This is a genomic window from Mesobacillus subterraneus (assembly GCF_020524355.2).
Taxonomy (GTDB): Bacteria; Bacillota; Bacilli; order Bacillales; family Cytobacillaceae; genus Mesobacillus; species Mesobacillus subterraneus_C.
In genome coordinates this window covers 2,595,221-2,825,906 of record NZ_CP129019.1, presented here as the reverse complement: position 1 = coordinate 2,825,906, position 230,686 = coordinate 2,595,221, and the positions used below count along the sequence as shown (strand labels likewise).

Below are 230,686 nucleotides of genomic sequence, written 5' to 3'. Positions count from 1 at the left end.
AAATAAAGGAGGATATAAAATGAATTTGACTATTAATCAATTAAAAAAGAAATCCCTGGAAGCATTGAAAGGGAAGTGGGGCTTAGGAGTGCTCCTAACGTTCTTGGTATTCTTTATCACGACCTTCGTGCCAATGACTTTCGAGGTATTTGTTAGCGGAGGGTTTTCGGAGTGGGCGAACCAAACAGAAACACCACTAATCGCAAGCTTAACAAATATTTTCTTTTCGTTTTTATTTATTCCGCTAACGGCTGCAAGCTATTGGTTTTATTTAACGATTGCCAGGTGGAATGACCCAAAAATCTCACAGGTATTCGCTGTTTATAAAAACTGGGAATTGTCCCTGAAAGTTATTGGTACAGCTATTTTGATAGGGATATTTACAATGCTATGGACATTATTATTAATTATTCCTGGGTTCATAAAAGGGATTTCCTATTCACAATCCTTCTTCCTATTGCGAGACAATCCAGAATTTTCAGCGCTTGAAGCAATCACGGAGAGTAAAAAGAGGATGAAAGGTTACAAATGGAAGTTCTTTCTGATGAACTTAAGTTTCATAGGCTGGGTGTTTATCGCGATCTTCACGCTTGGAGTTGGTTTTCTATGGTTATCACCGTACATTGTAACAACTAATGCGAATTTCTATAATGAATTTATTTTTCCCCAAGGAAATGAAGATAGGGAATCTGGAGATTTAGCTATTTAATCGGCTTTTATTTATTGAAATAAAGGATAATTTTGTAAAATGTCGAAATTAAAGTAATTCTAGTCTCTTAGAGAAATGAGGTTGAATGAAGAGCTTTAACATGTCAACACTATTTTTAATTGATAAGAAAGATGGATTCACTCCGACATTTAGCCAGCTTGTTTCAATGATGGATTACACGCGGAATACTACATTAAAGGTAGTAGAAGGACTTACGGTAGAGGAACTTGATTTTCTTATTCATGATGAGGCGAATTCTATCGGTATGCTGCTTGGACATATGGCTGCAGTAGAACGGATCTATCAAATTATTACCTTTGAAAAGCGTGACCCAACAGAGGAAGAAGAAGAAGAGTTACGTGCGGGAATTGCGCTTGGTGAGCAGGGGAGAACAGCTTTTAAAGGATTTCCACTTGAATATTACCTGGAAGATCTCGCTGCAACACGAAATGATACTTATAAGAAGTTTCAGACGCTGACAGATGACTGGCTGTTCGAACAAACAAATTGGTGGTGGAACCAGCCTGGTAACAATTATTTCAAATGGTTCCATGTGTTTGAGGATGAGCTCAATCACCGCGGGCAGATCAGAATGATTAAAAAGATTTATAGCAAAGATAAAGAACGTCAAGTGAAATAAACTGCAAAGAAAAGGTGACTCAATTCACGAATAGTTTTATTTAGCTATTTTTCAACAAAATTTTAAAAAATTGAAACCAAATATCATGACAATCGTATTACATATCAAGAAATAAATGGAATAAGGAGGGCGCTTGTTTCGATTTTAGCAAGGGGTGACGAAAATGGAGCTGTTTGGCATACCATTAGAAGCGATTTATTTTTACGGTTTGGTGATTTCGGGTGGCGTCACTATTCTTTATTTATTTTTCGGGGACGCCCTTGAGGGACTGACAGAAGCTATTCCTTTCTTGAATCCAACATTAGTTTTTTCCTTTGTTGCGATTTTTTCTTCAGGCGGGTATTTAGGTGAAGTTTTCACAAAGCTGCACAGTGTTTTGATTGCTGCTGCTTCTGCAATTATTGCTCTTATTCTTGTAACTTTGCTGAATGTATTTGTGCTGATTCCACTATCCAATGCCGAGGAATCACTTGTGTATAAAGAGAGTGACTTAAGGGGGGAGGATCGGGACCGTCATTACTGGGATCCCTGTCGACGGTTATGGTGAGGTCATCATAGAGAATATCAGCGGCCGCATCTCTAAGCCGGCAGTCAGCTTTACAAAAACAGAAATTCCTTATGGAAAAAAAGTACTGATAATCGATATTGAAAATGGAGTCCTGCAAGTTAAGTTATATGAAGAGTTAGAGACTTATATTTAGGGGGAAAAGGTATGGATCTAATGTTTATCGTTATTGGTTTTGTAGTCTTTCTTGTCATAGCAATGATAGCTGTTTTCATTACCAAGTATAAAACGGCTGGACCTGACGAAGCCCTGATTGTAACGGGCAGTTTTTTGGGAAACCGCAATGTGCACACAGATGAATCAAGCAACAAAATAAAAATCATCCGTGGCGGCGGTACGTTTATCTTCCCCGTATTCCAGCAATCCCGCCCGTTAAGCCTGCTTTCAAGCAAGCTTGAGGTAACCACTCCTGAAGTATACACTGAACAGGGTGTTCCAGTCATGGCAGATGGAACGGCGATTATTAAAATCGGCGGCTCCATCAGTGAAATCGCCACTGCTGCTGAGCAATTCCTTGGGAAATCAAAAGAAGACCGCGAGAATGAGGCGAAGGAAGTATTAGAAGGGCACCTTCGTTCGATTTTAGGATCGATGACTGTAGAAGAAATCTATAAGAATCGTGATAAGTTCTCGCAGGAAGTTCAGCGTGTTGCTTCACAGGATCTTGCAAAAATGGGACTTGTTATAGTGTCATTCACGATCAAGGATGTACGTGATAAAAATGGGTACCTTGATTCCCTTGGTAAACCTCGTATTGCACAGGTAAAACGAGATGCTGATATCGCAACTGCTGACGCGGAAAAAGAAACTCGTATCAAGAAAGCAGAAGCAGATAAAGAAGCGAAGAAGGCTGAATTTGAACGCGCGACTGAAATCGCCGAAGCCGAAAAGATCAATGGGTTGAAGGTTGCTGAGTACCGCCGCGAGCAGGATAGTGCCAAGGCGAGAGCTGACCAGGCTTATGATTTGGAAATGGCTCGTACACAGCAAGAGGTTACCGAACAGGAAATGCAGGTCAAAATCATCGAGCGCCAAAAGCAAATTGAACTTGAAGAGAAAGAAATACTGCGTCGCGAACGCCAATACGATTCTGAAGTCAAGAAAAAGTCCGACGCTGACCGCTATGCAGTCGAGCAGTCCGCTGCGGCAGATAAGGCCAAGCAAATGGCTGAAGCAGACGCAAATAAGTATCGTATTGAAGCAATGGCTAAAGCGGAAGCAGAAAAAGTTCGTATGGACGGTCTTGCGAAAGCGGAGGCAGAAAAGGCAAAAGGTGAAACCGAAGCCGAAATTATCCGCCTGAAAGGTGTTGCCGAAGCAGAAGCAAAGGAAAAGATCGCAGAAGCATTCGAACAATTCGGCCAGGCCGCAATCCTCGATATGATTTTGAAAATGCTTCCTGAATACGCGAAGCAAGTTGCAGCGCCACTTGGAAACATCGATAAGATTACCGTTGTCGACACTGGCGGCAGCGACGCCAATGGTGGAGCAAACAAGGTAACGGGCTATGCGACTAACCTAATGTCCACGCTCCAGGAATCACTAAAAGCATCATCCGGTATTGATGTAAAAGAGTTGATTGAGAATTTCTCAGGAAAGGCTAATGTAAGAAACAGTATTGATGCCTTGACAGACGAAATACGCGACAACAAGACTGAAAACAGAGTTGAAAGTACTCCGAAGCAGGGAGAATAGAAGGATAAGCCGTCTGGGGCTTTGGCTCCAGGCGGTTTTTTGCATTTACAGTCAAAAGTGCAACATTATTTCATGGATTTACGATTGAGACTGTGTCTAATTTAGGAGTTAAACGATTGAGACTGCGTCTAATTTAGGAGTTAAACGATTAATAATGCCTATTACAAAAAATTTAACGGTTGATATGGCATGATCCATAGGTCCTAGAATCGAACCAAGATAGGAAAAAGAAAAATGTTAACAAAACATTCACAAAAATAGAATGCTTTTTGAATTAGAATAAGCTTAAAGAAAGGAAGTGGACTATGTTACTAAAAAAAAGAACTGAATCAGAGGAATTAGTAGGACTTCGCTACCTGAACACACGAATGGAGTTGGCGGCAAAGGATAAATTTCATCTTTCGAATTTGGAAAAGGGCTATAGAGGGGAAACTGAATTTGACCTGTTGACTGAAAACCTCTCTGAGGAAAGGTATATAATAGATGACCTGCTGCTCCAAGTGAATAATTCATATTTCCAAATTGATAAGGTCATAATATCTGTGGGATTGATACATCTATTGGATGTGAAATATCACGAAGGTGATTATTACCTGGAATCAGAAAAATTGTACCACATGAAGAGCAACCGAGAGTTCAAAAATCCAGTCATACAATTAAAGAGAAGCGAGACGCTCTTTCGCCAACTGCTTCAAAACCTCAAATTAAATTACCTCGTTCAGGCTGCAGTTGTTTTTAACAACCCAGAATTTACCCTTTACCAAGCTCCGAAGGATCTGCCAATTATTTTACCAACCCAAATCAATCGCTTCTTAAAAGAACTTAACGAAACACCTTCGAAGTTGGACGAGAATCATAAAATACTTGCCCATAAACTGCTTTCCTTGCACCACGTAAAAAATCCATTTACCACTCTGCCTCCATATGATTATGACCAATTGGAAAAAGGTATGTACTGCAGGGCTTGTGGTTCATTTAATACTTCTATAAAAATACGCCATCTAATCTGCGGTAAATGCGGAAATTCTGCATCTGCAGAACAATCAATCGTTAAGCAAATAGAAGAATTCAAGGTATTGTTTCCAGATAGAAAGATAACGACACAAAGCATCTATGAATGGTGCAACATAGAAATAAATAAAAGGCGCATAACCAGAGTATTAAAGAAGTTTTACACTCCAAAAGGAACCACATCGGATACTTATTACGAATGAAATATGGTCTGAAGTGGGTGCAGGTTCGGACAAAAGAGAAGAGTCGGCCCAGTGATTTGTCTGAAGAGAGTGCAGGTTCGGACAAAAGAGAAGAGTCGGCCCGGTGATTTGTCTGAAGAGAGTGCAGGTTCGGACAAAGTAGGAGCATCTCGGCGGTGAATTGTCTGAAGAGGGTATAGGTTCGGACAAAAGTAGGAGCATCTCGGTGGTGAATTGTCTGAAGAGGGTATAGGTTCAGACAAAGTAAGAACATCTGGGCGGTGAATTGTCTGAAGTGGGTGAAGGTTCAGACAAAGTAAGAACATCTGGGCGGTGATTTGTCTGAAGTGGGTGAAGGTTCGGACAAAGTAGGAGCATCTCGGCGGTGATTTGTCTGAAGTGGGTGAAGGTTCGGACAAAGTAGGAGCATCTCGGCGGTAATTTGTCTGAAGTGGGTGCAGGTTCGGACAAAAGAGAAGAGTCAGCCCGGTGATTTTTCTGAAGAGAGTGCAGGTTCGGACAAAGTAGGAGCATCTCGGCGGTAATTTGTCTGAAGTGGGTGCAGGTTCAGACAAAGTAGGAGTATCTCGGTGGTGAATTGTCTGAAGTGGGTGCAGGTTCGGACAAAGTAGGAGCATCTCGGTGGTGATTTGTCTGAAGTGGGTGCAGGTTTAGACAAAGTAGGAATATCTCGGTGGTGAATTGTCTGAAGTGGGTGCAGGTTCAGACAAAGTAGGAGTATCTCGGTGGTGAATTGTCTGAAGTGGGTGCAGGTTCGGACAAAAGAGAAGTGTCGGCCCGGTGATTTGTCTGAAGTGGGTGCAGGTTCAGACAAAGTAGGAGTATCTCGGTGGTGAATTGTCAGAAGTGGGTGCAGGTTCGGACAAAAGAGAAGAGTCGGCCCGGTGATTTGTCTGAAGAGAGTGCAGGTTCGGACAAAGTAGGAGCATCTCGGTGGTGATTTGTCTGAAGTGGGTGAAGGTTCGGACAAAGTAGGAGCATCTCGGTGGTGAATTGTCTGAAGAGGGTATAGGTTCAGACAAAGTAAGAACATCTGGGCGGTGATTTGTCTGAAGTGGGTATAGGGTCGGACAAAGTAGAAGCCTCTCGGTGGTTATTTGACTGAAGTAGGTGCAGGTTCGGTCAAAAGAGAAGAGTCGGCCGAGTGATTTGTCTGAAGTGAACCTGCGCGTATTACCCCTTCGTCATATTCAATTAATACAAAAGAAATAAAAAACGCCTGAGCTCGTTACTAAAGCTCAGGCGAAAACTCAACTATTCTTTTACCTCAGGTTTCAGCCATCCCCCGAAATATCCTTTTGCCTGAGGATGACCTGTTTTTTCAAAAAGTTCAATTACATCATGTCCAGAGGCGTTTTTATTTGTATACTCGTTGACATATGTCTTCAGAGCTTTATTCACTTTCCCATCTTTGACTAAATAGTCCAGCTCAGCGTACATATTGTACCCATGTAAATTCATCATCACGATATAGTCATTGATATTTTTAAAATCGCTTAATGGGCTGCTTAAATATTGGCCTTCTTTTTGTATTCTGGCGATTTCTTCTTGTTGTTTTAGTTGATCTTCAGCGGAGCTTTTAGCCGTGTAGCCTTTTTCTCCCATATAAGTTTTCAATGAATAGCTTACAAGACTTTCATTTACCCATGGTTCTTTATATCCTTGGCTTCCGACCAATCCAGACAGCCATTGACGGATCACACCGTCGGTCATGCTGAGAGAAGTATAGCTGTTATCTGAAAAATTATATCCAGCTGAGAAGATCATTCCCTGGTAAGCCATTTGGGGATTGCCTTCTCCGGTTCGGATAATATCAAGTTCCTTATAAGGTAATGTTGAGTCGAAAAACTCCTCGAAATAATCAATCGATTGGTCAGCGCCCATTGCGTTTTTATTTGCGGTCTGCTGCTTATCAATGGAAGGGCGGTACCATACATTCACAAGCGTTTGATTCTGGGTCATGAATCTTTCAGCTTGATAATATTGCTTATCCAAAAGAACGACGGAGAAATCACGGACATTATTTATGGAGACGTGATATTTTTGTTTTTCATCCGTTTTCTCGATCCTTGCATTAACTTCTTCTGCATTCGAAAGAATCTCGTACTTTGCAGAGGTGTTAATAGTTACATCATAGTCAGCTGTTTCGCTGTAAAATGGATTTCCGATAGGTGAATAAGGATCCAGGTTCCAGCCATTTTTATCATGCACAGCCTGTTTGGGCAGGAAATTTCCGAGCCAGACTGCAGCATAATCATAGCTTGAATTGCTATAATTCGAAGGCAGCTGGAATTTGAATTGAATGTCAATTTTTGAATATGTCTTGTCTTTCCACTGAGCCATTTGAATTTCTAAAATAGTTCCTTCAACTTTAAAATCAGCTTTCTGGTCATTCACTTTGATATCTTGTATATCAATCGAGCCTGTTGTCGGTGAAGGGCCTCTTACGAATTCCCAATCAGGTCCATTAATCGGTTCCTTGAACTGGTTAGGGTACAGGTGAAAATATATTTTATCCTGATCGGCACCGGTAGTATTGGTTGTTTCGACTGTGAGTGTTCCTTGCAGTGTGGCTTCGGCACCCTGATAACTCAGGTCAGCCTTATATTTGACCGGCAGATGCTCTTTGTTGGTGAAGCTGTAACTAAATAAGTCTTTCGCTTCTTTTGATTCATTGGATGCACCAACACTATTTTTCTTTGGTTTTTCATCCGCGAAAAATTCCGCATACGAAAATACACCCGCCCATAGCACGAAAGATACCGTCAGTAATGAAGTAAATGCAGGCTTAGGGTATTCCGAAATAAATTGAGAAGCTTTGATGGCAGTATTATCAACAGCCAGGTAAACCTTATAGCGGAGCATAAACCTACGGGTCTGCCTGAGTTTTTCACGGATTACGTCACTAAAATATTTCTTCTCTTCATAATCCACTTCAGGCTGTTCTTGCAAGCCAACTATTACAAAATTTTTTGCGGTGCTGGTATTTTTTTTTAGCGACAGAAGTTCTGGTCATTTGTTTAACCGGCACCACTCCCGCAATATGATCCTCGACTCCTTTTTTCATCCAATTCACGATGATCGCAATAAAAGCAATGATCAGCATCGGGCTGTAAGCCATCCAAGGGGCTCTTCTGATCAGCCAGTAGTTTTGGCCGGCCATTCCTGCTAGTTCATTAGTGATTGTTCTGTATATCAGTCGAGGTGAATCAGTTAGCGCGGTTGGATGAGGACCGCCTAAATACAATGAAAAAATCCCAAGGAAGGTCAACAGCTGTAAGATTGATAAGATTTGCTGTGTAGTCAATAACAGCAAATGAGATTTGATATTGGGCCATACATGCTTTTTTAAGATGTGTAACTTGCTGGCACCCATCAGCGTTGAACTTAGGACATAGGGTTGTGTTTCTATTTCTTCCATCATATCAAGGATGTAATGATATACGCCGGGAAGACCAACCAGCAGCATGATAATCAATTGATATTCCAGTATGACTATTGCTGAAATTCCTGTAGGTGATGATGCCACAGGAATCATTAAAATAATCGCGACAAGCAATTGAGGAATATACCTGAATGGCCAAAAGAAAGCACTGAAGTATCGTTTAAAGCTCGGATACAATAATTTCGTTATAAGCGCCAGTAGTGTACCAAGCAAAAGTCGGGCAAATGTGATTCCCAATATAGCTCCAAGAGTATACTTAACTCCAACGAGCACAAGATTAACCATGCTTCTTGCTCCCAAATCTGTCCCGAGCGGAAAGACTAGCGAAGGAGGAGCAGGCGGAGCAGCCACAAAGTTTCCTTCTTCATCGAAAATCAGTGGCTCATTGCTTTCAGGCATAAGCTCTGTGTTCCAGCTGATTAGGAACAACGCAATAAGTATCGTCGAACCAATCAGGATATTCCGATGCTTAAGATTATTAATGTAAGAAATCGATTCCACAAACTTCCCAAAGGCAGCTTTCAAAAAAGCAAGCAACCTTCTGTTTCCTTTTTTTTGTCCTTTATTGAAAAAAGACGCAATCAAAGCGATTGCCGATAAGAAAATCCCCTTGATACTTCTCATATATCCATCCCCCGGAGGCTTCCGAACTTTTTACCGATTAACGAAACGAATCTTTCCACAAGAATGACAGGAAGCATAAGAACACCAACGTAAAATAAAATACTCACGGGAGAGGTGCTTTTCATCTGAAGAAGTTTATTTAGCTCCTGAATGTACCCGTCAAGGACAAACATATGTTCAACGAGCACGAGGTTTGTCAAAATCATAAAGATAATAGTTTTAAAATGAATCGTGACAACCGGCACGATATTGCGGGTTAAATGGGAGAAAAGGAGCTGCACCTTCGATAACCCTTTTGCCTGGCCTAAGAGAATGTAATGTTTTTCAAATTCCTCCTCCATTACTTTTATTAGGTATTGAGCAAAAAACAGTGATGGCAGCAGAGAATTGATAATCATTGGAAAAATCAGTGGTTCCTTCCCGGCTAAACCATACATCGTAACCAAGCGAATTTGGAATTCCCTATAAAGAGTAAACAAAAACATCTGTATCATGAAAATAACAAGCAGATCAGGTATTCCCTCAAAGAAGTTAAGGATATTTTTAACTCTTGACCGTTGTTTATAGGGAAAATTCATAAATAAATAAGCGATTAAACTTCCGATTACAATTGAAAATATCAGGCTTACAAAAATTACTTCTAGTGAGTATGTATAGCGGTCAATAACTGTTTCCGTGTTCCATCTTTCAAAGAATTGCCAGCTGGCAGGCTTGAAAAATTGCATGACCGTATCTCCGAGCAATTTAAAAAAAGAGAAAAGATTAATGCCAATGTGGTCACTATCAGGATCCCGGAAGACGAAAAGCCTGGGAAACACCATAAAAAATAGAAGACCGGTGATGAAGGTCAAAAATAAAAACAAGTAATGGATAATTTTTTTCATAAGCTCTCCTCTGGGAAAATTTTCTTTAAGTTTTGACGTAAGTAAGTTTGGAAAGTTACAAGATTTCAGAAAAATTTCTTAATAATTTTGTGATTATTGAAAAAACAATGTAATATGAATTATAATAAACCGACTGACTAGTTTATTTTGACTCTTTCACAAAAACGTAATCCTTTTAAGTGAAATCGCGACTGCTAAGCTTTTTTATTGTATTTAGCCAAAGAATTAAAGGAAAAGGGGTATGTGACATGGAACAAAAGGTAATGAACCAATCAATCATGTCTGCGCTTGGAAAGTTCAATGAATTAGATGAAAAGATTTCGCATTTTAATAGTATTTTAGGTTTGTTGAGCTGGGACCAAAAAGTTATGTCACCGAAAAAAGGACGTTCTACTTTCGCAAATGCAAATGGAACGCTTAGAACAGAAGCTTTCAAGTTAACTGTCTCTGAGGAAATGGGGGAAGTGCTCAGCATGCTCTCCGCACCAGAAGCAGAGGAGTACCTTGATGAGGCGTTACAGGCTAAGGTCCGTGAACGACTTAAATTTTATAACCGTTCAAAGAGTATTCCAGCTACCATGATTAAGGATTTCTCTGTACTTACATCAAGAGCTAATGATGCTTGGGAAGAGGCAAGAGAGAATAATGATTTTGAAAAGTACCTTCCGTATCTTGAGAAGATCGTAGAATTCAAACGAAAAGCTGTTGAAATATATGGTTATGAAAATCATCCATATGATGCGCTTCTTGAAGAATTTGAGCCTGGCCTGACTGTGGAAAAGCTTGATCCTTTGTTTGTTAAATTAAGAGAATCAAGCACGGATTTACTTAGAAGAATTCAAGGGTCTTCTTACAAGCCATCAGTCGAGATATTTGAACAGCCTTATTCAGTAGAGAAGCAAAAAGAGTTCAATCGTTATATCTTGCCGCTGATAGGCTTCGATATGGAAGCAGGCAGGCTGGATGAAACCGTCCATCCATTTGCACAACCTGTCAATACACGTGATGTGAGGATTACGACTAGATATGTTGAAAATAATGTCCGCTCTGCTATTTTCGGAACAATTCATGAAGCCGGGCATGGTATTTATGAACAAAATATCAATCCGGAATTCCAGGATACAGTTCTTCAGGAAGGTGCTTCATTTGGAATCCATGAATCTCAGTCGCGTTTCCTTGAAAACATGGTAGGACGCAGCGAGGAATTCTGGAAGTACTTCTATCCGAAACTTCAGGAACATTTCCCTGAACAGCTTGGTAATGTGGAATTGGATGATTTTTATAGAGCCACGAATTCTGTCCAGCCATCTTTCATCCGAGTTGAGGCTGATGAGCTAACGTATAATCTTCATATCATGGTTCGCTATGAAATTGAGAAGGCTTTGATTGCCGGGGAAATAGAGGCAAAGGAATTGCCAGAAATATGGAACGCGAAAATGAATGACTATCTTGGCATTACACCATCCACTGACAGTGAAGGGGTGCTTCAGGATATTCACTGGTCATTCGGAGGTCTTGGCTACTTCCCGTCATATTCTCTTGGCAATCTTTATGCAGCCCAAATCCTGAACAAGATTAAGAAAGATTTGCCGGATTTCTATGAGAAGATTGAGCAGGGTGAGTTTTCAGTGATTCAAGACTGGCTAAAGGAAAACATCCATCAGTATGGCATGCTTTATACACCTAATGAACTGATTGTAAAAGCCACCGGTGAAGAACTGAATGCTGAATATCTGGTTCAGTATCTGGAAGAAAAGTATAGCAAAGTGTACAAATTATAATTCAACGAAGAAGAATGAGGTAATGTATATGACGCCAATAGTTTCAGAGGAATATAAGGAAAAAAAGCGTCAGGAAATACTGCAGAGCGCTCATGGTTGTTTTGCTGAGAAGGGTTTTGAATCATGTACTGTTGATGATATTGTCGCTCGTTCTGGCCTGAGCAAAGGGGCAATCTATAATTACTTCAAAAGTAAGGATGATATCTATCTTGCTTTGATGGAAGGACAGACGAATGACTCGGGACATACATTTGCAAAAGCGATAGCTGAGCGAAAGACAGCAATGGAAAAGCTCAACTACTTGTTTGAAGCCTATCTGAATAACGATCCGAATGAGGAAGAGAACAAGGGTGATGCAATTGTCCATTATGAGTTCAGATTGTACTCGACACGGAATCCAAAGTTGAAGGAAATGTTGACTGAAAGATATAAAGATTTCTTTGTTTCATTACTGATAGAAATCATTAAAGAAGGGCAAACATCAGGTGAATTCAACAAAGAACTAGATCCCTTGAAATTTGCGGATATCTTCTGGGCAATGGTCAATGGAGCTACATTGCAGGCAACGATCCTTGAAAATTATCAATATAAACTTATATTAAAAGAAATGCAGGATATGTTCTTGGAAAAATTAAAACGATAAATGATTAAAACCAGTGAGGTTGCTCACTGGTTTTAATTTGTTTTCGGCAGGTCCAGGCTCTGAAAGCATTGAAATTGACGAAAACAGCTATTTACTTCAGATCGAGTGCATTTTGTGAATATAGAGCTTTTTCCTTTAGCAGTTTCTTCAGTTTCGGCTTATTTTTTCGCCCGGACAGAATGTAAAGGAAGTCTCCAGCCATGATGACCGTATTACCAGTAGGTGCAATCAGTTTGCCGTGGCGGATGATCGCATTCACCAGTGTCCCTTCTGGAAAGGGGATGTCCATCAAGGTTTTACCGACAATTGCACTTTCGCTCTCCATTTCATATTCAATCATCTCTGCATCAGCTTTTCCTAATGAAATCAACTCAAGTGACTGCATCGGAATCGTTTTTTTAGGTCCATTCAATCCCAGCTTATTGGCTAGCATTGGTATGGTAGCTCCCTGAATCAGTGCGCTTGTGAGTACGACGAAGAAGACAACATTGAAGATCTGATGGCTGTCCTCGATACCTGCCAGCAATGGGAAGGTGGCAAGGATTATAGGGACAGCGCCTTTCAATCCTGCCCATGAAAGGAAAATCCGCTCTTTTTGGGTGTACTTCATTTTAATCGTTGAGATGAACACAGCAACTGGTCTTGCTATAAATATAAGAATCAATGAGATAAGAATTCCTTGAATTAAAATAGCAGGAGTAAAAAGTTCTGATGGAAATACAAGAAGTCCGAGGATGACAAACATCAAAATTTGCATCATCCAGGCAAAACCTTCTGAAAAACGGAATATAGAATGGCGGTAGGCAATTTCCGCATTACCGATCAGAATAGCTGCAATATATACAGCCAAAAGCCCGCTGCCGTTTAGGAAAGCTGTAATGCCATAAGTCAGCAATGCAAAAGCGGTTGCAAATACAGGATATAGTCCACTGGAATCCAGATTGATGGAATTCAAAGCTTTTACAGCTATCTTTCCAAATATGATCCCCAGTATCAAACCAAGCCCCATTTGCAAAAAGAAATCACCAATCAATGTCAAGATACTTGTATCCGGCATGGTAATCAGTTCAATCATTGCGACTGTTAAAAATACTGCCATCGGATCATTCGATCCCGATTCGGCTTCAAGGGTGGATCCGAGTTTTGGAGAGATATTATGGTCTTTCAGGACTGCGAACACAGCCGCCGCGTCAGTTGAACCAACTATCGCACCGAATAAAATGGATTCAAGCCAGTCGAGGCCCAGGATCATCTTAGCAGCCGCCGCGATAATACCCGAGGTAATTAAAACTCCAATAGTCGCCAATGATAAAGAAGGCACAATCACCGGCCTGACATCCTTCCAATTTGTCTGCAGGCCGCCTTCAAACAAAATGATGATCAGTGCAATTACACCGATTTTCTGTGTCAATGATGCATTGTCAAAATAGATGATACCCAGGACATCACTGCCCATGACCATTCCAACCAAGATAAAAAGGATGAGGGAGGGAACGCCTAATCTTGTTGAAAATCTCGTAGTCAACACCCCGACAATGAATAAAAAAGCTAAAAGCAGGATGAATGAGTCCGTACTAATAATGTGTTCAGGCAATAAAAACTCCTCCTTATAGATTGATATTTATTTTAACCGGGACTGTTTCCTGGTCTACTCCAATAAAATGCTTTGTTTCTGACGGCGAGGAATGCTGCAGTCTTTTTTGGATGAGTGAAATTGCTACACCCTGAGAGTAAGCATGATAGCCAAATGTTTTCCTGAGAGTGGTCATTCCTACCGGTTCATCAATTCCGGCATTTTTTGCTGCTGCATTGATAATCCTGTAGGCTTGTTGTCTTGTGATTGGGTTAGAAGTTTTTCTCGACTTAAAAAGATAGTCTGTATCGATTAAAGAATTTTCATTTATATATTTTTTTAGGGACCGCTTTATAGAGGAATTTAAGTAAACTGGAGGATTGAAATAGAGCGGAAAGGAAAGAAAGTCTGCAATTTCTCCATGCTTATCGCATACATCGTGGACTCTTAGACTAAGTAATTCCTGAAGTTTGATTCCGGTATTGATTCCGAGCAAAAACAAACAATAATCCCTGGTCGAGTGAGTTTGGAGGAATCTCTTCATAGTGATAATTTTGCTTTTAGATTTAATTGCACTAACCATTTTCATAAAATCACTCCTTCCTTACGTAACTTAATTATATCTTAAATCAATTTTTGTAACATACGTTTTGCTTGATCAAGATTTATTTGTTACTCGACTGTCAAATGTTATAATGAACAGAATCTAAAAATTTGTTATTAATATGGAGGCAATTATGCTGACTTTTGAACAAAAACTTGCAATTATTGAATCATTTCCTCAACTTGAACGAAAAGATGTCTCTTTAGACCGTGTAAACTTTCATTATTCTGAGAGCGTATACGACAAGAAAAACGTTGTCTATCACCTTCACCCAAATGGAAATGGGTTTGTCTATGGTGAATTTTTAGAAGGCTATGACATGGATCCTAAGGGAATGGTAAATATCCGTGATTTTACTTCGAATGAGCTAAAATCAATCATTGAACAGTCAATTGAGTCCTTATCCCCCAACAGCACCATCGAATCAGCCATCATTGAGAACAATGAAGAAGAACGCTGGATTAATTCAGAAAACCACACATTGATTCTTGTTCATGAAGATGAAATGTGGAATGTATATGCTGGACTTAATCTGGATGGTACATTCCTTTCATACAATGAAGCCAAACAATATTTAGAAGAAGAAGGATTCAGGAAAAGATAAAAAAGGATGCCGCGGTGGCATCCTTTTTTCTAATAGTCTGTTTTCGTAAAGATTGTTGTTAAAATCCTAAAGCCGGTTTTAACGTAATAAATAGCCAGTTTGAAGTTCAAGATTAATTTTGCTGGCTCTTTTCTCTTTTTTGAAGAAAAATAGGTCATTCCATTCTATGTTGATGTCAATAGCAACAAAGTTTGAGAAAAGAGCTTGCCATTAAAACCAAACGTTACGTACTTAACAAAACTATAATTTAAAATTCCCGGTCAATTTTTCCAACTCAAGTGCTGTCCGCTGGAGGATTTTTGTCGTCTCGTTTACATTCTCTGCGATTCTTAGCTGCTCTTGTGTGGACTGGTCCGTCTGTCCAGTGCCTGCGGCAATCTGCTGGGAAGCTTGAGAGACTGTATCAAGAGAATTAGTTATTTGTTCAAATGCGCTGACCTGCTGTTCAATGGCAGTTGCAATATTATTGGAGTTGTCTTCAATCTCCAATGTCGTTTCATAGATTTCATTAAGTGTATTTTTTGCCTTAGCAGAAAGGTCTTTATTGTATTGTACAGCTTCTCTTGTTTTTGTGATGTAGTCAACGGCAGTACGAGTGTTCTGGATATTTTCGTTAACGATGGAAATGATAATGGAGGCTGATTTTGCGCTTTCCTCAGCAAGCTTCCGAACTTCGTTTGCGACAACCGCAAAACCTTTCCCATGCTCACCAGCCCTTGCAGCTTCAATGGCCGCGTTCAATGCCAACAGGTTTGTCTGATCAGAGATTGTATTGATGATTTTGACGAATTGTGTAATTTTGTCTGATTGTTTTTCAAGCACAGTAATAATATCAGCCAGCTGGTTTGTATTTTCATCTACAGCTTCAAGTCCTTCAAGCATCTCGTCGATTCTTACGGTTCCTTCTTTGGAAGTTACCGTTGAATTTTTAGCAATGAAGCTTGCCTGCTGAGCAGATGCGTTTATCTCTTCGATACCGGCATTGATTTCTTCCAATGTTGCTTGCATTTCTTCGATGTTGGCATTCTGTTCTTGTGTGCTTGCGGCAGCTTGCTGGTTAGCTGATGTCAGTTCCCTGATAGCTTCAACCGAACTTGAGGCTATATTGGATAACCCAACTGTTTCACTTGAAACTTCCCTTGAACTTGTTTGTACCTGAGAAACGAGTGTTCTAAGGGAGGCAGCCATTGTATTAATACTTATAGCTAGTGATCCGATTTCATCTTTTGACGTAACGATGATCTCATCTTGTGACAAGTCACCTTTTGCGATGTTTGCTGTTAAAACCTTGATGTTGTTCAGCGGTTTAATGAGTCTTGACACCAGGAAATACATAGCTGCACTTGAAAGGGCAAGAATAATAAGAGATAGAATCCATATGCCCGCGACCTCAGCATTAATCTTTTTATTTACCTGGGAAACGTCAAATTCAACTCCATAGAGGGCAATAGTTGTTCCTGTCATATCGGAGATTGGCGCAAAACCGGTCATTTTTTCACCGTTTTGCGATTTGTAAATGTCAGTTGTTGTCCGTTTGTTTTCCTCAAAAGCTTCTAGAGCTGCTTTTTCAAAATCCTTGCCGCCAGAATAATTCGAACCATATGTAATATCCTTGGACATCATTGCTGAGCTCATTGTTGGGATTACAAACTTTTCCCCGTTCTTCGTAATTAAATAAAGATTATGTATTAAGGGGTTTTCTTTTAGAATTTGGTCCATTTGTTTCTGCATTGAGGTAACACCTGGATTGTTTTTTGAAGGATTGGCAATAATTGTTTTTGCTTTCCCTGCAGAAACCTGGTCCGATAACAAGCTTGAAATTGTATTAAGTTCTGCTTCCATCGAGTCCATGTTGCTCGTCCTGATGGTGTACTGAGCATAAGATGTAGTAGCCAAAGCAAGAAGCAGCATTGAGATTATGCTTAAAGATACAATCTTTAGTTTAAGACTCATATTTTTGTTGGATTTTTTTTTGCTTGATTTCTTTGAAGTCACTGCTTTCATTGCCATGTTCTTCTTCTTTTTCTTGAAAAGCAATTTGTCCACTCCCTCTGATCTTCGTAAGCGATAAATTCATTTGAGAACAACTACCAATAATTAAACTGCAGGAGTCGGGTTAAGTCCTGAAAGGTTCTCATATTATTGTTATTTTCGGCATTTTTCAAAATTAGTTAAGGGAAATGGGTTAATTAGTCGTATATTTTTGTTTGAAAGAAACTAGTGCTTTTACCTTTTGGCGGATAACCATAAAAGCCTATTTTTTGATATATTTTTGACCTGCGACCCATAATAAGGGTGGAATGATTCACGTTTTTCCTCTAATATGCGTTAGCTGTTTACTATAAGGGTATAATTTAAAAAATGAACAAAACATCGTGGTGCTAAAGAAATATTCCTTTGACCATCATTTTGTTTTGAATGAAGTACTGTCTTCTAGGAGGTGACTGCCTTACGATTGTAGGGCTTGCCCATTGATTATTACTAATTTGTTTTTAGTTGTTTTATTAATTGCCTTAACTGGGTTTTTTGTAGCGACAGAGTTTGCCATCGTAAAAGTGAGGAGTTCAAGAATTGACCAGCTGATTGCAGAAGGGAGGAATGGAGCACAATCGGCAAAGCACGTGATCACACATCTCGATGAATATCTATCGGCCTGTCAGCTGGGTATTACGATTACAGCTCTTGGCCTGGGGTGGCTAGGAGAACCCACAGTTGAAGAAATGCTCCATCCTGTATTCGAAAACTTTCATCTAAATTCGTCCTTATCCAGTATTTTATCGTTTGGAATTGCCTTTGCTTCGATCACCTTTTTGCATGTGGTCGTTGGGGAGCTAGCTCCAAAAACGGTAGCAATCCAAAAAGCAGAAGCAGTCACCCTTGCTTTTTCCAAGCCAATAATCTGGTTTTATAAGATTATGTACCCTTTCATATGGGTGTTGAATGGTTCAGCCAGGCTTCTGGTCAGCCTGTTCGGTTTGAAGTCCGCATCTGAGCATGAAATTGCCCATTCTGAAGAGGAACTCCGCATTCTTTTATCAGAGAGTTATGAAAGCGGTGAGATTAATCAAAACGAACTAAACTATGTAAATAATATTTTCGAGTTTGATGAGCGGATTGCTAAAGAAATAATGGTACCACGTACTGAAATTGTCACGTTTGATATAACAGATGATATCGATACCATTATAGATGTGATTCAAAAAGAGAAATACACACGCTATCCAGTTATAGATGGCGAGAAGGATAATATCGTAGGGATGATCAATATCAAGGAGATACTCACTGCTAAATTGACACGTAAGGATCTTCAAAAAGAATCGATCCTGTCGTCATTTATCAAGCCTGTCATTAGAGTAATTGAAACAATCCCTATCCATGATTTACTCGTCAAAATGCAGAAAGAGCGCATCCATATAGCCATCTTGATTGATGAATATGGCGGAACATCCGGACTGGTGACTGTAGAGGACATTCTTGAGGAAATTGTCGGAGACATCCGAGATGAGTTTGATGTTGACGAAATTGCAGAAATAAGAAAGGTAAATGAAAATCACTATCTGTTCAGCTCAAGAGTATTGATCGATGAAGTGAATGACCTGTTAGGCATCCATATATCAGAAGATGAAGTAGATACAATCGGCGGATGGTTCATGACTAAAAATATCGATGCCGAAATTGGTGACGAAATAGAAGAACAAGATTATCTTTTCAAGATTATCGAGATCGACGAGTATCATATTGCCTATTTAGAGGTTCTAAAGAAGGACGAAGATGAAAAGCCGGACTAATTCTGGCTTTTTTCTTGTTTAAGGAATTTATAAAAAATTATTGATTGTGAATAACTCAGTGAAGTTTTCTTAATCCAGCTCCAGCGCCTAGCCCCTCGAGTCGCTTCGGTCCTTCCGATGAAGTCAAAGAACGACTTCACGGTCAGGCCCTCCAGCGCTTGTAGGGGCTGAACAAGGCGCTTGCGCTTTTTGTTCTTTGCACATTACGGTTGTGGCTAATTTTGGCAAGTACTAAATAGTTTGAGTTCCTGTCCTCGCCGGGTAAGAATACACTACCGGGGCAACCGGATGAATCATACATTGAAATGGAGGAATGTAAAATGGCTAAAAAAGTAGTTGGAGTATATGATAATCAAACAGAATTGATTGATGCAATTGAAGAATATAAAAACACCGGCTATGCCGTTCAGGATTTCTCAATCATTGGTGATACAAAGGATGTTACCACTGCGCTTGAAAGCAGAACAGGTATAACAACTGAAAATATCGGGAATGAAACTGATGACCATAGGGAAGGCGGTTTCTGGCAAAGCCTGATGACAGCATTTGATGCAGACAGAAATCTTGGTGGCAATGAGCCTTCTATTTCTGACCGTCTGGTTAGTGTAGGCTTAACAGATGACGCAGCAAGTGAATACGAAGAAGATGTTCTAAATGGACGCATCATCCTATTGGCAGAAACAGCTGCATCCGGAATTGATGTTGAAGAAACAGGATATGTTACAGATACATCAGTAACCGGAGCATATGACAGAAACGATACATCAGTAACAGGAGATTTTGATAATACTGATGAGCAGACTTTGAGGTTAAGAGAAGAGCAGCTTGATGTTTCTAAGGAAAGGGTACAGGCAGGCGAAGTGGAGGTTCACAAGGAAGTGGTCGAAGAACAGCAGAAGGTCAACATTCCAGTCACACGAGAGGAAGTTTACGTGGAAAGACGTGACGTGAACGAAACTTCTTCTGGCATGGATGCTTCTATTGATGACGATGAAACGATCCGTGTACCAATCATGGAAGAAAAGATAGAGGTTACTAAGAAGCCGGTTGTTTCGGAAGAGCTTGTCATTGGCAAGCGAGAAGTGACTGCTCCTGAACAAGTCGTCGAAAGTGTAAAGCATGAAGAAGCACATCTGGAAGCAGACGACGATTCTGTAGTCAATGAATCAGATCTTGACCGCCAGCGTGACTCACTAAATAATTCCGCTGACCTGGACCGTGATGGTTTAAATAATCCTTCAGGAATGTACCGTGACGGTTATGAAAATAAATAGAAATATCCTGTAAAATAAGAAAAGACGCCCATAGGGCGTCTTTTCTGCGTATTGAGGCGACTGACTGCACGCCACATCGTGCATTTCCATGAAGGAGTGTCTGTCGGCTTACACAATTCAGCTCATCGCTTGATAAATATAACACGTCGAACCAGCATTAGCAATAGGGAATTTTAAGAAGAATTCTTCATGTTTCATATTCCAGGTATAAAGGGTAAAAAATCAAAAAGAAGTAGAGAAGGGGCACAACATGAAGAAAAAAACAATCTTGATTTCATCTCTAATATTAATTATTGTTGTCTCTATGGCTGCATTCAGTGTGGTCAACACTCAAAAAGAGGAAGGTGACAGGCTGGTGATAGCATTCGGAGACTCTCTTACCTATGGTTACGGTGATAAGAAGGGCTCGGGTTATATTGATACACTGCAATCCATGTTGAACAAGGGTAACAAAAAGGATTTCAACTTTGATAATGAAGCTATTTATGGTCTTGAATCTTCTGGTATCCTTACTCAGCTGTCTGATGTCACTATTAGAGGGAAGCTTGATGAAGCAGATTATTTTATTCTTTATATCGGTACTAATGATTTAATCAATAGCAATGGCGAGAATTTAAAGAATCTGAAGCATGGGCAAATCGAGAAAGGGCAGGCAGAGTATTTGAAGAATTTGAAGGCGATCCTCAATATTTTGACTGATAAGAACGAAAAAGCGCCTATCCTTCTGCTGGGACTATATAATCCCTACCCTGACAGCGCAGCAATCGAAGCGATAATTAATGATTGGAATAAAGAAATAATAAAAGCTGCGAAAAAAGAAAAACTGGTAAGTTACATTCCAACCAATGATTTGTTTAAAGGTAAAGATAAACAAAAGTATTTCAGTGATTCGCTCCATTTGAATGATAAAGGATACCAACTGATCGCTGATCGCATTTTAGAGAAATACAAGTTTGAATAGGATTTTCGGAAATATTAAATTTGACTTTAGGGTGGCTGCCTGGCAAAAACTACTGCCAGGTTTTTTATTTCGAAAAAATCCCCATGAAACCAAGGATGGAGGAAATTCGTTATATAATAGATAATAAAGAATAGCTGAAAGGACTTTTACCGTGAAAAATAAATTTTTCGGGAACGCATCCATCACTTTTTTGCTGATTTTGGTTGCGCTCCTTTTATATTATCAATTCCTCAGCCAGCCTAAAATTAATGAAGATGTTCCTTTGCCACAGCAACTGCATCCAGTTGTCCAGGAGAATAAGGATATGCTGGTCCAGAAGGCAGCTGAAAGAGGAATAAGGGTCTTGGTAACGGATGGTTTTAGGAGTTTTGATGAGCAGAATCAGTTATATGAAAAGGGAAGATCTAAAGAAGGCCAAATAGTCACACATGCTAAAGCCGGGGAATCTTACCATAATTTTGGTCTGGCAATCGACTTCGCGTTATTGAATAAACAAGGAAAAGCCCTATGGGACACTTCTTATGATGGAAATGGCAATGGGAAATCAGATTGGATGGAAGTAGTAGGCATTGCCAAGGAGCTAGGATTTACGTGGGGAGGAGACTGGAATCACTTTAAGGATTATCCGCACTTGGAAATGAGGTTTGGCCTGACAATAAATGATTTGAAACGGGGGAAGCGTCCTCCGGGAGATGGGTTGACTGCTTCACAAAAACAAGCATCGGAGCCATGAGGCTCCGATGCTTGTTAAGTTTAGTTACCTTCATGTTGAAGACATCGCTGAATGATTATTTGGGTTTGGAAATAGCCAGCTCTGAATGTGGTTTACCTACTTTAAAGAGTTGCTTGATGACCAGACCTGGTCCACCGAGTACAAAGAGGTAGCGAGCTTCGATTACTTGCTTCATTAAAGCTGCGAAAAAACCACTGATCTTCAAACCGAAGATTTTTCCGACAGCTGCTTTATTACCGATGGAAGCGACTGTACCTTTGTGGTGGTATTCGAATGCTTTGAGTTGTTCACCTCTCAAGCTGGCAATTAAGTTTGGTCCGCAAACCTCTGCCTGTTGAATGGTCACCTGGGCAGTAGGAGGGAGTGGGGTTCCATCCTCTTTCAAGAATAATGCTGCGTCCCCGATACAAAAGACATTTTCCATTCCTTGTACACGCAAAAATTCATCAACAATGATGCGGCCCTTCGAAATAGGTAAATCCAGTTTTTCGAGGAGGGTGTTACCCCGCACACCTCCCGACCAAATCAAGGTCCTTGAAGGAAGTTCTTCGCCATTGTCCAATGTTATGGAAGTTGGAGAACATTCAAGTATCTTTGTAGAGTCCATCAGCTCTACACCATTCTTTTTAATATAGCTTTCTGTAAAGTCAATAGCTTCTTTATCAAATCCTGGCAGAACAGATGCAGACGCTTCAATATTGATAATTCTTGTCACCGACAAAGGTATATCATATGTGAGACATAACTTTGGCATCGCTTCTATTAGCTCACCAATCATTTCTATACCGGTAAAGCCCGCACCGGCAACAGCAAAAGTCAGTCTTGAAGGATCATGGTCCTCTTTATAGGCTGCGAACTGTTTGAGAATATGGTTGTACATGGACTTAGTACTTCTGAAACTTTTGATTTTAAAAGCATTTTCTTCAACTCCAGGAATACCGAATGTACTCACATCAAATCCGAGGCCAATCATCAGGTAATCATATTCGATAAATTCACCAGACTCGAGTTGGACTTTCTTTGAAGTAGGGTCTACGGCTTGTACCGTTCCTTTTTTGAATTTGATTTTATCTGTCTTAAAAAGGTCAGGGATATGTAAAGTGATTTTTTCGTCCGAGGCAGTGCCCGCACCTGTCTTATGAAGTTGAGTAGATATATAATGGTAATCATGTTTATTGATTAATGTGACTTGGGCCTCGCCGTTCAGTAAAGTTTTTTCAAGCTGGCGGCTAGTTATGAGACCCCCATATCCTGCACCTAAAATGACAACTTTTGGAGTTTGCATCGATAATCCCTCTTTCTGGTTGTTTATTGTGAAATAATTCACATGTATTGGTAAAAAAATAAATGATTCCCTGATAACATAGACAAAAAAATGTGAAATGATTCACAAGCAGCATCCATCAATAGATTACGATATTAATAAATTTTATTCAATATGTATTTGTCATATAAATCCAACAAAAGTTTGACGAAAAATACAAAAAAGAAGGAGATGGATTGGTTCCATCTCCTGAGGTTTATTATAAATTTAAGGTTTCTGGTTCTCCATTATCGTTCATTAATCGAATGGTTTCTGGTTTTATTTCAAGAATAATGTAGTTAGGGTCATGAGCACTTTCGATCCATTTTTCCATCTTTTCATTCCAGAATTTTTCCTTGAGTGATTCATCTTCACGGATTGATGCTTTTCCCTGTAATTCGATATAAGCATCACCCATTCCTTCACCTTCATATCCGAGCAGGATATGAACATATGGGTTCTTTTCAATCTCTTCCGCTTTGTAGGTTTCTTTACTTGTCGCAGTGTATAACGTCAAGTCCTCGTGGAAAAAGGTCATGTATCGAGAGTGAGGTTTATTTCCGACTACGGTTGCCAGAGTGCCAACCTTTGATTCACCAAGGACCTGGGTGATTTTTTCTTTTAAATTTTGATTATCCACATGAATTCCTCCTTTTTTTTGTGTCTGTTATTAATATTCTCTTTCTTAAGCTTCATAAACCTAAAAAACCCTGGAAGTACCAAGGCGATTTTTATAATTCGTTGTCGATATCTACATTGTATTTCTTTTCACTCGAGGATGAATCCTTTGAATGATAGCCATCCTTCTCCTCCTGTTTTTCCTGGTTAAGGTCTTCCATAGGAATCGGATCCACGGTCAATTCACTTTTGAATTTGTCATGAAGACTTTTCGTCCGGGTTTCATATTGCTCCGGGTTGTCCATGTTTTGAGTATTATCGATAGGAATGTTTTTCTTATTTTTTTGTGTCATGATAAAAGCCTCCTTCTCGCATTGATTTCAATAAAAATACCCTTTTTTAGGTAATTGAAACAAACTCAGTACCGAGATTAACTTAAAGCACAAGGATGGGGAATTTTACAAGCAAGAATTCTTTCAGGCAAGCATATAAGTGTGAGAACTGTATTTTTTTAAAAGACCTGTTCAATGTCTTTTAAGCGATTCATCTTCATATAGTTAGAATGTATGTTTAACTAGCGGAATATGGAGGAGGAGTGTGATGATAATCATCCGGTTTCCAGATTCGGCAAGCGGCCAGATGCTTGAGAATCTGTCAGGGAAACAGAGAGAAATATACAATGAATTAGATAATAGCCTGACGATGTTTGAATATGACACAACCTTTCAGCTTATTTTCGACATATATCTTAGGGAGAAAATCATTGAAGCGGCATTGAAGCTTAAGGAGGCTTCAGTAGCTTTTACCTCATTCAAATATTCAAGGTTCAATCCAGTTTATTGGACAAAGGGGCCGATGGGTTACTTGTTAAATCCGAATGTCCTGCCTTCTGACGCGATTCAAGATATTTATGAAAATGGTCAGCAATATGCATTCGAGTGCTCCACAGCAATGGTGATCATTTTTTACAAAGCTGTTCTGGATTCGATCAGACTGTCGGATTTCAACTATTTATTCAGAGGGTTGCTCGTTTGGAATTGGAATTATGACCCTGATTTGGCTATCATCACGTTAGAAGGGAATGAGTTTATACCTGGCGATGTGGTCTATTTCATGAATCCGGATTTTGAAAAACCAATTTGGCGAGGAGAAAATGCTGTAGTCCTTGGAAATGGATTATATTATGGTCATGGCATCGGAATTGGTACGGCTGAGGAAATGATCAATGCTCTGAATACACTTAGAAAAAGAGGCTCCACAGTCTCCGCCTTTATGCTCAAACAGCATAGCAGACTGAATTTTAAATACTTATCCCAGTTTTCAAAGTGAAACAGGAAAGAATAGTAAAAGACTGGCTAAATTGCCGGTCTTTTTTTCTATTTCCTATTACTCATTTTTTTAAAAATAAAATCTTGTATCATTTACGGAGCATAGTTTAAACATTTGGGGGAATATAAAAATAGACATATTATATACATTAATAATTTCGACTGTGGAGTTTATAGGCTTGTTAAAAGGGAGTTTTGGAAATGAGATTAACCAAGGTACTTGAAGGACTGGACAGCAGTTTGAAAAAATACAGGAATGATGCAGATCCTGATTTGTCTGGAATCCAGATGGATTCACGGAAAGTAAAACCAGGAGATCTGTTTGTTGCGATAACAGGCTTTCAGATCGATAGCCACAAGTTTATTGATGAAGCCATAGACAATGGTGCTGCAGCTGTCATCGGTGAAAATGAGCTTGATTTTTCGGTCCCTTATATACAGGTATTCGACAGCAGGCTAGCATTGGGAAGGGCAGCTAGCGCATTTTATCAATACCCGTCGAGGAAGCATAAGGTGATTGGCATTACAGGTACAAATGGCAAAACGACCGTTTCTTACATTTTAAAACACATCCTTGAGCATGCGGGTAAAAGCTGCTCTCTCCTTGGGACTGTGTCTTATATTATAAATAATGAAGTGTACAAGCCTTCCAACACCACTCCAGATGCGTTACAAATTCAGGAATTGATTTCGAAAAGCGATGATGAGTTTGTTGTTTTGGAGGTGTCATCACATGCCCTGAAGCAATACAGGATTGAAGGGCTTGAGTTGGATTATGGGTTGTTCACGAATTTATCCCATGACCACCTCGATTACCATCCGACAATTGAAGATTACTTTGAGGCAAAAACAATGATGTACAATTATATGAAAAAAGAAGGTTCTGCTGTTGTCAGCAGGTTGGGGAAGTGGGGTGACAGGCTGGCACGTATTTTAAAAGCTAAAAAGATCCCAGTATATTCAATTGGGTATGATGAGATCCATGATTTGAAAATAGACGACATTAGAATGAATGAAGCTGGCAGATTTGACGTTCAAATGGGAGGAATCACATACCCCTTGACCTTCCCATCACCAGGGCTCCACAATGTCTATAATGCTGCAATGGCCTTCTTGACAGCGGTGGAAATCGGGATCGCTCCAGACGTGATTACTGAAGCCTTAAAATCTTTCCCAGGCGTGCCTGGAAGGTTTGAAATGATCTCCCATCCTGAAGGTGCTACTTTCATTGTTGATTATGCGCATACAAAGGATGCGATTGAATACTGCCTTCAAGCTGCACAAGAGCATGAGGCAGTTAGAGTAAAGCATATCTTCGGATTCCGTGGAGAGCGGGACAAGACAAAAAGAGAGCATATGGTTAAAACATCGGCTGCAATGAGTGATGAGTTCACCTTGACCTTCGATGACCTGAACGGAATATCCGAAGAAGAAATGACCAATGAATTAAAAGAATTGAACGATGTATTTGGCATGAACAAAGGAAGTGTCATTACAGACAGGACCTTGGCAATAAAAGAGGCATGGGATAACGCCAAGAGTGGCGAGTGGATCCTCATCACAGGTAAAGGGCCTGAGGAGTACCAGTCAATGTACCAACTTCCTGCATCGTCGGATAAAGAAACACTTTTATATTTAAAAAAATTGAACAAACAGGAAAGGGTAATAGGTTGATGTAAAGCAGGCTGAATAACAAGCAGCCTGCTTTTTTAATGAAATTAAACTCGCTTGGTAAAACTGACACAAATTATCCTTGTAATAATGACAATAATATGAAATGTGAAGAGCGTCACTCCACTATTTTTCCTGTAACTCTTATGATATAAGTAAGCAAGATAATTGACCTGACGATTGCGGGAGGAGGTACTCAATATGGATAAAAAAGAAATTTATAAAATGCTTGAAGAAATAGAGGAACCAATGCTTGGAGTCGATATTGTGAACCTTAGCCTTGTCTATGAAGTCTGTGTCAAGAATGAGAAAGATGTCGAAATTGTTATGACTACAAGGAATGAAGATTGCATGCTTGCTGATTATATTGCCTTATCCGCCCGTGAACATCTGGCTGGGCAGATGGGTAACCTAGAGCATATCGATATCAAAATGGTCTCAGCGCCAAAATGGACACAAGACAGGATGTCCAAGTACGCGAAATATTTACTGGACTTATAAATACCAATTAATATAACCTAAAAAGGTTGCGGCTTCGCAATCTTTTTTTATTAGAAATTTTTCCATACCCTAATATAATGTTATGTTTATTCGAATTGTCTTTTAGAATAAGAGTTGGGGGAAAACTGGAGGCAATAAAAGATGATCTATAAAAAAATAGCTGGGATCAGCATGTGGCAGCTGAACAGAACTCTGAAAAAATTGGCTTTTGCAAGGATGGAGCTTGAAAAACAGATGCGGAAGGAATTGATTGTGGTCCTTCTAGAGCCTAAAAAAGCTAAAGTTCTAGCGACTGCGGAAGAAAAGAAAGAAATCGAGCAAGCTGTTTGGGAATTAAGTGGATTCGAGACGTTAAGGTTGTGTCTGCTGGAAGATTGCAAACCAGTGTACATGGAGAAAGTGAACAATAATGGAGTTTCAAGATGGCTGGAAATCCCGGTCAATCCGTTGATTACATATGAATTTCTAAGTGAAACACAGGAAAGTCAGGTAAAAATAGGATAGGCATAATCTGTGAAGAAGAGGACCACTTGAGGTTCTCTTTTTTTGTCCATGTTATTCAGCACGTCCTTTTTTACTCTTACGCTTATATTAATTGGGCTAGTACTTTTTTCGGTGTTTTATTGCACAATTGTTCCGGCCTGAATAGGATATAGGGACACAAAAAAAGGAGGTTGTTACGATGTCTGAAGGATGCGGCTATGGTGGCGGTTTCGCCCTGCTTGTAGTATTGTTCATTCTTTTAATCATAATCGGAGCGTCTTGGGGTTTCGGTTACTAAATTTTGATTAAGTAAACTTCATTAGGAGGTTATATTATGTACGGATACAGCGGAGGCTGTGGATATGGCGGTCCCGGCGTAGGAGGAGCTGGATACGGCAACGGTTTTGTATTGATCGTTGTGCTGTTCATCCTTTTAATCATTGTCGGCTGCGCATGCTATCGCTAATAAAAACATGGAAAGAGGCTGTCCAATGGTCATGATGACTGTTGACAGTCTCTTTTCTTTTGAACTAGGGCAAATTTTATTAAAGCTTATCCATTATTAATGATCATTTTACAACAGGCTAGTCAAATAGAACGATGAAAAAAATGTGAATTCTTGTTATTTTAAAATAAATTAAAAATATTCCGAAAAAAGCGATTCTTTTTTCGTGCATGTTCGTCTAACTGTCTGTAAAAAGGGGGGGAGAATTTTGAGCGATCACTACAGCATTCGTTTTCAGGAAGTATACGAGGAATATAGTGACAAGGTTTACGGCTATCTCCTGTTATTGACCGGGAAGAAGGAAGTCGCAGAGGATTTGACCCAGGAAACTTTTTTAAGGGTGTACAAGCATATTCATCAATTCAACGGTGATTCACAAATTTTCACATGGATCGTAAAAATCGCACGGAATGTTGCAATTGACCACTTAAGAAGAAGAAGGCGGCTGCGATTTTTTTCATTGGACAAGTATGTCATTGAATCCTGTCAGCCATCTCCCGTTGAAATTATCGTAAAGGGAGAGAAGACATCACTCCTTTACAAAGGGATAAAAGCACTTAAGCTCAACTACCAGGAGGTATTGATCTTAAGAAAAATCAAAGAATTTTCAATTAAGGAAACCGCGGTGATTCTTGGTTGGAGCGAAAGTAAAGTGAAAATCACTACTTCGCGGGCTATGGCTGCCTTAAAAAAAGAGTTAAAGAGAAGAGGGGATATCATTGAAGAAATCATTTGAAATTAAAGACAGCTTCAGAAGCCTTAGCCAAATCCCAAGATCGGAAATCCAAAAAAGAAAAACATATAATTCAATACTACAGACCGGAAGACCGAATCAGTCAATTAGCTATATAGCAAGGAATTGGTCAGGCAGACTCCTGACATTGGTGATGATACTGGTTTGCTCAGCCTACCTTCTAACAGAAATCAAAAGTCAATCCCCGGAAGGGCTAGCTGCTATTAATCCTGCAGAGTTATTGGCACCAAGCGAAATTGTCATTACGTACCTCACTAAATCTATCCCTTCAGAACCATTTAACCTCCACTCGAACCTGACAAGAAAAGGAGTTTCCATCATTGATGACCAAGGGTGGCTGGAGATAATGAACAGGACTGTAAATGGGCGAAACCCGGTGAAGAATGCAGGGGAGATGGAAAACACCTTTGATCTATTACTAATCTATGAGGGCAGGAAACCAGACAAATGTAAATTATGGGTTAATGATGGAAATGTATATATCAAAAGAGTGAAAGAGCAACGCATATATAAAGTTGAAGCAAGTAACACAGCCAAAGTGATTGCCATGATTGAAGATATGGAAAAGCAGGTTCAATTTTGAACCTGCTTTTTGATTTACTACGATGACACTATAAAATAATTTAATGTGGATGACTGCTTGTGTATGATGGGAAGTCTTACGCTGCTCCTGTCAATACGGACAAACGTATTCTTTTTTATATTGCCGTTCTGTTGAAAGGTCAAAGGTATGAAGTTATTCCGGACAATCCATTATTTTCATGCTGTTTATCCGGTGAAAGAAAAAGGATGCTGACAGGAAGCATCCTTTTTCTGGTTTTACTAATTCATGACTGGACAGGTTGTGAGCCATACGCCCGATACACACGTCCTGTAGCCATTGTGGTAGGCATATTTTGTGCATTGCCAGCATAGATACGCTTCAGTATTTACTGCGGATTTACTTTGATAATCCTGGACAGGACTGGCATTTCTATTTTGATTTTGTGAAGAAGAGGCAATGACAGAACCAGAGAAAACGAGCAATAATACAAAAGTCAACATGAACAGTTTTTGCATGATTCATCCCCCTTTTTTTAAAGAACTTTAATAATAGTAAACCTTGTAAAAAATTTACTATTAATAATAAAGTACGGAAAGGGAGTGTGAATTAGAATAGGACAAAGTATTTATTCCATAAAAGCCCACTTTTGAACTATAGGAAGAACGATATTTTCCCCGAAAAAAAAGCCCTTAAGATAGGGCTAATTCAGGCTCTGTGTATTTTCTTCGAATGAGGTTTCTTCAATAATGGCAACGCCCGCTATGTGGCTTTCCCTCCAAATGCGGAATTCTTCCAGATCAGATGCAATCTGTTTTAAGGTAAAACCGATTACTGCTGCGTCATCGAAAATTCCGAGCCCGAAGAGAAAGTCCGGAATTAAATCAATCGGGGATACGAAGTAAATAATCGTAGCTATGATGGTCACGATTGATTTGGTCGGGATTTTTCGGTATTCTCCCCGGCGCCAGGCCCCGACTAAATCAAACAGCAGCTGCAGGTTGTCCCAAATTTCAGCAAGAGAGCCTTTATGATCTTCAGCCTTTTTGCCTGCATCCTTCAATAAAACATCCGTTTTCTCAGGTTTTTTTATATACTCTTTCGCCTTGGATTCGAACTTTTTATACCCTTGTTCGAGTTTTTTTGTATCTAACATTTCAAACACCCTTCCTGCTAGAATTCCTTATCTCTTATTTTTACCCTATCAATGCTTTTAACAAAACATCTCTAGCAGCTAATAAATTTTTGCACTGAAAAAAACGCAAATAAATCTTTGTTTGAAATCAATTGTTTTGGGAATTTTAAATGATGATTAAAAATTGTTGACTATTGATGTATATACAAGTAAAATGAAAACGTAAACAACATGTATATACAAGCTTTCGGAAATTGGATGCAATCTTTTTTTATATTTCATGAAAACGGTAACAGGAGGAGAGGAATTATGAATAGACAAGCAGTTGAACAAATTGTTGAAGCTGTAGGAGGCAAAGATAACATTGCCGCTGCCACCCATTGTGTTACAAGGCTGCGCTTTGCCTTGAAGGATGAAGGAAAAGTGGATAAGGAAAAGCTGGAAAATATAGATCTTGTAAAAGGATCTTTCTCCGCAAACGGGCAATATCAGGTCGTGATCGGACAGGGGCTTGTGGACAAGGTTTACGCAGAGATGGTAGCGATTACCGGAATTGGAGAAGCTTCAAAAGAAGAAATAAAAGATGCAGCAGCTCAAAACTTGAATCCTCTTCAAAGGGCAATCAAGACGCTGGCAGATATCTTCATTCCGATTCTTCCAGCAATTGTTACTGCAGGTTTATTAATGGGGATCAATAATATCCTGACTGGAAAGGACATCTTCTTTGAAGGACAGGCATTTATTGACGTTTATACCGGCTGGGCCGATTTTGCCAGCATCATTAATTTAATTGCAAATACAGCATTCGTATTCTTGCCAGGTTTGATTGGATGGAGTGCGGTTAATAAATTTGGTGGAAGCCCGCTTCTAGGTATTGTTCTGGGACTTATGCTAGTGCACCCGGATTTGTTGAATGCTTGGGGTTACGGGGCAGCAAAAGAAATTCCTACATGGAATTTGTTTGGACTGACTGTTGAGAAAGTAGGCTATCAAGGTCAGGTATTGCCAGTGTTGTTAGCTTCGTATGTTCTTGCGAAAATGGAAATTTTCTTACGAAAGCGGATTCCTGATGCGTTCCAGTTATTGACGGTAGCTCCAATAGCTTTATTGTTAACAGGTTTCCTGTCTTTCATCGTGATCGGACCGATTACTTTTACAATTGGGAACTTAATTACTGACGGTGTTGTCGGAATTTTTGATGCAGTGCCTGCAATTGGCGGATTGATTTATGGCGGCCTTTATGCACCGCTTGTTATCACAGGTATGCACCATACATTCTTAGCGGTGGATCTGCAATTGATCGGTACAATCGGCGGTACATTCTTATAGCCGATGGTCGCTTTATCCAATATCGCACAAGGTTCAGCAGCATTCGCAATGATGTTTGTAGAGAAGGACAATGAAAAACTGAAAGGCTTATCACTGACATCAGCCATTTCTGCTTGGCTTGGAATTACTGAACCAGCTATGTTCGGAGTAAACCTGAGATACAAATATCCATTTATCGCTGCAATTATTGGTTCTGCAATTGCGGGTATTGTCATCACCCTTCGTGGAGTAATGGCGCCTTCAATTGGTGTCGGCGGATTGCCTGCATTCCTGTCAATCTTTACTGAGTTCTGGGGAGTCTTCTTCATCGGGATGGGAATCGCGATTGTCGTACCATTCGTACTGACATTCATTTTGGCAAAAACAAGAAAGAATAAAGAAGCGTAAAAGCACCTAGAGAGTGAATCCTGATGGAGGTGGATGTTTTATTATGACTGAACCATGGTGGAAAAAGTCCGTTGTCTATCAAATCTATCCAAAGAGTTTTAATGATACAACTGGCAATGGAACAGGCGACCTGCAGGGGATTATCGCCAAGCTTGATTATTTGAAAGAACTGGGAGTGGATATAATTTGGCTGACGCCGGTCTATGATTCACCTCAGCGGGATAATGGCTACGATATCAGTGATTATTATCAAATATATAAAGAATACGGAACGATGGAAGACTTCGACCGTCTGCTTGAGGAAGCACATTCGCGCGGAATCAAAATTATCATGGATTTGGTCGTGAACCACTCATCAACTGAGCATGAGTGGTTCCAGGATGCCCTGAAATCAAAGGATAGCATTTACCGAAATTATTATATTTGGAAAGACCCGAAGGAAGATGGCAGTGCACCTACCAATTGGGAATCAAAATTCGGCGGAAATGCGTGGGAGTATGAGGAGGCTACAGGCCAATATTACCTTCATTTGTTCGATGTCACACAAGCTGATCTGAATTGGGAAAATGAACAGCTCAGGAATGATGTATACGAGATGATGCATTATTGGTTCAAGAAAGGTATCGATGGCTTCAGGCTTGATGTAATCAACCTGATTTCAAAGGATCAGGATTTTCCAGATGATGATGGTTCTGTACCACCGGGCGATGGGCGGAAATTCTACACCGATGGACCAAAAGTACACGAGTATTTGCAGGAAATGAATTCCGAGGTACTTTCCAAATATGAGAGCATGACGGTCGGCGAGATGTCTTCTACGACGATTGAAAACTGCGTCAAATACTCAAATCCGGATCGGAACGAACTGAGCATGACATTTAACTTTCATCATTTAAAGGTTGACTATGAAAATGGTGACAAATGGTCACTTGTGGATTTTGATTTTCTTGCCCTGAAACGGATTTTATCTTTGTGGCAAGTTGAAATGCATGAAGGCGGCGGTTGGAACGCATTATTCTGGTGTAACCATGACCAGCCGAGAGTGGTCTCGCGATATGGGAATGATGGTGAATACCACCTGGAATCAGCGAAGATGCTGGGTACAGCAGTCCATATGATGCAGGGGACGCCATATATCTACCAAGGCGAAGAAATAGGCATGACCAATCCTTATTTTGATAGAATTGACGATTATCGAGATGTTGAATCATTAAATATCTATAAAATCAAAATGGAAGAGGGCATGGCCGAGGAGGAAATCCTGAAGATTCTGCAGAGCAAATCACGTGATAATTCCAGAACGCCTGTCCAGTGGAATGCAGAAAAGCATGCAGGTTTTACAGACGGTACTCCCTGGATTGATGTTGCCAAGAATTATCAGACTGTAAATGTTGATAACGCACTCGCTGATAAAAATTCAGTGTTCTATCATTATAAAAAGCTGATCCAGTTGAGGAAACAATATGATATTATCACCTTTGGCGATTATCAGCTTATCCATGAAGAGCATCCGGACATATTTGCATATGTTAGGAACGGGCAGAATGAAAAACTGCTAGTCGTGAATAATTTTTATGGAAAAGACACTGTATTTGAGTTGCCTGATTCGGTAGATGCTAAGGGGTATGAGGTTGGGATTTTACTTTCCAACTATGGGGATTCAAGCGAGAATATTTCAAGGCTTACCCTGCGTCCGTATGAATCAATTGTATATTATCTAACTAAATAATTGTTGGTGGAGGCCTATCGGGGTCTCCACTTTTTTTGAAGGCTTTGAAATTGTAGAGATCAACCGTGGTATCGTAAAGATTATTGCCGAATTTATAGAGATTAGGGAGTGACTGTAATATGTAGATTCTTCGGATTAGTAGTGATTACTTTAGGCAACAGACAGATTCATACACAAAATGTGCCGATTCATTGAGATAAATCATACTCACTTTTTGCCAGTGTGCTAAAGAAGGTTTGATATTCTGTTCCAAGTGGAAAAAGTAAGTTATGAGACTAATCCAAATGAAAAGAGGTATGAACTATGATTCCAATTCAATCTAATATAGACGGAAAAGAACTCACTGTCGGTGAATTGAAGCAAAAGCTCAGCCCGCTTGGTTTCAATGTCAATGGTCAGTGGGAATATGATCATGCATATATCGATTACAAGATGAACGACGACCATGGTGACAGGCAGTACGTACGTATTCCCTTCAAGTCGACTGGTGGTCCGTTGGATAATGATGGCACTTTTGTCCAGATTGGAACGCCATTCCTTCTTGACCATCAATTCAAGACCGAGGTGGATCAGGAAGGGAATATCGGGGCATTTACAGGGTCTTTTGACCAATTTAAATCTCCTGAAGACAAGGACGCTCCATTTCCTAAGGGATTGATAGAACAAGGAAAGACGCTAATCAACAAGGCAGAGCAGGCTCTAGAAACTGTATAGTAAAACACCAACAGCTTCCCGGTAAACAGGAAGCTGTTTTTTATGTAGATTCTGCCCTATTTTCCGATATAATGATCCGTCTACTTACAATGGGAAAAATGCTATACTGGTTAGCATAAGTTTTATTTCGGAGTGTGAACAATGACATGGAAAGCAAATTATATTATCAAGATGCATACATAAAAAAATTTGCAGCAGAGCTGATTACCCAAAAAGAAGACGAATCGGGTAGGTTATATGCAATCCTTTCGCAGACAGCCTTTTATCCGACAGGCGGTGGTCAGCGATTTGATACCGGATTCTTAAATGGCGTTGAAGTAGTGGATGTTGATGAAGTTGAAGGGGAAATTCGTCATTACCTAAAGGAAGGATTAATGGAAGCAATCCATGTTGAAGGGGAAATTGACTGGGAACGGCGATTTGACCATATGCAGCAACATGCTGGGCAGCATATTCTTTCAGCTTCGTTTGAGGATTTGTTTGGATATAAAACGGTCAGTTTCCATCTTGGTCAAGAAACTCTGACCATAGACTTGGAAACAGAAAATCTATCAGCAGACGAAGTCGCAAAGGCAGAAGAGCTAGCTAATCAGGTGATTATTGAAAACCGCCCAATCGTCACTAAATGGGTCGATGAAGAGGAACTGAAGCAATACAGACTAAGGAAAGAATTAGCTGTCTCTAATAACATCAGACTCGTTATAATTCCAGACTTTGACTACAATGGCTGCGGCGGCACACATCCAAACAGCACCGCAGAGGTCGGGGCATTGAAAATCCTTGGTTGGGAACGGCAGAAGAAAATGGTGCGTGTTGAGTTTGTTTGTGGCAAAAGGGTGCTGAACAAGCTAGGGCAAAAGCATGAAGTCATTGAGGAGCTCACAGCTTTGCTCAATTCACCAGAACAGCATATGAGGTCATCAGTAACTAGACTTCTTTCCCAAAAGAAAGAACTTGAAAAAACAGTTGAGGTGATGAAGGAGCAGTTATTAAGATTTGAAGTAAACGACATCATTGGATCAGGTAAAAATAATATCGTCAGCTCTGTATTCAAGAACAGGAGTATACAGGAACTTCAAAAGCTGGCCAGGCTGCTTGTTTCAGCTGCTGAAGATAAGATTTACTTGCTTGCGTCTGAAAATGAGGAAAAGCTGCAATTCGTTTTTGCAAAAGGCAAGAATACAGAAGTCGACTTGAAGGGATTCTTACAAAGGGCCATTTCAATAATTGATGGCAAGGGTGGAGGCACAGAATTTCTTGTACAAGGTGGTGGGAAATGGATCTCAGGCGAGGAATTCATCCATAAGGTTTCGAAAATTATTCAATAAGTCGAATGGATTTATAAGAAATATAACTCTAACAAGGTAAAAAGTTCTAGTTCTTTAGTGGTGATTTTATAAGTATAACGACTAATTTTATGATTTTTACAGTGGAAACTACAAAAATAACGACTTTCAACCTATTTTTTACAGATTGATTGGCTATTAATGAAAGTTTTACCATTTAAAAATAGGTTTAACTCCCTCATAATGGAATTCAACCAGAGAAATAGGGGGAATCAGAATGTTTGAAATTGAAAGAGGATCTGTAGAAGAGGCAATCATGATTCTGCAAAATCTCGGTCTTAAAGTAAATGAATACGAGAAAACGAATTCAACTATTCCAGTAGAAAAGTATAAAGAGTTATTAGAATTCACGATTGCAGTAGCAAGGAAAACAAATGAGATAACTGTTACAATAGATGAAATGATGGATGATATAGCAGAAAAAATGTAAATGGATATAGAGTGAGCAGCCGGATAATCTTTTGGCTGCTCTTTTTGCTTGTTGAATAAGAAAGTATTAATTTTTCACACTTAGATTAGTGTCCAGCTCCAGCGCCTAGCCCCTCGAGTCGCTTATCTGGCTGCGGCTTCTAACTCCTTGAGACGCTAGTCCAGCTGCGGCTCCCTAACTCCTCGAGACGTTTCGGTCCTGCCAATGAAGTCAAAGAGCGACTTCACTGTCAGGCCCTCCAACGCTTGTCGGAGTTGGGCAGTCGCCTCCGCTGTTCGAATTGTCTAGTGTCGCCTCCTAGAAACTCCGAAACTTCAACTCCGCCGGCAGAAGCAAAAAGCGCTTCTTTGTCGGAGTCTCCAGTTTCTCCGTTTCTGGGCAGTCGGCTATACATTTCGGTTTCGGTCCTGCCAATGAAGTCGAAGAACGACTTCGCTGTCAGTCCCTCCAGCGCTTGTCGGGGCTGCCCAAGGCGCTTGCGCTTTTCTTATTTGGCAAGTCCTTTACTGAGTTTTATCAATGTATTCAAATAGAAAGGATTGTCCGTTTCGGTAAAAACGTGGATCGTAAACTCCCAATCTATCTCCGTCGTCGACAATCACGACAAAAGGCGACCATTCAGTAAGCGTCTTAGCTTCAGGCTTTTCAGTGAATAAATCATTGAGATTGGCATCTTCAGCGGAAGTAAGCTCGTATTGAAGTTTTCTGTCTGTGAAAAGATTATCCTGATAAATGTTAACTTCCCCATCATTTTTGGCGATAACAGTATATGTCCATGGAATGAAACCGGCAGAAAGTGCAATCTGTTCATAATCGTCCTCATATTGATTATAAAGCATCCATCCCTGAACACTTTGGATAACGACATGCAGTGCGATGAAAATCCATGCGACTTTGAAATAAGTTGGGCTTTTCAATTTGTTAAATTTGGAAGCAACGAATGCAGTTCCTAGAATCACCCAGAAAACGAAATCAATGATGGGGATTGTCCCAAATGTGATTCTTAAATTGGAAAATGGTTCGAGATAGCCAGTTCCCCAGGCGTTGAATAAATCACTTGTATTATGGATGATGACTGCCACCCATCCAAGGAAAAAAAGTTTTACATCTTTTACTTTAAATAGAAGAGAAGATAGTAGAATAAATAAAGCAGCCCACAATGGTGTCAGGAATATCGAGTGGGTAATGCCTCGATGCCACATCTGGTAAAGACCCTCATTATCCCAGAGTTGAGAAACAACATCGATGTCTGGAATTTGGCTTGCACCGATTGCTGTGAGTAAATAAGCACGCTTTTGCGGTTTTTCCATATCTTTTTTATCAACGGCACCATACAAGGCTAAACCGAAAAGTGTATGTGTAACTGAATCCATGCTGCACCTCCTCAGGTTATTATATACGCTTAAGTAAAATATTTAAAAGTTCTGATATGCATTTGCAGGATTGCAAACTTATCGCCAGAAAGATAAGATTAAAATCATGGTAAAGAAAATATATATTTCACTTCGAGAATTGTCCAGCTCCAGCGTCTAGCCCCTCGAGACGTTTCGGTCTGCCCATTGAAGTCAAAGAGCGACTTCAATGGTACTGCCGGCCCTCCGTGGCACACGACGTGCTAGACCCGCCAGCCACAGGACGTGGCGTTTTTAGGCGGGCAACGCTTGTCGGGGCTGACCAAGACGCTTGCGCTTTTCTATGAGGAATTTTGCCTTTAAACAGAAAGGAAACATTTAATCATGAAAAAATTAAAAGATGAAGTACAATCGCGAAGAACATTTGCGATTATTTCTCACCCGGATGCCGGGAAAACGACACTTACGGAGAAGCTTTTGCTGTTCGGCGGAGCAATCCGTGATGCTGGTACGGTAAAAGCCAAGAAGACTGGAAAGTTTGCTACAAGTGACTGGATGGAAATCGAGAAGCAGCGTGGAATTTCCGTAACCTCCAGTGTCATGCAATTTGATTATGATGGCTTCAAGGTTAACATCCTTGACACACCAGGCCACCAGGATTTCTCAGAGGATACCTATAGAACATTAACTGCGGTCGACAGTGCCGTGATGATTATAGACTCTGCAAAAGGTATCGAAGATCAGACTCTCAAACTTTTCAAGGTTTGCCGCATGAGAGGAATTCCGATCTTTACCTTTATTAACAAGCTTGATCGCCAGGGTAAAGCTCCACTTGAGCTGCTTGCTGAACTGGAAGAAGTGCTTGGAATTGAATCGTATCCAATGAACTGGCCGATAGGCATGGGCAAGGAGTTCCTTGGGATTTATGACCGATTCAACAATCGGATTGAACAGTTCCGTGTAGATGAGGATAAACGCTTTGTTCATTTGAACGAAGAAGGAGAAATCGAGGGGGAGCATTCTCTGAAAGAATCCTCATTATACGATCAAACTTTAGAAGAAATCATGCTGTTAGATGAAGCGGGAAATGAATTTTCAAAAGAACGTATTGCTGATGGAACATTGATTCCTGTATTTTTCGGAAGTGCTTTAACTACTTTCGGTGTCCAGACTTTCCTTGATTCCTATTTGCAGTTTGCGCCGCAGCCGCAGCCAAGGAACTCAACTGCAGGAGAGATTGATCCGCAATCAGAGGAGTTTTCAGGCTTTATCTTTAAAATCCAGGCAAACATGAACCCGGCACATCGCGACAGAATTGCCTTCCTGCGCATTTGCTCAGGCAAGTTTGAGCGTGGAATGACTGTCCAGCTTAGCCGTACAGGAAAATCAATGAAGCTTGCACAGTCAACACAGTTCATGGCTGATGACCGCAGTACAGTTGAAGAAGCTGTAGCAGGTGACATCATCGGGCTTTACGACCCGGGCACATACCAGATTGGCGATACGATTGTTTCTGGCAAGGAAGGATTTCAGTATGAAAAGCTTCCACAGTTCACACCAGAACTTTTCGTAAGAGTTTCAGCAAAGAATGTCATGAAGCAAAAACATTTTCATAAAGGAATCCAGCAGCTTGTCCAAGAGGGAGCCATCCAGCTATTCAAGACATTGAAGACCGAAGAGTATCTTCTTGGTGCTGTTGGTCAGCTCCAATTCGAAGTATTCGAGGCAAGGATGCGCAACGAATATAATGTAGAGGTTCTGATGGAAAGACAGGGATCTAAGATTGCCCGCTGGATTGAAGGCGACGATGTAAACGAAAACCTGTCCAGTTCGAGGAGCTTGCTTGTCAATGACCGTTACGATAAAAAAGTATTCTTATTCGAAAATGAATTTGCCTTAAGATGGTTCCAGGACAAGAATCCTGATGTAAAACTTTATAATCCTATGGATGCTTCATAAAAGCTTGAGCCGGCATTGTAGAATGCCGGCTCTTTTTCATATTTATATTTATCATGTACAGGGACTGATTCTACTTTTTTAGTCCAATCTATTGACATTTTTCCAATCTGATACTATATTAATATTATTCTATAACGCTTTTATGCATAAAAGCGTTTAAGTATAAAAGTTATAAACTAAGTGCCGGCAGACATTAGTAGAATCCCCATGAGCAGCACAAAGAAACTGGATGGTTGATGAAAATCCAGGCAATGGCTGATTTGAATTACACCTGTCACTGGAAGGCACTGTTAATGAAGCGGGCAGATATAATGTTTGCCAATTAGGGTGGTACCGCGGAGCTCCTTCGTCCCTAGACTTAGAGGAGTTTTTGCATTTTACTACTAATTGGGGGAATCATCATGTTAAACCAAAGCCAATCAATATCATTGAAAACTTCTGAGGCAGCTGCTGTTATATTATTGCTTCTGGCGGGGATCGGTTATGGCATGATAAAACTTGAACTAATGCCACACATTCCGGTCTTGATGGGGATCGGATCATTAATCATTTATGGGTTGTTGAAAAAAATCAAGATGGCTGAGCTAGAACAGAGTATGACTGATGGTGCCAAGGCAGGTCTGGGAGCTGTGCTGATTTTTTTCTTTATTGGCATGCTGGTCAGCAGCTGGATTGCTGCCGGGACCATACCTACCCTGATCTTTTTAGCATTTGAATTAGTGACTGGAAAGTGGTTTTATGCGATTGTCTTTATTGTCACATCTATTGTTGGGATAAGCATTGGCAGTTCACTGACTACTTCTGCTGTGATCGGTGTCGCGTTCATCGCAGTTAGTGAAACACTTGGCTTCTCATTGGCAATCACCGCCGGTGCGGTTGTTTCAGGCGCTTTCCTAGGTGATAAAATGTCACCGCTCTCGGACACAACGATTCTGGCGTCTTCTACTGTGAAAGTAGATCTATTTGAGCATATTAAAAATATGTCCTGGACGACGGTACCTGCATTCTTCATTTCACTATTCTTATTTGCCGCTTTGTCGCCAGAACTGAGTTTAGCTGACTTCACAAAACTTGGAAGCTTGCAAAGTACTCTTGAGGTGATGAATCTAGTACATTGGTACTCGCTGATTCCTCTGGCTATCATTGCGATACTTGCAGTGAAAAAAGTATCTTCTATTTTGACATTAGGAGCAGGAACCCTTTCAGCGATGATCATTAGCATGATGGTTATCCCACAAGAGGACTGGGGGACGCTTCCTGGAATTTTATATACCGGATACGTTTCTGAAAGCGGCAACGAACAGCTGGATTCGCTGTTGAGCCGCGGGGGGCTTGAGAGTATGTTTTTTTCAGTATCACTTGTACTCCTTGCTTTAAGCATGGGCGGATTGCTATTCAAGCTTGGTGTTCTTCCTGCACTTTTGCGAGGGCTTGCCAGCAGCATGGAAAAGGTGCCTGTCCTTATTGGATCTACAGCTTTATCTGCCATTGGAATCAACTTTTTGATCGGAGAGCAATATCTTTCGATCCTTATAACAGGCAATACATTTGCAGGACATTTCGAAAAAGCGGGCTTGCATCCCAAAAACCTCTCGCGCGTCCTTGAGGATGCCGGTACAGTACTCAATCCACTTGTTCCCTGGAGTGTGTGCGGCGTGTTCCTTAGCAGCGTCCTTGAAGTCAGCACGATAGAATACGTACCCTTTGCATTCTTTTGTTTGCTGTCACCGGTATTGACACTGGCAGCAGGATTTACCGGAATAACATTATCGAAAACAGGGGAAAATGCGGTGGCATAAGCTGCCGCTTTTTTTGTTTTTTTTTAATGGTAATTATGTGCCCCAACTCAGTGTCGTACCAGGAAACCGGTCACATAAGCAGGATTAATGTGCCCCAACTCGGCGGTGAAGCAGGAAACCGGTCACATAAGCAGGATTAATGTGCCCCAACTCGGCGGTGAAGCAGGAAGCCGGTCACAAAAGCGGGATTTATGTGCCCCAACTCGGCAGTGAAGCAGAAAACCGGTCACAAAAACAGGACTTATGTGCCCCAACTCGGCGGTGAAGCAGGAAACCGGTCACAAAAACAGGATTAATGTGCCCCAACTCGGCGTTGAAGCAGGAAACCGGTCACAAAAGCGGGATTTATGTGCCCCAACCCGGCGTTGAAGCAGGAAACCGGTCACAAAAGCGGGATTTATGTGCCCCAACTCGGCGGTGAAACAGGAAACCGGTCACATAAACCAGGATTTATGTGACCCCCATTGTTGGGTCACAACAACTCTGACTCTGCGCCCGCAAAACAGACAAACAGCTGAGTTGCTGAACAGGATTCTTTGGTTAAAATAGGTGGTGCCTAAAAGTTTCATTAATCCTTTGATTACTTTAAAATGGAAGGTATGCTTATTTGTTATAAAAATTGTTCTTTTAAATTGCACATTGGATAGTTGAATTATCCATGGAGCTTCACTATATTTAGGGTGGGACAGACATAACCGTCCGGTCAGTCAGTGTGTTTTACCGCCGAAAGGAGTTAGCTTATGAAAATCAGTAATTTTTCGATTAGAAGGCCTGTTTTTACATTAGTGACCATGTTCCTGGTCCTGATTCTTGGGGTTGTTTCATTGATGAGGATTCCTTTGAAACTAATTCCGGATATAAACCCGCCTGTTGGGGTAGTTGTGACCAATTATCAGGGAGCCAGTCCTGAAGAAGTTCTGGAAAAGGTGACGAAGCCACTTGAGGCTAATTTGGCTACGCTGCCGGGAATCAAGACGATGACTTCTACTTCCCAGGAAGGTGCCAACCTAATCCTGATGCAATTTTCCTGGACAACCAGTATTGATGATATCCAGGATGATGTAATCCAGAGGCTGGATATGACGCCGATTCCAGACGACGCGAATAAGCCGAGATTCATGAAGTTCGATCCGTCTCAATTTCCAGTCATCCAGCTATCATTAAGCTCTGGCCAGGATGAAACTGCGCTAAGGGAGCTGGCGGAAGAGCTAGAACTAGAGCTTACCAAGGTTGATGGGGTCGCAAGTGTCAATTTATCGGGTACCTCCGTACAGGAAGTAAGGGTGGAACTCGACCAGGAAAAGTTAAAGGATTACAAGCTTAGCCAGTCCGATATTGTCGATTTGATAAGGGCTAATGATGTATCGATGCCTGGCGATACGATTTTGACAGATGGCAAAGAACTGACAACAAGGATCATCAGTTCTTTGGATTCATTAGATACATTAAAGAACCTGACAGTATTCAACAATCCGGTAACAAATCAGAAAATCAAACTAGAGGACGTCGGAACCGTTGAGCTGAAAAAACAGGATGACAATACGATTACAAGGACGAATCAAACTCCTTCAGTGCTGTTGAGTGTCCTGCAGCAATCGGATGCCAACACGGCAGAGGTTTCTGAAGCGTTTCTCGAAGAGTTGGAGACTTTGCTTGAAAGAGATAAATACGCTGGGATAGAGTCAGAGGTACTCTTTGACCAGGGAGATTATATCAAAATGGCAATCGGAAATATTTCAAACTCCCTGATTGTCGGGGGATTGCTTGCGATGGCGGTTCTGTTCTTCTTCCTTAGAAATGTAAAGAGTCCGCTTATCATCGGGATTGCCATTCCATATTCCGTCATCTTCACCTTCGTATTGATGTTCTTTGCTGATTTCACATTGAATATCATGACCCTTGGGGGACTGGCACTCGGAATCGGAATGCTGGTGGATAATGCTATTGTTGTTATCGAGAATATATATCGCCATCTTTCAATGGGCAAGGATCCGAAAATAGCGGCAAGGGATGGAGCTAAGGAAGTAGGAGCTGCCATTACTGCGTCAACTTTGACCACTGTAGCAGTGTTTTTGCCAGTTGTCTTCATCTCTGGGATCATCGGCGAGCTGTTTACAGAGTTCGCTTTGACGATTTCATTCAGTTTATTTGCTTCCTTGGTGGTTGCATTGACCGTTGTCCCAATGTTAGCGAGCAGGCTGTTGAAGGCACCAAAGAAAAATATCGAAGCAAGAAGGCAGCGTTCAGGCTCATTGAGGGGATTGGAAAAATCGGTTAGATGGGCGCTGCGCCATCGATTCATCGTCATTCTAATCACTTTGCTGATGCTGGTCGGAGGCGGATATGGAGTGACTACAGTTGGCACTCAGTTCATCCCTCCTACGGATGAAGGATTCTTCAGCATCAGGGTGAATCTCGAAAACGGGGCTGCTCTTTCTGAAACACAAAAGGTCATGGCTGCTCTCGAAGATAAATTGAAAGATGAAGAAGAGGTCGATGTTTATGTAAGCCTGGTTGGTACTACACAAGAGGCTTCATTCAGAGGCACGACAAATGCCAATGTTGGTGAATTGTATGTAAAAATGGATGAGCTTGAAGAACGGGAAATCAGTACTTTCCAGTTTGTCGATGATGTAAAAAAAAGAGCTGGAACAAGCAGCGGCAAATGCAAACAGCAGTGCTGAACTAGGTTTTAATATGCAGTCTACATCCGGGTCTGCTCCGAACACCCTGACTTTCAATGTTAGAGATTCCAGTGAAATGCGGCTGAATGAGTCGGTTGATAGAATATATGAATCACTGACGGAGCTCGAAGATGTCAATGAACTGAGTACAAGCCTGAATGATACTGTTGAGGAAATCCAGATTACGGTTGACAGGGAAAAAGCACTGGCGCAGGGACTGGCACCAGCACAAATTGCCATGATTGTTAACAATGTCACTCGAGGGGATATGGCAACGCAAATGCCAGGCGAAGATGGAGAAATTCTTGGTGTTTATGTCGAGTATGATCGTGAAGTAACAAAGAATATCGATGAGCTGAAAAAGCTTTTGATCAAGAAGCCTGACGGTAATTATGTTACTCTTGGCCAGGTTGCCAATATTGAGACCGGGAGTGGTCCTGTCCGAATCCAACGGATCAATCAGCAAGGTGCAGTGGAATTCACAATGAAATATAAATCATCAACGAACCTTGGTGATATTTCCAAAAAGGTGGATGAGAGGATAGCTGAGCTTGATTTGCCAGAAGAAACTGAAGTTGTCTTCAGTGGAGACAGAGAGCTTCTAGAATCATCAATTGATGATCTTGTACTGGCTTTCGTTCTGGCTATCATCTTGATCTATCTCGTCATGGCGGCCCAATTTGAGTCACTGAAGTATCCATTTGTCATCATGTTCACGGTTCCGCTGATGGTAATAGGTGTCGCTCTGGCGCTGACGGCAACGGGAACACCAGTAAGCTTGACAGTGGTCATCGGTATCATTGTACTTGCAGGTATCGTTGTAAACAATGCGATTGTAATCGTTGACTATATCAACCAGAAGAAAGAACGTGGTTTGATACCGCACGAAGCTATTGTCCTATCGGTAAAAGACAGGGCACGGCCTATCCTGATGACAGCTTTGACGACTATCCTTGGACTTCTCCCGCTTGCCCTTGGCATCGGGGAAGGAACTGAAATCAACCAGCCGATGGGAATTACAGTGATTGGCGGACTGATCAGCAGTACATTCCTGACCCTGTTTGTCATTCCGGTGGTCTATAGCTTCTTTGACAAAGATTATAGAAGAAGAAATAAAATGTATGCGACACCAGATGGGCATCTTGTACCAGCCTATCTGCTAAAAGACCATACAGAAACAGATTATGAAACGGGAACAGAAGAGGGCCACACATATTTCCAAAAGGGAAAATACACGAAAGAAGAAATGGCCGGTATGTTAGAAGAGCTCCTTCAACGCGTAAAAGAAGAAGAAGATACAAATCAGGATTTTAGAAGAAGAAGATAATGCGAGAGGCCTGGCTGAGATGAGCCAGGTCTCTTTTTGCGAAGACATTGGCCTCCAATATAAACGGGGAGTTTCACTGAAGTATATTGCAGCCTTCGACATTTATCGTATTTTTCAGAATAGTCAGCAAAGTAATTGCGATTGTATACGCTTACCGTTAAAATATAGCTAATTAACGGTGAGGAGGACATTCATGGAGTACGGGTACTTTTTTACAGGATTTCCGGGATTCATCAGCAATCAATTGATTAGGGAAGTTTTACGGAAAAATGATGGTAAAGGAAAGATTCATGTTTTGGTGTTGCCTAATATGGTTGATAAGGCAGAGACTGAGAGAGCAAAAATCGTTGAGGATTTTAACCTGTCTGAAAGCCAGTTTGAGATTATCAAAGGCGATATTACAATATCAGCCCTGGCGATTGACCAGGAAAAGCAAGCACAGCTTGAGTCAACTGTAACGCATGTCTTCCATCTTGCAGCTGTATATGACCTTGCGGTTCCAAAGGAAATTGCTTATCGTGTGAATGTAGATGGAACAAGGTTCGTGAATGAATGGGCGAAAACCTTAAGAAATCTTAAGCGCTATACGTATTTCAGCACTGGATACGTTGCAGGCAAGCGGGAAGGTATATTGTATGAGGATGAATTGATCGAGCCTCCAGGTTTCAAAAACTTCTATGAAGAGACCAAGTATGAAGCTGAAGTCCTCGTAGAGTCATTGAAGTCAGAGATTCCTGTCACCATCATCAGGCCAGGAATTGTAAAAGGTCATTCCGGAACAGGAGAAACCATTAAGTTCGATAGCCCGTATTTCATCATGAATTTCATCGACCGCCTCAGCTTCATGCCATTCTTGCCAAAGCTTGGAAAAGGGGATACTGTTGTCAATCTGGTTCCAGTGGATTATATTATTGAGGCGACAACCTATTTAACCTTTGCTGATAAGGGAACAGGGAAAACCTATCATCTTACGGATCCTAAACCATACAAAGTGTCTGAGCTATATGAAATGATGATGTACGAATTGCTGAAGAGACAGCCTAAAGGTTCTGTACCACTGTCACTGGCAAAAGGAGGACTCAATTTCAGAATGCTCAGGAGGTATCTTGGAGTTGAAAAGGAAGCACTTGACTATTTTATATGGAGAGGCCATTTTGATTCTTCCCAGGCACAGGATGACTTAAAGGATTCAGGAATCACATGCCCGGATTTCAAAGAAGGGATTGCTTCTATGGCGGCTTTCTATCTAGAAAATAAAAATAATCCTCAATACCAAATAAACATTATATAAAACTTTAATTATTGGCAGGTGAATGAATGTGCATTCAGTTGAAGAAGTGCAAAAGATGTCGGTTATGGCACCAGCAACAGGGGAGATTATTGCCGAAATCGAGGAGACGCCTGTCCATGAAGTTCCATTCTTCTATCAGGAGGCGAGGAAGGCTTTTGGGGCTTGGAGCAGTCTTGCCATTTCTGAGCGTACCGGATATTTAAGAAAGCTGAAGCAGCTGATGGTCGATGAAATGGATGAAATTGCAAAAATCATCTCAGCTGATACTGGTAAGGTATTGACAGAGTCAATTGTAGCAGATATCATGCCTACACTTGATGCGATCGACCATATAATTAAACATGCTGAAAAGGCACTTAGCAGGCAAAAGGTGAAAACACCATTATTGTTAATCGGTAAAAAATCCTTTATTGAATATATGCCACGTGGTGTCGTACTTGTCATTTCTCCCTGGAATTATCCGCTGCAGCTGGCGATGGTACCGATGATCAGCGCTCTGGCTGGAGGCAATTCTGTCATCCTGAAGCCATCAGAGGTAACTCCGCTTGTTGGTAAATGCATCGAAGACTTGTTCCGACGCTCAGGGTTCCCTGAAGGAACAGTACAGGTAGCGCATGGCGGCAAGGAAGTTGGCGCTGCTTTTACTTCGGGTAAGCCAGATTACATCTTCTTTACAGGCTCTGTCCGTACAGGGAAAATCATCCAGCAGCAGGCTGCGAAGGATTTGATTCCAACAACTCTGGAGCTCGGCGGCAAGGATCCGATGATTGTTTTTGAAGATGCCAATCTCGACAGGGCAGTTAAGGCAGCGGCATGGGGTGCCTTTACAAACAGCGGTCAGGTTTGTATGAGTGCTGAGCGGTTATATGTTGAAAGGTCAATATATGGGAAGTTCCTTGAAAAATTGAAAAAAGAAGTCAATTCCCTTCATCAAGGGAACGATATAAATTCTGATGTCGGTTCAATGACTTTTCCTGCCCAGAAAGACGTGGTGAGAGAACAGCTGAATGAAGCACTTGAACGGGGAGCGAAGTTGGAAACTGGATTGAAACCTTCTGATTGGAAGGGAGACATGTTCCTGCCGCTTACCATTATCACAGAAGTCGAGCAAGACATGAAAATCATCCAGGAAGAATCTTTCGGCCCATTGCTTCCTGTTGTTCCATTCGATACAGAAGAAGAAGCGATAGCATTTGCTAATGGAACCGTGTATGGCCTGAATGCAAGTGTCTGGACCCAGGATAAAGTGAAGGCACGTCGTGTCTCTTCCAGGCTTGTGTCTGGAGCTGTCGTTATTAATGATGTCCTCATTACCGTAGCCAACCATGGTCTTCCTTTTGGGGGAACCAAGGAAAGCGGCATTGGCCGTTATCATTCTGAGGCCGGCTTGAGAATCTTTTGTCATGAAAAAGCAATCATGGAAGACATGGGTTTCATGAAATCTGAAATTCAATGGTATCCGTATAAAGGGAAATATCCATTGTTCCTGAATTTATTTAAAAGCTATTTTGCCGAGAAAAAAAGATTGGCTCACTTTTGCTAAAAACTATATCGCCCTCTTGAAAAGCAACAAATAATTTTCGACCGTCCCAGTACTAGGGGCGGTTTAATTAATTTTGACATTTTTTTCTATTTACCTTCTTAGTATTCCATTGTTGAGAAATCTGGATTAAGTCATTCATATGAAATATATTTAACAATTAACTGGAAAAATGATAATTCGAAGCACAATTTGGACAATCTAAAACAAGTAGTGAAATACGAAGGATCAGAAAGAATAGATTCCGGTGATCTTTTGACACTGTGAAGAATTCAGCACTCATAAAGGTACCAATAATATGACTAAAGGATGAAACGTGACGTGGCGATTAAAAAGAACTTAACCAAACTAGAAGCGGTAATGTGGAGCATCGCACTGCCAGGTTTTCCCCAGCTACTGACGGGAAACCTTGTAAAGGGCATTTTATTTGTCCTCCTTGAGTTCCTTGTTAACGTTAATAGTAATTTTAATAAAGGAATAATGTATAGCTTCCTCGGGGAGACAGAAAAGGCTATGCATGTAATGGACTACCAGTGGCTGATGTTTTACCCATGTTTATACATGTTCGCCATGTGGGATGCGTATAGAAGCGTAATGCCGGAGGAAGAGAAGATCACCTTTTTGCCTTTTGCGTTTTCTGCCTATTTCGTAACAGTTGGGCTGATGATATCACCGAAGGTAAAAATCTTTGGCGTATTTCCAGGGCCAGTTTTCCTTCCAATGCTCTTTGTCATTCCTGGAGTGCTTACTGGATTCTTGATAAGGAAGCTATTGCTTAAGTTTTATTACAACTAGAATGGCCAGATCTTATTGCATATTTTAACAATGCCTATCTTGCTGGGAGAATTCTTAAATGTAATTTCATCCAGCTGGGTTGGTCATTCATACTAACTACTTTCAATAAGTCAGTACATGATGGGAAGATTCCAGACTTCAGTAGAAACTGTCTTGCTCAAATTTTTCAAAAACTAAGAATCCATTTAAAACCTTACATATCAACAATATTTGTAGTGCTTCGGTCATATTTTGACTGAAGTGTTTATTTTTTTTTTTTAAAACCCCCATAACATTGTAAGCGCAAACGTAACCTTGTAGTGATTAAAGCGGCCGCTCCAAAAACATACGAGGTGAACTGAGGATGAAGAAACTTTCTAACCAAGAGATGAAAAAAATCGCCAAAAGTACATTGGCATTAGTGCTTGCTGGAACATTTGCCTTTTCGCCAGTTGCAATGGCAGAAGATAATAATTCTGAGCTTGAAACGGTAGAATTGCAAAATGTCAGCCCCGAAGAGCTTGAAGAAGCAAAAACACAGGTCGATGAACTCGAAGAAACGAACCCATCTTTGATTCCTGGTGACTTCTTCTACTTTGCTAAAATCGCACTTGAGAAAATAAGGCTTGCTTTTACATTTGATAATTCTAAAGAAGCAGAATTGCTTGCTACATATGCAGCAGAACGCCTCCAAGAGGCAGGTGCTTTGTTCGCTGAGGGAAAAGAAGACGAAGCCCTTGAGGTAATCGAAGCTGCTTTGCAATACATGGAATCTTCACAGGAAATTGTGGATGAAGAAGGTTCAGAAGATGAGGCTGCTGATACAGAAGAAGCTGGTTCAGCATCTGATGAAGACACAGAGGAAGCAGATTCTGAAGAATCGACTGAAGATGGAGAAGAGTCTGCTGACGATGCTCTAGCTGAAGAGCCAGGTGATGAAGACGCAGAAGAAGGGTCTGAGGAAGAAGAAGTTGTAAGTGAAGATCCTTTCGAACAGATTGAAGGAATGCTCAGACAGAATATCATTGCATTAAAAGCTGCCATGGAACACGTCGGCAATGAAAATGCAAGAGCAAAACTTCAAAAGAACATTGACAAAACATACGCTAAGATGGCAAAGAAATTGGCTAAATTAGAAGAAAAATATGCTGAGCATCCTGTTGAGGACGAAGATACACAAACAACTGAGCCAGTAGAACTAGAACCAATCGTTGAGTCAGATCTGCTGCCTGCTGATGAAACACCAGTTGTTGAAGAGTCTGCTGACGAAACAATGCCTGTAAATGATGACACAGCAGTAGTACCAGTAGTGGCACCAAAAGCAGAAAAAGAAAAAGCTAAACAAGAGCGTAAAGTACAAAAGGCTGTTGAAAAACAGGACCGCAAGGAAGCTAAACAGCAAAAGAAAGAAGAAAAGCATCAGGCTAAGCAAGATAAGAAACAAGATAAGAATTCAAAGAAACACGAAAATAAAGGCAATGAAAATGGCAAAGGAAACGGTAACAGCAAAGGCAATGATAAAAACTAATTCATAATGAACAATAGACTAAGAAAAGGTAGCCTTAAGTGGCTATCTTTTCACTGCCTACCCACAAAAAGATAAATTGACAGTCATGATATAATGTGGGGAGAAAAGAGGTGAGGCTATTGCTAAGTTTATTGTTCATGGCAAAGAAAAAGCGCAGGCCACTGGAAGAAACTGTAGAGAAAATTCACCAGGGGGATGCAGCTTTAAGAGAAGAATTAATAGATTCTTATAAGCCATTTATAGCGAAAACTGTTTCGTCTGTCTGTAAGAGATACATACATGAATCGGACGATGAATTTAGCATTAGCCTTATTGCTTTTAATGAGGCTATCGATAAATATTCATCTGAAAAAGGGAATTCATTATTAAGTTTTGCAGAAGTAATGATTAAGCGGAGGGTAATTGATTATATCCGTCAGCAGAGCCGGAATCAAAACCTGAGCTTCCATATATCGAATGATCCGAGTGAGGAAGAACAACAGAGGTCGACTATTGAGGATGAACTTTCTCTTGATGACTTCCGAAGAAAGACCGAGCAGGAACTAAGAAGAGAAGAAATTATTCAATTTCAGGCAGTATTAAAAGATTTTGATCTATCTTTCCAGGATCTGCTCGAGCAGTCACCCAAGCATGCAGATGCCCGCAAAAATGCGATGCTTGTTGCAAAGGCAATGGTTGATAACGAGGAATTAAAAAATTTGCTTCTCGATAAAAAGCGCTTGCCAATCAAGCAATTGGAAGACATGGTCAAAGTCAGCAGAAAAACCATAGAGAGAAACAGAAAATATATTATTGCAATTGCACTTATTTTAATTGGGGATTATGTATATTTAAAGGATTATATTAAAGGGGTGTTAGAGACATGAGAAAAGGGGTAATCCTTGAAATCAATGATTTTTACCTAACATTGTTGACCCCCGAAGGCGAGTTTTTACGTGCCCGAAAGCTTCAACAAGATTATCAGGTAGGAGAAGAAATTCATTTTTTTCCAGAAACGCTAACTGTTAAAAAGAAAAGATTCAATCTTTCTTTACTAAATAGCTTTAAAGCACGGAGTATTGCGCTGGCAGCAATTTTTATGCTTGCCATGACCGCGTTAGTTCCTGCGTATCAAAACGGACAGGTATACGCATATATGTCCATTGATGTGAATCCAAGCATTGAACTGGCAGTCAATGATGATTTAAAGGTCCTCCGTATGAAAGGATACAATCCTGAAGGGGAAGAAATCATTGCGGAATTAAAAGACTGGAAAAAGAAAGATGCAGCTTTGGTTGCAGAGATGATCATTGAGGAAATAAAAGATGAAGGTTTCTTCAAACAAAAAAATGACGTTGTCATCTCGACAGTTCATAATAAGAAATCAAAAGAATCTGTTGACCAAAAACTAGAAAAGAAGATTTCTGAAATAAAAAAATCAACTCAAATTGAAAAATTGAATATTAAGGTTATGGAAGCAACAGTTGAAGACAGAGAGAAGGCACAAAAGCAGGGTGTTACTACTGGTGTCTACAAAGAAAAGCAAAAGGATACTGCTAAGCCTGCTGAAAAGGAACAGGCCAAACCAGAGCCAGCAAAGAAAGATCCTGCTCCTGCTGTTGTCCCACAGCCTGAAAAGAAGCAACCGCCAGGTCAGGTTAAGAAAATAGATCCTAAGGTTCCAAAAGTACAACCGAACAAGCCGGAACACCCTGCAAAAGATAAGGCTAAGGTAAATAACAATTCCGGAAAGAACGGTAATGGCAAGGCGAACCACAAGAATGGGCAGGGAAACAACAACCGTACTGATAAAGGCAATAGCAATAAAAATGGGCAGATCAACAAACAAACTAAAGATGAAAAAAAGTCTAACAACCAACAAGCCCCTAGAAATGACAACAGGGGGCAATCTGGGAAAAATAAAGACAATCCTACTAAGAAATAATGAATTGTAAAAAGTCCGGAATGCATTCCGGACTTTTTTCCATGTCCATATTCAATTGTTTATCGAGATTTGGATAGGCTAAATATCAAAGCTGCTCTATCAATTTATTGCTTGTTTTGACCAGAGAGCTGTGCTTGTGCTTGCTGAACAAGGCGTTTAGTGATTTCTCCTCCGACTGAGCCATTTGCTCTTGAAACTGTATCGGATCCAAGATTCACTCCAAATTCCTGAGCGATCTCATATTTAACCTGGTCCATGAACTGTTCCACACCAGGAACCAGCAATTTATTAGAATTACGAGCCATCAATATCAACTCCTCTGTTAGTATACAGAGAAAAATTTCTCTGTACAGATAGTTTGAACATTGCAGGTGAATTCATAAGTGGTAATGTTTTATACTTTTGGATAATGTTTACCGGATTTTTGCTCTGTAAGTTCCAGCGGTCATGTGAAAAAACTGTAGATTCTTGCTAAAGTGGCAAACTACTGGAAAACTGCAAGAAAGTACTTTATTAATGTGATGATATTCTTTATCATAGGTATGTAAATGAATCGGGGCTGAAAGGAAGCAATTATGTGGATTAATATTAGAAGAAGATTGAACAAATTATCTCCTGCACAAATTATCGTAGCTTATTATTTGATTGCGGTAATTGTCTCGATGAGCTTATTAAGTTTGCCTATTGCCATACAGCCCGGGGCAAAATGGTCTTTCATGGATGCGTTATTCACTGCCGCAAGTGCTGTCAGTGTTACGGGACTTTCAGTAATAACGGTACGCGATACTTTTACTGTACCGGGAATCTTTATCCTCATGTTCGTCCTTCAATTCGGCGGGATTGGAGTCATGGCGCTTGGCACGTTCTTCTGGTTAATTATTAGGAAGAAAATTGGGCTGAAGGAACGAAGGTTAATCATGATGGACCAGAACCAGACTTCTATGTCAGGGCTGGTGAAGATGCTGAAGGAAATCCTGGTCATTATTGTTATCATTGAATTAATTGGTGCACTGCTATTAGGATTATATTTCTTAAAATACTTTCCGACATGGCAAGAAGCTTTTCTTCATGGTTTGTTTGCATCTATCAGTGCTACTACCAATGGAGGCTTTGATATTACTGGTGCCTCGCTAATCCCTTATGCACAGGATTATTTTGTAGTTACGATTAATATGCTCTTGATTACGCTTGGTGCAATTGGTTTCCCAGTGTTGGTTGAATTGAAGAGCTTCCTCTTCAGAAACAAAAAAAGTGGTCCTTTCCGTTTTTCACTATTTCTTAAGATTACGACTCTTACGTTCCTTGGCCTCCTTATCTTTGGAACGGTTGCAATATGGGCACTGGAATATAATCATTTCTTATCCGATAAATCGCTGTTGGATTCATTCTTCTATGCTTTTTTCCAGTCCACGACAACCAGAAGCGGCGGATTGGCGACAATGGATGTGAATGATTTTACTGACCCTACCTTATTCCTGATGGCAGCTTTGATGTTTATCGGGGCATCACCAAGTTCGGTCGGGGGGAGGGATTCGAACAACAACTTTTGCGATTAATCTCTTGTTCCTTTACCACTTTGCAAGAGGAAGACGAGCTATCAGGATTTTTAACAGAGAACTGCACCAGGAAGATATCATCAAGTCTTTGGTTGTTACCATCATGGCTGTACTCATATGTTTCTTTGCAGTCCTTATTCTCATGGTTACGGAGAATCAGTCGCTATTGCCTATCATCTTTGAAGTTGCATCTGCTTTCGGAACAACAGGCTTATCCATGGGCATCACACCAGAGCTCTCAACAATCGGAAAAATGGTCCTAATCATTTTGATGTTCATCGGAAGAGTAGGAGTCATATCCTTTCTGTTGATCATTGGCGGCAAAACAGAAAAAGAAAGCATCCATTATCCAAAGGAACGCGTGATTATTGGTTAATGTCAAAAAAAATCCGGGAGTACATCCCGGATTTTTTGCATTTTATTTATAAAAATATTGTTTCGGTTATCTTAATCCTGGTCTTTGCTGACATCTTTAGTAGGGTGCATGAAAGGATAGGACTGCGGTTTTCGCTTTTCCTCAAGAAGATCCCTGTTTTCCGATGTGTTCCATCCTATATCATTCGTAGGGTGCACCCATTCATCGCCAGCCATGATTGCTGGGTCCGTCTCATCAGTCCAGTTTTCAAGCGGTGAGTTTTCAGATGCGTAAAGACTGTCTCCAATGATGACTCCATGCTCATTCTTGAATGGAGCTTCCATTTCGATTCCTGTATCTTTAAAGCTTGGAGCATTGATTTGATGAGGCAAAGTTTCCTCTATATCCAATGCTTTTAGCTCCCGGTCTTTTTTTACCATTTCAGCTCCTCCTTTTTGAGCTTATTTTTTGTCTTATGCCGTATTTTATTAGGTAGTTCCTTTTGTAAAATTAGGTAATCAAATCAGTACATAGCAAATCCGTGATTGAAAAAAATAGTAGTATGGAGGTGGTTAGAATGGCTAAACGGAAGGCAGAAAGAAATGCTGTGGCTAAATATACAAATACACCTAAGAAGAATCTTCAGGAAAGCGAATTTTCTGCGGAGTTTGCTCATGGGGAAGACCCAGGCAAATTTGCAAACAGAAATTCAAAGCAGGGCAGGAAAGGAAGAGCATGATGAAAAAACATGAAGGTCGGCATCAGAAGCCAATGAACGTTGAGTTCGGCATGGAGTTTGGAGACATTAATGCAGGGAAGTTATATGATATACCTTTTGCTGGAAAAAAGGCGAAACGCAAAGCAAATAAAGACTGTAAATAATAAGGGTTTGAGTCAAAATGAAAAGCCGGCTGTATTAAGCCGGCTTTCCATCTTGCCCTTTAAAAGTGAAAAATTGTGGATGATCCAATTTTGAATCAAAATAAACAAGCATGTATGAAGGGGAGTACTCAATTTCTCCATTTTCAATAAACTTTTCGAGGTCAATCGAGATATCCTCAAGCAGAGTATGCTTATATAAATCTTTTTCACTGATATTTAATTCGAGGAACTTATCGCCAAGGACATCTGGGTTCTGAATGATACCACGGTACAACTCAGATCGCTCCTGCTTGTCCAGGCGCAGTTCCCACCAAGGCTTGCGTGGCTTATGTTTCATGCTTGCAAGGTAATCATACTTCATCAAGCTCTCAATCGCTGCTAAGTTGTCCACGCCTTTTTCCTGAAGAAAATGGAACAGTCTTTTGAACAGGTCTTCGAGCTGATGGCCAATCCGTGACCATCCTCTTGTCTCCCAATAAGAGCCGAAATCCTGGAAGAAATCAAATGGTGAAGGGAAAACTTTGGTAACAAGATATTCAACGGTAAGATCCATCCGGTGGTCATTCCAATATTTTTCAAGTACATCTTCCACCTGCTTGATTTTGATGATGTCATTGAAATCAAGGACATTATTCCCGAGGATTTCATATGGTGAATGATCCATATAAACATAATTATGCTGCTCAGCCCGCAGCCTCAAACCCGTCCCTCTCAGCATCTTCAGGAAGCCAAGCTGCAATTCTTCGGGCCGCATTGCAAACACATCATTAAATGTTTTTTTGAACGAGTGGTAATCTTCTTCGGGTAAACCAGCAATTAAGTCAAGGTGCTGGTCAATCTTGGAGCCTTCCTTGACCATCGTCACAGTGCGCTTTAACTTTTCGAAATTCTGTTTTCTCATCACCAATTCATTTGTATAATCATTAGTCGACTGAACGCCAATTTCAAAACGGAATAATCCTGCAGGGGCTTCCTGGTTCAAGAATTCGATGACCTCAGGACGCATAATATCAGCCGTGATTTCGAATTGGAACACAGTCCCAGGAAGATGCTCATCAATTAGGAACCGGAACATTTCCATAGCATAGCTTCGACTAATATTGAATGTCCTGTCGACGAATTTAATTGTCTTCGCACCATTTGCCATTAAATAACGGATATCATCCTTGATTTTTTCCCTGTCGAAGTAGCGGACTCCGACTTCAATGGAGGAAAGACAAAACTGGCAGCTGAAAGGACAGCCGCGGCTTGTTTCGAGATAAGTTACCCTTTTTGCAAGATGCGGGAGATCTTCTTCAAAACGATAAGGAGAGGGAAGTTCTTTTAAATCCAGTTTATTTTGTTGAGCATTCATTAAGATGTTCTCGTCTTTTCGATAAGCAATTCCAGGAACCTCTGTAAAACCGTCTCCGGAAGCCAGTGCTGAAAGAAGCTGCTTGAATGTCTGTTCACCCTCACCGATGACGATGAAGTCAAACTCTGCAACTTCTTTCATCCAATCCTGAACGTCATACGTAACCTCTGGCCCCCCTGCAATAATTTGAATCGCAGGGTTGATTTTTTTGATCATCTTAATGACTTTGATAGTTTCTTCAATGTTCCAAATATAGCAGCTGAATCCAATGACATCAGGCTGCTTTTGAATTAAATCTGAGACAATGTTGATAACAGGGTCTTTGATTGTGTACTCGACCAGATTTACATCATACTCAGGCTGGGCATATGCCTTAAGGTACCTGATCGCAAGGTTTGTGTGTATATATTTCGCGTTAAGCGTTGTTAAAACAATATTCATTAAAAAATCTCCTTTATAAAAATCCAGCAGCAAATCAACTTATAATTATATCTCAGTTTGGTCAAAAAAGACAGGTTGAATGCATTTGAAGGTGATGAAAAGGGTTCAGCATTTCCGGAGGAGTCTTCGGGACTTCAGCTCCAATCAGCATGGAGAGAGCGATTTAATAGAAGGCATAGAAAAAAGAGACTGTGGTAATCTTGTATACCTGTAAACAGTCTCTTTTTTCTCTACAATTTTATTTTTCTAATTACTCAATAGCTTCCTTCTATAAAATCTCAGGATCGCCGCAAACCGGGTTTTAAGGCGGTTGATTCTTGAAGTTTTAAACTCGATCAGTGGTTGTGCTAATGCTGCTGCATACTTGCTGGACAACAGGAAAGTCAAGAGCAGTGCGATGACTGCCAGCAAAAGGATGCGTTCAGGACTATGGAAGAAGTGCTGAACTTCGCTTTCGCGGAAGGTTCGTACAAAAAAACCGTGAAGCAGATATACGTACAATGTATTTTTTCCGAGGTCTGTAAAGAAATATTGCTTCTTCGGCACGATTGTCAAGAAGCTGAACACCATCAGCAAGCTTAATAAGTAAAAGCCTAGTCGTGTGAACATGCTTGATAACGAAGCTGCTTCCATCAATGAGTAAGGTTTGGAACCAAGAAGCCATTTATAGTCGATATCTGGATTGAAATAAAATCCTAAAAATACGATGGCGAAAGCTACAAGTGCTCCAACTTTGAAAGCTGGCCTTGTCAGTGTTTTAATATGTTCCTTTGTCAAATGGTACCCAAACAGGAACAATGGAAAGAAGACAAAGGTCCTTGAAAGACTCAAGTAGTTGGAGATCCAATCAATATATCCGACACCTAAACCTAATCCAAAAGCAATCAGCAGTCCAATGGGTGCATTAATTTTTGAGAAACCGATCAGCATGATGTTCCAGCAGAATAAACTGATTAAAAACCATAAAGACCAATGCGGGTTAAGCGGATCCATCGTAAAAGTCGATTTGCTGTAAAGGAAATAATAGAAAATAGAATAGATCAGCTGAAAAATAAAATATGGCAGTATTAACTTCTTGGCAATTTTCATTACATAGCCTTTTTGATTGAAGCCTCTAGCAAAAAATCCAGAAACTAGGATAAAGGCCGGCATATGGAATGTATAAATGACTTTATAAACATTATAAATCGTTTCATTGTCTTCAATGAACGAGCGCAAAAGATGGCCAAATACGACGAAAAAAATCAAGATGAACTTAGCATTGTCAAAGTAGTAATCTCGTTGTTTCATAGTTCCTCCCTTAATTAGAGACCCCCCAAAATACTAACCCTCTTTTACCCCGGCTAGGATAATTACAAACTAGGTTAATTGCTCAAAATTAAGGAATATAATCCTAAATCAGGAATAATCATTTCTGTACTATTACAATTTTATCTCTGTTATATAAAAGTTTTTCATTATAACATACGGCTTCAGCTCTATATTTTTGGGTGTGTTTCAATAAATAAGTCCAAATGTTTGATATATGTCACAGCTTAATAATTGTAAATTCTATAAAATTGTTAGTGGGGAATGTTTTAAAGTCAGTTACCTTTACAACCAAATTGGGGAGGGAGATTATGTCTATCTTACCGAAAAAGAATGAATTAGGGTTTTATGAGATAAGGCTTGAATCAATTGGAGGGCTTGGTGCAAACCTTGCAGGAAAGATGCTTGCGGAAGCAGGTGTCCTCGGTCTTGGTTTGAACGGTTCCAACTTTTCTTCTTATGGATCGGAGAAAAAAGGATCACCGGTGAAAAGTTTTGTCCGTTTCTGTGAACCTGAAACTGAGATCAGGGTCCACAGTCCGATAGAAGAGCCGCATGTGGTCGGTGTATTCCATGAGGCACTTTATAAAATGGTCGATGTAGTCAGCGGGTTGCGCCCAGACGGAATCCTTCTGGTGAATTCGACTAGAGATTTTGACGACATAAAAAACGATCTTCATTTAGAGCATGGAACACTGGCAATAGTTGACGCGCTATCGATCGCCGTCGAGGAGAAAACAAAAGTAAATACAGCGATGCTTGGAGCATTATACCGCATCATAGATTTCCTTGACCCAGAAGCGATGAAAAATGTTATTCGCAAGACTTTCGAAAAGAAATATCCTCATTTAGTTGAGCCGAACATCAGAACGTTCGAGAGAGGCTACAATGATGTTCAGTTCAAAACGTACGCTCCAGAAGAAGGAGCAATGGGCAAAGAATTCCAGCGTCCAATGCCGCTTCTTGGCTATGAAACGCAGGAGATTGGCGGAGTGATTACAGCTCAGGCAAATAGTATTCTCAAAGACTTGAGTGGTTCCAGACAGGGATTCCTCCCGCAATTCAATCAGCAGGAATGCATCAACTGCGCTGCTTGTGATACTGCATGCCCCGATTACTGTTTTGTATGGGAAGAAGGAGAGGACAAACGCGGCAGAAAACAAATGTTCCTTAAGGGCATTGATTATCAATATTGCAAAGGCTGCCTGAAGTGTGTTGAAGCATGTCCAACTAATGCCTTGAGCGAGCTGAGAGAAATGATCGGCTATGCTGAGGAGAACCAAGTAAAACATAACTATCCTTATGTGACTGGAGGGGTTTCTTAATGTCCGTTCTTGAAGAAAATGTAAAGGCAATGAGTACAGCAGAACAGGTGACAACCTTTGAATCGGGAAATGAAATGGCGGCAATGGCTGCAGCTCAGATTAACTATCATATCATGGGCTATTTTCCGATTACCCCTTCAACAGAAGTTGCTCAATACCTGGATATGATGAAATCCAGAGGGGAGCATGATATTAAATTGATTCCTGCTGATGGTGAACATGGTTCCGCGGGAATCTGTTATGGTGCTGCAGCAACGGGAGCCCGCGTGTTCAACGCAACAAGCGCAAACGGGTTAATGTATATGCTTGAGCAGCTTCCGGTTCAATCTGGTACACGTTATCCAATGGTCTTGAACCTGGTAACTCGTTCCATCAGTGGTCCGTTGGATATCCGCGGAGACCATTCAGATTTGTATTTTGCGCTTAATACGGGTTGGGTAATCCTAACTGCCAGGACACCACAGGCTGTTTACGATATGAATATTATGGCGCTGAAAATTGCCGAGCACTCAGAAGTACGCCTTCCGGTCATGGTCGCTTATGATGGTTTCTTTACATCCCACCAAAAGCGCAAAGTGAACTTTTTCAAGGATCGGGCTGTAGTCCAGAGATTTGTTGGCGAGGCGCCGACAGAGTACAATTTCGCCAGAGATCCAAAGAAACCGTTGACAATCGGAGCGCATATGAATGGCGACGACTTGATGAACAACCACTTCCAGCAATCAGAAGCGATGTACAAAGCGAAAGATGTTTATAAAGAAGTGGCTGCAGAATACGCGAAACTATCAGGACGGAACTATGAAATTCTTGATCTTTATCAAATGGAAGATGCTGACGTAGCTTTGTTCCTTTTGAACTCTGCGGCAGAGTCTGCCAAGGATGTTGTAGACAGGCTTCGTGAGAAAGGAATCAAGGCTGGTGTCATCAGCCCTAATATCATCAGACCATTCCCTGCACAGGAAATCAGGGAAGCACTGAAGAATGTCAAATCACTTCTCGTCGGTGAGCGTGCTGATTCCTACGGCGGACATGGGCCTAACCTGACACATGAAATTAAGTCCGCGCTGCAGGAAGACAGAAACAATGTAACTATCGTCCAAAGCAGGGTGTTTGGACTTGGCGGCAAAGATTTCTATGCAGATGATGCCGAAGCGTTTTTCAGCATGGCGATTGACGCTATGGAAAAAGGATACGCAGAAAAGCCATTCGACTACTATGGACATGTTGCCGGTGATCCAGGAAAAGCATTGAAGCAGGTCATTGAACCACAGCATGGGAATGTCTATAATTCAGGACTTATCCAGGTAACAAGAGATGAAGAAAAGAATAAACTGAATGTCAAAATCCCTCCACTAAGAGCTTTGACGTCCAAGCCGAAACGGATTGCATCAGTCCATGGAGCATGTCCAGGCTGCGGAATCTTCGGCGGTCTGGAACTATTCTTTAAAGGGATTGAAGGAGATCTCGTCATTCTTTTCCAAACGGGCTGTGCTTACGTCGTGACAACAGCGTATCCGCATACATCCCATAAGCAGACGACGATCCATAACCTGTTCCAGAACGGTGCGGCAACACTATCCGGAACACTTGAGGCATTCCTTGAACTAAAGCGCCGCGGTGAAATCGAAGTGTCAGCAGATGCTACCTTCGTAATGGTGACCGGTGATGGAGGTATGGACATCGGCATGGGATCGGCAATCGGCACTGCACTTCGCGGACACAAGCTAATTATGCTTGAGTACGATAACGAGGGGTATATGAATACAGGTTCCCAACTTTCATACTCCACTCCTTTTAGCCACATGACTAGTACATCAAACGTCGGCAAGGCACAAAAGGGTAAAGCGTTCCACCATAAGGATACAGCCCAAATCATGGCTTCAACCAATATTCCTTATGTATTCACAGGAACAGAAGCATTCCCGCAGGACCTTGTTAAAAAGGCGGCGAAAGCACAGTGGTATGCGCAAAATGTAGGAACTGTATACGGGAAGCTTTTGATAACTTGCCCGCTCAACTGGAAATCGGAAGACCGCTTTGGCCAGACAATTGTCGAGGCCGCTGTGAATTCGAATTTCTTCCCGTTATACGAAGTGGAGCAAGGTGTCACTAATATCACTTACGATCCAGAAGCGAAAAACAAGAAGATTCAATTGGCAGATTGGTTGAAATATATGGGTAAAACCAAGCATCTGTTAACAGAAGAAAATAAAGGTATGCTCGTGGAGTTTGAAGAAGAAGTTGAAAAAAGGTGGCAGCGCCTGAAGGCTAAGCACGAAAACGAATATCTTTAAAACAGAGAAGCCAGGGAAACCTGGCTTCTTTTCATATAAACTTGTAAGAGATAGCTGTATCCACCTTATGAAAGGTACCCTTTTGCAACTGATTGATAGGCTATAATGGTACCATTCGTGAAAAGAGAGACCCTTTTATGCAGCTATTGGGGTCGCCATAAGGGTACCATTCGCCAGGAAGGATCCCGATTGTAGCATAGTAGCTCCACATAAGGTTAATTTCAATTGGAAATTTAGCAGTTCTTCAGGAAAATAATCCCGTTTTTAGAGGGATTCTTACCTATTATGTAGAAATTACTAGAAAAATGGGAATCCGACAAGGAGGCTTTCTGGTGAGTAGTGCTAACATTGCAGATGAGATTAAGGCACTGAAAGAGAAAATAGCCGCTTTAGAACGAGAAAATTCCTCTTTAAAAGAGTGGAAGCATAAGCAGCAGAGGGTAGCCACTGACTGTTTTGTTCAAATGATCCCAGCTGGTCCAGCAGCAAGTTTTGAAGCAAGGTTCATTGAGGACGAAGGCTTGTTAAAAAACTTCTTCCTCGAAACACTGGATGGCATTGTGTTTTGGGGCAAGTGTGGACAAATCATTGCTGTTAACGAAGCAACCTGCAAGATTTTCGGGCTCGCTCAAGAAGAGATGTTAAAGCTTAAAATTTCAGACCTAATATATCAAAATGATGAGAAATATAGTGAGATGAAACAACTGATTAATGAAAAAGGTGCGCTGCGCGATGAAGCGTTCTTTCTGCTGCCAAATGGAGAAACGAAACTTCTGGAATTTACTGTTAAGCTCAATACGGGCGATGGCTATCATATGACTATAGTTCGGGACGCAAGTGAGCGTTACCATATGGAACAAAAGCTTAGGAGAAGCGAGGAGCGATTTAGGAGGATTTTTGAGGGGTCGATTGAGGGAATGATACTTTGGGATAAAAATTGCAAACACTATGAAATTAATCCCTCTGGAATGGCAAAACTAGAATTAACGCCAGAAGACCTGGATAAGAAAAACTTTCGCAAGCTTTTCATAGATCTTGGACTTTCTGAAGAATTTATTGATGCAAAAGTGCAAGCACTTCCTCGCAAAGGAAGACTAGATGGAAGAATTACCATTCCATATGAAGAAGGCAGGAAGAAGCACTTTGAATACTCTGTCAAGCACCAATTGGTCGAAAACTTGAATCTTATTGTTTTCAGGAATATCACTGAAAAAATAGATATGGAAGCTCAGCTGCATAAATCAGATACGCTTAATATGCTGGGTGAGCTGGCAGCGGGTATTGCCCATGAAATCCGCAATCCAATGACTGCGCTAAAAGGGTTCATCCAACTGCTCGAAAATAGTACAGGCGATGCTTATACACTATATTTTCAGGTAATCAAGACTGAACTCCAAAGAATCGATTCGATCATCAACGAGTTTCTCATTTTGGCCAAACCTCAGTCAATAAAATATGAGACTACCGATATTTCAAAAATAATGAATGAAACAGTGGCCCTTCTTACTGCGCAGGCTGTGCTACATGATGTGGAGATTAAAACTTTATATGATGATGATTTGCCCAAACTTCTGTGTGAACCGAATCAATTAAAGAAGGTCTTTATTAATATTATAAAAAACGCGATAGAAGTAATGCCTAAGGGCGGCTTAATCAGTGTGACGGTCAGCCAGGCACCAGGAAACAGGATACATATATGCATCCAGGATGAAGGAGAAGGAATTCCCACTGAAAAGATTAAAAAGCTTGGAGAACCTTTTTACACAACCAAGGAAAGAGGTACAGGCCTCGGCTTGATGGTTAGCTTCAAAATCATTGAAGAACATGGTGGCACAATTGAAATTGAGAGCAAAGTCGGGGACGGCACATTATTCCATATTTATCTGCCATTAACCAGGGAAATGTCTGATTAAATTCAATCAGGCGTTTTTTTTTAGAGCTAAGTATGAAACAGTCATTAAAAACCGTGTAATGTTTTCAAATTTTTACTTATCCTCCTTTTAAAATAGTGAACGATGTATTATATTAGACGTATAGCTAATTAGATATATATCAAATAAGTGTAAATGGAGTGGTTTTATGCAGCTGGATAAAATTGTCGCTTTTCATAAGGCAATGGGGGACCCAACAAGGATAAGGATAGTGGCTTTGCTAGCAAACGGGCCGCGCTTCATGGCCAGGCAATTGCCGGAAAGCTTGGACTTACCCCGCCGACAATCACACATCATATCAAAAAATTAAGGGATATCAATGTGATTTTCGAGCGCAGAGACAAGAACACGATTTATTTTCACTTAAATGAGTCATTAATCAAGGAACAGGCGAAAACGCTTGACAAATTGATCGAGAAAAAGGAAGGGGAAGTAGAAGCAATGATCGAGCAAAATATTGAAAGACAAAAGGTTATTGAGAATTTCTTTACAAAAGACGGAAAATTAAAGAACATTCCAGCGCAACGGAAGAAGAAGCTGATGGTATTTGAATATATGGTCCGTGGGTTGAAAGCCGGAAAGAAATATCCAGAAAAGGAATTGAACGAATATATCATGAAGTTCCATGAGGACTATGCGACAATCAGAAGGGAATTCATCATCAATCATTATATGTATCGTGAAAATGCGATTTATGAATTGAATCCTGAAGAAATGTGGGCAAAACCGGAATGATTTGTATAAAGCCAAAACCGCCTGAGACAATGTCTTAGGCGGTTTTTTTGTTGTTAAGGAAAATATAAAATAATTTAATAACTACATGAAGTTTTCTTAATCCAGCTCAAGCGCCTTGCTCCTCGAGGCGCTTGCGCTTTTTATTCTTGATAGACATCAATACAATTCAGGCCTTCGATCTGTAAAGATAGGAATTTTGCTTCTAGCTTCCTTAACCTCGCCAAGATCGATTTCTGCTATGAGGATTTCTTCTTCTTCCCCACCCTCTGCAATCACGTCCCCCCATGGGCCAATGACCATAGAATGGCCAGCGAATTTATTATTGGGGTCTGAGCCGGTCCGGTTGCAGGCTATCACAAAGCATTGATTCTCAATTGCACGGGCGATGAGCAAAGCTCGCCAGTGTTCTAAGCGCTGGATTGGCCACTCAGCAACTACGAACAACGCTTCGACTCCCTGGAGTGCATGGGCACGGACCCATTCTGGGAACCTGATATCATAGCAAATCAGCCCGGCAAATTTTTGGCCATCTAAAGAAAACAATCCTTTTTCCTTGCCAGCAGCCAGGTATAGATGCTCATCCATGAGCTTGAACAAATGGAGCTTGCTGTACAATCCTGCCTGTTCACCGTTTTTGTCGAATACAAGCAGTGTATTTTCAATGCCTTTTTCGGTTTTATTAGCAACAGAACCGCCAATAAAGTGGGAAGAATATTTCTCAGCTGCATCCTTGAAAAACACTTTAGCTTCTTTTGCTTCTTCTTCTGCAGTGTCTTTTAATTGATCGAGATCATATCCGGTAGTCCATAGCTCCGGAAGGACAATGATATCAGGTTTTTGAGCATTTGCCTTGTCAATCAGTTCGGAGGCTTTTTTATAATTTTGCTCAGGATTCCCAAAGACAATGTCCATTTGCAAGCATGCTATTTTATATTTCATCATTCATCACCGCCATACTTTCTGAAAATTATATCTTTACAAGTTACTATTTACGTTATATCATTTGTGACTAGAATTTCAAATTAAAATTTTTACATACTAATATATTTTCTAAGCAGGTGAGAAAATGGAATTTTCACAATCAAATTTATTGAAAAGCCTGCCCAAGCAGTTTTTTGCTTCACTCGTGCAAAAAGTGGGCATATATACTGAAAAAGGGGCAGACGTTATAAATCTTGGACAGGGAAACCCTGACCAGCCGACACCACAGCACATCGTTGAAAAGTTGAAGCAAGCTGGAGAAAACCCAGCTAATCATAAGTATTCGCCGTTTAGGGGATTGAGCTCATTAAAAGAAGCTGCAGCAGGTTTTTATAAAAGGGAGTATGGAGTCAATCTTGACCCAGAAGAAGAAATTGCCATCCTATTTGGTGGCAAGGCTGGCCTCGTTGAAATTCCTCAATGTTTGTTGAATCCGGGGGACACAATCCTTGTTCCTGACCCCGGCTATCCTGACTACATATCTGGAGTTGAACTTGCAAAGGCAAAGATGGTGACAATGCCATTAAAAGAGGAGAATGAGTTTCTGCCTGATTATGCCTTATTAAGTGCAGACGATTTGGAACAAGCAAAACTGATGTTTCTCAACTACCCAAATAATCCTACTGGCGCAGTGGCGCATCAGGAATTTTTTGATCAGACAATCGAGCTGGCCCGAAAAAATGAAATTTGTGTTGTCCATGATTTCGCGTATGGAGCGATTGGCTTTGAAGGAAAAAGACCACAAAGCTTTTTACAGTCAGAGGGTGCCAGAGAGGTTGGAATTGAAATTTATACGCTTTCAAAAACGTATAATATGGCTGGTTGGCGTGTTGGCTTTGCAGCGGGGAACAAGAGCGTGATTGCTGCAATTAACTTGCTTCAGGACCATATGTATGTCAGCTTGTTTGGTGCTGTTCAGGAAGCTGCAGCAGAAGCATTACTAGGGCCGCAAGAATGTGTGGCTGATTTGAATGATTTATACGAATCAAGAAGAAATGTCCTTATTGACGGATTGAAAAATATTGGCTGGCACGTCACTGCTCCAAAAGGTTCGTTTTTTGCCTGGCTTAAGGTTCCGGAACAATTCACTTCGGTTGAATTTGCAGATTTTTTACTTGAAAAAGCACATATAGCAGTTGCTCCAGGTGTTGGGTTTGGTGAACATGGAGAGGGCTTTGTGAGGGTTGGCTTACTGAGTTCTGAGGCAAGATTGCAAGAAGCTGTCAGCAGAATAGAAAGCTTGGGAATTTTCAAAAAATAGTTGACATTGAATTATTAACCTGACATAATCCTAATTAACAAATTTACTTTAACCAATTAAATAACTTGATTAAATTATTTTCTTATCAAGAGCAGGCGGAGGGACGAGCCCGATGAAGCCCGGCAACCGATCCAGCATTTAGCTGGGCACGGTGCTAATTCTTGCAGCGAAAGCTGAAAGATGAGAAGAGTTTAGTGTATTTTCTAACCTCTTCTTTGTGAAGAGGTTTTTTTATGGTTTTTTTATGGTTTTTTTGCACTTATATTAATGTCTAGCTCCAGCGCCTAGCCCCTCGATCGTTGTCTAGCTGCGGCTCCTAACTCCTCGAGACGTTTCGGTCCTGCCAATGAAGTCAAAGAGCGACTTCACTGTCAGGCCCTCCAACGCTTGTCGGAGTTGGGCAGTCGCCTATACTTTTCGATTTCGGTCCGCTCAATGAAGTCAAAGAACGACTTCACTGGTCAGCCCTCCAACGCTTGTCGGGGCTGGACAAGGCGCTTGCGCTTTTCTAACTGAAAGGATTGATCTACATGAGTGAAATTACAGCGACATACATAGTCCATGATGCAAAACATAACCCGGAGAAAAAAGCAGAGGGGATCGCGCTTGGGCTGACAGTGGGATCTTGGACAGATCTACCTGAACTGGACCAAAAACAATTAAAAAAACATAAGGGAAGAGTTGTTTCTGTAGAAGGTTCTGGCGTGAACACCAATTCAGACACAGTGGCGACAATCAAGATCGCTTATCCTGCCCTTAATTTTTCGCCAGATCTCCCAGCAATCCTCACAACGGTATTTGGAAAACTATCGCTTGATGGCAAGGTAAAGCTGGTAGATCTTGAATTTGGAGAAGAATTAAAGAAAGAATTTCCCGGTCCGCGCTATGGGATTGAAGGAATAAGGGAAAAGATTGGCGTTTATGACAGGCCATTGCTTATGAGCATTTTCAAAGGTGTCATCGGACGTGATATGGAGTTTCTGTTAAAACAGCTAAAAGAACAGAGTCTGGGAGGAGTCGATTTAATTAAGGATGATGAAATTCTTTTTGAGAATGAACTTACTCCTTTTGAAAAGAGGATCACTCTTGGGAAACAGGTTCTCGATGAAGTCTATGAATCTACTGGTCAAAGAACTTTATATGCTGCAAACCTGACAGGAAGGACTGCACAGCTTAGGGATAAAGCGCGAAAAGCGTCTGAGCTGGGAGCCGATGCGCTGTTGTTCAATGTGTTCGCCTACGGTTTAGATGTTTTGCAGGAACTTAGGGAAGATGAAGAAATTGGTATACCAATCATGGCTCACCCGGCAGTCAGCGGTGCGTTGGCATCAGCTGATGAATATGGCTTTTCATATTCTTTGCTTCTGGGGAAATTACTCCGCTATGCAGGAGCAGACTTCTCACTGTTCCCTTCACCTTATGGAAGTGTGGCGCTCGAAAAGCAGCAGGCGATCTCCATTGCTGAAGCACTGACTGCTGAAGATCAATTTAACAGGACTTTCCCGGTTCCATCAGCAGGTATACATCCCGGAATGGTCCCATTGCTTATAAAAGATTTCGGAGTGGATTCAATCATTAATGCCGGCGGAGGCGTACATGGTCATCCTGGTGGAGCACAGGGGGGCGGCAAGGCTTTCAGGCAGGCAATTGAAACCGTATTACAAGGAAAAACGCTTGAAGAGGGCACGCTTGATTTTGAAGAGTTGAAAATTGCTTTAGGCGTTTGGGGTTCAGCCGAGGTAGTGGCGAAATGACCCATCCAGTCATTTTTTGTGACTTCGACGGAACCGTAACCGAAAAGGACAATATCATCGCGATCATGAATCAATTTGGCCCTGAAGGATGGGACGATATAAAAGAATCAGTCCTTGATCGAACGATTTCGATCAGGGAAGGTGTAGGGAAAATGTTTTCCCTCCTTCCGGTCACCTTGCTGGAAGAAATCATCGATTTTGCCGTCAAAAATGCTAGGATTCGCTCCGGTTTTCAGGAATTCCTCGATTATGCCAGCGAAGAAGGAATCCCTGTATATATCGTAAGCGGAGGAATTGATTTTTTCATAGAACCTATCATTCAACAATTTGGCCCAATTGCTGGCATTTACTGTAATGGTTCTGATTTTTCAGGAAAAACAATCAAAATTGAATGGCCGAACAGCTGCGATGAACAATGTTCAAATGATTGCGGATGCTGTAAGCCATCAATTATGAGGAAGCTCGAAAAAAGCGGATCTTATAAAATCGTCATCGGTGATTCGGTGACCGATCTTGAAGCCGCAAAACAGGCAGATTTCGTATTAGCCAGAGATTACTTAAAAGATAAATGTGAAGAATGGGAAGTTGCACATACATCTTTTGAAACGTTTTATGACTGTATTGAAGCTTTAAAAATTAAGACAGGGGTGAAAGGATGAGTTATTTAGAAACCAAATGGGAAGAATTGGGCGACGTGAAGGCTGAACTGGCTGAACGTGATTGGTTTATGGGAACGAGTGGAAACCTTGCGATTAAAGTGAACAGCGACCCAGTGCAATTCCTTGTGACTTCAAGCGGAAAAGATAAGCGGAAACGTACTGATGAAGAATTTTTACTTGTTGACCAATTTGGTCGTCCGGTGGAGGAAACACATTTGAAGCCTTCTGCGGAAACTCTGCTTCATGTTGAGGTATACAATAAGACAAGCGCTGGATGCAGTCTTCATGTCCATACAATTGATAACAATGTCATCTCCGAGGTCTATGGAGACAGGGGCGAGGTGCAATTCCAGGGTCAGGAATTAATTAAAGCTTTCAATATTTGGGAGGAAGATGCTGTCCTCAAAATTCCCATTATTCCGAATTACTCACATATTCCAACCCTTGCTAAAGCATTCACAGAGCATGTAAAAGGAGACACTGGGGCAGTATTGATTCGTAACCATGGCATCACAGTCTGGGGAAGGAACGCCTTTGAAGCTAAAAAAATTCTCGAAGCTACTGAGTTTTTATTCCGTTACCAGTTAAGATTACTCGAGCACAAACCATTCCAATTGTTCAAGGTTGTTTAATCAGGAACTTTAGAGCAATTTCATTAAGTAAAATAAAAGACATGATATAAAGGGAGAGATTCATATGGCATTTATCGTAAAACAAAACACACAGGAAAGAATCGTTGATGAACAGCAGGTAGAGGCATTTCTGAGCGCACAGGAAGTTATCTATGAAAAGTGGCACATCCATAAGCTTCCAGCTCATCTTCAGGGAAAATTCTTGTTATCAGATGAAGATAAGCAGCAAATCCTTGAAGCTTTCAAAGTGGAGATTGAAGATATTTCTGCGCGCAGAGGCTACAAAGCTCAGGACGTCATTTCACTGTCTGACAATACACCGAATCTTGACCAGCTGCTTGCGAATTTCAAGCAGGAACACCACCACACAGATGATGAGGTAAGATTCATCGTCAGCGGCCATGGTGTGTTTGTCATCCAAGGAAAGGACGGAGAATTTTTTGAGGTTTTCCTGAATCCGGGAGACTTAATTTCTGTACCTGAAAATACACGTCATTATTTCACGCTTCAGGAAGATCGCCAGGTAGTTGCGGTAAGGATTTTTGTGACAACTGAAGGCTGGGTTCCAATTTACGGAGAGGAAAAAGTCAGCCAGTAATCATCAGGAATGCAAACATTGTCGAAGAAAAAATTTTTCGCGGTGAATATTGTCTTATTTTGCGAATCTATTTACAATCAAACAAGCATTTGCCATAATTCTTCAAGTAAACTTTTATTTATTTAAGGAATTAAAGTAGTAGAGGAGATATAGAAGTGTATCAATCGAAAAATGCTTTGTTAAAAGAAATTGATCGTGCCAGGGAATTGATGGTGGCTGTTGCAATGGAATCTGGATATACAAGTGAGGAAACAATCTATCGAAGCCAGGAACTAGATCGTTTAATTTATGAATATCAAACTTTATGCAAAGAGACGGAAATACAGCGGCAAAAAGGAAAAGTTTTGTTCAGGCAAATGATTCTGATGACAAAGAAACAATATATTTTAGCTCATGCATAAAAACATTCTACACTATAGTAAAAATTAGCCACTGCCAGGAAATCGGCAGTGGCTGAAATATTTTTATAAGAAAACTTCGATTAAAAACTCTCCCTAGTTCTTTTCAGCTCTCCATCAAAACATTGAAAATTTGCTCAAATTTTCACTTGAATGTTGCTTTGTGTGATATTTATCATATTTTTTAATTTCTATTTTATTTATTTTTAACATAGATAGGCTTTTTATATCATCATGCGACTTACTCCAATTAAGTACAGTTCAACGTACTACCATTTTAGACAATTCTAAGTTCATCAAGATCTAACCTCATTTTTTCACCATTCAAATGTACAATTTTGCTTACCACTTTTTTAATTGTTGGTACTATGCTTGTGATGCGATTCATATATCGTACTACATAGCATTTTATTTTTCATTGCCAAAGTAATCGCTTACAAGTTAATAGTTTTTCATTTTGAGGAGGGGAAAAGAGAGTATGCACATTGTCGTATGTGTCAAGCAAGTGCCCGATACAAAGATCATCAAAATCAATCCTAAAACGAATACTCTGGATAGGCGAAGCGCACCAGCAATTTTGAACCCTTATGATGCCCACGCTGTACAGGAAGCAGTCAAAATCAAGAATAAAACAGGTGGAACGATCTCTGTTTTATCAATGGGACCGCCGCAAGCTGTTGCAGTTATTAAGAAAAGCGTTGAAATAGGCGCTGACCAGGGATTCCTCATCTCAGACAGGGCGTTTGCAGGTGCAGATACCCTGGCAACAAGCTATGCACTCTCCAAAGCGCTTGAAAAAATATCAAAGGATAATCCGATAGACTTAGTCATCTGTGGCAAGCATGCGATTGATGGTGATACAGGACAAGTATGGCCCGGAATTGCACGCCGCCTAGATATACCGCCAATCACGAATGTTATTGAAGTTTCTGAGGTTAATAAGAAAGAGAAATACGTTCATATCAAGCGTAAGCAAATCGATGGCTACGAAGTCTTGCAATCACAGCTGCCATGCCTGCTGACTGTTGAAAAAGAGATTAATGACATAGAATATGCACCGCTTCCAAATATGATCAATGCTGCACGATATGAGCCGGTCATCTGGTCTGTCAATGACCTTGCAGATGTTGACAAGACTCAGCTCGGATTAAAAGGATCCCCTACGATTGTGGGCAAGATGTTCAGTCCTCCAAAACTTGAAGGCGGGAAAAGGATTGAAGGAAACGCTGATTCTCAAGTAGAACAGCTAATGGGAATTTTAATGGAAAGAAAAGATTTATTGAAATTAAAAACAGCCAACTCTTGATGCGATTTAAAAGGGGGAATAGCAGGATGGAAGAAAACCAGGGAGTCTGGGTATTCATTGAAGTAAATGAAGGGAAGATTGAAGGAGTTTCACTGGAATTACTTGGTGCGGGAAGGAAGCTTGCCGACAAGCTGGAAGTGCCGCTTTCCGGGGTTATGCTTGGCGAAGGTGTCATGCCTTTAGCAAATGAAGTAATCTATGCCGGTGCAGACCAAGTATATGTCGTTGACCATCCGGTCCTGAAGGATTATCGGACAGAGTCATTTATGAAGGGTGTCTGTACGCTGGCTGAAAAATATAAGCCGGAAATCTTCCTTTATGGAGCAACACCTAATGGAAAGGACCTGGCAAGTGCTGTTGCAACGGACTTGAGTACAGGTTTAACAGCTGATACGACGATGCTCGATGTAGATGTTGAGAAAAGGCTGCTGGAGGCAAGCCGTCCTGCCTTTGGCGGAAATATAATGGCAACCATTCTGTGTAAAAAACACAGACCACAAATGGCTACAGTACGCCCTAAAGTGATGAAGGCCCTCGAAACAGATGAAGGCAGGAAGGGAGTCATCATAGAAGAAGAGTTAGAACTTCGGGAAGAAGATATGCGCACAAAAGTACTTGAAATTGTGAAGGACGTAACAAAAAAAGCTAGCCTTGCAGAAGCACATGTCATCGTGGCTGGCGGAAAAGGATTAGGTGATATCCAGGGATTCCAGTTGATCCATGAGCTGGCTGAAGTGATTGGTGCAAGCGTCGGCGGTACGAGGGATGTGGTCGAAGCGGGATGGCTCAAGCATGAGCAGCAAATAGGCCAGACAGGCGAGACCGTTACTCCGAAAATCTATTTCGCCATCGGTATTTCAGGGGCAATCCAGCATGTTGAGGGAATGAAAAATTCTGAGCTGATCATTGCCATCAACAAGGATCCGAACGCGCCGATTTTCGATGTAGCTACATATGGCATTGTCGGCGATGCATTGGAAATTGTGCCTAAACTAATCAAACAGTTCAAAGAGCTCAGTAAAGAGAAGGGCGGGGAAATGAGCTATGTCTGAAAAATTTGATGTCATCGTCGTAGGAGCCGGCCCTGCTGGAACTTCATGTGCCTACAACTGTGCAAAAAACGGTCTTAAAGTATTGTTGATCGAGCGCGGTGAATACCCTGGATCAAAGAACGTGATGGGTGGAGTCCTTTACCGTAAACAGATGGAAGACATCATTCCGGAATTTTGGAAGGAAGCTCCTCTTGAAAGGACGGTTGTTGAACAGCGATTCTGGATGATGGATAAAGAATCGGTTGTCCAGTTTGGATATAAAGGTCTCGAATGGGCGGTTGAACCATATAATAACTTTACAGTGCTGCGTGCACAATTTGACCAATGGTTCGCACAGAAAGCTGTCGAGCAAGGTGCATTGTTGATAAACGAAACAGTTGTTACTGAATGTATTGTTGAAAATGGCAAGGTTACAGGCGTCCGTACAGATCGTCCTGATGGAGAAATATTTGCAGACGTTGTCGTACTTGCAGACGGAGTTAACTCCCTGCTTTCGAAGCAGCTTGGCTTCCATAGGGAATTCCGTCCTGATGAAGTTGCCCTTACGGTTATGGAAGTCATCAATCTGCCGAAGGATAAAATAAATGACCGCTTCAATCTTGAAGGAAACCACGGAACGACGATTGAGATTTTTGGTGACTCAACTCAAGGCAATCTTGGCACCGCCTTCCTTTATACAAACAAAGATAGCTTGAACATTGGTGTTGGCACCACACTTTCAAGCATGATCAAAGCGAAATTGAAGCCATATGAGCTGCTCGATTACCTGAAAAAACACCCAATGGTCCGTCCTTATATAGAGGGAGGGGAATCAGCCGAATACCTGGCCCACTTGATTCCTGAAGGAGGATTCAATTCTGTGCCGAGAGTTGCGGGAAATGGTGTGCTTGTAGTAGGAGATGCCGCACAGCTAGTCAATGCGATTCACCGTGAGGGCTCGAACATGGCGATGGCATCGGGACAAATGGCGGCGGAAGCGATCGTCGAGGCAAAGAAAGATGGAGACTTCAGTGAAAACAGCCTGAATCGCTATAAGGAGGCCTTATTCGGAAGCTTTATCATTAAGGACCTTGAAAAATATAAGGATGCAGCACACACCTTTGAGACGTACCCGCAATACTTCAAGGAATACCTGCCAATGATGAACAAAGCGATGAGCAAGTTCTTCACAGTCGATGGCACACCGAAGAAAGAAAAACAAAAAGAAATCATGCGCAGCGTGACAGCTGAAAAGGGAACCTTTAAGGTAATGCAAGACATCTATCGTGCCTGGAAGGCGGTGAAATAATGTCAACGACAAACATCGAGGAAAAACAATTTCTTTTAAGGTTTAAGTGTGACACCAAATCGCATCTGACCGTTTTGGACCATGACGTCTGCATGACTCAGTGCCCTGACAAACTATGTACGGTATTCTGCCCTGCTGAAGTATACAAATGGGAAGGCAAAAGAATGCAGGTAGGTTATGAAGGTTGTCACGAATGCGGCAGCTGCCGCATCGGCTGCCCATATCAGAATATCAAATGGGAATATCCAAAAGGCGGACACGGAATCGTATTCAGGCTTGCTTAATGGAAACAAGAAATCGGCGGACATATTGTTCGTCGGTTTTTTTGTTGCTTTGAATGTCTGGAAAAATGACGGGAAATTGAACCAGGCTTATGGAAAAGTCGTCATATGGCTCGACAAATGAACGGAATTGTTTGAATAGGATGAAGGGAAATACCTTTAAGAAATGGATACTAACAATTATGCTATATTCAACATATGTATGTTAATTCACAAATGGGAACAAAAAAAGGTGGAGCTATCAAGAGAGGGATAAATGAGGGAGTTAACTGATTTTTTCTTGTGGTCGCACTGCGTGAAGCTGGTCACTGAGGATCTCTTTTTCTATATTCCGCGCTGCCTCAACAGCTTCATCAAAACGGTCATACAATGTTGAAGCATATACTGGTTTTCCAGCATCATAGACTCCGGACGAATCTGAAGTATATATTGTAACGTTCCAATGGTAGTATTCCCGGCCATCTTCCTGGTGGTCTTGAAGACCAATCAGTAAATGAGTATGCAGCATGTCAGCCTGGAGATCAAGGAAGACTTTCTTGTCACTGACTCCTGCTGGCATAAGTGATTTTTTATAAAAATCGCGATACAAATTATTTTGCAATGTAAATTCACTCCTTTTACTTTAAGCTATAAATTCATTATATGTAATGATTTATAATATTTGAAGATTAATTGTTAAAATTTTTAGAAAGTTTAACAAAGTGTCAATCTTTCTTCACAATTTCTCAAATGAACAGAAATTGTGATGCCCGTCACAACCCCGGTTGCGATTGCTTCCTATAATTAAATTATCAAAGTAAATAGGAGACCGATCAGGATGACAGGGTGTATGAGTGGGATTAACCAGGATTCAAGTTTTAGATTAAGTGCGGGTCTTCAACAATTAAAAGATGAACATCCACCTCTACTGGAGATGCTTGCGAACCTTTTGGATATTTCAATGAAGATTGAGGTAGGGGAGCAGATGGAGGAGAATTTTTCGAAGCTTAGGGAATTGGTCATCGAGTTCCTTGTTGAGCTTGAACCGCATTCGGAGCGTGAAGAAGGTGTATTGTTTGAGATGATGGCTATTTATATTGGAAGGGAAATGGGACCAATTGCTGTAATGGAATATGAACATGACCAGGCAAAACGCTTCATTGGAACCTTCCTACACAATACGAAGGATCGAACAACAGGCTTTTCAAGAGAGAAAATGATTGAAAATGCACAAATGATAAAAAATGCGAACCACACTTTGGTGAGCCATTTCGCTAAAGAAGAGAGCATCCTTTTCCCAATGGCTGAGAATATGTTCAGCGAGGAAGAAAAGCAGGAGCTGGCAGAGCGTATCAAATTAATTTAATTTAATTGTAACTAAAAAGGGTGAAGCCATCACAGCATCACCCTTTTTGTATATAAATTAAGCTTCAGTAATCGTCACAAGCTTAATGTCTTTCGTATCGAATCTATAAAAAACATGATCCTCACCTGTGAATTCAATCTGGCCTTCTTGATCCTTGGCATCCTGGATGGCTTCTGAAATGTTTTCCACCTCGATTGGTCGTGAAACTTTAAAATCTTTTTCAAAAAAATAGTTAATCTTAAATTTAGACATGTTGATCTCCCCTTCTTTTTATCCTCATTTTCTTTGTTCCTTAACAGGAGCATGCCTAAACATAAATAATGCAAATGGAATAATTTTGTTAGGCTCTTTCTTGAGATTTGTAGCTTATCAACTAATTATTGGAACCTTGTGTAGAAGTGTTCTTGAAAGAGGCTTTTAATCATTATTCCATTCAGCAAGTTGTTCATCTTTTGGAAGGAACAAGGTCAATATTCCGAGCAAGGGAAGGAATCCGACACTGATGATCATCAATGGCATACCGATCAAGTCAGCAAGATACCCGAGTCCCACAGAACCAATGGCGCCCATTCCGAAAGCGAGACCTACCGTCAGCCCTGCCATCGTCCCGATTTTACCGGGAACCAGCTCCTGGGCATATACCACTGTAACAGAAAAGCTCGACATCAGGATGAATCCGCTGATCGTCAGCAAAGCGAATGCGACTGAATATGGCATAAATGGAATGATTGCCGAAAGAGGCGCAGTAGCAATCATCGAAAGAAAGATAATGTTCTTCTTGCCGAAGCGGTCTGCGAGCGGACCTCCGAAAAAAGTCCCGAACGCACCTGCAACAAGGAATGCAAACAGGAAAATCTGCGCCTCTTTAATCGAGAGTCCATATTTGTCAATTGCATAAAATGCATAGAAGTTCGTCATCCCTGAAATATACCAGGACCGCGCAAAAATCAAAAATAAGATCAGGACCAGCGCAATTTTGATATTTTTCGAAATTCCTTTATTCACTTGTTCGCTGGCCTGCTTTGCTTTGGCGGTTATTTTTTCATAATCGAGCTTGCGGCTGTACCAGGCTGCAATATATAAAAGCAGACCAACAGCGATTGCCGCTACAAGCGTAAACCAAACTGCTCCAAATTGACCGAGCGGGACGAGGATGAGCGCTGTAATCAGTGGCGCAAGTGCCTGTCCGGAATTGCCCCCAACCTGATAAATGGATTGAGCTAATCCCCTGCGAGGTCCGGCTGCCATATAGGCAACCCTGGAACCCTCTGGGTGGAATACAGCTGAGCCAAGACCAATGAATAAAACCGAAAGAATAACAAATACAAAGCTCGGAGCGAATGCCAGTCCCAGAACACCGAACATCGTCGAAGTCAACCCAAGCGGAAGGGCATAAGGCATTGGCTTTTTGTCGGTAGCCATCCCAATCAGTGGCTGGAGAATCGAAGAAACGATATTCAAAGAAAAGGCAATCATCCCTAATTGAGTGAATGAAAGGCCCATTGATTTTTCAAGAATGGGGAACATGGCAGGAATGACAGATTGGATGGAATCGTTTAATAAATGTACTAACCCGATAATGAAGAGTATTTTATAAGCAGTATCGTTTTGATTCTGCGGTTTCGTACTGACCGCGGCAGCTAATTGGGTCATGATTGTCTCCTTTTGAAATTATTTCGGTTTCCTAGATATCATTTTACAAAAAAAGTCACGAGATAAAAATAGCTTTTCTATTGAAATTTATGGTCTAATAAAAATTAGAAAATACAGATTATTTAACAAAGGGGACTATTGTATGGAAAAAGCTGTGAGTTCATTGATGAACGAGGAGATTTTAAATCATTTTCTAGAGTGTTTCGGCCTGGATAAAGAAGTGAAAAAGCTTGGTGATTTTGAAAATTATGTTTATGAAACATATAAAAACGGTCATCCCTATATCATGAGACTCACGCATAGCTCCCACAGAGTCCACGATGAGATTCTATCCGAATTGGACTGGATGAGGCATTTGAATAACAGTGGTCTGTCGGTCCCTGAGGTTTTTTCTTCGGTACACGGAAATCTTGCAGAAGAAATTTTGGCAGCAGATAATAGTCAATTCTTTGCTTGTGTGTATGCAAAAGCACCGGGTGCTGCAGTCAGTGTACGCTCAGAACAATTCAATGAAGACCTGTTCAGGATATAGGGTGAAACAACAGGAAGAATGCATCATGCTACAAAATCCTATAAGCCGTCTTCAGGCATTAAAGCACGCAGCAGCTGGGATAAGGACGAGCTTCTATCAGTTGAGAAATACTTCCCTTCTGACGAGCGGGGGTTAGTGGAAAATGCGAAAGAGGTGATTGCTGAGATTTCCGCGCTTCCTAAGACTATCGATAATTACGGCATCATTCATACCGACATTCATTCGGGGAATTTTTTTTATGATGGAAAACAGATTCACGTATTCGATTTTGATGATGCAAGTTACCATTGGTTCACTTCAGATCTCGCAATCCCTTTGTATTATTCAATTATTTATCAAATCCCAGCCAGCGAGGAAGCGGCGCGGAATCGCTTTAGCCAGTTGTTTCTAAAAACTTTTATCGAAGGGTATAGAAAAGCGAACCAGCTGCCAGAAGGCTGGAAGGAGCAGGTCCCTTTGTTCTTGATGCTTCGCGATATTGTCCTGTACGCAGTTTTGCATAAAAAAATCGCCCCAGATGACAGGGACGAAAGATTACAGGCGATGATGGAAGAAATCGCAGATCGAATCAGGAATAAACAGCCGATTATTACAATTAAAATATAAAAGGAAAACACCAGGTTGTTTCTGGTGTTTTAGGATGGAGTTTGGGTGTGTATTTTACCTTGTGAAATGTCCATCTTCAACTCTTGTCGCAGCTGACGAAGTGGCTTGCGCTTTTCTTATCACCATCCACGGCTGGCACCGCCGCCTCCGGAAGATCCGCCACCGCCGCCTCGCGGACCACCACCACCACCGCCGCCTCTTGATATGATTGATAACAAAAGGTAGGTGAGGGTGCCGCCAAAGAACATAAAATCGAGGACTACGACGCCGATTACGATGATGATGAGCAGCCAGGATGGTATGGGCAAGTCCTGCTGCTGGGCATCACGAGGAGCAGTCCCGAATTCATTAGTTCCTGAGACTTCGTTTGCAAGTGCCTGATACGCATTCATGACAGCAAGGCTTGGCTGCCCATTTTGCAGGTGGGGAATCGCAAATTCATCAAGGATTCGCCCAGCCTTGCCGTCAGGGATAATTCCTTCAAGTCCATACCCGACTTCTATCCTGATTTTCTTTTCCTGCATAGCTATTACAAGCAGCACACCATTATCGTTTTCTTGCGTTCCAAGCCCAAATTTTCGGTAAGCTTCAACAGAATATTCTTCGATACTTGACTCTCCGATCGACTCAACCGTAAGGACCGCAATCTGGGAAGTAGTCTGGTCTTCAATCGATCTTCCGATGTTTTTTAATTGTATTTCCTCGTTCTCACTTAAAACATTTGCGAAATCCTGGACATAAATATCACCAACTGGAGCAGGTATCTCATTTGGTGCCGCGATTGCCCCGGCCGGGAGCAGAAATAGCAAGATGCCAAGTATTACTGCAAGGTCAGGGAATCTTTTTTTGTTCATCGTCAGCCTCCAAAATCAACCTCAGGGGCTTCCTGTGCCTGAGGGTCTGCCTTGAAGTATTCCTTCTCATCAAAACCTGTTATGTTTGCAATAATGGCACCTGGAAATTGCTTTACTTTCCTGTTGAATACGGATACCTGGTCATTATAATCCTTCCTGGCCACAGCCAATCTGTTCTCAGTTCCCGCAAGCTCATCCATCAGTTGAGTGAACTGCTTGTCCGCCTTCAGGTTTGGATAGTTCTCAACAACCACAAGCAAGCGGCTTAATGCGCCGGACAACTCGGCATTAGCGGTCGCCTGTTCTTCGGGTGTATTTGCTCCGGCTAACCTTGCGCGTGCATCTGAAATAGATTGTATGACTTCTTTTTCATGAGCTGCATAACCCTTGACTGAGTTGACAAGGTTAGGGATTAGATCGAGCCTTCTCTGAAGCTGGTTCTCTACCTGAGCATACGCATTATTGACATTCTCTTCTTCAGCCACGAAGTTATTGTAACTGCCAACTCCCATCATGATAAAAATTCCTAATAATACGAACAAGCCGATAACAATTCCTAAACCCTTTTTCATTCAAGCCACTCCTAATTCATTGTTGTGTTGATGACCGTATTTTTCCCTCAATTGCGTGAGTTTTAAACTTAGTACTGAGGATATTCTCTTGCGGCAGGACCGGTAATCCCTATTTTTAGAGACATTAATTAGTTTTTCTTATAAAATTAAGGGAAATACTGATAAAAACAACAAATTCAGATATACTCTATTTATGACTTAGTCGTTTAAGGTAAAGGAATGAAATTGAATGAACATTGAAAATGAAAAATCTTTAAAGTTATTTATTGTATTATCGAGAGCATACAGAGCTGTTAATGAAAAGGTGAACAAGGTCATCCAAAAAAATGGTCTCAACCCGACTGAATTTGCTGTTCTTGAACTCCTATATCACAAGGGTGAACAGCCATTGCAGCAAATCGGGGGGAAGATTCTGCTGGCAAGCGGCAGTATTACCTATGTTGTCGATAAACTTGAAGAAAAGGGATACTTAAATAGAGTAGCCTGCCCGAAAGACCGCAGGGTAACATATGCGAAAATTTCTGATGATGGAAGAAAATTGATAGAGGAAATTTTTCCAGAACATAGCGCATTGATCCATGATCTTATGGATAGCCTGAATGATGATGAAAAAGATTCAGCAATTGAATTGTTAAAAAAGCTGGGTCTTTCTGTAAGCAAATATTAAAAACGGCAGAAGCCGTTTTTTTATTGTTTTTTTCTTGTATTTGATGAAAAGAACAAGTAATTAAAAGGAAAACAAGGAATATCCGTAGAATAGGATAGAGATGGGATGAGCATACATCCCTTATAAAGGTAAAGGGGGCAATACCATGAAATTTGAGCAATATACATATACACGTCCGAATTTGGATGAGGTCTCTGCCAAGTTCGATAAACTGCTTGAACAATTCAATAATGCTGGATCTGTTGAGGAACAAAGCATAGCGATGAATGGAATCAACGATTTGCGTAACGATGTTGGAACCATGTTCAATCTTTGCTATATTCGCCATTCAATTGATACCGAGGATGAATTCTATAAGCAGGAGCAGGATTTCCTGGACGAACTCGCTCCACAGGTAGAAGGTTTGGTAACAAAGTATTATGAATCACTTATTTCATCTCGTTACCGTGATGAGCTTGAAGCAAAATGGGGTCGTCAGCTATTCGCTCTGGCTGAAGCTCAATTAAAACAATTCTCACCAGAATTAGTTCCATTGATGCAGAAGGAAAATAAGCTTTCAACTGAGTATACAAAACTAGTGGCATCAGCAAAAATTATGTTTGAAGGCGAAGAGCGTACACTTGCGCAGCTTGATCCTTTTACCGAGTCGAAAGATCGTGAAACGAGAAAGAAAGCAAGTGAAGCGAAATTCGCATTCTTCTCTGAGCACGGAGAAGAATTTGACCGCATTTATGATGAACTTGTAAAAGTCAGGACAGAAATGGCCCACAAACTTGGCTACAGCAACTTTGTAGAGTTGGCATACTACCGAATGTTCCGCACTGATTATGACAGCAGCATGGTAGCAGCCTTCAGAGACCAGGTCCACAAATACATTGTACCGCTTGCAACAAAGCTAAAGGAACGACAGAAGAACCGTATCGGTGCCGAAGAATTAAGATACTATGATGAGCCATTCGGATTCAAAACCGGGAATGCAGCACCAAAGGGAACTCCTGAGTGGATCATTGAAAACGGGCAGAAAATGTATGATGAGCTGTCGCCAGAGACAGGTGGATTTTTCCGTTACATGAATGAAAATAACCTGATGGACCTTGTCGCAAAGAAAGGTAAAGCTGGCGGCGGATATTGCACATACATTGAGAATTATAAGTCACCATACATATTCTCGAATTTTAACGGAACCTCAGGTGATATTGATGTCCTGACACATGAAGCAGTCCACGCCTTCCAGGTATATTCTAGCCGTCATTTTGAAATTCCGGAATATAATTGGCCAACTTATGAAGCTTGCGAAATCCACTCAATGAGCATGGAATTCTTTACTTAGCCATGGATGGACCTATTTTTCAAGGAAGATACCGATAAATATAAATTCTCACACCTAAGCAGTGGTTTATTATTCATGCCATACGGAGTATCTGTTGACGAATTCCAGCATTGGGTGTACGAAAATCCGGAAGCTACACCTGCAGAAAGAAAGCAGCAATGGCGTGAGATCGAGAAGAAGTACCTCCCGCATAAAGATTATGATGGAAATACTTATTTAGAAGAAGGCGGATTCTGGCAACGACAGGGTCATATTTATAATTCACCTTTTTACTATATCGATTACACACTTGCGCAAATTTGTGCATTCCAGTTCTGGAAGCGTTCAAGAGAAAATCAGGAAGAAGCATGGAAGGATTACGCTAACCTGTGCAAGCTGGGAGGAAGCATGGCTTTCACTGACCTTGTCAAGGAAGCAAACCTTATTTCCCCATTTGAAGAAGGCTGTGTTGAATCAGTAATTGGCGAAATTGAAAGTTGGCTTAATTCTGTTGACGACAGTAAGCTATAAATAGGAAAAGCGAAGCTCTTAGCGGCTTCGTTTCAGACTGCAGACAAAAATCAGTTGTCTGCAGTTTTTTTGGTAGTTTTTTTAATTTGCATTGTTGTATTCGTTATCATTACGTTAGTAAAGGTTCCTAATAGAGGTGAAAAAGCTTACATAAGGGTAAGATACAGCAAAAACGATACCCTTATAGAGGTGAAATACCTTGCATAAGGATAAGATACGGCAAGAACGATATCCTTATAGAGATGAAAAAGTTTTCATAAGGGTAAGATACAGCAAGAACGATACCCTTATAGAGGTGAAATACCTTGCATAAGGGTAAGATACAGCAAGAACGATACCCTTATAGAGGTGAAATACCTTGCATAAGGATAAGATACGGCAAGAACGATACCCTTATAGAGGTGAAAAAGCTTACATAAGGGTAAGATACAGCAAGAATGATACCCTTATAGAGGTGAAATACCTTGCATAAGGATAAGATACAGCAAGAATGATACCCTTATAGAGGTGAAAAAGCTTGCATAAGGGTAAGATACGGCAAGAACGATATCCTTATAGAGGTGAAAAAGCTTACATAAGGGTAAGATACGGCAAGAACGATACCCTTATAGAGGTGAAAAAGCTAACATAAGGGTAAGATACGGCAAGAACGATATCCTTATAGAGGTGAAAAAGCTTACATAAGGGTAAGATACTGCAAGAACGATACCCTTATAGAGGTGAAATACCTTGCATAAGGATAAGATACGGCAAGAACGATACCCTTATAGAGGTGAAAAAGCTTACATAAGGGTATGATTCCGCTTTAGAGCTTACAAAAAGCCCGCATGTACATGCGGGCTTTCATTTTACATACTACGTTCTTTTTTCACCTGTCTGAAGAAAAACACTTCATAAATGACTGGAATCAAAATCAATGTCAGCAGGGTAGACGAGGTAAGTCCGCCAATGACGGTTACTGCCAGCCCTTTTGAAATCAATGTACCTGATGAAGTGGTAAGCGCCAATGGGATCAATGCTGCGATTGTCGCAAAGGCTGTCATCAGGATTGGGCGGAGCCTTGTAATACCTGCTTCTACAAGCGCCTCGCGGATAGGCATCCCTTTTTCTGTCCGGTTCTGACCAATTCGGTCTACCATAACTATTGCATTTGTCGTAACGATACCAATCAACATCAGCAGTCCGATCATGACACTTACTGACATTGGCTCATCGGCAATCCAGAGGCCAAGCAGGGAGCCGATTGGCACGAAAATCAAAGAAGAAAGGATAATGAACGGAATCCTTGCCTGACCGAATGTAATCAGCATGGTCAAATACACAAGTCCGATAGCTACGATCATTGCGATACCTAGCTGAGTGAAGGTTTCGATTGTCTCATCACTGCCTCCTCCGCCCTCTAGGGAAACACCATCAGGTAGGTCGATATCGTTTTGGACACCATTTATAACGGTATTCGAAACGGTTCTAATATCATTTGAATCAATTTGTGCAGAAACTCGGGCGAATATCTTGCCATCTAATTTCTGGATTGAAGTGAATGCTTCCGTTTCCGTGATATTGGCGATTTCGGTAATTGGAACCGGTCCTTGTTGGGTAAAGATGACGGTATTTTTAAGATCTTCGATTGTTTCGGACTTTTCATCATAGGTGATGGAAACACGTCGCTCTTCACCGCCAAGTTTCATTAAGCCAGCATCAACGGGCTTTGTTTTATCTGTGATTGTACCAAGGATTTGGAATCCTGAAATCCCTAATTGTGCAGATTTTTCAGGGTCGATGTCGACAATCACTTGTTTTTGCTTCTCGGAAAAATTATTAGAAACATATTTTAAGTCATCCTGCTTCATCATGTAATCTTCCACCCGCGCAGCCGCGTCCTGCAAGGCGGTCAGATCAGTAGAGTACAGGTCAATGTTGACATTACTATTTGATGGAGGTCCGCCTGTAGATTGCTCCTGGATGCCGATTTTAGCATCAGGCTCGATTGATAGAACGATTTCCTCCATTTCTTTTTCCAGCTCAGGTATAAACTCTGAAACACTTACACCGTCTCCAAGACTGATAAAATAGTTTGCCTGGTTCTGGCGTTTAAGACCAGTTTGGAAGTCCCGGCTGCCGATTCCAACGGTAACATCATTAATTTCTTTTTGCTCTGCGAACATGTTCTCGACCTCTACAGAGACTTCATTTGTCTTCTCAAGCGTCGTCGAAGAGGGCAGCTGGAAAGTAGCGACTAATAACTTTTGCTCCTCATTCGGGATGAATGTGAACCCAAGTCCTTTGACAAGGAACCCAGAGCCAGCAAGCAAGGCAATGGACAGGAAAATGACAAGGGCTTTATGGTTCAGCGACCATTTGATTGAAGCTCCATATGCTCTTTGCAGCGCGCCTTCTTTCTCTTCTTTCGGCACCTTCTTGAATGAGAATTTTGCAAGGATAGGGACGATTGTAACGGCTACAATTAATGATGCGAGCAAAGAAAATACAATAGTTAGAGCAAAAGGTAGGAAAAATTCCCCGGTAATTCCTCCCACAAGTCCTAATGGCAAGAATACAACAACTGTGGTTATAGTTGATGATGTGATTGCCTTAAGGATTTCCTTTGTGGAATCCTGGATCAAATCATCGGTCATGGCTTTATTCGTTTTCCGGACTCTGCGGAAAATGTTCTCAATAACAACAATACTATCATCCACTACACGGCCAACGGCTACTGCCATTCCGCCAAGTGTCATGATGTTCAATGAAATGTCCAGCTGATTCAAGAATATGGACGATATCAATAGAGAAAGTGGAATCGATACAATCGCAATAATCGTCGCCCTGAAATTCTTAAGGAAAATAAGTACAGCGATTGAAGCGAACAGGGCTCCGAGCAAGCCTTCTTTAACCAGTGTATTTACCGATTTTTCAATTCCTTCAGCGGAATCGAAACCAATTGCGTATTCGAGACGGTCATCATAGCTGTTAATAACCGCTAAAACCTTCTCTGCAACTTCGACCGTATTTGCATCCTGCTTTTTCGTGATAGCCATAGATAAAGATTCTTTTTCATTGTATCGTGTGATCTCAGGTTTTTCGGTTACTACCTCAATTGACGCAATATCCCCCAGCTTAACTGGTGGTGCATTAGGCACGAATTTTGACTGTATCACCAAGTTTTCGAGTTCATTGATTTCTTCAATTTTCTCCTGGACCCTTACAGGAACCTGGATTTCGTTTTCAGTAAGATTTCCAGCAGGGAAGCTGAATTTCTTAGCATTGATTGTTTCTTTAATTTCATTCAAGTTAAGGCCAAGTTGAGTTGCTTTATCCTGGTCAATGGTAATTTGAAGGATATCTTCTGTCATGCCTCCAACTGAAACACTGTTGATTCCCTGAATTTTATTCAGTTCAGGAATGATTTCTTCATTTACAAGATTTTCGAGATCCTGATTGTCTTTGGCGAACAATGAGATATTGAAAATAGGAAATGTACCAAAAGAAAATCGGTTTACATTTGTCTGTACATTTTCAGGAAGGCCTGCCTCCTTGATGAAGGAATTGACCTGCTGTTCAGCATCATCCAGTTCGGTGTCAAAAGGAAATTCTAGATTGATGATTGAGATGCTTTCAAAAGAAGAACTCTGCAGTTTCTTGAGTCCATCAATTCCCTTGAATTTGGTTTCTAGCTTCTCTGTCACTTGCTCATTTATATCCTGAGGCGATGCCCCTGGATAAATGACTTCAACAGAAAGTTGTGGGAACTCGATATTCGGCAGTAAATCGACCTTCAGGCGAGTGAAGGAATACAATCCGCCGAGTATCAATAAAAAGGAGATGATAAAAACTGCAAAAGCATTTTTAAGACTGAATCTTGTCAAAAAACCCATTTGGTTTACCTCATTTCTTTCATAGTTATTCTCTTATTCTATATGTCTTCTATGTAGATTTCATTTTTTAAGTGTAAAAATTTCAAATAGTTTTTTCGGATTGGTGTTTATCTCGTGTAAAAAGCCTTGTTTGCTATGCCGTCCGTTAAGTAATTCAAAGATGAAAAAAGTAAAAAAAGGTCCGGATTTACTCCGGACCTCCCATGTTATTATTTTCGTTTGATGATAATTTCTTCATTTTCAATTACTGCTTTCAATTCACTTGAACCCGGCTCTTCAAGGATGAAGTCCGCGACGGAATCCTCTAGCTGTTCCTGAATCGAGCGGCGTAAAGGGCGTGCACCAAACGCGGGGTGGTATCCAAGCTCAGCAAGCTTTTTCTTGACTTCAGCTTCCACCTCAAGGCTGATGTTCTGCTCTGAAAGTGTCTCCATCAGTTCAACTAACATCAAGTCGACAATTTGAAGAAGATGCTTGTTTTCAAGTGCCTTAAATTCAATGATGCTGTCGAAGCGATTCAGGAATTCTGGCTTGAAGAAGCCTCCAAGTGATTCAAGGATATTTGATTCTTTGACAGCTGTGTTCTGGTCGAATCCTACCTTGATTGTTCTGAGACCGACTCCAGCATTGCTTGTCATGATGATCACAGTATCTTTGAAGCTTACTGTGCGACCCTGGCTATCAGTCAGGCGGCCATCCTCTAGGATTTGCAGGAACATGTGCTGTACATCAGGATGAGCTTTTTCGATTTCATCCAACAGAATGATGCTGTATGGATTGCGGCGAACCTTTTCGGTCAGCTGCCCTGCTTCATCGTGGCCTACATATCCAGGGGGTGAACCAATCAGTTTGGAAACGCTGTGCTTTTCCATATATTCGCTCATGTCTAGACGAACCATTGCATCTTTAGAGCCAAATAACTCTTCTGCCAATGCTTTGGTCAATTCTGTTTTACCAACGCCTGTTGGCCCCACAAATAGGAACGATCCAATTGGGCGGTTCTTTGATTTCAGGACAGCACGGCTGCGTCGGATTGCTTTAGCTACTTTCTGGACAGCTTCCTCCTGGCCAATCACTTTGCCATTAAGGTTTACAACAAGGTTCTTCATCCTTGCTTGTTCATCTTCCTGAAGTTTACCCACAGGAATTCCAGTCTTCTTCTCGATGATTTCATGGATATGCTGGACTGTTACCACAGGGCGTACTGCATTACCATTGTCACTGATTGCTTTATCCAGCTTTGCTTCTTCATCACGCAGCTTTGCTGCTGTCTCATAGTCTTCCTGCTTCAATGCTTCTTCCTTTTCCATTGCGATTTCAGCAAGGCGGCTTTCGGCATCATTCTGATCTGTGTAGTCAGAAGCAAGATTAAGCTTCGAGCCGGCTTCATCCATTAAATCGATTGCTTTGTCAGGAAGGAATCGATCCTGTATATAACGATGTGAAAGCTGTACACATGCCTTGATTGTTTCTTCGGAAAAATAAACCTGATGGAAATCTTCGTACTTGGACTGTATGCCTTTCAGGATTTCGACAGTTTCATCAGCTGATGGCTCGAGGACATGTACTGGCTGAAAGCGTCTCTCAAGCGCAGCATCCTTTTCAATCTGACGATATTCTTTAAGAGTTGTCGCACCAACTACTTGCAGTTCACCACGGGCAAGAGCAGGCTTCAGGATATTGCCTGCATCCATGGATCCTTCTGCAGACCCTGCACCAACAAGCTGGTGAACTTCATCAATGAACAGAATGATATTTTTACGAGTCTGTAATTCAGAAATAAGCTGTTTCATTCTCTCCTCAAATTGGCCGCGAATTCCTGTATTGGAGACCATAGAGGCAACATCCAAAAGATAAACTTCCTTGTTCTTGAGCTTGTCAGGAACAGCACCTTCAACAATCTTAAGCGCGAGTCCTTCAGCGATGGCTGTTTTACCTACACCAGGTTCACCAATAAGGACAGGGTTATTTTTATTTCTCCTATTTAAAATCTCGATAACTCGTTTAACTTCTTCATCTCGTCCAATTACTGGGTCAATCAAGCCAGTCTTTGCGATTTGGGTCAAATTTCTCCCGTATTGATCGATAAAGCCATTTCCTCCGCCAGCTGGTTTCGTAGCAGCATTTGAAGGGGGATGGTTAGGGTTGTGATTATTACCTGAAAACTGTTTGAACATATCGTTAAAAGGTGAACCTCCAAATCCGGAAAGTCCGGACATCGGATTGCCAAAGGAAGCACCTAATTTCTCTTTTTCTGTTTGATAGCAATCTTCGCAGAGCATTAAATGCTTCTGATTACCGTTTAAATTTAACCTTAACTGAATATTTGCGTGTTTCTCCTGGCAATTTTGACAAAGCATTTAAATTCCTCCCTAAAAAATATTAATTTAGATCAAAGGTTTATTTTGACTTTGACTATCTTTGATCAATTTACTCTTATTATAATTTGACCTTATTTGACTTTCAAGAATTTTGATTGTGGTAATTTTTTGTAAATATTCCGATTGTATCCTCTTTAAAAAAGCTCGTCATGGTTTGTCTATCCTTACATATATTGAGAAGGAGGGAGGGGAACGGTTTGAAGACGAATTGGGGTGCTGCCTTTCAAATCGCTGCTGTTTATGTTGGTACTGTTGTGGGAGCCGGTTTTGCGACGGGAAGGGAAATTGTTGAATTCTTTTCTCGCTTTGGCATAGTTGGATTGGTTGGGGTTTTCATGGCCGGATACATTCTTACATATCTGGGTGCAAAATTAATGCGCATCGCAGCAGCTATCGGGGCCCAATCTTATGAAGAAATGAATGTACATTTATTTGGGGAATTTTTTGGGAGAATCATCAATATAATGATGCTGTTTATGCTGCTTGGAGTTTGTGCTGTTATGCTTTCAGGTGCAGGAGCCGTTTTTGAGGAGCAGCTTGGATTGACTAAATCGCTGGGGATTTTTATCACGATTGCATTATCACTTGCCGTTATGGTCGTCGGATTGAAGGGTGTTTTTGCTGTTAATACCTTTGTTGTTCCGATGATGATCTTATTCAGTCTGATCTTATTGTTTTTGTCAGTCAAGTTGCCAGGCTTCATAGAACAGGTCGTTTTTATTCCATATGCAGAGGATGGCTGGAAGGCCGTGATCGGACCATTTTCTTATACAGCCCTGAACCTGTCGCTTGCCCAGGCGGTGCTGGTTCCTGTTGCAGCAGAGATGAAGGACGATAATACTGTAAAATGGGGAGGGATCCTCGGCGGGATTGCGCTGACTTTAATCCTGCTTTCAAGCCATTTGACCTTAATCATGCTTCCCGGGTTCGAAACATTTGAAATACCGATGGCCGTCGTCATGAAGCAGTTAGCTGCAGGTCTTTACTGGATTTTTGTCCTTATTGTTTATGGAGAAATCTTCACATCTGTCATCGGCAATATATTTGGGCTTGAAAGGCAGATTCAAAAATATATCAAGCTGCCAAGTCTGCTAGTTGTCTCACTGCTCTTTTTAATTTGTTATTTCATCAGCTTGATTGATTATGGAACACTTCTTTCAATCTTGTACCCATTTTTTGGCTATATCAGTTTGATTTTCATTGTGTTGTTGTGGATGAAACCAGTTCATGGGAATAAATAAAAAAGAAGGGGAATAGCCCCTTCTTTATTTATTTATTTATTATTTATTCTCTTTCATGATCGTCTTGGCCATTTCCAGGAATGCGTTGCGGTGGTCAGCATCTTTCTTTTGTGAATATAGTCAGCTTTAAAGGCTGTTCCTCATTTTTTATTAAATAAGTAGTGACGATGTCTGATTCACTTTTCGTTTCCATTGCCCAGGCATTGCTGAAGAATGGGTCCTCTGGTGTTTGTGTTTCTTTTACCTCGGAGCCTACAGCAGCAAGTTGTGCTTTTGAATTCTCTTCAACTAAAGTCCACTCTGAGTCAACTGGAAGCAATTCTATCCTCATGAACACACTATCGTCTTCAGTCCACATCAGTACATCTTTGTTGGGTTCCTCTGCAGTCAGTTCATATTGAGACAAAACATACATGGAGTAGTTTTGATTATCATTGTACTTCAAAAAACCAGTTTCTTCTTTTTGTTCGCCATTTACTGTATAAGCAATGTTTTGCTCCATGATCCGGATTAAGCCCTCTTCTTTATTTTTCAGGTCTGATGTCTTTTGCTCTTCTTCATTTTTTTCTGGCGCAGCAGCTGGCTGGGCTGCAGGTACCTTGTCTGTTGTTGATTCTGAATCTTCCGGAGAGCCACAGCCTGCAATGAATAATGCTGATAATCCAATGATTGTAAATGACTTTGCTAATTTGTTCATGTCTAATTGCCCCCTGTCATTTCGTATGGTGAATTCTACAATTTTAGACGGAATATAATAACGAAAGTTACAAGACTTGTCGCATTTACAAAAATATCATGGGCAAGCCGATTGGGCAATAATAAAAATGACCCATATGCCAATGATTGGCATGGGTCATTTTAGGTTAAAAGTTTAGCTTAGAGGAATGAATACAAACAATAATAAATCAAAGACGATGTGAGAGACAATAACGAGTGGCAAACTCCGCTTCCATGCGTATAAAGTGCTCCACGCTAGTCCAGCAATAATTGCTGCAAGTACGAGAATGAACTCTCCGGAATAAAAATGGACAGAAGCATATAACATCACTGAAAGCCCGATGGACACTTTCATACTAAAGTATTTGCTAAGTCGTTTTTGGATAAACCCCCGCCAAAAGATTTCTTCTCCAGGAGCCAGTATTAAGACCAGTACGAGATAATGCCAGAATAATTCAGGTGAGAACCTACTGTACAGACGTGAGATTTGATTCGCTATAGGTAAATTGAGCATCTCGATCAGAAAGCTGCCGAGCCAAAAGAAGCCGAATAAACCGAGTCCTGAAGCAACTCCAACCGTTAAATAAGTTAGTGTGGATGTATTGTCCTCAATTTCTTCGTGTATGATGGAATAACTGATCAAAACCAGCATCGAAGCTGTGAATATATACCAGAATACGTCTTTATCCTCGAAGGTAAAAAATAGGAGAAGATGAGCGATCAAAATACCAAGAATTAATCTGCGATCCGCCATCCAATTTTTCATTATTCATAAAACCCCTTTCCAGAAACAAAATTTATTGTACCAAAAAATTCGTTAAATTTGTAAGGAAATGATTTCTTCAAGATGGGGCATGGTAATAATGAACGAAAATTTGAATGGAGGGAAGATCATGTCTGAATCAAAGCGCGAGAAGGAGCGGAATTGGACAGTACGAAAGCAGGATCAGCACCCGCATGGCAAGGTAAAATCCTTTAAGGAACTTGCTGGCAAGGATAATAAATAATAAGAAGAAAAAAGCAGCTTAGGCTGCTTTTTTTCTGGAATTACATATATTAATAGGCTGTTTCTTTAACAATTTTATAGTTTTTATGATTGATGACGGTGCGTTGATCGAGCTCTAAGTCCCGGAAATTGTTCATATATGTTAAATCAACAATAACCGAGTTTTCATTGACCTTTTCCACAACACCTTGTAGTCCTTCTTTGAATTCGATTACATTTCCAACATCGGCTTTCTTCAAATAAACTCGCTCCTTCGTTATATTTCGAATTACTAACATTTTGCCTTAATTTTCTCCTAGCGTAAAGGAAAATCGGTGCTAAATTTCAAATGTTCACGAAATTTTCATTTTATAAAAGTTAGAAAATTCAATTTATAAAATCTATTATATAGAATAATCTTATTTCCATCCAGTGGAAATCCGAAATGTACTTTTTTAATGAGTAAGAAAGTATCAAATTTTTGTACTTAGATTAGTGTCCAGCCCAAGCGCCTAGCCCCTCTAGTCACTTCGGTCCGCTCAGGTTAAGTCAAGAACGACTTCACCTGTTAGCTCTCCAGTGCTTGTCGGGGTTGCACAAGGCGCTTGCGCTTTTCTAATTCCCATTTTTTAAATGTAAAAACAATTGGGTTTTGCAATTTGAGCAATAGGAGATAAAATAGTTTTTAACTTAAGAAACTGGGGTGGTTTATTTGGATAAGGAACAGGCTGTCCGAATGCTGGAAAGTTTGAAATATAAAGAAGTAGAAGAAATCTTTGTTTCAAAACAGGATTTTATGATATTTCGTGAATTTCTGGTGACGAGGGATGACTTTAAACATTTTAGGGGAGTCGCTCAAAGAGGTGGAGATGTCATTTTTCGATATGTGGATGAGGCGAGGAGTTAATCAGGGAAAACTGTGGGGCTTATGTAAATTTTACTATCCCTTATAGTGGAATAGTAGTAAAATATTAACACAGACTGATGAGGTGATGGATGATGGGAACTGCGTGTCTTGAAAAGATAATGGAAGAAATCGAACACAAACGTAAAGAGATGATTTCAGCCGCTAAGGAAACAGGGTTTCTAAGCGTTCAGACCATATCAGCAAGCCAGGAACTTGATAAACTTTTAAATATATTTCACGGAGAACTACATATTACTTCAAAAAAATTTTAAGGGAGCACTAAAAAAGTGTTCCTTTTTAATTGGATAAAATTGGTTGAAAATTCACTTTTTTTTGTTATGGTGTTAAACTTTTCTTGAGTGTTTTATAGAAAGAAACCAAATTTCACTCACAATGGGAGGAAAAAGGAATGGAATTGGTAAACAAATTAGAGCGACTTAAAATAGAAATTAGTAAAAATGTAGTCGGACGAGAGCATGAAATAGAGATGATGGTTATCGCGCTATTGAACAATGGCCACATTTTGATGGAGAGTGTGCCAGGAACAGGGAAAACATTGCTTGCTAAAACATTTGCAAGGGGTATAAGCGGCGATTTTTCAAGAATCCAATTTACACCGGATGTTTTGCCAAGTGATATTACAGGAATACAGTTTTTCAATCCAAAGCTTCAGGATTTCGAATTGAAGCCAGGGCCAATTGTCACTAATATTCTTCTTGCAGATGAAATAAACCGTGCAACACCGCGAACACAATCAAGCTTGCTGGAGGCGATGGAGGAAAACCAGGTAACGATTGATGGACACACGATATCCTTGAAATTCCCTTTCCTCGTTATTGCAACTCAGAACCCTGTAGAATCACAGCAGGGAACATTCCAGCTACCGGTTGCTCAGATGGACCGTTTCTTTATTAAGCTGTCTCTTGGGTATCCAGAAGTGGATGAAGAGAAGGAAATGATTAAGAAACATCGATTTGGGACTGCAACGACAGAGGTTAACTCCGTACTTAGTGAGGAGGATATCCATTCTATAAAACAGGAACTCAGGAATGTAAAGTTAAGTGATGTGGTTGAAGAGTATCTATTGCAAATCACCCGCAAAACAAGGAATCATCCTTCTATTGAATTAGGGATCAGTCCTCGGGGAACGCTTGCTTTAGTAAAGGCTGTCCAAGGAAGGGCTCTTATAAAGGGGCGCAGGTATGTAGTTCCAAATGATGTTAAGGAGATGGCACCATTTGTATTAGGTCATAGAATATACCTATCTGCGGATGCTTCGTTGACGATGACATCAGAAAAAGTAGTCGAAGATATGCTGGAATCAATTCCGCTTCCAGTTGAAGTTGAGGCATAAGCCGATGCAATGGAAAAAAATCGTCATTGAGGACCGTTTCCTATCCATATTGGCGTTTCTCGGAATCCTTTTAGTGATTTCAAGCTTCTACATAAATTCCTTGCTGATGTTTGGAGCTGGCCTGCTGATTATTTTTATTGCTGCTGGAAATTCTTATTATCTGAAACATATTGGCGAAGGGTTCATTTTTGATAACAGTAGAAAGCGAAATCGTTTTTTTATCGGAGATAAGGGAGAGTGGAGCCTGGAGTTCATTAATCAGGGTCTGCCGATCATGAAAGGCAATCTCTCCATTTTTTTTGACAGTGCCGTTGTCCCAGTATCGGGTGAGTATCATATCCATTCGTCCAGGGTTGATATAAGCTTGCCATTTTCGATGGGGCAAAGAGAAAAAATAAACATCAAAATTCCTTTTATAGCTGAAAAGCGGGGATTATCTAAAATTAGAAAAATGGAGATTCATATTCCGCATTTCTTTGGGTTCGGCGATACAATTCTCGAGTTCTCTGACGTTATCAATATTGAAGCTCTAGTCTATCCTAAGGCTATTTCAGTGCGTAATATCGAAAAACATAAGTCAGTTAAGCCTGGACACAATCCATCCAATTTCTCACTTTTTGAAGATCATATGGAGCCAATCGGAACAAGAGATTATCTGCCTACAGACAGCTTCAATAGGATTAACTGGAAAGCAAGTGCAAGGAAAATGAGATTACAGACGAAAGAATTTGAACGGATCAATGAGGCAGGTGCGATTCTATTCATCAACGTTAGTGACGGCTATTCAGTGACTAGCGAGCTGGAATTTTTGATGAGCAGCACAGCAGAAATGGCATACTTTTTCCATAAGCAGAATATTCCTTTCTCGCTCTGCATGAATATCAGGTCTGCAGGATTCACACCATTTACTTATCTGCCATTAGGGTCTGGCAAGGATCATCTGCAAAAGTTGCTTGATTTACTGGCAATTGCTGACTTCCATTCGCCAACTATTCCACATCAGCAGATGCTGTTTTTTTATAAAAGGCATTTACCGATTGCACCAACCATGATACATGGAGGGAATCGTTCTATTGAATCAGATGGCTATATCAAGGAATGGTTAAGAGAGGGAGTCCAATTGTCAGAGCTGCAAAAGCATAACGAAAGTGCCTTCCTGGAACCATTTAAAATGAAGTTGAAGGATGTGGCGGGCAAATGACAAGCAGGGTTCTAAATGTCTTTTTTCGCTTTTATATAGAATGGATCTTTGCAAGCCTCATTCTTGTGATCTTTCATTTACTGTCCTCCCAACAAATGCCGTTAGTTTCAACCATGGGAATAGCTGCTGCAGTATCCATCCTTTTTACCATTCTGTTGGAGATGAAGCCGAATCTTGCAAAGCCTTTGTATATTCTGGTCATCACCCCGCTGCTTTTCGTGATAGGTAGCTTAAGTAATCTGGAGAATTTTTACACGGGGATTATGGCAATATTGATTTTTTGGAGGGTACTTAAATTCCATCAGGATTCAACGAGTCATTCAGAAAGTGTATGGCTTGTCATTACCTTTCTGATTGGTGTGTTCGTATCACCGCTTGCTTATTTTTATGGAGGGTCCTATTTAATCCAGGTCGTGTTCCTTTTAATCTTTCAGCTGCTGTTCATATTATCGGGGCAATTTTTGCTGAAGTGGATGGATGTGGAACAGGATTCGAAAAGGAGATTTGCTGTCTTCTACTCAAAGCTGCTGGGTTTTATATTGCTCCTGGTTTCAGTATTAACGTTTGGAAGAGACCTTCTGAAAGAAATCTTCTTTATTGTCCTTCAGGTGATAGGCTGGACACTTTCTCTCCTGCTATATCCTGTATTTTCCTGGATAGCTTCTCCTGCTATGCAAGCCAGGGCCAATAAAGTATTTTCCGGACAATTGCCCAATATTGAAAATGACACACAAATCGAGCAGGCCAATCAGGTTTTTGATACTCATTTTTGGGGTCCTATCCTGTTTGCAGTGATAATTGGAATTGGTTTTTACCTAATCTATAAAAAATCAAATGTATTCAGGAGTCAGCCTGAGGAAGATACGGTACAAGCCGGGACCACTACCACAGCCTATGTTAATGGTCCAGCTGGCAAAGGCCTGCTTTCAAGAAGGCGCTAGCAGTACCTGAAAACCTTATAAGGAAGGAATTATTTGAGCTTGAAAAGTATGCCCATAAAAAGGTGTTGGGAAGGCTTCCACATGAGGACGTCATGGAATGGTTCGACAGAATAGGCATCCATTATGACATAAGGACTATCCAGACATACGAAAGAGTAAGGTATGGAGAGGATTTGGATGAATGTATGGATGGATGGTTTAAGGATGAAATCAAAGCAATAAAAAAACAATTCAACAAACTAGAAAAAATTAGAAATGAAGATAATGTAACAGGGTTAAAAGATAACATAAAGAAAATCTTTCGACGATAATATAACCTTTTGTCACAATTTAGATAAAATGAAAACGTTTTATTGAAAAAAATGCTCTAAACCGTTAAAAATCAAGGTTTTTTCATTGTCTAAGGCTATCCGAAATGCTATTCTTTTGTGTGGGATGCCAATCCGAATTTCTGCGGAAATGATTGGAAACAATATATGGTGTGAAAGAACAATACAAATGGGTAAAATACAAATATCATTTTAGCGGCCTAAAGTTTTGACCTTTCGCTGAATTGAACCATTTAGTTTGGAAGGCATCATGTATGGTCATCTTAATCATCTATTTAAAAGGAGAATGATATAGTATGGTACAAAAACAATTCAAGGTTATCGCTGAAACAGGAATTCACGCACGTCCTGCTACGATGCTTGTACAAGCTGCAAGCAAGTTCGATTCAGAAATCCACTTAGAATATAAAGAAAAAAAGGTTAACCTTAAGTCAATCATGGGTGTAATGTCATTAGGAATCGGTCAGGGAGCAGATATCACAATCTTTGCTGAAGGAAGCGACGAGCAAGAGGCTCTTAATACACTTGAAGAAGTTCTTAAAAAAGAAGGTTTAGCTGAATAATGGGCTTTCTCCAGGGAATTGCCGCTTCAAACGGCATTGCAATCGCGAAAGCCTACAAGCTTGTTGAGCCGGATTTTTCTTTTGAAAAAAGAACAATAGAGGCTCCTGCTGATGAAGTTGCACGTTTCCAGACAGCACTTCAGAAGTCAAAGCTTGAGCTTGAAAAAATCCGCGATCATGCCGGAACCGCTTTAGGTGCTGATAAGGCAGCGATTTTTGATGCGCATCTTCTAGTATTAAGCGATCCAGAATTAATTTCACCCATTGAAGATAAAATCAAAACTGAAAACGTCAATGCAGAGCATGCATTAAAAGAAACGGCTGATATGTTCATCAACATGTTTGAATCCATGGACAATGAATATATGAAAGAACGAGCAGCTGATATCCGCGATGTAACAAAACGCGTATTGGCTCATCTGCTTGGAATCCAAATCCCGAACCCTAGCATGATAGCTGAAGAGGTAGTCATCGTGGCAGAGGATTTGACTCCTTCAGATACGGCTCAATTGAATCGCCAATTTGTAAAAGGCTTCACAACGAATATCGGCGGACGTACTTCCCATTCAGCAATTATGGCTCGTTCGATGGAAATTCCTGCAGTCGTAGGTACGAAGGCAGCTACAGAAGAAATCAATAACGGGGATCTCGTCGTTGTTGACGGATTGAAAGGCGAAGTTCATTTCAATCCAACTCCTGAAGTGCTTGAAGCCTACAAGAAGGTCCAGGAAGATTTCGAAAAGCAAAAAGCTGAATGGGCTAAGCTAGTGAATGAAAAATCAGTAACCGCTGATGGTCATCATGTTGAACTTGCAGCAAATATCGGTACACCTAAGGATTTAAAAGGTGTAGTTGAAAATGGCGGCGAGGGAGTAGGTCTTTACCGTACCGAATTCCTTTACATGGACAGGGACCAGCTTCCCACTGAAGAGGAACAATATACAGCATATAAGGCAGTGCTTGAAGGCATGGAAGGCAAGCCGGTCGTTGTCCGTACTTTGGACATCGGTGGGGACAAAGAACTTCCGTATCTGAACCTTCCAAAAGAAATGAATCCTTTCCTTGGCTTCAGGGCAATCCGTCTTTGCCTTCAGGAAGTGGATATTTTCCGCACACAATTGCGTGCTCTTTTGCGTGCCAGTGTACATGGCAACCTGAAGGTTATGTTCCCGATGATCGCTACTCTTAATGAGTTCAGGGAAGCAAAAGCAATGCTAGAAGAAGAAAAGGCGAAATTAGTTAAGGAAGGCATCGAGGTTGCTGAGCATATTGAGCTTGGCATTATGGTTGAGATTCCTTCTACTGCAGTCCTTGCAGACCAATTTGCTAAGGAAGTCGACTTCTTCAGCATTGGAACAAATGACTTGATTCAATACACAATGGCAGCAGACAGGATGAACCAGCAAGTATCATACCTGTATCAGCCATACAATCCATCAATTCTTCGTCTTGTAAAAATGGTCATTGATGCTGCACATAAAGAAGGCAAGTGGGCAGGTATGTGCGGTGAAATGGCAGGAGATGAAACGGCTATTCCAATCCTGCTTGGTCTTGGACTTGATGAGTTCTCAATGAGTGCTTCTTCCATTTTGAAAGCACGTTCATTGATCAGGAACTTAAATAGAGCGGATATGGAAAAACTGGCTTCAACCGTGCTGAATATGAGCACAACAGAAGAAGTAGTTGAAGCAGTAAACAAGGCAATTTCATTGTAACGAAATTGTAATATAAAAAATGTTTTGCACTATATATGGCGGGTATATATGAGTAAGCACTTTGGTTAGACTGAAAGTAAGCTAATCATTCTCATTTTCCCCCAGATTTGGCCGGCTGTTTATCAGCCGGCATTTTTTATGTTTAGGAAATTATAAAATTTTTTAGTGTTGAAAACTACATGTATTTTTTTAATCCAGCTCCAGCGCCTAGCCCCTCGAGTCGCTTGTCTAGTTTCGCCTCCTAGAGAAACTCCGAAACTTCAACTCCGCCGGCAGAAGCAAAAAGCGCTTCTTTGTCGGAGTCTCCAGTTTCTCCGTTTCTGGACAGTCGGCTATACAATTCGATTTCGGCCCGCTCAGGTGAAGTCAAAGAACGACTTCACCGGTCGGCCCTCCAGCGCTTGTCGGGGCTGAACGTGGCGCTTACGCTTTTTGTTATGCTTCAGAATAAAAAGATCAGGAACGCAAGGTCAAATCGTAAAACGTAAAAAAGTGTGTTCATCAACGAAAATCCCCAGTTGAAACCTATAAATGGTTTAGGTACATGCGAAAAATAGGTTTGGAAATATGGCTTGCGGGGTAAACTATTGTTGCGCATAAAGTGGTAGATCGTTCTGGAGTCCGAGAAGTAAAATTCTCGGCCTTTTCTTCTGGATAATGTTAAAATAAACCTAAAATCGCTATGGGAGAAGGAATACATATGCTTTCTAAAGAAGATACGGTAATTGGCTTTATTGGTACAGGAGTGATGGGAAAAAGCATGGCAGGGCATCTGCTCGATGCGGGTTATCAGCTCACCGTATATACCAGAACAAAGGAAAAGGCTGCTGAGCTGCTTGAAAAAGGAGCGGTATGGTCAGATTCTCCGCGTGATGTAGCACAGAAGGCAGATGTTGTTTTTACGATCGTTGGCTATCCATCAGACGTGAAAGAGGTTTATCTAGGCGAGAACGGTCTCATTACTCATGCCAGGCCGGGCAGTTATTTAATTGATATGACCACCTCGACTCCTTCCCTTGCACAAGAAATATATGAAAAGGCAAAAGAGAAGGGAATTCATGCAATGGATGCGCCAGTTTCCGGCGGGGACATCGGTGCCCGAGAAGCAAGGCTTGCAATCATGGTGGGCAGCAATGATGAGGTTTTTCTTCAAATAGAACCACTACTTAACATCCTTGGAACTAATATTGTTCACCAGGGAGAGGCTGGTGCAGGACAGCACACAAAGATGTGCAACCAAATTGCGATTGCCTCAAATATGATTGGAGTGTGCGAAGCGATCATCTATGCAGAAAAAGCTGGGCTTGATCCTGAAACCGTATTGAAGAGCATATCGACCGGGGCTGCAAGCAGCTGGTCGCTTTCTAATCTTGCACCAAGAATGATTGATGACAATTTTGAACCGGGTTTTTACATCAAGCACTTTATCAAGGACATGAAAATCGCCCTGGATGAAGCTAAGCGTATGGACATGCCGGTGCCAGGACTTTCTCTTGCATTATCGCTTTATGAGCAAATCGCTGAAAACGGCGAAGAAAACAGCGGTACACAGGCATTATTTAAGTACTGGAAACAATCATAATATTTTCTAGTCATAGACCCCTCCCCAGGTAAAGATACTAAAACCTAAAGGAGGGGATTTTTATGGCTAAAAGGACGAAAAAAAACGATCCGCAGCAAAAGAACAAAAAGGGTTTTGATTCTGCTGTAATTGATTCTGAGTTCTCACATGAAATAGGCAGTGCAGCAACCAATAAGATCCATAAGGATAAGGCGAAAAAAGAGAAAGCTTCCAAGAATAACGGGAAATATAAAGGATAATAAAAAGCCGTTCCTGATTTCGAGGAACGGCTTTCCACTTTAATTCCGTAAATAATTTTCCAATCGGTCGAGTCCTTCTTTTAGCGTATCCATTGAGTACGCATAGGAGAGCCGGAAATATCCTTCTCCTAATTCAGAGAAAGCACTCCCCGGGACCACCGCGAGCTTCGCTTCATTGACCAATTTTAAGCAAAAATCAAATGAAGAGATATAAGATCCCGGAATTTTAACAAAGAAGTAAAACGCACCATCAGGCTTTATTACATCAAGTCCCATTGACTGTAGTCTGTTAAATACATAATCCCGCCTTGATGCATACTCTTGCTTCATTGGCAATGCGTCATCAATCCCGGCTGTCAATGCCTCTAAAGCAGCCATTTGTGAAATCGATGTCGCACAGGTCACATTGTATTGATGCACCTTCAGAATATGTTTTACAAGATATTCAGGTGCAAATAGCATTCCTATTCGCCAGCCAGTCATCGAGTGGGATTTGGAAAGACCATTGATAACGATGGTCTTTTCTTTTATGTACTGGCCAATTGAAACATGCTGCTGCTCATAAACAAGCTCACTATAGATTTCATCCGCCAGGACAAAGATCTCTCTGCCATTAAGCAGTTGTGCTATATCTATAAGTTCCTCTTTATCCAAGCTGACCCCAGTAGGGTTCGATGGATATGGGAGGACGATACACCTTGTTTTCTCAGTAATCAGGCTCTCAATCAACTCTGCAGTCATTTTAAATTGTGTATTCCTGATATCTGCATAGACCGGATTAGCACCGCATAGCTTGATAATTGGTTCGTACCCTGGGTAAACAGGCCCAGGGATGATGACCTCACATCCTTCTTCAAGAATGGTCCTGAAAGTTATATCAATAGCCTCGCTTGCTCCTGCAGTAATAATTACTTCGTCTTCTGCTGTATAATCGACATGATATTTTTTTCGATAAAAGTCTGCCGCAGCCTTCCTTAATTGGATTAGCCCTGCATTATGGGTATATGTAGTCATGTTGTCCTCTATTGCTTTCATGCCGGCTTCTTTGACATGTGCTGGTGTCGGAAAGTCCGGCTGGCCTATGGTCAAGGAAACCATATCTTTCACATCTGCAACCATATTAAAGAATTTCCTGATTCCCGAGATTTCTATATTCTTCACCCTGTTGTTAATTAAATGTTCCACATCTTTCATCCCTTCGATTGAATATCACTATTTTACCATGATGAATGGAAAAGATGTAAAATTCGTCCCCCCGGTCAAAAAGGTTATTGTAGGTGAGCAGCGAATATTATTTAAAGTTAAACAAAAAGGAGAGATTCAAATGAATTTGGAAGAGATAAGACAACATTATAAAGATTTTGATGGATGGATCCATTCGCTCATGGCACTGACAGATACTGAATGGCATAAGCCTTTAGGTGACGGGAAGTGGTCGGTTGGCGCGGTAGTGGCGCATTTGCTCTTCTGGGACCAATACTCATTAAAGGAAAGATTCCCTTATTTCAAAGAGGGAGCTGAATTGCCTTCCTACCCTGATTTTCAAAGTGTTAATGAACGAGCACGAGAATACGCAGAAAATAAAGCAACAAAGGAAGAAATTCTCGATGGACTCCTTGCTGTGCGCGCTGAATTCCATAAGATGCTTGAAGAAATGGATAAAGACAAGCTGGCGCTGGCTTTTAAAATCTCCAAACAGCATATGACAGTTGGGGAATATTTAATCGATTTCGTCTATCATGATCTTCATCACCAAAAGCAAGTAGATGCAGCATTAGGAAGGGCATTGGTGAAATAAATCACACGGCAAACCGATCTTTCGGTTTGCTTTTTCATCGTAAAACTTGAATTTATATATTTTTAAATGGATTTCTGCCAGTTTCATGACAATAGGTGATAGTCACTTTCAAGCACGTGAATTCTCAATCCTTTAACTAAACAGTTTAAATAGTTGTGCCGATAAGATGTATATAAAACTAATTTTATATAGAGAAGGAAGAAAATGATGAATGATAACAATATTTTATTAGAATCAGGCACGAATGAACTGGAGATTGTTGAGTTCGGCATTGGTCAGAATAAATTTGCGATAAATGTCATGAAAGTTAAAGAAATTCTCAATCCTGTCCCTGTTGTGGCGATTCCGAACGCTCATCCATTTGTTGAGGGAATCATGGAACTTAGGGGAGAGGTGCTGCCAGTCATCAATGTCGCAGCAGCCCTGGGGCTGAAGGAGTCAACAAATCCACAGCAGGATAAATTGATCGTCGCTGAATTCAATCAGATGAAGACAGTCTTCCATGTCCATACCGTTTCACAAATTCACCGTATCTCATGGGCTCAAATTGAGAAGCCTTCAGACATGTATCAGGGACAAGAGAGCCAAATAATCGGAGTAATCAAGTTAGGCGGAGAAATGGTCCTTTTTCTGGATTTTGAAAGGATCCTTCTTGAAATCAATCCTGATTCTGGAATAAAGGTCAGCGATGTCAAGAAACTTGGTCTGAGGGAGCGATCTTTGAAAAGAATTGTCATTGCTGAAGACTCTGGGATGTTAAGGAAAATGCTTCATGAGACTTTGAGTGAAGCTGGATTTCAGTACCTTGAGTTTTTTGAGAATGGACAGGATGCCATTACCTATCTTGAGCACCTGGCAGAGGATTCTGAGGTTCTTTCGCAGGCAGTGCAACTTGTGATCACTGACATAGAAATGCCCCAGATGGATGGGCATCACTTGACAAAGAGAATAAAAGAACATCCGGTTCTGGGAAAACTTCCAGTTATCATTTTTTCATCGTTAATCACGAATGACTTGCGCCATAAGGGTAGTGTCGTTGGTGCTGATGCTCAGATCAGCAAGCCGGAGATAAGTGAATTGGTCTTGAAAATAGATGAATTGATCTTATAATCAAAAAAAAGAAAGCTGATTTCCAGCTTTCTTATTAAGGGTAGCGTTCTCCTAGCTTCTTAAATACAGGTTTGGCATATCTCCTTGTCTTTCCTGCTACGGCTGTTTCGGTGGAATCTTTCAGTCCAGTGTAGGCTGACAATAGCCTTTTCGCGCTAGTTAAGGAAATGGATGCCCTCGGGTTCCTCACTGACTGATCAAGTTTTCCTAAGTGGGGAAGTTGATCAAAATCCTGTTTTGTCGGCGGGATATGGAATGTGTAGTCCCCGCAAACCACTAGTACGTCTGATTGCTGCTGGCTGTTTCTCGGATTGTTCGAAAAATGTAGTCCTGTTTTTTTAGCTTTGCCTTCCCGCAGCATTTTTTTAATCGCATCCTGTTTTAACTGATATAAAAACTTCGGATTGGGAGCAGTCTTTGCATGACGGTTCACAGTGAAGATTGCTTGTGAGAGGTTCTCGATCGTTGGACGGAGAGAGGGTATCTTGTTCCTTTCATTATTCAATGGGCTAGCTCCTTTCGTTTTTGTTAGAAAACTTTTATAAACTATTTTCATTATACCCTTAATTTGGCTGATTGAGAAATAGAAGCCTTTTTATAGGGAACTATCGGGTGATCCTGACTCTAGTACCATTGGGAACTTGCCTTGCCAGCTCAAGAACCTCTTTGTTATGCATCCGAATGCATCCTTTCGAAACGGCCTTACCGATCGATGCAGGATTGTTTGTTCCGTGAATACCATATCCAAGTTTTGATAACGACAGCCACATGGAACCGTAAGGGCCGCCGGGATTAGGTTCTCGGTTCACAATTACATATTCGCCAACCGGGGTTTGCGTCAGCATTTTACCGATGCCGACGGGATAGGATTTTATCAGTGTGCCTGAACGAAAAAGTGTAAGCCTTCGGTTGGTCAGTGAAACGGAAATTGAATAAGGAATAGAAGCTGGATCTGGAAGTCCCGGAATTATGATTCTCTGGCCAGGATAGATGAGTGCAGGATTCGTGATACCAGGATTGGCAGCAAGGATTTGTTGAAGCGTCCTGCGATAATTAGCGGCAATCTCTGCCAGCGTTTCTCCTCTTTTAACAATATGATTCATGGAATCTCCTCCTCTAATGCAGTCTATGCTCGTCGATAGGAGAGGGCACCGTCGGGTAATGTTTGTCGTTTTTTAGCGTAAGATTGTCAATTTTATAAAAATAGTATCGTTTTTCCTTATTTAAAGAGTAAAATAGGAATATAAAACTAGTTCGCAATCATGAACCAGGTACTATTGTACTTCTGGAATGAGGATGGTTTGATGAATCAGATGAAGCAATCAAGAATAACTAAAAGAAGAGGCGTTTCCGCTTCGACAAAAATAGAACAGATGATTTCAGACATCATCTTTAAACATGTAAAAGATCTTGTATTTATCATGCAGGTTGAACCGGGTTACCGATTCCGTTATCTATTTGCTAATGAAAATGGTCTTCTCCATGCAGGGATGACTGTTAGTGATATCGGCAGGACGATGGATGAGGTTCTACCTCTAAACCTCCTGAATTCATTGGGAAAACATTATAGTAAGGCCGTAAAAGAGGGGGTGGAAGTCGTTTTCCATGATGAAGTACACCTCGACAAAGTCAATAAGATCACTGAAGAGACACTTTTAACTCCGATCAAGGATGAAGACAGTAAAGTGAAATATGTTGTAGCGGTAACCAGGGATATAACAGAGAAGGTTAAAGAGAATAATAGATTGATTGATAGTGAGCAAAGATATCGCTCCCTAATTGACCATAATCTGGATGCTGTTTTTTCAATTGATTTAAAGGGAAAGATCCTTGATGTCAACCCGGCGGCTCAAATATTGACAGGCTATACTGTCAAACAGCTTAAATCGAAGAGAATCACTAGCTTGATATGTGAAAGTGACTTGCCTCCCTTTCAGGAACTCTTATCTGATACAAAAGCGGGTAATGCAAAGGAATCGCTCGATTGTCGGTTCATGCACAGAAAAGGAAAATTCCTGACGGTTCATTTAAAGACAATTCCGGTCGTAATTCATTCTGAAATTAAAGGTATGTATATCATTATCAGAGATCTTTCCGAGCAGGCAAAAAGCACAGAACTAATTAAGTACATGGCATTTCATGACCAGTTGACTGGATTGCGCAACAGGCGTGCGCTACTTGATCAACTTGATAATCTTGTTAAAAATAAAAAGAAACAAAAGACTGAATTTGCCCTTTTATTTCTGGATATAGATCGATTTAAATACTTGAATGATACACTTGGACACCTGGTTGGTGATCAGATTTTGAAGCAAGTAGCACATCGACTGATCGACATACAAAAAGAAAACTGTACTGTTTTCAGACAGGGCGGTGATGAATTTATCATCTTACTGGAAAGAACAGGCAGGAAAGGTGCAGCGGAATTTGCACAAAAAGTATTATTCAGGTTCAATGAATCTTTTTATTTTAATTCCCAGGAGTATTATATTACACCTAGTATTGGTATCAGCCTTTTCCCAAATGACGGGAAGGATGCAGAAACATTGATTAAATATGCGGATGAAGCTTTATATAGCGTAAAAGAAAAAGGGAAGGCCCATTATCAATTTTATCGCTCTGATATGCAGTCTACGGGAGTAAATATCGTTACGCTCGAGGCTCATTTGCGAAAAGCAATTGAACGGGACGAACTAGAACTTTTTTATCAGCCGCAGATCCATCTGCTTACCAATGAAATATCAAGCTTCGAGGCATTGCTCCGCTGGGACAACAGGGAATTCGGTTTTATCTCTCCAGCCGAATTCATCCCTCTTGCAGAGGATACTGGACTGATTATCCCGATTGGCAACTGGGTAATTGAAGGGGCATGCCGGCAAATCAAGAAATGGACAGAGAAGACCGGAAAGCCAATCAGGATCGCTATCAATATATCTCCTAAGCAGTTCATGCAGTTGGATTTAGTTCGGGTGATCAAAAGTTCGATAGAGAAGTACAATATTGAGCCTTCTCTCCTGGAGATTGAAATTACCGAGGGCGCAATGCAGGATACAAAGGAGACGATTCCGATCCTAAAGCGGCTGAAGAACTTAGGAATCAAAATCTCTGTAGATGACTTTGGAACTGGCTATTCTTCGCTTAGTTATTTGAAACAGTTTCCTATCGATGTATTGAAAATTGACCAGAGTTTCATAAGAGATATAAAGTATAACGGCAAGGATGCCGCTATCATAACTACGATCATCCACTTAGGAAACAGCCTAGGAATGGAAGTGATCGCCGAGGGTGTCGAGGAGCAGAGCCAGGTTGATTTCCTGACAAATGCGGATTGTGAAAAAGCACAGGGGTTCTTTTTTTCCAGACCATTAAGAGCCCTGGAAGCAGAGGAAAAGTTCATCCTGAAAGCAAAAACAAGCAGCTGATCAGCTGCTTGTTTTTTCATTTTTTAAGGTAAAAACTGCAAGTTCAGGCTGAGATAAAAACCTGAATGGAAGCCTTGTCGTCCCAAGACCGCGGTTCACATACAGAGTCAGACCCTCGCTCTTGCCAACAGTATAAAAGCCCTCCACATATTTTTCGGCAAAAGGCGGGGTCACCAATGGGTCATAAAAGGGAATCTGAATCTGTCCTCCGTGGCTATGTCCGCTCATCTGCAGTTGAATTGAGAAGTGTGCTGCTTCTTCTGCTTTGTCTGGGGCATGGGATAAAAGGATTGTATATGAGTTAGTTGGTATATTGGCGATGGACGCGTTCAGATCAGGTTTACCAAGCATAGCATCATCGATTCCGGCAATCCATATTGAACTTCCATCAAGAAGCTTGATGTTAACTGCGTTGTTCAGTAATAATGTGAATCCCGATTGCTCCATTATTTGTTTATATAGATCAGAACCGTATCCCCCATGGTCATGGTTGCCATACACGGCAAATTTACCTAGCGGGGCATCGAGTTTGCTCAACATAGAGATCAGTTTGTTTTGTTCGGTGAAGTGTCGGGGGTCGTCAAGTAAATCCCCGGTAAAAACAATCAGGTCAGGCTTTAGTTTATTGATTTTAGAAATCAATTGCCTCAGTTGCTCCATTGTATACTGGAATCCGATATGGGTATCGCTGAATTGAATGATCCTCACTCCATCAAAACCGGAAGGCACCGCGGCATTTTTAATCGTATGACGGGTAATATCAAGCATGCGTGGTTCGACTTCCCGGGCATAAAAATAGCTCCCTGTGCCGAGTCCTCCAGCAGTCAACAAAGTTCCAACTGCCCGTTTAATAAAAGTCCTCCGAGTGATTTGTTCAGACATGAAAAATACCAACCTATTCCCGAATTTTCTCTACTATACTAGCAAACAAAGAACAAAAAGCGCAAGCGCCTCGTTAAGCCCCGACAAGCGCTGGAGGTCCGACCAGTGAAGTCGTTCTTTGACTTCATTGGGCGGACCGAAGCGACTCGAGGGGCTAGGCGCTGAAGCTGGATTAAGACTACTACATGTAGTTATCCACTACTAAATAATTTTATAATTTCCTAAACAAACAAGGAAATTAGAAGTGGCATTTTAGGGAAGGGCACGATTCATGATGTTTTTAATTAATTTTAGAAGGGAAGAGGAAGGAAATATGAAAAGTCATTTATAGGTAAATGAATTTGAGGTGTTGTAGATGGATGATTATGATATTAAGATGGAAATGATATATATCCCCACAAAAAATGGATATATAAAGGTTTTTGTCTATGGATTTAATCGTTTAGGAACATGGGGGGAATGCAGTAGCTATCCATAATGGCGAAAGTGCTCCCTCGAAAGGGTTTAATAAAAAAAGGACGATCGTCCAATCGCTTGTCAAGCTACACAGTGCGCTTGAAAAAAAGAGGAGAGAAAATTAAAATTGCTATCTTCTGCTCGCTTTAATCTCCATTCCTACGGGCACCCATTTGGGAGAGTTTGTGCCCAATCAGTCCAAAAAAAGACAAGGCCGGGTTTACCCAGCCTTATCTATATTTAACGGTAACTGACTGCTCTCGATTGCATCGCTTTCCATGTTTTTATAAAGATAGTTTTGTTTACTGGCACCTGTTTTCGGCCAGACAGAGGATCGTTCAAATAGACCGTTGTTTCATTGAAACCGACCAGGACTACAGCGTGAAGGTCTAGAGGCGTTTTGATGACCTCATTGCCATGCGTCCAGGATTCCCAGCGGTCGGGCAAACGATAATTGCCGGTAGTCCATACAACTGCTGGATAACCTGCAGATACTTGGTCCAGTACTGCGTCAAACTCCTTGCCAGTCAAATTGACTGCCCTTCCTGGTAAATAACGATTGATTAAATCAATTATTGGTTTATCAAAGACTGCATAGCCTGCCTGTTTTCCGGTCATATCTCCAACAAAGCCTACAGCTGGGTTACCCCAGCTCAAGATATCACCATTTGCTGATCTCTTCAAAGCATCGTTTTCTTTCTTTATCTCCTTGAAAAGCTTCATTTTATCTGTATCAGCTCCGGCGTATTTCAGCATCATCGCCAAGCTGGTTACTTCACAACCATATTTTAACTCTGGATTTTGTTTGATCAAGGGTACGTTTAGTAACGCTTTGGTATTTTGTTGTTGCAGTTGTTTTGCCTGTTTTTGAATAGTGTTTGGGACCGCCATTTCCTGAGTTGGCACAGGACTTTCATTCGTAATGATTGGTTTATTCAAGGTTTTCTGCATTTGTGCTTCATTTTCGGCGGGCGAGCCGTGGCTGCATCCAAGCAATGGAAGAAGAATGCCGATGAAATGCCGCGTTTTCATGTCATCATCCTTCCATAAGCCTATATCTATTTTTACTTGAAAAGTCATTTTTATGACATGATGTAATTGGAAACGGTATAACTGAGGGAATACTCATATTATGGTAAAATCATTCATATCACATTAATGAATAGAAAAATGATTGTTGGATTTTCGCATCAGATGTATTTTGAAGGGAGGTTGCAGTTTATATTGGATGCCTTGGATATTTTAACCAACCTAGACCATGTCGTTCCCTTTTTCCAGCCGATTTTTAATGCAGATGAGCATAAAATTATTGGGTATGAAGTTTTGGGCAGGTATATTAACGGAAGTGATGACATAAGTCTCGGAACTTTTTTTCAAGATGATACAATTCCGGAAGAGTACCGGATCGAAGTTGAAAATATCGTTTTTGCCAAAGCGATGGAAGTGGTCTCTCAATCATGGGAACAAGACCTCTTATGGTTTGTGAACAGGGATGCAGGATTATTAATGATGGATGATGGAGAAGGGTTTTTACAATTAATTCATTCATACCAGGAAATGGGTGTCAAACCTGAGCATATTGTTCTTGAAATTTCTGTGTCCAATGAACAAGCACATATAGAGCATCTGATCAACTACTACAAATCCTTTGGGATTAAAATCGCGATGGATAAAGTGGGCAACGAAAGCAGCTATTTTGAGCGCATAGCAGGTATTGAACCTGAAATCTTAAAAATTGATATGTCCACTCTAAGGTCCAATAACTCGGGTCCTGCTTATCTCGATGTCCTTCATTCTTTGTCAATCCTCGCTAGGAAAATCGGTGCAACTCTATTGTTTGAAAACATCGAAACACCTTACCAGCTGCAATTTGCCTGGAAGAATGGAGGCAGGTTTTATCAAGGGTTCTATCTATTCAAACCTCAAAGGGAATTAGTGGTTAAGGATATCCTGAGGGAAAAATTAAAGACAGAAATTCATGGGTTTATTCTATCCGAGAAAAAACGGCTTCAATCATTTTTTGACTTAAGAATCGAGTTACACACAAAGTTTCAGGAACTGATAAACCGCAGTAAAAAAAGCCAAAGTCCAAGCGAGTTCCTCATGGCGCTTGGAGACAGCCTTGATGGAATTGCCTTCAGGATGTATGTCTGTGACGAAGATGGTTTCCAGCTATCGCCAAACCTTTATAAAACAGGAGATCACTGGCTTGTGCAGCCAAAATACGAGGGAAAGAACTGGAGTTGGAGACCTTATTTCCTCGAGAATATCATTAGAATGAGGACAGGGAAAAAAGGGATCCTGTCAGACCGATACAGTGATATAGAAACAGGGGAGGTCATTCGGACGTTTTCACTCCCATTAAGTGGAACAGAATTTTTATTTGTGGATTTAAGCGCCACGTTTCTCAATCAACGTGAAGGGTTATTTTAACAAGCGGAAAAAAGCATAGTAAAGCAGAATCTGCACAATTTATATATACAGCCTTCTATAAGGGGGATTTAACTTGAGCATATATACAACAATGCTTTTACTGGCAGGTGCAGGCGTGCTGGTTGCTGGTCTTTTTTATACCTGGACTTTCGGAAAGGGACAGAAAAAGGCTCAAGGCAATCTGGATTCCCAGATCCCTGGTGCTGTCCAGGAGCACGCTTATATCCGGAACCCGATTTTTTTGACATATATAATCGTTCTCTCCATAGCCCTGTTGTTCATCGTTTATTTTGCTGTGACCACCGGTACAGGATATTAACCTCCAAACGGGGGTTATTTTTTTGGGAAAAAGGAATAGTCATCGTATAAAACTACAATTTTTTTAACTTATGCGTTAGTTCGAGTGAGATGAGGGTAAATTGGAAGTGTGAAACAAGTTTTCTGTCAGATGCTGATGTTATTTTACGAATGAATTTCGTAATCAAATAGGGTAAATGTTGGTAAAATTGATTTACTAGTCACCATAGAGGAGGGGGAGCAATTGGACAAGCAAATAAAGCAATTATTTTTAGTTTTATCGTTATTATTATTTATTGTACCGGCCAATGCATATGCCAATTCAGATTTGGATGGCAGGGAAGACGTTTTCGCATTCCTCAAAAAGGCGTTTGAATCGCAGGTTTCCTTAAGTGAAAAAAGCAGGACAATGAAGGAAATTGAAGGCGTTCTGGATCCTTATTTTACTAAGAGTTACAAATCCCGATTCATTGAAGAGAATGTGGTAGGTCAGGAAAGTGAGTACCAGACATATGGAACGGACTTTGCTCTTTATTTTATTCCGTTTTACGCCTTTTCAGAAAAAACAAAAGTGGTGGAAATGGAAAATGAAATCTTTGTTGTCGAGTTTTTCCCGCGGAATACCGAAGGTCCTGTAGGCTATGAAGATCATTATGAAGGCTTGAAGATTGTTAAAGTGAATGGTGATTGGAAGGTAGCTGATTATCTGTATGATGAGGTTCCGCAAGAAGTAATCAATAAAGCTTATCCTGAAAAAGCGCAGGAGCAGCAACAGGATGCAGATCCTGTTAACGAAGAAAATTCAACGAACGAGACATTTGTATTTGGACCGAATTTTTCAACGCTGAAAACGTTCATGGAGTTAGGTGTAATCTTCAAGAATGAGAGCAGGACATTGTTATTCGGGTTATTATAAAAATGGATAAAAATAGTTAAAGCGTGAAATCTGAATCGAGATTTCACGCTTTTCATTTTTTAACAAGGCTGTTGATTTTTGTTATAGTCGCAACGCTTCCGGGGGAGTAGGCAGTTCCCATAGATACTAGAAGATTCTCCAAACAACCCCCGTTACTTTAATCAATCAGCACTATTCCCTAATCTTCAGAACCTTTTTTAGCTTTTCGAGATCAAACCCAGTGATGATTACTTCACCAATCACAATTGTTGGTGTGGAATAGGAGTTGTATGTTTCGGTAAGTTCTTGTCTGATTTTATCATCTTCATTGATATTTTTTTCTGTATACGAAAACCCGTATTCCGTCAGGAACATTTTAATGATTTGGCAGGGAGGGCAATCGTTCTGTGTGTATACGATGATGTCGTTCATTTTAATGTGTTCCTCCGAGATTATGGTTTAAATAATGAGCCAGCCCCATGGCGCTTACATTTACATCCAGATATAGCAGTTCATATATCGGATGCTGATCTGGCAGTCCCAGCTGGGTCAAGTGAGTTTTAATTTTATCATAAAGTTTCTGTGTGATGTACTCCACTTGCTTACCTGGATGCTTTTCCTCTAAGACTGCCTGCCTTGCTTCTTCAACGAAAACTTCTAGCCAACTCTCCACTTGCCTGAAAGCTTCAGAAGGGTTTTCTGACATACCATAATGTCCAAAATAAATTCGCTCTGTACCAAGTTCCTTAAAACGATTTATGGAATGAAGCATTTTTTCTGGATCAAACTGGTTCGGTGAGGTCGTTGGCAGGTAGAATTCAATGCCTTCACGATCAAGCTGAGGATAATAAATCCCGGCAGTGTCGCCAGAGAAAATCCCCTTTGTTAGCGGGTGATAGATACTGAAGTGGTGATTTGCATGTCCTGGCGTATCTAAAAATTCAAGTGTCAGTGTCTCGCTGATTTTTAGTGTGTCGCCGTCGCCTATTACCATCAGGCGATCTTCCGAGATTTCTACGATTGGATCGAACAGCTGTGAAAACTTTTCGCCATATACTGCCTTTGCTCCCATAATCAATCTTGAAGGATCAGCTAGATGTCTGGCACCCTTTGGGTGTACAATTACTTTAGCATTAGGGCAATGCTGGAGCATTAAACCTGCTCCGCCTGCATGATCGAGGTGTATATGTGTCACAATTATGTATGAGATATCGGATCGAGATATCCCTAGTGTTTGTAAGCCTTCGAGGATATAGGGAATGGACGGGCTGGCGGATGTTTCAATAAGCGTCACCTGTTCTTCTGTTAAAACATATGTACCGGTACGTTCTTCCATACTTAAATCAAAATCATCGATTAGAAAGACATTTTCGGATAGTTGCACTGGTTTTTTCAAAAAATCACTCCTTTTCTTGAAGCTTTTACTTGTACATCGTCTCACATTATTTTATTCTGTTAATATTGACATGTAAAGAATTGTGTATAGAAAATTCTGAAATCATTTTACATGGATATAAATAGGCCAATTGCAAAATCTATTTATAAGTTATTGGTTTTTGTTTTGAAAGGAGAGGAAGCATAATGTCACAGCTTCAGGGAATAATCACTCGTTTAAAGAATTTGCAAGAGCAGTCCAATGGAGGAGAACCTGCTCAACGCTTTTTTGAAGTGAATGGTGAGCGTAAATGCCAGGTTACATATCATCCAAAAACTGAAACATACGAATTGGAAATATACAATGACAAAGAAAAACCTAAGAAATATCAATTCGACAACATTGATATGATTACAATTGAGATCTTTGATCTTATTCAGTAATCTTCAGTAAAAATGGGACCCATCTGTGGTCCTTTTTTATTGAATAAGAAAGAGTAAATTTTCCACTTAAATTAGTGTTCAGCCCCAGCTCCTAGCCCCTCTAGTCGCTAGTTTAGTGTCGGCTCTACTTTTCAATTTCGGTCCTGCCAATGAAGTCAAAGAGCGAATTCATTGGTCGGCCTCCCAGCGCTTGTCGGGGCTGACCAAGGCGCTTGCGCTTTTCTTGTTTTGAATTCTGTATTTAATATCCTCGTTTTATTGAGGTAAACTAAATAAAAGCGTCTTCATTCATTTTGTGATAAAATGTAATGGAAAGAAATTCATTTTAGGGAGTTTTCGCCATGATTAGTCTTTACAGCGGTGAGTTTTTGGAAGTGTCAATAAGAGATGTGATGATACCCTCTGAACGCGTAGCCCATGTCCAAGTTGGCAATAGCCTTGAGCATGCTCTTCTTGTTTTAACAAAGAGCGGGTATACTGCGATTCCTGTCCTTGATCCTCATTATCGTCTAATGGGCTTAATCAGTACGCCTATTATAATGGATTCAATTCTCGGCCTGGAAAGAATCGAGTTCGAGCAGCTTGAACAAAAACGAGTCGAAGAAGCTATGAATTCGAAAGTACCAAGAATAAACATCCACTCAACTCTTCAATCCTCCTTAGACCTTCTTGTAGATCACCCTTTTCTCTGTATAGAAGATGATTCAGGAATTTTTGAAGGTATTCTGACAAGACGGACTGTATTGCTGAAATTGAGCAAGCAAGTTAAAAGGTATAATAAAAATTAGATCATGCAGCTCCCGGGTAAGGGAGCTGAATTTTTTCACGGTATAAGAAAGAATAAATTTTATTACTTTGATTAGTGTCCAGCTCCATCGCCTAGCCCCTCGAGTCGCTTGTCGGGGCTGAGCAAGGCGCTTACGCTTTTCTTCTAGAGGTGTGCAAATGGGACATGCTGATCAACAGATAAACAAAAAAGTAACAAAACGCTCTTTTGTACTCGCGACAGTCATGCTTGCCATGTTTATGGGTGCTGTGGAAGGCACGATAGTTTCTACGGCTATGCCGGCAATCGTTGGTGACCTGGGCGGTTTTGCATTATATAGCTGGGTTTTCTCTGCGTATTTGCTGATGAATGCAGTTACTGTTCTCATCTATGGCAAATTATCCGATTTATTTGGCAGGAAACCAATTTTAACTTTTGGAATTATCATCTTTTTGATTGGTTCGATTTTGTCAGGGACTGCTGAAACGATGGAAATGTTGATTCTATACCGGTTCATACAAGGGTTCGGCGCAGGTGCAGTCATGCCGATTGCCACAACCATTGTTGGGGATATCTATTCCAGGGAAGAACGGGCGAAGATACAGGGGTATCTCTCCAGTGTATGGGGAATTTCAGCTGTTTCGGGACCGGCTCTTGGAGGCTTACTCGTGGAATATGCGAGCTGGAGATTTGTTTTCTGGATCAATGTCCCGCTTGGGATCCTTGCAATTGCAGGCCCTCTGGCTTTATCTCCATGAAGATATTGAGAAAAAGAAGCATAAGATCGATTATCCTGGTGCAGTGCTCCTTACAGCGGCGATAAGTTCCCTGATGATTGTCCTGGTGGAAGCGGGAGCAAATTGGGCCTGGACATCCCCAAAAACGATTGGCCTGATCAGCCTGAGCGCAGTGACCTTGATCCTCTTTATACTTCAAGAGAGAAGGGCAGAAGAGCCGATGATGCCATTTAATATTTGGCGGGAACGATCGATATTCATCGCCAATATGACTTCTTTGACAACCGGTGTCATGCTGATTGGCATTTCAAGCTTTTTGCCTGCATTTGTTCAGGGTGTCATGGAGAGGTCCCCGATTGTAGCTGGTTTCACCTTGACGGCCATGTCGATAGGATGGCCGATTGCTTCGGCTCTCAGCGGCCGTCTGCTGTTGACTATCGGCTATCGCAAGACTTCTTTATTTGGTGGTGCAGCATTGATCCTCGGAAGCATCCTCTTTGTCACTCTGACTCCTGCAGGTGGTCCTTTGTGGGCAGCAACAGGGTCGTTTTTCGTCGGAGTGGGGATGGGTCTAACTAGTACAGCATTCATCGTATCCATCCAAAGTACTGTTGCCTGGCAGCAAAGAGGGATTGCGACAGCAGCCAATATGTTCATGAGAAACCTGGGAAATACAGTGGGAGCTGCCTTGCTGGGGGGAGTCCTAAACAGCAGCATCTTGACCCATATGAAGAACAAGGGAGCAACAGACCAGAATCTCACGATAGATACAGCGAATGTCCTGCTCAATGAATCAGAACGGATGAAGCTTCCTGCAGAATTGAAGACAATCCTGCAGGACGCACTGACAAACGCTCTTCATTCTGTTTACATTGTCGTATTCATTTTTGCGATTATCAGTTTGCTGTTCATCTTATTCCTGCCTAAGAAGGAAAAAACTGCAGAGTGATCTGCAGTTTTTTCTATAATGTAAAAATAGGGGATTTCATTTATAATATAAGAAAATCTTATCAAGAGGTTCAGTTATGTCATCTATATCAGAGTTTCACCTGTTATCTGTGCTTGCACAGGAAATGAATATGAGGAAGGCCGCAGAGAGATTATTCGTATCACAGCCAGCTTTGTCACAGCGACTCCAATCGCTTGAGAAGGATTGGGGTACCAAGCTTTTCCTCAGGTCCCAAAAAGGGCTGACTTTAACTCCTGCAGGTGAGGTTGTAATACAATTTGTCAATGAGACAATTGCCAGAGAAGAAAAAGCCAGGGAATCAATACATGCATTAAATTCTGAGGTGTATGGTACCCTTAAAATAGCTGTAGCTTCGATTGTCGGTCAAAATTGGCTTCCTCAGGTATTGAAGAAATATGTAAACCGTTACCCTCAAGCTAAAATTTCGCTTGTTACTGGATGGAGCAGTGAAATTTCAAAGGCACTTTATGAAGATCAGGTACATATAGGAATTATCAGGGGCACACCAGACTGGAAGGGTGTCAAAATCCACTTATTCAAGGACAGTCTGTATTTAGTGGACACGGAAATTACAAGCCCAGAACAAGTGCTGGAAACAGACCGGCCGTTTATCCAGTTTAAAAGTGATTCCAACTACTACCAGGAAATCCAGGATTGGTGGCTGCGGCAATTCCAGACAGCACCAAAAAGGACCATCATTGTAGACCAGATTGAAACCTGCAAACAAATGACCTTTAACGGTATCGGCTATGCAATCCTTCCGGCAATAACTCTAAATGGGGCAGAAAAGGATATTTTTAAAGTCCCGCTTCAAGACGAAAACAATGAACCCTTGGGAAGGGACACCTGGCTTCTCGGGTATGAATCAGCCTTCCGGTTAAAGCAGGTCCAGGCCTTCATAGACATCGTCAAAGAACATATTGATGAGTCCAAGAAACCAGATAAATAGTTTTTCTTGTTTTAAAAACTTTTGTTTGTTAAAGTAATTTTTAGAAAAGGCTGTTTCTGCGCTGTCGCTTTAGCATATTAACTCTATGTAAGAGCAACTCTTCAGCGGAAAAAGGCGAATACATAATTGGAGGTAAAGTAAATGAAAATGATGGATGCAAACGAAATTATTTCGTTTATTCAAAATAGCAAAAAAGCGACTCCGGTAAAAGTTTATATTAAAGGTGATTTGGAAGGAATCGACTTTGGTGAGAATTCCAAGACTTTCATTACAGGCAACACAGGTGTAATTTTCGGTGAGTGGGCTGAAATCAATCCGGCAATCGAAGCAAATCAGGCTAAAATTGAGGATTATGTCCTTGAGAACGACCGCAGAAATTCGGCTATTCCATTGCTGGATATGAAGAATATCAAGGCTCGTATTGAACCAGGTGCAATTATCAGGGACCAGGTAGAAATCGGTGACAATGCCGTAATTATGATGGGGGCATCCATTAATATCGGTGCTGTTGTTGGTGAGGGTACGATGATCGATATGAACGTTGTCCTTGGCGGTCGTGCAACAGTCGGCAAGAACTGCCACATTGGTGCAGGTTCTGTGCTTGCTGGTGTTATCGAGCCACCTTCAGCGAAGCCAGTCATAGTTGAAGATGATGTAGTAATCGGAGCCAACGCTGTTGTCCTTGAAGGCGTAACAGTAGGCAAAGGTGCAGTTGTCGCTGCAGGCGCGATTGTTATCGACGATGTGCCTCCATATACAGTGGTAGCTGGAACACCAGCTCGCGTCATCAAGGAAATCGACGAAAAAACGAAATCAAAAACTGAAATCAAGCAGGAGCTTCGCCAGCTTTAAAAGCAATGATCAAAAAGCGCAAGCGCCTTGGTCAGCCCCGACAGGCGCTGGAGGGCCGACAGGTGAAGTCGTTCTTTGACTTCACCTGAGCGAACCGAAATCGAAATGTGTAGCCGACTGCCCAGAAACACAGAAACTTGAGACTCCGACAAAGAAGCGCATTTTGCTTCTGCCGGCGGAGTTGAAGTTTCGGAGTTTCTAGGAGGCGACACTAGACAAATCGAAAAGCGGAGGCGACTGCCCAACTCCGACAAGCGCTGGAGGGCCTGACAGTGAAGTCGCTCTTTGACTTCATTGGCAGGACCGAAGCGTCTCGAGGAGTTAGGGAGCTGCAGCTAGACAAGCGACTCGAGGTGCAAGGAGCTGGATTAAGAAAACTATCTGTATTTATCCACAACTAAATCATTTTAGTATTCCTAAACAGCAAGAAAGCGTGGATATTGGGTCCGCGCTTTCTTTTATAAGGAGAGAACTGTATGGATTTTACTAATTTCATTAAAATCAGAAGAGATTTACACTTGATTCCTGAGCTGGGTTTCAAGGAGTTCAAAACTCAGTCTTTTCTTCTAGATTATTTAGGCAGCCTTCCCCAGGAACGCCTTGAAATAAAGACTTGGAAGACCGGGGTTTTTGTCAGGATCAAAGGAAGTAACCCTAAGAAGACGATCGGCTATAGAGCAGATATTGACGGCCTTCCAATCACAGAAGCAACCGGATTGGAATTCAAATCACTGCACGAAGGGCAAATGCATGCATGTGGACATGACTTTCATATGACAATAGCTCTAGGATTGGTTTCTTATTTCGTTGCTCATCCGATTGATGACAATTTGCTGTTCATTTTCCAGCCTGCAGAGGAAGGACCTGGTGGTGCTGAACCTATGCTTAAGACTGATATCATGCAGGAATGGAAGCCTGATATGATTATAGCCTTGCATATTGCACCCGAATATCCAGTTGGCACGGTTGCAACCAAAGAAGGTCTTCTTTTTGCCAATACTTCCGAACTGTTCATTGATCTAGCTGGGAAGGGAGGACATGCTGCTTATCCGCACCAGACTAATGATATGGTCGTTGCAGCATGTGCTCTTGTGAACCAGCTACAGTCTATTGTTTCGAGGAATGTTGATCCCCTTGATAGTGCTGTTGTTACAATCGGCAAAATCACAGGAGGCACGGTACAAAATATCATCGCTGAAACAGCGAGGCTAGAAGGTACAATTCGCACACTGTCTGTTGATTCTATGGCTAGAGTCAAGGAGAGGATTGAAGCAGTCGTAAAAGGAATCGAAGTAGGTTATCAATGCAAGACCTCTATTGACTATGGAGCCATGTATCATCAAGTTTATAATAATGAAGAATTGGCACGTGATTTTATTGCCTTTGCTGAGAAAAAGGAAAATATCAACGTGATTGTTTGCAAAGAAGCAATGACTGGCGAAGACTTTGGTTATATGCTCAAGGAGATTCCTGGCTTCATGTTCTGGCTAGGTGTTAATTCAGAGCATGGACTTCATCATGCCAGACTGGATCCAGATGAGGACGCCATCGAGACAGCCATTAACTTGCTGACCAAGTATATTGAGTACAAAAGCAATTAAGCCCATTATAATGTCAATTAGGCTTTAAATTGTCAGTGAAATAGATATACCTAAAAAAGAGGTGTTCGATATGAGATTACGTCAACCTATGCCTGAAATATCAGGAGCCACAGAATGGTTAAATGGAGAGTTTACCAGGAATCAGCTGGTGGGTGAAAAGCCGACATTGATCCACTTTTGGTCAATCAGCTGCCATCTTTGCAAGGTCGCGATGCCATCGGTGAATGAACTTCGTGATAATTATAAAGAGGAATTGAATGTGATGGCTGTCCATATGCCCAGATCCGATAAAGACATGAATTTGGAAGAAATCAAGCAAGTGGCAGCAGAACATCAGATTTCACAGCCCATCTTCATTGATGATGAGCATAAACTGACAGCTGCCTTTGAAAACCAGTACGTCCCTGCTTACTATCTTTTTGACAAGAACGGTCTGTTAAGGCATTTCCAGGCTGGAGGCAGCGGACTGAAAATGCTTGAAAAGCGTGTGATCAGGGTCCTCGAAGAAATGGAAAAGGAAGAATAAAGGAGTGCGCCATATTCTAACGGACACTTTTCTTCAGTAAGCCTCCGAGTATGTCCGATAGAGACCTTCTAACGGACACTTTTCTTAAAAAAGAACTCAAATTTGTCCGTTAGAATATACCTAACGGGCATTTTTTTTTTTACCTATTTATTTTTACAGCTAAAACCATCCATCTATCCTTCATTCGCTAATATCAGATAATTCCCATATACAAAAAAATAAAAAAATTCAAACAAAGTACTGGAAAAATATTTCGAAACTCGATATATTAATGTATACGTGCATTTTCTTTTTACTAACCTTTTCCAAAATTTTTGAGAAAAGTGAAACAAAACATTCTTGCCTAAAGAATCTCTAATTTTCCAAAGGGGGGAAATGAATGGAGACATTCAAAAAGTTAAAGGAATATTATTGGCCCTTTAAAAATTATTTTATATGGTCAATATTATTTATGTTGGTTGTAACGGCTATTACGGTCGTTTATCCTATGATTCTGCAGCTAACCATTGATGAAGCCGTCATTGGAGGTCGCTATGAGCTGATTCCGATTCTTGCAGCCGGATTTGTGGGATCAATGATCGTGAAAGGAATTTGTACTTATATTTATCAATATACAGGGGACCTGTTCGGGATTCACTCTGTCTATAAGCTGAGAAACTCTCTATATGAAAAGCTTCAGTTTCTTTCCTTTCGATATTATGATAATGCGAAGACAGGAGATCTAATGTCAAGGCTTACTGCCGATGTGGAAGGCTTTCGCTTTTTCCTCAGCTTTGGATTTTCTGAGCTGATTCGTTTCGTTCTCCTAATCGGCATAAGTTTTTCTGTCATGTTCTATTATTCTATTTCATTGACTTTTGTGACACTCGCGACACTGCCTTTCCTTGCGGTAGTTGTATATAAATTTGACAGAGCAGTCCACCCGGCGTTCAGGGGCATTAGAAAATCTTTCGGGAAACTGAATACAAAAGTCCAGGAGAATATAAGCGGAATCAACACGGTAAAATCTCTCTCTCGAGAAGATTATGAGATTGGCAGATTTAATGATTCGAATGGAAATTATAAAGATCAATACTTATTCACTTCTGAAATTTGGGCGAAGTATTTCCCATTCATGGAGTTCTTGGGTAATTTGAGCGTTGTTCTGCTATTAGGTTATGGCGGTTTCCTTGTTATGAATGATTCCCTGCTGCCGGGGGGAGTTGGTGGCTTTTTACAGCCTTGTTTGGTACATCATGTGGCCAATCATGAACCTTGGATTCGTTGTGAACCTATTTTCCCAATCAAAAGCATCAGGAGAAAGATTATTGGAGATTCTTGAGGCTGAAGAGGAGATTGAAGAGAAGCGAGGGGCGCTGAAAGTTGAAAAACTTTCTGGTGAAGTAGAATTCAATGATGTAACACTCCGATATGGAGACGACGAAAACGAAGCTTTATATAATATTTCGTTTAAAGCACGTCCAGGACAGACAATTGGGCTGATTGGATCGACAGGCTCAGGAAAGACAAGTATTACCCAGCTGATGACAAGGTTTTACGAGCCAGTCGCCGGCCAGGTGCTGGTCGATGGTCTGAATGTAAAAGACTATTCTATTCAATCACTTCGCAGCAATATAGGGATTGTACTACAGGAATCTTTCCTATTTTCTTCCTCAATCAAAGCCAATATTTCTTATGGCAACCCTGAAGCTACAATGGAGGAAATCATTGCTGCAGCAAAACGCGCTCAGGCCCATAGTTTTATTATGGAGCTCCCGGATGGGTACGATACGATTTTGGGAGAAAGAGGCATGGGGCTATCGGGTGGACAAAAGCAAAGAATTGCTATTGCCAGGGCAATCTGTGTCAATCCAAGTATTTTAATTCTTGATGATGCCACAAGTGCAGTAGATATGGAAACTGAATTCAAGATCCAACAAGCATTACTAGAAGTCATGAAGGGGCGTACGACCTTCATCATCGCACACCGTATTTCTTCCCTGAAGCATGCGGATGAAATTCTCGTGCTTGAAAATGGGTCAATTGCTGAGCGAGGAACCCATGAACACTTGATCAAGAATGGCGGCACATATCAAAAAATCTATGATATTCAATTCAAAGACCGTGAAAAGGTATCGCAAACTGGTTGATATTAGATACCTATTAAGCGATATCTGTTATTCAATTTGGTCATTGCACCAGTTTTCTTAAATGTACAGGGGGGATGGTTTTGAGCAAGACACGAAACTCTCAAGTTTTGAAAAGGTTCCATTATTCTGCTGACCAGGTTATTGATAAGCCCTTTAACTGGAAGCAGATGTCAAGGCTTTTCGGTTATATGCTGCCATATAAGAAGAATCTTGTTCCGCTTTCGATTGCTATGGTATTAATCACGACTGCGGTGAGGCTGGTCATTCCAATTTTGATCGGTATATATACTTTAGATAGAGCAGTAAAAAACAAAGATGCCACCATGCTTTTCTGGCTCGTCGCACTAATAGGAGGTCTGTATACGGCTTCCTATATCGCAAACATATTCAGGATCCGCTGGATGAATCAGTTGGGACAAAATGTGATATATGATTTGCGCAAACACTTATTCACCCATGTGCAAAATCTCTCCCATCGCTTTTTTGACCAGCGTTCAGCAGGATCCATACTCGTGAGGATCATGAATGATATCAATTCCCTCCAGGAATTGTTCACCAACGGTGTCATCAACCTATTGATGGACATCGTCCTGTTGATTGGTATCTTCTTTATCCTGTTCTCGTTAAGTCCACAGCTTACACTGGCAATCATGATTATTTTGCCAATCATGTTCTTAATCTCGACAAAGCTGAGGAAAAACATCAGGCGCTCCTGGCAGGATGTGCGTATGAAACAATCGAAGTTAAATTCTCACCTGAATGAAAGTATCCAGGGAATCAGGGTTACACAATCTTTTACTCAGGAAAAGGAAAACATGGCGTTTTTTGACGGAGTCAACGATGAGACCTTCCAGAGCTGGAAGTCAGCTTCACAGAAAAATGCTATGTTCCGTCCAATGGTTGAACTGACCAACGCGCTTGGAACTGCTGTCTTGATTTGGTATGGAGCGAGTTTAATCCAAAATGGAACCATCTCTATTGGTGTATTCGTCTCATTTGCCTTTTATCTCGGTATGTTTTGGGAACCAATCTCAAGACTTAGCCAGGTATATAACCAGCTATTGATGGGAATGGCTTCATCCGAACGTATCTTTGAATTTCTAGATGAGAAGCCAATCGTTTCTGAGGCAGATCAGCCGGTTGAACTTGAAGATATGCGCGGTGAAATTAAATTTGAGAAAGTGGTTTTTTCATACGATGAAAAGCGAACAGCGCTTAAGGGGATCAGCCTGGAAATGAAGGCTGGCCAGACGGTTGCCCTCGTTGGTCATACAGGATCTGGGAAGACAACGATTGCCAATTTAATCAGCCGGTTCTATGATCCTACATCGGGCAGGGTGTTGGTTGACGGCCATGACCTTAAAGAAGTTTCTATAGGAAGTCTTAGGAAGCATATTAGTATCGTCTTGCAGGACACCTTTATTTTTTCCGGAACGATCTACGATAATATTCTATTCGGCAGGCCGGATGCATCAGAAGAAGAAGTAAGGGCTGCGGCTGAAGCGGTAGGGGCGTCCGAGTTCATCAAGAAGTTGCCAAATGGATATAAAACAGAAGTAGAAGAGAGAGGAAATATCCTTTCAGTAGGTGAAAGACAGCTACTTTCCTTTGCAAGGGCATTGCTAGCCAATCCGAGGATTCTAATCATGGATGAAGCGACGGCAAGCATCGACACAGAAACTGAAGTGAAAATCCAAAAGGCATTGAAAACCCTGTTGAAAGGCAGAACGGCAATTATAATTGCTCACAGACTGTCGACAATCAGGGAAGCAGATAATATCTTCGTACTAGAGAATGGTATGATCATCGAGCGAGGCAATCATGCTCAACTTATGGACCTCGAGGGAGAATATCATGATCTTGTCAAAGCACAATTCAATATGCTAGATGCCGTCTAAATGTAGAAAGCCTTCTTAACTGAAGGCTTTTTTTGTGATTAAAATAGGAGCAATTTTGAGCCGGATTAATTGAGAGGAGAACCGCCTTTATATTTCGGTCACAAGTAGAGCGAACATGTGCCCGAGATGTAAGTGTCTTCGGCATTACGGTCACAAGTAGAGCGAACATGTGCCCGAGATGTAAGTGTCTTCGGCATTTCAGTCACAAGTAGAGCGAACATGTGCCCGAGATGTAAGCGTCTTCGGCATTTCGGTCACAAGTAGAGCGAACATGTGCCCGAGATGTAAGTGTCTTCGGCATTACGGTCACAAGTAGAGCGAACATGTGCCCGAGATGTAAGCGTCTTCGGCATTTCGGTCACAAGTAGAGGGAACATGTGCCCGAGATGTAAGCGTCTTCGGCATTTCGGTCACAAGTAGAGGGAACATGTGCCCGAGATGTAAGTGTCTTCGGCATTTCAGTCACAAGTAGAGCGAACATGTGCCCGAGATGTAAGTGTCTTCGGCATTTCGGTCACAAGTAGAGGGAACATGTGCCCGAGATGTAAGTGTCTCCGGCATTACGGTCACAAGTAGAGCGAACATGTGCCCGAGATGTAAGCGTCTTCGGCATTTCAGTCACAAGTAGAGCGAACATGTTCCCGAGATGTAAGTGTCTTCGGCATTTCGGTCACAAGTAGAGGGAACATGTGCCCGAGATGTAAGTGTCTCCGGCATTACGGTCACAAGTAGAGCGAACATGTGCCCGAGATGTAAGCGTCTTCGGCATTTCAGTCACAAGTAGAGCGAACATGTGCCCGAGATGTAAGCGTCTCCGGCATTACGGTCACAAGTAGAGCGAACATGTGCCCGAGATGTAAGCGTCTTCGGCATTTCAGTCACAAGTAGAGCGAACATGTGCCCGAGATGTAAGCGTCTTAGGCATTTCGGTCACAAGTAGAGGGAACATGTGCCCGAGATGTAAGCGTCTTCGGCATTTCGGTCACAAGTTTAGCGACTTGTGCTGGAAATAGGAAAGGACTACTAATCTTCTCGCTATCTGTAACTTTTTTACAGAGTTACCGTCATATTCATAAATAGAGTTGCTTCAGGGGGGCTATTAATTGTTAAAGAAGATATTATATATGGGTATTTTGGGTGTTTTCCTAATAGCTGGCTGCAGCGGGGGCATGTCACAGGATGAGAGTCAGAAGAGTTCTGAAGGTGAAATGAATTCTGCTTCTGACATGGAGAATGTGAGTGAGGATATTGGTTTTTCGAAAGGTGAAAAACAAGTTGCTGATGCTGGAGAGAAAGCGACAGCAGAGGGACAATCTGATAAGGATGGAGCTCAATCGACTGATCAGCGGATGGTCATCTATAATGCAGAAATGGATATCAGGGTGGACAATTTTGAAAAAGCGCGCAATGCTCTAGAACAGCAAGCAAAAGCGTACAAAGGATATATTGTACAGTCGAATTCAACTCGCTATGATGGCGAACAACAAAGTGGCACGATGACGTTCAGGATTCCCCAGGAGCATTTTCATGCGTTCTTGAATGATGCTGAAGGTCTTTCAGTTCAAGTTAATAATCGCCAGGTGAGCGGGCAGGACGTTACAGAGGAGTATGTTGACCTGGAATCTCGGTTGAAATCAAAGAAGATCGTTGAAGCAAGGCTGATCGACTTCATGAAACAAGCACAAAAAACAGAGGATCTTTTGAAAATCTCATCCGATTTGGCAGAAGTGCAGGAACAGATTGAACAAATCGCGGGAAGAAAGAAGTTCCTCGAAAATCAGACAGCACTTTCGACTGTAACCATCACCCTGCAAGAAAATGAAGTGCCAGTGCCGAAAATAGATAACGATAGCCTTAACACATGGCAGAAAATAAAGAAACAATTTGCTGATAATATCAACATCTTGCTAGCAGCAGGGTCTGGAATGATTGTATTCCTGATTGGAAATCTTCCCATCCTTATAATAGTAGGAGTGTTTGTTGCTGTTATCCTATTCTTTGTTAGAAGGAAGGCAGGTACAAAACAAAAAAGTAATATTGATTCGAATAGCTAACAAAAAAACCGTTGCGGCAATCGCAACGGTTTTTGATTACACTTCCATGATGATCGGCAGGATCATTGGACGGCGTTTTGTTTTTTCATAGAGGAAAGGTGCAAGAGTATCAGTGATTTCGTTTTTGATTTCAGACCACTGAGTTGTTTTTCTTTCCATAACTTTATTCAAGTGTTTATTGATCAAGCTCTGGGCGTCGTTAATTAAATCGCCTGACTCTCTCATGTAGACGAATCCACGCGAGATCAGATCTGGGCCTGCTGCAATTTTAAATTCCTTCATATTGATGCTTACCACAACAACCACAAGGCCTTCCTCAGAAAGGATTCGGCGGTCGCGAAGAACGATGTTTCCGATATCGCCAACTCCGCTTCCATCAATATAAACATTGCCGGAAGGAATCTTCCCAGCTACGCTAACTTCATTATCGCCAAGAGCAAGTACTTCACCGTTATCCATGATGAAGCAGTTCTCTTCAGGAACTCCACAATCGGCAGCAAGTTTCGAATGCATCTTCTGCATGCGGTACTCACCGTGGATTGGCATGAAATATTTTGGCTTGATCAGGCGAAGCATCAATTTCTGTTCTTCCTGACCACCATGACCTGAAGTATGGATGTCATTCAATGATCCGTGGATTACATCGGCACCTGCGCGTGAAAGCATGTTGATTGTCCTGTTAACGCTGATGGTGTTACCCGGGATTGGTGAAGACGAGAATACAACTGTATCGCCAGGCTGAATCTGGATTTGACGGTGTGTACCATTCGCAATCCTTGATAAAGCAGCCATTGGCTCGCCCTGGCTTCCGGTACAAAGGATTGTAACCTGGTTAGCAGGGAGTCTGTTGATTTGCTGCGCTTCAATGAACGTGTCCTTTGGCGCAGTGATGTAGCCTAGTTCTTGTCCAATGTTGATAGCGGATTCCATACTTCGTCCGAATACAGCAACTTTTCTGCCGTTAGCAACTGCTGCTTCTACGACCTGCTGCAAGCGATGGATATTGGAAGCAAAAGTAGCGAAGATGATCCGCCCATCAACTTTTCGGAAAATATCATGAATACTTTCGCCAACACGGCGTTCAGACATCGTAAAATGAGGTACCTCGGCATTAGTGCTGTCCGATAGCAAGCAAAGAACACCTTCTTTGCCGATTTCAGCCATTTTGGTCAGATTGGCTGGCTCGCCTACTGGTGTAAAGTCAAACTTGAAATCGCCAGTGTGGACAATTTGTCCAGGAGGCGTTTTCACTACGACACCATATGAATCAGGAATACTGTGTGTAGTCCTGAAGAAAGTGACTGATGTTTTACGGAATTTGATGATGTCTTCTTCCTTAATTTCGATCAGCTTGGCTTTACGCAACAGCCCATGTTCTTCAAGCTTGTTTCTGATCAGTCCAAGTGCAAGTTTTCCGCCATAAATAGGGACATTGATTTCCCGCAGCAAATAAGGAATGCCGCCAATGTGGTCTTCATGGTCATGTGTAATGAAAAGGCCTTTGATTTTGTCTTCATTTTTTACCAAATACGAATAGTCAGGGATAACATAATCGATGCCGAGCAATTCATCCTCTGGGAATTTTATGCCGGCATCAATCAAGATAATTTCATCCTGGAACTGCACTCCGTAGGTGTTCTTACCGATTTCGCCTAGTCCACCGAGCGCGAAAACGGCTGTTTGGTCATTTTTAACGAATTTCATAAATTATTCGATCTCCAATACTTCAAAGTCTTCTTTTTGCTTCTCATACTCAAAATAGTTACCCTCAACTGCCTCGACATATTCAATATTATATTGGCGGTCAGCAATTTTTGTCCGTACATCTCTTTCAGAGTCACCTTTTACATAAATAGTTTGTGTTTTTTCACGAACTGGTACTTGCTTGTTGGATTCCTGGAAGTAAACTTTAAAAATCATTAAAAATCTCTCTCCTTAAATTAACTTTTTCTATTTTTTAGGCAATTTCTCATGAAACGTTTTGCAGGTTTATGCGAGCCCCAGTCTGGAAATCTAAAGGGAGACGTACTCAAATAAGTAAGCAAGGCATAATTCTGCCAAAACAACATTCGAAATCAGCCATATATAAAAATTAACAACGTTTCCATTGTTATTATCCATCCTGCCATGTTTTCCGCTATTAACCAATTTACAATAAGGAAGGAGCCCTTCGCAAGTTTGAAGGGCTCAAAAGTTTAAGCGATTGTTTTTTTGCGAAGCAAATCTTTCCACTGTTTTAAAAGCTTCTTTCTTAGCTTCTTTAACATAGTGGATCATCTCCTTAGTTCTTATTTTAAACTATCCTTGTCCAAAGTAAAGTAAACAAGGGAAAGTTTAGCAAAGATTATTTTTCAAATTCCTATCTTTTTGTTTATATTATATGATGAAATAGCAAAATTTTTCATGGTTATTGATGGAATGACATAAATTGTCATGGTTCTGACACAGTTTTTCATACCTAATTCCTGTACACGCACCAGTGAATTTGATAGACTACCGTGATTAATGCGTATAAATCAATGGTTTGTTTTCTTTTTTATTTCAATCAAAATTATGAAAAGACCCATTGGGAAAAAATAAGAAAATACTTTCAAGAAAAGCATCAAAGGAGAAGATCATGAGTAAAATTGTATTTTTTGATATTGATGGTACATTACTGGACCATGATAAAAACCTGCCAGCCTCTGCCAAACAGGCGATTGAAACATTAAAGGAAAATGGGGTTTTCGTAGCCATTGCTACAGGACGAGCCCCGTTCATGTTCGAAAGCCTTAGAAAAGAGCTGGAAATCGATTCATTTGTTAGTTTCAATGGCCAATATGTTGTATTTGAAGGAGAGCCGATCTACCAAAACCCATTGAATAATGAAAAGATAGAAGAAATATACAAAGAAGCATCAGATAAAGGACATCCAGTCGTTTTTATGAACCACAAGACAATGAAATCATCAGTGAAGCACCACAATTACATTGAGACAAGCCTTGGAGGTCTGAAGTTCGCTCATCCAGAACATGATGACCGGTTTTATGTAGATCGAGACCTTTATCAAACACTATTGTTCTGTGAAGAAGGACAAGAGGAGTATTACCGGGAGACTTATCCAGAATTCACATTTATCAGGTGGCATCCATTTTCAGTGGACATTCTTCCTGCAGGAGGTTCAAAGGCAGAAGGCATAAAGAAGATGGTGGATCGATTAGGTTTTAAGCCTGAAGATGTGTACGCCTTTGGTGACGGATTGAATGATTTTGAAATGCTAAAGGCAGTCGGCACTGGAGTAGCCATGGGGAATGCCGTTCCGGAATTGAAGGAACTGGCGAATATCGTTACTCGAGATGTAGATGACGACGGAATCTGGCATGGATTGAAAGAGTTGAAATTAATTTAAAACAGTGCAATTCGAGAGTAAATGAAACAGGTTTGATGTAAATGTGGTGAAGTTCTGTATTGGTAGTTAAAATGACAGGATGAAGATGAAAAGGCGAAAAGCTGTCAAGAAAATGCCGGAGTAATGACAGCTTCAAGCCCATTAGGAGAGAAGCTGTCAAGAAAAGGGCGTACTTCAGACAGGTGGAAGACGAAAAGGCAAAAAGATGTCAAGAAACCAGCGGAATTCAGCCACGCTTACAAAGTATAACCGAAAACCTGTCACAAATGGACTACGAATAAGCCGAAACTTAAGTGCATAAAGCCACAAAAAAGCCGAATCACTTAAGATTCGGCTTTATCTTTCAATAGGCTTTGCATCAGGAACATCGGCGTATGGGTCTTGTTTGTTAATGTGATCGTAAAACATAATGCCATTCAAATGATCGATTTCATGCTGAAATACAATCGCTGGCAGGCCTTTCAGCCGAAGCTTCACTTCATTTCCTTCAAGGTCTACCCCTTTTACGGTTATTCTGGCATATCTCGGTACATAACCAGGGATCGACTCATCAACTGACAAGCATCCTTCACCGGCTGCAAGATAGGAACGCTCCACAGAATGGCTGATGATTTTTGGGTTGAAAAGGGCATGGCTTAATATATGATCTTGTTCATCTGTTACATGAACAGCAATCATTCTTTTCGATACATTTATTTGTGGTGCGGCAAGACCAATTCCGGGACGGAGCCCATGTTTTTGTGCAACCTCAGGGTCCTGGCTGTTTTTAACATATTCAATCAGGCTTTCAAGCACTGCCATATCTTCCTGTGAAGGAGGCATAGAAACCTCTTCCGCGACTTTTCGGAGCACGGGATGTCCATCACGGACGATATCATCCATCGTCAACATTAACTTCACCTCTAGTATGTAATAATGTTAAGTCTAACAAATGAATAGTGAAAAGTTAACTAGAAATGTTAAAAGAGAGAGGGACTAGCCCTCCCTTTTTCCTAACTGCCATGAAGTTAAATAACGACTTCATCAGCAGGCCCTCGAAAACTTGCAGGGTTGAACAAGGCTTTTACGCATTCCTAATTAAAACTTCCAGCAAGCGCAGCCAACAATGATCAGCAGGATGAACAACACGACAATTAAAGCGAATCCATTGCCATATCCAGCTCCTGCCACGGGATAACCACATCCATATCCGTAACCGTGCATTAGGAAACCTCCTCAATTGTATTTTTCGCCCGTAAATCGGTCGATTGCTATAGCCTATGCACAAGAAAATATAAAGTATAGGCGTAAGCCCAGAGCATAAACGCACTGAGGAGTGAATATATTTAGCGAAAGGACAAGCAATTACCACTTCCGCGATGAACAATTATTTCCGCAAAATTTCATATCTATTGTCAAATCACATCGTAATCGCTATAGTAAAATTGGTATCAATGAGGAGGTCATTATATTGTCCATTATCAAAAAAATAAGTTTAGCTATTATAATGATGGCTGGAGTTTTAAGTTTAGCTGGGTGTCTGGACAAGCAATCGCCAGAGGAAAAAATGTTTGAAGCGCTTGAGAAGGTGGTCTCAATTGAAAAAGGGTTCGAGGATCAGCAGGATCCGCTTGTAGAGTTGGAGAAGAAGGAAAAGGAAATTTACGAGCAAATCATCTCACTTGGATTGAAAGAATATGACCAAATTGTTAAGCTGGCAGATGAGGCATTGGCTATCGCTGACAAACGAGCAGAACATATCGATAAAGAAAAAGAAAGTATTGATGAATCTGAGAAAGAGTTTGGAAATGTAGACACAATCATCGGCGAAATAGATGACTCGGCTCTGAAGAAGCAGGCAGCTGAATTACAGACAACCATGAAAGAAAGATATGAAATTCATGATAAACTGTATGAAAACTACAAAAAAGGGCTTCAATATGACAAAGAGCTGTATTCAATGCTTAAAGACAAGGAATTAAGCTTTGAAAAACTTGAAGAACAAATCAATAAAGTGAATGAAGTATATGAAATTGTCTTGACTAACAATAAAGAATTCAATGATAAGACCGATCAGTATAATCAAGAAAAAATGGATTTTTACAAAAAAGCCGGAATAGAAGTTAGCACGGATAAGGAAAAGTAAAAATTAAAACAAAAAGCCGCTTTAAAAAAGTGGCTTTTTGTTTTGGATATGAAAGAGGAAGGCACAACGCAGATGAAGAACCTGGTGAGGGGCTGCCTGCATTTCGGAAAACTAGCCATCCAAATCGCCTAATCAGCACTAATACAGTTACGATTAAACGGAATTTATTATAGTACAGTAATTAATAAACAGTAATACAGTTGCTTTTCTGAGATAATAACATACCGATAGTGAATAAAATCAAAAAAGATGAAACATAGTATTTGACGGACTTATTTTCGTGTTGTAAACTAAAAAACGAATGAGCGGATTGTATTAATCTATTTTTATTTTTCACTGATACAGTATTTTTGACATAAGAATGGAGAAATAAAAGTTTTTTTATACTAAATCTGTGGAAAACTAAAGAATGGTGTGTTCAATTGGTGTTCCAAGCGAAAGTTTTTTGGGAAAACTTCTTGATTCATTATTGATCGGCCAAAAATCAATTCTGCTCTGACATGTATTTAGAAACCCGGGGAAGTTTATCCTGATATTGGGTAACCTATTTTTGTATATTCAATTAAAATTCATGAAGTATGAAAGGAAGAGGTGGCTCTGATGGCATCTAAAACAAAAAACAACACTTTCGATGCAGTGAAGCAGCTCGAAAATGTTGAAAGCCAATTTGAAATGTTCCAGATTTTGAATGAAGAGGGCGAAGTCGTGAATGAAGCGGCAATGCCTGAGCTTTCGGACGAGCAATTACAAGAATTAATGAAACGTATGGTTTATACAAGGATTCTGGACCAGCGTTCCATTTCATTGAACCGCCAGGGGCGCCTAGGATTCTATGCTCCTACAGCAGGGCAGGAAGCTTCCCAGCTTGCATCTCAATATGCACTTGAGAAAGATGACTTTATCCTTCCAGGTTATCGCGATGTTCCTCAAATGATTTGGCATGGACTTCCGCTTACGCAAGCATTCTTATTCTCACGCGGACACTTCAAAGGTAATCAAATTCCTGAAGGTGTAAATGTCATTTCACCACAAATCATCATTGGAGCACAATACATTCAGGCGGCAGGTGTTGCGCTTGGAATGAAGAAGCGTGGAGCAAAAGCAGTAGCTGTAACTTACACAGGTGATGGCGGTTCATCTCAAGGTGATTTCTACGAAGGAATCAACTTTGCAGGTGCATACAAAGCACCAGCAATCTTCTTTGTTCAAAACAACCGTTTCGCGATTTCTACTCCAGTTGAAAAGCAGACTGCTGCACAGACAATAGCACAAAAAGCTGTTGCTGCTGGTATTCCTGGTATCCAGGTTGACGGTATGGACCCTCTTGCAGTTTACGCAGTAACTCTTGAAGCACGGAAGCGCGCAGTTAACGGCGAAGGACCTACATTAATTGAAACAATGACTTACCGTTACGGTCCACATACAATGGCTGGTGATGATCCAACTCGTTACCGTACATCTGATTTGGACAATGAATGGGAAAAGAAAGATCCATTAGTACGTTTCCGTAAGTTCCTTGAGAAGAAGAACCTATGGACTGAAGATATGGAAAACGAAACAATTGAAAAAGCAAAAGAAGAAATCAAAAACGCTATTAAAGAAGCGGATGATACTCCTAAGCAAAAAGTAACTGACCTTATGGAAATCATGTATGAAGAAATGCCAGACTACTTAAAAGAACAGTATGAAATATATAAAGAGAAGGAGTCGAAGTAAGCCATGGCTCAAATGACAATGATTCAAGCAATTACAGACGCTCTTCGCGTAGAGATGAAGAACGATCCAAACGTCCTTGTATTCGGGGAAGACGTAGGCGTAAACGGCGGTGTATTCCGTGCGACTGAAGGCCTTCAAAATGAATTTGGTGAAGACCGTGTATTCGATACACCACTGGCGGAATCCGGTATCGGCGGATTGGCGATTGGTCTTGCACTTCAAGGTTATCGTCCAGTTCCTGAAATCCAGTTCTTTGGTTTCGTTTTTGAAGTAATGGACTCTATTGCAGGGCAAATGGCTCGTATGCGTTACCGCTCTGGCGGTCGATACAGCTCACCAGTGACCATCCGTTCACCATTTGGCGGTGGCGTACATACTCCTGAGATGCACGCTGACAGCCTTGAAGGAATGGTTGCACAGCAGCCTGGCCTAAAGGTCGTTATCCCTTCAACTCCATATGATGCAAAAGGATTGCTAATTTCATCTATTCGCGATAACGATCCAGTCATTTTCCTTGAGCACATGAAGCTTTACCGCTCTTTCCGTCAGGAAGTACCGGAAGAAGAATACACAATTCCACTAGGTAAAGCAGATGTTAAGCGTGAGGGTAAAGACCTTTCAATTATCACTTATGGTGCAATGGTTCACGAATCCCTTAAAGCAGCTGAAGAGCTTGAAAAAGAAGGTTACTCTGTAGAAGTAATCGACTTAAGAACAGTAATGCCTTTCGATATTGAAACAATCATCGCTTCAGTTGAAAAAACAGGAAGAGCAATTGTTGTGCAGGAAGCACAAAAACAGGCTGGCATGGCTGGACAGATTGTTGCAGAAATCAATGATCGTGCAATCCTTAGCCTTGAGGCACCTGTATTGCGTGTAACAGCTCCAGACACAGTATTCGCATTCTCTCAAGCGGAATCTGTATGGCTGCCTAACTACAAAGATGTAATTGCAACAGCTAAAAAAGTCCTTACATTTTAAATAAACGGTGAAATTATAAAGGTTTGATAAAAACTTAGGAGGGTGAATTCCATTGGCATTCCAATTTAAGCTGCCAGACATCGGTGAAGGTATTCACGAAGGTGAAATAGTCAAGTGGTTCGTAAAGCCTGGCGATAAAGTTCAGGAAGACGATGTACTTTGCGAAGTGCAGAATGACAAAGCAGTAGTAGAAATTCCTTCGCCTGTCGCTGGTACAGTTGAAGAAGTTTTAGTAGCAGAAGGAACAGTAGCAACAGTAGGACAGGTTCTTGTAACGTTCGATGCTCCAGGGTATGAGCACCTTAAGTTCAAAGGTGAAGAGGAAGATGCACCTGCTGAACAGCCAAAGCAGGAAAAGACGGAATCTCAGGTTCAGTCTACATTAGAATCAGGACAAAATATTGAAAAAGAAGCAGCAGAAGAAACTCCTGCCCCTGCAGGTCAAACTGGTGCTGGAGCAGCGGCTGTACCACAAGCAGAAGTTGACCCTAACCGCAACATCGTCGCAATGCCATCTGTACGTAAATACGCACGTGAAAAAGGTGTCGATATTCGTCAGGTTCCTGGTTCAGGAAAGAACGGCCGCATCGTGAAGGCTGACATCGAAAGCTTCCTAAGCGGAGGGGCACCAGCAGCTGCACCACAAGCTGAAGAAGCTCAGGCACCTCAAGCTGAAGAGGCACCAAAAGCTGCAGCGGCTCAGGCAATTCCAGAAGGACAATACCCTGAGACACGCGAAAAGATGAGCGGAATCAGAAAAGCGATTGCCAAGGCAATGGTTAACTCTAAGCATACTGCTCCACACGTTACATTAATGGACGAAGTGGACGTAGCGAATCTTGTCGCACACCGCAAAAAATTCAAAGAAGTTGCTGCAGAAAAAGGAATCAAGCTTACGTTCCTTCCTTATGTGGTAAAAGCATTAACAAGTGCATTGCGTGAATACCCAGCATTGAACACATCATTGGATGATGCGACAAGCGAGATCGTTCACAAGCACTATTATAATATCGGTATTGCAGCAGACACAGACAAAGGCTTGCTTGTTCCAGTCGTGAAGGACGCTGACCGTAAATCTGTATTCTCTATCTCTAATGAGATTAATGAACTTGCAGGAAAAGCTCGTGATGGCAAGCTTGCTCCAGAAGAAATGAAAGGTGCTTCATGCACAATCACAAACATCGGATCTGCTGGCGGACAATGGTTCACACCAGTTATCAACCATCCGGAAGTTGCGATCCTTGGAATCGGCCGAATTGCAGAAAAGCCAGTAGTCAAAGACGGAGAAATTGTAGCTGCTCCTGTACTAGCGCTTTCCCTAAGCTTCGACCACCGTATGATTGACGGCGCTACTGCACAGCACGCCTTAAATCACATCAAGCGCCTGTTGAATGATCCAGAACTATTGTTAATGGAGGGGTAATAAATGGTAGTAGGAGATTTTCCAATCGAAACTGATACTCTCGTCGTAGGTGCCGGCCCTGGCGGATATGTGGCAGCGATTCGCGCTGCCCAGCTAGGCCAAAAAGTAACAATTGTAGAAAAAGCAACTCTTGGTGGAGTGTGCCTGAATGTGGGATGTATACCTTCTAAAGCTTTGATCTCTGCAGGGCATAGATACGAAAACGCATTGCATTCTGAAGACATGGGGATCAAAGCGGAAAACGTAACGCTTGATTTCTCTAAAGTTCAGGAATTTAAGGCTGGAGTAGTCAAGAAACTAACTGGCGGAGTCGAAGGCTTATTGAAAGGCAACAAAATCGATATCGTAAGCGGTGAAGCTTATTTTGTCGATTCCAATACGATTCGTGTAATGGATGAGAATTCAGCCCAGACATATACGTTCAAAAATGCAATCATCGCGACTGGATCTCGTCCAATCGAGATTCCAGCATTCAAATACACAAAGCGCGTCCTTGATTCAACTGGAGCACTTAATCTTCAGGAGCTTCCAGAGAGCATCGTCGTTATTGGCGGAGGCTACATTGGAACTGAGCTTGGCGGAGCATACGCAAGCTTTGGCACGAAGGTGACAATTCTTGAGGGTGCAGACGAAATCCTTAATGGATTTGAAAAGCAAATGTCCGCTCTAGTAAAACGTAACTTGAAGAAAAAGGGTGCAGAAATCATCACGAAGGCACTCGCAAAGGGTGTCGAAGAGACTGAATCTGGCGTAACAGTTGCATATGAAGCAAACGGAGAAGAAAAGAAAATCGAAGCAGACTACGTTTTTGTCATGGTAGGAAGAAAGCCTAACACTGACGAACTAGGCCTTGAGCAGGTTGGCGTCGAGATGTCTGACCGCGGTGTTATCAAAATCGACAAACAGTGCCGCACAAATGTAAGCAACATATACGCAATTGGTGACATTGTCGAAGGACCGCCACTAGCACACAAAGCTTCTTACGAAGGTAAAATCGCAGCTGAAGCCATCTCTGGACATCCTTCAGAAATCGACTACCTGGCAATTCCGGCAGTTGTATTCTCTGATCCAGAATTAGCATCAGTTGGCTATTCTGAAAAGGAAGCGAAAGATGCAGGCATCGATATTACAGCATCAAAATTCCCATTTGCTGCAAACGGCCGTGCACTATCCCTTAATCAGACAGACGGCTTCTTGAAGCTGATCACTCGTAAAGAGGATGACATTGTCATCGGTGCTCAAATTGCTGGTCCGAATGCTTCAGACATGATTGCAGAGCTTGGACTTGCCATTGAGGCAGGTATGACTGCTGAAGACTTAGCAATGACAATCCACGCTCACCCAACTCTAGGTGAGATTACGATGGAAGCTGCAGAAGTAGCACTTGGAAATCCAATTCATATCGTAAAATAATAGAAAAAGTACAAGCGTCTTAAACACCCTCGACAACCGTTTCGAGGGGTTAGGCGCTAGTCCGCTTTTAAAAGTTGTCTTTCTTGATTAAAAAAATCCTTTCCTAATAATGGAAAGGATTTTTTAATGGATAAAATATATCTAGCTACGGCTCCTAACTCCTCAAGTCGCAAGTCTAGTGTCGCCTCTATAAACTCCAAATACTTCAACTCCGCCGGCAGAAGCCTGTGTCGGAGCCTCCCGTTTCTGCGTTTCTGAACAGTCGGCTCGACTCTTCAATTTCGGTCCGTCCAATGAAGTCAAAGAGCGACTTCACTGGTCGGCCTTCCTCCGCTTGTCGGGGCTGACCAAGGCGTTTGCGCTTTTAAGATTCATTATTCAAAACTGCTGATAAAGGTTCGATGATTTGATCTTTCGTGACATCGCCATTCACGTTGGCAAGGACCTGTTCCTGATGGATAATTAAAATCGCCGGGAATTTTTTCACCTTGAAAAGATCGTAGTATTTATTGGCGTTAGCTGCAGAAATGACAACAATTTTATCGAATTCGGCAGGATATTCTTTCTTTAATTCAATAATTGCATCATAGTAGGATGCTTCTTTTTTATAATTCTCATCATCAGAAAAGAAAATAACTTGTTTGATATTTTTATTCAGTTCCAATTGATCTGAATCGTTGACGGGGTTGCATGAAGCCGTAAGAAATAGGAACGAAGCGACAAAAACAAAAGACAAACTTTTCATTTATCTTTGCCTCACTTTTTTCAGATTGTTGTGTCACACGAGTAACTAGTTGTCCATATTCTATCACAGCAATTTCCAAAAGAATGGAATGTTATTGAATTGTTACATAAATGAAAAATATCCACACCAACTGGACATATACTAGTTAAAAGACCAGAATGTTTATCTAAATGAGACTTGGGAAAAAGATAATTTAGACATGGTGGTGGACAGTGTGAAATTGTATACAGTATTGCTGCTTCAATTAATTATTTGGAGTGGATATAGCTTGATAGAATGGCTATCCAAACACGATCATCCCATTTATAATGGTATAATGTTCTTAGTATTTTTCTATTTAGCAATAATAATTGGCAATAATATAGTGAAATCGGCGAAACAAACCTTTTTCATAACGGTCTTGAGTCTTGCTATTTATGTATCAATTCATATGGCAATGTCTTTTATTTTTTCTTTATGGTTCTCTTGAAATACTGATTCAAAAAAGGTAAGCCATCAGCCATGTCAGCAAAGATAAACCATCAGGAGGGGAAAATGTTGAAGAAAACGCTATTTTTTATGATTTCAGCTTCAATTATTTTAGCTGGGTGTGGAGCGTCAGAAGAAGTGCAGAAGCCAAATGGTACAAGTGAAGTAGATAAAGAGCAAGTACAAAGACAGGAAAAAACCGCAGATAAAAAGCCGGAAACAAAGGATACGGTAGCAGGTGATGATTCTTCTGAAGAGGCTAAAGAGAGCGAAGAAGTAGTACAAGCAGCACCACAGTATGTTATGAATAGTGATTTTTCAATTCAAAATATCGAAAACCCTGATGAAAAAATAGTATTATTGACAATTGATGATGCACCGGACAAACATGCTCTCGAGATGGCAAAAACGTTAAAAGATCTGAATGTAAAAGCCATCTTTTTTGTTAATAGCCATTTCCTTGACACTCCTGAGGAAGGGGAAGTCCTGAAAGAGATTCATCAAATGGGATTCCCGATTGGAAACCATACATATAGCCATAAATCGTTAAGAGAATTATCCGAGGAACAACAAAGGAAAGAGATCATTGACCTTAATGACAGGGTGGAAGAACTCATTGGTGAAAGACCACAGTTTTTTAGAGCTCCGTTCGGAATGAATACTGACTATAGCAAGCAGGTTGCGGCTGATGAAAAAATGCTGCTTATGAATTGGACCTACGGCTATGACTGGGAAAAGAATTATCAATCAAAGGAAGCTCTTGCGGATATAATGGTGAATACACCATTGTTACGGAATGGGGCGAATTTGCTGATGCATGACCGCCAGTGGACAAGCGCAGCCCTTGGTGATATCGTAAAAGGTCTGCAAAATAAAGGTTTTAAAATTGTTGATCCAATGCAAATCGAAACTCCGGCAAATAAAGAAACGGCTGCTCAATAGCAGCCGTTTTTGATGTCTAAAACCGAGGCGGTTGATTGCAAATAATCTCTTTATTTTCGTTGATAGAAGTACATAACCCTGCCATTGAATAAATGGAGCTCTCCCTTTAGTTTTTTACCGATAAATTTACTGAATTCGTTTGCTTTTCCCTTATCACCAGCAGTTGCTGTCGGCGGCAGGGTAATTTGTATGTATGATTGCTCGCGCTCTGTGCCGTCTTCGTCGCTAACTTTTTCTTTATCCACACCGATCAAAATGGCATTATAACGGTCCTGAGATGATTGCAGATAAAACCATGTGCCTTTACCATCCTCTTTTTCCTTCAAATCATAAGGAAATGCGGAATTTTCATAATTCCAATCAACCTGATCACCTGTTTTAGCGGTTATTTCCTTATAGTAAGTAAATAAATCCTTCAGTTCCTCGGTGGAAATGGCTTGCTGAGATGATGATGGAACAAGTTTGATATAAGCATTACTAGACATCGTCGAATCCCCTTTTCCTATCTATTCCTCATCATTTTATCACTCCGGAAAAAGCATTGACAATAGAATAAAAGCTTTTTAGCTTTCTAGACACTTGCCTTTTTGTTAAAAATAAATTATAATAATATTCTAAATATTAAATTAAAAAGGAGGAGGCATATGGAACTATTCGATAAGCTTTATGATGAGCACGAAAAGGTTCACGTCAGGTTTGTGGGGTTCACTACTTATGATACTCGTTATGACTTTGGGATTGTATATACCAATATGTTTTTCGGGAAACCTCTTGTAGTTTGCATGCAGACGGGGCGTTCAGCACTCCTCGACCCTAAGGACATAGAAGACGTAGAATATTTACAGAAAGCATTCCATATTAAAGAAGTCCGGCAGGCTGAGGACCTTGCATTATTTTTCAATGAAGAATTGCCAACAGCCCCGTTCGAGACTCAGTACGAATAAGCAAATTTAGAACAGGCTAAATAGGCCTGTTTTTTTAATTTTTAAAAACACACTAAAAAGTTTTTGAGGTCAAATAAGTGTCATACTAATTGATTGGTCAGCATATAATCAGATTAATTTTACCGAAAAAAATTAAAAGTGTTATACAATTTAGGCTTTACAACTTAATAGTGTTATATTATTATATAAACAGAAGATAATGAAGCGCTTTCAAAAATCAAAACGAAAAGGAGTTTGAAAATATGGGCACAATCGTTTGTCAAACTTGCAATGCAACAATTGACCATTTCGAAGATGAGAAAGTAACGGTTTTGTATTCAAAAAAAGCTAACTGCTGCGATCATGATGGTGCAGAGGAAAGATAAGAATAGATAAAAGGGCATGCAGCTGCATGCCCTTCTTTTTACTTAATAATAAAGTATGAATTTATTGCAATTAGATTAGTGTCTAGCTCCAGTGCTTAGCCCCTCGAGTCGCATGTCTAGCTGTGGCTCCTGACTCCTGGAGACGTTTGTCTAGCTGCGGCTCCTAACTCCTCGAGACGTTTCGGTCCTGCCAATGAAGTCAAAGAGCGACTTCACTGTCAGGCCCTCCAACGCTTGTCGGAGTTGAGCAGTCGCCTCCGCTTTTCGAATTGTCTAGTGTTGCCTCTTGAAACTCCGAAACTTCAACTCCGCCGGCAGAAGCAAAAACCGCTTCTGCCGGCGCGTTTCTGAACAGTCGGCTCTACTTTTCAATTTCGGTCCGTTCAGATGAAGTCAAAGAGGGAGTTCACCTGAGAGGACCTCCAGCGCTTTTCTGGGCTGACCAAGGCGCATGCACTTTTCTTATCTTATTGCTTTGTGTTCCTTGATTACTCTGAATGACTTAAGTTCATCATCCTCAGGGCCTTGTACCGGAAGTCCGGCTTCCATATTGGTCTTGATGTATACAAGGTTTTCTTCGGTGATGATTTCTCCTGGAATGAAGATGGGAATTCCAGGAGGATATACCATGACAAACTCGGCAATGATTCGTCCTTCTGATTCCTCAACAGGGATCACTTCTGTATCCGCGTAAAATGCATCTCTAGGCGTCAATGCCAATAATGGAATGTCAGGAAGCATAACTTCTGCATGCACTTTTTCAGCAAGATGGTGGAATTCTTTTGATAGTTCACGTAATGCTTGAACTAGAATCTCAGCTTCCTTTTGAGTGTCACCAGGAGTGATGATACACAGGATATTGTATAAATCTGAAAGCTCAACTTCGATATTATATTTTTCGCGAAGCCAATTTTCGACCTCATATCCAGTGATATTTAAATCTTTTATGCTTATCAGAACTTTTGTTGGATCGAAGTCGTAAGTAGCGTTTGTTCCAAGTAAGTCTTCTCCCGGGCAGTATAGATGCTCGATTTCGTTAACCTCACCGCGAATCCATTGCGCCAGTTTAATCGTTTCGCCGATGATTTCTCGTCCTTCAATCGCAAGCCTTCTTCTGGCGGTATCCAGCGATGCAAGCAATAGGTATGAAGTAGAGGTAGTCGTCAGCATGCTGATAATAGACTGGACACGTTTTGATGAAACCAAACCTTCTTTTACATTTAGGATCGAGCTTTGCGTCATTGATCCGCCCAGCTTATGAACGCTTGTTGCTGCCATGTCCGCACCAGCTTGCATAGCTGAAAGCGGGAGGTCTTCATGGAAATGGATATGGACACCATGGGCTTCATCGACCAGAACTGGAACATTGTAAGAATGGGCAATCTCAACAATTTTTTTCAGGTCAGCTGCAAAGCCGAAATAAGTTGGGTTGATCACAAGCAGACCTTTTGCATCAGGATGCTGTTCCAGCGCCCGCTCTACGGAATCGGTTGTTATTCCGTGAGAAATTCCCAGTTTTTTATCAATTTCAGGATGAATGAAAATTGGAATCGCACCGGAAAAAACGATAGCCGACATAATGGATTTATGCACGTTACGTGGAACGATAATCTTATCTCCAGGTCCGCAAACAGTCATGATCATGGTCATGATCGCGCCGCTTGTCCCCTGTACTGAAAAGAAAGTATGATCTGCACCAAATGCTTCAGCTGCGAGTTCCTGTGCCTGCTTGATGATGCCTTTAGGGGAATGCAAGTCATCAAGGGGTCCGATGTTGATCAAATCAATGGAAAGAGCATTGTCACCAATGAACTCTCTGAACTCAGGATCGATCCCGCTGCCTTTTTTATGGCCGGGAATATGAAACTGAATCGGATTCTTTTCTGCGTGCTTTAATAGGCTGGTAAACAACGGTGTTTCTTTTTGTGACAATTGATGATCACACCTCTTTAATGTATTGGATTTCCTTGTTTATAGGTTATGATTAGCTTTTGAAAAAATAAAACACATGCATTATAGCACTAAACAAGGTGTTTGCAAAGAAATTCAAAATATCAAACAAAAGCTGTATCGGAAATTTTGAAAACAGGAGAAACATCAATAGAAATAGAAGTACTAAGGAAACAAGTATGAGAGGAAGAGAGCGTATGAACTGGAATACTGATGTAACGAACCTTTTAGGAATACAGTACCCAATTGTCCAGGGAGGTCTTGCTTACCTGGCTTATTCAGAATTAGCCGCAGCTGTATCGAATGCAGGAGGATTGGGTCAGATTACGGCCATGTCACTACCTGACCCTGATGCATTGAGAACAGAGATACATAAAGTAAGAGAACTTTCTGACAAGCCATTTGGAGTTAATTTTGCCATCGGTCAGCATGGAAGGCCATTCTCTCATTATCTGGATGTAGCCATTGAAGAAAAGGTTCCGGTTATTTCAATGACGGGAGGCAACCCGGCACCAATATTTGAGCAATTAAAAGGAACAGATATTAAAAAGCTTGTTCTTGTGGCAGCAAAAAGGCAGGCACAGAAAGCAGAGGAACTGGGAGCAGACGCAGTCATGGTTGTCGGACAGGAAGGCGGGGGGCACCTCGGGAAGAGTGATATTGGGACGATGGTGCTTATTCCTACTGTTGTCGATGCCGTCAACATACCTGTCATCGCTTCGGGAGGAATTGGAGATGGCCGGGGATTGATGGCGGCTTTAAGCCTTGGGGCACAGGGAATTGAAATGGGGACCCGATTCATTGCCACTAAGGAATGCGTCCATGCAAACGAGCTGTACAAGCAAAGGCTGGTCGAAGGCACTGAAAACGATACTACAGTTATCAAAAGAACGCTCGGAATGCCTGCAAGGGCGATAGCTAATACATTGACAGAAAAAATTATCGAAATAGAGAGGCAAGGTGGCGGTTATGAAGATTTAAAAGAGATGATCAGCGGAACCGCAAACCGCAAGTATATTTATGAAGGCGATGATGAACATGGATTTGGCTGGGCTGGTCAGGTGATGGGACTAATCAAAGACGCTCCTTCGGTAGCTGAACTTTTTAACAGGATCATGAACGAAGCTGAAGAGATAAGATCAACCTGGAGCAGGTAAACCTCGGATTCCTTGCGCCTAATAATAAAAAACGGTAAAATCGATTAACATACGAACAATGCGCTGGAGTGTAAGTTTAAGCTTCCTAGCATTGCTTAAAAAGCAGGTGAAATCATGGAATATCAATACCCAATAGACTACACATGGTCAACAGACGAAATAGTCGACATCATACATTTTTACGAATGTATTGAAAAATCTTATGAACAAGGGATCGACCGCGATACTTTGCTTCGGGCATACAGACGCTTTAAAGAAATTGTTCCTGGCAAAGCTGAGGAAAAAACTCTTTTCAAAGAATTTGAAGAGGTAAGCGGATTTGAAGCATATCAGGCAGTAAAAGAAATCAAACAAACTGGGACCGGTGAAAAGATCAAAGTCCTTCAGAAAAAATTTAAAAGATAATTAGCAAGACAAAAGAGAGCCCAATCAAAAATGGGCTCTCTTTTGTCTTGCTCTAGCTCCTTATTCCTCGAGAGAAGGTTATTTCCGGCAATGTCATGAAAGAACGACTCATTTGAAATGCCTCCGGTCTAGAAGACGCGCTGTACCCGCCGGCCTCAGACCGTTACTTAACAGACGGTCAGCACTAAACGAAAATGGGCAGTCGCCTATGTGTTTCGGGGTTTATGCCATTTTATATAGGGGTAATATTTCTTTAAATACAAACTCAATTTTGGAAAGCATTTCATCACCGCTAAGTTTGACTGCTTCTTCGCGGGTAATGTTCAGACCGCAAAGGATTTCAGCTTTTTTAACAGTTTGCAGTCGCTTGAACATGGAAAGAAGTTCTTCCTTGGAAAGCTCACTGTGAATCGTGGCTTCTGGCTTCATATGGTCGATTGACCAATAGAAATCCTTAGGAGTGCGATTGTAAATGGAATTAATATTTTCTTCGAGTTTTTTACCGATTGATTCCTTGTCAGGTGCTTCGTAAATAACAGCAAACCAGATAAAGACATGGCTCTCCCACAATCCAATCTGGAAATGAGGTAGCATCTTATAGCCTCTAGGATTGCTGGCGAATGCTACCCACGTATCTTTTGGCGGATTCTTCGTCCTCCTGGCGTGTTTTGCAACATGGTAATGCATCTCATCGCCGGCAATGCTAGAAAGCGTTGGAGCGAAGTGCTGGCCGAGGTCTTCCAGTTTAGGGCGGATCTGGGATTTTAAGGCCTCCATTCGTTCATCAAGACCATCTATTTTGAAAACATCGAAATCTGCTTGTTCAAATCCTGAAAATGACATATAAAAACCTCCTAGTACTATGTCAAATATTGTAGCAAAATCTTTATAAAAAAAAGAAGCGACAGGCATTTTTTCGGGTCATGGGTATACGCACAAATTTGTACCACAGCCAAATGAAAATTCATACAATAATAAAAAATAGAAATTAATAGAGGAGTGTAAATTAATGAAACAGCTTATAAATTCAACAAGGAAGAAAAATGGTGAGCTCCAAAGAACAGCAGTACTACGTTTGGAAATGGATTACGAATTAGCCACACTATTTGAAGCAATGACAGATTCTGATAAATCAAAAATGAAAGAATGCAAACAAAAACTTGAACGAATCCGACAAGAATTGTTACGATTAAAATCTCTATAATAGTTATAACGTTTTATAAAAGGTATTATATGTTGGTGGGAAAAAGGGAAAACTGCAGCAACCGAGACAATTGACGAACTCCTGTAAATGAGATGGAGTTCGTTTCTTATGTTCTAGCGATAAAATGGGGTGAGAGCAATATGGTCATTAGCATCTTAGGAATTTTGCATTTTAAGGAGATGACAAGGGAAATCCTAATACTTGATGAAAACGAAGGTAATCCGATAAGCTAAAATAGATTCCAAAAGCTTGAGTGTACGTAAAAATATATGAACGGGGGAAAGCTGAATGGAATATAATCTGAAAGAGATTTATACATATGCGCAAAGCTGGATGAAAGAGGCCGGTGAAAATATCAGGGCATCTTTTCCAAAGACTTTGAATGTCACGTCGAAATCAAACCCGAATGACCTGGTTACGGATATAGATAAAGAAACAGAGCGATATTTTATTGGGAAGATCAAAGGTACCTACCCTGATCATCGAATTATGGGCGAGGAAGGGTACGGAGACGAAGTGACATCTTTATCAGGGGCCGTCTGGATCATAGACCCAATCGATGGAACTATGAATTTTGTTCACCAGCAGCGGAATTTCGCCATTTCAATAGGTATTTATATTGATGGAGAAGGAATGATTGGACTTATATATGATGTTGTCCATGATGAACTTTATCATTGTATGAAAGGCAATGGAGTATATCTAAACGAAAAATCAATTCCGAAACTAACGGAAGCCAAGGTAAGTGAAGCGATTATTGCTCTCAATGCAACCTGGGTCGCTCCTAATAAGCGAATTAATCACGAATTGCTTATACCGCTTGTGAAAGACGTGAGAGGAACTCGTTCCTATGGTTCAGCGGCTATGGAAATGGTGTATGTTGCAACCGGAAGAATAGATGCTTATTTGACTCCTAGGCTAGCTCCATGGGATATTGCCGCTGGGATCATCATCATAAAGGAACTTGGCGGAGAAACTACTGATCTGAGGGGTGATGAGCTGAATATGCTCAAACAGAATTCCTTATTCGTATCAAAGCCAGGACTTCACGGTGATATCCTAAAGAATTATCTTAAGGATGGAAAGTGGTAATTCTAACATGGCGGCGATTTGAAAGCTCCGATCTGCCGTTTTTTCAGGATGTAATATCTGCAAGCGATGAGTGGAGAAAAAATGAGTTGAAGGGTTTGTCCATAGAAGAGTACATTGAGCAATATGATGATATGTCTGGCGAATGGAGAGTTTGGGAAAAGGAAGGAGATCCTGTGGCAGTTTCCTTTCACGTGGAATCCGCCCACTCCAATCAAAAGCCATGGCTTGGTACCATATTGATAATGGCGGAGGAAAGACGGCGAGGATTCGCATCACAGATTATCAGCCATCTTGGTGGCGAATTTAAAGTGTATGGTCAAAAGGCACTTTTTGCCGCAGTTCCAATCGATGAATACGAGTGGTCCAACTTCCTGTCAGATTGCGGATTTGAACAATACAAAACAGAAGAAAACAAGGGCGAAACCTATTTAATTATGGTCCGCCCTCTCGAATGACCGGCTGGAAGTGCAGCCGGTTTTTTTTAACTATGCTTTCAATGCACTTGCACTTGTACTTTATTTTTAATTAAAGTTCTCCTGCTTCTCTCATCTTCTTTTTCTTCTTAAAGCCAAATCCCATTACGAAAATCAATGCGATGATACATGCTAACGTACCGGCAACGCTTCTTTCGCCAATGGCGATTCCAATACCAATCATGCATGAAGCTGCTGCAAATGCGAAAAATAATAATGGCCATTTAATCTGATTCAAGGTGAATCCCCCATTCGACATTTGGTGCAAATAATATTATATTTAATTGTACATTAAAATGCCTATAGGTTTCCACTCTTATTGTGTTATAATATGTAAGTTGTGTAAAAAGCCAATAGATAAATTATGATATTAAAGGCAGGGTGACTTTTTTGAAATTAAGAGAAGATATTAGAAATATAGCGATCATTGCCCACGTTGACCATGGTAAAACGACTTTGGTTGACCAGCTTCTGAAGCAATCAGGCACATTCCGTATTAATGAGCACGTAGAAGAGCGTGCAATGGATTCAAACGATTTGGAAAGAGAACGAGGAATTACGATCCTCGCGAAAAATACAGCTATTTCATATAACGATACACGTATCAACATTCTTGATACTCCTGGCCATGCTGACTTTGGCGGCGAAGTAGAGCGTATCATGAAAATGGTTGACGGCGTTTTGCTTGTTGTAGATGCCTATGAAGGCTGCATGCCGCAAACACGTTTTGTTTTGAAGAAAGCTCTTGAACAGCATTTAACGCCAATTGTTGTCGTTAATAAGATTGACCGAGACTTTGCTCGTCCTGCTGAAGTAGTTGATGAGGTTCTTGACTTGTTCATCGAACTTGGAGCAGATGAGAATCAGCTTGAGTTCCCTGTTGTATATGCATCGGCAATCAACGGAACTGCAAGCATGGACCCTGAAAAACAGGATGAGAACATGCAGGCATTGTATGAATCCATCATCGACCATATTCCGGCACCAATCGACAACAGAGAAGAGCCTCTTCAATTCCAGGTTGCACTTCTTGATTACAATGACTATGTAGGCAGAATCGGAATCGGCCGTGTATTCCGCGGTACTATGAAGGTAGGCCAGCAGGTAGCGTTGATGAAGCTTGACGGCTCTGTAAAACAATTCCGTGTAACTAAGATCTTTGGTTTCTTCGGCCTGAAGCGCCAGGAAATCCAGGAAGCCAATGCTGGTGACTTGATCGCAGTTTCTGGAATGGAAGACATTAATGTTGGTGAAACGGTATGTCCATTCGACAACCAGGATCCACTGCCAGTTTTACGAATTGATGAGCCAACACTACAAATGACATTCCTAGTCAACAACAGCCCATTCGCAGGCCGTGAGGGTAAATACCTGACTGCAAGGAAAATCGAAGAAAGACTTCGTGCACAGCTGCAAACGGACGTTAGTCTTAGAGTAGACAACACTGATTCACCGGATGCATGGATCGTTTCAGGTCGTGGAGAACTTCACTTGTCCATTTTGATCGAAAACATGCGTCGTGAAGGCTATGAGCTTCAAGTGTCAAAACCTGAAGTTATCGTAAGGGAAATTGATGGGGTGAGATCTGAACCGGTTGAACGCGTTCAAATCGATGTACCTGAAGAACATACAGGCTCTGTCATGGAATCGATCGGTGCACGTAAAGGCGAAATGCTCGACATGATCAACAATGGAAGCGGCCAGGTTCGATTGATTTTCAATGTACCGGCACGCGGACTTATCGGTTACACAACTGAATTTTTAACATTGACTCGAGGATATGGTATCATTAACCATACATTCGACAGCTATCAGCCAATGCTTCAAGGCCAGGTAGGCGGACGCCGTCAGGGTGTTCTAGTATCAATGGAATCAGGAAAGGCATCTACGTATGGTATCATGCAGGTAGAAGACCGCGGAACGATTTTCGTTGAGCCTGGAACAGAAATTTATGAGGGCATGATTGTTGGTGAGCACACTCGTGAAAATGATATTACAGTTAATATCACGAAGGTAAAGGCAGCAACTAATATTCGTTCTGCAAATAAGGATCAGACTTCTGTCATCAAGAAGCCAAGAATCATGACTTTGGAAGAATCATTAGAATACTTGAACGATGACGAGTATTGCGAAGTAACACCAGAATCAATCAGACTCCGCAAGAAGATTCTTGATAAGAACGAGCGTGAAAGAATGGCGAAAAAGAAAAAATTCGCTGAAGCTTAATTAAAGTAGGGGGAAGAAGTATGGATGTAAGCCAGAGATTATCATTTTTTGCAGCATTATTCAGGGTAGATGAGAACCCGACGGTTGGCATGTGGTTGCTATACCTGACGATCGCCGCTCTCGGCATCCTTGTTTATAAACTAGGATTTGCACAGAAGCTGCCATTACTTAAGAGTATCATCATCTACTCGTTTCTGTTGCTAGGCTCGACAGTCCTGACCTTCCTCGCTATCTTCCTTCCAATCACGGAAGGACTTGTGGTCGCTGCACTCATCCTGATCATATACAAGCTCAGGCTGCGACAGCATAAAAAAGCAGAAGCGAATGTTAAATAGGAGTTGGCATTATGAAATCACTCCAGGATGCAATCTATAATTGGCTGACAATCAAAATTGTCAGCGATGCTCGGCCAGAAGATACAGCAGCTCAAGAAACTACACAGTTATTTGATCAAATTCTTGCTGAAGAACATAATGTTGAATCCAAAGAACTTAAATGGGACGCACTAATGTATTATGTTACTGTCGTACAGGAAGGTAATTCTAAAGAATACCGTTTCCCGCGCGACCTGATTGAAGTCATGCTTGACCAAATCAGGCAAGAACCAGACAAATACGTGAACTATCCAGATGAAGAATAGAGAAAAATCCGCCTAGAATTGGGCGGATTTTTTTGCTGTTTGATTTATGGGATTTGGTTTGTAAAAATGATAATTGGATCAGATAGGATTCAGACGTAAGGCAGGAAAGCTGTGGTTATTGTGACAGGTTTCGGGTTGTCGAGCCCAAAGCTGTCAAGAAAGCGTAGTTATTGTGACAGGTTTCAGGTCGCAGAGCCCAAAGCTGTCAAGAAAACGCGGTAATTGTGACAGGTTTCAGGTTGACGAGCCCAAAACTGTCAAGAAAACACGGTAATTGTGACAGCTTTCAGGCTTCAGAGTCCAAAGTTGTCAAGAAAGCGTAGTTATTGTGACAGGTTTCAGGCTTCAGAGCCCAAAGCTGTCAAGAAAGCGTAGTTATTGTGACAGGTTTCAGCTCACAGAGCCCGAAGTTGTCAAGAAAACGTGGTTATTGTGACAGGTTTCAGGTCACAGAGCCCAAAGATGTCAAGAAAAGCTCCGAATTCAGACAGGTTTGAGCTTCAATGTACATAAGCTGTCAAAAAAAAGCTCGTATTCAGACAGGTTTGAGGAGGGACCCCAAAAGCTGTCTGAATCAGCCCTAAATTTCGTTCTAAACTTTAACTAGGAAGGTAATCACCAATCACCAATCATCCTTCTTGACCTGGGTACGATACAGCTTGAAATTTCCTGTGGCGATCCGGTTGTTCGTTTTGTCGGCAATTCGTTCATTGCATGGTTCACACATATATGTATGGATCGGCCGGTTCCTTAGCCGCTTAGCCTGAAGGGTATCGCTGTTAATGTTTTCAATTTTGTCGCATAGTACACATTTGACTCTCATTGTTACACCTCTTATCATAATTATAATACATAGCCTGTATGAGATTGGATTATATTATAGTATATCATTGTTTCTAGGCTGAACAGGGAAAATCATTTGATTTGCTCTGCTTAAAGAGTTCGTAGTACTATTATGATAGTTTAAGGAGGGTGAATATGGCAAATCAAGTAGAACCTAAACTAATCAAACCATTGGTTGATGAATTGCAAAAAGAGCGTTTTGTTACCCTGGCGACAGTGGACCACGAAACCGGCGGCCCAAATGTTAGTGCGATTTCCTGGGTGTTGGCAAAAGATGAAGATACTGTTTACTTTGCGGTGGATAACCGTTCTCGAATCATTGAGAATATAAAGGGCAATGACAAAGCAGTAATCAACCTGATCGCAAATGAATCTACATATTCAATCAGCGGGACAGCAAGCGTCAAGCAGGAAAAACTTGAAGGAGTGCCTTTGAAGCTGGCTTTAGTTGAAATCAAAATCAGCGAAGTAAGAGACGTTATGTTCTATGGTTCAAAAATCGTCGCTGAACCACAATACGACAAGACATATGATAAAGATGCAGCTGCGCGCCTTGATAAACAGGTAATGGATGCAATGAGAAAAGCTTAGTCAATTGACTAAGCTTTTTGTCATTTATGATAGTTGGATTGTTTTTCCTGTTTCTTCTCCAACTCTTTTTGTTCACTCTCTTTGAGTTTTTTCTTTGGATCTTCAGTCGGGCTTTTAGTCTGAGGTTCAATCATGTCTGCCGGAACCTCTGGCATCACTCTTCCCGTTATGTCCGAAAGCTCGTTCATGATCCCTTGTATTGGGTGGTCGTTCTGTATATCCTCTGATATCTCCCTTAGTCTCGCGGTGATATCAGGGTCTGCAACTACTACTGCACGTGCACCATGAGGGTCTTTTTTTAAGGCTTCGGCAACCGTATATTTAACAGTGTCTACTTCAGATCGCTCCATTTTATCATTTACGTCGATGCCGACAATAGCATATCGTCCAACCACTACAGCCGCAGCATCATCAACATTCGGGATATGGGCGGTCAAGTTCACAAGGTGGCGGGAAATTTCCTGGCCAGATTGGCGGTCAACTTCCTTGATCGCACTATTCTGGACCTTAACCCTGTGATCTTCGTCAGCTTTATTTGCGTTGTTCTGTCCATTGCACGCAGTCAATAACATCACAAACGACAGTGCAGCAACCAATCTTATCATCAATGAACCCCTCCGGTTAATTATTCTTTTAAAAAAGTCCTTAAATCAACTAGAAATGTAAATGAAGAAGGAAGTTTTCGCATTGTATAATTTTTTCTGTAACTCTTTTCTATGCATTTGAATCGTCCTCTCGGCTCCTTGATAGAGAGCTCCGAAGTGATATTTCGGCATGCATCCGAGCTAATGACAAAAGCAACAAAAAAGAAATGCTCAAAGGTTATTGTGCAAAATATCTTCTATCTTTATTCAAAAAGTCATATATTTTACCAAAGTCCCGGTCAAGGCTGCCAAGTTGGCCAAAGTCGAGATCAATAAGGCGGGAGGCATCAATTTGAGTAAAATATATGTACTGGATACAAACGTCTTACTACAGGATCCGCACGCGATTTTTTCCTTTCAAGACAATGAAGTTGTCATACCTGCTGTAGTTCTGGAGGAAGTGGATTCAAAGAAAAGATATATGGATGAGATTGGACGGAATGCGCGTCAAGTCTCAAGACTCATAGACGGTATGAGGGAGACAGGGAAGCTGCATGAGAAAATTAATCTTGAAGGAGGTGGCACGCTTAGGATCGAGTTGAACCATCGATCCTTCCATCAACTGCAGGAAATCTTTGTTGAAAAGACTAATGACAACCGTATACTGGCTGTGGCTAAAAACTTAAGTCTTGAAGAAGAAACGAAGGAAGATGGTCAGCCGGTCATCCTTGTCAGTAAGGACGCACTTGTCCGAGTGAAAGCAGATGCAATAGGTCTGATCGCAGAAGATTTTTTAAGTGACAGGGTTGTGGAAATCAACCATTTGTATTCTGGCTATGCAGAAGTGTATATACAGATAGAAGAATTAAATCGTTTTTATGAAAGAGGAGAACTTAACATTGCTGATTTAAAGGGGCAAAACTTCTTTTACCCAAATCAGTTCGTAATCATGAAGGATATTCTAGGCAGTTCTGCATCTGCGATAGGAATGGTTGATACGAAGAATAAAAAAGTGAAAAAGCTTGTTTTTGAATATGAAGGTAAGCACGCCTGGGGAATCAAGCCGAGAAATGTTCAGCAGATTATGGTCATGGAACTGCTCCTGCGACAAGACATGCCTTTGATCACTTTGATAGGTCGTGCAGGTACCGGAAAGACATTGCTCGCTCTGGCAACAGGTCTGCTCCAGACTGAGGACTTGGGCATTTTTAAAAAGCTGCTCGTAGCAAGGCCGATTGTGCCAGTAGGGAAAGACCTGGGCTTTCTGCCTGGTGAAAAACAGGAGAAGCTCAGACCATGGATGCAGCCAATTTATGATAACCTTGAATTCCTTTTCAATACAAAAAAACCGGGTGAACTGGATGCCATACTCGCAGGGATGGGTTCAATCGAGGTAGAAGCATTAACCTATATAAGGGGCAGGAGCATACCGGATCAATTCATCATTATAGATGAAGCTCAGAACCTGACAAAGCATGAAATCAAAACGATTTTGACCAGGGTAGGGGAGCGGAGTAAAATTGTCTTGATGGGTGACCCTGACCAGATTGACCACCCGTATCTGGATGCTTATAATAATGGGTTGACCTATGTGGTTGAGAAGTTCAAAGACCAGCAAATCGCAGGTCATGTCCAGCTAGTTAAAGGAGAAAGGTCATCTCTCGCCCAGCTCGCAGCCGATCTTTTGAATTAACTAATTGGGTATGCTGGATTTTGAGGTGTCAGTTATAAAGGACAAGGCGGGTTATGGGACAATAAAATAACGGGCACCCTTCTGGGATGCCCGTTGCGCAGTACCTTACATATTATTCCACCGTAAAACCGGTTACATTTTTTATGGGATTTTCCTTATTTGAACCATCCTTATAATATGCATGCAGCGGTCCGTCTTCTTTTAAAGGTTTGCCGTTCTCCGAGAAACCGAGGATGAGGCCAGAAGCTTCTTCGAGTGAAAGTGATAGCTGGTCATTTTCCCCATATTCAATTACTACATTATTCGCTGTCTGCTCCGGTTCTGAATTAACCAGGAATGGCTTGAATGGTATGCCGAAAGTGCCATTCAGGACTTTTTCTTTTTCGAATTTCACTTCTGTTTTAAGGGTTGGTGGATAGACCGCACCCTCCATAATTTCACGATCCCAATGTTTTGAGACTGACTTCGTATACTCTTCAAGGTCATCTCCTCGCTCCTGGTCTTCACTGAAATATGTATTCAAGTCTACTTTGCGATCATCGAAAATCCAGACGCCAGGATCCAAAGTGATCTTATATTTGACTTTTCCTTTAATTGGGATGATTGTTTCCATAATTCCCTCCTGAATCTTTGCTTATTATTAATTCAGTATAGCGATAATTTTGTGAGTTGTCATTTCCACACGTTTTTAGCACGCAATTCATATAGAACTGACTCCTGAAAATTCTTGCTTTATTGTCCACTTAAGGGTAAAATTTAAAGATAGGATTGGGTAATCGCTCGGAAACGGGGGGATCAAGTTGGCGTCTGATATGATAATCAACCATCAGGAAAAAGCCCATGCCTTGTTAAAGGCTGACGCTGATAAAATTTTAAAGCTGATCAAAGTGCAAATGGATAACCTGACAATGCCTCAATGCCCTCTTTATGAAGAGGTTTTAGATACGCAAATGTTTGGATTATCAAGAGAGATAGATTTTGCAGTAAGACTCGGCTTAATCGAAGAATCTGATGGCAAAGTAATTCTCGACCAATTGGAGCAAGAGCTTTCCATATTGCATGAAGCTTCGTTAAAAAAATAAATCCTAAAAACTCAAACAGTCCTAATCGATTGTTTGAGTTTTTTTGTGACGCACGTTTCATAATCTAAGAGTCCATTAGTTATAATGTTTTAAAAGTCCAAGTGCGGTCTCAAAGGCTGCATTACACTTCTATTACAATATATTAAGAATTCCATAACTTTTCCTTAAACAAGGCAGGATATTTCAACTTATAGTAGAATAGATTAAACAACTTAGAAGATGGGGAAGAGACGATGTTAAAAAAAATACTGAAATCCTATGACTATTCATTGATCATTGTTATTGCGCTCTTGTGCTTGTTTGGCCTGGTCATGGTTTACAGTGCCAGCATGGTCACTGCCATCCAGAGGTATGATTATCCTAGTGATTTTTTCTTTCAAAAACAGAAGTTCAACTTAATGCTTGCAACATTCCTGTTTGTGGTTGCGGCGTTCTTCCCGTACAAGGCGATGAAAAGTACTAAGATTTTATTGCCGATGGTCGTGTTTATACTTGGTGGGCTAAGTGCACTCTTTTTATTTGGGAAAGTGACGAACAATGCATTGAGCTGGTTTGAAGTTGGAGCTAGAAGCCTGCAGCCCTCAGAGTTTGCGAAGTTAAGTGTAATCATTTATCTTTCAGCCGTATATGCAAAAAAGCAAACCTACATAAACCAGTTTAATAAAGGAGTTGTACCGCCTCTTGTATACTTGATTTTAGTATGTATGCTAGTCGCGATTCAGCCTGACTTCGGTACAGCGGCAATTATTTTTGCTATTGCTTCGACAATCATTATTTCATCAGGGATGAACCTGAAGAATATATCAAAACTGATATTATTTGGGCTTGGATTTCTAGCTCCTTTCGTTCTGTTCCTGCAGGATGAAATCTTTTCTGAAAAAAGGATAGGCAGATTTACTGCTTATAGCAACCCTTTTACAGATGAACAAAATACTGGTTATCATCTAGCCAATTCCTATTATGCTATTGGGTCTGGCGGCTTGAAAGGTCTGGGTCTTGGAGAAAGTGTTCAGAAGCTCGGTTATTTGCCAGAGCCTCACACAGACTTCATCATAGCTGTCATCTCTGAGGAATTAGGGATTTTTGGTGTAGGGTTTGTGTTGTTGAGTCTGGCATTCATTGTCTTAAAGGGTATTCATATCGGGCTTAAATGCAAAGATCCATTTGGCAGTTTGCTTGCAATAGGAATAGCCAGTATGATTGGCATTCAGTCGTTTGTCAATCTCGGTGGAGCTTCAGGAGTCATACCGCTAACAGGTGTTCCGTTGCCGTTTGTGAGTTATGGAGGTTCATCATTGCTGCAGCTTGCGATTGCTACCGGGATACTGGTGAATGTTTCGATGTTTGTAAACTACGAAGAGAAATATAAGAAGGACAAGGCAGCACAGCCAAAGCCTGAAAAAACTGTTGTAAGCCAAAGTTCCTTTAAGTTCAGGTCATAATAAAAAAGAGAAAAAGCTGCAGCGTCAATGCTGCAGCTTTTTATTTTGCCGTTGCCGGAGAAAGATCAACGGATTTAGTTTTTGTTACTCTTGCGGCATTTTTCTTGCTTCTCGAAACTAAAAGGATAAAGTAGCTGAATAAACCAAACAGCACAGAAATGAAGAAAGCGTGTCCGAGCGCAATAAAGAGATTCAATCTTGTGATGATGATAAATGCACCGGCAATGACTTGAAGTGAAACAAGAATCATTGCGATAATCCATCCCCAGTATAGTACTCTTTCATGTTTATAGTGTTTAACAGCGATGTAGGTGACATATGCGATCCAAATAAAAATGAACCCTGCTGCAGCCCTGTGCCCCATTTGTACCCACTCGTAAATGTTGGTAGGAAGGAAGGGACCGCCATTTGTACATAATGGCCAGTCTTTACAGACCAGGCTGGCATTCATATGCCGGACTAGAGCGCCAGTATAAACGACCATATAGGTGTACACGGAAAGGCCGATAATATGGAACTTCATTCTTTTATCAATTACTAATTTTTCAGCCTGGAACTTCTTATCCACTTCAAAAATGAGCAAGGTTAATAGAAGTACAGCGGAAAATGAGATGAGCGAAATGCCAAAGTGAAGTGCCAGGACAAAATCAGATTGTCCCCAAACTACAGCAGCGGCGCCTATCAATGCCTGCAGAACAAGGAAGAAAAAAGATAAAACAGCCAAGAATTTCGTTTCGCGTATATGCCCAATAGACTTCCATGTCCAGATGGATAAGATTAGTACCAAGATGCCTACGCTGCCAGACACTAATCTGTGAGCAAGCTCTATTACCAATTCGGGAGTAATATCAGTAGGAACGAATTCTCCGTTACAAAGTGGCCAGGACTTGCCGCAGCCCATTCCGGAATCGGTTTTTGTAACCAACGCTCCTCCGAGTAATACAAAAAGCATCCCAATCGTGGTTAAAACAGCCAGCCACTTAAGGGAACGATTCATGATCATCACCTGCTTAATTAAAGTTCGATAAGTTGTCAAATATTAAACTTGACATGTATAATAGAAGAAGCTTGTAGAAAAGAAAAAATTCTATCCCTATAATAACGAATTTTGACGAAAAAGGATAGAAAACAATACTTAAGATACTACACAATAATAGTTAATATTTCAATACTTACTATTATAGATGGACATTAACATGTTTCATAGGTAAAATGCTCATGGTGGCATTCTGGCGGGAAAGACGATGAGTTTTTATACCAGCAATTTAATAACATGAAAATATTATCCAAGAATATGTATATACGTAAAAAGAAGACATCCAAATATTCTAAGGATTTAAAGTCAAAATTCCTTGCAATAAAAATAAACTTTATGGATAATGGCGGTAAGACACAAATTAGTCAAATTTTGTTCAAAAAAAATTCACAAAAAAGTTGTGAAGTGTGATTTAATATACAACGTAGGCTTTATTTTTCTACACAAACATTTAACAACCTTAACACGTTGAGAATAGTGAAAACTATCGGAAATATAAAGTACAAATACTCTTCTTTTTTTTGTAAAAATTTCCTTTAAAGGATTTTGAAAGAAAAGGGATGAAGGAGGATATGGATGTCTAATTCAAAAGCTTTATCAGAAGCTGTATTAGAGGACGGACAGCCTGCAGTCGTGGAAAAGACGATGTTGAAGGATTTTCTTGCACTCATTAAAGTGGGAATTGTAAATTCCAATGCGATGACGACTTTTACTGGATTATGGCTAGCTCTTCATTTCAGTGGAGCGCGCTTTCTGGATAATATTGATTTGATACTTGCGACATTGATAGGGTCTTCTTTGATCGTCGCCGGCTCATGCAGCCTGAATAACTACATCGATCGTGATATCGACCATTTAATGGAACGAACAAAAGACAGACCTACGGTAACAGGAAGAGTTCAACCTGGGAAAGTTGCGTTGATGAGTTTCTTGCTGATCGGGATTGGTACCGCATTTCTGCTTACAACGACCATCACAGCTGCTGTTATCGGGTTGTTTGGAGTATTTAGTTATGTGGTTCTATATACATTATGGTCAAAACGACAATATGTCTCCAATACAATTGTCGGCAGTATCTCTGGTGCAGTTCCACCGCTAATCGGATGGGCTGCAGTGGACGCTAATCTTGACGTTATGGCATGGATGCTTTTTGCCATCGTTTTTGTTTGGCAGCCACCTCACTTCTATGCTCTCGCAATGAGAAGGGTAGAGGAATACCGGGCAGCTAATATACCGATGCTTCCTGTTGTAAAAGGTTTCAAAGCAACGAAAAGATCGATTTACCTATGGGTTACTGCGTTGCTTCCGTTACCATTCTTCATTCCTGAACTAGGAATGCCATTCATGATTCTAGCAACTATCCTGAATATTGGATGGCTTGTATTGGGAATCTACCTTGAAAAGCTGAAAGATGATATAAAATGGGCAAAACTGATGTTTGTATATTCTTTACAATACTTAACTGTCATGTTTGTTGCTATGGTAATTGTCACACTGATCTAACCTTCGTTAGGAGATTCACTCTTTGTTGAGAGAGGATTTTTCCATATATTTTTTCAACCAAATTTATAAGATTTTTTACGAAAGAGGGGTTTAATTAAGCTATGAAGATGCTTGCTAAATGGCGTCTGCTGTCATTGTTCACATTGATGGCATTAGTCTTGTCCGGCTGTGGTGAGCCATTCCTGTCTACTTTAAGACCTGCAGGTGAAGTTGCTCAATCCCAGTATGAACTTATGTTGTTGAGCACGGCGATTATGGTGGGAGTAATTGCTGTCGTCACAATCATTTTTATTTATGTCATTATGAAGTTCCGCAGGAAGAATGACAACGAAATTCCAAAGCAGGTTGAGGGAAGCCACAAGCTGGAGATTCTTTGGACTGTTATTCCGATCTTATTGCTTCTAATTCTTGCTGTTCCTACAGTAGCTGCAACATTTAAGTTTGCAGATGTTTCTCCTATGGAAAAGAAAAATGCTGAAGGAAAAACTGATGCACTTGTGATCAACGTACGCGCGAATCTTTATTGGTGGGAATTCGAGTATCCAAATGAGGAAATTGTAACCAGCCAGGATTTGGTAGTGCCTACCGATGAAAGGGTTTACTTCAATCTTAAGGCTTCTGATGTTAAGCACTCTTTCTGGATTCCTTCTGCTGGAGGAAAGATGGATACAAACACAGATAACATCAATAAGTTCTGGCTTGAGTTTGACAGCAAAGGTGCTGACGAAGCTGGAGGCCTTTTCTACGGAAAATGTGCTGAGCTCTGCGGTCCTTCTCACGCATTGATGGATTTCAAAGTAAAAGCATTGCCACGTGCTGAATTTGATCAATGGGTAGCAGGTATGCAAGGAGTGAAAGAACCTGTTAAGGCAGAAACTGCTACTGCTCAGCAAGGGCAGGAAATCTTCAATAACAGCTGTATCGGATGCCACGCCGTAACTCCGGCAAATACTGCTCCAGAAGCAGCTCGTGTGGGTCCTAACTTGACAAACTTCGGTGATCGTTCACGCGTTGCTGGTGTCTTGGATATGTCAGAAGAAAATATCAAGAAATGGCTGGAAGACCCAGAAGCATACAAGCCAGCAAACAAGATGACTGGCAAGTATCCTGAGCTTTCTACTGAAGAACTTGATGCATTAACAGAATATCTGATGGGCTTGAAAGTCCAGAAATAACAGGGGATTTGTTTGAAAGGGAGGTAAAACTGTGAGTACCTATGCTCAGAAAAAGGGATTCGGCGCAACGTTATGGGATTACCTGACAACGGTTGACCATAAAAAAATCGCAATCCTTTATCTAATTGCTGGCGGATTCTTCTTCATCCTAGGCGGACTTGAAGCTATGTTCATCCGTATTCAGCTAGCTGTACCTAATAATGATTTTGTAAGCGCAGGTTTCTATAATGAAATTTTGACAATGCATGGAACAACGATGATATTCCTTGCAGCAATGCCGCTTGTATTTGCATTCATGAATGCTGTTATGCCGCTCCAGATTGGTGCGCGTGACGTAGCGTTCCCATTCTTGAACTCTTTAGGATTTTGGTTATTCTTCTTTGGTGGAGTATTCCTGAACCTTTCTTGGTTCCTTGGTGGAGCTCCAGATGCTGGATGGACTTCATATGCTTCTCTTGCAATGGCGTCTGAAACACACGGTATCGATTTTTATGCACTTGGATTGCAGATTTCTGGTGCGGGTACACTAATCGGGGGGATTAACTTCCTCGTAACGATCATTAACATGCGTGCCCCGGGAATGACTTATATGAGAATGCCGATGTTCACTTGGGCAACATTCGTAACATCTGCACTTATCTTGTTCGCTTTCCCTCCATTGACTGTTGGTCTGTTCTTAATGATTTTTGACCGTATGTTTGGTTCTAATTTCTTTGATGTAGCAAATGGTGGTAATACAATCATCTGGGAACACCTTTTCTGGATCTTTGGTCACCCGGAAGTTTATATTTTGATTTTGCCGGCTTTCGGTATTTTCTCGGAGATTTTTGCAATATTCTCTAGAAAACGCCTTTTCGGTTACTCATCCATGGTATTCGCGACTGTATTGATCGGTTTCCTTGGATTCATGGTATGGGCTCACCATATGTTCACTACAGGTCTTGGTCCGATTGCTAACGCGATTTTCGCAGTAGCGACAATGGCAATTGCCGTTCCAACAGGTATCAAGATCTTTAACTGGATGTTCACGATGTGGGGAGGAAGCATCAAGTTTACGACTCCGATGCTCTGGGCAGTAGCCTTCATCCCGTCATTCGTTGCCGGCGGTGTAACTGGGGTCATGCTGGCTTCAGCTGCGGCTGACTATCAGTACCACGACAGCTATTTCGTTGTCGCTCACTTCCACTACGTTATCGTTGGTGGTGTTGTATTTGCTCTATTTGCAGGTGCACACTTATATTGGTCAAAAATGTTTGGTACAATGCTGAACGAAACATTGGGTAAAGTCACTTTCTGGTTATTCCTGATTGGTTTCCACCTGACGTTCTTCATCCAGCACTTCCTAGGATTAATGGGGATGCCACGTCGTATCTTCACATTCTTGCCTGGACAGGGACTTGCATTAGGAAACTTGATCAGTTCTATCGGTGCTATCTTTATGGCGGTTGCTACAATCGTTCTACTAATTAACGTAATCATGACACAAGTTAAAAACGAAAAAGTCGGAAATGATCCATGGGGCGATGGCCGTACATTAGAATGGTCGATTGCATCTCCGCCGCCATTCTACAACTTCAAGCAGCTTCCACTTGTACGCGGACTGGATGCTTACTGGCTGGAGAAAATGGAAGGCAAGAAGGAAATGACGCCTGCAGAACCACTGGGCGATATCCATATGCCGAATAACTCTTTCATTCCATTCGTTATCTCATTTGGCCTATTCGTTGCTGCATTTGGTGCGATGTACCGTGCAGACTACGCATGGGGACTACCAGTCTTAATTTTAGGAATGGCTATCACTTTAGGTTCAATGTTCGTACGTTCAATTAAAGATGATCATGGATTCCATATTCATAAAGAAGACTTAATGGACGATGATCATGATAAGGGGGCAAAGGCATAATGCAAGCTGAAGAAAAATTCACTTATGAAACATGGCCTGCGGAGCCTGAAAAAGCAACCCTCGAAGCAAAGAACAAGTTTTTAGGCTTCTGGTTCTTCCTTGGGGGAGAGACAGTACTGTTTGCGACTCTGTTCGCTACTTATCTTGCATTGAAAGATAAGGTTCCTAGTGCTGACCATGCACTTGCCAAGGATATCTTTGAAATACCGCTTGCTTTTGCAGCGACAATGCTCCTTTTAACAAGTTCTTTGACAAGTGTATATGCTATGTACCATATGAAGAACTTTAACTTTAAGAAGATGCAGCTATGGCTCGGTTTGACAGTTGCACTTGGCGCAGCTTTCCTTGCTCTTGAGATTTATGAGTTCAATCACTATGTTCATGAATTCGGGCACACATTCACTAGCAGTGCTTTTGGCTCAGCCTTCTATACTTTAGTTGGCTTCCATGGTGGTCACGTTGCATTTGGTTTGGCTTGGATCATAACACTGATGGTCCGCAACTCCAAGCGTGGATTGAACCTTTACAACGCTCCAAAATTTTATGTTGCCAGCCTTTACTGGCACTTCATCGATGTTGTATGGGTATTCATCTTCACGGTTGTATATCTAATGGGAATGGTGGGATAAACTGATGGCTAATCAACAACCAAGTTCAGGTAACCCAAGAGTAGACGTCGAATATCGTCGCAAGAAAAGCGCCGAAGAGATGAGATACCAAATCGTTTCCTTTGCATTGATGATTTTCTTGACTCTTGTTGCTTTCGTTGCAGTAGGATATGAAGGATTTTCAGGCTGGTTTACAGTCCCATTCATTCTTCTCCTTGCTGTGATCCAGGTAATCTTCCAGCTATACTATTTCATGCACATGAGCCACAAAGGACATGAAGCACCAGCATTGTTCCTTTATTCTGGAGTCGTTATAGGTGCTGTAACAATCCTGGCATTTACAACAATTATCTGGTGGTAATATGACTTAAAGAAAAAATCGGCTATTAGCCGATTTTTTCTATGTAAGGAAGTATACTAACATTTAATGGCAGTGCCGTTTTATTGAAGTACCATACCTTTGGAAGTATAATGAAAGTAAAGTTCTAAAACAGGACGGGGTGAATTACAATGCTTACTCTAGATATATTTGGATTCAGAGCACTATGGAGTCCAGTATTTTTCCTGGTAATGGCAGCTTTATTAGTTGTTTATTATCTAATTGTTTTCAAATATTATCATCGTTTCAAGCAAGGTGTTCCAGCAACACGAAAGCAGGCTATTTATTTTACGTCTGCTATCATTGTGCTGTATAGCGTTAAAGGCTCGCCTGTGGATCTGATGGCTCATATAACCTTTTATATGCATATGATTCAAATGGCAGTACTTTACCTTGTCGTACCTCCTTTATTGATTTTTGGCTTGCCTGATTGGCTTTGGAGATCGTTTTTATCACTTCCGGTAGTCGATCCATTGTTTCGCTTTTTTACGAAGCCGCTAATTGCCTTGATCATGTTTAATGGAATATTCTCTATTTACCATATACCACTGATTTTTGACTTTGTAAAAACGGATATGTGGCTGCATGCAGGTTACACATCGATCCTATTTATTCTCGCGATGTTCATGTGGTGGCCTCTAGTCAATAAGTTGGAAGAGTATCAGACATTATCCGGTGTTAAAAAGATGGGGTATATCTTTGCTGACGGTGTACTAATCACACCTGCTTGCGCTTTAATCATTTTTGCTGATACACCCATGTACGCTACTTTTTCCGACCCGAATGCATGGGGAGAAGCTTTGAAATTATGTGTACCGCCAACGATGCTATCGAACCTGAATCTAAGCGGTCCTGAAACCTTCAGTTCTATTTCACTTCTGCATGATCAGCAGCTAGGAGGAGTAATCATGAAGGTCATTCAGGAAATCGTCTATGGCATCTTCCTTGGATATGCGTTCTTCCAATGGTTTAGAAATGAAGAGGATCATCAGGCTGAACAAGATGCGATCAATCTTGCGAGCGCTCCACAGCCAATTAAGTAATAATGATTAAAAGCTTCCTTGCTGGGAAGCTTTTATTTTTATGATTTTCATTCCAACAAAAAAATTATTAGATAACGACAATCAAATATTGAAAAAAAAGAGACAGGTCACCTACAATTAACTTTATGGAGAAATAATGATTGAGAGGTACATATATGTCTAACTTACCGATCCTGCCGACAATCAGCACTACATTTATTGTGTTAAGTGCGATCACTGTGGCAATTGGCTGGGCCCAAATAAAACAAAGAAAGATTGAAAAACATCGCAAGACTATGACACTGGCTGGTATATTCGCCATCATATTCTTTGTGATTTATGCATCAAGGACGATTTTCATTGGAAATACATCATTTGGTGGACCTGATGATATCAAGATTTACTATACGATATTCTTAATTTTTCATATCACACTTGCTACTATTGGTGCTGTCCTTGGAATTATCTCGCTATACACAGGATATAAGAACAGATTAGAGCGTCATCGTAAACTTGGTCCTGTCACCAGTGTAGTCTGGTTCTTTACAGGTATCACGGGAGTTGCCGTTTACCTGCTTCTATACGTATTCTATAAAGGCGGAGAAACAACTTCAGTCATCAAGGTCATACTTGGAACATAGCGGACTTAAAAACATTGCATATAGCAATGTTTTTTATTTAATGAAGGTATTTCCGCTTTAAGAAACGAATGTATTAGGTTGTATAAAGGAGGTTGAATTTACTTGGATATTAAAGTTTTGTCAGAAGAACATTATCTGGATTCAATGAATCTATCAATGTACGCGTTTCAGTATAAAGTGCCTGAAAGTGATGTTCCTAAAAGGTTGGAGACCCTTAAGAAACATCGGCTGCTAGGGATCTTTGAAGGAGAAGAGCTTGCTTCCAAATTGCATATTCTATCTTTGAATGTGAAGCTGGGGCAAAAGGATTGGAAAATGGGAGGTATAGCTGGAGTCGCTACATATCCTGAGCACAGACGAAAAGTCCATGTGAATGCCTTAATGAAACATGCACTAAAGGATATGGATCACAGTGGGAATATTGTTTCTTTCCTTCATCCATTCCAGATCGATTTCTATAGAAGGTTTGGCTGGGAGATTATTTCAGACAATAGGAAGATCACTATTGAAAAAATAGATTTAAAACCTGTAGATAGACAACCAGGAACCATTAAAAGACATACAGAGAAGAATCACTCATTGGATATTGAAAGAGTCTATGAGGAATATGCAGCCATGCATAGCGCGATGTTAGCAAGAGATTCGGAATGGTGGCGCACTACTATATACGGTGAACAAACAGCTGCAGTTTATTATGATTCTAAAAATGAAGCCTTAGGCTACATTTTATACGAGATTAAAGATAATGTTATGAAGGTTGAGGAATACGTTTCTCTAACCCATGAAGCGAGGAAAGCACTGTGGAATTTCATCTGCCAGCATGATTCAATGGCAGATCGAGTGGAAGTACTGTTATCAGTCCATGATCCATTCCCATATTTTTTAAAGGAGCCTAAGCTCAAAACGGAAATTTATCCATATTTCATGGGCAGAATTGTGAATGCTGAAAAAGCATTAGCCAGCTATCCCTTCAACACCACTACTGATGATAAAAAGGTGTTTCTTCATTTGGAGGATGCTGTTGCCCCGTGGAATACAGGGACATATATAATTGGGCAGGAAGGGGTCAAATTTCATCCTGTGAAAGAGGAAAGTACCTGTGTATCTGCTCCAAAGCGCGGACTGCATTTGAACATCAACAGTTTAACGGCCATGTTATTCGGCTATAAACGTACTCTTGAATTATTCGAGCTAGAACTGCTAAAGGGAGACATCAGTGAAGTCGCGGAGCTGGAGCATGCAATGCCAGCATTTAAGCCATTCTTTTATGATTTCTTTTAAAATTTGGCTCTATTAAACCCCATTGTTGTTTTATAGTCCTGTTGATTGTAGTGGAAGGCGCGTAGACTCCTGCAGGCTTAGCTGGTCAAAATGAGCCCCCGCAGGAACGAAGCGACGAGGAGGCTCATCGCCAGCCCCCTCGGAAAGCGAAGCGCCTGGAACGAAAATCAACAGCCTAGTTTAAAAGAGCATAAAATTTAATAAAAACAAAACCCGGATGCTAGTTCATCCGGGTTTCGTTTAGTTTATTAGAAAGTATAAATTTTTTGCACATAGATTCGTGTCTAACTCCAGCGCCTAGCCCTTCGAGACGCAAGTCTAGCTGCGGTTCCTAACTCCTCGAGTCGCTTCGGTCGCCAATGAAGTCAAAGAACGACTTCACTGTCAGGCCCTCCAGCGCTTGTCAGGGCTGGACAAGGCGCTTACGCTTTTCTAGATTTAAATTTTGAATTTCAATTTAATTATGCCAGCTTCTTTGGCTGAATTGAATCCAATCAAGAGCAATGGTCCGATGACAAATCCCATGAAGCCGAATAGCTTCAGTCCAAGATACATGGCAATCAGTGTAGATAGTGGAGACAGGCCTATATGGCTGCCCATTACCTTAGGCTCGACCGTACGCCTGATAATCAGCAAAATAACCGCCAGGACGGCCAGCTGGCTTCCTAGGGCTATATTACCTGTTGCCAGATGGAAGATTGACCAGGGAGCCAATATGACAATTGAACCTATCAGCGGGATAAAATCAATCAGCCAGATGATCGCCGCCATAACAATTGCATACTCCGGAGTAATGAAAAGCAACCCAATCAGGGCTACGATAAAAATAATGACACTCACCAAAAATTGTGCTTTCAAAAATCCAAACACAACATAAGACAGGCGGGATGTCATGAAATGTACTTTATCTGCTGTTCTCTCAGTTAAATGGCTGTATACACCTTGCCTCAAGGATGGGAGCTCAAGCAAGAAAAGAAACAGGGCAATCAAATAGACAAGGAAGCTGATCAGAAAATTCGGGATGTAGGTCAGCAATGCCTTCAAATTATCTATATTGATAAATGCAATCATGTCATTCTTAAGTTTATTGAGAAAGTCCTCTGCCCGGTTGCTGATTTCGGTTACAACTTCCCTGGGTAGGTCATTGGCTGCTTCCACAAACCTATTTTCCGCCTTATACCATGCATTCGTAATTTCATTTATATAGACTGGAGTATTATCAATCAAGTCAATTGCCTCGGTGACTGCTGTTGTAGTCAGGAAATACCCTGAAATAACTATGAGCAATACAAACAGGAGGAAAATTGCCAATACTGCCAGGCGCCGCCCAATCTTAAATTTTTTCTGGAAGTAAACCACTGCAGGCTCGAGAAAAAGGGCGGTAATCAAAGCAGCAATCAACGGGATGGAAACCGGAAGGATAATGTAAAGAATTGTTGTGATGGCGATGGTGATTAATGCAATCATGATTGTACGTTTAGTAAAAATACCGGACAAGTGAAGCTCCTTTCTATACTCTTGGAGAGTATATACCTATAAAAAGCATTTATTAAGGGCACTTAAGCCTTATATCTCAGAAAGCGCAAAAAATTCCTTAACACTTAAATTATAGTACGCATTTAATATAAGAAACAACAAAAATCAGCTATAACCCACGTCTTTTTATAAACTTTGTTGATTTTTATGCTGACGGACTCACTTTAGCAATGGTAGATCGCTATTCCAACTCTATCAATATTTGAGAACATCAGGTATCGGACCTTAATTTTAGGGGTGAGGCAATGAAGAAGTCAGGAGATGTCATGCCTCAGCAAATTAGAGAGGTATGCCGGGCAGTCTGTGCAATTGTTCATGCCAACATAAATGAAAATGTCTTTTTTCAACTATCGAGGTATAAAACCAGGATTTCACGATTGCGACGAAGAAATGCATTTGCTGACAATGGAGTAATGGTTGAGTTTGATCGGGGGTACGTGAAAATAAAAGTATTTGTAGACATTTGTATTGGAGAGTACTCGATCCTTGAAAATGCCACAGAACTTCAGAAAAACATAGAGGAGGAGATTGTGCTTTTTACTTCCTTTTTACCGAAAGCGATTGATGTTATTATTAGCGGCATTAATGTAAAAAAGACGCATTGAATGCGTCTTTTTAATGAAATAAAAAAGTAAAAAGATTCGTTTCGAGAAATGTCCAGCTCCAGCGTCTAGCCCCTCGAGTCGCTTTTTAGGTTCGGTCCGACCAATGAAATTCAAAAAAATACTTCACGAGTCGGAGCACAGAGAAAAACGATGTGCTAGAACCGCCAGCCACAGGACGTGGCGTTACAGGCGGTCAGCGCTGAACAAGGCACTTGCGCTTTTCGAATTAAAGTGCAAATTTCTCTGCTTCTGCTTTCACATCGTTTAATAACTTTTCGCACTGGCTGACAATTGCTTTAGGGAATTGCTCACCTTCACCATATTCAACGCCATGCGGATAATAATGTTTGCCCAGCAATGGAGTCATCAACTGAATGATCGCTTTGTGTGCTCCGACGTCACCTTCATGAACATAGCCCTGGACACGTAAATAAAATGTCCCTTCTTTAACCACAATCTTTTTGTCATAAGTTACTCGCTCATAGTCCCATTGACCCTCACGGACTAGGACGTGCTCTAACATAACCTCATCAAGACGGTTCAAGTCGGCCTTCAAGTTTTCAATACCTGTATTTTCGAATTTCATCCTATTCCCTCCTAAAACACACTGCAGTAATATCGCCTAAAATAGATTATATCTCAAATTTAATAATAGTAAAAATATGATAAAGTTGCAATGAATATAAAAGCGATTTTGTCTTCTTCCAATTGGACTGCTTGCAAAGGGCAACTGATGAATAAGAAATATTTAAAGGCATAAATAGGATATTCGGGGTAACCCTAACTTTGAGCAGCAAAGCTTTGATATAAGGAGGAAATGAAAGTGCGTAAAATCCGTGATATCATGACTAGCGATGTGGAAACATGTACTTTATTGGATAATGTATTTGAAGTAGCAGTCAAAATGAAAGAATGGAATGTTGGATCAATCCCTATCGTTGACAATGGTAAGCTCGTAGGTATGATCACTGACCGGGATATTGTCATTAGAGGGATAGCAGAAAAACATCCACCGTCTTCTAAGGTTGAAACGGTAATGAGTGGCCACCTGGTTACAGCGACACCGGGTATGTCCACTAAAGATGCAACCAGGCTTATGGCAGAACATCAAATAAGAAGGCTGCCCATAGTTGAAGGGGATAAATTAGTAGGAATCGTAGCGCTTGGGGACTTTGCTGTAAATGAAATGACAGACGAACAAGCACAACATGCTCTATCAGAAATCTCAGAACCTGGAAGCCGCATGCAATAGTCAAAGGCACTCATATTGGGTGCCTTTTTGTCATCAATCCTCCTACAAATGTTTGCACCTTATGTAAGAGTTGTTGTTTGATTTTACATTAAGCAGGCCTTATGTTAATACTAAGTTACCAAGGAACCACGAGAAATAGGGCAATCATATTAATAAATATGTTTTTTTTTGAGTCGGAAAGAACACTTCTATTAAAAAGAACTCTATAAATGATATAATAATTTCAAAAAATCACTCATATAGTGATAGAGAGAATAGTGTCTTTTGACTCACATCAATGTGGTTTGCCAAAGAAGGGGGGATCTACCTGCGAACTATTTTTAGGATTTTAGTTTTTGCCAGCTTTTTTTTACTGATTGGTTTATACATGGGATTTAATAAGGAAGATACTGAGGAACTGGTAATTGAACAGAAGACCGCCCCTAAAGAGGATGAATCCCTCGATAAGGATATCGATGAGAAAAATATTAGTGAGGGCATTGACCAGCCTGCACAGGGAGTTGGTTCCTTGTTAGGTAAGGATATTGATTCTCTTAAGGCTGCATTAGGTGAACCATCCAGGGTTGACCTATCAGCATATGGCTTCCATTGGTGGATTTATAACAATGACCTTGACCAATATATCCAGGCTGGTGTATTGAACGGAAAGGTTGTGACCGCTTTCGGGATTGGCGCTTCAGTAAATATTCAACCTTTTAAAACTGGACAGCCAATCGAAGAAATCTTTTCAATGAACGTGATTGAGCCTGATGTTACGTTTGAGTATAATGGAAGCTCATACAAATTTGAGCTTTCTGAGCAGGATATGAACACACGACCCATTATAAAAATGGGTGAATATTTTGTTCAGCTTTATATTGATAAATTCACTAGTACTGTCTCAAGCATCAGGTATATGGACAAAGAAACGATCATCAAACAGCGTCCGTATGAAATGGTGTACAGGGGAACTCTGTTAGAACCGACTGTATTATCTGAGGGAGATTGGGTCAGAATTGAAGCAGGTCTAGAAAAACAGATCCTGGACATTACTAACGCAATCAGATTAAGACATGAACTGCCAACGCTGGAGTGGGATGAAAAAACGGCAGAAGTCGCATATGCCCATAGCAAGGATATGGCAATTGAAGATTATTTTTCGCATGAGTCGGAAAAGTTCGGAGATTTATCGGAGAGGCTAAATACAGCGGAGATTTTGTATCAGGTGGCTGGGGAAAATATCGCAGCTAATTATACAGATGGACCAGCAGTTGTCGAGGGATGGCTGAATAGTGAAACCCATCGTGAGGCATTATTGAATGAAGAGTTTTCGCATCTTGGAGTTGGTGTGTATCAGATGCATTATACCCAGAACTTCTTGAAAATGTGGGAGCAACAACAGTAATTGCTATTTTACATTTATACATTATTTACAGCGAAGGAGCATGTCCGCAAGGTCATGCTCCTTCGTTCTGTTTTCATGATAGCAAGCGTAGTTTTCACTTTGAGAATTACGCTTTTCTTACTGTCCGATTGATTGAAAAGTAACCTTGCTTCCAGTTGCCGTATAGATGAACAATTTCCCCTGCTTTGAATCGATGTGGAAATGAACCTTTCCTTAATGGAGTCACTTTTTTTACGGTTATCTCTTTGAAGCCAGTGTTGACCCTCAGCACTGTTACATGATTATACCGATGGTAATAAAACCGCTCTTTATATTCAGTAACCTCAATGATTTTTCCGCTCACGACCGCTTCTTCAGGAATGTCCTCCAGTTTGATCCATTCCTGAAAATTGGCATGCATTTCTTTTTTAGTCAACCAATAAAAATACGCAAGGACAATCGGAATCGCAATTGCTGTAACCATCCATGATCACCCTTATTTATGCTGTTTTTTGACAACAAAGAAACTTCCGGAAGAGTGAGCGATCTTTCTGCCGTCTGACCTGAATACATTCGCTTCAAGGACAACAGTACTTCTTCCTTTATGGATCAGCGTGGCTTTACAATGAAGGTTGTCGCCGATCCCTGGCGCAAGATAATGGATGTTAATCTGTGACGTGACAGCCGCGTAACCTTCTGGCAGCAGCTTATTCGCAAGTGTTCCCATAGCCGTGTCGAGTATTGTGGCAGTAAAACCGCCATGCACTATGCCAAGGGTATTATCGAGTACATTTGTAATCGGAATATCAATTTCACAAGTCTCATGATCGAGTCTTCTATCCATATGCAGGAGGCCGTCAATATACGTGCTGTTTTTTCCGCTAAATTTATTTTTCATTCCTGAAAGTACCGTTTTCAGGTCCTCAAGTTCATGCTCTCCTGATAACGAGATGCATTCGTCTAAAAGCTGCTGCAATTCTTTTTCCACTATACTATTACCTCTTTCTGAATGGCTCCATTCGTATGATTTCGAATGATTTATCATTATAGTAAAAAAGCCATCTTATAATCTGTTTTATATTTTAACACTTTGGCTCTTTTAAAGCACAAGGTTGACTTCTGAAATCCTTCACCAATCATGATGATTTTCATATGCTATTATAGGCATTTGTTACACTGTGAGGTGAAAGCTATGGTCAAAAAGAAACTCCATCCCTCTGTTGAAAAGTTCAAGGATTTCGTGAAAGCTCACCCAGAGCTCGTGCAGGAAGTCAGAAAGGGAAACACAACCTGGCAGGAGATGTACGAAGATTGGTACTTGCTTGGTGAGGATGACCCCAAATGGAATAACAAGAGCAATCATGAAAAGGACGAAGAAAGTGAAGAAAAGAAAACCGATTGGATTGGGACAATCATGGGTGCTGTTAAAAATATGGATCCCGAACAGGTTCAAGGACAAATCCATAACATAAGCCAGGCACTCGGGGCAATCCAGGGAGTCCTTTCACAATTCCAGGGAAGTAAAGGGGGACAACAGACACCTAATAGTTCAGGTCCTGCACATCCTTTCTCCTTCAGACAGGATTAGAATGGAGGCTAACAATGCGTAAAGATGTCATGGAGCAATTACGAAATAATAAAGAGTTGATAGAGTTCGTCCGAGCCCAGCCACACTGGTACAGGAAACTGAGCAGGGACCCAAGGGACATTTATTCTGCGCAGATCGCCGCGTTGCACCATTTTGAAAAAACGATCCCGCATAAGGTTCAAAAGTTCTCCAACAATGTCCAGATGGCATCGATGATGATGCATATGTTCTCAAGCATGAATTCGCAATCATGACAAAGCTTTCTTCTGATGAAGAAAGCTTTGCTGTTTTTTTGAAGGGGGACTATGCAGGCGTGCCAGGGCTTTCAGATGATGCCCTCTCGAAAATTTAGCTTTTCTGGCAGTTTCATGGTAAAATGAGGTTCGGAGGTGAGCCAGCATTGCTTGCTGTTACGTCAGAAAGAGTATTATTGTTGGAAGAAGCTGAACAGTTAGTCAGCATGATTTTAGAATCTGATATTGCCGAGTATTATCGGGAATGTTTATATAATGTTAAAAATAATCCTGAGACACAAAGGAAGGTTCGTGAATTTGTGGACTTGAAGGAACGATATGAAGAGGTTCAGCGTTTCGGAAAGTACCATCCTGACTACAAGGAAGTCATGGGGAAAATTAGGATTGTCAAAAGAGAGCTGGACATGGATGAGGTTATTGCCGAATTCAAAAAGGCAGAAAATGACTTACAGAGCCTGCTTGATGAGGTTAGTGTGATCATCGGCAGATCCGTCTCAGAGAGCGTAAAGGTTCCTACCGGAAATCCATTCTTCGAAAGCTCTTGCGGAGGCGGTTGCGGAAGCGGAGGAAGCTGTGGGTGCTCTGCCTAGGTCAACGACAGAAAGCATGGGGATCCCATGCTTTTTTCTTTTGATTTTAGCATTGTTTGAGCCCAATGATGATTTTAGACTGGATTAATGGGATTGATTATTGAAAAAACTGGTTTTTGTGTGCTAGACTAGTACAAAGCAAACGTTTACCGAAGGGGAAAAGAATATGATAGGACAGAGACAGGGAATCATCGTCTGGCTGTATTCATTAAAGCAAGCCAAGATGCTCAGAAGATTTGGAAATGTTCATTTTGTCTCGAAGAAATTGAAATATGCAGTCATATACTGTAATCTCGATGAGGCAGAAGCACTGATGGAAAAAATCAGTTCATATTCGTTTGTTAAAAAGGTGGAACCTTCCTATAAACCATTTTTAAAGATGGAATTCGAAAACTCTTCCCCTGATAAAGCAAAAGAATATGATTACAAGATGGGGATATAGAACTGTGCTGGCTTCGCATTAGTCAACAGAAAAAGGTGAGGGGGAACCCTCACCTTTTTTGATTTTTATATCAGTAATTATAGACTTTTTACACTTAGATTAGTGTCTAGCTCCAGCGCCTAGCTCCTCGAGGCGCTTGTACTTTTTGTTCTTTTCCTATGAGTCTATTGTAGAGGCGGAATATAGTGGTTCAGCCTTAAAATTCCAATAAGGTGCTGATAGTACAATTCTTTCTCGGCGAACATTGTTGATGGTTTCGCATCAAACTCTATGATCGTTTTGTCTAGTTCGGAAGCTAATTCAACAAACATGTCGTATCGTTTGTTCTTAAGCATATGAGGGTTTGGAATACCCTCCCTGCTAACATATAACGCCTGAAATTTCCCGGGGTGTGTCGGCTTTAGCACAACGACAAGGGAAGTTACATCCTTTTCATTTATTTTTGTATGGATTGCCATCAAGTGCATCAATCGATGCTCATTTGCCCTGGCGGTTTCTATCAATTCGTAAAGATCTGAATATCCTTCTCCAAGCTCGATAAAACGTTGAATCAATCTGAATTACCCCTTCCAACTTATCTTCCATCATACTTTACCATTTGTGGTCAAGAATTTGAAGCGTTTGTCAGACTCGATTTTTTCTATAAATTTTTAATAATTTATCTTACTCTCGAGCTTTGTATTTGCTATTTTATATTAGTAGAGAGATTGGAGAGTATTTCAATGAAGAATGTTTCTTTCCTGTTGACCACAGGATTATTCATGATTATTTGCGCAGCTGTCATTTGGCAATGGAGCGCTTTTCAACAAAATAACGACATACCAGCTAAACGGGAGGGAGATATATCTCTCATTGTAACGGTGAAGGTGGAACAGGATGGGATTCAAGTAAAGCAGACATTTGATAACCTCGATATTAACCAGCAATATCAGGCAGTCATCCCGTCACAGGCTATAGAGGTTAAATGCACAGATGCAGAGGGGAATACATGCCATGAAGAAAATAAGCCTAAAGGGGATAAGATGCATTTTGAATTCACATTAACATCTGGCCCCGGACTTTCGATGCTATTGAATGATTGGATGATTATTCTGAAGGATGCAACAATCAAAAAGACGAGAATCCAGTTAGCAGACCAATATTTTAAAAGGGGTACATGGTCCGCCGGACTCCCTTTGAAAGGCTATAAGCAAACGGAGTCGCTGCACTATTATGTTTTTGAAGGAGAGAATTCATCTCCTTCGCTATATTGGCAAGAGAAGCCCCTTATCAAACTAACAGGGCAAAAGGGAATCGACTATTATACAGCTAAAAAGGATCAGGTTATATACAAATTTGACAGTCTAGAGACTTTCTCTGACAACCACCTAGCTGTAGTGATCATCGATGGAAAAAGGACTGTCCGGGGTAACGGCCTCCTGTTGGCAGGGAACGAGTTGACTGATAAAGAGTTTGAACAAGACTTGGCAGTGGCATTTTTGTCTTCGAAGTTTGGAACAGAAGAGTGGATTCTTGAGGCATTGGCTTCAATGGTAACAAAGCAGGAACCAGAAAATGAAAAGAGCAGGGCAATGGTTGAAGAGTTGGAAAAAAAATTTGACTTCACAAGAAATAGCTGCCTTTATCAGCTTCTCTTCCAAACAAGGTCACCTTAATGGCAACTCGCTTGATGGGTATTTGTCTTCAATCAAAGGGATGAAATCGGACTTCTTTTCGATGAACAGCCAAAATAGGTCAGGGATTTCCCCATTACTTTTTAAAGACGCAAGAAGCGTAATAGTGAATGAAGATGAAAAAGAAGAACTAGCAGCTGTCATTAAAGGAGATCAATACCTGTTTCCTTTAGTGCCTACTATGAATGCTTTAGGCTATAAAACTACAATAGGACCTGATTCATCAACACTGGAAATTTCATCTGCAAACAATACTTATTACTTTAACGTAAAGAATAAAACATTCATTCATGGAGGCCAAACCTTTGGGCTTCTTGAGAGCCCATTCCAGAACCTGAATGGGGATTTGTATATAGAAAAGCATTGGATCAATGCAATTTTTAAAGTGCGGGTTTCGGAAAGTGAGGAATCGATCACTCTTGGTTTATAGGTTTTATAAAACCTATAATAGGCAAAAAAAAAAGCCCTGCAGTTTCTGCAGGGTCCTTCTATATCCCTTCAAAGGATAGAAGGCAAAGGGAGAGGAGAAACCGGAGGAAGAACTTATGGGGAAACGTAAGTCTTCTCCGCGGTTGGCAACAACATCCTCAAATTGATGTTGTTAATCATCATTATTTCCACATTAGGAAGGGATATACACTTATTTGGTTAATTTTTTATATGTGTGGTAGGATAAGGTAGTAATTTACATAGTAAAAAAGCTACAAGATTGAGGAGTACATAACATGAGAGTTGTATCAGGTGATTTAAAGGGCCGTGTTTTGAAAGCGGTACCCGGAACTTCCACAAGACCTACCACTGATAAAGTGAAGGAAGCACTGTTCAATATGATTGGCCCTTATTTTACAGAAGGACTGGGCTTGGATTTATTCTCTGGAAGCGGTGGTCTTGGGATCGAAGCTCTTAGCAGAGGTCTGGATAAAGTCATTTTTGTCGATCGAGAAGGCAAGGCGATACATGTCATTAATGAAAACCTAAAGTCATGCGGGTTGGAAGAAAAGGCAGAAGTATACCGAAATGACGCTGTCAGGGCGTTGAAAGCAATTCAAAAAAGAGACTTAACTTTCGATTATATATTCCTGGACCCGCCCTATAAAAAACAACAGCTGGTCAAGCTGTTGGAAACGATCAATAAGGAGAGCCTTGTTCATCATGATGGTCTGATTGTCTGTGAGCATGCTTCTGATATCACTCTGCCAGAAAAGGTTGGAGGACTAGTACAGACAAGAAACGAAAAATATGGAATTATAGGAATTACTCTTTATAAAGTTGATGCAGTTGATGAGGAGGAAGTATAAGTGGCAAGAGTGGCTGTGTGTCCGGGCAGTTTCGACCCGGTTACATTGGGACATTTGGATATCATCACAAGAGCAGCAAAGGTATTCGATGAACTTTATGTAGTGGTTTTGAATAATTCTTCAAAGCAACCATTGTTTTCTGTAGAAGAAAGAATTGAACTTATTGAAAAAGTGACTAAGAGCATCCCGAATGTAAAGGTGGACTCCTTCCAGGGATTGTTGGTTGATTATGCAGAAAGCGTCAAGGCGGATGCGATTATCAGGGGCTTGCGGGCTGTTTCAGATTTTGAGTATGAAATGCAGATTACATCAATGAACAGAGTGTTGAGTGATAAAATAGAGACTTTCTTTATTATGACAAACAACCAGTATTCATTCTTGAGTTCAAGTATTGTAAAAGAGGTTGCAAAGTATGATGGGAATATCTCTGAATTAGTTCCGCCCGAAGTTGAAGAGGCTTTACTTGAAAAATTCCATAATGAAAAAGAGAAATAACGGGCAGAAATTTGCCCGTTATTTTTCTTTTAATATTCGATTTCCAAGTAACCATACATAAATAAGCAAACTGCCGATTGTAATTAGCGGCCCTGCAGTGGTGAGGATGTTATGCGCTGCTGCGAGGCGGCTGCCTTCCGAAGTAAGATATTCCATCACCGGCAAAGCATTGGATGGCTGCCCATCTTCAAAAAAACGTACATAAACCGGCTTCCATAAAATGAAAGCAAAGAATGCTGCAAAGATGCCGTGAATGATTCTTGCAAAAAAAGAAAGGCTGAAAGCGGATGTCTGTCTGGGCAAGAATGCTGGCAACCTGAGCCTGGACACTAAAACCGCTGAAGGCAAGGATAAAGCTGGTTATTACAGCCTGATGCATCAGCGTAGCATCCTGGATCTGGCTGGTCATCTGGCTGCCGAGAGTAATTTCGAAAAGTCCTGAAATGAATGGCAAGCTCAAGCTTTCTGTCATGCCGAGCATCATTAGCAAAATTTCAAGGAATTCAGCCAGGAATGCGGTGATGTGAAGATGGAATAATAGTTTGTTAATAACGGAGAATAAGATAATGAACCCGCCAATCATCAACAAGGTCTGTATGGAAGACATAACAGAGTCGCCCAGCAGTTTTCCGACCGGACGATTGTCCTTTAACCTTGTCCTGTGCAAAGCGGCAAACGCATCCCTGATCGTCAGGTTCCGTTCTTTTTCCTTTGTCGCATTTTCCTCACTTCTTCCATAGAACCTCATAATCAATCCAACGCTTATGTTTCCAAGGTAATGGGCAAGGGCCAGAATAACACCAAGTTGAACATTATAAAAGAACCCAACCGACACAGCACCAAAAATGAATAGAGGGTTAGAGGAATTAGTAAACGATACAAGCCGTTCTGCTTCGATTTTTGACAGCTGCCCTTCCTGGCGCATTCGTGCCGTCAGCTTTGCTCCTGCTGGGAAGCCGGAAGCCATACCCATTGCCCAGACAAAACCGCCAACACCCGGTACCCTGAACAGTGGCCTCATCAAGGGTTCCAATAAAACACCAATAAAACGCACGACACCGAATCCAATCAGCATTTCTGAAACGATGAAAAAAGGAAGGAGTGAGGGAAAGACAATTTCCCACCACATATTCAAGCCTCTAATCGAAGCATCAAAGGATTGCTGGGGAAAAGAAATGAGTGAAGCAGCCAGTAAAGTGACGGAGGCTGCAAGGAAAATTGTTTTTATTCTGGATTTAATCACCTAATATCCTCCTTCCTGCGGTCTTGCTGTGAAACTTTTTTAAATCAATGGTAAAATAGAAAGAAACTTACCAGAGGTGTTATTTTCCATATATCTTCCGATTCTATGTACCTTTCACTCCAGTTAGCCATATATCTGGAAGTGCTTGGTTAATTTCAATTCCATTCAGCTGATCCTTTTTGATTTGAAAAAATACATAAACAATGATTAGTTGTCAGCCTTGTCCTCATATAAATCAATATACTCGCTGAACTTCAAATTAGACCAAGTTTAGCTTTTACCCGAAAAAATCATGGTTTTAAGGGAGGAAAAAGCTTTGGCAAGCCCAAAGATAGGTTTAGCTCTAGGGTCAGGTGGAGCAAGGGGATTTGCCCATCTGGGTGTCATAAAAGTTTTAAGAGATGAAGGCATCCCGATCGATTTGATTGCCGGGAGCAGCATGGGGGCACTGGTAGCATCATTTTATGGTGCTGGCCTTGACGTTGATCGTCTCTATAAACTGTCGCGTGTGTTCAAAAGGAAATATTATCTTGATTTTACAGTCCCAAAGATGGGATTTATCGCTGGGAAAAGGGTGAAAGAACTTATCAGGATTTTTACCCATGGAAAAATGATCGAGGAACTGGATATCCCGATTGGCATTGTTGCGACAGACTTGATGTCAGGGGAGAAGGTAGTCTTTAAAAAAGGACCTGTGGCGGAAGCTGTTAGAGCCAGCATCGCGATTCCGGGTATTTTTGTTCCGGAAAAGCTGGATGGAAGGTTGTTCGTCGATGGAGGAGTTGTTGACCGGATTCCTGTTTCTGTTGCTAAGGAGATGGGAGCGGATATCGTTATTGCGGTTGATGTATCCAGCGTGAAGAAGAACGAGGATGTTACATCCATTTTCGATGTGATCATGCAGAGTATCGATATCATGCAAATGGAGCTGGTCTCAAATCGAGAGGTCGCTTCCGATGTAATGCTCAGGACTCCGGTCGAAATGTTTAACTCCAAAGCATTTACTAACATAGATGAAATCATTGCTATTGGAGAAGAAGAAGCAAAAAAACACATGGATAAGATAAAAAAGTGCATTGAACAATGGAAGGAGCCTCAATCAGAATGAGCAGAAAAAAGTCTATAGCTCTGTCTATATTGGCAGCTATATTATTAATAGCCACCGCTTTTTATTACTTGCCTTACTATGTTACCAAACCGGGTATGGCTAAGGAGCTGGAACCGATTGTAGAGGTTGAAGACGGCTACGATGAGGAAGGAAGCTTCATGCTTACGACAGTCAGGATGGGCAGAGCGAATATATATGCCTACATCATTGCAAAGCTGAGCAAATATCAGGAAATCTATCCTGTAGAAGATATCAGGGCGGATAATGAGTCAGATGAAGAATACAATATCCGGCAGCTGCACATGATGGATAATTCGAAAACATCAGCAATAGAGGTGGCCTATAAAAAAGCGGGTAAACAAGTTACTTACACCTACAAGGGAGTTTATGTGTTAAGGATAATGGAAGGGATGCCGGCTGAAGGCAAACTTATGCCAGGCGATCTGGTTTTTAAGGTAGATGAGAATGAATTTAATTCATCTGAAGAGTTCATTGAATATGTCAGTTCAAAAAAACCAGGTGATACAGTCGAGCTTTCCTATCAGCGGAATGGCAAGACAAATTCAGTTAAAATACCTTTAAAGGCACTAGATGATGGAAGCGGCCGTCCGGTAGTAGGCATTCAGCTTGTCGATGACAAAGAAATTGACGTTGAGCCAGATGTAACAGTCCAATCTGAAGAAATCGGTGGACCATCTGCTGGACTTATGTTCTCACTGGAAATCTATAATCAATTGATTGAGGAAGATTTGACAAAAGGGTATGAAATTGCCGGAACAGGAACAATGAGTACTGATGGAACAGTCGGAAGAATTGGCGGAATCCAGCAAAAAGTAGTAGCTGCAGATAAAGCGGGGGCTGAAATCTTCTTTGCTCCATTCGAAAAAGGGACCAAGGGTTCGAATTACGAAGAAGCGGTGATCGCCGCTGAAGATATTGAGACGAAAATGAAAATTGTCCCGGTGGATACGTTTGATGAAGCTGTATCCTATCTGGAGAATCTAAAAGAAAAATCAAGCTGAAAATAGCTTGATTTTTCTTTTTGCTAATAGTTATGTAACCAACAGTTCTAGCTGTATTTCAACATGATTGGCGGCCTGGAGAATTCCTCCGCAAGCAGTTCTTGCTGCCCGTCACCTGTTTGCCCAAGAGCATAAATCCTTGAAGCTTTGACATCCAATTCGATGTCAGGGTCAGTGAAAGCAGAAAGTTTTGCAACAAGCGGCAGACTAAAATCTTTTTTCTTTTGGTTCAGGTAAGAGCGTCCCTTTTCTGTTGCGCCCAAAAGACGTAAATAACTCACAGTTCTTCGGCTCGTTTTCATGGTTTCCTTTCGTGTATTGGTTAAAATATGAAGGCAGACTCTCTGTAGCCTTGTCCATGTATAACGCTTTGTTTTAATATTTTCCATGAATTGTTGGAATGATTCTGAGGAAGCAGCAGCGGCAAGTAATCTGTTTTCTAGTCCTTCTTCTACTTCATAGAAGCCCCTTAATTCTGCTGGAGTGCTTTGTAGCAATTTATACTTCAATAAAGGCCAGTAATTTTCCCATGAATGGAAACCGCCATATTGATTCCTGTAGCTTGTAAGCTGTTCGTAAGTCGCTTCTGGTACGTATTGCTTAATATTCTCTATTTCTCCTGCCGTTCCGAATAAGGCTTTGCGTATGCTCGTAGCGCTGGCTATTGTGGCGGAGGCAAAATGCTCATCATGGTAACCTGCACTTTTTCTAGTGATCGTTTCGGCTTTCATTGAACTTTTTTGCCTGATGACCGCCTGTATGTAATGAAGTCCTAGGATGTTATTCGGTCTTGAAATATCGATAAAGCTTTCATCTGGTGCAAGATACTGGAAACTAAGGGCGATTGATTTAGGGTAACTATATCCTTCTCTAGTGTATTGTCTTATTTTTTCCTGGAATACCTCATTATTCTCATCAAGAAAAACGACCGTTTTATTAAAGGCCTCCAAATCACCTGATTCACTTCCAAAACAAAGAGTATCGCAACCAGCAGCAGAAAGAATCGATACCGCCCCTTCTGCAAAAGTTTCCGCATGCTGTGTCGCAAAACGGTAAGGAAGCTCAAACACGATGTCAACACCTGCTTCGAGAGCCATTTTTGTCCTTGCCCATTTTGAAACAAGTGCAGGCTCTCCGCGCTGAAGGAAGTTTCCACTCATCGCAGCAATAGAAATATCTGCACCAGATTGTTCTTTTGCCTGTTGAAGGTGGAATAAATGGCCATTATGGAAAGGATTATATTCAACAACGACGCCAACTGCTTTCATTCTTGCACTCCTTCATGTTAAGATGGTTATTGCATTGTCTTGAAGTTTAATTTAAAGTAATTAAGTAAATTATAGTGTAAAGAAAAAATTTACACAATAAATCCGGAAAAACCATATATATCACAAGGTTTCATCATCCGACTTTTCGCCTTTGACCACACTTTGACCACGGGAGAGTATTTCGTCCATTAAATTACTTGCTTCCTCTTGACGTTCATCATATACATCGGTATAAATATTAAGAGCAATAGACGCATCGGAGTGCCCCAAGCGTTCCGATACTAACTTAGGACTCATACCTCTATCCATTAGGATTGTGGTGTGGGTCCTTCTTATGTCATGGAATCGAATTAACGGTAGATCCAGGTCAAGGCATATCTTTTTCATGATATATCGAAGTGTGTAAGGAATAACTAATTTTCCCTTCTTGGTCCTGAAAACTAAATCATCTGACGTATTCTTGCTGAATTTCCTGTGATTGTTAAATTCCTCAATTAAAGGGTCTGTAATTGGAATAACACGTTCGGAGGACTCTGTTTTCGGTGGTCCAATGACATACTGACCTTCCTTCAAAGTTAAGCTGTGACGGACATAGATTTTCTTTTTCTCAAAGTCTATATCTGACCAGTGCAGCCCCAATACTTCCCCGATTCTCATTCCAGTGTAAAATGCTAAGTGATATGCCAAGTAATAATCAGCTCGGACTCTGGCCGCAGTTAAAAATGTTAAAGCTTGTTCAACAGACCAACTTTTTTGTTTTTGTTTCTGCATCTTTGGCTTTTTCACGTTCGTTACCGGATTATCGCGAAGCAATTCCAATTCAACAGCTTTTTTAAAAATTGAGCCGATGATCGTGCCCACATAAGCTATATACTTCTTGGATAATCCTGCATCTTTCAGCTGCATGTAAAAATTGTGTATGTGCATGGCTTTGATGTCCTTAATATCCTTATTGCCGAACACAGGTATGATTCTGGCTCCTAATGCACGTTTATAAGAATATATTGTGCTTTCCCGGACTTCTCCCTTCTTGTTGGCCATCCACAGTTCTGATAGCTCCTGGAAGGTCATTTTATCAAACTTTATAAACTCTCCTTTTTCGACTTCTGCTAAGGCAAGTGTAAGGGCTGCTTGAGCTTCCTTTTTGGTACGAAAGCCACCCTTTGATACCTCTGTTCGTTCATTTGTAATTGGATCCCTAATGTGGAAGCGATACTGATAAGAATTTCCTCTTTTTCTTATACTGCCTTTCATATATTCCGTACCTCCCAAATAATGTTTGTCAAATCTTAGTTGAAGTGATACAATCATACCATAAAAACACGAACGGATGTTCTTATTTAAAGCAGAACAAATTGTTACAATTTTAAATCTAAATAACATTTTTTATTTATTTAGACAAAATTCGACTTAATTAGCATTTCTGACGTGGTATTATTTCGACATAAAGACCGAGACCTAAAGGGTGCGGATAAGTCGATGATAGGCCTAACGCCTACCATTTTTGGTACCCACTTCAATGATTTCGTATAGTTCCATGACACTGACATCGAGGACAGCAGCGACATTCAAAGCAGTTTCAAACGACATCTTTTTCTTGTCGTTCACATATTTGCTTATCTGTTGTCTGGAGACTCCAAGCCGGTTCGCCAACTGTTGTATGTTCATGCCTTTTACCTTTAGGATATCTCGAAGCAGGCACCTTCCGACTTTGACCGTCAAAAGACACCATTCCCCCGCATTAAAATATCTAAGGAGTTGGATCGTGTTGATTAAAAAAGAAATTAAGTTAGAACAGTTACTGGCTAAAATCCTAAAAAAAGAAGAACAAAAAAATTCGACTACCTCAAAAAGGTAGTTATTTTTTTAAGCCTCGTTTAACTTTTAGGTACGTTACTATGTCATTTAATTCATCATCAGATAATGGTTTGCCCTCGAACTTTAAATTGTATTTCTCTTTTATGTCATCGAGCGACAGGTCTAAATCCCTTAGAAATTCTTCTTCGTTGCTGGTTAATTCTTCTGTATCTACCTCATCCAAAAAATAACTAGCCTTTACTTCGAAATAATTTGCCAATAATTCAATGGTCTCTAAACTCGGTACCTTTTGCCCGTTTTCAAGCCTGGACAAATGGCTGTAATTCATGTTTATTTCCTCACCTAGTTCTCGCAAGGATAGACCTTTTCTTTGCCTGAGTTCCTTTATTCTAGATCCTAAATAACTCATTCATACCACACCTCCTATTGTCCTTTAGGACAACTTGTCATAGTAACAATAGCACACAAGATACAGGTATATTGTTGACGATTAGACAACAAACTATGCATACAAATAAAAAAATATAAAAAAATGTTGACCTATTGCACAACATGCATTAATATAAAGTCATAAGTTGACCTAAAGACAACAAAACAAAGTCAACAAAAAAATTTTAAGCAAATGTTGTCTAAAAGACAACTTATACGAAGGGAGGATAAAGAATGGTTCAAGAATATCCAGCATTGCTAAACGCTAAGCATGTATCGGAAATCTTGGGTGTTAGCTTGCGTCACGCTTATGAGTTGATGGAGCAAAATGATTTTCCGTTGGTACGCATCGGAAGAACCAAACGAGTTATCAAAGATGATTTGGTCACTTGGATTAATAAGCATAAAAAGGAGGCATGAAAATGAAAATCATCGACCAGCGCATTGCTTACTACACTCGTAAGGTTGCTGAACGTGTATCACATCATCCAGCAAAAGTTTTACCAGCTAAATATACTTACCGTAACTATCGCTTAATGCTTTATAAGAGATTGATGCATCAGCAAATAAAGGCTGCAGGTTACTAAGGCTGAATAAGCCTTTCTCTTTTAGCCAGGTGGCGAAAATTGATGAACGAAATTGGTTCTAACTTTAAAAGGGGTGAATACTGAATGAGATTGGCCCATAAAGAAACCAATGAAAATTATGAGTGGGGTTGGGCAGCAATCGCTTATGGAATTATGGCACTGGTCGTGATCCTCGGGTTATTCGTTTCAAATTGACCAATGTAGTTCACTAAGAAAGGATGATGAGGGATGAAATGTATTTGTGGTCGTGATTTGGAAGAAGAAGTAAAAGGAATTGTCACAAAATATAAAGATAAAAGTATCATTATCAATGATGTGCCTTACTTCATCTGTCATTTTGGACATATAAGAATGGCGAGAACAACAAGAAAATCAGTAAAAACGTTATTGGAAAAAGCGTATGAAGAAGGTAATACAGAAATTGATTTTACAGCGTAGTTCGAAGAAATCGACTTTAAAGGAGGTGAGTAGAACGAACGCAGCTGAAGCTAGGAAACTATCAAATGATAATGCACCAAAATTGGTTGATAAATTATTCAATGAAGCTGTTACAAAACTTGATGAAAAGATAAAAATTAGTGCTGCAAATGGTAATTATAATGCAAATCTAATAATTAATTCATCAAAGGATATTATGGATAAGGTTATTCAAAGGTTAGAAAGCCATTATCAAAATGAGGGCTATGAAGTGAAAGTTCGAGGCCTATGGTTGGAAAAAATGTTCATGGTTTCATGGCAAAAATAAATCCCACCAGCTGCAACTGATGGGAACCTGAAGAATACTTGTACAACTTCAGTTTATGCAAGAAATTACAAAATATCAACTGGAGGTTAAAAAATGCCTTATTTCGAAAGCAAGGATAGGACGGTATTCAGTCCTGTGGATGAAAGACTCCAGACGATTTACAACTGGTTAGAAAAACATCATAAAACAATCGGCGGAAGTACCCTTTTTGATGAAATTGCAGATGAGCTTGAACGCCTGGATCAAGAGCTGAGCAAAAAAGAAGGGGAACCAAAATGATTAAAGTCGAAATATGGACAACAGAAGGGGAATGTTACCCTCAAAACGCAAAAATGTCACTGAAAGATATCCAAAAATTCGTTGAGTTGATTAAGAAATACAAAGTTTTCATCGATGGAGAATTTCATGAGTTTTCTTATGCTACCTACCATCCACAAGATGAAGTGTTTGAAATAGCGGTTAAGTAAATGAAATCAAATATCCAATATCTCATTTATCGATATATCTCTTACTGTTTTGATGAACTTGGAGTGATACCAAGCGAGGATGAAGTTTATCTCAGGTTCCAAAAACATTTCGATAATGGAACTCCATTCGAGATTGTGGAAGAAGAGATTCGTAACTTCATAGCCGTCCACAATATGAAAGATATCGAGATTCGTTGGGAGGGGAAACTGTTTGGAAATCATATTGGACGAGCTGATTAGGGCGCAGAAATACCACAAAAGACAGCTGCAAGATAATCTTGATGACATTCGACGGAAAGAAGAATCGATTGTATTGCTAAAGGAAGCCAATGAAAAGCATATTTCAATTGTGGAAGCCATTGATAAGCATATCGAAAAATTGAAAGCGGAAAGTGGTGATTAACCATTGAAATTCCATGAATCACACACTGGAATGTTCGGTATCTGGAGTGATGTATCTCGCCAATTTGTATTTGGAATACAGGAACCAAGTAAAACAAAAGCATGGAACGCCTTGTATAAAAGGATTGGGAACAATGCCCGGAAGTGGCGTTGGGTAGCAAAGCCGATTCGTCAAAGGGATGCTCATATGTTCAGGCAGGGCTTGATTATAAGGGAGGTGAAATGAATGGAACTAACAAACGGAGCTCAAATCACGAAAAGTAAGAAGGCCAAAATCATCATCTATTCAAAGCCTGGGGATGGTAAGACAACATTAGCAGGTCTGCTGCCGGGAAGAACATTGGTACTTGATATCGATGGAACCAGCCAGGTGTTATCCGGATATGAAAATGTCGATGTCGCAAAAATTAACGTAGATGATCCACATGATAGCATTCTAAAATTCTATGCATTTGCAAAAGGGAACATCACGAAATACGACAATATTTTCGTGGACAACCTTACTCATTATCAGAAGCTGTGGCTAATGAACAAAGGTGAAAAAACTAAAAGCGGAATGCCTGAATTAAAGGACTATGCGTTGTTCGATAATCACTTGCTAAAAGTTGTTGAAACTTTTAATGGATTGGATGCAAATGTCATCTACACTGCTTGGGAAACTACTCGAAGTATTGTCCATGATGACGGCCAGCAATATAACCAATTTATCCCGGATATCCGAGATAAGATTGTCAACCACGTTATGGGCATTGTTCATGTGGTTGCTCGATTGATTCGCAAAGCAGACGGTACCAGAGGATTTATTCTTGAAGGCAATCAGAGCATCTTTGCTAAGAATCACCTTGATGACCGCAAAGGTTGCGTGCAAGAGGAATTAATAATGCCATCCACAAAAAATGAAGCAGGGGGAAATTAATAATGTCATTCTTTAAATTCGATGAAGAAAAAGCAAGTTCTGGATTTGAGTTAGTCGCGGAAGGTAAGTATGAAGCTGTGATCGTGAATGCTGAGGCTGGTCAAACTCAAGCCGGCAAACCGAAAATGTCTGTTGATTTTGAAATTCGCAGTGATGTTCCACAAGCTCACCAAGGTGCAAAAGTTCTTTATAACACATTTACTTTTGAACACGAGGTTGCTGTAAAAATCGTCAACTCTTTGTTGAAAGCTTGCGGGTTCCCAAATGGTCATCCATTCAGTTCTGCTGATGATATGGCGAAGCAGCTTATCAACAAAAACCTGAAAATCACGGTTAAGCATGAAGAATATGAAAAAGTTGTTGATGGCGTTAAGGAAAAACGTACAGCTGCTAAGGCAAAATACTACGATGCATCTGACGTGACTCCAGCAATGCAGGCTGGAAGTGTAGCGATCAGCGATGAAGATTGCCCGTTCTAAATAAAACTAAATAGAGAAGTTGGTTTTGGCCGGCTTCTCTTTTTTATACCCAAAATAGAGAAATACAGCATTACTGGAGGGCGAAATGAAAGAAAATCCATACAATTTCAACGAAATCCCAGCCGAATTAAAAGCCCTTCCTCAATGGATTTTGTGGAAATCGGAAAAACGAAATAACAAGCCAACAAAAATACCATATCAAGCGGATGGTAATGAAGCTCGCTCCAATGATCGTCGCACCTGGTCAACATTTGCAACGGCAGTCAAGTTCTATCTGGAAGGTGAATATGACGGCATAGGGTTCGTTTTCAGCAGACAGGATAACTACATCGGGATTGATATTGATAAGTGTGTTACGGATGGCAAACCAAACGCTTTCGCAACAGAAATCATCGACACTTTGGATAGTTACACTGAATTTTCTCCATCAGGTAAAGGTGTCCATATCATCATTAAAGGGAATCTTCCACAGTCTGTATTAGGGACAGGACGGAAAAACACGCAACACGGCTTAGAAATTTACTCATACGGTCGATACTTTACCTTCACAGGCAATAGAGAAAATTCCAATGAAGTATATGAACGGACGGATGAACTAGCTGAAGTATTCGAGCAGTACTTCGATGACAGTGATATCCAAGGTCGGGTGAATTTAGCTGAATTTGAAAAGGACGAACTAAAAATCACCAACGATTCTCTCTGGGAGAAAATGTTCCGCAGTAAGAATGGTGACGAAATCCGGTCTTTATGCAATGGGAACCTGATTAATGATGACCATTCAGCAAGTGACCTGGCTTTATGTAATCACCTTGCGTTCTGGACAGGTAAATCATCAACCAGAATGGATACGATGTTCCGGGAATCAGGCCTAATGCGTGATAAATGGGACGTTATCCATTTCAGAGACACCAATGAGACATACGGTGAAAGGACGATAGCAAGAGCCATTTCATCAACTCATACAACGATTCTGGATAACAAAGAACAATACAAAGAATTTTCCTTCGACTTTCACGCAGGGGATACAGAAGAAGTTGTGGAGGACAAGCCGAAAAAGAAATTCAGATTAACTGAACTTGGGAATGCAGAACGGATCGCGCACGAATATGGTCATGTAATCAAATATGTAAGTGATATGGGCTGGCTGATATGGGACGGCAAACGATGGAAGCTGGACACCAAGAAAGAAATTGAACGAATAACTGCCAAGGTGCTCAGAAGCTTATATAAATCAGAGGATGAAATGGAAAACAAATGGGCCCGGATGTGCGAGCGAAGGAATATTCGAATGAATAGCATCAAGGACCTTATGCCATTGGTTCCAGGAGAACGTGAAGACTTTGACCGTTATAAATATTTGTTCAATCTCGAGAATGGAATTGTTGATTTAACTACTGGCCAGCTGCAGCCTCATGATCGGGAACTGAGCTTAACCAAAATAACCAATATTGCCTTTGACGAAGATGCTAAATGTCCTGAATGGTTAAGCTTTTTAGACCAAATATTCCAGGGTGATCAAGAGCTGGTTGAATACATGCAACGGTTAATCGGCTATTCCCTTACTGGAGAGATTACAGAACAAATCATGGTCTTCCTGATTGGCGGTGGATCCAACGGCAAATCAACCTTCATCAATACGATTAAGGACCTGATGGGCGAATACGGAAAGCAAGCCAAATCAGATACGTTTATCAAGAAAAAGGAAACCGGAGCAAATAACGATATTGCAAGATTAGTAGGTGCCCGGTTTGTATCGGCAATCGAAAGTGAGGATGGAGAGCAACTATCCGAAGCTTTTGTAAAGCAGATAACAGGTGGAGAGCCGGTGCTGGTCCGATTTCTTCGACAAGAATACTTCGAGTTTATTCCAGAGTTCAAAGTATTCTTCACAACAAACCATAAGCCAGTAATAAAAGGTGTGGATGAAGGTATCTGGCGAAGAATTCGCTTAATACCATTCAACCTGCAGCTCCCGAAAGAAAAGCGAGATAAGAAGCTTCCGGAAAAACTCAGCTTGGAAATGCCTGGGATCTTGAATTGGGCGATTGAGGGTTGCTTGAAGTGGCAGAAGTCGGGACTCAATGATCCAGCAAGCGTAATGAAAGCAACTGGCGATTACAAAGAGGAAATGGATATATTGGGGCCCTTTTTATTCGAATGTTGCTTCAAACGTGAAGATGTCCAGATTGAAGCAAAGGAACTTTACGAAGTTTACTCCAACTGGTGCTTCAAAAATGGTGAACATCAATTAAGAAACCGAGCGTTTTACCGGATTTTAGAATCCCAGGGGTTAAAGAGAGAACGCGGCAACAGAAACAAGTATTTCATCAAAGGTGTTACTTTAATCGAGCGAAAAGATACTTTTTTTCAGCAAAAGTTACTGAATAATGATGAAAATAGCGAAAGTGTTACTAAAAGTAACACCTTTAAATTCTCTTAAAACCCTTATGTATCAAGGGTTCAACATACTTTTTCTTTGTCAAGTGTTACTTTTGTTACTAAAAATATATATAAACAAAAAAATATATATATAAATATATTCTATTAGGAGCGTTAATGCCCAAAATAGGTAACAAAAGTAACACAAGTAGTTCAATCCCTTGTGGCTCTAAGGTTGAAAGGTGTTATTAAAAAGTAACAAATGCTAATTTTCGGCTGTTTTTAGTAACAATTCAGTAGCGTTTTAATAGATTTGAATAACAGAGGTGATAGATTTGCAGGTTCTGAAAATTTTAAGTGATATTTGGAAATCAGGTGCAAATATCTATCTTGATACTGATGATCGCGTAGCAATAAAGAATCAAAAATTAATCCCAGCAGAAGTGATGAAAGCTGCAGAACAAAGTTTCCAAGAAATCGATGCCTGGTTCAAATCTTGGAAGGATGCCAGTAATGAAAAAACCACGTTAATGAAAATGGTTCATCATATCTGTGGCTGGCAGAACAACGATAAATTAAACAACTGGCTTTGCACCGATTTGGAATCTCTTGATTTGTTCAACGAGTGGATGATCGTGCTGGCGAAAAGTGGCTGGAAAGACATCTATGAAGATTATCGGCAATTTGAAAATGAAAAATCCAATGTAATGGTCCAGGAGTTGTTTAAGCGTGCTGTTACATATGCGAAGAAAGGAGCATGAGAATGAGGGAGATTAAGTTTCGAGCATGGGAAAAGCATCTGAAAGAAATTATACCTGTCTATGACATCGACTTTGATTTCAAACAAATCAACACAAATAAAGCATGGAGAAGATTCGATGAAGTTGAACTGATGCAATATACCGGCCTAAAGGACAAGAACGGCAAGGACATTTATGAGGGGGATATTATTGCAACTGATGATTATGCAGTGGCTATGTTGAAGCATTGGGGAAAAAAGACAGAAGAAAAAATATCCCTGTATGAAATTAAATTCTTTGAAGGTAGATATATGCTTTTCGATAAAAACAGTTGGGTTGCAGTTCTGAATCATCATGTTATGAGTAAGGCAAACGAGTTAACTGTAGTAGGCAACTTTTACGAAAACCATGAGTTACTGGAGAAATCAAAATGATTCATTACAGCTACACAGACACCGAGTTAAACAAAATACTCAAAACGCTCACGATCGTTATCGATACCAGGGAGAATGTAAACGGCCATATCCTGAATTACCTTCACCAGAAGGATATACCAATCAAAATTCAAAAACTAGATTCCGGTGATTATGGCTGCATGATTCCGAAAAATGAAGAGCTTGGAATTGCTCGAGACATTTTCTTGAATAGTCGAGTTGAACGGAAAGCCCACATCGATGAAATCACAGGGAATCTCCAGAAGGATACAGCAACGGCTTTTGAAAATGAGTTGATACGCTCGAAGGACATTCCATTCACATTGATTGTGGAAGACCTGCATGGATACGAAAAGATGCTGAAAGGTGAGTATCGCTCGAAATACAATCCATTGGCATTGCTCGGCCGGTTGAATACCTTCAAAGCGAAATACAATTTTGAAATCGTATACCTGGACCAAAAGTATTCCGGCAACTGGATATATCATCATTTTTACTATCAAGCAAAGCATTACCTGAAAACAGGGATATTTTAAAGGATATTGAACTTTCAGAGTGATAAATAGATTAACAGAATTTTAGAGTACCACTTAGTTTCTTGAAACATCAAGGTGAGATTAGACTAAAAAACATTAATTAAAAATTGGAGGAAACAAAAATGATAGTAAAAACAATTCATGGTGCAGGTTCTCATGTAGAAAGTTTTGAAGGGAATATGGTTATTAGTAATTGCAATGTCATTGTAGAAGAAAACATGGCAGAACAACTTAAAGACATTAAAATGATTAGTTCTATTATAAAGCTAAATGACAAGACTATTTATACAAATGAAAAAGGTGAAATCGCTAAAATTGTGGAGACAAAAAGCAAAAAAGAGAAAGATGAAGATTTCTACAAAAATGAAGGAATATCAATTTTTGTTAAAGGTCAAATGATGATTGGTATTCACCCTGATAATTTAGAAAGTAACACAATAGCTTTAAACAACGGAGATTTAAAAATTGATTGGGAATTACTTTTATCAAGAGCTAATGGTACTGAAAAAGTGGAAGCTGATTGGTGGGAGAAAGAGTTAAATAAATATGCTAAGTCAATTATCTCAGTAAGAAAAGATAGATAAAACACCGTAAACCACACTGATAGTTCACTAATCACCTCGAAAGTTGTACAATGATTTTATATCATAATAGACAACTTTCGAGGTGAAAAGACAATGTTAAACTTACCAGAATTTGAAGTATTACTAAAAGAACAAAACGAACACTTTTATCGCTTTACTGTAGAGAGAATCGAACCGCCTTTCATTTGTACCAATTGCGGTGAAATTAAATCAGAATACACTAACCCAGATGCAGAATTTAAAAGGCATCAAGTAAAGGAGCGTACCGTATCCGACATATCGATGCATGGTAAAGCTGTGCGAATCATCATACGCCATAGAAGGTGGAAATGCCCATTCTGTGATGGTACTTTCTACGAGCTTCTTGATAGTGTTGACCGTAACGACAAGGTTACTAAACGACTTAAAGAGCATATGAAAAAGTTAGCTTTAAAGAAACCATTTACAAACATTGCAGATGAATATGGCATATCTCATACAAGTGTTAGACGGTACTTTGAAGAGTATGTAGAGGATATGGAACGTGACCGTTATCTTGTAGCTCCAAGAGTTTTAGGGATTGACGAGGCACATCTCAATAAGACAATGCGTGGAGTGTTCACTGACACCGAGAACTTCAAATTATTGGAGATTACGAAGGATAACACTAAACGTACTGTTAAAGAGACAATACAGCGTATGGAAGGTTACAAGAACATTGAGGTAGCAACGATTGATATGTATTCAGGTTATAAATACGCTTTACAAGAATTAGTTCCTGATTGCTATATTGTTACTGATAAATTTCACGTTATACAGTACGCACAGAGAGCCTTAGACGCTATTCGTATCAAGGTTAAGAAAGGATTACCTAAGAAGGAGCAACGCCTTCTAACTTACGATAGATGGGTTCTCTTAAAGAACCAAGAGGACTTGGAGTTTAAGGAGATATTGAAGCGTAATGAGTGGTTTGAGTTGTTTCCAGAGCTAAAGACAGCTTACTGGTTAAAAGAGGGTTTACGAGACATTTATAAGCTATCTAAGGACAAACAGGAAGCATTAGAACGCTTCACCAAATGGGAAAGCGAAATACCTAATGACATGAAGGAATTTAAGGAAATCAAAAAGACTTTTAACAATAATAAAACGGAGATATTTAACTACTTCGATAGACCATTCACAAACGCCTACACCGAATCAATTAACAATATCATTAAATCGGTAGAGAAGGCAGGAAAGGGGTACTCATTTGACGTGTTAAGAGCAAAGGTTTTATACGGTACAGAAGCAACAATCAAGAAGCCTAAGTATAATGACGAAATGCAATTCAAACGCTTTGATAAATTATGGGGCGGTAGATTTAATACAATTGAGCCTATCACAGTTCAAGCAGATGAACCTACAATTCTGAATTGTGGAGTGGACTTAATCACATTAAGTAAATTATTGGAAGAGGGTGATTTCTGATGGTTTATCCCATCAATTTCACCTTCAAAGTTAAATACCCATTTTAAAAAATATCAAGAAAGTGGGGATAAGATGTGGATAAGTTAGCTGAAATCAAACATGAGGTCAGGGACGGTCGGTTCCGTCTCATTAGTATCAATTGGCTTGTAACCGAAGTGGAAACTCAAAGGGAAGTAATCAAGGAGCTTAGAGGTAAAACTCGCTATAAAAGTTATATGGATATGGCAACTGAAAAGCTTGGGCTTGAGAAAAGTTTGAAACTAGCTCGGGAACAACGCGATCACTACAAGCAGGCTTATGAAGCTGCTTTGAAAGCATTGTAGGTGAACATCATGGGGATAGCTGGAACGGTTACTAAAAACAAACTGCAACAGTCGTTGAAAGTGAACTTTGTTCTGGAGAAGTTGAGTGAATTAGGTGTAACGAAATCGCAGCAAGGTGTTCCCATCAATGAATTAAGTTATGAAGAAATGAAAATCGAATTGGTTCTCGCGTCTTTTCGAGAAATCGATATTCAGAAAGATGAAAATAGGTGGTTCTAATGAAGCCGAAAAAAGTAAATCCAGTCATTGCTAAAGCCAGGGAGGAAGGTTATCAAGAAGGCTATCGCAAAGGTACTCACTTTGGTTTCGACCAGGGAAAATACAGTGCCTGCATGTTATTCGCTGATAAGTTCGACGGTTTGGAAAAAGTACCTGGTATCGGCCCGAAGATGATGGAGAAAATCGTAAATCACTTCGGAAAAGAATACTTCCAGGAGGTAAAAAAGTGAAACTTATTCAGATGTTTGAAATGCAGCAGGCTCTCGATAATCACATCATTGTCGAGCATCCGGAATTAAAAAACAAAGATAATCTCGATTGGAAAGTACTTGCTTTGTTAGTTGAAGTCAGTGAATGTGCTAACGAATGGCGCGGGTTTAAAAAATGGAGTAAGGATCAGGAGCCAAGAACATACAAATCACGCGCTCCATATATGGACTTGGATGATGCAGATTTTTACAACCCGCTCCTTGAAGAATATGTGGACGGACTGCATTTTATTCTATCCATCGGATTAGAGCTTGGATATAAAGTTGAAATTGCGTCTTCCCAACTTAAAGGAACAGTGATTGATCAGTTTATAAAAATCTATGATTCTGTTAGTAATTTGCTCAAGGAAAAAAACAGATTCAGATATTTGGATTTACTGAGTCATTACAAAGGTCTTGGAGAAATGCTGGGTTTCACTTGGGACCAAATAACGGCTGCATACCTGGCTAAAAATGCAGTAAATCATGAACGTCAAAATAACGGATATTAATTAGGAGGGTTAAACAATGGCAAAAGTACAACTTAATCAAAAGGAACAACACTATGCAGACACTCGTGAGGAAGCAGAGGAAATCGTTTCGGCTGCAAAGGAAAATGATTATCTACAAATGCACAAGATCGCTGAGAAATACAACAAGTACGGTCAGTATTTTCTAATCGATTTAACATACGCTTATGAAACTCCAAGAGAAGTGATGGAGAGTCGTCCAGAAAAAGATAGTGCGCCAGAAGGACAAATGAGCATCGATGACCATGAAGGACTTGAGTATTCTGTGGACAGCCAGGGGAATGTTGAAGTGCAAGGCGAAGAATTCTTGCTTGATGATTATGGCGATGATGACGAAGTACCAGAGGCTGAATGATGAAAAACAAAAGAAAACAAAAAAGACGGTTGGGCAAATCTCTTGCCCGCCGTCGGAATGAATCGTTAGCCGTAGCCTGGAGAAACATATTTGTGAAAGCCGGTATTTTAAAAGGTAAATAGTTTCCCAGTAAAAACCAAAAAGCCATGAAGCTGGTGAGGCAACATGGCTTAAAGGCTACTCTTTTTGGTGAGTAAATCAATAATAGAGGATTTAAGCATATCAACGCTTATGGGAATTGTAAATATCAGTCACGAATAATACAAATTCACGGTTTAGAATGGGGGAATTCACTTGAGGTTACAAAACCATATCATATTCTTTTCTGGTGGAAAGAGCAGTTTCTCAGTAGCTGATTATGTTAAAACAACCTTCCCGGATGACAATATTGTTTTGTACTTTACTGACACCATGTGGGAGGATGAAGACCTTTATAGATTCATCTATGAATCCAGTGACAAGTTAGAACTTCCTATGCTGATCCACAGCCGAGGGATTACGCCTCCTCAGTTAATGGTTCAGCAAAAATTCATGGCTAATAATCGGGTGGGAACCTGCAGTAAAGAGTTGAAGATGAAAGTATCTTCCAACTTTTTGAAGAAAGGCATTGTTCCTGAGGTTGAAAAATGGCATAACAGGCATTACCTGAAAGGCGAAGATTTCATTTCTGACGCAACCCTATACTTTGGTATTGGATTCGAGGAAATGCACAGAGAGGGACCAATAAGGCATAACTGGAAGCCTTTTAAAGTTGAAATGCCGTTAATCGAAAATGTTATAGATAATGATGAGATTTTGAGAAAGTACGATATCCGTCAATGTAGGTTATATGACATGCAGTTCGCTCATGCAAATTGCAAAGGGCGTTGTGTGAAGGCAGGGGCTGGTCATTACAAGAACTTGCTGATGAAGGATGAAAAAACCTTCATTGAACTCATGGAGCAGGAAATTGTTATAAGCGACTATATCCGCTATGCGAAGCAACCGGCAATTAGGAGCGGAAAAGTTAAGGATCATATGTACAAAGATGTTTGGGAGTTTGTTAGTACTGGTGAAAAGTCAGCGAAAATCCAACACATTATTGACTCTAATAAGCATACAAAGAATTGGCTATTCGGTAGGGACCATAAAGGACAAGACATTAAAAAGCAATTCACTTTCATGAAAACAAAATCCCTTGAAGAATTGGAGAAAGAACCTGTCCAGTGTGACATATGGGATATCGGCGGCTGTGGATGTTTTGTTGACTTCAATTAGCTTAATCAATCAAACATCCAATAAATTAAATAGTTTAGATGAGGTATTGACCAAAAATGTGACACAGAAAGGGTGATAAAAATGAAGTGCCTTTGTGGTCGTGAGTTGGAAGAAGAAGTGAAGGGAATTGTCACAAAATATAAAGACAAAAGAATCCTTGTCAATGAAGTACCTTACTTCATCTGTCATTTCGGGCATATAAAAATGACGAGATTAACGAGAAAATCAGTAAGGACTTTATTAGAAAAAGCATATGAAGAAGGTAGGACAGAAATTGATTTTACTGCATAGTTCGAGTATGTAGCGAAAGGAGGATTGAAACATGATTCCTTTCATCCAGAAAGGTGATTTAACAAAGTTATCAGGAAAAAGACGAAACAGTATTTGTGGATGTGAAACCAAATGTAAAGTGTTTTTCACCTTTATCACCGATAACAATGATAGTGATTATATTCTGTGTGCTGGCGATGCGAAACAATTTGGCTTTGAAATTCTTGAAATGATAGGTGCCGTCAAAAGTGGAATCATGTTCATTGGTCCGAATCGTGCCTGGACGGGTGAAGAAGAGAGGCTGATTGAGAACTATTTCAAAGAACATGATTGCTTTGATGATAACGGAAGAGTACGTCATGGAATCAACAGGGGGCTCGCTGAGGTATTAGGACGAACAAGAGAACAGGTAAAAGAAAAAGTTAAACGGATGCGGAAGGAAGGCAAATTAAAGGAGGGATTATCATGATTGGCAAAGTAACCGTCTGGAAGATGACTGAGGAAGAACGCCAGGCTTACATCAAAAAATATCCAATCAAATCAACCGAACGACCAAAAGGAAGTTCGTTCGTTTCACTTGAAGCAGATACACACGCCAATATGAAAAAGCGATTCGGCAGCAATGCTTTTATCGAAAAATAAAAAAAGCCAGGAATCCTCCTGACTATACCCAATTCATTTTATCACAGGAGGGATTCCAAAGGTGGGGAAACAAGTTTTGTTTAAACTTCCTGAAATAGACCGGAAACAAACTCAGCAAAATGTAGAAAATGCCATTGAAACCTATCGGATGTATCTAATGACAGTACCAGAAGAACGTTTACCCAAAGTGACAGCTTCTTATTCACTTATCCCTCCTTCAAACACCAATGGATTTCATTCAACAACTGAAGATATTGCAATACACCAAGTAGATCAAGAACGTGAATGTGTGGAATATGTGGAAAGATTCCGGAAAGCTGTTAATAGGTTATCTCCAAAGGAAAGAGAAGCAGTCATTATGAGATACCTGGGAGACGAGGAACTTTACGATTATGAAGTTTATAACGCTATGGGAATGAGCGAGTCCTATTATCACCAGAAGTTCAAACCAAGGATATTTTATAAATTGGCTTTGGCTCTGAAAATAGAAGTCTATAAAAAGAAGGAGGTTTAACAATGGGTTATGCAAAGTCTGAGCAAGAAACAGTCCTGGCTTTTGATTATGATAACAACGTATGGAAAGTATACTCGACGGTTCCGAAACATATCCGTAAATTGATGTCCATCGGAGAAATGGAGATTGTGGAAGAAGAAAACAGCCGACCGATATGTGTAAAAGGTGAATTATCAGAGAAACAAGTTTCTATGAAAAAGCAACGCATTTTATCGGAAGAAGAAAAGGAAAGATTACGTTTAAGGGGATTAGCCATGAAAGAGAAAACAGATTGAGTTTTCCTTAAAATTCATTGAAAGAATAGTTTTTAAAACGATTCAACAACGAATCTAAATTGAATGTTGAATGAGCATTAGGTTTCTAACCTGCTAATATGGTATTAACGAAATATATCAAAGACACGGGCGAGCATCCAATTACTTGGGTGCTTTTTTATTTGGACGAAAGGATGATGGATATGAAAATAGCTGAATGTTTACCAAAGGAACAAAAGCAGCATCTGAACCGTTTACGATCCAGAAGAGAAAAGCCTCCAAATGAGATGACCAGGAAAGACTGGGAAGAAATCATGGGAAAGAATCGGGATACTTACAAACGGGTGAGAGGAGCTGTTAGGAGAAAATGAAACTATGGCATATTAACGAACCTAAAGTTGAATTTGTAAATCTATTCGAAGAGCGTAAAAAAGAGATTGATTATTTGCGTTCATTACTTGATGATGAAAACCTTAATGATGATGTGAAAGAAGAAATTAATCTTTGTATCATCACTATTTTACAAGCGATGTCTAAACCGAGTTTTCTTGTACGTACTGATGAAGAGAGTGCGGGCAGACGTATACGAATGGAAGGTTTAGGTCTTAAATGAAACCATTCGCCCGCAAGTTCTACAAATCAACAGCCTGGAAGAAATGCCGAGAATCCTATTTCAAATCCAAGTTCGGATTGTGCGAAAGATGTGCAGCACCAGGTAAGATAGTCCATCATAAGAAGTACATCACGCCTGATAACATACACAATCCAATGGTCACATTAAACCATGATAACCTTGAGCTGCTATGCCAAGATTGCCACAATCAAGAACATCATAGCAATGGAGTAACAGCAGAAGGCCTTTTATTCGATAATGATGGAAATTTAATTAGAAAATAAACAAGTACACCCCCCGGTTCAGCTTTTTTGGACGACCTCGAAAGGACCGAAGAGGTGAGGTCGGGTGAATACACAAGCCATTTTTGTATGAGGGGGGGTATCAATTTTATGGCGAAATTAAGCAAGAAACAGCAAGATGAATTAATCGCGGATGAAATACAAAGATTTAATCATATTTTTCAATACTTACAGGAAGATAAGAAGCAAGTGGCCCAGCGGCTTATTGAACGAGTTGCTTTTATGACAGTTACTCTGCAGATCCTGGAGGACACAATCAAATCGAAAGGCCCGGTGTATTTATTCAAGCAAGGAGCTCAAGAAATGATTGTGGAGAATCCTGCTCAGAAGTCTTACAATGCCATGATTAATAGGTACACCTCAGCATACGAAAAATTATTCAATTTGCTTCCTAAGGAAGGCTTGAGTGTGGAAGACGAAAGCGATGGATTCGATGAATTCGTGAGTAAAAGATGAAACTAAGAAAACAATATCCATTAGCCTATAATCCCGTCCTTGAATATTGGGCGAAAATTGAATCCGGTGAGGAAGTTGTCGGCCAAAAGGTCAGGCGGATATATAAAAAACTTGCTGCTGACGTGTACGATAAGGATTCTGTTTACGAATACAATGCAAAACGTGCCAATCACGCATTGGAGTTTATAGAGAATTATTGCAAACACTCTAAAGGAAAATGGGACGGGAAGCCGATTGATTTAGAATTATGGCAAAAGGCTTTTGTAGCTGCTACATTTGGATTTATTCATAAAATTGATGGCACTCGCAAATATCGCGAGGTTTTTTTAGTTGTTGCGCGTAAAAATGGAAAGTCTACCCTATCCTCCGGCATCTGCCTCTACCTCCAAGTCGCAGACGGCGAGGGCGGTGCGGAAATTTATGCAGTAGCAACAAAAGAAAAACAGGCGAAAATTGTATGGCTGGAATCAAAACGAATGGTGAAGAAGTCACCTGTTTTATCCAAAAGGATGAAAACACTTGTAAAGGAAATCAATGCTGATTTTAACGATAGCACTTTTCAACCGGTCGGTAGTGATAGCGATACACTAGATGGTCTGAATGTTCATGGAGCTTCATTGGATGAAATACACGCTTGGACAGACAAGAATCTATATGATGTCATTGTGGACGGCACATCGGCGCGTGAGCAACCTCTCATCCTCATGATCACGACAGCTGGTACCGTCCGGGAATCAGTTTATGACATGAAATACGACGAGGCAAAGATGCTGCTCGAAGGTTTTGATGACCCAAATGGTTATAAGGACGACCGTTTCCTTCCTGTTATTTATGAATTGGATAAGCGAGATGAATGGACAAATCCAGAATCTTGGAAGAAAGCAAATCCGGGTCTTGGAACCATAAAAAAGGTTGATAACCTTGAGACTAAGGTGAATAAGGCGAAAGCCAATTCCCTTTTGGTTAAAAACTTGCTTACAAAGGATTTTAATATCAGAGAGACCTCCACAGAGTCTTGGTTATCCTTTGAAGATATTGATAATGAACTAACATATGACATGGAAGAACTTAGAGGGTGCTACGCGGTGGCCGGTACTGACTTAAGTAGTACGACGGACTTAACTTGCGGATCCTTAATTCTTCAGAAGCCAGGGGATGACATGTTATATGTGTTGCAAAAGTATTTTATCCCTGAAGAAATGATTGAGAAGAAAATCCACGAGGACAAAATACCTTATGATAAATGGATTGAGAAAGGTTATGTAAGGGCTACACCTGGTCATAAAGTTGATTATTCTATGGTTACAGCATGGTATATGGAAATGATTAATGAATATGACATTCGACCTTTATGGCTCGGTTATGATAGTTGGAATTCTCAATACTGGACCAAAGAAATGATGGATTATGGTTTTGAAATGGAAGAAGTACGGCAGGGGGCTAAAACAATGTCTCAGCCTATGAAACTCTTAGAAGCAGCAATCAAAGCGAAGAAAGTGAATTACAATAAAAACCCTGTACTCAAATGGTGTCTTTCTAATACCTCAATCAAGATGGATGAGAATGAAAACATCCGTCCTGTGAAGGGACTAAGCCAAAAAATGAGAATAGATGGAGCGGTAAGTTTAATCATCGCTTATGTTGTTCTGCAAAAACATTATAGTGACTATACGGCAATTATCTAACACCAGGAAGGTGTTTTTTTGTTGCCTAGAAAGGTGGTGAGTTAATGCAAAAACGGAGTATATGGGACAGGATCTTTGGAAAAGAGCCAAAGCAGCTGACTAATGAAACACAGTTTAAATTTATGAATGGATTCACTCCTGTTTTTTCTGATTTCGGGGATGATCCTTACACTTCTGATATCGTGAGGAGTGCCATTCATTCTATCGCTTCGAATGCTGCCAAATTAAAGCCAAAACATATACGTCGTTTAAATGGCGATGTTAAGCATGTGAACGGGCAGTTGGAAAGATTGCTGACTGTCAGACCGAATGAATTCATGAGTTCTTATGATTTTATTTATAAGGTTGTGACACAAAGGGAACTTTACAATAATGCTTTCGTTTACATCAAATGGGATACTTCCACAGGATTAGTATCAGGACTATATCCTGTGGATTTGTCGAGTGTTGAGCTGGTAGAGGCACAAAATATCCTCTTTGTAAAATTCCAATTTCCAAATGGACAAAAACTAACTGCTCCATATTCGGATTTCATTCACTTGAGGAAGTTTTACAACCGAAATGATATGTTTGGAGAATCCAACTCAAAAGCATTGCTTCCAACTTTAGACTTAATCCACACAACTGACGAAGGCATTATCAATGCTGTCAAATCGTCAGCCTTTTTGCGTGGTTTGATTAAGTTTACCAATGCAATGTTGAAACCTGAGGATATTAAAAAGCAACGAGATGATTTCGTTAAAGATTATATGGACGTTTCCAATAATGGTGGGATTGCGGCTCTTGATGCTAAAGCCGAATATCAGGAACTGAAGAACGATCCAAAGATGGTTGATGATAAACAAATGGCAACCATTGAGGAGAAAGTTTACAAATATTTCAATGTGAACAAAAAAATTGTCATGAGTAATTACAACGAAGATGAATGGGATGCCTTTTATGAAAATGTAATCGAGCCTATCGCCATTCAGTTAAGCCTGGAAACGACATATAAAATTTTCAGCGATCGGGAGCAAGGCCACGGAAATGAAATTATTTTCGAAGCAAATCGCCTTCAATATGCTTCCACAAAAACAAAGGTCAATCTTATTAAAGAGCTTATGCCACTTGGAATGCTTAGCAAAAATGAAGGACGTGACATCTTCAACCTTTCACCTATTGAAGGAGGAGAAAAACATATTCAGACATTGAATGTGGTCAATGCCGATAAAGCTGACGAGTATCAAGTAGGTAAATCGAAAGGAGGTGAGACGGATGACAAAGAAGAAGATTGATCCTCCAGTGACGGAGAAGCGTGAACTTCCACAATCAACAATTGAGCTGCGTGAAACTGAAGATGGCCAGCGTACCATTACAGGCTATGCAGTAAAGTGGGAGATGAAGTCTCACACCATGGGATGGTTCACCAGGTTTAGGGAGCAATTCAAAAAAGGGGCATTTACAGAATCCCTTAACAAAGAAGATCAGCGAGCTCTATGGTCCCATGACACTTCTAAAGTTTTAGACCGGACAAAGAACGGCACTTTAAGGCTGTATGAGGATGATATTGGCCTGCGTTTTGAATTGGATTTACCCAATACAACTCTTGGAAATGATGCATATGAAACTATTAAACGCGGTGATGTTGACGGCGTTTCTTTTGGTTTTAGAATGTTAAAACAAGAATGGGATGAAGCGGACCCTGATAATGTAGTTAGAACCATTACTCAGGCGGATTTATTTGAAATAAGCCCTGTAGGCTTCCCGGCATATCCAGATAGCCAGGTATCTGCCAGAAGCGAGGATCCATACAAGGCTTATTTAGAAGAAAAAAAGCAGCTTGAAAACAAGGAATTGCGCAAACAATTAATCTTAAAAACTTACCTATAGGGGGAAATATTAATGAATCGTTTACAAGAAATCTTAGCTAGAAAACAGGAAATCCGTTCTTTGCTTGAAGGTGATCAGGAAGTTGATGTAAAAGCAATCGAGGAAGAGCTGCGCCAGCTGCAGGAAGAGGAGTCAAAAATCATCGAAAAGCGTAAGCTTGCCGAAGGCATTCAGATGGGACAAGTTGAAACTCGTGAAATTCCTAAGCCAACCGAAACTCGCTCTGATAAAGTAGAAATTCGTAGCATGAAATGGCAAGAAGCGTATGAGACAGACGAATATCGTTCAGCTTGGGTAAAAACTATGATGGGTGCTACTCTTTCTGCAGAAGAACGGGATGCAATGGATCATGTTAATGATGAGTACCGTGCATTCACGCACAATACTGAAAACACTCAAATTCTTATTCCGAAAACAGTTGCAGCCGGCATCTGGAAACGTGCAGAAGAGGAATATCCTCTTTGGGCTGATGTACGTAAATTCAATGTTAAAGGCAACCTATCAATGATCAAGTCTTCCACAAACTCTGTCAATGCCCAATGGTACGATGAAGAAGATGTGGTTGACACTGACCAACTTGGCTTCGGACAGCTTGACCTTACTGGCTGCGAGCTTGCTAAGGCTGTTCAAGTCACTTGGAAACTCAAGAAGATGGCTCTTGCTGAGTTTGAAGCATACATCATCCGTGAAATCGGGGATCGTATGGGTATCTCTTTATCAACAGCAGTATATGTGGGTAAAGGTAAACCAGGTGGCGGTGACACATTCAAGCCTGAACCACGAGGTATTAAAACGGTTCTTAAAGCAGAAGCGAACACACCACAAATCAAAGCTTATGCTGAAGCTGACGGTGTAGCATTTAACAATTTAACAGGTCTAATGGCGGCTCTTCATTCATCTTATGTGAATGGCGCTACTATTTACGCAAACAACACAACTATCTGGAACACTCTTGCGAATGTTGTTGATGGCCAAGGCCGTCCGATGTTTATTGCTGATGTACAAGCAGGAGGAGTAGGTCGTATTCTCGGAAGGTCTATCAAACCTGATGCTGCAATTCCTGACGGGGAAATTCTTGTAGGTAATGTTAATGCTGGATATGTCGCAAATATCAATGAAGACATCACGATGTATCGAGAAGATCATGTTCGCGAACGTTTAACAGATTACATGGGCTATGCAATTGTGGATGGAGACGTTCTTGACAGCAAGGCTTTTGTAATCCTTGAAATGACTCCAACAGTCTAATGAGAAGGGAGAGATAACATATGTCTAAAAAGGTAATTAAAAGATTCCAGGATAAAGAAACCAAAGAAGTCTATTTTAGAGGCGACCTTTACGAGAATGACAACTCCGATAGGGTTGCTTTTTTAGTTGAAAAAGGCTACTTGGCAAGTGCAGATGTGCAAGAAGGCGCTGAATTCCCTAAACACACTGGCGGAGGTTGGTATGAACTTTCCAACGGTGAAAAGGTTAAAGGGAAAAAGGAAGCTTCTGCAACTGAAAAGGACCTACAAAAGAGTGGTGAATAACCATGTTATTGGAAGATATCAAAAAATCATTAAGAGTATCGCATTATGAACTTGATGATGAAATAACCGATCTTATCGAAGAGGCCCGGGCGGATTTAATCCTGTCCGGGGTTTCTTCTGTTATTGCTGAAGAAGAAATTGATGTAGATCCATTAATCAAAAGAGCCATCAAACTTTATGCAAAAGCTGACTTTGAAGAGGATAAAGACAAGTCTGAAAAGTATCAGCGATCCTATGACCTACTGAAACAACACTTGTCATTATCAGCTGATTATTCAGATGTACCGGTGGTGTAACGATGAACGATTTAGCGTATTTCCCATCAATTGAGATTGTGGAAGATGATCTTGGGCAAGTTGATGAAATTGAAACTTATTCCAGACAAGTATTCTGCAAGAAAAAGAGTGTTCCACAGAATGAATTTTTTCAAGCTGGCCTAAATGACATAAAAGCGAGTATTGTTATAATCGTCCACACGCTTGATTACCAGGAAGAAGAAAGTGTTAAGTATGACGGCAAGGTCTATCGTATTTACAGGTCATACGAGCGCAAAGATGGCAAGACAGAGCTATATGGCGAGGTGAGAGCCGGTGGGTAATATCAACATTGACAAATTAGCTGCCGAAATAGCCAAGGAGTTAGTGGAATATACCGAAGAAATTGAAGAAGAAATATTAAAAGCATCAAACGACGTGACAAAGGAAGCTATTAAAGATTTAAGAAGCACATCTGCCCATGAAGATGTATCAGGCGATTACCGGGAAGGTTGGACACGAAAGAAGTTTAGAGATTCAACGGTGGTATACAACAAGAAGCATCAAATAACCCACTTGCTGGAAAAAGGACACGCAAAAAGAGGCGGCGGCCGAGTGCCGGCAAAAGTTCATATGGCACCAGTAGAGGATAAGGCTGTGAAAAAATTTATGGAGCGGGTGGAAGGAGTGATCAAACGATGACCTTAGTTGAGTTTAAAAGAATATTAGATGAAGCGGGTTATCCTGTTACTTATTCACACTTCTCCAGTCCTCCACAATTGCCGTATTTGGTTTATTTAGAAGCATTCAACCCTTCATTTGATGCAGACAATAAGACTTATCATAAGATGGCAGATGTCCAAGTTGAGTTATATAGCATCAAAAAAGACTTGAATGCAGAAGGAAAACTTGAAGGGGTTTTTGATAAATATGAAATTCCATATACCTCCACAGGTCAATATATTCAGTCTGAAAACCTATATCAAAAATTATATGAAGTGAGGTTGATTTAGATGTTAAAGCTAGACTTACAGTTTTTTTCTGATAACAAAGTCGAGTACGGACTTTCCAATGTTCATTACGCTCCATACACAGAAGTAGATGGTGTGGTAACCTTTGATACACCGATACCTATTCCAGGTGCTGTGAGTATGACGTCAACTCCAAGTGGAGAATCTACACCGTTTCATGCTGACAACATGGTTTACTACTTAGTGGATACCAATCAAGGCTATGAAGCAACATTAAGTATTGCAAATATCCCACAGCAATTTGCAATCGATGCTTTAGGTGAACAACTAGACGAGACTGACGGAGTTTTGAACGAAGTGGCAGATGCACAAAAGAAAAGGTTCGCATTATTATTCCAATTTGAAGGAGATAAACAAGCAGTTAGACACGTTATGTATAACTGCCAAGCAAGTCGCCCTGGAGTAAGCGGTTCAACGAAAACAGGAAGCACTGAGATTACTCCAAAAGAACTTACATTGGCAGCATCTCCAATTAAAATTGCCGATAAGTTGTTGGTAAAAACGAAAACAACTGCAACAACACCACCTGCTATTTATGATTCATGGTTTGATACTGTATACCAAAAGACTCCACAGGTTTAAGGAGTGAATAACTAATGGAGAAAACTCTTACCATTGACGATGAAAAAATTAAGTTTAAGTCTTCTGGTGCTGTGCCTTTGAGATACAAGGCGCAGTTTCAGCGTGATTATTTTGCGGACATATATAAGCTTATGGATCTTGTGGACGGGGATATTGAAAATCCAGATGATATCAAACCAGACGATATCAATATAGCCAATTTGGATTTCGATGTTTTCTATCGTGTGGTTTGGACACTTGCTAAAACAGCAAACAAAGATGTTCCTGATTTAATGAGCTGGCTCGATGAATTTGATAGTTTCCCTATCGTAGAAGTCACTATCGAATTAATGGATATCATTTCAGCATCGATTCAAACAAAAAAAAAGCCTCAAGCTCAGGGGAAGAGACGGAAGAAGTAACCACTGAGCTGTTTGTGGGTTTAGCATATAAATGCGGATTAACTAGTCATGACTTGGAAGATATGACAATCGGTATGGTATTGGATTTTATTGATCACTACATTGAATTACAAAAACCAGAGTCAGAAAAGGTTCGCAAGGCAAGCCAATCGGATTTTGATTCATTCTAGACAGCCCACTATTATTAGTGGGTTTTATTTTTGTTTAAGGTGAGGTGAGAACATGGCCAGTAAAAGGATACGCGGTATCACAATTGAGATAGGCGGGAACACGACAAAACTGCAGGACGCTTTAAAGGATGTAGACAAGCGAACAAGTTCCCTTAGAGGTGAATTGAAGGATGTTGAGCGATTATTAAAACTCGATCCTACTAATGTTGAGGCTTTGGCCCAAAAACAAAAAATCCTCACAGAGTCTGTGGAAGCCACAACGGATAGGCTCGATGCCTTGAAAAAGGCGCAATCGGAAGTCCAAAAACAATTCGAGCGAGGGAATATATCTGAAAAACAGTACAGGGACTTCCGAAGGGAAATCGAATTTACCGAAGGTTCTCTGAAAAATCTCAAGAGCCAACTGAAAAAAGTCAATGACGGATCCTCCTTAAAAGATTTGAAAAAAGATGCGGAAAATGCCAAAGACTCCATCAAGGATTTAGGCGGAGAGATAGCCGGGGTTGTTGGAGGGTTGGCAGCTGGCGCAGGTATCAGCGGGATCATTCAGCAATCTCTTGATCTAGCTGAATTAGAAACAAAGATTGATATTACATTCGATGTTCCTGAAAAATCAAAGGAAACGGTAAAAGAGGCTGTAAAAGGTATTCAGTCCTACGGTGTAGATGCTGAGGAAGCCCTGGAAGGTGTTCGTAGACAATGGGCGTTAAATAAAAACTCGACAGATAAAGCCAACAAAGCAGTTGTGGACGGGGCAGCGGTCATTGCTTCAACTTATGCAGGCATCGATTTTACTGAATTAATTCAGGAAGCTAATGAGATTTCCAGTGAATTGAATATGTCTAATGAAAATGCTCTTGGATTAGTAAATTCCTTGTTAAAGATGGGTTTTCCTCCAGAGCAGATTGATATTATCGCTGAATACGGAAAGCAGCTGCATGATGCCGGTTATAATGCTAGTGAGATTCAAGCCATATTCGAGGCAGGGGTCGAAACTGGCACCTGGAATATTGATAACCTTTTAAACGGTCTTAAAGAAGGTCGTATCAAAATGGCTGAATTCGGTCAAGAGATACCGAAAGCCACAGAAGAATTACTTAAAGGCACCGACATTTCCAAAAAGCAATTGCAAGAGTGGGGCGAAGCGGTGGCGAAGGGTGGCGAAAGCGGCTCAAAAGCAATGGAGGATGTCACTACTGCTTTACTCGGTGTAAAAGATGAAACGCAAAGAAATGCTCTCGGTGCTCAAATTTTCGGAACCATATGGGAAGACCAAGGGGTAAATATCGCTGATACTATTCTGAACGCAAAGGATAAGGTCATCGATTTGAAAGCGAACCAGGACGAATTAAATGCCTCTGTTGAAAAAATGGATTCTAATCCAGCAGTGGAATTGAATAAAGCGTTGGCAGATATGAAGGAAGAATTGGCTCCTTTATTAACTGCCATTTCGACTTTAGTTACTGATATTGCTCGATGGGCACAAGAAAATCCAACGCTTACAGCCAGTATTGTGGCGATCACGACAGCACTTGGCATTCTAATCGGAATATTCATAGCCATAATGCCTATTATTGTGACCATTACGGGACTAGCTACTGCTTTAGGGGTATCGGTCGGTGCAGTGGCGGCACCTGTACTTATAGTTATAGGTGTTATTACTGCACTAATTGCCATAGGTGTCCTTCTCTATAAAAATTGGGACACGATCAAAGCAAAAGCATCAGAATTAAGCGACAAGTTCCCATGGTTAAAAACAGCAATCGGATTGTTAACCAATCCAATAGGGACACTGATAGGACTAGGTAAAAAGCTTTATGAAAATTGGGATGTAATCAAAGAAAAAGCAGGAAAACTGCGAGAGAAAATTGCAAATTTATTTAAAGGTATTAAGTGGGAGCTACCGAAGTTAAAACTTCCACACTTCAAGGTTAGCGGTAAGCTAGACTTAAACCCAATGGGGGGTGTAAGTGTACCGAAAATATCGGTGGATTGGTATAAAAACGGTGGGGTATTCCCAGCCAACAGTCCACGGCTAATCGGTATTGGGGACCATCCAACAGCCGAGGAAGCAGCACTGCCATTGACTGATGATGTATTCAGAAAGATTGCAAAAGGTATAAACCAATTTTCTGGAGGTGGCATGGCTATACAGCCGTCTCCAGTATATTTAGATAATCATTTAATTGGGGAAATAGTATTTAGTGTAGTCGATAATCTGATGAGTTCAAATGCATCATTATCGTCATACATGAAGGGGGATAGGACTAAATGAACCTAATAAGATTATGGTATGAAGATGGTCAAGAAATTGATTTATCTAAATACGGATTGATTGGACTTAGGTTAATCATTCCATCTCCCCAATTTGAAACGTATACGGAAGAATTACCAGGTAGACCTGGAACTTTAAAACTAGGCAAGGATCTACGACCAAGATATTTGACTGCAGAGTTTAAAATTGATTCTAATGACTACACGGATTCCCTATTGCTTAGAGATGAATTATATTCACTCTTCAGCAAAGGGAATTTTTTGTACATTGGAGAAAAAATGCAACCCGGCAAAAGGTGGCATGTAGAATGTGTGGAACAATGGAATCCGGAACGGATCAATCTAAATACTATGAGAACTACAATTCCTTTTGTTGCTGAATCAGGCATGGCTGAGTCAGTCGGAACTACTCTGGACCCATTTACCTTCGATGCGGAAGTCTGGCAAGTAGGACAAGGACTAACATCTGATGATATGAAATACGTCCACAATACCAACCTGTTCAATATTTACAATGCTGGCAATGAGACTGTTAATCCACGGAATATGGAGCTGTTAATTGAATATAAAGGCGCATCCACAAACTTATCTATCAAGAATGAAACAACAGGTGATGAATGGATTTATACCGGAACTTCAAACAGTGGAGATTCTTTAAAACTCGATGGGATTCAGATGACTAAGAATAACCTAAGCATCTTCCGTAACACTAACAAGAAATTGATCAGCCTGGTTCCAGGATGGAATGGGTTTCGTTTGTCAGGTACGGTTGGCAGCTTTGAAATTAAATTTAGTTTTAGATTCCATTACTTGTAGAGAGAGGGTGATGTGATGGGAAAGTATAGAAAGTTATTTAACTTCTTTGACCGAATATACATGAATGATTTAAATAAAAATTTTGATGATGTTGATGCGGATATCAAGGTCCAGAAAGCCAGGGTCGACAATCTGATCACTGGCAATCCTCAACCTGCAGAAGTCATGGATTTACGGACTGATACAGATGGGGTTATCCATGGAACAGCTTGGGACCGTTTCGAATCTGACGAATCCAAAAAGAATGCAAAGTTTCAAGAGATCGGTGAACAATTGGCGGATGTAGCGTACAACTTAAATGGATTACCTAACGGATCAACAAATGATGCTAGTTCATTTATCCAGTCCGTTTTAAATTCAGCCAAGACGAATAAGGTAAGGAAAATAAAATTACCTAAAAGCACCTACCGACTTAATTCCTCGCTCTTTATTGAAACTGATGATTTAGAACTGGATTTCAGCGGTTCGACAATCCTGAGTTATGCAAAGGCATCTAGCAACAAACAAGGTGAGATCGGAATTATAAACCCTAGAGGAAGTTTTGTGGAAACGGATGTAGATTTTATTTCTTACTTCCGTTCAGTTTTCAACAAAGCGCATACTCCTCCTGCTAACTCACCTGTTTTACTGACTTACGAAGCAATCGAGCAGATTAGTAACTATGAGTATCATGCACAAGGAAAAATCACCACATCAAATAATAACTATTTCAATGTTGGTGACGAAATTCTTTTGATCGGCTGGACACGACCAGAAGGTTATCCATATGTGAAGGAGAAATTCGAGCCAGAGATTAGAACTGTAGCAAAGGTTTTGGCTAAGGATGCAACGTATATCTATGTGGATTATTATTCTCCATTTAAATATCCTGCATTTGTTAATAATACGATTTTTAAAAGTCGAGTACACAAAATAAAGACAATTAAAAACATCGCTATTAAAAACGCCAATATCATTAACATGAATAACATCGCAACGTTGAACGCCCCTACTGCTACTGAAAAGGCAGAAGCTCTATCAGGGATTACGCCTTTCTTTGTGGATGGGTTAAAACTTGATAATGTAAAAGTCGAGAATACTGTTTGGAATGCGATTTACCCTTGGTCTTGTCGGAACATCGAATACAATAATATTCATGCTGAAAAACCGCAAGCATGGGGTGGTGGTCAAGGATATACCATACAGCATATGGGTTGTAGGGATATTGAAGCACATAATATTACGGGATTCCAAGTACGGCATGTAGTGGACTTTAGTTGCAATTCTCACAATGCTGCTGTTTATGACAGTTTCGGGATTGATGGTAAAGACACTACATTGCTAATGCACGGAATGTGTGAACACGATATTACTTTCATACGTTGTAAAGGAATGTTCGGCATGGGAAGCGGATTGGCAGAGTTTCCTAATGTCAATGCCAATATAAAAATTGATAGTTGCGATCTGTTTTTTGTGGCGATGATTGATGACACCCGATGGGTAAACAATGTATTGATTGATAACAGTCGTATCAAGTATATTTCACATCCACCTTTTATGAACTTCACGACTAGAAACAGTGAAGTCACCTTTGATATTCAGAACTATGCTCCGAAGCCTAATGCACGCGATCAGGTATTAAATGCAAAGCTAATAATGGATAATGTTGATTTAATCCTTTACACAAGCAACATTAACAACTATGCGGCTTACTTCTTAAACTACGATAAAATTGTTTTCAAAAACATCAGAAGCAGGTTGCGAAGTGATTCAGTGGTAAGGCAAATGATTTTTAATGTCCAAGGTGTAACTGATTTAGTATTAGATAATGTCACAGGGCAAGAAATAACAATCTCATACAAAAATGAACGTTCCACCAAGGCAAGGATTCTATTGAATAACAATGATATTCTCTTGACAGCAGCGAATACGATTTATTTCCTGGATGTCGAAGCTTTAACTAATTGCAATCTTTTCATCGAATACAAAGGAAACAGAATAGAAAACACAGGAACAACAAGTCAATTCTTTGTTTTAGATGTTAGAAGCGCAAACTATATAAACTCCAAGGTTGTATCAAATACACATGATAACTTCTTTAAAGGCAATCCCAACGCCTTGATTCATTATGTGTATACTGCTGGGGATGGTATTGTTAATGCGATTGACCATGACAATATTGTTCAGAATAAAGCGGGCGGAGCGTTATTCACAACAGGCAAGCACACAGTAATTTAATAAACAATTGGACACGATAGCGTATCACATAAGCACCTCTAATCGGGGTGCTTTTCTTATTGAGAAGAGGTGAGAATCATTGCTCACAGTTAGAGATTTAACTGGAACAGAAGAAGGGTTGACCGATTTTAAAGAGCTTTCCAGGAACAGAAAAGTAAACGGTGAAAAGACTCTTTCCTTAACTGTTTTACCTACTTTGAAAAACAAACACTCTTTTCCGATGGTTGAGGAAGAGTCAGTTATAGATTTTGATGGAGAAGAGTATGTCATCAAGAAGCTAGGCGAGCGATCCATCGGGAACACCTATTTAAAACGAGTTGATGCGATTCACAAGTTTTTCGTTGATATGATCAACAAGCAGCAGCCTGACATTCACAACGGATCTATGACATTCGATGCCTTTCTTCAATTTCTCTTTACCGGTACTGGATACACTTACACTGTCATGGGAACCTTTTACGCTCAGGACTTTGAGAATTTAGGCAATGACAATCGATTAGCCTTGTTGCAAAAAGGTATAGAGCGATACAAAGCGGAGATTGAGATTGTTGGCACTGATGTACGATTTAAAGAAAAGATTGGAGTCGATACAGACTTTCAATTCAGATATGGACATAACATTAAATCCATTGAAAGAAATGTGGATACTACCAACCTTGCAACAGTGATCAGCGGTAAAGGGGCCGAAGGAATCACAGCTTATTACCGTAGTCCGAACGCTGATATTTTCGGAGAAATCGAAGCTCCTCCCGTGGAAGATGAACGTTTTACTACACAGGAATCATTGCTTGAAGAAATGAAGTCAAGGCTCCAGGACACACCAGAGTTTTCAATCACCATTGATTTCGCTGACCTTAGAGCAGCTGGCTATCCTTACACAGTGCCGAATGAAGGGGATCGTGTTTTCGTCATCTATGAGCCAATGAATGATCTCGAAATTGAAACTCGAATCATGGGAATCAATGAAACTTATAATCTTATGCTTGAACCTGTTAAAACCACTGTAACGCTCGCCAATTACAAGAAATCCTTTTCCGGTGCCGTGTTTGATAAGGTGCAAAAAGAATTTAAGAAAATTCTCGATGAAAGCGGGAAAATCAAATACAGTCTACTGGATGAAGCTGTAAGACGAGCAACTGAAATGTTATTGGGTTCTGCAACTGAGTTGGAATATACCGAGAATGGCATTATAGCCAGGTCAAAAGACAACCCTAATTACCTTGTCTTGTTATCATCAGTTGGAGTAGGCGTGAGTGTGGATAATGGGCAAACCTTTCGCCAGGCGATTACAGCAGAGGGGATTGTAGCTGATCTCATTACAGTTGGAACGATGCTCTTTGACCGAAGTAAAGGCGGTACATTGTCGCTAGGTGGTGGAGAGGGTGGAGATGGGCGCTTAATTCTCTATAATGTAGGTGGCGAACAAATCGCAGACTTAGACGCTACTAAAGGCGGTTTTACAAACCTTTACATTGCAGACCTCGAAAGTCCGACTGTACCGAGGTATTCAAAAGAGGATATAAAGTTGTATGTTGCTGCAGCTAAAGTTTCCACAGGAAGCACATACATGGACCCCTCAGATGATAATTCGGGTACTTCATTTGCCGAACCGTTAGCCACCATAAACGAAGCGTTAAGTCGCATCCCTCGATACTATGATGGTGATGCCATTATTTATATAGCTTGGGGCCAGAACTTGTATCAGGATTTTGCTTTTCGTGGATTCTCAGGGAAAGGTTCCATCACGATTGAGGGACAGGATAAATCCACAAAGTTAAACGGTAACTTTACATTAAGCAATAACTCCACACAGTGCAAAGTGCAGAACATGACCGTCAACGGAAAAGCAAACAGTTACGCTGTAGCAAGTGTGATTCAATGTTCATCTGCCTTCATCCAAAATGTAATTATTAACGGTAACAATTCTGAGCGAGGTATTGATGTGAACCAAAGCGGTTACTGTCAGATCATGAACAGTGAAGTGTATTCCGTAACACAGGGTATCCTCGCTAGATACGGTGCTACAGCGTGGATTCAAGACTGTAAGGGGTACGGAACAACTCATGGTATTTTCGCCTATGGCGGTTACATCATGGGCGGTGGGACAGCACCAAATGGTGCAGCCCTATCTGGGAAGGATTATGGCGGTCAAATCTATCCAATGTTTACTGCAAACAACGGTTCATACGCTGCTCCACCAGCACCGGAAACAACAAAATTTATTAAATCTGCATCTGGTAACAACTGGAGCAGCCAAGGATTTTGGGGCAATGATGGAGTTAAGCAAGGGAATTACGGTTACGGCAGAAGAACAGGATTATGGTTCTTTGGTACAGATATTTTAAACAATATAGGTACAGGAAAGACGATTAAGGCCATGAGGGTGTATATCAAGCGGAGTAACAGCGGTGGATCGTCAGGCGGTGTCCGGCATAGCTTAAGAGCGCACGGCTATCAAACTCAGCCAGGAAGCTCGCCTAGCGTAAGTGCTGAAATCGGTGCTGCCACACTAAAATGGGGGCAGGGTGCATGGATTACAGTTAATCCTTCTTACTTTGCTGGCTTTGCCAATGGCACTTATCGAGGTTTTGGTGTGTATGTCAATTCTGACAGCGGCAGCCTATACTCCATTCTTTCCATTGCTGCTGAAGTGGAAATCACATATTCATAGGAGGTTACATCATGAAAATAGTTATTTTCGAGCCTGCAACAAAAGAAGTAATCTACATTCAAGAACAAGTGAGTAATCCGGAAGTAACGGATAACAGTGTTACCTTTAAGGGGGGTGAGCTTGCTGGGATTTCAAAGAGCTTTATCCTGATTGACGACATGGAAGTGAGTGATAGTGTGACGGATGAAATGATTGCATTGGATAAAAAGGCAAGCTATCCAAAAACCGATTTAAAGAAAGAGAATGAGGATCTTAGAAAACAACTAACAGATCTATCATTCGAATTAATGATGAAAGGTGTGCTCTAGATGGATTGGTTTAAAATCGCATTGAATGATTGGAGTATCTATAACGACCCATCACGAATCCGGAAATACGTTGATTTCGGGAAGATCACACAAGCGCAATTTACAGAAATAACCGGTGAGTCTTACAGCTAAGGCTCTATTTTTATGGGTAAATAGAGAGAGGGGGTAACACATTGGAGGAAAAAGACATGCTAAATAGCCATGAAGAAATCATACACAAGAACATACTGCCCCGGCTCGATGTGGTGGAAAAAGCACAGGCTGCCTTTCAACAGGAAGTCGCTACCATAAAATCCGACCTGATGGGCGTACAAAGAGGACAAGCGCAATTAGAATTGACGGTCATGAAGGATGGTAAAGAAACTCGTGATATGCTGAAACAATTTGTGAATCATGTTCTGGATCAGGATAAACAAGAATCGCAGGCAAAGTTAGAGGACAAAAAAGCAGAAACTCAATCAAAAATAGAAGCTAGAAAAGCTAGATGGGAAATTATAGGTAAGGTAACTGTTGTCCTTGCTGGCAGCGGAAGTATTATATATGCGTGGATCGAGTTATTAAAAGATAAATTATAGGAGTGATTTTGATGATCAACTGGAAAGTAAGATTTAAAAATCCGACTTGGATCGTAACAGTTTTCATACCTGGGGTTATCTTGCTAGCGCAAATGGTGCTAGCTTTTTTTAATGAGTTTATTTATCCAACTGGCTACAGCATTTCAGATGATGCCATTAAAGGATTTATGGGGATTGTAAACTTCTTTGCTCTAACGTTTTTAGGCATTGGTGGAGTCCTTGATCCAACCACAGAAGGCATGGAAGATAGCCCAAGAGCCAAACGATATCAAGAACCACAATAGGAGGGATTCATTATGAAAATCATGCTGGATGCAGGTCATTCCCGGGTAACACCTGGGAAGCGATCACCAGATGGGATGTTAGAATTTGAGTTTAATTCTGTAGTGGCAAACTATGCAAAGGCCTTACTTGAAGAATATCTGAATACCACAGTTTATTTTGCCCACGATCCAAGTGGTAAAGTAGACATCCCTCTTGCAACCAGGACAGATAGAGCGAACGAATTGAATGTGGATGCGTATGTTTCTATCCACGCTAATGCATTCGGTCCTGGTGGGTGGCATGATGCTTCAGGCATTGAAACGTTCATCCATCCGTCAAAGCCAAAAGATGCATATGAATTGGTCATCAAGATACAAACCAATTTATTAAGAGCAAGCGGGCTTCCTAATCGTGGAGTGAAAACAGCAGACTTCCACGTATTAAGGGAAACGGATATGACTGCAGTACTTCCTGAGTGTGGATTCATGACCAATAAAGGCGACTTGAATAAGTTGAAATCAGATGCTTATCGTCGGTCTGTCGCTCAAGGTATTGTGTATGCCCTGGCTGATCAATATAACTTGAAAAAGAAACCAGCACCAAAATTAATGGAAAAGAAAGAAGCTGCAGCTGGGGAATATCCTGAAAAGATTCAGGGATTGATTGAATGGGTCCAAGAGAACGGAATTAGTGACGGTAAAAACCCTTACGCTCCTGCTACTCTTGCCTATGTGTGGGAAGTGGCACGGAATATCGTGAATAAGCTGGAAAAATAAAAAGAAGCCCTGCTCTAATCGAGTGGGGCTTTTTGCATTTCTAACACCTTTTCAGTTATATCCTCTTTTCCATCAACAATCACTTCGAGCAGTTCTTCAAAGTAAACTTCTTTCTTGATTTTCTTGATCCACTCCAATGCTATTGTTTCCGGTTTTCTGCCTCGAATGTGGAAGGATCCTCTTTGCTCTACCCGACCAGCTGGCGAAAGGTACTTTACTTTAATCGTGATCATTATCCGATTTGCTTTTTAAATTCCACAAACTTATCTTCATCTACCTGGAAAACGTTCTTGCAATCATCGCATTTCATCGGCTTAATGCCTTTCTTTTTAGCTGCTCGATTACCTGACCATGCTGTCAGTGCCATAATCGGTCCAGCGATCCATCCGATGACCGGTATGAAGAAAAAGATAAGCGCAGCTGCAATGAGCACTTTCTTGATAATTAGATTTTCCTTCACCTTATTACTTCCACACTTAGGGCAGTTGATCACTTGCTGTTCTGTCATTGTTCTTCCTCCCATTCGTAAAATTCATCAACTTTCTTCTCCAAATGATAAGCCAATTTAAATAAATCCTCCACGGATGGAGTGTGTTTACCAGTCATCCATCCAGAAAAAGTATTTCGGTGGACCTTCATGATCTTATCTCGTATATACGATGGCTTATATGGAGAAGTTTCAATAATCTCCCTAAAGTTACTTTTCAGCATTTACATCACCATCTTATTAATTCGATATTGCTTGTATGATTCCTTTCACAAATTAGTTATGATTTTTTTCACAAGAGGACAGGCAAGTAATGAGGATCCTGGGCATAGGCTATCAACATGAAAGGTAAACAGTTGAAAAACAGTAGGCAATCATTTATGGAAGGAGGTCATCTAAGAGGGAGGTGTTTTTGCAATCATTATTAACTGTTTATAGTAAGTACACTTGTACAAGAAGAAATACAATAACAAAGCAAAAACAAAAATCTGTTAAAGAATGAGCGGAGCGGGAGAAAGGGGAAGGGGGACCGGGGGAAACCAAGCGATTATTCTGACAATTTGACAATTAAGAATCAGAAAATTAAGGAGGAATTTACAATGAAAGTCGAAAGAGATACAGACCCATACATTCCAACTTGTTCATGGTGTGGAAAGCCTTACACAGACTGTTCTTGCGGAAAATAAAAGGAGGAATTCACATGTTATTTACACCAGGACTATTACTGGCGGCAGGAGCTACTCTGATTGTGGCTGTAGCCGATAAGACACTTGAAGAATTCGGCTGGCATTGGCTAGGCACATGTTTAAAAATCATTGTTCCATTGGCTGGCATGGCAGCAGGTATCTACTTTCTCGAAAATAACCCAATTGTGTGGTGGATTTTAAAATGAGTTTCTGGGGCGAGTTAATGGCACGAAAGAGGCTGATTAAAGCTTTCCGGTATGCAAGCTTATATAAAACCATTGGCAGCGATGAACGCAAGATATTCCCTAAAATCCACTCTGTACGCACCACTGAACATTCTACTGAATTTGTTTTTACTCTTCCCATTGGATTAGATCCGAAGATACTCCAAAAGAACTTTTATGCATTCCGTCAAGTATTTGGCGAACAAATAAAAATCGATGGTGAAATAAAGAAGTTCGTTTTCACTGTTTATCAGAACACATCCACAAAGGTGCTCAACTACAATGTGGAGGAAATCAGGAAGCAAGTCGAGGAATTGAAGCTTGGCATTATCTGCGGGAAAGACAGAACAGGCGAGTATGTCACCTTAGAATTATTGAAGCATCCACACATATTGATTGCCGGGGAAACAGGGTCCGGGAAGTCTACTCAGCTACGATCTATTCTGACCACACTCATATTAAATAAAAAGCCATCGGAGCTTCAGCTTTACCTGGGAGATTGCAAGAAATCAGAATTTCACATCTTCAGAAAGGTTGAGCATGTGCAGTGTGTTTTATCCGACGGAAAACAGATTGCCAAGATGTTGAAAGGAATCAAAAAGGAATTAACCGAGCGGAGCGACTTAACCGAAATGTTTGAAGTCTCCCATGTGGATGACTTGCCAGCCGAACACAAGCGACCATACATTATTGTCTGTATTGATGAATTTGTCATGCTGCGGAAAGATGAAACCGTCATGGATATACTCACTGAGATTGTAGCCATCGGCAGAACGCTTGGAGTGTTCGCTATCCTGTCGATGCAGAGACCGAATGCCCAAGTATTAGACACGACAATCAGAGCCAATTTGACCGTTTCTATGGGTTTTAAGCTAAGGGATAAAATCGAAGCCAGGATAGTCAACACACCTGACGCGGAGAAAATCGAGAAAAGCGGTCACTTCATTATGAACGCTGATAAGCTCTATGACTTACAAGCACCTTATTTGGAACTGGAAGAGGCTAAGAAGCTTCTGAATCCATTCTGCATATCAAAGCAACCTGTGAAGGATATAACGCCACAGGAGCCAAAGGAAGAACCTAAACAACTCACTGAAGAGGATGTGTTCTTATGCTAACTCAGAGAGACAAAGCCATCATAAAAGATTTGAATCGATTCAGAGTCATGGATCGTGACAGTATAGCTGAATTACACTTTGCCGGGTTGAAAAATCCGAAGTATGCTGCTAACAATGTCCTATTGCGTTTATTACGTGACGGACAGATTCAGCGTTCTACCGCATTCACTCCATTTGTCTATTTTGGTCCCGATGTATTCATGAAGCAGAACAGTGCGAAAATAGGGCATTTCCTAGCGATTCTGAACGTGTATAAGGAAATGAGGAAGTTAGGTAAGCTGGAAAGCTTCTGGGTTGAACCTAAATACGGAAAAAAGGGGGAAGGTGCAGAACCGGATATCTATTGTATGTATCGCGGCACAGGGTTCTTCATAGAGGTACAGAGAACTATTTACTCTGATAAACTGATGGATGAAAAGATGGAGCGTTATGTGAATTTATACAATGGCAGCATAGTGGCAAAACCCTTCCCACATGTTCTGATACTATCTGATCAGCGGTATGCGATTGATGGGGAGTATCCATTCAAGGTATTCCAGGCGCAAAGCTTCACTGATTTTGTAAACTCTCTGAAAGGTTTGGAAGAGAAGCCTAAACAGGAGAGTGGGGTGAAGATTAAAATTGGATAAAAAATAGCCAAGTGGCATTTTGACCACTTGACCACAGTTTTGACCACACACTCTTTTCAAAAGATGCAAAATAGGGCATAATAATGAAATTGAAACCTCAAAAAAGTACTGTTATACTAAACCAATGCCAATATTTCAAATTTAAGGGTGTAAAGAAAAAATATTGACAAATGATTACGCGAAGGTCTATAATTACCTTTGTTGCCTTGGGGTGATTCTATGAAATGGACAATAAGTCAGATACAAAAACATCGAAACAAGGACTTTCTGATTGACGAGTTTGTCCGAATGGACTCGATTAAGGAAATAGATCCGACAATCCGCGAAGTTTCTCCCATCCATCTTACTGGAAGGGCAGACATCAGTGCCACGAGAGTGACATTTCATTTCCGGGTTGATGGACATCTAGTCCTTCCTTGTTCACGGACACTGGTTGATGTAAAATATCCAATTGATGTGGAAACTACTGAAACTTTCATGTTAAACAGCCACGATTATGAGGCTGTAGAGGAAGTTCATCAAGTAACAGGCGATGTCATTGACCTGGAACCCATCATTAAAGAGATCTTGCTAGTGGAAATTCCAATGCAAGTATTCTGTGATGATAGCGCTGGTCTAGAAGGCGCACCCCAGTCAGGTAAGGATTGGGAAGTAATCGAGGAACAGGAGAAATCCGAAAAACTTGATCCCCGACTTGCCGGGCTTGCAAAATTCTTTGAGGATTCTAAAGATTCCTCTGACTAATGTATAAAAAAGAGCGTGGAGGTCCAGAAAAGGACTGGCCTTCATCAACTTTCTTATTCCTTTTAAGGAGGTGGGAAGAATGGCTGTACCATTTAGAAGAACGTCTAAAACTGCGAAAAGAAAACGCCGTACTCATTTTAAGTTACAAGTTCCGGGTATGGTAGCATGCCCTAACTGCGGTGAAATGAAACTTGCTCACCGTGTGTGCAAAGCTTGCGGAACATACAAAGGAAAAGAAGTTGTAAACAACTAATCTTTTCTAAGGAAAAGCACAGGATGCATTCGCATCCCTGTGCTTTTTTTCTTTTACGCGCTATTCCAATTTGGCCTGCGTACTCTTTAATAGACTAATTTCAGTCCATTCTGAAGCTCGTGCGCTTTTTAAATCTACAGAAAATTGATAAAATTTATTGGACGAGAAGTAGAGGAGGCAAACAATGGATTCATACATAATTTCAAAAGAAAAAAATGGTGTGCTGCTTTTTACCATCAACAGGCCTGATAGGAGAAATGCCATAAACTATGAAATAATGTCCGGGCTTGAAACAGCGATGGATATGGCTGCAGAAAATGATGTTAAAGTCTTTGCCATTACAGGGGCAGGTGACCAGGCATTTTGTTCTGGTGGGGATTTATCCGCCTTCCATTGTTTAAAAACAGAGGCTCAGGCGTTTGAAATGCTCTCAAGGATGGCGGGGATTTTATATAACCTCCTAGTCCTCCCGAAACCAACTATTGCCATTCTAAATGGTTCTGCAGTAGGCGGAGGATGTGAAATTGCTTCTGCCTGCGACTTTCGGATTGGAAGAGATGGAATGAGAGCTGGATTTGTTCAGGGGAACCTCGCCATCACAACCGGCTGGGGAGGAGGATCGATTCTCTTTGAAAAACTTCCACAGCCTATTGCGATGAAAATGCTCCTTGATGCAAAAATATACACTGCTGAGGAACTTAGAGAATTTGGTTTCATCCACCAAATTTATAATGATCCTCCGATAGATGCCTGTCTCTCATTTATGAATGGAAGCCTGCATAAAGAGACAACTGTATTAGAAGCGTATAAAACGATGTTAAATAAAAAATGGAAGCTATTATCGATGAAAGAAAGGATGGAAGAGGAGGCACGAAGATGTGCTGTCTTGTGGGAGGGTGATGCTCACCACAAAAAAGTGGACGAATTCATGATGAAAAAAAATAAAAATAATTAGCAGGGTATTAGGTGTTATCAGTCTATCTTTCCTATTAGATGCATATGAATGAATAAAAAACAGTAGGAGGGATTTATTGATGCCATTAACCCGACAGGATGCCTGGTCACAGGATGAAGATTTATTGCTTGCTGAAGTGGTATTAAGAAATATTCGAGAAGGCGGTACTCAATTGAAAGCGTTTGAAGAAGTAGGAAAGCAGCTTTCGAGGACTGCTGCAGCTTGTGGTTTTCGCTGGAATTCCTATGTAAGAAAACAATATAAATCTGGTATTGAGCTGGCGAAAAAGCAGCGGAAGGAAGCGAAAAAACAGACAAAGACACAAGAGAAGTCAGAAGCAGCACCGACACCGGCACCGGCACCAGTAAGCGATGCGCCAAGAGTGCCTTTAAAACAAGAAGAAAAGCGTTCCAACCTTAACATAGAAGTAGTAAAGCAATATCTTGATGATCTCTATGAAAAAGCTGCAGCTGCAAATAGTCAGGATGTGCAAAAAGAAAAAATCCGCGGGTTAGAAAAGCAAATCTATTACTTGTCTGCTGAAAATGAAAAATTAGAAACACAGTTGCGTTCCATGGAAGAAGATTATCGTGCTTTGATTGACATCATGGATCGCGCCAAAAAAAGAGTAACCTCAAAAAGCGATGAAAATCAGCAAAAAATGAACTTTCAGGTTGAGGGAAAGGGATCTCTGGAGAAGGTTGAAAAATAGCCGATAAATAGCGCCTGCCGGAATGGCAGGCGCTATTTTTAAAAAAATTACTGCAATTGCTCAGTTACACCAGCCGGATACCAGACAAGCGGATTCTCGCCACGGTCTCTTTCTACATCATAATGAACTGGCGTGAAGCCCATCTTATCCCAAAAGTCCTGTGATTTTACTCTAGGATTTGTTTTGATTGGCAGACCATAACTTTTCGCGAATTCAACAAGTGCTTTTCCATAGCCGTTGCCCTGGTAATTTGGAAGTACTTCTAACTTCCAAAGCTCAAGATAATCCTGGGGAGGCTCGAAATAACGGTCAAATTGCTTCTTCACCTGGTAAAGGCTCATGCGGGCAACAAGCTTGTCGCCGAAATAGATTCCGTAGAACGGTGAATCGCTATCATTTTCAACAATGTTCGCTTCCAAGTCCTCAAGCATCGAAAGCTCCTGGTGGTCATACTCTTTGAATTTCTTGAATTCTTCTAATGTCTTATAATTGATTTTCAGTTTCTCCACTTTATTCACCATAAAACAATCCCCCAATCAAGCCGCCAATAATTCATTTTGTATTTACCCGAAATATGGAATATTTAAAAGCAGCTGAATATATTTGTTTTTTATAGCCTATTTTTATTATATTATAAAAACATGAAAAATTCTGCATTTGATTTTTAGAAAGCGGTTCCATTTTTTGCAGGAAATATACAGAATATTGTAGAATTTTATATAGTGAGCGTATTTTTTTACGGGAAAGGGGAAATAGCATGCAAAAAATATTAATTGCAAACAGAGGAGAAATTGCGCTTCGCATTATCAAATCTTGCCGTGATCTTGGAGTGAAAACAGTAGCAGTTTATTCTGATGCGGATAAAGAGCTGCCTTTTGTAAAAGAAGCTGATTGCGCTTACCGGATTGGCGAGCCGCCTGTACAAAAATCATATCTCAATGCAGAAGAAATTCTAAGAATCGCACAGGAAGAAAAGGTGGATGGCATCCATCCTGGTTATGGATTTTTATCAGAAAATGCAGAGTTTGCCCGGAAAGTGAAGGAAGCAGGTTTGACTTTCATTGGTCCTGCTCCGGATACGATTGAAAAAATGGGCGATAAAATCGTTGCTAGATCGACGATGGAAGCAGCGGGTGTACCAGTCGTTCCTGGAAGTGACCAGGGTTTGAAAACGCTGGAGGATGCAATTACGCTTGCAGAAGAAATCGGCTACCCTGTGATGCTAAAGGCGAGCGGGGGCGGCGGAGGCATTGGCATGGTGCTTTGTGAAAATGAGCAAGCGCTCGCTAAGAATTTTGATTCTACAAAGGGCAGAGCAAAGGCTTACTTTGGTTCTGATGAAGTATTCATTGAAAAATACATCAAAAATGCCCGGCATGTCGAGGTACAGATTTTTGGCGATACCTATGGCAACCATGTACATATGTTCGAACGTGATTGTTCCATCCAGCGCCGACACCAAAAAGTGATTGAAGAGGCACCTTCACCGTTCCTGAAAGAAGAAGCACGGCAGAAGATGTATGAAACAGCTGTAAAGGCCGCTAAAGCAGTGGACTATGTGAATGCTGGAACTGTGGAATTCATTGTTGATGAGAACGAAAACTTTTATTTCCTTGAAATGAATACAAGACTGCAGGTCGAACATCCAGTCACAGAAACCATCACAGGTCTGGACCTTGTTAAGTGGCAGCTTCTTGTCGCTCGTGGTGAACAATTGCCTCTGCTCCAGGATGGGATCGAAAAGAAAGGGTGGTCCATTGAATTCCGTTTGTATGCCGAGGATCCAGTTAGGTTCCTCCCGTCTCCTGGAAAAATCAGTGAGTTCTCTTGGATTGAGGCAGAAGGCGTCCGGGTCGATTCTGGCTATGAATCCGGTTCAACGGTAACCCCTTTTTATGACCCTATGGTTGCTAAGTGCATAGTAGGGGGAAACAGCCGTGAAGAAGCGATCCAGCTAGGACAGGAATTCTTCGCGACTCTGAAGCTTGAAGGCATCAAATCCAATGCGCCACTGTTCGCGGAGATATTAAATGAAGAGGGCTTCAAATCAGGCAATTATACTACAGCGTACTTAACAGAAAGAAAAATGGCATCTAAATAGAGGAGGAAGAGAACATGAAAGAAATTACAGCAAATATGGCAGGTACAGTACTTAATGTGATGGTAGCTGCAGGAGATACGGTTTCAGAAGGGCAGGAAGTCCTTATGCTTGAATCAATGAAGATGGAAATCCCTGTAGAAAGCCACGGGGCAGGAAGTGTTGCTGAAGTAAAGGTAAACATCGGAGACTTTGTCAACGAAGGCGATGTTCTGCTTGTACTAGAATAATAGATTTTAAGGAGGAGTAGAATGACTACCGCGAAGACTTTAACTGATTCGTTGCAGGAAAAGGTTCAAAAAATCGAGGCTGGTGGACAACCGAAATACCATGAAAAGCTGGCAGAGCAAAATAAATTATTTGTGCGTGAGCGCTTGAATCTATTATTTGACGACGGAGTCTATGAAGAAGATGGCAAATTCGCCAACTTCCAGGCTGGTGACCTTCCCGCAGATGGTGTCGTTACAGCGATTGGAAAAATAGACGGGCAAACAGTATGTGTAATGGCGAATGATTCAACAATAAAAGCCGGGTCATGGGGCGCCAGGACTGTTGAGAAGATCATTAGAGTCCAGGAAACAGCTGAAAAGCTGAAAGTGCCATTGCTGTACCTCGTGGATTCTGCCGGAGCCAGGATTACTGACCAGCTTGATATGTTCCCTAACAGAAGGGGAGCAGGCAAGATCTTTTACAATCAGGTGAAATTATCTGGGGTAATCCCCCAAGTCTGTCTCCTTTTTGGTCCTTCTGCAGCCGGAGGGGCATATATCCCTGCTTTTTGCGATATCGTGATCATGGTTGACCAGAATGCATCAATGTATCTTGGGTCACCAAGGATGGCGGAAAAGGTAATCGGTGAGAAGGTAACGCTTGAGGAAATGGGCGGAGCCCGCATGCATTGTTCTGTCAGTGGTGTAGGCGATATGCTCGTTTACAGCGAAGAAGAAGCCATTGAATCAGCGAAGCGCTATTTGAGCTATTTCCCTGCGAATTTCCAATCAAAGACAGAAGTGGTCGAAGGAGTAGCTCCCAAGGCAGGAAGAAGTCTTGAAGAAATTGTTCCAGTGAACCAAAATGCTCCATTCGATATGTATGAAGGTATTGATGCTCTGATCGACGAAGGAAGTTTCTTTGAAATCAAAAAGCTGTTCGCTCCTGAAATCATCACTGGGCTTGCGCGTATAGACGGAAAGGCAGTTGGAATCATTGCCAACCAGCCGAAGGTGAAGGGCGGGGTATTGTTCGTGGACTCTGCCGATAAGGCTGCTAAATTCATCACGCTCTGCGATGCTTTCCATATTCCATTGCTGTTCCTTGCTGATGTACCGGGCTTCATGATAGGAACGAAGGTTGAGAGAGCGGGGATCATCCGTCACGGAGCGAAGCTGATTGCTGCGATGAGTTCAGCGACCGTACCGAAAATCTCTGTAATTGTCCGTAAGGCATATGGAGCTGGTTTGTACGCAATGGCTGGACCGGCATTCGAACCAGATTGCTGCATCGCCCTGCCGACTGCGCAGATCGCGGTCATGGGTCCGGAAGCAGCGGTTAACGCAGTATACTCCAATAAAATCAATCAAATTGAAGATCCTAAAGAGAAAATCGCTTTTGTCCAGGAGAAGCACCAGGAGTATAAAGAAAGTATCGATATCTATAAGCTCGCTTCCGAATTGATCGTTGACGACATCGTTGCAGCCAACGACCTGAGGAATGCACTGATAGACCGATTCAAGCTATACGAAACAAAAGATATGCAATTCAGTGTCAGGAAACATCCTGTATATCCGGTATAAAAACAAAAAGCGCAAGCGCCTCGTTCAGCCCCGACAAGCGCTGGAGCTGGATTAAGACAACCCATATAGTTACCTACATCGCAATTATTTTACCCTGCATAAAAACAAAATGGAGATCCTATTGGGTCTCCGTTTTTGTTTTTACTGGGGAAAAGATAATGTTCTATCAAAATTAATTCAAATAACCATAATCCCTTCTTCCTAACAAGCAATTGTTTCTGCTAAAATATGACTAAAGTCATTGTTATATCGGTGTTAAATATAATAGATTTTTCAATATAAAAGCACGAATGTTCTTAGTTGTTTTTTAAGGGCAGGATAAGGGGTCTTTATGAAAATAGGAATAATCGGCGGCGGATCAGTAGGTTTATTATTCTCTTATTACCTGAGCATGGGTAGTGATGTTTCCATATACACAAGGACACGGGAACAAGCAGACTCAATTAACGAAAATGGTCTTCATCTTGTAAAAAGTGGAATAGAGCATACTCCTGCAAAGGTAACTGCTGTCCCAATCCACGAATGGAAGGGGAACGATGATTTAACAGTTGTTGCGGTAAAGCAATACCAGCTGGATGGTTTAATATCTGATCTAAAAGATAAAGCGAAAGGAAGCATCCTTTTTCTGCAAAATGGCTATAGCCATATCAAACTGCTTTCTGAATTGGAAACACCTGAAGTTTATGTGGGATCCGTTGAACACGGAGCTGTAAGAAAGAACGGCTTTACAGTTCAGCATAATGGATTGGGTGTAACAAGAACTGCGATATTTAAAGGAGAAGATGACCTTCTTAGAGAATTATCTACTATATCACCTTCGGGTTTTCCGTTTATCATTGAACCGGATTTCAAGGAGATGCTAATCAAGAAGCTGGTGGTCAATTCGGTAATTAATCCATTGACAGCAATTCTTAAAGTTAAAAATGGCGAGCTGATCCACAATCCATCTTACTTTGAAATTTTTAAGCAAATGTTTGATGAGTGTGCCTATGTACTTGATTTGCCTAATCGGGAACAGTACTTCAAAAATCTAATGACAGTTTGCGAAAAAACAGCAAATAACCATTCATCCATGTTTAAAGATATTGAAAATGGCCGACAAACTGAAATTGACGCCATCCTCGGGTATTTGCTCGACTTATCTAACAGCAAAAATATAAAAGCTCCATTAATACATAATTATTATCATTGCATCAAGGGGAAGGAGCACGAAAGGGAGGGAGCATGATGTCGGGATTATTCTCCGCGCTTGTTGCCGCATTGATTACAGTTCCAATGATTGGCTACCTCGCTGTGTTCATCATCAGTAAGCAAATCACAGGCAATCATCGGCGTTCAGTCAATACGGCAATTGATTTCAGCACCTTTTTACTGGTGCTGTCTGTTCATTTTTTGATCATCACTATTTGGGAAAAGTCCTTCCTCTGGCTGATTTTGATCATCTTGTTTGGGCTTGCGGCTATATTTGTGTGGATTCATTGGAAATTTAAAGAGGAAATATTGTTGCCAAAAGTGTTTAAGGGGTTTTGGCGCTTAAATTTCCTGCTTTTCTTTTCAGCATACATCGTCCTAGTTTTATATGGTTTGGTTAAGCGCCTTACATTTTTGTTCGCTTAATCTGGTGTTGGACCGTCCTTTAGAAGGTCCAGCATTTTTTATTGTTTAGAAAAAAGTTGTAAAGGCGTTGTGAAGAAGCCAAAGCTGTCAAGAAACCATTGTAGTTAAAACAGACATGGCTAGCGAAAGTGCAAAGTGATACAAATCATTATGAAAATCTTGATTTTAGAAATTTCGTAAAGCAAAGTTTTTTTCTTTTCATTTCAAACAATGCTATACTCATAACAGTGAAAATTGCCTAAGAGAAAGGAAGTACAAGTGAATGGAGATGTTGAATCTCTCTCTTCCGGCAGCAAACCGGTTTGCGACAGATTACCTGGCTGGAAGCCCTGAATTGCAGAGCTTCTTTCATTACAATTTTACAGACAAAAACTGTTATATTCATCGCCTTGATGAATTGAAAAATAGAAGCTTTATGAGGAATGAGCTTGCAGACCATATTCAGTTCTTCATGACCCGTTTTGCCAAGTCTGACAAAATCAATGGTAATATTGAAAAGCTCAGAAAAGAAAATAGCGTAGCAGTCATCGGAGGACAGCAGGCAGGTATTCTGACTGGACCGCTATATACTATTCATAAAGTGATATCGATTATCAAGCTTGCTGAACAAAAAGAGGCAGAGCTGGGAATTCCAGTCGTACCCGTATTTTGGATTGCTGGAGAAGACCATGATTATCAGGAAGTTAACCATGTCTACGTCATGAATGACAATAAGCAGGAAAAGTGGGTTTATCCTGAAAGGAATCTAGAGAAAAAAATGATTTCAGAAGTTTGTATCAACAGGGACCTATGCTATTCCTGGGTTGAAGAAATCATGGAAACCTATGGAGAAACAAAGCACACGAAAGAAGTATTGGCATTTGCTTTAGAATCTTTGGAGAAAGCCGAATCATTTGTTGATTTTTTTGCGATGATTATCATGGAGCTTTTCAAGGACTCAGGTTTGCTGATTGTGGATTCAGGAAATAAAGAACTGCGCAGGCTTGAAAAAGAATACTTCATCAATCAAATAAAGAACCATCGTGAAATTACCACTGCTGTACTTGAACAGCAAGAACAGACAATCTCGGCAGGATTTGCTAATATGATCGAAATTACCGAGAATGCTGCGAACCTTTTCTATTACGATGAAAAAGTAAATGAACGGATTTTACTCCAATTTGACCCACAAAGTGGAGGATTTTCAGGTAAGAATGGTGAAGTCACCTTCACATATGATGAACTGGTGGAGATTGCGAACGAATATCCTGAGAAGCTAAGCAATAATGTTGTCACTCGTCCGTTAATGCAGGAGTTGCTTTTCCCAACACTGGCGTTCATTGGAGGCCCTGGTGAAATTGCCTATTGGGCTGAATTGAAACTCGTTTTTGAACATTTCGGTCTCAACATGCCCCCGCTTGTACCAAGACTTAACATCACCCTGCTCGAAAGGTCGATTGAGTCTGACCTTAAAGAATTGAACCTTGATTTGCAAGAGGTATTGATCTCAGGCACGAACGGGCATGAGATCAAATTTATCGATTCATTAAAGGATCGTGAAGTAGAAGAACTTTTCGAGAATGTAAAAATGACACTGGCTGATCAATATAAGGTCATTCGTGAAAAATCAAACGGAATTGACCCAGTACTGATGCCAATGCTGCAGAAGAACGAATCCATCCTGTTAAAACAGGTTGAGTTCATGGAGGATAAAATCGTGGAGGCCATTTGCCGTAAACATGACCATATCCTGAGGAAGTTCACAAGAGTTGAAAATGCACTAAGACCAGGCGGATCACCACAGGAAAGAGTCTGGAATCCATTCTATTATTTGAATAAGTACGGTTTAAGTTTAATACCTGAATTATTAAAGCTTCATTATGAATTCGATGGAACACACAAAGTTATAAAAATGTAATTCAAAGCTTCATCCTAAGTGGATGGAGCTTTTTTTCTATGGAAAAATTACACCTCTGCATTGCCCGAGAAGAGGAGAGAAGCTGATTTATGGTAAAAGCAGTGGCTTTCCATAGCTCGAAATGCAGGGAAAAGAGGATTTACGGTAAAAGCAG

The 230,686-nt window shown here is 40.8% G+C and carries 246 protein-coding genes, 10 pseudogenes and 1 riboswitch; of the genes and pseudogenes, 192 read left to right on the top strand and 64 right to left on the bottom strand.

What is annotated here, in order from left to right; translation table 11 throughout:
- The first annotated feature begins 19 nt into the window (after positions 1-19).
- From LC048_RS14710 to LC048_RS14690, 5 genes and pseudogenes are all read left to right on the top strand, one after another.
- A complete protein-coding gene (locus LC048_RS14710) occupies positions 20-709 on the top strand; it encodes a DUF975 family protein (protein ID WP_371931905.1) in 690 nt (229 codons plus the stop codon).
- A gap of 100 nt (positions 710-809) precedes the next feature.
- On the top strand, positions 810-1,349 hold the full coding sequence (locus tag LC048_RS14705; protein ID WP_226600275.1) for a DinB family protein: 540 nt from the start codon (positions 810-812) through the stop codon (positions 1,347-1,349).
- Between the two features lie 163 nt (positions 1,350-1,512).
- A pseudogene (locus LC048_RS14700) lies at positions 1,513-2,050 on the top strand (hypothetical protein).
- A gap of 11 nt (positions 2,051-2,061) precedes the next feature.
- Entirely contained in the window at positions 2,062-3,609 is a 1,548-nt protein-coding gene (locus LC048_RS14695) for a flotillin lipid rafts scaffold protein FloT (protein ID WP_306047987.1), read from the top strand.
- Positions 3,610-3,914: 305 nt separating this feature from the next.
- The gene (locus tag LC048_RS14690; protein ID WP_226600278.1) at positions 3,915-4,823 is read left to right on the top strand and encodes a nuclease-related domain-containing protein; all 909 of its coding nucleotides are present in this window, start codon (positions 3,915-3,917) and stop codon (positions 4,821-4,823) included.
- A gap of 1,254 nt (positions 4,824-6,077) precedes the next feature.
- On the opposite strand, the gene LC048_RS14685 is transcribed toward LC048_RS14690, so the two are convergent.
- The 3 genes from LC048_RS14685 to LC048_RS14675 all read right to left on the bottom strand — a co-directional run bounded on the left by LC048_RS14685 (position 6,078) and on the right by LC048_RS14675 (position 9,776).
- On the bottom strand, positions 6,078-7,688 hold the full coding sequence (locus tag LC048_RS14685) for a gluzincin family metallopeptidase (RefSeq protein ID WP_306047986.1): 1,611 nt from the start codon (positions 7,686-7,688) through the stop codon (positions 6,078-6,080).
- A 70-nt stretch (positions 7,689-7,758) separates the two neighbouring features.
- Complete coding sequence (locus LC048_RS14680) at positions 7,759-8,892, bottom strand: ABC transporter permease subunit (protein ID WP_306047985.1); 1,134 nt, start codon at positions 8,890-8,892, stop codon at positions 7,759-7,761.
- Positions 8,889-9,776, bottom strand: coding sequence for an ABC transporter permease subunit (locus LC048_RS14675; RefSeq protein ID WP_226600280.1), 888 nt, complete (start codon positions 9,774-9,776; stop codon positions 8,889-8,891). Before LC048_RS14675 ends, LC048_RS14680 begins: the two co-directional genes overlap by 4 nt.
- Positions 9,777-10,024: 248 nt before the next feature.
- On the opposite strand from LC048_RS14675, the gene LC048_RS14670 reads away from it, so the two are divergent.
- Positions 10,025-11,557, top strand: a complete 1,533-nt coding sequence (locus LC048_RS14670; protein ID WP_226600281.1) for a carboxypeptidase M32 — start codon at positions 10,025-10,027, stop codon at positions 11,555-11,557.
- Positions 11,558-11,585: 28 nt separating this feature from the next.
- Entirely contained in the window at positions 11,586-12,200 is a 615-nt protein-coding gene (locus LC048_RS14665) for a TetR/AcrR family transcriptional regulator (protein ID WP_226600282.1), read from the top strand.
- Positions 12,201-12,291: 91 nt separating this feature from the next.
- Here LC048_RS14665 and LC048_RS14660 read toward each other — a convergent pair whose 3' ends face one another.
- Together LC048_RS14660 and LC048_RS14655 are read right to left on the bottom strand one after the other, a co-directional pair.
- Entirely contained in the window at positions 12,292-13,794 is a 1,503-nt protein-coding gene (locus tag LC048_RS14660) for a potassium/proton antiporter (RefSeq protein WP_226600283.1), read from the bottom strand.
- Between the two features lie 13 nt (positions 13,795-13,807).
- The gene (locus LC048_RS14655; RefSeq protein ID WP_226600284.1) at positions 13,808-14,362 is read right to left on the bottom strand and encodes a tyrosine-type recombinase/integrase; all 555 of its coding nucleotides are present in this window, start codon (positions 14,360-14,362) and stop codon (positions 13,808-13,810) included.
- Positions 14,363-14,510: 148 nt separating this feature from the next.
- Between LC048_RS14655 and LC048_RS14650 the strand changes: the two genes are divergently transcribed.
- On the top strand, positions 14,511-14,981 hold the full coding sequence (locus LC048_RS14650; protein WP_306047984.1) for a hypothetical protein: 471 nt from the start codon (positions 14,511-14,513) through the stop codon (positions 14,979-14,981).
- Between the two features lie 240 nt (positions 14,982-15,221).
- On the opposite strand, the gene LC048_RS14645 is transcribed toward LC048_RS14650, so the two are convergent.
- Complete coding sequence (locus LC048_RS14645) at positions 15,222-17,018, bottom strand: methyl-accepting chemotaxis protein (protein ID WP_226600286.1); 1,797 nt, start codon at positions 17,016-17,018, stop codon at positions 15,222-15,224.
- 434 nt (positions 17,019-17,452) lie between these two features.
- Between LC048_RS14645 and LC048_RS14640 the strand changes: the two genes are divergently transcribed.
- Positions 17,453-18,769 (top strand): hemolysin family protein, encoded by a 1,317-nt coding sequence (locus LC048_RS14640; protein WP_306047983.1) that lies wholly within the window; start codon positions 17,453-17,455, stop codon positions 18,767-18,769.
- Here the strand turns inward: LC048_RS14640 and LC048_RS14635 are convergent.
- Positions 18,766-18,909 carry a hypothetical protein gene (locus LC048_RS14635; RefSeq protein WP_226600288.1) on the bottom strand — a complete coding sequence of 48 codons (144 nt, stop codon included), beginning with the start codon at positions 18,907-18,909 and terminating at the stop codon, positions 18,766-18,768. The two genes, LC048_RS14640 and LC048_RS14635, sit on opposite strands and share 4 nt — an antisense overlap.
- A gap of 180 nt (positions 18,910-19,089) precedes the next feature.
- Between LC048_RS14635 and LC048_RS14630 the strand changes: the two genes are divergently transcribed.
- From LC048_RS14630 to LC048_RS14620, 3 genes are all read left to right on the top strand, one after another.
- The gene (locus LC048_RS14630; protein WP_226600289.1) at positions 19,090-20,043 is read left to right on the top strand and encodes a YsnF/AvaK domain-containing protein; all 954 of its coding nucleotides are present in this window, start codon (positions 19,090-19,092) and stop codon (positions 20,041-20,043) included.
- Positions 20,044-20,293: 250 nt separating this feature from the next.
- Positions 20,294-21,004 carry a GDSL-type esterase/lipase family protein gene (locus tag LC048_RS14625; RefSeq protein WP_226600290.1) on the top strand — a complete coding sequence of 237 codons (711 nt, stop codon included), beginning with the start codon at positions 20,294-20,296 and terminating at the stop codon, positions 21,002-21,004.
- A 151-nt stretch (positions 21,005-21,155) separates the two neighbouring features.
- Positions 21,156-21,737, top strand: a complete 582-nt coding sequence (locus LC048_RS14620) for a M15 family metallopeptidase (protein WP_306047982.1) — start codon at positions 21,156-21,158, stop codon at positions 21,735-21,737.
- 55 nt (positions 21,738-21,792) lie between these two features.
- On the opposite strand, the gene LC048_RS14615 is transcribed toward LC048_RS14620, so the two are convergent.
- The 3 genes from LC048_RS14615 to LC048_RS14605 form a co-directional block, all read right to left on the bottom strand.
- On the bottom strand, positions 21,793-23,022 hold the full coding sequence (locus LC048_RS14615) for an NAD(P)/FAD-dependent oxidoreductase (RefSeq protein ID WP_306047981.1): 1,230 nt from the start codon (positions 23,020-23,022) through the stop codon (positions 21,793-21,795).
- A gap of 238 nt (positions 23,023-23,260) precedes the next feature.
- Complete coding sequence (locus tag LC048_RS14610) at positions 23,261-23,680, bottom strand: pyridoxamine 5'-phosphate oxidase family protein (RefSeq protein WP_226600292.1); 420 nt, start codon at positions 23,678-23,680, stop codon at positions 23,261-23,263.
- Between the two features lie 91 nt (positions 23,681-23,771).
- On the bottom strand, positions 23,772-24,011 hold the full coding sequence (locus tag LC048_RS14605; protein ID WP_226600293.1) for a hypothetical protein: 240 nt from the start codon (positions 24,009-24,011) through the stop codon (positions 23,772-23,774).
- Between the two features lie 247 nt (positions 24,012-24,258).
- Between LC048_RS14605 and LC048_RS14600 the strand changes: the two genes are divergently transcribed.
- The 8 genes from LC048_RS14600 (at position 24,259) to LC048_RS14565 (ending at position 29,483) form a co-directional block, all read left to right on the top strand.
- Positions 24,259-24,987, top strand: coding sequence for a protein-glutamine gamma-glutamyltransferase (locus LC048_RS14600; protein ID WP_226600294.1), 729 nt, complete (start codon positions 24,259-24,261; stop codon positions 24,985-24,987).
- A 200-nt stretch (positions 24,988-25,187) separates the two neighbouring features.
- A complete protein-coding gene (locus tag LC048_RS14595; protein ID WP_306047980.1) occupies positions 25,188-26,660 on the top strand; it encodes a UDP-N-acetylmuramoyl-L-alanyl-D-glutamate--2,6-diaminopimelate ligase in 1,473 nt (490 codons plus the stop codon).
- A gap of 198 nt (positions 26,661-26,858) precedes the next feature.
- Entirely contained in the window at positions 26,859-27,158 is a 300-nt protein-coding gene (locus LC048_RS14590; RefSeq protein ID WP_306047979.1) for a metal-sulfur cluster assembly factor, read from the top strand.
- Positions 27,159-27,299: 141 nt separating this feature from the next.
- Positions 27,300-27,662, top strand: coding sequence for a hypothetical protein (locus LC048_RS14585; RefSeq protein WP_226600297.1), 363 nt, complete (start codon positions 27,300-27,302; stop codon positions 27,660-27,662).
- A gap of 178 nt (positions 27,663-27,840) precedes the next feature.
- Positions 27,841-27,939 (top strand): YjcZ family sporulation protein, encoded by a 99-nt coding sequence (locus LC048_RS14580; RefSeq protein WP_023615168.1) that lies wholly within the window; start codon positions 27,841-27,843, stop codon positions 27,937-27,939.
- Between the two features lie 36 nt (positions 27,940-27,975).
- Positions 27,976-28,107 carry a YjcZ family sporulation protein gene (locus LC048_RS14575; RefSeq protein ID WP_226600298.1) on the top strand — a complete coding sequence of 44 codons (132 nt, stop codon included), beginning with the start codon at positions 27,976-27,978 and terminating at the stop codon, positions 28,105-28,107.
- 247 nt (positions 28,108-28,354) lie between these two features.
- Complete coding sequence (locus LC048_RS14570) at positions 28,355-28,882, top strand: RNA polymerase sigma factor (RefSeq protein WP_226600299.1); 528 nt, start codon at positions 28,355-28,357, stop codon at positions 28,880-28,882.
- Complete coding sequence (locus tag LC048_RS14565; protein ID WP_226600300.1) at positions 28,866-29,483, top strand: hypothetical protein; 618 nt, start codon at positions 28,866-28,868, stop codon at positions 29,481-29,483. Before LC048_RS14570 ends, LC048_RS14565 begins: the two co-directional genes overlap by 17 nt.
- Before the next feature lie 239 nt (positions 29,484-29,722).
- On the opposite strand, the gene LC048_RS14560 is transcribed toward LC048_RS14565, so the two are convergent.
- Positions 29,723-29,959 (bottom strand): hypothetical protein, encoded by a 237-nt coding sequence (locus tag LC048_RS14560; protein WP_226600301.1) that lies wholly within the window; start codon positions 29,957-29,959, stop codon positions 29,723-29,725.
- Positions 29,960-30,144: 185 nt separating this feature from the next.
- Positions 30,145-30,597 carry a YkvA family protein gene (locus LC048_RS14555; protein WP_226600302.1) on the bottom strand — a complete coding sequence of 151 codons (453 nt, stop codon included), beginning with the start codon at positions 30,595-30,597 and terminating at the stop codon, positions 30,145-30,147.
- Between the two features lie 288 nt (positions 30,598-30,885).
- Here LC048_RS14555 and treP point away from each other — a divergent pair.
- The 5 genes and pseudogenes from treP (at position 30,886) to LC048_RS14530 (ending at position 36,511) form a co-directional block, all read left to right on the top strand.
- Positions 30,886-32,292 (top strand): annotated as a pseudogene (gene treP, locus LC048_RS14550) (PTS system trehalose-specific EIIBC component).
- Between the two features lie 43 nt (positions 32,293-32,335).
- The gene (gene treC, locus LC048_RS14545; protein ID WP_226600304.1) at positions 32,336-34,021 is read left to right on the top strand and encodes an alpha,alpha-phosphotrehalase; all 1,686 of its coding nucleotides are present in this window, start codon (positions 32,336-32,338) and stop codon (positions 34,019-34,021) included.
- Positions 34,022-34,324: 303 nt separating this feature from the next.
- Positions 34,325-34,735 carry a YugN family protein gene (locus LC048_RS14540; protein ID WP_226600305.1) on the top strand — a complete coding sequence of 137 codons (411 nt, stop codon included), beginning with the start codon at positions 34,325-34,327 and terminating at the stop codon, positions 34,733-34,735.
- A gap of 146 nt (positions 34,736-34,881) precedes the next feature.
- Positions 34,882-36,063: an alanyl-tRNA editing protein gene (locus LC048_RS14535; RefSeq protein WP_226600306.1), complete on the top strand. Its 1,182-nt coding sequence runs from the start codon at positions 34,882-34,884 to the stop codon at positions 36,061-36,063.
- Positions 36,064-36,298: 235 nt separating this feature from the next.
- Positions 36,299-36,511: a hypothetical protein gene (locus LC048_RS14530; protein ID WP_226600307.1), complete on the top strand. Its 213-nt coding sequence runs from the start codon at positions 36,299-36,301 to the stop codon at positions 36,509-36,511.
- Between the two features lie 229 nt (positions 36,512-36,740).
- Here LC048_RS14530 and LC048_RS14525 read toward each other — a convergent pair whose 3' ends face one another.
- Both LC048_RS14525 and LC048_RS14520 read right to left on the bottom strand, forming a co-directional pair.
- A complete protein-coding gene (locus LC048_RS14525; RefSeq protein WP_226600308.1) occupies positions 36,741-36,905 on the bottom strand; it encodes a hypothetical protein in 165 nt (54 codons plus the stop codon).
- A gap of 109 nt (positions 36,906-37,014) precedes the next feature.
- Positions 37,015-37,884, bottom strand: coding sequence for a metal-dependent hydrolase (locus LC048_RS14520; RefSeq protein WP_226600309.1), 870 nt, complete (start codon positions 37,882-37,884; stop codon positions 37,015-37,017).
- A gap of 363 nt (positions 37,885-38,247) precedes the next feature.
- On the opposite strand from LC048_RS14520, the gene LC048_RS14515 reads away from it, so the two are divergent.
- The 9 genes and pseudogenes from LC048_RS14515 (at position 38,248) to LC048_RS14475 (ending at position 52,689) form a co-directional block, all read left to right on the top strand.
- On the top strand, positions 38,248-39,822 hold the full coding sequence (locus tag LC048_RS14515; protein ID WP_226600310.1) for a peptide chain release factor 3: 1,575 nt from the start codon (positions 38,248-38,250) through the stop codon (positions 39,820-39,822).
- A gap of 401 nt (positions 39,823-40,223) precedes the next feature.
- Positions 40,224-41,621, top strand: a complete 1,398-nt coding sequence (locus LC048_RS14510; RefSeq protein WP_226600311.1) for a Na+/H+ antiporter NhaC family protein — start codon at positions 40,224-40,226, stop codon at positions 41,619-41,621.
- A 740-nt stretch (positions 41,622-42,361) separates the two neighbouring features.
- Positions 42,362-45,632, top strand: a pseudogene (locus tag LC048_RS14505) (efflux RND transporter permease subunit).
- Positions 45,633-45,825: 193 nt separating this feature from the next.
- Entirely contained in the window at positions 45,826-46,923 is a 1,098-nt protein-coding gene (locus LC048_RS14500; RefSeq protein WP_306047978.1) for an SDR family oxidoreductase, read from the top strand.
- Positions 46,924-46,951: 28 nt separating this feature from the next.
- Positions 46,952-48,466, top strand: coding sequence for an aldehyde dehydrogenase family protein (locus LC048_RS14495; RefSeq protein WP_306047977.1), 1,515 nt, complete (start codon positions 46,952-46,954; stop codon positions 48,464-48,466).
- A gap of 357 nt (positions 48,467-48,823) precedes the next feature.
- Entirely contained in the window at positions 48,824-49,258 is a 435-nt protein-coding gene (locus LC048_RS14490; protein ID WP_226600393.1) for a hypothetical protein, read from the top strand.
- Positions 49,259-49,601: 343 nt separating this feature from the next.
- Complete coding sequence (locus LC048_RS14485; protein WP_226600314.1) at positions 49,602-50,765, top strand: DUF5667 domain-containing protein; 1,164 nt, start codon at positions 49,602-49,604, stop codon at positions 50,763-50,765.
- A 119-nt stretch (positions 50,766-50,884) separates the two neighbouring features.
- Positions 50,885-51,631 carry an RNA polymerase sigma factor SigI gene (gene sigI / locus LC048_RS14480; protein WP_306047976.1) on the top strand — a complete coding sequence of 249 codons (747 nt, stop codon included), beginning with the start codon at positions 50,885-50,887 and terminating at the stop codon, positions 51,629-51,631.
- Positions 51,628-52,689: an anti-sigma factor domain-containing protein gene (locus LC048_RS14475; protein ID WP_226600316.1), complete on the top strand. Its 1,062-nt coding sequence runs from the start codon at positions 51,628-51,630 to the stop codon at positions 52,687-52,689. Before sigI ends, LC048_RS14475 begins: the two co-directional genes overlap by 4 nt.
- A 104-nt stretch (positions 52,690-52,793) precedes the next feature.
- On the opposite strand, the gene LC048_RS14470 is transcribed toward LC048_RS14475, so the two are convergent.
- Positions 52,794-52,994 carry an alpha/beta-type small acid-soluble spore protein gene (locus LC048_RS14470; protein ID WP_192472658.1) on the bottom strand — a complete coding sequence of 67 codons (201 nt, stop codon included), beginning with the start codon at positions 52,992-52,994 and terminating at the stop codon, positions 52,794-52,796.
- Between the two features lie 270 nt (positions 52,995-53,264).
- Here LC048_RS14470 and LC048_RS14465 point away from each other — a divergent pair.
- Positions 53,265-54,621: pseudogene (locus LC048_RS14465) on the top strand (TrkH family potassium uptake protein).
- Between the two features lie 71 nt (positions 54,622-54,692).
- Here LC048_RS14465 and LC048_RS14460 read toward each other — a convergent pair.
- Positions 54,693-55,040 (bottom strand): DUF3905 domain-containing protein, encoded by a 348-nt coding sequence (locus LC048_RS14460; protein WP_306047975.1) that lies wholly within the window; start codon positions 55,038-55,040, stop codon positions 54,693-54,695.
- 137 nt (positions 55,041-55,177) lie between these two features.
- Here LC048_RS14460 and LC048_RS14455 point away from each other — a divergent pair, with 137 nt between their 5' ends.
- Positions 55,178-55,339: a hypothetical protein gene (locus LC048_RS14455; protein WP_186326636.1), complete on the top strand. Its 162-nt coding sequence runs from the start codon at positions 55,178-55,180 to the stop codon at positions 55,337-55,339.
- Positions 55,336-55,482, top strand: coding sequence for a hypothetical protein (locus LC048_RS14450; protein ID WP_226600319.1), 147 nt, complete (start codon positions 55,336-55,338; stop codon positions 55,480-55,482). The genes LC048_RS14455 and LC048_RS14450 overlap by 4 nt, the downstream gene beginning before the upstream one ends.
- Before the next feature lie 34 nt (positions 55,483-55,516).
- On the opposite strand, the gene LC048_RS14445 is transcribed toward LC048_RS14450, so the two are convergent.
- Positions 55,517-57,277, bottom strand: coding sequence for a B12-binding domain-containing radical SAM protein (locus LC048_RS14445; RefSeq protein ID WP_226600320.1), 1,761 nt, complete (start codon positions 57,275-57,277; stop codon positions 55,517-55,519).
- A gap of 246 nt (positions 57,278-57,523) precedes the next feature.
- Positions 57,524-58,567, bottom strand: a complete 1,044-nt coding sequence (locus tag LC048_RS14440) for an acyltransferase family protein (protein ID WP_226600321.1) — start codon at positions 58,565-58,567, stop codon at positions 57,524-57,526.
- Positions 58,568-58,896: 329 nt separating this feature from the next.
- On the opposite strand from LC048_RS14440, the gene LC048_RS14435 reads away from it, so the two are divergent.
- From LC048_RS14435 to LC048_RS14420, 4 genes and pseudogenes are all read left to right on the top strand, one after another.
- On the top strand, positions 58,897-59,910 hold the full coding sequence (locus tag LC048_RS14435) for a 2-oxoacid:acceptor oxidoreductase family protein (RefSeq protein ID WP_226600322.1): 1,014 nt from the start codon (positions 58,897-58,899) through the stop codon (positions 59,908-59,910).
- Entirely contained in the window at positions 59,910-62,204 is a 2,295-nt protein-coding gene (locus tag LC048_RS14430) for a transketolase C-terminal domain-containing protein (RefSeq protein ID WP_306047974.1), read from the top strand. The genes LC048_RS14435 and LC048_RS14430 overlap by 1 nt, the downstream gene beginning before the upstream one ends.
- A gap of 332 nt (positions 62,205-62,536) precedes the next feature.
- A complete protein-coding gene (locus LC048_RS14425) occupies positions 62,537-64,117 on the top strand; it encodes a PAS domain-containing sensor histidine kinase (protein WP_226600324.1) in 1,581 nt (526 codons plus the stop codon).
- A gap of 166 nt (positions 64,118-64,283) precedes the next feature.
- Positions 64,284-64,870: pseudogene (locus LC048_RS14420) on the top strand (DUF2087 domain-containing protein).
- A gap of 156 nt (positions 64,871-65,026) precedes the next feature.
- On the opposite strand, the gene LC048_RS14415 reads toward LC048_RS14420, so the two are convergent.
- Positions 65,027-65,809: a carbon-nitrogen family hydrolase gene (locus tag LC048_RS14415; RefSeq protein ID WP_226600394.1), complete on the bottom strand. Its 783-nt coding sequence runs from the start codon at positions 65,807-65,809 to the stop codon at positions 65,027-65,029.
- A gap of 127 nt (positions 65,810-65,936) precedes the next feature.
- On the opposite strand from LC048_RS14415, the gene LC048_RS14410 reads away from it, so the two are divergent.
- The 10 genes from LC048_RS14410 (at position 65,937) to LC048_RS14365 (ending at position 75,083) form a co-directional block, all read left to right on the top strand.
- Positions 65,937-67,112, top strand: coding sequence for a pyridoxal phosphate-dependent aminotransferase (locus tag LC048_RS14410; RefSeq protein WP_226600326.1), 1,176 nt, complete (start codon positions 65,937-65,939; stop codon positions 67,110-67,112).
- A 79-nt stretch (positions 67,113-67,191) separates the two neighbouring features.
- A riboswitch (SAM riboswitch) is annotated at positions 67,192-67,299 on the top strand.
- 343 nt (positions 67,300-67,642) lie between these two features.
- A complete protein-coding gene (gene mtnW, locus LC048_RS14405) occupies positions 67,643-68,866 on the top strand; it encodes a 2,3-diketo-5-methylthiopentyl-1-phosphate enolase (protein ID WP_226600327.1) in 1,224 nt (407 codons plus the stop codon).
- Positions 68,863-69,525, top strand: coding sequence for a 2-hydroxy-3-keto-5-methylthiopentenyl-1-phosphate phosphatase (locus LC048_RS14400; RefSeq protein WP_226600328.1), 663 nt, complete (start codon positions 68,863-68,865; stop codon positions 69,523-69,525). The genes mtnW and LC048_RS14400 overlap by 4 nt, the downstream gene beginning before the upstream one ends.
- Positions 69,522-70,157, top strand: a complete 636-nt coding sequence (locus LC048_RS14395; protein ID WP_226600329.1) for a methylthioribulose 1-phosphate dehydratase — start codon at positions 69,522-69,524, stop codon at positions 70,155-70,157. Before LC048_RS14400 ends, LC048_RS14395 begins: the two co-directional genes overlap by 4 nt.
- Before the next feature lie 64 nt (positions 70,158-70,221).
- On the top strand, positions 70,222-70,755 hold the full coding sequence (locus LC048_RS14390) for a 1,2-dihydroxy-3-keto-5-methylthiopentene dioxygenase (RefSeq protein WP_226600330.1): 534 nt from the start codon (positions 70,222-70,224) through the stop codon (positions 70,753-70,755).
- Between the two features lie 155 nt (positions 70,756-70,910).
- Positions 70,911-71,156, top strand: a complete 246-nt coding sequence (locus LC048_RS14385) for an aspartyl-phosphate phosphatase Spo0E family protein (protein WP_226600331.1) — start codon at positions 70,911-70,913, stop codon at positions 71,154-71,156.
- A 475-nt stretch (positions 71,157-71,631) separates the two neighbouring features.
- Complete coding sequence (locus LC048_RS14380) at positions 71,632-72,459, top strand: electron transfer flavoprotein subunit beta/FixA family protein (RefSeq protein WP_306047973.1); 828 nt, start codon at positions 71,632-71,634, stop codon at positions 72,457-72,459.
- Positions 72,460-72,485: 26 nt separating this feature from the next.
- On the top strand, positions 72,486-73,511 hold the full coding sequence (locus tag LC048_RS14375; protein ID WP_226600333.1) for an electron transfer flavoprotein subunit alpha/FixB family protein: 1,026 nt from the start codon (positions 72,486-72,488) through the stop codon (positions 73,509-73,511).
- On the top strand, positions 73,504-74,799 hold the full coding sequence (locus LC048_RS14370; RefSeq protein ID WP_306047972.1) for an FAD-dependent oxidoreductase: 1,296 nt from the start codon (positions 73,504-73,506) through the stop codon (positions 74,797-74,799). Before LC048_RS14375 ends, LC048_RS14370 begins: the two co-directional genes overlap by 8 nt.
- Entirely contained in the window at positions 74,799-75,083 is a 285-nt protein-coding gene (locus tag LC048_RS14365; RefSeq protein WP_023615122.1) for a ferredoxin family protein, read from the top strand. The genes LC048_RS14370 and LC048_RS14365 overlap by 1 nt, the downstream gene beginning before the upstream one ends.
- 262 nt (positions 75,084-75,345) lie before the next feature.
- Here the strand turns inward: LC048_RS14365 and LC048_RS14360 are convergent, their stop codons facing one another.
- On the bottom strand, positions 75,346-75,681 hold the full coding sequence (locus LC048_RS14360; protein WP_306047971.1) for a hypothetical protein: 336 nt from the start codon (positions 75,679-75,681) through the stop codon (positions 75,346-75,348).
- A gap of 228 nt (positions 75,682-75,909) precedes the next feature.
- Here LC048_RS14360 and LC048_RS14355 point away from each other — a divergent pair, with 228 nt between their 5' ends.
- On the top strand, positions 75,910-76,425 hold the full coding sequence (locus tag LC048_RS14355) for a hemerythrin domain-containing protein (RefSeq protein ID WP_306047970.1): 516 nt from the start codon (positions 75,910-75,912) through the stop codon (positions 76,423-76,425).
- A 57-nt stretch (positions 76,426-76,482) separates the two neighbouring features.
- Here LC048_RS14355 and LC048_RS14350 read toward each other — a convergent pair whose 3' ends face one another.
- Together LC048_RS14350 and LC048_RS14345 are read right to left on the bottom strand one after the other, a co-directional pair.
- Complete coding sequence (locus LC048_RS14350) at positions 76,483-76,677, bottom strand: hypothetical protein (RefSeq protein WP_226600337.1); 195 nt, start codon at positions 76,675-76,677, stop codon at positions 76,483-76,485.
- Between the two features lie 165 nt (positions 76,678-76,842).
- On the bottom strand, positions 76,843-78,078 hold the full coding sequence (locus LC048_RS14345) for an MFS transporter (RefSeq protein WP_226600338.1): 1,236 nt from the start codon (positions 78,076-78,078) through the stop codon (positions 76,843-76,845).
- 142 nt (positions 78,079-78,220) lie between these two features.
- Here LC048_RS14345 and LC048_RS14340 point away from each other — a divergent pair.
- A pseudogene (locus tag LC048_RS14340) lies at positions 78,221-79,216 on the top strand (phosphotransferase enzyme family protein).
- Positions 79,217-79,335: 119 nt separating this feature from the next.
- On the opposite strand, the gene LC048_RS14335 reads toward LC048_RS14340, so the two are convergent.
- Both LC048_RS14335 and LC048_RS14330 read right to left on the bottom strand, forming a co-directional pair.
- Positions 79,336-80,070, bottom strand: coding sequence for a TPM domain-containing protein (locus LC048_RS14335; RefSeq protein WP_306047969.1), 735 nt, complete (start codon positions 80,068-80,070; stop codon positions 79,336-79,338).
- Between the two features lie 2 nt (positions 80,071-80,072).
- Positions 80,073-80,642, bottom strand: coding sequence for a LemA family protein (locus LC048_RS14330; protein ID WP_226600342.1), 570 nt, complete (start codon positions 80,640-80,642; stop codon positions 80,073-80,075).
- A 229-nt stretch (positions 80,643-80,871) separates the two neighbouring features.
- On the opposite strand from LC048_RS14330, the gene LC048_RS14325 reads away from it, so the two are divergent.
- Positions 80,872-81,309: a MarR family winged helix-turn-helix transcriptional regulator gene (locus tag LC048_RS14325; protein ID WP_226600343.1), complete on the top strand. Its 438-nt coding sequence runs from the start codon at positions 80,872-80,874 to the stop codon at positions 81,307-81,309.
- 145 nt (positions 81,310-81,454) lie between these two features.
- Positions 81,455-83,149: pseudogene (locus LC048_RS14320) on the top strand (M3 family oligoendopeptidase).
- A gap of 848 nt (positions 83,150-83,997) precedes the next feature.
- Here the strand turns inward: LC048_RS14320 and LC048_RS14315 are convergent.
- Together LC048_RS14315 and LC048_RS14310 are read right to left on the bottom strand one after the other, a co-directional pair.
- Complete coding sequence (locus LC048_RS14315) at positions 83,998-87,024, bottom strand: efflux RND transporter permease subunit (protein WP_226600345.1); 3,027 nt, start codon at positions 87,022-87,024, stop codon at positions 83,998-84,000.
- Positions 87,025-87,233: 209 nt separating this feature from the next.
- Positions 87,234-89,384 (bottom strand): ATP-dependent Clp protease ATP-binding subunit, encoded by a 2,151-nt coding sequence (locus LC048_RS14310; protein WP_306047968.1) that lies wholly within the window; start codon positions 89,382-89,384, stop codon positions 87,234-87,236.
- A 218-nt stretch (positions 89,385-89,602) separates the two neighbouring features.
- On the opposite strand from LC048_RS14310, the gene LC048_RS14305 reads away from it, so the two are divergent.
- Positions 89,603-90,646 (top strand): YkvI family membrane protein, encoded by a 1,044-nt coding sequence (locus LC048_RS14305; RefSeq protein WP_226600347.1) that lies wholly within the window; start codon positions 89,603-89,605, stop codon positions 90,644-90,646.
- A gap of 94 nt (positions 90,647-90,740) precedes the next feature.
- Here the strand turns inward: LC048_RS14305 and LC048_RS14300 are convergent, their stop codons facing one another.
- A complete protein-coding gene (locus LC048_RS14300) occupies positions 90,741-91,343 on the bottom strand; it encodes a hypothetical protein (protein WP_306047967.1) in 603 nt (200 codons plus the stop codon).
- A gap of 174 nt (positions 91,344-91,517) precedes the next feature.
- The gene (locus tag LC048_RS14295) at positions 91,518-92,129 is read right to left on the bottom strand and encodes a CPBP family intramembrane glutamic endopeptidase (protein ID WP_226600349.1); all 612 of its coding nucleotides are present in this window, start codon (positions 92,127-92,129) and stop codon (positions 91,518-91,520) included.
- Positions 92,130-92,256: 127 nt separating this feature from the next.
- Between LC048_RS14295 and LC048_RS14290 the strand changes: the two genes are divergently transcribed.
- The gene (locus LC048_RS14290; protein ID WP_226600350.1) at positions 92,257-92,370 is read left to right on the top strand and encodes a DUF6254 family protein; all 114 of its coding nucleotides are present in this window, start codon (positions 92,257-92,259) and stop codon (positions 92,368-92,370) included.
- Between the two features lie 49 nt (positions 92,371-92,419).
- Here the strand turns inward: LC048_RS14290 and LC048_RS14285 are convergent, their stop codons facing one another.
- Positions 92,420-92,608 carry a YkvS family protein gene (locus LC048_RS14285; protein WP_102262010.1) on the bottom strand — a complete coding sequence of 63 codons (189 nt, stop codon included), beginning with the start codon at positions 92,606-92,608 and terminating at the stop codon, positions 92,420-92,422.
- Positions 92,609-93,060: 452 nt separating this feature from the next.
- On the opposite strand from LC048_RS14285, the gene LC048_RS14280 reads away from it, so the two are divergent.
- The 8 genes from LC048_RS14280 (at position 93,061) to ptsP (ending at position 99,358) form a co-directional block, all read left to right on the top strand.
- Positions 93,061-93,255 carry a hypothetical protein gene (locus tag LC048_RS14280; RefSeq protein WP_226600351.1) on the top strand — a complete coding sequence of 65 codons (195 nt, stop codon included), beginning with the start codon at positions 93,061-93,063 and terminating at the stop codon, positions 93,253-93,255.
- 89 nt (positions 93,256-93,344) lie between these two features.
- A complete protein-coding gene (locus tag LC048_RS14275) occupies positions 93,345-93,527 on the top strand; it encodes an aspartyl-phosphate phosphatase Spo0E family protein (protein WP_226600352.1) in 183 nt (60 codons plus the stop codon).
- 137 nt (positions 93,528-93,664) lie between these two features.
- On the top strand, positions 93,665-94,609 hold the full coding sequence (locus LC048_RS14270; protein WP_226600353.1) for an AAA family ATPase: 945 nt from the start codon (positions 93,665-93,667) through the stop codon (positions 94,607-94,609).
- A 4-nt stretch (positions 94,610-94,613) separates the two neighbouring features.
- On the top strand, positions 94,614-95,810 hold the full coding sequence (locus LC048_RS14265; protein WP_306047966.1) for a DUF58 domain-containing protein: 1,197 nt from the start codon (positions 94,614-94,616) through the stop codon (positions 95,808-95,810).
- Positions 95,807-96,751: a hypothetical protein gene (locus tag LC048_RS14260; RefSeq protein WP_306047965.1), complete on the top strand. Its 945-nt coding sequence runs from the start codon at positions 95,807-95,809 to the stop codon at positions 96,749-96,751. The genes LC048_RS14265 and LC048_RS14260 overlap by 4 nt, the downstream gene beginning before the upstream one ends.
- A gap of 92 nt (positions 96,752-96,843) precedes the next feature.
- Positions 96,844-97,062 carry a hypothetical protein gene (locus tag LC048_RS14255; RefSeq protein WP_306047964.1) on the top strand — a complete coding sequence of 73 codons (219 nt, stop codon included), beginning with the start codon at positions 96,844-96,846 and terminating at the stop codon, positions 97,060-97,062.
- Positions 97,063-97,376: 314 nt separating this feature from the next.
- Positions 97,377-97,643 carry a phosphocarrier protein HPr gene (locus LC048_RS14250; RefSeq protein ID WP_226600356.1) on the top strand — a complete coding sequence of 89 codons (267 nt, stop codon included), beginning with the start codon at positions 97,377-97,379 and terminating at the stop codon, positions 97,641-97,643.
- Complete coding sequence (gene ptsP / locus LC048_RS14245; protein WP_226600357.1) at positions 97,643-99,358, top strand: phosphoenolpyruvate--protein phosphotransferase; 1,716 nt, start codon at positions 97,643-97,645, stop codon at positions 99,356-99,358. The genes LC048_RS14250 and ptsP overlap by 1 nt, the downstream gene beginning before the upstream one ends.
- Before the next feature lie 241 nt (positions 99,359-99,599).
- Here the strand turns inward: ptsP and LC048_RS14240 are convergent, their stop codons facing one another.
- Positions 99,600-99,728, bottom strand: coding sequence for a hypothetical protein (locus LC048_RS14240; RefSeq protein ID WP_264188095.1), 129 nt, complete (start codon positions 99,726-99,728; stop codon positions 99,600-99,602).
- 330 nt (positions 99,729-100,058) lie between these two features.
- Between LC048_RS14240 and LC048_RS14235 the strand changes: the two genes are divergently transcribed.
- Together LC048_RS14235 and LC048_RS14230 are read left to right on the top strand one after the other, a co-directional pair.
- Positions 100,059-100,940 carry an NAD(P)-dependent oxidoreductase gene (locus LC048_RS14235; RefSeq protein WP_226600358.1) on the top strand — a complete coding sequence of 294 codons (882 nt, stop codon included), beginning with the start codon at positions 100,059-100,061 and terminating at the stop codon, positions 100,938-100,940.
- A 62-nt stretch (positions 100,941-101,002) separates the two neighbouring features.
- Entirely contained in the window at positions 101,003-101,179 is a 177-nt protein-coding gene (locus tag LC048_RS14230; protein ID WP_192473589.1) for a hypothetical protein, read from the top strand.
- 39 nt (positions 101,180-101,218) lie between these two features.
- On the opposite strand, the gene LC048_RS14225 is transcribed toward LC048_RS14230, so the two are convergent.
- Positions 101,219-102,364, bottom strand: coding sequence for an aminotransferase A (locus tag LC048_RS14225; RefSeq protein WP_226600359.1), 1,146 nt, complete (start codon positions 102,362-102,364; stop codon positions 101,219-101,221).
- Between the two features lie 139 nt (positions 102,365-102,503).
- Here LC048_RS14225 and LC048_RS14220 point away from each other — a divergent pair, with 139 nt between their 5' ends.
- Together LC048_RS14220 and LC048_RS14215 are read left to right on the top strand one after the other, a co-directional pair.
- Positions 102,504-102,977: a DinB family protein gene (locus tag LC048_RS14220; protein ID WP_226600360.1), complete on the top strand. Its 474-nt coding sequence runs from the start codon at positions 102,504-102,506 to the stop codon at positions 102,975-102,977.
- Between the two features lie 204 nt (positions 102,978-103,181).
- Positions 103,182-104,087, top strand: coding sequence for a chemotaxis protein (locus LC048_RS14215; RefSeq protein WP_226600361.1), 906 nt, complete (start codon positions 103,182-103,184; stop codon positions 104,085-104,087).
- Positions 104,088-104,121: 34 nt separating this feature from the next.
- On the opposite strand, the gene LC048_RS14210 is transcribed toward LC048_RS14215, so the two are convergent.
- Together LC048_RS14210 and LC048_RS14205 are read right to left on the bottom strand one after the other, a co-directional pair.
- Positions 104,122-104,592, bottom strand: a complete 471-nt coding sequence (locus tag LC048_RS14210) for a YkyB family protein (RefSeq protein ID WP_226600362.1) — start codon at positions 104,590-104,592, stop codon at positions 104,122-104,124.
- Between the two features lie 100 nt (positions 104,593-104,692).
- Positions 104,693-105,190 carry a L,D-transpeptidase family protein gene (locus LC048_RS14205; protein ID WP_306047963.1) on the bottom strand — a complete coding sequence of 166 codons (498 nt, stop codon included), beginning with the start codon at positions 105,188-105,190 and terminating at the stop codon, positions 104,693-104,695.
- A gap of 201 nt (positions 105,191-105,391) precedes the next feature.
- Here LC048_RS14205 and LC048_RS14200 point away from each other — a divergent pair, with 201 nt between their 5' ends.
- Positions 105,392-107,509, top strand: coding sequence for an EAL domain-containing protein (locus LC048_RS14200; RefSeq protein ID WP_226600364.1), 2,118 nt, complete (start codon positions 105,392-105,394; stop codon positions 107,507-107,509).
- Here the strand turns inward: LC048_RS14200 and LC048_RS14195 are convergent, their stop codons facing one another.
- On the bottom strand, positions 107,510-108,391 hold the full coding sequence (locus tag LC048_RS14195; protein WP_306047962.1) for a metallophosphoesterase: 882 nt from the start codon (positions 108,389-108,391) through the stop codon (positions 107,510-107,512).
- Positions 108,392-109,087: 696 nt separating this feature from the next.
- Positions 109,088-109,879, bottom strand: a complete 792-nt coding sequence (locus LC048_RS14190) for a C39 family peptidase (protein ID WP_226600367.1) — start codon at positions 109,877-109,879, stop codon at positions 109,088-109,090.
- 192 nt (positions 109,880-110,071) lie between these two features.
- On the opposite strand from LC048_RS14190, the gene LC048_RS14185 reads away from it, so the two are divergent.
- The 3 genes from LC048_RS14185 (at position 110,072) to LC048_RS14175 (ending at position 112,493) form a co-directional block, all read left to right on the top strand.
- Entirely contained in the window at positions 110,072-111,280 is a 1,209-nt protein-coding gene (locus tag LC048_RS14185; protein WP_226600368.1) for an EAL domain-containing protein, read from the top strand.
- A gap of 73 nt (positions 111,281-111,353) precedes the next feature.
- A complete protein-coding gene (locus LC048_RS14180; RefSeq protein WP_226600369.1) occupies positions 111,354-111,599 on the top strand; it encodes a hypothetical protein in 246 nt (81 codons plus the stop codon).
- A gap of 222 nt (positions 111,600-111,821) precedes the next feature.
- Entirely contained in the window at positions 111,822-112,493 is a 672-nt protein-coding gene (locus LC048_RS14175) for a DUF3993 domain-containing protein (RefSeq protein ID WP_226600370.1), read from the top strand.
- Positions 112,494-112,664: 171 nt separating this feature from the next.
- On the opposite strand, the gene LC048_RS14170 is transcribed toward LC048_RS14175, so the two are convergent.
- Together LC048_RS14170 and LC048_RS14165 are read right to left on the bottom strand one after the other, a co-directional pair.
- Positions 112,665-112,904 carry a glutaredoxin family protein gene (locus LC048_RS14170; protein ID WP_226600371.1) on the bottom strand — a complete coding sequence of 80 codons (240 nt, stop codon included), beginning with the start codon at positions 112,902-112,904 and terminating at the stop codon, positions 112,665-112,667.
- Between the two features lies 1 nt (position 112,905).
- Positions 112,906-113,868: an MBL fold metallo-hydrolase gene (locus LC048_RS14165; RefSeq protein WP_226600372.1), complete on the bottom strand. Its 963-nt coding sequence runs from the start codon at positions 113,866-113,868 to the stop codon at positions 112,906-112,908.
- Between the two features lie 185 nt (positions 113,869-114,053).
- Here LC048_RS14165 and LC048_RS14160 point away from each other — a divergent pair, with 185 nt between their 5' ends.
- The 11 genes and pseudogenes from LC048_RS14160 (at position 114,054) to LC048_RS14110 (ending at position 126,772) form a co-directional block, all read left to right on the top strand.
- Positions 114,054-114,290 carry a YkuJ family protein gene (locus tag LC048_RS14160; protein WP_023627836.1) on the top strand — a complete coding sequence of 79 codons (237 nt, stop codon included), beginning with the start codon at positions 114,054-114,056 and terminating at the stop codon, positions 114,288-114,290.
- A 341-nt stretch (positions 114,291-114,631) separates the two neighbouring features.
- On the top strand, positions 114,632-115,078 hold the full coding sequence (gene cbpB / locus LC048_RS14155) for a cyclic-di-AMP-binding protein CbpB (protein WP_226600373.1): 447 nt from the start codon (positions 114,632-114,634) through the stop codon (positions 115,076-115,078).
- A 157-nt stretch (positions 115,079-115,235) separates the two neighbouring features.
- A pseudogene (locus LC048_RS14150) lies at positions 115,236-116,742 on the top strand (MDR family MFS transporter).
- A gap of 76 nt (positions 116,743-116,818) precedes the next feature.
- Positions 116,819-117,712 carry a transcriptional regulator CcpC gene (locus LC048_RS14145; protein WP_226600375.1) on the top strand — a complete coding sequence of 298 codons (894 nt, stop codon included), beginning with the start codon at positions 116,819-116,821 and terminating at the stop codon, positions 117,710-117,712.
- 141 nt (positions 117,713-117,853) lie between these two features.
- A complete protein-coding gene (dapD, locus tag LC048_RS14140) occupies positions 117,854-118,564 on the top strand; it encodes a 2,3,4,5-tetrahydropyridine-2,6-dicarboxylate N-acetyltransferase (protein ID WP_226600376.1) in 711 nt (236 codons plus the stop codon).
- Between the two features lie 272 nt (positions 118,565-118,836).
- On the top strand, positions 118,837-118,965 hold the full coding sequence (locus LC048_RS14135; protein WP_306047961.1) for a hypothetical protein: 129 nt from the start codon (positions 118,837-118,839) through the stop codon (positions 118,963-118,965).
- 75 nt (positions 118,966-119,040) lie between these two features.
- Positions 119,041-120,165 carry an N-acetyldiaminopimelate deacetylase gene (locus tag LC048_RS14130; RefSeq protein WP_226600377.1) on the top strand — a complete coding sequence of 375 codons (1,125 nt, stop codon included), beginning with the start codon at positions 119,041-119,043 and terminating at the stop codon, positions 120,163-120,165.
- A gap of 70 nt (positions 120,166-120,235) precedes the next feature.
- The gene (locus tag LC048_RS14125; protein ID WP_226600378.1) at positions 120,236-120,691 is read left to right on the top strand and encodes a TlpA disulfide reductase family protein; all 456 of its coding nucleotides are present in this window, start codon (positions 120,236-120,238) and stop codon (positions 120,689-120,691) included.
- Between the two features lie 379 nt (positions 120,692-121,070).
- Positions 121,071-122,820 (top strand): annotated as a pseudogene (locus LC048_RS14120) (ABC transporter ATP-binding protein).
- A 74-nt stretch (positions 122,821-122,894) separates the two neighbouring features.
- Entirely contained in the window at positions 122,895-124,718 is a 1,824-nt protein-coding gene (locus LC048_RS14115) for an ABC transporter ATP-binding protein (RefSeq protein WP_306047960.1), read from the top strand.
- 1,103 nt (positions 124,719-125,821) lie between these two features.
- On the top strand, positions 125,822-126,772 hold the full coding sequence (locus tag LC048_RS14110; RefSeq protein WP_226600395.1) for a DUF4349 domain-containing protein: 951 nt from the start codon (positions 125,822-125,824) through the stop codon (positions 126,770-126,772).
- 36 nt (positions 126,773-126,808) lie between these two features.
- Here LC048_RS14110 and rnjA read toward each other — a convergent pair whose 3' ends face one another.
- A complete protein-coding gene (gene rnjA, locus LC048_RS14105) occupies positions 126,809-128,476 on the bottom strand; it encodes a ribonuclease J1 (protein WP_306047959.1) in 1,668 nt (555 codons plus the stop codon).
- Positions 128,477-128,479: 3 nt separating this feature from the next.
- Positions 128,480-128,692 carry a DNA-dependent RNA polymerase subunit epsilon gene (locus LC048_RS14100; protein ID WP_102262041.1) on the bottom strand — a complete coding sequence of 71 codons (213 nt, stop codon included), beginning with the start codon at positions 128,690-128,692 and terminating at the stop codon, positions 128,480-128,482.
- Positions 128,693-129,389: 697 nt separating this feature from the next.
- Here LC048_RS14100 and LC048_RS14095 point away from each other — a divergent pair.
- Positions 129,390-130,160 carry a Cof-type HAD-IIB family hydrolase gene (locus LC048_RS14095; protein WP_226600397.1) on the top strand — a complete coding sequence of 257 codons (771 nt, stop codon included), beginning with the start codon at positions 129,390-129,392 and terminating at the stop codon, positions 130,158-130,160.
- Positions 130,161-130,496: 336 nt separating this feature from the next.
- Here LC048_RS14095 and def read toward each other — a convergent pair whose 3' ends face one another.
- Positions 130,497-131,051, bottom strand: coding sequence for a peptide deformylase (def, locus tag LC048_RS14090; RefSeq protein WP_226600398.1), 555 nt, complete (start codon positions 131,049-131,051; stop codon positions 130,497-130,499).
- A gap of 186 nt (positions 131,052-131,237) precedes the next feature.
- Positions 131,238-131,363, bottom strand: coding sequence for a YjcZ family sporulation protein (locus LC048_RS14085; RefSeq protein WP_084135439.1), 126 nt, complete (start codon positions 131,361-131,363; stop codon positions 131,238-131,240).
- A 247-nt stretch (positions 131,364-131,610) separates the two neighbouring features.
- Between LC048_RS14085 and LC048_RS14080 the strand changes: the two genes are divergently transcribed.
- The 5 genes from LC048_RS14080 (at position 131,611) to lpdA (ending at position 137,818) form a co-directional block, all read left to right on the top strand.
- Positions 131,611-132,285 (top strand): YkyA family protein, encoded by a 675-nt coding sequence (locus LC048_RS14080; RefSeq protein WP_226600399.1) that lies wholly within the window; start codon positions 131,611-131,613, stop codon positions 132,283-132,285.
- Between the two features lie 600 nt (positions 132,286-132,885).
- Entirely contained in the window at positions 132,886-134,001 is a 1,116-nt protein-coding gene (pdhA, locus tag LC048_RS14075) for a pyruvate dehydrogenase (acetyl-transferring) E1 component subunit alpha (protein ID WP_226600400.1), read from the top strand.
- 3 nt (positions 134,002-134,004) lie between these two features.
- Positions 134,005-134,982 (top strand): alpha-ketoacid dehydrogenase subunit beta, encoded by a 978-nt coding sequence (locus LC048_RS14070; protein ID WP_041965621.1) that lies wholly within the window; start codon positions 134,005-134,007, stop codon positions 134,980-134,982.
- A gap of 52 nt (positions 134,983-135,034) precedes the next feature.
- Positions 135,035-136,405, top strand: a complete 1,371-nt coding sequence (locus tag LC048_RS14065; RefSeq protein WP_226600401.1) for a dihydrolipoamide acetyltransferase family protein — start codon at positions 135,035-135,037, stop codon at positions 136,403-136,405.
- 3 nt (positions 136,406-136,408) lie between these two features.
- Positions 136,409-137,818: a dihydrolipoyl dehydrogenase gene (lpdA, locus tag LC048_RS14060; RefSeq protein ID WP_226600402.1), complete on the top strand. Its 1,410-nt coding sequence runs from the start codon at positions 136,409-136,411 to the stop codon at positions 137,816-137,818.
- Between the two features lie 364 nt (positions 137,819-138,182).
- Here lpdA and LC048_RS14055 read toward each other — a convergent pair whose 3' ends face one another.
- Positions 138,183-138,563 carry a small peptidoglycan-associated lipoprotein gene (locus LC048_RS14055; RefSeq protein ID WP_226600403.1) on the bottom strand — a complete coding sequence of 127 codons (381 nt, stop codon included), beginning with the start codon at positions 138,561-138,563 and terminating at the stop codon, positions 138,183-138,185.
- A gap of 534 nt (positions 138,564-139,097) precedes the next feature.
- Here LC048_RS14055 and LC048_RS14045 point away from each other — a divergent pair.
- Complete coding sequence (locus tag LC048_RS14045) at positions 139,098-139,973, top strand: polysaccharide deacetylase family protein (RefSeq protein WP_306047958.1); 876 nt, start codon at positions 139,098-139,100, stop codon at positions 139,971-139,973.
- Between the two features lie 50 nt (positions 139,974-140,023).
- Here LC048_RS14045 and LC048_RS14040 read toward each other — a convergent pair whose 3' ends face one another.
- The gene (locus tag LC048_RS14040; RefSeq protein ID WP_226600406.1) at positions 140,024-140,458 is read right to left on the bottom strand and encodes a DUF1885 family protein; all 435 of its coding nucleotides are present in this window, start codon (positions 140,456-140,458) and stop codon (positions 140,024-140,026) included.
- Between the two features lie 159 nt (positions 140,459-140,617).
- On the opposite strand from LC048_RS14040, the gene LC048_RS14035 reads away from it, so the two are divergent.
- On the top strand, positions 140,618-140,917 hold the full coding sequence (locus LC048_RS14035; protein WP_226600407.1) for a DUF3055 domain-containing protein: 300 nt from the start codon (positions 140,618-140,620) through the stop codon (positions 140,915-140,917).
- Positions 140,918-141,159: 242 nt separating this feature from the next.
- Positions 141,160-141,282 (top strand): GapA-binding peptide SR1P, encoded by a 123-nt coding sequence (locus LC048_RS14030; RefSeq protein WP_226600408.1) that lies wholly within the window; start codon positions 141,160-141,162, stop codon positions 141,280-141,282.
- A gap of 462 nt (positions 141,283-141,744) precedes the next feature.
- On the opposite strand, the gene LC048_RS14025 is transcribed toward LC048_RS14030, so the two are convergent.
- A complete protein-coding gene (locus LC048_RS14025; protein WP_226600409.1) occupies positions 141,745-143,214 on the bottom strand; it encodes an aminotransferase class I/II-fold pyridoxal phosphate-dependent enzyme in 1,470 nt (489 codons plus the stop codon).
- 215 nt (positions 143,215-143,429) lie between these two features.
- Between LC048_RS14025 and LC048_RS14020 the strand changes: the two genes are divergently transcribed.
- Both LC048_RS14020 and LC048_RS14015 read left to right on the top strand, forming a co-directional pair.
- Positions 143,430-144,389: an NAD(P)H-dependent flavin oxidoreductase gene (locus tag LC048_RS14020; protein ID WP_226600410.1), complete on the top strand. Its 960-nt coding sequence runs from the start codon at positions 143,430-143,432 to the stop codon at positions 144,387-144,389.
- 114 nt (positions 144,390-144,503) lie between these two features.
- Entirely contained in the window at positions 144,504-144,794 is a 291-nt protein-coding gene (locus LC048_RS14015) for a UPF0223 family protein (protein ID WP_226600411.1), read from the top strand.
- A 222-nt stretch (positions 144,795-145,016) separates the two neighbouring features.
- Here LC048_RS14015 and LC048_RS14010 read toward each other — a convergent pair whose 3' ends face one another.
- Positions 145,017-145,637, bottom strand: coding sequence for a YktB family protein (locus tag LC048_RS14010; RefSeq protein WP_226600412.1), 621 nt, complete (start codon positions 145,635-145,637; stop codon positions 145,017-145,019).
- Positions 145,638-145,803: 166 nt separating this feature from the next.
- Between LC048_RS14010 and LC048_RS14005 the strand changes: the two genes are divergently transcribed.
- The 3 genes from LC048_RS14005 to LC048_RS13995 all read left to right on the top strand — a co-directional run bounded on the left by LC048_RS14005 (position 145,804) and on the right by LC048_RS13995 (position 147,545).
- Complete coding sequence (locus LC048_RS14005) at positions 145,804-145,998, top strand: hypothetical protein (RefSeq protein ID WP_226600413.1); 195 nt, start codon at positions 145,804-145,806, stop codon at positions 145,996-145,998.
- A 288-nt stretch (positions 145,999-146,286) separates the two neighbouring features.
- Complete coding sequence (locus LC048_RS14000) at positions 146,287-147,090, top strand: inositol monophosphatase family protein (RefSeq protein WP_226600414.1); 804 nt, start codon at positions 146,287-146,289, stop codon at positions 147,088-147,090.
- Positions 147,084-147,545 carry a GNAT family N-acetyltransferase gene (locus tag LC048_RS13995; RefSeq protein WP_226600415.1) on the top strand — a complete coding sequence of 154 codons (462 nt, stop codon included), beginning with the start codon at positions 147,084-147,086 and terminating at the stop codon, positions 147,543-147,545. The genes LC048_RS14000 and LC048_RS13995 overlap by 7 nt, the downstream gene beginning before the upstream one ends.
- A gap of 70 nt (positions 147,546-147,615) precedes the next feature.
- On the opposite strand, the gene LC048_RS13990 is transcribed toward LC048_RS13995, so the two are convergent.
- Entirely contained in the window at positions 147,616-147,801 is a 186-nt protein-coding gene (locus LC048_RS13990; protein WP_226600416.1) for a YlaF family protein, read from the bottom strand.
- A gap of 152 nt (positions 147,802-147,953) precedes the next feature.
- On the opposite strand from LC048_RS13990, the gene typA reads away from it, so the two are divergent.
- The 3 genes from typA to LC048_RS13975 are packed head-to-tail and all read left to right on the top strand — an operon-like array spanning position 147,954 to position 150,429.
- On the top strand, positions 147,954-149,789 hold the full coding sequence (gene typA, locus LC048_RS13985; RefSeq protein ID WP_226600417.1) for a translational GTPase TypA: 1,836 nt from the start codon (positions 147,954-147,956) through the stop codon (positions 149,787-149,789).
- 20 nt (positions 149,790-149,809) lie between these two features.
- Complete coding sequence (locus LC048_RS13980; protein ID WP_226600418.1) at positions 149,810-150,124, top strand: YlaH-like family protein; 315 nt, start codon at positions 149,810-149,812, stop codon at positions 150,122-150,124.
- Between the two features lie 11 nt (positions 150,125-150,135).
- Positions 150,136-150,429, top strand: coding sequence for a hypothetical protein (locus tag LC048_RS13975; protein WP_226600419.1), 294 nt, complete (start codon positions 150,136-150,138; stop codon positions 150,427-150,429).
- 622 nt (positions 150,430-151,051) lie between these two features.
- Here LC048_RS13975 and LC048_RS13970 read toward each other — a convergent pair.
- Positions 151,052-151,252, bottom strand: a complete 201-nt coding sequence (locus LC048_RS13970; RefSeq protein WP_226600420.1) for a YlaI family protein — start codon at positions 151,250-151,252, stop codon at positions 151,052-151,054.
- Between the two features lie 155 nt (positions 151,253-151,407).
- On the opposite strand from LC048_RS13970, the gene LC048_RS13965 reads away from it, so the two are divergent.
- Positions 151,408-151,863 carry a pyridoxamine 5'-phosphate oxidase family protein gene (locus LC048_RS13965; RefSeq protein WP_226600421.1) on the top strand — a complete coding sequence of 152 codons (456 nt, stop codon included), beginning with the start codon at positions 151,408-151,410 and terminating at the stop codon, positions 151,861-151,863.
- A 20-nt stretch (positions 151,864-151,883) separates the two neighbouring features.
- Here the strand turns inward: LC048_RS13965 and LC048_RS13960 are convergent, their stop codons facing one another.
- On the bottom strand, positions 151,884-152,468 hold the full coding sequence (locus tag LC048_RS13960) for a YhcN/YlaJ family sporulation lipoprotein (protein ID WP_306050509.1): 585 nt from the start codon (positions 152,466-152,468) through the stop codon (positions 151,884-151,886).
- Positions 152,469-152,799: 331 nt separating this feature from the next.
- On the opposite strand from LC048_RS13960, the gene LC048_RS13955 reads away from it, so the two are divergent.
- Positions 152,800-154,140 (top strand): PhoH family protein, encoded by a 1,341-nt coding sequence (locus tag LC048_RS13955; RefSeq protein ID WP_306047957.1) that lies wholly within the window; start codon positions 152,800-152,802, stop codon positions 154,138-154,140.
- Positions 154,141-154,252: 112 nt separating this feature from the next.
- Here LC048_RS13955 and LC048_RS13950 read toward each other — a convergent pair whose 3' ends face one another.
- Positions 154,253-154,753: a peptidyl-prolyl cis-trans isomerase gene (locus LC048_RS13950; protein WP_306047956.1), complete on the bottom strand. Its 501-nt coding sequence runs from the start codon at positions 154,751-154,753 to the stop codon at positions 154,253-154,255.
- A gap of 187 nt (positions 154,754-154,940) precedes the next feature.
- On the opposite strand from LC048_RS13950, the gene LC048_RS13945 reads away from it, so the two are divergent.
- A complete protein-coding gene (locus tag LC048_RS13945) occupies positions 154,941-155,222 on the top strand; it encodes an Fpa/YlaN family protein (RefSeq protein WP_041965554.1) in 282 nt (93 codons plus the stop codon).
- 233 nt (positions 155,223-155,455) lie between these two features.
- Positions 155,456-156,664: an FtsW/RodA/SpoVE family cell cycle protein gene (locus LC048_RS13940; RefSeq protein ID WP_226600424.1), complete on the top strand. Its 1,209-nt coding sequence runs from the start codon at positions 155,456-155,458 to the stop codon at positions 156,662-156,664.
- Positions 156,665-156,704: 40 nt separating this feature from the next.
- Here LC048_RS13940 and LC048_RS13935 read toward each other — a convergent pair whose 3' ends face one another.
- On the bottom strand, positions 156,705-157,661 hold the full coding sequence (locus tag LC048_RS13935) for a COX15/CtaA family protein (protein ID WP_226600425.1): 957 nt from the start codon (positions 157,659-157,661) through the stop codon (positions 156,705-156,707).
- 615 nt (positions 157,662-158,276) lie between these two features.
- On the opposite strand from LC048_RS13935, the gene cyoE reads away from it, so the two are divergent.
- The 8 genes from cyoE (at position 158,277) to LC048_RS13895 (ending at position 166,212) form a co-directional block, all read left to right on the top strand.
- Complete coding sequence (cyoE, locus tag LC048_RS13930; protein WP_226600426.1) at positions 158,277-159,203, top strand: heme o synthase; 927 nt, start codon at positions 158,277-158,279, stop codon at positions 159,201-159,203.
- A 101-nt stretch (positions 159,204-159,304) separates the two neighbouring features.
- Positions 159,305-160,378, top strand: coding sequence for a cytochrome c oxidase subunit II (coxB, locus tag LC048_RS13925; RefSeq protein ID WP_226600427.1), 1,074 nt, complete (start codon positions 159,305-159,307; stop codon positions 160,376-160,378).
- A gap of 31 nt (positions 160,379-160,409) precedes the next feature.
- Positions 160,410-162,281: a cytochrome c oxidase subunit I gene (locus LC048_RS13920; protein WP_306047955.1), complete on the top strand. Its 1,872-nt coding sequence runs from the start codon at positions 160,410-160,412 to the stop codon at positions 162,279-162,281.
- On the top strand, positions 162,281-162,910 hold the full coding sequence (locus LC048_RS13915; protein ID WP_214735877.1) for a cytochrome (ubi)quinol oxidase subunit III: 630 nt from the start codon (positions 162,281-162,283) through the stop codon (positions 162,908-162,910). Before LC048_RS13920 ends, LC048_RS13915 begins: the two co-directional genes overlap by 1 nt.
- A 4-nt stretch (positions 162,911-162,914) precedes the next feature.
- Positions 162,915-163,250 (top strand): cytochrome c oxidase subunit IVB, encoded by a 336-nt coding sequence (gene ctaF / locus LC048_RS13910; RefSeq protein ID WP_226600429.1) that lies wholly within the window; start codon positions 162,915-162,917, stop codon positions 163,248-163,250.
- 149 nt (positions 163,251-163,399) lie between these two features.
- The gene (ctaG, locus tag LC048_RS13905) at positions 163,400-164,311 is read left to right on the top strand and encodes a cytochrome c oxidase assembly factor CtaG (RefSeq protein WP_226600430.1); all 912 of its coding nucleotides are present in this window, start codon (positions 163,400-163,402) and stop codon (positions 164,309-164,311) included.
- 155 nt (positions 164,312-164,466) lie between these two features.
- Positions 164,467-164,931: a DUF420 domain-containing protein gene (locus LC048_RS13900; protein WP_306047954.1), complete on the top strand. Its 465-nt coding sequence runs from the start codon at positions 164,467-164,469 to the stop codon at positions 164,929-164,931.
- 102 nt (positions 164,932-165,033) lie between these two features.
- The gene (locus LC048_RS13895) at positions 165,034-166,212 is read left to right on the top strand and encodes a GNAT family N-acetyltransferase (protein ID WP_306047953.1); all 1,179 of its coding nucleotides are present in this window, start codon (positions 165,034-165,036) and stop codon (positions 166,210-166,212) included.
- 438 nt (positions 166,213-166,650) lie between these two features.
- Here LC048_RS13895 and ytvI read toward each other — a convergent pair whose 3' ends face one another.
- Positions 166,651-167,709, bottom strand: a complete 1,059-nt coding sequence (gene ytvI, locus LC048_RS13890; RefSeq protein ID WP_226600433.1) for a sporulation integral membrane protein YtvI — start codon at positions 167,707-167,709, stop codon at positions 166,651-166,653.
- Between the two features lie 284 nt (positions 167,710-167,993).
- On the opposite strand from ytvI, the gene LC048_RS13885 reads away from it, so the two are divergent.
- The gene (locus LC048_RS13885) at positions 167,994-168,353 is read left to right on the top strand and encodes a hypothetical protein (RefSeq protein ID WP_226600434.1); all 360 of its coding nucleotides are present in this window, start codon (positions 167,994-167,996) and stop codon (positions 168,351-168,353) included.
- Positions 168,354-168,579: 226 nt separating this feature from the next.
- Here LC048_RS13885 and LC048_RS13880 read toward each other — a convergent pair whose 3' ends face one another.
- Entirely contained in the window at positions 168,580-168,939 is a 360-nt protein-coding gene (locus LC048_RS13880; protein WP_306047952.1) for a YugN family protein, read from the bottom strand.
- Between the two features lie 237 nt (positions 168,940-169,176).
- Between LC048_RS13880 and LC048_RS13875 the strand changes: the two genes are divergently transcribed.
- Both LC048_RS13875 and LC048_RS13870 read left to right on the top strand, forming a co-directional pair.
- A complete protein-coding gene (locus LC048_RS13875) occupies positions 169,177-169,605 on the top strand; it encodes a CBS domain-containing protein (RefSeq protein ID WP_226600436.1) in 429 nt (142 codons plus the stop codon).
- Positions 169,606-169,912: 307 nt separating this feature from the next.
- Complete coding sequence (locus LC048_RS13870; RefSeq protein WP_371932067.1) at positions 169,913-170,989, top strand: CAP domain-containing protein; 1,077 nt, start codon at positions 169,913-169,915, stop codon at positions 170,987-170,989.
- A 106-nt stretch (positions 170,990-171,095) separates the two neighbouring features.
- Here LC048_RS13870 and LC048_RS13865 read toward each other — a convergent pair whose 3' ends face one another.
- Together LC048_RS13865 and LC048_RS13860 are read right to left on the bottom strand one after the other, a co-directional pair.
- Positions 171,096-171,452, bottom strand: coding sequence for a hypothetical protein (locus tag LC048_RS13865; RefSeq protein WP_226600438.1), 357 nt, complete (start codon positions 171,450-171,452; stop codon positions 171,096-171,098).
- A 12-nt stretch (positions 171,453-171,464) separates the two neighbouring features.
- Positions 171,465-171,956 carry a PaaI family thioesterase gene (locus tag LC048_RS13860; RefSeq protein WP_226600439.1) on the bottom strand — a complete coding sequence of 164 codons (492 nt, stop codon included), beginning with the start codon at positions 171,954-171,956 and terminating at the stop codon, positions 171,465-171,467.
- A 204-nt stretch (positions 171,957-172,160) separates the two neighbouring features.
- Here LC048_RS13860 and LC048_RS13855 point away from each other — a divergent pair, with 204 nt between their 5' ends.
- The 4 genes from LC048_RS13855 (at position 172,161) to LC048_RS13840 (ending at position 173,842) form a co-directional block, all read left to right on the top strand.
- On the top strand, positions 172,161-172,556 hold the full coding sequence (locus tag LC048_RS13855; protein WP_306047951.1) for a YlbD family protein: 396 nt from the start codon (positions 172,161-172,163) through the stop codon (positions 172,554-172,556).
- 14 nt (positions 172,557-172,570) lie between these two features.
- Positions 172,571-172,810 carry a YlbE-like family protein gene (locus tag LC048_RS13850; protein WP_226600441.1) on the top strand — a complete coding sequence of 80 codons (240 nt, stop codon included), beginning with the start codon at positions 172,571-172,573 and terminating at the stop codon, positions 172,808-172,810.
- A gap of 122 nt (positions 172,811-172,932) precedes the next feature.
- On the top strand, positions 172,933-173,400 hold the full coding sequence (locus tag LC048_RS13845; RefSeq protein ID WP_371931903.1) for a YlbF/YmcA family competence regulator: 468 nt from the start codon (positions 172,933-172,935) through the stop codon (positions 173,398-173,400).
- Positions 173,401-173,566: 166 nt separating this feature from the next.
- Entirely contained in the window at positions 173,567-173,842 is a 276-nt protein-coding gene (locus LC048_RS13840) for a YlbG family protein (protein ID WP_102262083.1), read from the top strand.
- Positions 173,843-174,006: 164 nt separating this feature from the next.
- Here the strand turns inward: LC048_RS13840 and LC048_RS13835 are convergent, their stop codons facing one another.
- Positions 174,007-174,396, bottom strand: a complete 390-nt coding sequence (locus tag LC048_RS13835) for a DUF7147 family protein (protein WP_226600443.1) — start codon at positions 174,394-174,396, stop codon at positions 174,007-174,009.
- 168 nt (positions 174,397-174,564) lie between these two features.
- On the opposite strand from LC048_RS13835, the gene LC048_RS13830 reads away from it, so the two are divergent.
- From LC048_RS13830 to coaD, 4 genes are all read left to right on the top strand, one after another.
- The gene (locus LC048_RS13830) at positions 174,565-175,497 is read left to right on the top strand and encodes a hypothetical protein (protein ID WP_306047950.1); all 933 of its coding nucleotides are present in this window, start codon (positions 174,565-174,567) and stop codon (positions 175,495-175,497) included.
- On the top strand, positions 175,418-175,945 hold the full coding sequence (locus tag LC048_RS13825) for a stalk domain-containing protein (RefSeq protein WP_306047949.1): 528 nt from the start codon (positions 175,418-175,420) through the stop codon (positions 175,943-175,945). The genes LC048_RS13830 and LC048_RS13825 overlap by 80 nt, the downstream gene beginning before the upstream one ends.
- Before the next feature lie 295 nt (positions 175,946-176,240).
- A complete protein-coding gene (rsmD, locus tag LC048_RS13820; protein ID WP_226600445.1) occupies positions 176,241-176,813 on the top strand; it encodes a 16S rRNA (guanine(966)-N(2))-methyltransferase RsmD in 573 nt (190 codons plus the stop codon).
- Complete coding sequence (gene coaD, locus LC048_RS13815) at positions 176,814-177,308, top strand: pantetheine-phosphate adenylyltransferase (protein WP_226600446.1); 495 nt, start codon at positions 176,814-176,816, stop codon at positions 177,306-177,308. It begins immediately after the preceding gene.
- Positions 177,309-177,326: 18 nt separating this feature from the next.
- On the opposite strand, the pseudogene ylbJ reads toward coaD, so the two are convergent.
- Positions 177,327-178,551 (bottom strand): annotated as a pseudogene (gene ylbJ, locus LC048_RS13810) (sporulation integral membrane protein YlbJ).
- 292 nt (positions 178,552-178,843) lie between these two features.
- Here ylbJ and LC048_RS13805 point away from each other — a divergent pair.
- Both LC048_RS13805 and LC048_RS13800 read left to right on the top strand, forming a co-directional pair.
- The gene (locus LC048_RS13805; protein WP_306047948.1) at positions 178,844-179,659 is read left to right on the top strand and encodes a patatin-like phospholipase family protein; all 816 of its coding nucleotides are present in this window, start codon (positions 178,844-178,846) and stop codon (positions 179,657-179,659) included.
- Positions 179,656-180,681, top strand: a complete 1,026-nt coding sequence (locus tag LC048_RS13800) for a SepM family pheromone-processing serine protease (protein WP_306047947.1) — start codon at positions 179,656-179,658, stop codon at positions 180,679-180,681. Before LC048_RS13805 ends, LC048_RS13800 begins: the two co-directional genes overlap by 4 nt.
- A 47-nt stretch (positions 180,682-180,728) precedes the next feature.
- Here the strand turns inward: LC048_RS13800 and LC048_RS13795 are convergent, their stop codons facing one another.
- From LC048_RS13795 to LC048_RS13780, 4 genes are all read right to left on the bottom strand, one after another.
- Positions 180,729-181,949, bottom strand: a complete 1,221-nt coding sequence (locus tag LC048_RS13795; RefSeq protein ID WP_226600450.1) for a nucleotidyltransferase — start codon at positions 181,947-181,949, stop codon at positions 180,729-180,731.
- Positions 181,950-182,069: 120 nt separating this feature from the next.
- Positions 182,070-183,203 (bottom strand): tyrosine-type recombinase/integrase, encoded by a 1,134-nt coding sequence (locus LC048_RS13790; RefSeq protein WP_226600451.1) that lies wholly within the window; start codon positions 183,201-183,203, stop codon positions 182,070-182,072.
- Between the two features lie 234 nt (positions 183,204-183,437).
- Positions 183,438-183,671, bottom strand: a complete 234-nt coding sequence (locus LC048_RS13785; protein ID WP_226600452.1) for a helix-turn-helix transcriptional regulator — start codon at positions 183,669-183,671, stop codon at positions 183,438-183,440.
- Between the two features lie 136 nt (positions 183,672-183,807).
- Positions 183,808-184,176 carry a helix-turn-helix domain-containing protein gene (locus LC048_RS13780; RefSeq protein WP_226600453.1) on the bottom strand — a complete coding sequence of 123 codons (369 nt, stop codon included), beginning with the start codon at positions 184,174-184,176 and terminating at the stop codon, positions 183,808-183,810.
- Between the two features lie 254 nt (positions 184,177-184,430).
- Here LC048_RS13780 and LC048_RS13775 point away from each other — a divergent pair, with 254 nt between their 5' ends.
- The 53 genes from LC048_RS13775 (at position 184,431) to LC048_RS13515 (ending at position 217,319) form a co-directional block, all read left to right on the top strand.
- Positions 184,431-184,616, top strand: a complete 186-nt coding sequence (locus LC048_RS13775) for a helix-turn-helix transcriptional regulator (protein ID WP_226600454.1) — start codon at positions 184,431-184,433, stop codon at positions 184,614-184,616.
- 2 nt (positions 184,617-184,618) lie between these two features.
- Positions 184,619-184,783 (top strand): hypothetical protein, encoded by a 165-nt coding sequence (locus tag LC048_RS13770; protein WP_226600455.1) that lies wholly within the window; start codon positions 184,619-184,621, stop codon positions 184,781-184,783.
- 228 nt (positions 184,784-185,011) lie between these two features.
- A complete protein-coding gene (locus LC048_RS13765) occupies positions 185,012-185,221 on the top strand; it encodes a hypothetical protein (protein WP_226600456.1) in 210 nt (69 codons plus the stop codon).
- Positions 185,184-185,528, top strand: a complete 345-nt coding sequence (locus tag LC048_RS13760; RefSeq protein ID WP_226600457.1) for a hypothetical protein — start codon at positions 185,184-185,186, stop codon at positions 185,526-185,528. The genes LC048_RS13765 and LC048_RS13760 overlap by 38 nt, the downstream gene beginning before the upstream one ends.
- 93 nt (positions 185,529-185,621) lie before the next feature.
- Complete coding sequence (locus LC048_RS13755; protein WP_226600458.1) at positions 185,622-185,807, top strand: hypothetical protein; 186 nt, start codon at positions 185,622-185,624, stop codon at positions 185,805-185,807.
- Positions 185,804-185,995, top strand: a complete 192-nt coding sequence (locus LC048_RS13750; protein WP_226600459.1) for a hypothetical protein — start codon at positions 185,804-185,806, stop codon at positions 185,993-185,995. The genes LC048_RS13755 and LC048_RS13750 overlap by 4 nt, the downstream gene beginning before the upstream one ends.
- Positions 185,996-186,235, top strand: a complete 240-nt coding sequence (locus LC048_RS13745) for a hypothetical protein (protein ID WP_226600460.1) — start codon at positions 185,996-185,998, stop codon at positions 186,233-186,235.
- Positions 186,207-186,398: a hypothetical protein gene (locus tag LC048_RS13740; protein ID WP_226600461.1), complete on the top strand. Its 192-nt coding sequence runs from the start codon at positions 186,207-186,209 to the stop codon at positions 186,396-186,398. Before LC048_RS13745 ends, LC048_RS13740 begins: the two co-directional genes overlap by 29 nt.
- A gap of 3 nt (positions 186,399-186,401) precedes the next feature.
- Positions 186,402-186,623 carry a hypothetical protein gene (locus LC048_RS13735; protein WP_226600462.1) on the top strand — a complete coding sequence of 74 codons (222 nt, stop codon included), beginning with the start codon at positions 186,402-186,404 and terminating at the stop codon, positions 186,621-186,623.
- A complete protein-coding gene (locus tag LC048_RS13730) occupies positions 186,624-187,313 on the top strand; it encodes an AAA family ATPase (protein ID WP_226600463.1) in 690 nt (229 codons plus the stop codon).
- 2 nt (positions 187,314-187,315) lie between these two features.
- On the top strand, positions 187,316-187,792 hold the full coding sequence (locus LC048_RS13725; RefSeq protein WP_226600464.1) for a DUF669 domain-containing protein: 477 nt from the start codon (positions 187,316-187,318) through the stop codon (positions 187,790-187,792).
- Positions 187,793-187,877: 85 nt separating this feature from the next.
- Positions 187,878-190,232, top strand: a complete 2,355-nt coding sequence (locus LC048_RS13720; RefSeq protein ID WP_306047946.1) for a phage/plasmid primase, P4 family — start codon at positions 187,878-187,880, stop codon at positions 190,230-190,232.
- Between the two features lie 274 nt (positions 190,233-190,506).
- On the top strand, positions 190,507-190,932 hold the full coding sequence (locus tag LC048_RS13715; RefSeq protein WP_306047945.1) for a hypothetical protein: 426 nt from the start codon (positions 190,507-190,509) through the stop codon (positions 190,930-190,932).
- Between the two features lie 2 nt (positions 190,933-190,934).
- Positions 190,935-191,345 carry a YopX family protein gene (locus tag LC048_RS13710; protein ID WP_226600467.1) on the top strand — a complete coding sequence of 137 codons (411 nt, stop codon included), beginning with the start codon at positions 190,935-190,937 and terminating at the stop codon, positions 191,343-191,345.
- The gene (locus LC048_RS13705) at positions 191,342-191,881 is read left to right on the top strand and encodes an ERCC4 domain-containing protein (protein ID WP_226600468.1); all 540 of its coding nucleotides are present in this window, start codon (positions 191,342-191,344) and stop codon (positions 191,879-191,881) included. Before LC048_RS13710 ends, LC048_RS13705 begins: the two co-directional genes overlap by 4 nt.
- A gap of 122 nt (positions 191,882-192,003) precedes the next feature.
- The gene (locus LC048_RS13700) at positions 192,004-192,465 is read left to right on the top strand and encodes a hypothetical protein (protein ID WP_226600469.1); all 462 of its coding nucleotides are present in this window, start codon (positions 192,004-192,006) and stop codon (positions 192,463-192,465) included.
- 93 nt (positions 192,466-192,558) lie between these two features.
- Positions 192,559-193,911 (top strand): ISL3 family transposase, encoded by a 1,353-nt coding sequence (locus tag LC048_RS13695; RefSeq protein WP_226600470.1) that lies wholly within the window; start codon positions 192,559-192,561, stop codon positions 193,909-193,911.
- Positions 193,912-193,985: 74 nt separating this feature from the next.
- Positions 193,986-194,234 carry a hypothetical protein gene (locus tag LC048_RS13690; protein WP_306047944.1) on the top strand — a complete coding sequence of 83 codons (249 nt, stop codon included), beginning with the start codon at positions 193,986-193,988 and terminating at the stop codon, positions 194,232-194,234.
- A 9-nt stretch (positions 194,235-194,243) separates the two neighbouring features.
- Positions 194,244-194,453: a hypothetical protein gene (locus LC048_RS13685; RefSeq protein WP_226600472.1), complete on the top strand. Its 210-nt coding sequence runs from the start codon at positions 194,244-194,246 to the stop codon at positions 194,451-194,453.
- The gene (locus LC048_RS13680; RefSeq protein WP_226600473.1) at positions 194,453-194,683 is read left to right on the top strand and encodes a hypothetical protein; all 231 of its coding nucleotides are present in this window, start codon (positions 194,453-194,455) and stop codon (positions 194,681-194,683) included. The genes LC048_RS13685 and LC048_RS13680 overlap by 1 nt, the downstream gene beginning before the upstream one ends.
- Positions 194,680-195,213: a dUTP diphosphatase gene (locus LC048_RS13675; protein WP_226600474.1), complete on the top strand. Its 534-nt coding sequence runs from the start codon at positions 194,680-194,682 to the stop codon at positions 195,211-195,213. The genes LC048_RS13680 and LC048_RS13675 overlap by 4 nt, the downstream gene beginning before the upstream one ends.
- 16 nt (positions 195,214-195,229) lie before the next feature.
- Positions 195,230-195,586, top strand: a complete 357-nt coding sequence (locus LC048_RS13670; protein WP_306047943.1) for an organic solvent tolerance protein OstA — start codon at positions 195,230-195,232, stop codon at positions 195,584-195,586.
- Positions 195,586-195,708 carry a DUF3983 domain-containing protein gene (locus LC048_RS13665; protein WP_226600476.1) on the top strand — a complete coding sequence of 41 codons (123 nt, stop codon included), beginning with the start codon at positions 195,586-195,588 and terminating at the stop codon, positions 195,706-195,708. Before LC048_RS13670 ends, LC048_RS13665 begins: the two co-directional genes overlap by 1 nt.
- A 172-nt stretch (positions 195,709-195,880) precedes the next feature.
- Positions 195,881-196,843 carry a hypothetical protein gene (locus LC048_RS13660; RefSeq protein ID WP_226600477.1) on the top strand — a complete coding sequence of 321 codons (963 nt, stop codon included), beginning with the start codon at positions 195,881-195,883 and terminating at the stop codon, positions 196,841-196,843.
- 81 nt (positions 196,844-196,924) lie between these two features.
- Complete coding sequence (locus LC048_RS13655) at positions 196,925-197,134, top strand: hypothetical protein (protein WP_226600478.1); 210 nt, start codon at positions 196,925-196,927, stop codon at positions 197,132-197,134.
- 31 nt (positions 197,135-197,165) lie between these two features.
- Positions 197,166-197,582, top strand: coding sequence for a hypothetical protein (locus LC048_RS13650; protein WP_226600479.1), 417 nt, complete (start codon positions 197,166-197,168; stop codon positions 197,580-197,582).
- Complete coding sequence (locus tag LC048_RS13645; protein WP_226600480.1) at positions 197,579-197,755, top strand: hypothetical protein; 177 nt, start codon at positions 197,579-197,581, stop codon at positions 197,753-197,755. Before LC048_RS13650 ends, LC048_RS13645 begins: the two co-directional genes overlap by 4 nt.
- A 61-nt stretch (positions 197,756-197,816) precedes the next feature.
- Entirely contained in the window at positions 197,817-198,269 is a 453-nt protein-coding gene (locus tag LC048_RS13640; RefSeq protein ID WP_226600481.1) for an ArpU family phage packaging/lysis transcriptional regulator, read from the top strand.
- A gap of 2 nt (positions 198,270-198,271) precedes the next feature.
- Complete coding sequence (locus LC048_RS13635) at positions 198,272-198,544, top strand: hypothetical protein (RefSeq protein WP_226600482.1); 273 nt, start codon at positions 198,272-198,274, stop codon at positions 198,542-198,544.
- A 182-nt stretch (positions 198,545-198,726) separates the two neighbouring features.
- Entirely contained in the window at positions 198,727-198,894 is a 168-nt protein-coding gene (locus LC048_RS13630) for a hypothetical protein (RefSeq protein WP_226600483.1), read from the top strand.
- A complete protein-coding gene (locus LC048_RS13625) occupies positions 198,891-199,136 on the top strand; it encodes a hypothetical protein (protein WP_226600484.1) in 246 nt (81 codons plus the stop codon). Before LC048_RS13630 ends, LC048_RS13625 begins: the two co-directional genes overlap by 4 nt.
- Positions 199,133-199,420 (top strand): HNH endonuclease, encoded by a 288-nt coding sequence (locus LC048_RS13620; protein WP_226600485.1) that lies wholly within the window; start codon positions 199,133-199,135, stop codon positions 199,418-199,420. The genes LC048_RS13625 and LC048_RS13620 overlap by 4 nt, the downstream gene beginning before the upstream one ends.
- 108 nt (positions 199,421-199,528) lie before the next feature.
- Complete coding sequence (locus tag LC048_RS13615; RefSeq protein WP_226600486.1) at positions 199,529-199,894, top strand: hypothetical protein; 366 nt, start codon at positions 199,529-199,531, stop codon at positions 199,892-199,894.
- Positions 199,891-201,579: a terminase large subunit gene (locus LC048_RS13610; RefSeq protein ID WP_306047942.1), complete on the top strand. Its 1,689-nt coding sequence runs from the start codon at positions 199,891-199,893 to the stop codon at positions 201,577-201,579. Before LC048_RS13615 ends, LC048_RS13610 begins: the two co-directional genes overlap by 4 nt.
- 44 nt (positions 201,580-201,623) lie before the next feature.
- Positions 201,624-202,853: a phage portal protein gene (locus LC048_RS13605; RefSeq protein ID WP_226600488.1), complete on the top strand. Its 1,230-nt coding sequence runs from the start codon at positions 201,624-201,626 to the stop codon at positions 202,851-202,853.
- A complete protein-coding gene (locus LC048_RS13600; protein ID WP_306047941.1) occupies positions 202,834-203,448 on the top strand; it encodes an HK97 family phage prohead protease in 615 nt (204 codons plus the stop codon). The genes LC048_RS13605 and LC048_RS13600 overlap by 20 nt, the downstream gene beginning before the upstream one ends.
- 12 nt (positions 203,449-203,460) lie before the next feature.
- Positions 203,461-204,696, top strand: a complete 1,236-nt coding sequence (locus LC048_RS13595; RefSeq protein WP_226600490.1) for a phage major capsid protein — start codon at positions 203,461-203,463, stop codon at positions 204,694-204,696.
- Positions 204,697-204,716: 20 nt separating this feature from the next.
- A complete protein-coding gene (locus tag LC048_RS13590) occupies positions 204,717-204,980 on the top strand; it encodes a hypothetical protein (RefSeq protein WP_226600491.1) in 264 nt (87 codons plus the stop codon).
- Positions 204,981-204,982: 2 nt separating this feature from the next.
- Complete coding sequence (locus tag LC048_RS13585) at positions 204,983-205,276, top strand: head-tail connector protein (protein WP_226600492.1); 294 nt, start codon at positions 204,983-204,985, stop codon at positions 205,274-205,276.
- Positions 205,277-205,278: 2 nt separating this feature from the next.
- Entirely contained in the window at positions 205,279-205,578 is a 300-nt protein-coding gene (locus tag LC048_RS13580) for a phage head closure protein (RefSeq protein ID WP_226600493.1), read from the top strand.
- Positions 205,571-205,936, top strand: a complete 366-nt coding sequence (locus LC048_RS13575; RefSeq protein ID WP_226600494.1) for an HK97 gp10 family phage protein — start codon at positions 205,571-205,573, stop codon at positions 205,934-205,936. Before LC048_RS13580 ends, LC048_RS13575 begins: the two co-directional genes overlap by 8 nt.
- Positions 205,933-206,247, top strand: a complete 315-nt coding sequence (locus tag LC048_RS13570) for a hypothetical protein (RefSeq protein WP_226600495.1) — start codon at positions 205,933-205,935, stop codon at positions 206,245-206,247. The genes LC048_RS13575 and LC048_RS13570 overlap by 4 nt, the downstream gene beginning before the upstream one ends.
- The gene (locus LC048_RS13565; RefSeq protein WP_226600496.1) at positions 206,248-206,847 is read left to right on the top strand and encodes a major tail protein; all 600 of its coding nucleotides are present in this window, start codon (positions 206,248-206,250) and stop codon (positions 206,845-206,847) included.
- 14 nt (positions 206,848-206,861) lie between these two features.
- Positions 206,862-207,248, top strand: a complete 387-nt coding sequence (locus LC048_RS13560) for a hypothetical protein (protein ID WP_226600497.1) — start codon at positions 206,862-206,864, stop codon at positions 207,246-207,248.
- 333 nt (positions 207,249-207,581) lie between these two features.
- Positions 207,582-209,693: a phage tail tape measure protein gene (locus LC048_RS13555; RefSeq protein ID WP_306047940.1), complete on the top strand. Its 2,112-nt coding sequence runs from the start codon at positions 207,582-207,584 to the stop codon at positions 209,691-209,693.
- Entirely contained in the window at positions 209,690-210,508 is an 819-nt protein-coding gene (locus LC048_RS13550) for a phage tail family protein (protein ID WP_226600499.1), read from the top strand. Before LC048_RS13555 ends, LC048_RS13550 begins: the two co-directional genes overlap by 4 nt.
- Positions 210,509-210,523: 15 nt before the next feature.
- On the top strand, positions 210,524-212,725 hold the full coding sequence (locus tag LC048_RS13545; RefSeq protein ID WP_226600500.1) for a hypothetical protein: 2,202 nt from the start codon (positions 210,524-210,526) through the stop codon (positions 212,723-212,725).
- 79 nt (positions 212,726-212,804) lie between these two features.
- Positions 212,805-215,396 (top strand): phage tail protein, encoded by a 2,592-nt coding sequence (locus LC048_RS13540; protein ID WP_226600501.1) that lies wholly within the window; start codon positions 212,805-212,807, stop codon positions 215,394-215,396.
- Positions 215,397-215,407: 11 nt separating this feature from the next.
- Positions 215,408-215,704, top strand: a complete 297-nt coding sequence (locus LC048_RS13535; RefSeq protein ID WP_226600502.1) for a hypothetical protein — start codon at positions 215,408-215,410, stop codon at positions 215,702-215,704.
- Complete coding sequence (locus LC048_RS13530; RefSeq protein WP_226600503.1) at positions 215,705-215,836, top strand: XkdX family protein; 132 nt, start codon at positions 215,705-215,707, stop codon at positions 215,834-215,836.
- A 41-nt stretch (positions 215,837-215,877) separates the two neighbouring features.
- Positions 215,878-216,279: a hypothetical protein gene (locus LC048_RS13525; protein ID WP_226600504.1), complete on the top strand. Its 402-nt coding sequence runs from the start codon at positions 215,878-215,880 to the stop codon at positions 216,277-216,279.
- Between the two features lie 11 nt (positions 216,280-216,290).
- Positions 216,291-216,563 (top strand): phage holin, encoded by a 273-nt coding sequence (locus LC048_RS13520; RefSeq protein WP_226600505.1) that lies wholly within the window; start codon positions 216,291-216,293, stop codon positions 216,561-216,563.
- Positions 216,564-216,575: 12 nt separating this feature from the next.
- A complete protein-coding gene (locus LC048_RS13515) occupies positions 216,576-217,319 on the top strand; it encodes an N-acetylmuramoyl-L-alanine amidase (RefSeq protein ID WP_306047939.1) in 744 nt (247 codons plus the stop codon).
- A gap of 14 nt (positions 217,320-217,333) precedes the next feature.
- On the opposite strand, the gene LC048_RS13510 is transcribed toward LC048_RS13515, so the two are convergent.
- The 3 genes from LC048_RS13510 to LC048_RS13500 are packed head-to-tail and all read right to left on the bottom strand — an operon-like array spanning position 217,334 to position 218,030.
- Positions 217,334-217,552: a hypothetical protein gene (locus LC048_RS13510; RefSeq protein ID WP_226600507.1), complete on the bottom strand. Its 219-nt coding sequence runs from the start codon at positions 217,550-217,552 to the stop codon at positions 217,334-217,336.
- Positions 217,552-217,827, bottom strand: a complete 276-nt coding sequence (locus LC048_RS13505) for a hypothetical protein (RefSeq protein WP_226600508.1) — start codon at positions 217,825-217,827, stop codon at positions 217,552-217,554. The genes LC048_RS13510 and LC048_RS13505 overlap by 1 nt, the downstream gene beginning before the upstream one ends.
- On the bottom strand, positions 217,824-218,030 hold the full coding sequence (locus LC048_RS13500; RefSeq protein WP_226600509.1) for a helix-turn-helix domain-containing protein: 207 nt from the start codon (positions 218,028-218,030) through the stop codon (positions 217,824-217,826). Before LC048_RS13500 ends, LC048_RS13505 begins: the two co-directional genes overlap by 4 nt.
- A 476-nt stretch (positions 218,031-218,506) precedes the next feature.
- On the opposite strand from LC048_RS13500, the gene LC048_RS13495 reads away from it, so the two are divergent.
- From LC048_RS13495 to LC048_RS13465, 7 genes are all read left to right on the top strand, one after another.
- Positions 218,507-218,698: a hypothetical protein gene (locus LC048_RS13495; protein WP_226600510.1), complete on the top strand. Its 192-nt coding sequence runs from the start codon at positions 218,507-218,509 to the stop codon at positions 218,696-218,698.
- Entirely contained in the window at positions 218,695-219,834 is a 1,140-nt protein-coding gene (locus LC048_RS13490) for an FtsK/SpoIIIE domain-containing protein (RefSeq protein WP_226600511.1), read from the top strand. Before LC048_RS13495 ends, LC048_RS13490 begins: the two co-directional genes overlap by 4 nt.
- The gene (locus LC048_RS13485; protein WP_226600512.1) at positions 219,828-220,463 is read left to right on the top strand and encodes a replication-relaxation family protein; all 636 of its coding nucleotides are present in this window, start codon (positions 219,828-219,830) and stop codon (positions 220,461-220,463) included. Before LC048_RS13490 ends, LC048_RS13485 begins: the two co-directional genes overlap by 7 nt.
- A gap of 219 nt (positions 220,464-220,682) precedes the next feature.
- On the top strand, positions 220,683-221,207 hold the full coding sequence (locus LC048_RS13480) for a YceD family protein (RefSeq protein WP_226600513.1): 525 nt from the start codon (positions 220,683-220,685) through the stop codon (positions 221,205-221,207).
- Positions 221,208-221,286: 79 nt separating this feature from the next.
- Positions 221,287-221,460 (top strand): 50S ribosomal protein L32, encoded by a 174-nt coding sequence (rpmF, locus tag LC048_RS13475; RefSeq protein WP_041965520.1) that lies wholly within the window; start codon positions 221,287-221,289, stop codon positions 221,458-221,460.
- A 184-nt stretch (positions 221,461-221,644) separates the two neighbouring features.
- Positions 221,645-222,415 (top strand): enoyl-CoA hydratase/isomerase family protein, encoded by a 771-nt coding sequence (locus tag LC048_RS13470; RefSeq protein WP_226600514.1) that lies wholly within the window; start codon positions 221,645-221,647, stop codon positions 222,413-222,415.
- 79 nt (positions 222,416-222,494) lie between these two features.
- Entirely contained in the window at positions 222,495-223,127 is a 633-nt protein-coding gene (locus LC048_RS13465; RefSeq protein WP_226600515.1) for an RsfA family transcriptional regulator, read from the top strand.
- A gap of 47 nt (positions 223,128-223,174) precedes the next feature.
- On the opposite strand, the gene LC048_RS13460 is transcribed toward LC048_RS13465, so the two are convergent.
- Positions 223,175-223,648, bottom strand: a complete 474-nt coding sequence (locus LC048_RS13460) for an N-acetyltransferase (protein WP_306047938.1) — start codon at positions 223,646-223,648, stop codon at positions 223,175-223,177.
- A gap of 236 nt (positions 223,649-223,884) precedes the next feature.
- Between LC048_RS13460 and LC048_RS13455 the strand changes: the two genes are divergently transcribed.
- The 6 genes from LC048_RS13455 (at position 223,885) to bshC (ending at position 230,532) form a co-directional block, all read left to right on the top strand.
- Positions 223,885-225,228: an acetyl-CoA carboxylase biotin carboxylase subunit gene (locus LC048_RS13455; RefSeq protein ID WP_306047937.1), complete on the top strand. Its 1,344-nt coding sequence runs from the start codon at positions 223,885-223,887 to the stop codon at positions 225,226-225,228.
- 14 nt (positions 225,229-225,242) lie between these two features.
- Entirely contained in the window at positions 225,243-225,455 is a 213-nt protein-coding gene (locus tag LC048_RS13450) for an acetyl-CoA carboxylase biotin carboxyl carrier protein subunit (protein ID WP_226600518.1), read from the top strand.
- Positions 225,456-225,476: 21 nt separating this feature from the next.
- A complete protein-coding gene (locus LC048_RS13445) occupies positions 225,477-227,018 on the top strand; it encodes an acyl-CoA carboxylase subunit beta (protein ID WP_226600519.1) in 1,542 nt (513 codons plus the stop codon).
- A 331-nt stretch (positions 227,019-227,349) separates the two neighbouring features.
- Positions 227,350-228,246, top strand: a complete 897-nt coding sequence (locus LC048_RS13440; protein WP_306047936.1) for a 2-dehydropantoate 2-reductase — start codon at positions 227,350-227,352, stop codon at positions 228,244-228,246.
- Positions 228,243-228,635: a DUF3397 domain-containing protein gene (locus LC048_RS13435; RefSeq protein ID WP_371931902.1), complete on the top strand. Its 393-nt coding sequence runs from the start codon at positions 228,243-228,245 to the stop codon at positions 228,633-228,635. The genes LC048_RS13440 and LC048_RS13435 overlap by 4 nt, the downstream gene beginning before the upstream one ends.
- Before the next feature lie 262 nt (positions 228,636-228,897).
- The gene (gene bshC, locus LC048_RS13430; RefSeq protein ID WP_226600521.1) at positions 228,898-230,532 is read left to right on the top strand and encodes a bacillithiol biosynthesis cysteine-adding enzyme BshC; all 1,635 of its coding nucleotides are present in this window, start codon (positions 228,898-228,900) and stop codon (positions 230,530-230,532) included.
- Positions 230,533-230,686 lie beyond the last annotated feature (154 nt).

Coding starts and splice junctions, on each gene's coding strand:
- LC048_RS14710 (WP_371931905.1), top strand. CDS start 20: ATGAATTTGACTATTAATCAATTAAAAAAGAAATCCCTGGAAGCATTG.
- LC048_RS14705 (WP_226600275.1), top strand. CDS start 810: ATGTCAACACTATTTTTAATTGATAAGAAAGATGGATTCACTCCGACA.
- LC048_RS14695 (WP_306047987.1), top strand. CDS start 2,062: ATGGATCTAATGTTTATCGTTATTGGTTTTGTAGTCTTTCTTGTCATA.
- LC048_RS14690 (WP_226600278.1), top strand. CDS start 3,915: ATGTTACTAAAAAAAAGAACTGAATCAGAGGAATTAGTAGGACTTCGC.
- LC048_RS14685 (WP_306047986.1), bottom strand. CDS start 7,688: ATGCTCCGCTATAAGGTTTACCTGGCTGTTGATAATACTGCCATCAAA.
- LC048_RS14680 (WP_306047985.1), bottom strand. CDS start 8,892: ATGAGAAGTATCAAGGGGATTTTCTTATCGGCAATCGCTTTGATTGCG.
- LC048_RS14675 (WP_226600280.1), bottom strand. CDS start 9,776: ATGAAAAAAATTATCCATTACTTGTTTTTATTTTTGACCTTCATCACC.
- LC048_RS14670 (WP_226600281.1), top strand. CDS start 10,025: ATGGAACAAAAGGTAATGAACCAATCAATCATGTCTGCGCTTGGAAAG.
- LC048_RS14665 (WP_226600282.1), top strand. CDS start 11,586: ATGACGCCAATAGTTTCAGAGGAATATAAGGAAAAAAAGCGTCAGGAA.
- LC048_RS14655 (WP_226600284.1), bottom strand. CDS start 14,362: ATGAAAATGGTTAGTGCAATTAAATCTAAAAGCAAAATTATCACTATG.
- LC048_RS14650 (WP_306047984.1), top strand. CDS start 14,511: ATGCTGACTTTTGAACAAAAACTTGCAATTATTGAATCATTTCCTCAA.
- LC048_RS14630 (WP_226600289.1), top strand. CDS start 19,090: ATGGCTAAAAAAGTAGTTGGAGTATATGATAATCAAACAGAATTGATT.
- LC048_RS14625 (WP_226600290.1), top strand. CDS start 20,294: ATGAAGAAAAAAACAATCTTGATTTCATCTCTAATATTAATTATTGTT.
- LC048_RS14615 (WP_306047981.1), bottom strand. CDS start 23,022: ATGCAAACTCCAAAAGTTGTCATTTTAGGTGCAGGATATGGGGGTCTC.
- LC048_RS14605 (WP_226600293.1), bottom strand. CDS start 24,011: ATGACACAAAAAAATAAGAAAAACATTCCTATCGATAATACTCAAAAC.
- LC048_RS14600 (WP_226600294.1), top strand. CDS start 24,259: ATGATAATCATCCGGTTTCCAGATTCGGCAAGCGGCCAGATGCTTGAG.
- LC048_RS14595 (WP_306047980.1), top strand. CDS start 25,188: ATGAGATTAACCAAGGTACTTGAAGGACTGGACAGCAGTTTGAAAAAA.
- LC048_RS14590 (WP_306047979.1), top strand. CDS start 26,859: ATGGATAAAAAAGAAATTTATAAAATGCTTGAAGAAATAGAGGAACCA.
- LC048_RS14585 (WP_226600297.1), top strand. CDS start 27,300: ATGATCTATAAAAAAATAGCTGGGATCAGCATGTGGCAGCTGAACAGA.
- LC048_RS14580 (WP_023615168.1), top strand. CDS start 27,841: ATGTCTGAAGGATGCGGCTATGGTGGCGGTTTCGCCCTGCTTGTAGTA.
- LC048_RS14575 (WP_226600298.1), top strand. CDS start 27,976: ATGTACGGATACAGCGGAGGCTGTGGATATGGCGGTCCCGGCGTAGGA.
- LC048_RS14560 (WP_226600301.1), bottom strand. CDS start 29,959: ATGCAAAAACTGTTCATGTTGACTTTTGTATTATTGCTCGTTTTCTCT.
- LC048_RS14555 (WP_226600302.1), bottom strand. CDS start 30,597: ATGTTAGATACAAAAAAACTCGAACAAGGGTATAAAAAGTTCGAATCC.
- treC (WP_226600304.1), top strand. CDS start 32,336: ATGACTGAACCATGGTGGAAAAAGTCCGTTGTCTATCAAATCTATCCA.
- LC048_RS14540 (WP_226600305.1), top strand. CDS start 34,325: ATGATTCCAATTCAATCTAATATAGACGGAAAAGAACTCACTGTCGGT.
- LC048_RS14535 (WP_226600306.1), top strand. CDS start 34,882: ATGGAAAGCAAATTATATTATCAAGATGCATACATAAAAAAATTTGCA.
- LC048_RS14530 (WP_226600307.1), top strand. CDS start 36,299: ATGTTTGAAATTGAAAGAGGATCTGTAGAAGAGGCAATCATGATTCTG.
- LC048_RS14525 (WP_226600308.1), bottom strand. CDS start 36,905: ATGTATAGCCGACTGCCCAGAAACGGAGAAACTGGAGACTCCGACAAA.
- LC048_RS14520 (WP_226600309.1), bottom strand. CDS start 37,884: ATGGATTCAGTTACACATACACTTTTCGGTTTAGCCTTGTATGGTGCC.
- LC048_RS14515 (WP_226600310.1), top strand. CDS start 38,248: ATGAAAAAATTAAAAGATGAAGTACAATCGCGAAGAACATTTGCGATT.
- LC048_RS14510 (WP_226600311.1), top strand. CDS start 40,224: ATGTTAAACCAAAGCCAATCAATATCATTGAAAACTTCTGAGGCAGCT.
- LC048_RS14500 (WP_306047978.1), top strand. CDS start 45,826: ATGGAGTACGGGTACTTTTTTACAGGATTTCCGGGATTCATCAGCAAT.
- LC048_RS14490 (WP_226600393.1), top strand. CDS start 48,824: ATGTGGAGCATCGCACTGCCAGGTTTTCCCCAGCTACTGACGGGAAAC.
- LC048_RS14485 (WP_226600314.1), top strand. CDS start 49,602: ATGAAGAAACTTTCTAACCAAGAGATGAAAAAAATCGCCAAAAGTACA.
- LC048_RS14475 (WP_226600316.1), top strand. CDS start 51,628: ATGAGAAAAGGGGTAATCCTTGAAATCAATGATTTTTACCTAACATTG.
- LC048_RS14470 (WP_192472658.1), bottom strand. CDS start 52,994: ATGGCTCGTAATTCTAATAAATTGCTGGTTCCTGGTGTGGAACAGTTC.
- LC048_RS14460 (WP_306047975.1), bottom strand. CDS start 55,040: ATGGTAAAAAAAGACCGGGAGCTAAAAGCATTGGATATAGAGGAAACT.
- LC048_RS14455 (WP_186326636.1), top strand. CDS start 55,178: ATGGCTAAACGGAAGGCAGAAAGAAATGCTGTGGCTAAATATACAAAT.
- LC048_RS14450 (WP_226600319.1), top strand. CDS start 55,336: ATGATGAAAAAACATGAAGGTCGGCATCAGAAGCCAATGAACGTTGAG.
- LC048_RS14445 (WP_226600320.1), bottom strand. CDS start 57,277: ATGAATATTGTTTTAACAACGCTTAACGCGAAATATATACACACAAAC.
- LC048_RS14440 (WP_226600321.1), bottom strand. CDS start 58,567: ATGAAACAACGAGATTACTACTTTGACAATGCTAAGTTCATCTTGATT.
- LC048_RS14435 (WP_226600322.1), top strand. CDS start 58,897: ATGTCTATCTTACCGAAAAAGAATGAATTAGGGTTTTATGAGATAAGG.
- LC048_RS14430 (WP_306047974.1), top strand. CDS start 59,910: ATGTCCGTTCTTGAAGAAAATGTAAAGGCAATGAGTACAGCAGAACAG.
- LC048_RS14415 (WP_226600394.1), bottom strand. CDS start 65,809: ATGAAATATAAAATAGCATGCTTGCAAATGGACATTGTCTTTGGGAAT.
- LC048_RS14410 (WP_226600326.1), top strand. CDS start 65,937: ATGGAATTTTCACAATCAAATTTATTGAAAAGCCTGCCCAAGCAGTTT.
- mtnW (WP_226600327.1), top strand. CDS start 67,643: ATGAGTGAAATTACAGCGACATACATAGTCCATGATGCAAAACATAAC.
- LC048_RS14400 (WP_226600328.1), top strand. CDS start 68,863: ATGACCCATCCAGTCATTTTTTGTGACTTCGACGGAACCGTAACCGAA.
- LC048_RS14395 (WP_226600329.1), top strand. CDS start 69,522: ATGAGTTATTTAGAAACCAAATGGGAAGAATTGGGCGACGTGAAGGCT.
- LC048_RS14390 (WP_226600330.1), top strand. CDS start 70,222: ATGGCATTTATCGTAAAACAAAACACACAGGAAAGAATCGTTGATGAA.
- LC048_RS14380 (WP_306047973.1), top strand. CDS start 71,632: ATGCACATTGTCGTATGTGTCAAGCAAGTGCCCGATACAAAGATCATC.
- LC048_RS14375 (WP_226600333.1), top strand. CDS start 72,486: ATGGAAGAAAACCAGGGAGTCTGGGTATTCATTGAAGTAAATGAAGGG.
- LC048_RS14370 (WP_306047972.1), top strand. CDS start 73,504: ATGTCTGAAAAATTTGATGTCATCGTCGTAGGAGCCGGCCCTGCTGGA.
- LC048_RS14365 (WP_023615122.1), top strand. CDS start 74,799: ATGTCAACGACAAACATCGAGGAAAAACAATTTCTTTTAAGGTTTAAG.
- LC048_RS14355 (WP_306047970.1), top strand. CDS start 75,910: ATGAGTGGGATTAACCAGGATTCAAGTTTTAGATTAAGTGCGGGTCTT.
- LC048_RS14350 (WP_226600337.1), bottom strand. CDS start 76,677: ATGTCTAAATTTAAGATTAACTATTTTTTTGAAAAAGATTTTAAAGTT.
- LC048_RS14345 (WP_226600338.1), bottom strand. CDS start 78,078: ATGACCCAATTAGCTGCCGCGGTCAGTACGAAACCGCAGAATCAAAAC.
- LC048_RS14335 (WP_306047969.1), bottom strand. CDS start 80,070: ATGAACAAAAAAAGATTCCCTGACCTTGCAGTAATACTTGGCATCTTG.
- LC048_RS14330 (WP_226600342.1), bottom strand. CDS start 80,642: ATGAAAAAGGGTTTAGGAATTGTTATCGGCTTGTTCGTATTATTAGGA.
- LC048_RS14325 (WP_226600343.1), top strand. CDS start 80,872: ATGAACATTGAAAATGAAAAATCTTTAAAGTTATTTATTGTATTATCG.
- LC048_RS14315 (WP_226600345.1), bottom strand. CDS start 87,024: ATGGGTTTTTTGACAAGATTCAGTCTTAAAAATGCTTTTGCAGTTTTT.
- LC048_RS14310 (WP_306047968.1), bottom strand. CDS start 89,384: ATGCTTTGTCAAAATTGCCAGGAGAAACACGCAAATATTCAGTTAAGG.
- LC048_RS14300 (WP_306047967.1), bottom strand. CDS start 91,343: ATGAACAAATTAGCAAAGTCATTTACAATCATTGGATTATCAGCATTA.
- LC048_RS14295 (WP_226600349.1), bottom strand. CDS start 92,129: ATGAAAAATTGGATGGCGGATCGCAGATTAATTCTTGGTATTTTGATC.
- LC048_RS14290 (WP_226600350.1), top strand. CDS start 92,257: ATGTCTGAATCAAAGCGCGAGAAGGAGCGGAATTGGACAGTACGAAAG.
- LC048_RS14275 (WP_226600352.1), top strand. CDS start 93,345: ATGATGGGAACTGCGTGTCTTGAAAAGATAATGGAAGAAATCGAACAC.
- LC048_RS14270 (WP_226600353.1), top strand. CDS start 93,665: ATGGAATTGGTAAACAAATTAGAGCGACTTAAAATAGAAATTAGTAAA.
- LC048_RS14265 (WP_306047966.1), top strand. CDS start 94,614: ATGCAATGGAAAAAAATCGTCATTGAGGACCGTTTCCTATCCATATTG.
- LC048_RS14260 (WP_306047965.1), top strand. CDS start 95,807: ATGACAAGCAGGGTTCTAAATGTCTTTTTTCGCTTTTATATAGAATGG.
- LC048_RS14255 (WP_306047964.1), top strand. CDS start 96,844: ATGGAATGGTTCGACAGAATAGGCATCCATTATGACATAAGGACTATC.
- LC048_RS14250 (WP_226600356.1), top strand. CDS start 97,377: ATGGTACAAAAACAATTCAAGGTTATCGCTGAAACAGGAATTCACGCA.
- ptsP (WP_226600357.1), top strand. CDS start 97,643: ATGGGCTTTCTCCAGGGAATTGCCGCTTCAAACGGCATTGCAATCGCG.
- LC048_RS14235 (WP_226600358.1), top strand. CDS start 100,059: ATGCTTTCTAAAGAAGATACGGTAATTGGCTTTATTGGTACAGGAGTG.
- LC048_RS14230 (WP_192473589.1), top strand. CDS start 101,003: ATGGCTAAAAGGACGAAAAAAAACGATCCGCAGCAAAAGAACAAAAAG.
- LC048_RS14220 (WP_226600360.1), top strand. CDS start 102,504: ATGAATTTGGAAGAGATAAGACAACATTATAAAGATTTTGATGGATGG.
- LC048_RS14215 (WP_226600361.1), top strand. CDS start 103,182: ATGATGAATGATAACAATATTTTATTAGAATCAGGCACGAATGAACTG.
- LC048_RS14205 (WP_306047963.1), bottom strand. CDS start 105,190: ATGAATCATATTGTTAAAAGAGGAGAAACGCTGGCAGAGATTGCCGCT.
- LC048_RS14200 (WP_226600364.1), top strand. CDS start 105,392: ATGAATCAGATGAAGCAATCAAGAATAACTAAAAGAAGAGGCGTTTCC.
- LC048_RS14195 (WP_306047962.1), bottom strand. CDS start 108,391: ATGTCTGAACAAATCACTCGGAGGACTTTTATTAAACGGGCAGTTGGA.
- LC048_RS14190 (WP_226600367.1), bottom strand. CDS start 109,879: ATGAAAACGCGGCATTTCATCGGCATTCTTCTTCCATTGCTTGGATGC.
- LC048_RS14170 (WP_226600371.1), bottom strand. CDS start 112,904: ATGAACGACATCATCGTATACACACAGAACGATTGCCCTCCCTGCCAA.
- LC048_RS14160 (WP_023627836.1), top strand. CDS start 114,054: ATGTCACAGCTTCAGGGAATAATCACTCGTTTAAAGAATTTGCAAGAG.
- cbpB (WP_226600373.1), top strand. CDS start 114,632: ATGATTAGTCTTTACAGCGGTGAGTTTTTGGAAGTGTCAATAAGAGAT.
- LC048_RS14145 (WP_226600375.1), top strand. CDS start 116,819: ATGTCATCTATATCAGAGTTTCACCTGTTATCTGTGCTTGCACAGGAA.
- dapD (WP_226600376.1), top strand. CDS start 117,854: ATGAAAATGATGGATGCAAACGAAATTATTTCGTTTATTCAAAATAGC.
- LC048_RS14130 (WP_226600377.1), top strand. CDS start 119,041: ATGGATTTTACTAATTTCATTAAAATCAGAAGAGATTTACACTTGATT.
- LC048_RS14125 (WP_226600378.1), top strand. CDS start 120,236: ATGAGATTACGTCAACCTATGCCTGAAATATCAGGAGCCACAGAATGG.
- LC048_RS14115 (WP_306047960.1), top strand. CDS start 122,895: ATGGTTTTGAGCAAGACACGAAACTCTCAAGTTTTGAAAAGGTTCCAT.
- rnjA (WP_306047959.1), bottom strand. CDS start 128,476: ATGAAATTCGTTAAAAATGACCAAACAGCCGTTTTCGCGCTCGGTGGA.
- LC048_RS14100 (WP_102262041.1), bottom strand. CDS start 128,692: ATGATTTTTAAAGTTTACTTCCAGGAATCCAACAAGCAAGTACCAGTT.
- LC048_RS14095 (WP_226600397.1), top strand. CDS start 129,390: ATGAGTAAAATTGTATTTTTTGATATTGATGGTACATTACTGGACCAT.
- def (WP_226600398.1), bottom strand. CDS start 131,051: ATGTTGACGATGGATGATATCGTCCGTGATGGACATCCCGTGCTCCGA.
- LC048_RS14085 (WP_084135439.1), bottom strand. CDS start 131,363: ATGCACGGTTACGGATATGGATGTGGTTATCCCGTGGCAGGAGCTGGA.
- pdhA (WP_226600400.1), top strand. CDS start 132,886: ATGGCATCTAAAACAAAAAACAACACTTTCGATGCAGTGAAGCAGCTC.
- LC048_RS14070 (WP_041965621.1), top strand. CDS start 134,005: ATGGCTCAAATGACAATGATTCAAGCAATTACAGACGCTCTTCGCGTA.
- lpdA (WP_226600402.1), top strand. CDS start 136,409: ATGGTAGTAGGAGATTTTCCAATCGAAACTGATACTCTCGTCGTAGGT.
- LC048_RS14055 (WP_226600403.1), bottom strand. CDS start 138,563: ATGAAAAGTTTGTCTTTTGTTTTTGTCGCTTCGTTCCTATTTCTTACG.
- LC048_RS14045 (WP_306047958.1), top strand. CDS start 139,098: ATGTTGAAGAAAACGCTATTTTTTATGATTTCAGCTTCAATTATTTTA.
- LC048_RS14040 (WP_226600406.1), bottom strand. CDS start 140,458: ATGTCTAGTAATGCTTATATCAAACTTGTTCCATCATCATCTCAGCAA.
- LC048_RS14035 (WP_226600407.1), top strand. CDS start 140,618: ATGGAACTATTCGATAAGCTTTATGATGAGCACGAAAAGGTTCACGTC.
- LC048_RS14030 (WP_226600408.1), top strand. CDS start 141,160: ATGGGCACAATCGTTTGTCAAACTTGCAATGCAACAATTGACCATTTC.
- LC048_RS14020 (WP_226600410.1), top strand. CDS start 143,430: ATGAACTGGAATACTGATGTAACGAACCTTTTAGGAATACAGTACCCA.
- LC048_RS14015 (WP_226600411.1), top strand. CDS start 144,504: ATGGAATATCAATACCCAATAGACTACACATGGTCAACAGACGAAATA.
- LC048_RS14010 (WP_226600412.1), bottom strand. CDS start 145,637: ATGTCATTTTCAGGATTTGAACAAGCAGATTTCGATGTTTTCAAAATA.
- LC048_RS14005 (WP_226600413.1), top strand. CDS start 145,804: ATGAAACAGCTTATAAATTCAACAAGGAAGAAAAATGGTGAGCTCCAA.
- LC048_RS14000 (WP_226600414.1), top strand. CDS start 146,287: ATGGAATATAATCTGAAAGAGATTTATACATATGCGCAAAGCTGGATG.
- LC048_RS13980 (WP_226600418.1), top strand. CDS start 149,810: ATGGATGTAAGCCAGAGATTATCATTTTTTGCAGCATTATTCAGGGTA.
- LC048_RS13975 (WP_226600419.1), top strand. CDS start 150,136: ATGAAATCACTCCAGGATGCAATCTATAATTGGCTGACAATCAAAATT.
- LC048_RS13970 (WP_226600420.1), bottom strand. CDS start 151,252: ATGAGAGTCAAATGTGTACTATGCGACAAAATTGAAAACATTAACAGC.
- LC048_RS13965 (WP_226600421.1), top strand. CDS start 151,408: ATGGCAAATCAAGTAGAACCTAAACTAATCAAACCATTGGTTGATGAA.
- LC048_RS13960 (WP_306050509.1), bottom strand. CDS start 152,468: ATGATAAGATTGGTTGCTGCACTGTCGTTTGTGATGTTATTGACTGCG.
- LC048_RS13950 (WP_306047956.1), bottom strand. CDS start 154,753: ATGGAAACAATCATCCCAATTAAAGGAAAAGTCAAATATAAGATCACT.
- LC048_RS13940 (WP_226600424.1), top strand. CDS start 155,456: ATGTTAAAAAAAATACTGAAATCCTATGACTATTCATTGATCATTGTT.
- LC048_RS13935 (WP_226600425.1), bottom strand. CDS start 157,661: ATGAATCGTTCCCTTAAGTGGCTGGCTGTTTTAACCACGATTGGGATG.
- cyoE (WP_226600426.1), top strand. CDS start 158,277: ATGTCTAATTCAAAAGCTTTATCAGAAGCTGTATTAGAGGACGGACAG.
- coxB (WP_226600427.1), top strand. CDS start 159,305: ATGAAGATGCTTGCTAAATGGCGTCTGCTGTCATTGTTCACATTGATG.
- LC048_RS13915 (WP_214735877.1), top strand. CDS start 162,281: ATGCAAGCTGAAGAAAAATTCACTTATGAAACATGGCCTGCGGAGCCT.
- ctaF (WP_226600429.1), top strand. CDS start 162,915: ATGGCTAATCAACAACCAAGTTCAGGTAACCCAAGAGTAGACGTCGAA.
- ctaG (WP_226600430.1), top strand. CDS start 163,400: ATGCTTACTCTAGATATATTTGGATTCAGAGCACTATGGAGTCCAGTA.
- LC048_RS13900 (WP_306047954.1), top strand. CDS start 164,467: ATGTCTAACTTACCGATCCTGCCGACAATCAGCACTACATTTATTGTG.
- LC048_RS13885 (WP_226600434.1), top strand. CDS start 167,994: ATGAAGAAGTCAGGAGATGTCATGCCTCAGCAAATTAGAGAGGTATGC.
- LC048_RS13880 (WP_306047952.1), bottom strand. CDS start 168,939: ATGAAATTCGAAAATACAGGTATTGAAAACTTGAAGGCCGACTTGAAC.
- LC048_RS13865 (WP_226600438.1), bottom strand. CDS start 171,452: ATGGTTACAGCAATTGCGATTCCGATTGTCCTTGCGTATTTTTATTGG.
- LC048_RS13855 (WP_306047951.1), top strand. CDS start 172,161: ATGGTCAAAAAGAAACTCCATCCCTCTGTTGAAAAGTTCAAGGATTTC.
- LC048_RS13850 (WP_226600441.1), top strand. CDS start 172,571: ATGCGTAAAGATGTCATGGAGCAATTACGAAATAATAAAGAGTTGATA.
- LC048_RS13845 (WP_371931903.1), top strand. CDS start 172,933: ATGAGGTTCGGAGGTGAGCCAGCATTGCTTGCTGTTACGTCAGAAAGA.
- LC048_RS13840 (WP_102262083.1), top strand. CDS start 173,567: ATGATAGGACAGAGACAGGGAATCATCGTCTGGCTGTATTCATTAAAG.
- LC048_RS13830 (WP_306047950.1), top strand. CDS start 174,565: ATGAAGAATGTTTCTTTCCTGTTGACCACAGGATTATTCATGATTATT.
- rsmD (WP_226600445.1), top strand. CDS start 176,241: ATGAGAGTTGTATCAGGTGATTTAAAGGGCCGTGTTTTGAAAGCGGTA.
- LC048_RS13805 (WP_306047948.1), top strand. CDS start 178,844: ATGGTTTTAAGGGAGGAAAAAGCTTTGGCAAGCCCAAAGATAGGTTTA.
- LC048_RS13800 (WP_306047947.1), top strand. CDS start 179,656: ATGAGCAGAAAAAAGTCTATAGCTCTGTCTATATTGGCAGCTATATTA.
- LC048_RS13795 (WP_226600450.1), bottom strand. CDS start 181,949: ATGAAAGCAGTTGGCGTCGTTGTTGAATATAATCCTTTCCATAATGGC.
- LC048_RS13790 (WP_226600451.1), bottom strand. CDS start 183,203: ATGAAAGGCAGTATAAGAAAAAGAGGAAATTCTTATCAGTATCGCTTC.
- LC048_RS13780 (WP_226600453.1), bottom strand. CDS start 184,176: ATGAGTTATTTAGGATCTAGAATAAAGGAACTCAGGCAAAGAAAAGGT.
- LC048_RS13775 (WP_226600454.1), top strand. CDS start 184,431: ATGGTTCAAGAATATCCAGCATTGCTAAACGCTAAGCATGTATCGGAA.
- LC048_RS13770 (WP_226600455.1), top strand. CDS start 184,619: ATGAAAATCATCGACCAGCGCATTGCTTACTACACTCGTAAGGTTGCT.
- LC048_RS13765 (WP_226600456.1), top strand. CDS start 185,012: ATGAAATGTATTTGTGGTCGTGATTTGGAAGAAGAAGTAAAAGGAATT.
- LC048_RS13760 (WP_226600457.1), top strand. CDS start 185,184: ATGAAGAAGGTAATACAGAAATTGATTTTACAGCGTAGTTCGAAGAAA.
- LC048_RS13755 (WP_226600458.1), top strand. CDS start 185,622: ATGCCTTATTTCGAAAGCAAGGATAGGACGGTATTCAGTCCTGTGGAT.
- LC048_RS13750 (WP_226600459.1), top strand. CDS start 185,804: ATGATTAAAGTCGAAATATGGACAACAGAAGGGGAATGTTACCCTCAA.
- LC048_RS13745 (WP_226600460.1), top strand. CDS start 185,996: ATGAAATCAAATATCCAATATCTCATTTATCGATATATCTCTTACTGT.
- LC048_RS13730 (WP_226600463.1), top strand. CDS start 186,624: ATGGAACTAACAAACGGAGCTCAAATCACGAAAAGTAAGAAGGCCAAA.
- LC048_RS13725 (WP_226600464.1), top strand. CDS start 187,316: ATGTCATTCTTTAAATTCGATGAAGAAAAAGCAAGTTCTGGATTTGAG.
- LC048_RS13720 (WP_306047946.1), top strand. CDS start 187,878: ATGAAAGAAAATCCATACAATTTCAACGAAATCCCAGCCGAATTAAAA.
- LC048_RS13710 (WP_226600467.1), top strand. CDS start 190,935: ATGAGGGAGATTAAGTTTCGAGCATGGGAAAAGCATCTGAAAGAAATT.
- LC048_RS13705 (WP_226600468.1), top strand. CDS start 191,342: ATGATTCATTACAGCTACACAGACACCGAGTTAAACAAAATACTCAAA.
- LC048_RS13700 (WP_226600469.1), top strand. CDS start 192,004: ATGATAGTAAAAACAATTCATGGTGCAGGTTCTCATGTAGAAAGTTTT.
- LC048_RS13695 (WP_226600470.1), top strand. CDS start 192,559: ATGTTAAACTTACCAGAATTTGAAGTATTACTAAAAGAACAAAACGAA.
- LC048_RS13685 (WP_226600472.1), top strand. CDS start 194,244: ATGGGGATAGCTGGAACGGTTACTAAAAACAAACTGCAACAGTCGTTG.
- LC048_RS13680 (WP_226600473.1), top strand. CDS start 194,453: ATGAAGCCGAAAAAAGTAAATCCAGTCATTGCTAAAGCCAGGGAGGAA.
- LC048_RS13670 (WP_306047943.1), top strand. CDS start 195,230: ATGGCAAAAGTACAACTTAATCAAAAGGAACAACACTATGCAGACACT.
- LC048_RS13665 (WP_226600476.1), top strand. CDS start 195,586: ATGAAAAACAAAAGAAAACAAAAAAGACGGTTGGGCAAATCTCTTGCC.
- LC048_RS13655 (WP_226600478.1), top strand. CDS start 196,925: ATGAAGTGCCTTTGTGGTCGTGAGTTGGAAGAAGAAGTGAAGGGAATT.
- LC048_RS13650 (WP_226600479.1), top strand. CDS start 197,166: ATGATTCCTTTCATCCAGAAAGGTGATTTAACAAAGTTATCAGGAAAA.
- LC048_RS13645 (WP_226600480.1), top strand. CDS start 197,579: ATGATTGGCAAAGTAACCGTCTGGAAGATGACTGAGGAAGAACGCCAG.
- LC048_RS13635 (WP_226600482.1), top strand. CDS start 198,272: ATGGGTTATGCAAAGTCTGAGCAAGAAACAGTCCTGGCTTTTGATTAT.
- LC048_RS13630 (WP_226600483.1), top strand. CDS start 198,727: ATGAAAATAGCTGAATGTTTACCAAAGGAACAAAAGCAGCATCTGAAC.
- LC048_RS13625 (WP_226600484.1), top strand. CDS start 198,891: ATGAAACTATGGCATATTAACGAACCTAAAGTTGAATTTGTAAATCTA.
- LC048_RS13620 (WP_226600485.1), top strand. CDS start 199,133: ATGAAACCATTCGCCCGCAAGTTCTACAAATCAACAGCCTGGAAGAAA.
- LC048_RS13615 (WP_226600486.1), top strand. CDS start 199,529: ATGGCGAAATTAAGCAAGAAACAGCAAGATGAATTAATCGCGGATGAA.
- LC048_RS13610 (WP_306047942.1), top strand. CDS start 199,891: ATGAAACTAAGAAAACAATATCCATTAGCCTATAATCCCGTCCTTGAA.
- LC048_RS13605 (WP_226600488.1), top strand. CDS start 201,624: ATGCAAAAACGGAGTATATGGGACAGGATCTTTGGAAAAGAGCCAAAG.
- LC048_RS13600 (WP_306047941.1), top strand. CDS start 202,834: ATGACAAAGAAGAAGATTGATCCTCCAGTGACGGAGAAGCGTGAACTT.
- LC048_RS13595 (WP_226600490.1), top strand. CDS start 203,461: ATGAATCGTTTACAAGAAATCTTAGCTAGAAAACAGGAAATCCGTTCT.
- LC048_RS13590 (WP_226600491.1), top strand. CDS start 204,717: ATGTCTAAAAAGGTAATTAAAAGATTCCAGGATAAAGAAACCAAAGAA.
- LC048_RS13585 (WP_226600492.1), top strand. CDS start 204,983: ATGTTATTGGAAGATATCAAAAAATCATTAAGAGTATCGCATTATGAA.
- LC048_RS13580 (WP_226600493.1), top strand. CDS start 205,279: ATGAACGATTTAGCGTATTTCCCATCAATTGAGATTGTGGAAGATGAT.
- LC048_RS13570 (WP_226600495.1), top strand. CDS start 205,933: ATGACCTTAGTTGAGTTTAAAAGAATATTAGATGAAGCGGGTTATCCT.
- LC048_RS13565 (WP_226600496.1), top strand. CDS start 206,248: ATGTTAAAGCTAGACTTACAGTTTTTTTCTGATAACAAAGTCGAGTAC.
- LC048_RS13560 (WP_226600497.1), top strand. CDS start 206,862: ATGGAGAAAACTCTTACCATTGACGATGAAAAAATTAAGTTTAAGTCT.
- LC048_RS13550 (WP_226600499.1), top strand. CDS start 209,690: ATGAACCTAATAAGATTATGGTATGAAGATGGTCAAGAAATTGATTTA.
- LC048_RS13545 (WP_226600500.1), top strand. CDS start 210,524: ATGGGAAAGTATAGAAAGTTATTTAACTTCTTTGACCGAATATACATG.
- LC048_RS13535 (WP_226600502.1), top strand. CDS start 215,408: ATGAAAATAGTTATTTTCGAGCCTGCAACAAAAGAAGTAATCTACATT.
- LC048_RS13530 (WP_226600503.1), top strand. CDS start 215,705: ATGGATTGGTTTAAAATCGCATTGAATGATTGGAGTATCTATAACGAC.
- LC048_RS13520 (WP_226600505.1), top strand. CDS start 216,291: ATGATCAACTGGAAAGTAAGATTTAAAAATCCGACTTGGATCGTAACA.
- LC048_RS13515 (WP_306047939.1), top strand. CDS start 216,576: ATGAAAATCATGCTGGATGCAGGTCATTCCCGGGTAACACCTGGGAAG.
- LC048_RS13510 (WP_226600507.1), bottom strand. CDS start 217,552: ATGATCACGATTAAAGTAAAGTACCTTTCGCCAGCTGGTCGGGTAGAG.
- LC048_RS13505 (WP_226600508.1), bottom strand. CDS start 217,827: ATGACAGAACAGCAAGTGATCAACTGCCCTAAGTGTGGAAGTAATAAG.
- LC048_RS13500 (WP_226600509.1), bottom strand. CDS start 218,030: ATGCTGAAAAGTAACTTTAGGGAGATTATTGAAACTTCTCCATATAAG.
- LC048_RS13495 (WP_226600510.1), top strand. CDS start 218,507: ATGTTATTTACACCAGGACTATTACTGGCGGCAGGAGCTACTCTGATT.
- LC048_RS13490 (WP_226600511.1), top strand. CDS start 218,695: ATGAGTTTCTGGGGCGAGTTAATGGCACGAAAGAGGCTGATTAAAGCT.
- LC048_RS13485 (WP_226600512.1), top strand. CDS start 219,828: ATGCTAACTCAGAGAGACAAAGCCATCATAAAAGATTTGAATCGATTC.
- LC048_RS13480 (WP_226600513.1), top strand. CDS start 220,683: ATGAAATGGACAATAAGTCAGATACAAAAACATCGAAACAAGGACTTT.
- rpmF (WP_041965520.1), top strand. CDS start 221,287: ATGGCTGTACCATTTAGAAGAACGTCTAAAACTGCGAAAAGAAAACGC.
- LC048_RS13470 (WP_226600514.1), top strand. CDS start 221,645: ATGGATTCATACATAATTTCAAAAGAAAAAAATGGTGTGCTGCTTTTT.
- LC048_RS13465 (WP_226600515.1), top strand. CDS start 222,495: ATGCCATTAACCCGACAGGATGCCTGGTCACAGGATGAAGATTTATTG.
- LC048_RS13460 (WP_306047938.1), bottom strand. CDS start 223,648: ATGGTGAATAAAGTGGAGAAACTGAAAATCAATTATAAGACATTAGAA.
- LC048_RS13455 (WP_306047937.1), top strand. CDS start 223,885: ATGCAAAAAATATTAATTGCAAACAGAGGAGAAATTGCGCTTCGCATT.
- LC048_RS13450 (WP_226600518.1), top strand. CDS start 225,243: ATGAAAGAAATTACAGCAAATATGGCAGGTACAGTACTTAATGTGATG.
- LC048_RS13445 (WP_226600519.1), top strand. CDS start 225,477: ATGACTACCGCGAAGACTTTAACTGATTCGTTGCAGGAAAAGGTTCAA.
- LC048_RS13440 (WP_306047936.1), top strand. CDS start 227,350: ATGAAAATAGGAATAATCGGCGGCGGATCAGTAGGTTTATTATTCTCT.
- LC048_RS13435 (WP_371931902.1), top strand. CDS start 228,243: ATGATGTCGGGATTATTCTCCGCGCTTGTTGCCGCATTGATTACAGTT.
- bshC (WP_226600521.1), top strand. CDS start 228,898: ATGGAGATGTTGAATCTCTCTCTTCCGGCAGCAAACCGGTTTGCGACA.